The organism is Bradyrhizobium sp. 170 (assembly GCF_023101085.1).
Lineage (GTDB): Bacteria > Pseudomonadota > Alphaproteobacteria > Rhizobiales > Xanthobacteraceae > Bradyrhizobium.
Genome location: NZ_CP064703.1, coordinates 8451822 through 8676841, shown reverse-complemented (window position 1 = coordinate 8676841; position 225020 = coordinate 8451822). Strand labels below are relative to the sequence as shown.

The following is a 225020-nucleotide window of genomic DNA, read 5'->3' as shown; positions in this document are numbered from 1 at the left end:
GCCGCTGCCGCCAGGCCGCCCGAGAAGAAAGCGCCGATGGAAAACGGCAGGCCAAGCATGTAGGCGCCGGCGACGCCGGGCACGATGGCGTGAGAAAGCGCGTCGCCGATCAGCGACCAGCCTTTCAGCATCAGATAGGCGGAGAGGAATGCACAGACCCCGCCGACGAGCGCGGAGACCCACATGGCATTGAGCATGTACCCGTAAGTGAAGGGTTCGAGCAGCGAGGACACTAGCTGCGATCCTCATCGCCCGATGACGATTTGCGCCTGGTCGCCTGGCCGTCCTGGAAGATCACCGCCCGCTCGTCGTCGGTGATCACATCGAGCGCACGCGGCTTGCCGCCTTCGCTTTCGTTCAGCACGAAATGCCTCAAGACGCCACCAAAGGTCTTTTCCAGATTCGCCTGGGTGAAAATCTCGACCGTCGGTCCGTAGGCGAGCACGGTGCGGTTGAGGAGCACGGTGCGATCGCAGAATTCCGGCACGCTGCCGAGATTGTGCGTGGAGACCAGCATCACCCGTCCTTCGTCGCGCAGCGAGCGCAGCAGCTTGACGATGGCGTCTTCGGTATTGACGTCGACGCCGGTGAAGGGTTCGTCGAGCAGGATCACCCGCCCGTCCTGGGCAAGCGCGCGGGCGAGGAACACCCGCTTCTTCTGGCCGCCGGATAGCTCGCCGATCTGGCGCTTGCGGAAATCGCTCATGCCGACGCGGGCAAGCGCTGCTGCGACCGCTTCGTGATCTACGGCTTTGGCAAGGCGCATCATGTTCATGTGGCCATAGCGGCCCATCATCACCACGTCCTCGACGAGAACGGGGAAGTTCCAGTCAATGTCCTCGCTCTGCGGCACATAAGCGACAACGTTCTTTTTCAACGCGACATTGACCGGTTGGCCGAGAATCGTGATCTCGCCCCCGGCGAGGCCGACGAACCCCATGATCGCCTTGAACAGGGTGGATTTGCCGCTGCCGTTCACCCCGACGAGCGCGGTGATCGTGCCTGCCGGGATTTTGAACGTCGCATCGCGCAAGGCTGTGTGACCGTTGCGGTAGGTGACGGTCGCGCTTCTGACGGAGAGGCCGGATCCCGTATCCGAGGACGCGGGATTGAAGAACGGATCGATCATCGCGCTCACTGTGCGAGGCCGTTTGCGATCGTCTCGGACGTCACGCGCAGGAGATCGATATAGGTCGGAACCTTACCGTCGGCGGCGCTAAGCGAGTCCACATAGAGAACACCACCATATTTGGCTCCGGTCTCGCGGGCAACCTGCTTGGCCGGGTCCGGTGAAATCGTGCTTTCGGAAAACACGACCGAGATCTTGTTGGCTCGCACCGCATCGATCACCTTGCGGACCTGCTGCGGCGTGCCCTGCTGATCCGCATTGATCGGCCAGAGATAAAGCTCCTTCAGGCCGAAGTCCCGGGCGAGGTAGCTGAAGGCGCCCTCGCTCGACACCAGCCATCGGCGCTCAGGCGGAATCACCGACAGCCTTGTCTGGATCGGAGCAATCGCCGCTGATATCTTCTGCTTGTACGCCTCGGCATTTGCCTTGTAGGTCGCGGCGTTGTTCGGATCGTGCTTTGCGAAAGCGTCACGGATATTGTCGACGTAGATGAGCGCCGCATTCGGCGACATCCAGGCATGCGGATTGGGTTTGCCCTTGTAGGGCCCCTCCACGATTCCCATCGGCTTGACGCCCTCGGAGACGACGACGCCTGGAACGCCTTTGAGGCGCTGGAAGAACCTTTCGAACCAAAGCTCGAGATTGAGCCCGTTCCAGAGCACGAGATTCGCTTCCTGCGCCTTCAGGATGTCACCGGGCGTCGGCTGATAGTTATGAATTTCAGCGTCGGGCTTGGTAATCGACTCGACGGTTGCCGCGTCGCCGGCAACATTTCGGGCCATGTCGGCGATAACCGTAAAAGTCGTGACCGCCTTGAATTTGGTTTGGGCGAACGCCGTTCCCGTCATCAGCCCAAGCACCGCAGCCCCCGCAACCGTCGCAAGAACGGCGCGCCTGCCCCGATCAAACATTCCTTTGTTCTCCTATGTCGTGCGCACGCCGCTGCCGCCCGCAACGGCCTGCGACATTCTGTAATTGCAATTCATTCGCAACTAGCTTGACGTCTAGCGAACCTTCGGACATTTTGCAAATGCGACTTATTCGCAAATTTATCAAAGGTGGGTTTCGTGGAGCGCAGTGGGCTTGACCAAAAGGATATGGTGATCGCGAAGGGCTCACGGGCACGCGATCTGCTTGCTCAGGCCGGCTTGCGGTCCACCCGACAGCGTTTGGCGATTGCAGAACTCCTTTTCGCCGCCGGTGGGCGACATGTGTCCGCCATCGGTCTCCATGACGAACTCGCCCGACAAGGTACGCGTATGTCGTTGTGCTGCATCTACAGCTGCCTGCGACGGCTCAGCGAGATCGGATTAATCCACCGGGTGCCGGTGTATGGAGAGACCATTTATTTCGACACGAGGATTTCCCATCACCATCACTTCTATGTCGCTCACGAAGATCGCCTGATCGACATCGACGTGCCCAGCGGCACGATCAAGGTCCACGGCGTTCCGGCTGCGCCCGAGGGATACGACCTCATCAGCATCGACGTGGTGCTTCGCCTGAAGCCATCCCGCCAGCCGACGCGATAGCCGCTCAATCCGCAGAGCCACCTCAGGTTGGATGAATCCTCACCACAGCCACGCATGGCGATCGGTTTGGCTTTCGCTTCGGTCAGCTTGCCGCAGACGCTGAGTTCTTCATCAGCGACTACAGCAGGATGTTCTTGAGCAGCGATTGGCCCACGATCACAGGCGCCAACCTGCCCAGCGGCGGACCGGCCTATCCTCTCGCTACACCGGGCGTCCGCTGGAGGTTTGATCCCGACAAGAACTGGTCCGCCCTCGTCGCCGTGTTCAATGGAGATCCTGGAGAACAAGGGACGGTCAACACCACCGGAACCAATTTCAGGATCAACGATCCTCCGTTGCTGATGGGTGAGGTTCAATACCGCCACAATCAGGGAAAAGATGACAGCGGGCTGGCAGGAATCTACCGGCTGGGCGGCTGGCATCATTTTGGAGCATTCCACGACCACAGGTACGGCACGGATGGACTCTCGCTTTGCCTCCCCCCCCTGAGCAATGGCATTGCCCGCCGGATCCGCGGCAACAGCGGTGTCTACGGCGTCATCGATCAACAGATCTACCGACCGGTGGACGGCGGCCCCGACAGCGGCGTCGGCATCTTCAGCCGGATTTCGGCCAGCCCCTCGGACAGCAGCCACGTCAACTTCTTTTTCGATGGCGGCATTGTCGTCTCCGGCATGATCCCGAGCCGCCCCAATGACAAGTTCGGCGCAAGCTTCATCTATGCAAACATTTCAAATCACGTACGGGCCTTCGATCGCGACATGATTTTTCATTCCGGGAATGGACAGCCGGTCCGCGACTATGAGATGACGATCGAGTTGAGCTACCAGGCCCAGATCAAGCCCGGCTGGACCTTACAGCCCACATTCCAGTACGTGACTCATCCAGGCGGCCACATCTCCGATCCAGATCGGCCGGAAAGGCCGATCAAGAACGGCGCGATATTCGGCGTGCGAACGACCATTGCATATTGAGTCCGGTACGCCGCTTTCGGCTGTCGTGAGAAACGAAAACTCCCGCAGCCGCGCTTGCGGGCAACAAGCGCGAACAGCAATTGTTGAAGCGGCGCGCTGAGGAGGCGATCGGCAGCGCGCCAGATCCGGTCTGAATTCAGATGAAGCGGAACTGCGACCGTTCGCGCCTGGCGAGTTTCGGAATCGCCTGGCCGAGGATGATGTTCTTGAAGTGGTCGGTCTGCTGATGCTCGGCGAAGGCCGCTTCACCCGCGAACACCTCATAGAAGAAGAATTCCCTGGGCTTGGCGACGTTCTGGTGAATCTGGAACGCCTTGACGCCCGGCTCGCGCTGCGCCTGCAGCAGGAAGTCCTTCAGAAGCTCCGCGACGGTACCTTCCTCGCCCGAATTGACTTCCCAGAAGGCGGTAACGACCAGGTTCGGGTTGGCGTTGTCTGTGGCAGCCATGGTGTTCTCCTGTGAAATATCCAGCTCGATTTCCAAGCCGGCGAGGCAGACCATAATGGCCGATTTCGTGACAGATATGCTTCGACATCAGTCGAACCATGATCTCAACATCGAAGCCGGAACCTGTTTGACGATGCGCGCGTTTCCTTAAACGAAATCATTTTTGCCTGGAGCAGGTGCATGGCGAAAAAGACCGTGCTCGCGATCGGCATCGAGCCTTCCCTGGTAGACTTCAGCGCCTTCCCGGGGCTCACGGCCGAACTGGTGACGAGTTACATCGAGGCGCAAATCGAGAAGCTTCGCGCGATGGGCTACGAGGCCGATAGCTGCCTGATCGATCTCGGCGACACGGCCGAAGCCGTCGCCGCGGCGGCGCTGGGCGCAAAGCACTATGACTGCGTGGTGATCGGCGCCGGGCTGCGCGAGCCGCCAGAGCGGCTGCTTCTGTTTGAACGGATCATCAATCTGGTTCACCTCGGCGCGCCGCAAACCCGCATTTGCTTCAACACCACGCCGGCGGATACGGCGGAAGCCGTGCAGCGGTGGATCGAGGCGTAAGCGCGCCTGTGCTCAGGTGGTGCGAAAGCCGCCGAGCAGACTGCCGATGATCTTTTGCCCGCGGGCGCGGAGCTTCTTCGGATTCTCCGCACCCGGCAGCAGCAGCGCCATCTCGCAGATCATCGCATCGACCATCCGGCTCAGCAGCTCGATGTCCTCGAAATCGAGCTCGCCCTGGCGCTTCAGCGCCGCCAGCGTCGCGGTGAGCAGGGCCATCGGATGGGCTTCCTCGATCTCCCGGTAGCGCGCGTTGCCGAGCACCGCTGGTGCTTCCTGAATCACGATGCGCGCGTAGGCGGGTTCAAGGCAGACGTCGAGATAGGCGTCGATGCCCTCGGTCAGGCGGTCCCACACCTTGCGCTGCGTCTTGGCTCTCGCTTCGATCCTGGCGGCGGCTTCGATCTGCAAGGCGACGACCACGGCGTCGAACAGCGCCTTCTTGTCTTCGAAGTGGTGATAGAAGGCGCCCCGCGTCACCCGCGCGGCGCGCGAGATCGCTTCGATCCCCGCCGCCTGATAGCCCTCGCCGGCAAAGGCGTTACGGCCGGCCGCCAGCAACGCCTGCCTCGTGGCCTCGGTGTATTCCTCGCGGCGGGTTCGTTCGCGTCCGGCTTCCTGCATGCCCTCGACATACCACTTGACGCCTGAGAGCCTATCAACATATAACATACATACGGTATGAGAAAAACAATTGGTATGTACTTTCGAGGCGGCCGTTCTGCATCCGGCGGAAGGGCCTTTGGGAGGAGGGATCACATGAACAGCGATCGGATGTTCGAACTGGCCCAGGCGCTGGCGGTCGCGAAGAGCCGGCAGGATGTGCCGGCGGCGCATGCCGTCCTTCATGACGACATGCTGCTGGAAACCCCGGCCTTCGGCACCAGCGCCCGCGGCCTGGCCGAGAACGCGAAGGTGCTGACCCGGTTCTTCGCCTCGTTCCCGGATTACAATGTCGTGCTCGAAGGCCACGCCGCCAACGACGATACGCTCGTCTGCTGGGGCCGGGTGCAGATGACCATGACCGGTGATCGGTTTGGCGTGGTGCCGAACGGCCGGCGTGCCGATCTCCCCGTGTTCATCCAGTTCGCCTTTAGGGACGACCGGATTGCCCGCGAGCGGTTCTGCTTCGACCTGTCGGAGCTGTGCGCTCAATCCGGCGTCTCGACCGATGCAGCCCGGCGCAAGATTTTCGGGGATGCCGCCGCCCGGCAGCAGGCCGCCGAATGACACCCTTCCAGCAACTCAGGACTTCAAGCATGCCAGCAGATCCACGCGTCAAACCGGTCGCAGCGATCAGCACGGCGCCATTGTTCGACATCGTCGTCGATCTCAATCCGAAACTGAACATCGGTGACGGCCCGCTCGGCCGCCGCATCCTGTTCGGTGCGGCGGGCGGAACCTTCGAAGGCCCAAGGCTGCGCGGCGAGGTCGTGCCCGGCGGCGGCGACTGGGCGCTGTTTCGTGCCGATGGCGCCATGTCGCTCGACGTACGCTTGACGCTTCGCACGCATGACTGCGCACTGGTGCACATGACCTATGGCGGCCGCTGGATCACGCCGCCCGAATTGCGGGCCGAGATGGCTGATCCCGCCAAGCGATATCAGGTCGACCCTTCGCGCTACTATTTCCGCACCAACCCCCTGTTCGAGACGGGAGCGGCGCAATATTCCTGGATGAACGATATCGTCTGCGTCGGATCGGGATATCTGGTGGAAGGCGGCATCGCCTATAACGTCTGCCAGATCGTCTGACGGATGCGCTCGCCGACGTGCCGCTTACGTTCATTCACGCGGGCGGAGGCGATCCGCGCTGACGGACGATCGTCCAGATCCAGGCTGCAGCGGCGAGCGCCAGCGCAGCATAAGGAGCCCAGGCTTGCGGCACTCCCATCGTGCTGAGGGTTATGCCGCTCAGGAGGCACCAGAGAACGGGGATCGGCAGCAGCACTGGCAACAGCCTGCCGCGGGCGAGGAGCAGAACGCCGAGCGTCGCGATAACAGTCGGATCCGGTGCGATGCCAAAGACCTCGGACGAGGCCCAGCCGCGTCCCTGCAGCGGCGCAAGCAACGGCTGTCCGGCGAGTGCGAAGCCAAGGATGAGATATCCAATCCAACCGGCAGGCCCGCGCCGATCGAACGCGAGACCATCGCGCAACGACCCGATGACGAGCAGCAACACGCCTTCAACGGCGAAAGCCGGCGCGACATAGGCGGCAGCCCAGTTGATGGTCGCGTAGCGATTCCACAGGAAGGACCACCCGACGAAGATCCAAAGCATCGCGAGGACGAATGCGATCCAGCGTGCCAAGGTCCCCGGCCGCCATGCGACGAGCAGGATGATGATGAGGCCGGCCGCGAGCGTCAGCAGGTGCAGAGGCCAGAGCGCCGCATTGTGCGATTCGAACATGCGCCAGTAGACGCGCGGCGAAAACAGCAGGAAATCCTCCGCCCGGTAGGTCCACCACTCCGACATCAAAGCGCCTTCACGTGGGCCGAGATGCGCTCCCGCATGGCCGGATCCGGCATCGGTCCGGTAGCAGCCGAGAGGTTTTCACGCACGTGGTCGACGCGGGTGGTCGCTGGAATTGCGACGGTGACGGCCGGGTGAGAGAGGATGAATTTCAGGATGAGCTGCGCCCAGCTCGACACCCCGAATTCGCGCGCCCATTCGGGCAGCGGCTCACGCTTGAGGCGGTCGGTCAGCGCGCCCTGCCGGAACGGCCGGTTGACGATCACGGCGATGCCGCGCTCCGACGCCAGCGGCAGCAGCCGCGCCTCCGCCTCGCGGTCGACGACGTTATAGGAGAACTGCACGAAGTCGATGGGTTCGTTCCGCATGATCTGTTCGATGAGATCATGCCGGCGGCCTTCGGACGTGGTGATGCCTACGTAACGCACCGCGCCCGCCGCCTTCATCTGGAAGAGCGTCTGCAAATGCGCCTTCCAGGCGAGGAGATTGTGAACCTGAACGAGATCGAACTTCGGCACACCCCAGAAGCGGCGCGATTGCTCGATCTGGGGCGGGCCTGCCGCGCCTGAGGACGTCCAGACCTTTTCGGCCGAGAATAGCGCGGAGGGCCGCCCAAGCTTTTGAAGGCCGTAACCTATCACCGGCTGCGACGAGCCATACATGGGAGAGGAGTCGATCATGCGGCCCCCCGCCTCGAAGAAGGCGGCCATGACACCAGCGCATTCGTCCCGGAGCACCGGATCGCCGCCGACGTTGAAGGTGATCCACGTCCCTAATCCGACGATCGGTATCTCCTCGCGGGTCGAGGGTATCGGACGGCGGGCGGGCGAGCCCTGCTGGGCGCGCAGGGAGATTGGCAGGAGTGTCGCGGCGGCCGTCGCCGCCAGGGAAGCCTGCACGAACGTTCGGCGTGTCGTCCGCATCCGATGCTCCATCATCGCGGCCAGGAAACTCTCGCGCAAAAGGCGCAGAGTAACGGAACGCCGCTGCTAGCTTTGCAATACACAATTGCAGAATAAGGCACTGGATCAAATATGCAGTCGCGCACCGTACTCAATCTACGATGGACCTTGACGCCGCTGGATGAACTGCCGTCCTCTCAAACCTGCGTGACCGTTCTTGCCAACGATGATGTGGTCGTAGACGGAAATGCCGAGCGGGGTGGCAACTCGACGATCGCTTTCGTCATCTGGATATCGGCCCGTGGGGCCGTCGGGTCGCGGGAGGGGCGGTTGTGCAGCAAGCGACCATGCCAACCAGCAGGCTAATCTGGCTCCTTTTGGTCTCGTAAGCGGTTCTGAACCGGGGGGGCGCCGGGGGCGTCAATGGGCCACAACCGGAAATCCGAGCATCCGGTTTCAGTCGCAGGTCAACGCCGCTAAACTTCCGGGGCGAACGGGGTGTGAACACTACAACGCAATCCCCCGGTTCCAGACTGGAGGCTCGGGGGCGACACTCACCTGTTTGCGGAATCATGGCGTCAACCACAAGCGACGGGAGGCGCAGTGAGATGGCTGATCAATGGCTATTCAAGAGCGAGACTTACGATAACTGCAATTGCGCCATGAATTGTGGTTGCCAGTTCAACCTGCCGAGTACCCACGGCTTTTGTCAGTCGGCCTTCGTCGGCACCATCGTTGAAGGCCACTTCAACGATACACCGCTCTCAGGCCTGAACTGGGCGGCGCTGTACAAGTGGCCTGGCGAAATCAAGGACGGAAACGGCCGGCGCCAGATCGTTATCGACGAGCGTGCAGATGAAGCTCAACGGATCGCGCTTGAAACGATCATCTCAGGCGAGACATGCGAACCATTGAGCAATCTCTTTGCTGTATTCGCGTCCACATGCTCGGAATTTTGCGAGACGTTGTTCCTGCCGATTGATCTTGATGCGGACTTGGAACTTAGAACCGCAAGGGTAGAGATCCCCGGCGTCATGCGGAGCACCGGCAGGCCGAAGATCAACGAGTTTACTGGTCAACCGTTCCACATTGCGCTGGCGCGTCCTAGTGGCAGTTTCGAGTTTACCTACGCAGAAATCGGGATAGGTACCACGTCGGTCACAGGTGACATGGAAATGGCGTTCGAAGATTCATGGGCACACTTTTGTGTTCACCACTTCAATCAGGATGGCCTGGTCAGGGAAAGATCAAGGCTCACGGCGTGGCTTGGAGGCATGACCCCGCATTCCCGTGGATGACGTCAGTGCCGATGCTCAGAACGATCCCGCAACCGAGCCGAGCGCGATGACGGCAGTGAGGGCGATGAGCGCGCCGACGATGCCGACCATGACGATGTCGCGATAGCTGTCTCGGTGCGTCGATCCGCAGACGGCGAGCAGCGTGACGACCGCGCCATTATGGGGCAGGCTGTCGAGCGTACCCGAACCGATCACCGCCACGCGATGCAGCAGCGCGGGATCGAGCCCGATCTCCGCTGCGCGCATCATGTAGGTCGCCCCGAGCGCGTCGAGCGCGATGGTCAGCCCGCCCGACGCCGAGCCGGTGAGAGCCGCGAGCACGTTGGTGGCGACTGCCAGCGACACCAGCGGTCCGCCGCCGATGCCGAGCACGGCGTCGCGCACCACCGTGAAGGCGGGCATCGCCGCTACCACGGCGCCGAAGCCGACCAGGCTCGCCACGCTCATCGCCGGCAATACAGAGGCGTTGGCGCCGGCGTCCATTGTCGCGCGCAGCGCCGGCAGTCGCCGATGGCTGACCGCGAGCACGGTCAGAATCGCGCAGGCAAGCGCCGTGATCACGGCCCACACGCCACCGACAGCGGCGAGCGACGTCGCACCCCAGCGGGCTTCGGCGAGAAAACGGGTGTCGAGTGCCGGCAGGATGAGCAGCGACATCGCCAGATTGACGATAATCACCATGATAAGGGGCAGCGCGGCGAGCATGGCCGGAGGCGGCACGTCGGTCGCTTCGCCGTGCACGATCTCTGCTGGATCGAACTCGCGCGCGGTGGTGGCGCGTTCACGTAATTTTTCGTCGGTGGCGAGACGGTCGGACGACATCGGCGCGCCGTCGCCAAAGCCTTCGCCGTTCCTCTTTGCGATCGCCTCCTGGCGATTGAGCCACCACAGGCCGAAGCCGAGCATGATCAGCGATGCCAGGACGCCGAGGCCGGGCGCGGCAAAGGGCGTGGTGCCGAAGAACGGCATCGGGATCGCGTTCTGGATCGACGGCGTGCCGGGCAGTGCCGACATGGTGAAGGTCGAGGTGCCGAGCACGATGGCCGCCGGCATCAGACGCCGCGGGATGCCGGCCGCACGAAACAGCTCCTGCGCCATCGGCGCCAGCACGAAGAAGGCGACGAACAGGCTGACGCCGCCATAGGTGACGAGCGCGCCGGCGAGCACCACCGCCAGCACGGCCCGCTGCGGGCCGAGCCGCCCGGTCATGAAGCTCGCGATCGCGGCGACCGAGCCGCTGTCCTCCATCAGCTTGCCGAACAGCGCGCCAAGCAGAAACAGCGGAAAGAACTGGGCCAGAAAGCCCGCCGCGCTGGCCATGAAGGTCTGGGTCCAGTGGGCAAGCAGCGGCTCGCGGGAGAACAGCGCTGCGATCAGGGCGGCGAGCGGCGCAAGCAGCAGCACGCTCCAGCCCCGGAACGCGAACGCAATTAAAAGGCCGAGCCCGATCAGGATGCCGAGAAGCCCTGACACCGTCATGACTTCAGCATTCCGCCAGCAGCACGTCAAAATCGGCCGTACAGCGCACGCCGATATCCTCGCCGTGGGTGTCAAGGAATGTGTTGGCGCTCTTGCGGCCCTCTTCTTTCAGCAGCGAGACGAACGCCCACTCGACGTTGAGCTTCGACGACGCACCGAACTCCGCGAGCGCGTCAGTCATGATCCGGTGCGTTCGCATTCCGGCCCAGCGCGCGCCTTCGCCGTGCCCGGGGTCCGCCACCTCGCGCAGCAGCGCCATCATGCGCAATTCCTTCATCAGCGGCGAGTTGAAGGAAATCTCGTTGAGCCGGTTGAGGATTTCATTTGCCGTGCGCGGTGGCTCCGGCCGCTCGCGCGGGTTGATCTGCACCAGAATGGTGTCGTGCGCGTCGCTTTCGCGCACCAGCGGCGTCAGCGTCGGATTACCGGCATAGCCGCCATCCCAATAGGGTTCGCCGTCGATCTCGATCGCATGGAACATGGTCGGCAGGCAGGCCGAGGCAAGCAGGACGTCGGCGGTGATCTCCTTGTTGCGGAAGATGCGGCCGCGGCCGGTGCGCACACTGGTTGCGGTGACGAATAGCCTGATCGGTGAGCGGGCCAGTCGGTCGAAATCGATGCTCTCGTCCAGGATGGCGCGCAACGGATTGAGGCCAAGCGGATTGAGATCATAGGGCGAAACAACGCGGGCCATCAGGTCCATGGCGATGTAGGCGGGCGAGGTGTCGAGGGTCCAGCGACCCATCATCCGGTCGAGCGGCGAACGCTGCAGCGGGCTTAACGCCGCAGCCCGCGACACGCGCCGCCAATAGGTATCGAGCGCCGCCCGCGCGCCTTCGGCGCCGCCTTGCGTCCATCCGTCGGCCACCAAGGCTGCATTCATCGCGCCCGCCGACGTGCCGGAGATCGCCTCGATCCGCAGCCACGGCTCCTCGATCAGCCGATCAAGCACGCCCCAGGTGAACGCGCCGTGAGAGCCGCCGCCTTGCAAGGCGAGATCCACCAGGACCGGTTCGCGCGCGGTTTCTGCCATCTTCATCCTCCTCGGCCGGAGATGAAACGGTGCCTTAGGTCAGGACGAGCCCACAATGCTTCGTCTCGATCCCTCGTACGATCGACGCAGCAGCGCATACAGGCTGCCGCCCGTCGCCGCGCCAAGGAGGTAGGCGACGGCGACCAGCAGTGCGAGCGGCACGCGGGCATTGATGCCGAGGAAGGACATGGTGACAATCTCGAAGTTCTGCACTGCGAAGATGATCGTCGCGGCGGCGAACAGAATGATGACGGCGAGGTAGATCCAGCGCATGGGCGCCTCCTAATCGTCGATCGAGAGACTGCGCCGCGCGCAGTCCGCCAGACATACCTCAGCGAGCGCGGCGCAAGCCGAGGCCTACTCCGATCCAGCCTGCGCCGGCCATGATGAGATCGATGCCGAGGAACAGGCCGAGGATATAGAGGCTCGAGACCGGCCAGCGCAGGAGGATCAGCGCGCCGAGCAGCAGCGTGATCACGCCTGATAGCGCCACCCAGATCCACGGCGTTTCCCGTTTCATGCTGAAGGCAAGGATGATCCGCATGATGCCCGAGGCCACCAGCGATGCGCCGAGAATGAGGGTGAGCAGCACGGCCGCGAGCAGCGGATTCTGGAACGTGACGAAGCCGGCAATGACATAGAGCACACCGAGCAGGGCCCAGAGCAGGAACTTGCCCCAGGTCTTGATCTGGAAGGCGCTGATTACTTCGGCGACGCCGGCGATGATCATCATCACGCCGACGACGAAGACGCTCGCGACAGTGGCCATCGCGACGCTGCCAAGCGCGATGAACCCGGCGACGAGATAGACGACGCCGAGTGCGACGATCCAGCCCCATTTGGCGCGCAGCGGCGCCGTATCCGAGCCGGCCTGATTCACAGTGTCTGAAGTGCTGGTCATGACGGTCCTCCGATACGAAAACCTGCCCGACGTTAGTTTGTCGGTCCCTGGACGCGACGGCGCGCGGCGCGGGATGTTCGACCCGTGGATATTAGCGCAACTGCGCGTTGCGATCACCTGATTTTAGCATCCTCGGTCGTGATTTCGCCGTGCGAGGCCTCGCCGCGGCATGATGCTGGTCGCCTCGTTGGGATAGCGATTACTGAGCGGTAGCGGTACGCTAGATCAGCTTCAGCCCCTTCAGGCTCGAATGACCGTTCTTGCCGACGATGATGTGGTCGTGCACGGAAATGCCGAGCGGGGTGGCGATCTGGACGATCGCTTTGGTCATCTGGATATCGGCCTGCGATGGCGTCGGATCGCCGGAGGGGTGGTTGTGCACCAGGATCAGCGCCGTCGCCGATAGTTCGAGCGCCCGCTTGATCACCTCGCGCGGATAGACCGGCGTGTGGTCGACGGTGCCGGTCTGCTGGATCTCGTCCGCGATCAACTGGTTGCGCTTGTCGAGAAACAGCAGGCGAAACTGCTCCTTGTCGGCAAACGCCATCCCGCTCCGGCAATACTCGATCACGTCGTTCCATGACGCCAGTGCGATCTTGCGCTTGATCTCGCCCTTCGCCACCCGGCTCGCGGCCGCTGCGAGCAATTTGATCTGGTTGATCGAGGCCTCGCCGATGCCGTCGACCTCGCGCAGGCGCGCGACCGGCGCGTGAACGACTTCGGCGAACGAGCCGAATTTTTTCAACAGCGCTTTCGCCAGCGGCTTGGTGTCGCGCCGGGGCAGGGCCGGAAACAGCGCCATCTCCAGCAGCTCATAGTCGCTCAGCGCCTCCGGCCCGGCGCCGTAAAATCGTTCGCGCAGCCGCTCGCGGTGGCCGTGATAATGCGGCGTCTCGGCGGGTTGATCCGGGGGAGTGCTGGTCCTGGCTGGCATCGCCGTAACCATGCCGTGCCGGCGAGCTTTTGCAACTCTAAAGTGCGGGAGGCTCTGAGGAAAAGGCGCCGCGCAAAGCACGGCGCCCTCGGTCGTTTCAATCAACCCGCTGTCAGGCCTTCACGGCCGCGAACGCATAGCCGTTGCCGTCCTTTGACAGCGTGCCGACGTTCGGGAAGCCGAAATGATAGCCGGCGATCATGCCCTTTTCGGCGATGACGCGATCGAAGAACGCGCGGCGCGTGGCTTCCGCTTTCGGCGCGTCCGCATCGAACATCGAGAACCAGCCGGGATTTTTGACGAACAACTGGTGGATACCCGTGACGTCGCTCTGGATGAACAATTGCTGCCCGCCCGAGGCCACCAGGAAGGACATGTGGCCGACGGTGTGGCCCGGCGTGGCGATGGCGCGCACGCCGGGGACCAGTTCGGCGCCGTCGACATATTGCTTGATGTTCTTCCAGGTCGGGAAGGTCGACTGGATCCGCTTCACATTGCCGCGAGCAGCCTCCGGCAGCTTCTCCACCAGCGCCGGATCGGTCCAGAACTTGTACTCCACCTCGGGCATCAGAATTTCCGCATTCGGAAACACCTGCGCATTGGTCTCCTTCACCCACAGGCCGGAGATGTGATCGGGATGGAAATGCGAGATCACCACCGTGGAGACGGTGGCCGGATCGAGGCCGGCCGCCTTCATGTTGTCGGCGAGCTTGCCCACCGTCGGCGGGCCGTTGCCGCCGAAGCCGGTGTCGAACAGCACGACCTTGCCGCCGGTCCGGATCGCGGTCACGGTAAAGGGGTTGTCGAACTTGTCGGGGCCGATCCCGCTGGCGGTCAGGGCCTTCTTGACGTCGTCGAGCGAGGCATTCTTGACGAAGCCCTCATTGAGGACGCGCTCGATGGCTCCCTCATGCAGGCTGAACACCTCGATCTCGCCGACCTTGTATTTGAGGCTGTCCGCGGCCCGCTGCGCATGCGCCGCGCCGATGAATGAAACCGGTCCCTTGAGCCCGAAAACGAGCGCCGCCCCCGTGCTCCCGAGGACCAGATCGCGACGTGAAATTTCGAACATTGCCCTTGCTCCCTTTGGTTGATTCTGAGCCCGCCAGAGCCTTCATTCCGAAGGGCTCGCGCTAGATGCTACCCCGCGCTACCCAGGATATTCCGGTCCATTCTTGCTCAATGACAGGGCGTGTTGCAGCAGTGTTGCCGGGGGAAGTAAGAGGGGCGTATTCGTCGTTTCAGCACATGCGAGGCATTTGCAGGCAAGGCTCGCGGCCGGGACGGTCCACGCGGAAGGCCTCGATGAAACGGCCCTCCTTCTGGGTCACGAACACGGTTCTGCCGTCGGGGCCGCCAAAGGTGAGGTTGGTCGGCTGCTTTCCGCTCAGGGGTACCTCACGTTCGAGTGATCCATTGGCCGCGATAATGGCGATCTTGCCGGCCGAAAGCCGCGCGAGATAAATCCGGCCGTCGACGTCGGTGCGCAGGCCGTCGACCTCGAAATCCGCAAAACCCCTGACCAGCCGCGGGTCGAGCAGCTTGCTGCCGTCGAGGCGATAGGCCCAGACCTGCCGCGAATTCGACTCGCTCACGTAAAGCGTGGCGCCGTCCGGGCTCAGATCGATCCCGTTGGTCACGCCGAGGCGCCTTGTACTGGACATCACTTCACCCTGACCCTTGCCGTCGGCGCCGCGGGTAATGCGCCAGATTTGGCCGCCCGAGGGCGATGCAAATCGCGGGTCGCTGGCATAGAGCGTGCCGTCCGCCGCGATCGCCAGGTCGTTTGGCTGATTGAACCGATCGGAATGAAAGTAGACGCGCGGCGTGGTTTCGCCGCGTTCGATGACCCAGACATTGTGCTTCTTGAAATCAGCGACGTACATCCGCCCCTGCCGATCCAAACGAATGCCGTTACCGATGCTGCCCTCAGGAAGCGACGTGAAGAGCTGGGACTGCGAAGCGCCAGCCGCCAGCTTGCCGATGTTGCCGCTCTGTTGAAAATTGACAACGTAGAGGTTGCTTGATGCGTCGACCGCGGGACCTTCGATGCCGGCAGTGTACTCGCCCTGCGGCGTGATCCTCTTGCTTACGAACAGGGTATCCTCGGCCGCGTTGCTCTGGCCTGCGAACAAAACGGCACATGCGACGAGACAAGTCGCAACAAGCTGCGTTTGGGAGCCCCGTTCCACCGCCGCCATCGTCAGCTCCCTGCGCGGGGAGGGTTAGGCGCCGGCCCAACTATGCCGCAGCCCAATTATGCCGGAGTTAGCGGCTTTTCGCCGTTGCGCTGCGACAGCGTAAAAATCTCGACGCCATCAGCGGTCACGCCGACCGAATGCTCGAACTGCGCCGACAGCGAGCGGTCGCGCGTCACCGCGGTCCAGCCGTCGGACAGGATTTTTACATGCGGCTTGCCGAGATTGATCATCGGCTCGATGGTGAAGAACATGCCGGGCTTCAGCATCACGCCCTCGCCGGGCCGGCCGATATGGATGATGTTCGGCTCGTCGTGGAACATGCGCCCGAGTCCGTGGCCGCAGAAATCGCGCACCACGCTCATGCCCTGCGGCTCGACAAAACTCTGGATGGCGTGGCCGATATCGCCAGTGGTGGCGCCGGGCTTCACCGCGGCAATGCCGCGCATCATCGCCTCATAGGTGACCTCGATCAGCCGCTCCGCCTTGCGGGCGATCGGGCCGATCACGTACATGCGGCTGGAATCGCCGTACCAGCCTTCGACGATGAAGGTGACGTCGATATTGACGATGTCGCCTTCCTTCAGCGCGCGGTCGCCGGGCATGCCGTGGCAGACCACGTGATTGATCGAGGTGCAGGTCGAGTAACGGTAGCCGCGATACATCAGCGTCGCCGGATAGGCGCCATGGCTGAAGGCGAAGTCGCGGACGAATTCGTCGATCCGTGATGTCGGGACGCCCGCCTTGACGATGTCGGTGAGTTCGTCGAGGCACTTTGCGACCAGTGCGCCGGCCTTGCGCATGCCGGCGAACCCGCTCGCGCCATGTAGCTTGATCTGGCCGGTTTTTCGCAAGGAGGTGTCTGACGCTTCAATATAGCTCATGGGCGGGTCATGCTTCGGGGAACGGGAATGGTTGATTTAAGGGTCTAATTTAGTGATCGGAGCGGTCTGCGGCAAGCCGGGGTTGAGGTGCTGGAGGCTCTAAAAAGACTTGCATCTAGCCGGAAACCTCCACCACCTGTTCAACCGGCAGCGCGCCGCCGCGGACGCGGATTTCGCGGACCGGATAGGGAACACGGATCCCCTCGCGCTTGAAGGCGTCCCACAGCGCCAGCATCACCTCGCTCTTGACGTTGTCCAGGCCGTCCGGATCGGGCAACCAGAAGGTCAGGGAGAACTTCATCCCGGCCTCGGCGAATTCGGTCAGGATGCAGTTCGGGGGCTTGTTCTTGATCGCGCGCGGCACGGCGCCGGCAATGTCGACGGCCAGCTTGCACACCGCCCGCGGATCGGCATCGTAATTGGTGCTGAACAGCACCTTCACCAGCGTGTTCTTGTCGGTATAGGTCCAGTTGACGACCTTCTGCGTCACCAGATCCTCGTTCGGGATCAGGAACTCGCGGCCGTCGCCGGCGGCGACCGAGATGTAGCGCGTCTTCATCGTGCTGATGCGCCCGGTGTTGTCGCCGATGGTGACGAGGTCGCCAGGTTTCACCGATTTGTCGACCAGCAGGATGATGCCGCTGATGAAGTTGGCGACGATTTTCTGCAGGCCGAGGCCGATACCGACGCCGGCCGCGCCGGTGAACACCGCGAGCGCCGCGAGGTTGATGCCGACCGCGCTCAGGGCGATCGCAATGGCAAATACCATCAGCGTCAGCCGGACGATCTTGACCAGCAGCACCTGGATCGACGGGGTCAGATCGCCGGATCGGGTGATCCGGCCTTCCACGAAATTGCTGGCGATGTTGGTCAGCCACAGCGCCGCGATCAGGAGCGCGCCAAGCTTGATCAGCAGCAGCGGCGTCAGGCGCAGGTCGCCGAGCACGATCGAGACCGAGTCGAGCGCCTCGATCGCCGGCTCGAGCTGGCCCAGCGTGCTCAAGGCCACCACCAGCCATGCCGATATCGACACCAGCCGGACCACAAAGGTATTTCGGATGACCGAGGTAACGAGGTTGATGACCAGCCACGCCAAGGCGAGCTTGGCGGCAACCGCGAGCAGATAGCTGCGGCTTGGCCAGGTCGACGCGATCATGACCCCGCGCGCCAGCATCACCAGCAGCGCGAACACCGCCGTCGACGTGCTGCCGACCAGAACGCGGACGAACAGCCGGAACGGCGCCGGCCACCCCATCGCAATCGACGACACGTCTATCCTGGAGCGGACGGCCGCGCCGCCGGCCCAGGCGAGCCCGGCCGCGGTCAGGATCAGTCCGAGCTGCAGATAGAACCAGGGCGAGGTGACCTCCGCACCAACCGATCGCGCGGCGTTGTGCAGGACCTCGATGATCTCTTTCAAATCCATCGGCTAAATCTCGTTCGAGGCTACCCGGCCCCATCAGGCAAAGTTGATTCGTGCGCAGCCGGCAGATTCCCACAAGCGGAGTGCGGATGCTATCGATACGCAGCTACGGGGACAGGTTAGGCCCGTAAATCGGGCACATTGCTGCTATCGCAGAAATGGGTTGGCGTTCAACTGTGGCAACGATAAGGATGCAATTGCAAGTATTTGCCAGGATTGTAGAGGTTATTGCGGAGGTTCATGGCTTCTCTCGACTCGGTCAGCATCGCCATCTTTCTGGGCGCTATCCTGGTGATGGCGGGCATCCTGTCGAGCTTGCTCGCGCTGCGCTTCGGGGCGCCGCTGCTGCTGGTGTTTTTGTTCATCGGCATGTTGGCCGGCGACGCCGGCCCCGGCCAGCTCAGCTTCGATGACGTCCGCACCACCTATCTGGTGGGATCGGTCGCGCTGGCGCTGATCCTGTTCGACGGTGGCCTGCGGACCAAGTTTCAAAGCATCCGCATAGTGCTGGCGCCATCGATGGTGCTGGCAACCATCGGTGTGCTGGTCACCGCGCTGGTCGCCGCGCCGGCCGCCAAATACGCCCTCGATCTGAACTGGACCGAGTCGCTTCTGGTCGGGGCCGTCGTGGCGTCGACGGACGCGGCGGCGGTGTTCCTGCTCGTTCACACGCAGGGCCTGCGCCTGCGTCCCCGTGTCGGAGCAACTCTGGAAGCCGAATCCGGCACCAACGACCCGTTCGCGATCTTTCTCACGCTGATGCTGGTCAAATTCATTTCACTCGGTGAAAGCTCGCCTCTGCATGTTGTACTGCAGCTTGTGCGCGAAGGCGTGCTCGGCGCCGTCGTCGGCGTGATCGGTGGCCGTCTGGTGGTGGTGGCGCTCAATCGCATGGCGCTGCCGCAAGGCCTGCATGCGCCCTTTGTCACGACCGCTGCGCTCGTGATCTTCGGCGTGGCGCAGATCTCGCACGCCTCGGGATTTCTCGCGGTCTATCTCGCCGGCATCATCATCGGCAACCGGCCGACGCGCGCGCATAATTCGGTGGTGACGTTTCTCGACGCCGCGACCTGGCTGGCGCAGATCGTGATGTTCGTTCTCTTGGGCCTGCTGGCGTCGCCGCAGCGCCTTCTGGACAGCGTGGTTCCTTCCGTGATCGTGGCGCTGGTGCTGATGCTCGTGGCGCGGCCGCTTGCGGTGCTGCTGTGCCTGGCGCCGTTCCGGTTCAACTGGCGCGAAAAGGTCTTCATCGCCTGGACCGGCCTGCGCGGGGCGGTCGCGATCTTTCTGGCGTCGATCCCGATGCTGGTCGGGCTGTCCAAAGCCTATCTCTATTTCGACGTCGCCTTTGTCGTGGTCGTCATCTCGCTGCTGCTGCAGGGCTGGACGCTGGGGCCGGCGGCGCGGTGGCTGCACGTGGCGCTGCCGCGCGTCGACCGCGGCCCGCGGCGTGTCGAGCTCGATCTGCCGGGCCAGCTCGAACAGCAACTGGTCGGCTATCCCGTCCGCTCGAAGAGCCTCTACTTCCGGCGAGGGCTCATTCCATCCTGGTCCAAGCCGACGCTGGTGATCCGCGACGAGCGGATCCTCTCGCCCGTCGAGGCCGATCCGGTCGCGGTCGGCGATTATCTCTACCTGCTGGCGCCGCCGGAAAAGGCCGAGGCGCTGGATCGCTTCTTCGTCGACATGGCGCCGAGCTCGGCGCCCGACCCGCATCTGCTCGGCGATTTTATGGTATCGGGCGAGCACACGCTCGGTGAACTCGCCCAGATCTACGGCGTATCGGCCGGGGAAGAGCAGGCTAGTCTGACGCTGGCGGATTATTTCGATATTCATCTCGACCGTGCGCCGAAGGAAGGCGCCGAGCTGGTGCTCGATCCGATCGTTCTGGTCGCGCGCAGCATCAGCGGCGGCCGGGTCAACGTGGTCGGCCTGCGGCTGCCGGAGGATGAGGAAGAGGCCGTGCCCCTGACGCGTAGGCAGAAGGCCAAGCGCAAGCTTGCGGAGATCTGGTCGTCGGTGGCGGGTGTCTGAAGACGCGCGAAAATCGCTTGAGCGTTGCACCGCAATCAACCCGATGACTAGTGGGAGAGCACGGCCAAAACAAAAGACCGCCCGAAGGCGGTCTCTGTATTCTCGACCTCGTATTTAAATCAGACGGCGAGTGCTGCAGTCTTGCGGCGGCGATAAGTCATGTAGCCAACACCGGCGAAACCGAGGATCATCATCGCCCAAGTGGAGGGCTCGGGGACGGGACTGGCGAAGTTCACCACGACCGTATCATTCGCTGCAAACGTTTGACCGGCCCAATTGACCTCAAGAACACCGCCCACGAGCGAAGCGCTGACCGTATGGCCAATCGAGACAACGTTTGTAATTGCACTGAAGGGATTGCCGGATGTGATTGTAAACTCCGGACCGTTAAATGGAGCGGCGGTTCGGGACGCTGCGTTCAGCCAGGTGAAGGTCACTGCATAAGCCGTGAAATCAATGGCGATTTCGTCGTTGATGCTGGGATTGGCTAGGTTGGCTATTATCAGGGTGGTTTCAACTCCGGGATCGGTGACAGAAAAAGTCGATTGCGTATAAGCAAAAGCACCGGTGGGGACGGTGTTAGAGTCAGGAAACAAATATGACGCAGAGAGCGTATTGCCAATGAGCGTCGCCGCATTCGCGGAAGGCGCAATCACTAGACCGGATATCAATAAGGCAGCGGCAGCACTCAAGGCCAATTTATTCATCTTCAACTCCCCATGCGCATTAAAAAATTGGGCGCTTAAAACTAAAAAGAAATGGAATTAGCCCCAATTTAATAACACTGCGCTCAAAGGTAAGCAGCGTCAAGCAACGCTATTGAAGTTAGATTGGTGATTTTAATCCAACGTTTGTTGGCCTCTGATTGCAGTCGCATACTTCGTCAAAAAAAATGCATGAACGAAAAACCGCCCGAAGGCGGTCTCTGTATTTTCGATCTAGAATCAGGCGGCGAGCGCTGCGACCTTGCGACGGCGATACGTCATGAAGCCCACACCAGCGAAACCGAGGATCATCATCGCCCATGTGGAAGGTTCAGGGATAGCCGCTACTGACGCATGTACATCGAAGTCGTCAAAGGCCATTCCGCCGGGATCTTGACGACCATGCACTTGAAGACTCGTAACGGCACTCGTAGCGAGCAGGCCGGTATAGGTGAACTGATTCCAACCACCCGGGTAAGTATTATTTGCTGGATTTAGAACGTCTGCAATCTTGACGCCGTTCCAAAATACCGTGAGTTCGCTGGTTGGGCCAGCGCCTTCTGTCACAAAGAAGCTTAGGTCATAACTTTGGCCCGCCGTTGTGGCCAGAGCCTGCTCAATGAACGCACCCGAATTCAGGGTCGAAACGCATTGTGGTCCGGTGCAAACAGTCGCGGCCGATTGCGAACCTGTATTACCGTCGTTGAATATGAAAAAGATTGATTGGCTCCAGCTTGTGAAGCCGAGTTCGAACGATGGATTTGCGACAATATTCGCGCTTGCTAAAGAAGGCCAGAGGGCTGCAGCGGCAATTAAACCGAGCAATTTTTTAGACATGCTTTGTTCCCAAACTAGATGTGCTTACAGCAAGCTCGGACGGCACGCCGACGTTGTCCGACGCTGCGCTTTATATGGAGTTGTTCTGCCCACCGCTGGCATGGGTGTTGTCTATTGAAATAGCGGGCACTTCGGTAATTGACCGCTTAGCGACAACACAGGGCGCAGCAATATTAGCGCCCACGGTTCCAGCCTGCACAGTTCCACGCTTGGCCGCAAGGCCAAACATCAAATAATTCGCTCTAATTATATGCGCAGCCGTACTTAATTGCGGCTGGCGTGCAATGCGAAAAATCCCAAAAGGACAATAATGCGCGGAAGAAAACCCAACATAACCGCCCTACCCGGCGCACTAGATAGGCCCCCACCGGCACCGGCTCGCATTCGTGAATGCGAAGCGGTGATTCAGAAACAGGGCCTGACCTATGTCAGCCCAACAGGCGAGTCGAAGCGACGGCCTGAATCGACACTAGCAAAAGAAAATATTGAAGTCGCAAGACGGCTTGCGGCAGAGCTAGGCATTACACCGGCCAGCCGATCGAAGAACAAAGGCGGCGCTACCGAAGATGACAACGAAGACGAATTTGGAGTGGATATTTGACGATAGCCCCCTACCCGATCCACACGGCTATGGCGAACGCGCCGCAAAAATTTATCAACGCACTCCGCCATCCAAAATCCAGCACTGTCACGGTAACGCCATTTCGACGCCGAAAACCGAAATCGACAAGATCAAGCGCAGATTGAAAGAAGCCGAGAGCTTGGCGGAGAGAGAATGAAAAAAAGCCAGAGTCACAAAGAGCAGCGGCAATGTGTTCGCGGATATCGGTCTTCCTAATGCTGCCGAACACTCCATCAAGGCGGATCTTTTCCTGCGCATTGCCGCTCGGATCAAATCAAAGGGCCTGACCCAAGCCAAGGCCGCGTCGCTGCTCGGTCTAGCTCAACCGCTGTGTCAAAACTTTTGCGCGGGCATTTTGCCGGTTACACCTACGACCGTCTGTTTGGTTACCTCAATGCCTTGGGTGAGAAAGTCTGTATCGAAATATCGGAAGCAAAAACCAGGAAAGACGCCCGGCTTGAACTGGAGATGACAGACTGAGAAAGATCTGGACGCAGCAGCGTTACGGTGCCAGCAGTTGCGGTGTCACCGTAATGCCCTCCAAATCGACCCCGGACAGCGTGAGTACGCTGGTATGGACAGCACTTGAGACCGGCATTAGCGCAGTCATCTCCCACTGGATTTACACGGCCGTCCGCAACGTAATGGGCTGCTAGGCGCTCAAAATGCCCCGTAGGGCAACGGAATATGGTATCTCGGTCCTATGACCGTGAAGCGCCCAAATCCCCTCAAAGACCGTCCTACCGAGGACCAGCAGATTGACGTTCTGCAGGCCCTGAGAAAAGCGCCTGACCACATGCTTGCCATCACGGCAGCTGCGTATGTGGACTACGCACTTGAGATGGTTTTCCGGGAGCGGATGCGCGTCGATAAAGACGAGGAGGGGCGCATTTTCGAGGGTGGAGGAAACGGAATGCTGGCGACGGCATCCTCCAAGATCACTCTCGCCTACGCCGCCCGGTTTATCGAGAAGCCGTCGCGAGACGACCTGCGGATCATCAATCGCGTCCGCAATATATTCGCCCACAGCATGCACCAAATCGACTTCAAGCATCCTGAGGTCGCCGCTCAGTGCCGAAAGCTCAGCCTGATACAGCGCCGGAGTGATATGTTTCCGGATGCAGCGACAGCGGACCCGCGCTCCCTCTATTGGAATACATGCCTGGACTTCTTCGCCGCGTGGCAGTTTCAGCGTCGTGGCATCCAAGAGGATGGCACTATTCAGTACGTCGCTCCGCTCGACGACGAATAACCCATACTACTTTCATTGCCGCTTCAAAAAAGTACTTACAGCCGTCTCACAGGACCAGCCCGGCTTCAAAAATCATTATTTCTGGTCAGTAGAGCCTCGACATACTGAACGCCTCCAGCGTCGCGCGCTCGGCACCATAACTTAAACTTCCTATAGCTAATCGCTTTCACGTTCTGCGTAGACCAGTCAGGACTCAGCGAATAATACGTCTCAGTTTTGGCCCTGACCCTGGACTGAAACATCTCAAATCCATCTGCCACACACTTTTTTGAATCCTCTTCTGAGAACCCAAAATTCACGATGAATTTTCTAATCGGACCATACAAAGCTTCTACATCCGGGTCATTGAGTGAGGCTGCATTTCGCAACGACATTAAGACACTCGTCTCTCGCCCTTGTATCATTCCGGTGACCTTACCCCGCTCAAAGAAGCAGGCCGGTCCCATCCCTCCTTGTGCGCTGCACTTAGCGTCTGGCGGCACCGCCTCGCGCATCATTTTCTTTAATGCGTCCTCTTGAAGCCACTGAGCGTTCGCTGTGCTTAGTCCAATTCCCATGATTACAAATGTGATGATCGCGCGCATGAAATTCTCCCGACTAAAAGTTATTTGTTAAACAGGCATCGTCAGCTATCCCCATCCGCCACATTCACTTATAAAATGGCATGCTATATTAGCTGCATGCAATGTTTAATCTATAATCCAAATTGTGCGTCTGCGAGCCGTCAGGCTCTATCGGCATCGAAGCCGATGGCAGGCACATAGCTTGGATTAAACATCCGGAATTGCGGAATTGCGGTGACAGTGCACTCAACTTTTTTGTCGATGCAATCGTCCGCAATGCGCCCATCAATGACGCAACGTGAAAGTTAAATGTGCACCGTAATTCCCGTAATTCCGTAATTCCACGATGGGGCAAATCAGTGAGCGTTCGGCCCACGGTCGCACGGTCTCGCTTCCAAAAACACCGCCAAACCCGCTGCGCGCAAAATCGAATTTCACCCGTCATTTCAACGCGATTTGGGTCGTCCAGATTACGGGGCGAAAATATTCCGCTTCTCATTTCCCCCAAATCAGCTGCATCTTCGCGCCATCCCGCCTCATCGAAGAGGGGCGTACGCGTCGTCACGATACGTGGAGTGCGGGGAGCGGTGGACGCGATGGCGTTGCGCGTGCGAGGCATTGCAGGGCGGTCTCGAGCTTGGTCTTGGGGCTGTGAGCGATCGATCCGCGCAGGACGAGCGGCGTTGTCGCGTACGGCAAAAGCGTGTGGTTCTGGCACCCGTGGCTGGTGTCAAGCTGGCGGAGGTTGATCGAACCCAACCGGGTTCGTTGGGCCGTCAATCCGGCAGCGACGGAGGCAAGAGGAATTCGTCTCCGGGAAGAGCGCGCCATAAGCCGTCAAACCATTGCGCAGGGAAGGCCGGATGCTCTCCGCTGGACCTGTATGCTCGTGTGCGCACTTCTTTGTGCACATTGCACACGAGACCGCGGGTGCAGCGCGCACCCGGTCTTCCCTGCGCCCTCGTTATTTCGGGGGGCACGAGCCGTCGCATCAACTCGGGGCGCGCGTCGCCTGCGAGCGTAGCGGTGCGTCCGGGCTTGTTGAGGCAATTTGAGGTCGACCTTTGGTCGTCGGTCGCGGGGTTTGAGTGATTATTTCGACGGTTGAGCAATCAGCCGACTATCTCTAGTCTGGCCGCAGGCCGACCAACGGCCTCATGGTGGAAACGCAGGAGACATAATAATGTCCGCCCCCCTCGACGACCAGCTCGGCTTCGCGCCCGACTACGATTCCCCGGTCCCCTATATGCAGCGGACGCGCGATTACTACGCCGCGATCGGCTACACCACGCCCTACCGCTGGGCGCATTATGTCGAGGCGCCGTTCCAGCCGCTGAAGAAACCGCTCGCGAAGTCGCGCGTGACCATCGTCACGACAGCCGCGAAGTATGATCCCACCAAGGGCGATCAGGGTCCGGGCGCGGCCTACAACGGCAGCGCGAAATTCTACCAGGTCTATGACAGCGACACTGCCAAGCAGCACGATTTGCGGATCTCGCATATCGGCTACGACCGCAAGCACACCACGGCCACGGACAGCGGCACCTGGTTTCCGTTGTCGCAGCTTCTGAAAGCCGCCGCCGCGGGGCGGATCGGCGAAGTCGCGCCGCGCTTCTTCGGTGCGCCGACCAATCGCAGCCATCGCGTCACCATCGAAGTCGACGCGCCGGATATTCTCGCCCGCTGCCAGGCCGACAAGGTCGATGTCGCCGTCATCGTGCCGAACTGCCCGGTCTGCCACCAGACGTCCGCTTTGGTGGCGCGTCATCTCGAAGCCAATGGCATCCCCACCGTCGTCATGGGCTGCGCCAAGGATATCGTCGAACACGCCGCCGCGCCGCGATTTCTGTTTTCGGATTTCCCGCTCGGCAACTCCGCCGGCAAGCCGCATGACGTGGAATCGCAGGCGCTGACGCTCGAACTGGCGCTGCGTCTGCTGGAGTCCGCGGCAGGCTCCCGCACCACGATGCAGTCGCCGCTGCGCTGGAGCGAGGATGCCTCCTGGAAGCTCGACTACAACAACATTGCGCAGATGAGCCCGGAAGAACTGGCGCGCCGCCGCGCCGAGTTCGACAAGCAGAAAGAGATCGCGCGCGGCAATCGGGCGGCGTGAATTGGCCGCGCGACTTCAGAGTCGTCATTGCGAGCGAAGCGAAGCAATCCACGCTGCGGCAAAAAAGAAAGAATGGATTGCTTCGTCGCTGCGCTCCTCGCAATGACGCCCGCAGGAGGAAACTGAATTGACCCGACCGTTCGAAGGCGTGAAGATTCTCGACTTTACGCAGGTGCTGGCAGGCCCCTATGCGAGCTACCAGCTCGCGCTGCTCGGGGCCGACGTCATCAAGGTAGAGCGTCGCGAAGGCGAGGACATGCGCCGCACGCCGCTGAGCCGCGAATGGGCCGAGCGCGGCCTCGCCCCCGGCTGGCAGGCCATCAACGGCAACAAGCGCAGCCTCACCCTCGATCTCTCGAAGCCGGAGGCGATCGCCATCGTCAAGCAACTCGCCGCCCAGGCCGATGTGGTGATGGAGAACTTTCGCCCCGGCGTGATGGACAAGCTCGGCATCGGCTACGCCGCGCTTTCGGCGATCAACCCGCGGCTGATCTATTGCGCCATTTCAGGGTTTGGCCAGACAGGCCCGGAACGGCTGGGCGCCGGCTATGACGGGAAGATCCAGGCCCTGTCAGGCATCATGTCGATCACCGGCCACGCCGAGACCGGGCCGACGCGCGCCGGCTTTGCGGTTTGCGACGTGTTGTCGGGCTCGACCGCAGCCTTCGGCGTGTCGAGCGCGCTGTTCCAGCGCACTCATACAGGCAAGGGGCAAATGGTCGATGTCTCCATGCTGGAGGCGACGCTGGCGTTCCTGTCCGGGCAGGTCGCGGACTACTCGGTCGCCGGCCATCGCCAGCAGCTCTCCGGCAATCAGGCCGTGAGCCGCAGGCCGACCGCCAACCTGTTCAAGGCGGGCAACGGCTATCTGCTGCTCGCCGTCAACAGCGAGAAACAATACCGCGCGCTGATGACTGCGCTTGATCGAGCCGATGCGCTGGAGGACCCGCGCTTCGCCGACTGGTTCGCCCGTCAGGAAAACGAGAAGGCGTTGCGGGCCATCATCGAGGAGGCGCTCTCGAAGAAGGACCCGCGCGATTGGGAAAAGATCCTGGAAGCCGCGGGCGCGCCCTGCGCCAGTATTTGGAAGGTCGAGGAGGTGATCGATCACCCGCAGATATCAGCGCGCGGTGCCATTCAGGAGATCGATACGCCCTATGGACGCCTGCGCTTTGCCGGCAGCGGGTTCCAGCTCGCCCATGGCGGCGGCAGGCTCGACCGGATGGCGCCCGCGCTCAGCGCCCATACCGAGGAGGTGCTGGCCTCGCTCGGCTATGACGCGAAAGCGATCGCGGAACTGCGTGCACGCGAGGTCGTCTAGCGGTAGCCGGGGCAGGGGCGTCTGCACCCTGTCCCGTTTTGGGTTGACCAGCGCATGGCGACCCTGCGCCAACGCGCTTTAATCAGCAGAGCTCACCGTCTAAAAGACGCCTTTCCCGATCCAAAAGGACAGATCATGCCCGCCTACCGCTCCCGAACCACGACCCACGGCCGCAACATGGCGGGCGCCCGCGGCCTCTGGCGCGCCACCGGCATGAAGAACGAGGACTTTGGCAAGCCGATCATTGCCGTGGTCAATTCGTTCACCCAGTTCGTGCCCGGCCACGTGCACCTGAAGGATCTCGGCCAGCTCGTCGCGCGCGAAATCGAGAAGGCGGGCGGCGTTGCGAAAGAGTTCAACACCATCGCGGTCGACGACGGCATCGCCATGGGCCATGACGGCATGCTCTACAGCCTGCCGTCGCGCGAGATCATCGCCGACAGCGTCGAGTACATGGTCAACGCGCATTGCGCCGACGCCATGGTCTGCATCTCCAACTGCGACAAGATCACGCCCGGCATGCTGATGGCCGCATTGCGGATCAACATCCCGACCGTGTTCGTCTCGGGCGGCCCGATGGAGTCGGGCAAGGTCAACATCAAGGGCAAGCTCCGCGCGGTCGACCTGATCGACGCCATGGTCGCCGCCGCCGACAGCAATGTCAGCGACGCCGATGTGGAAGTGATCGAGCGCTCTGCCTGTCCGACCTGCGGCTCGTGCTCGGGCATGTTCACGGCCAATTCCATGAACTGCCTCACCGAGGCGCTGGGCCTCGCGCTGCCGGGCAACGGCTCGGTGCTGGCGACGCATGCCGACCGCAAGGGATTGTTCGTCGAGGCCGGGCACCTGATCGTCGATCTGGCGCGGCGCTATTACGAGCAGGATGACGAAACGGCGTTGCCACGAAAGATTGCGAACTTCAAGGCGTTCGAGAATGCGATGACGCTCGATATCGCCATGGGCGGCTCGACCAATACGGTGCTGCATCTGCTGGCGGCGGCCTATGAAGGCGGCATTCCCTTCACGATGCAGGATATCGACCGGCTATCGCGCCGGGTGCCGGTGCTGTGCAAGGTCGCGCCGTCGGTGCCGGACGTGCATCTGGAAGACGTTCACCGCGCTGGTGGCGTGATGGCGATCCTCGGCGAACTCGATCGCGCCGGCCTGCTCAACCGCGGCCTGCCGATGGTTCATAGCAAGACGCTGGAAGACGCGCTTAATCGCTGGGACATCGTTCGCACCAAGAGCGAGAGCGTCCGCAAATTCTTCATGGCCGCGCCGGGCAATGTGCCGACGCAAGTCGCCTTCAGCCAGGAGCGCCGGTTCGAAGAACTCGATACCGATCGCGCCACCGGCTGCGTTCGTGACGCCGAGCATGCTTATTCGAAAGATGGCGGCCTTGCCGTGCTGTCGGGCAACATCGCGCTCGATGGCTGCATCGTGAAGACCGCGGGCGTCGATGAGAGCATTTTGAAGTTCGAGGGGCCGGCACGGGTGTTCGAAAGCCAGGACGCCGCAGTCGAAGGCATTCTGGGTAACAAGATCAAGGCGGGCGATGTCGTCGTGGTCCGCTATGAAGGCCCGCGCGGTGGCCCCGGCATGCAGGAGATGCTCTATCCGACCAGCTACCTCAAATCGAAGGGCCTCGGAAAAGTTTGCGCATTGGTCACCGATGGCCGCTTCTCCGGCGGCTCGTCAGGCCTGTCGATCGGGCATCTCTCGCCGGAAGCCGCCGAAGGCGGGTTGATCGGGCTGGTGGAAGAGGGCGACCTTATCAAGATCGACATCCCCTCGCGTTCGATCAGCCTCGTGGTCGATGACGCCACGCTGGCGAAGCGGCGCGAAGCCATGCTGGCCCGTGGCGCGGACGCATGGAAGCCCGCCAAGAAGCGCAGCCGCAAGGTAACGATGGCACTGAAGGCCTATGCGGCGTTGACGACGAGCGCCGCCCGCGGCGCGGTGCGTATCGTTCCGGAGTAAAGGGGCTACGTCAGCACCTTGACACCGCCGAGCGCGGTCACGCGGCCGCGCTTGAGCATCACGATCTGCGTCGCCAGTTGACGCAGTTCGGCGGCGTCGTGGCTGACATAGACCATCGGAATGCCTTCGTCGCGCAGCCGCACCAGATAGGGCAGGATTTCCTCCTTGCGGCCCTCGTCGAGCGAGCCCAACGGCTCGTCCATCAGCAACAGGCGCGGCTTTGACAATAGCGCACGGCCGAGTGCGACGCGCTGGCGTTCGCCGCCGGAGAGCTGGCCGGGGCGGCGGTCGAGCAGCTGGCCGATATCGAGCAGGTCGGTGACGCGCGCGTGCTGTGCCGGATCCACGGCGAGCCTGTTCATGCGCCGGCCGTAGTCGAGATTTTGCCGCACGTCGAGATGCGGGAACAGCCGCGCGTCCTGAAACACGTAACCGATCCGGCGTCGGTGCGGCGGGATGTGAATGCCTTTCGACGTGTCGTCCAGTGTTTCACCGTCGAGCGCGATAACGCCGCGGTCGGGCCGCAGCAGCCCCGCGATCATATTGATCAGCGAGGTCTTGCCGGCGCCAGATGCGCCGAACAGGCCGGTGACGCGGCCCTGGCTTTCGAACGAGGCTTCCAGCGAGAACTCGCCGAGTTGCTTGGTGACGTCGACGCGCAGCATGGTCAGTTCCCGTGCAGGCGTTTGGTGGCGCGCCGCGCGAACCATTCGGAGGCGATCAGCGCGCCCATTGCAATCAGGGTGGAAATCAGCACCAGCCGCATAGCCGCGCTGTCGCCATCCGGCGTTTGAATCAGCGAATAGATCGCGGAAGAAATGGTCTGGGTCTCGCCCGGAATGTTGGAGACGAAAGTAATGGTGGCGCCGAACTCGCCGATCGCCTTGGCAAAGCCGAGCACCATGCCGGCCAGCACGCCCGGCAGCGCCAGCGGCAAGGTCACGGTGGCGAACACCTGCCACGGCGGGGCGCCGAGCGTGCTCGATGCCTGTTCCAGCCGGCGGTCGATCGCCTCGATCGATAATCGAATTGGCCGCACCAGGAGTGGGAACGACATGATGCCGCAGGCCAGCGCCGCTCCGGTCCAGCGAAACGCGAACACGATGCCGAGGTTATCGGCGAGCCACGCGCCGACCAGCCCGCGGCGGCCGAAGGTCAGCAGCAACAGGTAACCGGTGACGACGGGGGGCAGCACCAGCGGCAGATGAACCAGCGCATCGAGGATGGACTTGCCCCAGAATTCACGCCGCGCCAGCAGCCACGCCAGTGCGATACCGAACGGCGTCGCCACCAGCGTCGCCATGACGGTGACGCGCAGGGACAGCAGGATGGCCGTCCATTCGGCCGGCGATATCTCGAACATCAGGTCGACGGGCTGACGAGGAACTTGAAGCCATACTTCTCGAGGATGTTTTTGGCTGCGGTCGAGCGCAGGAAGGCGAGATAGTCCGAGGCCTCCGGTTTTGCGGTGGTGGTCGCCGCCACAGGATAGACGATCGCAGGATGGGAATCGGCCGGGAAGGTACCGATGATCTTGACGCCGGGTTCGGCCTTGGCGTCGGTCGAGTAGACAATGCCCAGCACCGCTTCGCCGCGCGCGACCAGCGTCAGCGCGGCGCGCACGCTTTCGGCCATCGCGAATTTGGATTCGGCGGCCTGCCATGAACCAAGCTTCTCGAGCGCCGCCTTGCCATATTTGCCGACCGGCACTGATTTGACGTCGCCGGTGGCGATCCTGCCGTCGCCCGCGAGCTTCGCGAGATCGAAGCCGGGGCCGATGCTGGCATTGTCGACCTTGGAATCCTTTGGCGCGATCAGCACGATGCTGTTGCCGAGCAGATTGACCCGGCTCGATTCATTGATCGTCTTTTTCGACGCCGCATAATCCATCCAGTCGGTGTCGGCGGAGATGAACACGTCGGCCGGCGCGCCCTGCTCGATCTGCTTGGCGAGCCCCGAGCTCGGGCCATAGCTGACGGTGATCTTGACGCCCGACTTCGCGGTATAGGCGGCGTCGATCTCGTCGAGCGCATTCTTCATCGAGGCCGCGGCGAAGATCGTCAGGGACTTGTCCTGCGCGGCGGTGGGCGAGGGGATGGCTGCTAACGATACGGCGAAGGCCAGGAAAAGGCCGGCAAGACGGTTCATCGGGCGCTCCATGCATGATTGCGAGCCGCGGTTGCCGCGCGCAAGACAGGCGTTGGTTGGGTTAAGGCGACCGTCGGAAGCGCCGTTCCGGTATTTCCTGGAGGACTTGCGGTCGATCAGGATGTCGCCAGCCCTGACAATAGTCAGGATAGGGGAGGAGGTAAAGGCGGCTGCACCGCCTGCAGGGTGCAGCCGGAGCATCAATGGTGGTGTCGCTTGTGCCCGCCGCCGCCGTAACCGCGCAATTCCGCATACTTTGTCATCTGCGACGGGGTCAGGATGCTTCCGGTCGACAAATGATATTTCAGGTGGGTCTCGCGCAGCGTCCCCTGCGTGGCCGCAACGGCCCCAGTGGACGCCTTCAGGCTTTCCGGCGTGACCGTGCGGGTTGCAAACTGCTTGTCCAGTTCGGCTTCCTGCTCGATCAGCTTCGCGCCCAGCGGCATCGCTTCGGCCTTCATGGAATCGAACAGGCGCTGCATGCTGGCACGCTGCTCGGTGGAAAGTTCGAGCTTGTCGGCGAGCTCGAGAACGTGCAATGGCCCCGGATAACCGTTCAGCTCCGCGGCGAGCGCCAGGCCCATGCCGCGGCCGGCGCCGAGGTCGGCAATCTGCTGTTCGGAAAGCGCCTTGATCGGGCGCGTCTGCATCCCGGCATAAGGAGTTTGTGCATGCACGCTCGTGACGAAAGCGATGGATGCAATCAGGGGCCAAATCTTCATCGTCATTCTCCTGCGGATTTGATCTTGTGCGGTCAATGCTTTGCGTCCGGCGCGTTCAATACCGCCTTGCAGGCGGGCGGCAGCGCGGCCATCGTCATCGGCGGCTTCGGCTTCGGCGGCACTTTCGGCGGCTTCGGGTGCAGCACCGCATCGCTGAACCAGTAGGCGAGATCGCCGGTGCTGCAGCCTTCGCCGTCGTTCGGTTCGGGCTGGCTTTCGCATTCGCCGGCGCCGGGCGGGCATTTGATGCGGATGTGGAAGTGATAGTCGTGGCCGTACATCGGCCGCACCTTGTGCAGCCAGTAGCGGTCGCCTTTGGCCTCGCGACAGAGCGCCTTCTTGATCGCGGCATTGACGAAGATGCGCTGCACGCTGGGCTCCAGCGCGGCGGCGCGGATCACCGCGAGATGAGTCGGCGTCCAGGCGTGCGGATCGATGTCGAGCCGGTCGGTGCGCACCATCATCACGGCCGACGTCTCCTCGCGCTCGTTGCGCGATAGTTGCCGGTTCGGCATCGGCGTCAGCCAGATGTCAGCATCGAGCCCCACCTGATGGCTGGCATGTCCGGTGAACATCGGCCCGCCGCGCGGCTGTGACATGTCGCCGACCAATATGCCCGGCCAGCCGGCATCCTTGCGCGCTCTTGCGGCAAGCCGCTTGACCAGTGCGACCAGGTCGGGATGGCCCCAGTAACGATTGCGCGACAGCCGCATCACCTGCCAATTGTCGCCGTTGATCGGCAGCCCTTCCGCGCCCGCGATGCAGCCATGGGCATAGAACCCGTGCACGCGCGTCGGCATCGCCGCCGGCAGCACCTTGCGGCCGAACAGCTCCTTGGCGGCGATGTTGGGATCGTTCGGGTTGGCGAGCGGCGGCAGCGGTTTTGGGTGGACAGTGCCCTTGTCCTGCGCCCATGCGCTCGCGGCACTGGCGGCGATCATCAAGGTCAGGAGGGGGATCAGAATCAGGCGGGGGTTCATCGGATCACTCTATTCGCGAAAAACGTAGCATGAAATTGGCAATGGGAGACAGGCGCTGCAACCGCTATTGCGGCGTTGTTTGCCCTGTTCCAGCGCACCGTTCCGCGCAACACGCGCATCGAGATCAACTGGAGCGGGGACGACCACCCTCGTTGGTGACCCCGCTCCGGCTTCATTCCCGGATTCTTGTTATGCGCGAGCCTGCAAGGCCTGCCGGATGGACCGTTCAACCGGCGAATAATCGCCATCCGCCCGCTCAAGCCTGAACGGCTGAGACGGGTGCAGCGGTGGCTGCGCCATGAAACGCGGCGCGGATCCCCGGTGCATTTGCGCGGCGTGAACAAGCAGCGGGTGGCACAGATAGACCGTGCCGGCATCGCCGGTCGCCTGTATCTCGGGCCGGTCGCTTCCCATCTCGTCCGGCCTCAAATGCGACATGCCGGCCTCGCCGGCCGGTTCGAGAAAGCGCGCCATGTGCAGATGCGAGCCCGGCCTTATTCGGGTGGGCGCGTCGGCTTCCCCCACATCGGAGAACAGGAACAGCATCAGCAGCGCGCGTCCGCGCGACGTCACGTTGACCCGCCATGCGGCGTAATCATTGCTGTCGACAGGTTGGTCCTCTCCCGGGAAGCTCACATCGACATGCCAGCCGGCGTCGCCGGGGTCGTGAGGACTGGGAAACCGCACGGGGAAGGTGCCGAGGTCGGCTCGCGGCCACCAGCGTCCCTTTCCGACGAGCTGGTCGAAGGCGGCATGAAGCAGCGGGCTGTTGACGGCTTTCCTGAAGGGGTCGTCGCTGTAATAGCCGAGGCGGATCACCGGCTGCGTCCAGGTTGCGGGGTCGTCGGGATCGCAGGGCAGATCGCGCCACAGGATGGCGCGACCCTGCTCGGCAAGCTCGCGCGGAAAGGCGCGATCGATCCGCACGAAGCCGTCTTGAATGAATTGCTCGATCTGCGCGTCGCTGAGCGCGCGCGCTGGTTTGCTGTCAGGCATGAGAATCCTCTTAATCGCTGGGCAAACGACCGTGGCCTGCGCGAAGCAGGAGCGGCCGGGCTATTTCTGTCGGAAACTTCCGCCCGCCTGAGCGGGCAACGCGGTCAGCGCGCGAGAAAGAAGACAGAAGCGATATTGGAGGTACGGATCATCATGGCACGCACAATCTATCACGTGCACGGCAGCGTTCAACCGGCACGCAGCGGCGCCGTGCACGCAGCTCCGGCGGAGCGGCACACGCAACATTCGGATCGAGGTCAATTAGATGGCGGGACCTATTGCAGCTCGATATTGGCCGACTTGATCACCGCGGCCCACCGGTCGACCTCCTCGCGCATGTATTTGGCTGTCTTGTCGACCGGGCCGCCGAAAATTCCGGCGGATAGTTTCTTCAGCTGGTCCTGCACCGCGGGCTGACGCAACGCCTCGTTCACATCGGCATTGATCTTGTCGACGATGTCTTTCGGAGTTTTAGGTGGCGCCACGATGCCGTACCAGGCGACTGCTTCAAAACCCGGCAGCGTTTCGGCCATCGTCGGTACATCCGGCAGCGCCGGCAACCGATCGGAAGAGGCCACCGCGAGCAGCTTCAGCTTGCCGGCCTGAACCAGCGCCAGCGAGACGCCGAGATTGTCGAACATGACGTCGACGTCGCCGGCGACGAGACCCTGCAGCGCAGGCGCCGAGCCGCGATACGGAATGTGCCGCAGCTTCACCTTTGCCATCAGCTGAAACAGCTCCGAGGTCAGATGCGAGGTCGTGCCGTTGCCTTGCGTGGCGCAGATGGTCTTGTCGGAATTGCCCTTCAGGTATTCGATCAACTCGGGCACGCTCGATGCCTTGATGTTGTTCGGATTGACGATCAGCGCATTTGGCACCTGGGCCATGACGATGACAGGCTCGAACTTCGTCGGATCGAAGCCTAGCTTGGGGTACAGATTGTGATTGATCACCAGCGGCGGCGGCGGTGACGAGAGCAGGGTGTAGCCGTCGGGCGCCGAATGATAGACCTGTTCGGCGCCGATGTTTCCGGCGGCGCCCGTGCGGTTCTCGATGACCACCGGCTGGCTCCATTTGCGTGACAGCCAGTCGCCGACAATTCGTGGGATCGCATCGGCCGTTCCTCCAGCCGGAAATGGAACGACGATTTTTACGGTCCGGTCCGGATAATCACCGGCCAGCGCCGGCGTATGACCATGCGCGGAGAAGGCCAGAAGCAGTGTCAGGACGGCCAGTCTACGGCGGACGGGAAGCAGAGCTGGCGTAGAGCCGTGCATTCAAACTCCTCCCGCTGCCGTTTACTCCGTCCAGTCTGAACTGTCGGCGCTTGGTGTTTGCAGCAAGGGAGGATAGCTTGAACGAGCAGGCTTCCGAAGCATTTTTTGCGTGGGACAATGACGCAGCCGCAGCTCACTGTCGTGATCATTGGAGGCGGAATTGGCGGGCTGTTCGCCGCGAACGCGCTGATCGCCCGTGGCTTCGATGTTTCCGTCTATGAGCAGGCACCTGCGCTCGGCGAGGTCGGCGCAGGGGTATTCCTGACGCCGAACAGCGTGCGGCAATTGCAGCGGGTAGGCCTTGGACATCAGGTGGAACGATGGGGCGCCAGGGTCGGCCACGGTTCACACTATTTTCGCCACGACGGTGCGCCGATAGCCCCGGTCCAGGTGACGGACTCCGCGGGCTGGAACGCCACCTTCGGCATGCATCGCGCCGATCTCGTCGAGATCCTGGCGAGCGCATTGCCGCCGGGCGTGGTGCGCACGGGACATCGCGGCACAGGCCTTGAGCAGGCCGGCGAGATCGCGCGGGTGTCGTTCGCCAATGGTGCGGTGGCCGAAGGTGACGTCGTCATCGCGGCGGATGGCATTCACTCCGAGCTCCGGCACTATGCCGCGCCGCCGTCGCGGCCGGTCTTCCACGGGTCCGTCGCCTATCGCGGCGTGCTGCCGCATCGGCGCATTCCGCACTGGCCGACCGATTGCTGGCAGATGTGGCTCGGCAAGGGAAAACATTTCCTCAGCTTTCCGGTGCGATCGGGCGAGCTCATCAACTATGTCGGCTTCGTGCCGGCCGATGCGGAAATGAAGGAATCCTGGTCAGCGCCCGGAGATCCCGATGTGCTGCGCCGCGAGTTTTGGGGATGGGACCCGCGCATCGGGACTCTGCTGGGCCAGGTCGAAAAGACATTCCGATGGGCGCTGTACGACCGCGAGCCGCTGCCGACATGGACGCGTGGCCGCTTGACGCTGCTCGGCGATGCCGCGCATCCGATGCTGCCGCATCTCGGCCAGGGCGCCAATCAGTCGATCGAGGACGGCATGGCGCTGGCGACAATTCTGGCGCGTACCGAGCGCGCCAGCGTACCGGCGGCGCTGCTTGCGTATGAGCGGCTGCGCCGTGAGCGGGTGGCGGCGGTTCAGCGCGGTGCGCGCGAGAATGGCATGCGCTACGACTCCTCCTATGCCGATCTCGGCGTTCGCGATGCCGAGATCGCAGCGCATGCGGCGTTCCGCAGGCGGCTTTACGACCACGACGTCGTGCCGGAAGCGCAAGCCGCGGCGGCTGCTTTGGGTTGAACGGGCGCTATGCCGCCACCGTCCTTAACCGCGCGATAACCCTGTCGATCGTTGACCTATACTCATGCGCACGCGCGGCATTTCGCGCATTCCTTGTGCATCCGGGACGCGCGTCGCACGCCTGCCGCGCGAGCGCGACGATTTTGACCTGCAAACTTGCGATTTTCGTCAAAAGCGATACACGCAGAGCGTGCGCCCGCCTTTCCGGTGAGCAATGAATGTGGGGCGCGCATGGGCCCTTTATGCGGCAAGAGATACCTTTTTTTCAGACACTTTTCTGCAAACATCGTCCGCAGCAATGCGCGGGGTAGGCCTAGCGATGTCGACGAAGAAGCGAACAACATTAGGGAAGCCCAGGCAGGCGGCGATTGTCCGCTTTCGCGGTCGTCCGGTAAAATCCGCGCCCAAGCCTCCCGCCAAACGCGGGCGTTGCCCGCCCGCTGCGGCCGGAGAGATCGCGCGCAAGCGCACCGAGGTCGACGCAGCGCTTGCGGAGGCGCGCAAATCGCACGAGCGTTTGCGGGAGGCGATCGATATCCTGCCACAGGGCGTCGTGTTTCTCGATGCCGAAGGCCGCTATATTCTCTGGAACAAGAAATATGCGGAGATGTACGGCCGCAGTGCGGACCTGTTCAAGCCGGGCGCACGGCTGGAAGATACGATCCGCGTCGGCGTCGCGCGCGGCGATTATCCGGAGGCAATCGGGCGCGAGGAAGAATGGATCGCCGCGCGGCTCAAGAAGCTGTACCAACCCGGCGAGCGGCATGAGCAGACGCTGGCCGACGGCCGCGTCATCCTGGTCGATGAACGCCTGACCGAGGATGGCGGCATCATCGGTCTGCGCGTCGATATCACCGAGTTGAAACAGCGGGAGGCCTCGTTCCGGCTGCTGTTCGAGAGCAATCCGGTTCCGATGATCGTCTGCGCGCTGGGTGACGAACGTATTCTCGCCGTCAACGACGCTGCGATCCAGCACTATGGTTACAGCCGCAGCGAATTCGAGAAGCTGACGATCCGCAGCCTGCAGGCCTTCGACGCCGAACTGCCATGGACCGGCGACGAGCGCGCTGCCCGCACCTGGAAGCATGTCCGGGCCGACGGCACGCTGATCGATCTGGCGATCTATTCACGCCAGCTCGTTTACGGCGATCGGCCTGCGATCCTGCTGGCGCTGATGGACACCACCGAACGCAAACGCGCCGAGGCGCGCCTGACTTTCATGGCCCAGCATGACGGCCTGACCGGGCTGCCGAACCGCAATTTGCTGGGTCAGCAGATGGACGACATCCTGCTGCGCACGCGCCGCAACGCCGAGCAGGTGGCGGTGCTCGTGCTCGGCCTCGACCATTTCAAGGCGGTCAACGATACGCTCGGCCATGGCATCGGCGACAAGCTCCTGCGCGGCGTCGGCAAGCGATTGCGGTCGATGCTGCGCGACGACGATGTGCTGGCCCGGCTCAACTCCGACGAATTCGCAATCGTCCAGAGCGGGGTGACGCGGCCTGAGGATGCGGCGTTCCTGGCGAGGCGCCTCCTGGACGCCATCGGCGATCCCTATCTTCTGGACGGGCATTCCGTCGTGATCGGCGCCAGCATCGGCATTGCGGTGTCGCCCGGCGACGGCGATGAATCCGAGAAGCTTTTGAAGAACGCCGACCTTGCATTGTCGCGGGCCAAGAACGATTCTCGCGGCACATTCTCGTTCTTCGAGGCCGGAATGGACGCGCGCGCCCAGACCCGCCGCAAGATCGAAACCGAGCTGCGCGTGGCCGTCCAGGGCGATACGCTGCGGCCCTATTACCAGCCGCTGGTCGATCTTTCGAGCGGGCGCATCACCGGCTTCGAAGCGCTGGTGCGCTGGCCGCATCCCGAGCGCGGCATGATCTCGCCGGCCGAATTCATCCCCGTTGCGGAGGAAACCGGACTGATCAACGCCGTCGGCGGCTTGATGCTGCGTCGCGCCTGCACGGATGCGGCGCAATGGCCCGACGACGTCCACGTCGCAGTCAATCTGTCACCGCTGCAGTTCCGCCTCGGCAATCTGCTGTCGCTGGTAACGGATACGCTGAAGCAGTCCGGCCTGCCGGCGAAGCGCCTGGAACTCGAGATCACGGAGACGCTGCTCCTGGAAAAGAGCAGCGAGGTGCTGGCGACCCTGCATGCGCTGCGCGCGCTCGGTGTTCGCATCTCGATGGATGATTTCGGCACCGGCTATTCCAGCCTGAGCTATCTGCGCAGCTTTCCGTTCGACAAGATCAAGATCGACCAGTCTTTCGTGCGCGACCTCGCCGCCAACCCCGACGCGCAGGCGATCGTGCGTTCAATCATCAGTCTCGGCAAGGGCCTGGGCGTCACCATCACGGCGGAAGGCGTCGAGACCGAAGCCGAAGTAAACTGCCTGCGCAACGAGGGATGCCACGAGGGGCAGGGCTTTCTGTTCAGCCGCGCGCGGCCCAATGCGGAGATCGTGGGCATGTTGAAGACGCAGGGCAACTGGAGCTCGCCGGCAGGTGCGGCGCTGGTGGCTTAGTCGCAAGCGTAGCCCGGATGGAGCCAACGGGTCGCGCGAATGCGCGCCCGATGACAGGCTCCGCGCAATCCGGGGTAAGTCCGCTGATAACGCTGTCCCGGATTTCGCTTCGCTCCATCCGGGCTACGCGCGTCTATTGGCCGCCTTCCGCTTCCTCAAATGATACGTCAGCGCGAGCGCCACGCAGTGGCGCAGCGCTTTCTCGGGCAGCTTCTCGCCGGCGTCGAGCAGAATGCTGCGGTTGCCGCCATAGCGCAGTTCCGGATAGAGCTCGCGAAGAGTCTCGACCAGATCGGTCTGGCAGTGGAAATAGACCGCGTACCGGCCGGCTTCCGCCTTCACCTGGTCGATCCGGATCGTGCTGCCGCTCTCGCTCCCGGTCGTGAGATAGCTCGGCTGCCCCCATTTCAGCGTCTCTTCCAGCGCGCCGACGCCTTCGGTGGTGTCAGCGGTATCGAAGATCAGCCGGCGCAGCGCCAGCAGTCGGGCTTTGACCGGGGTGGGGTAGGCGCTGAAGATCGCATCCACCGCGGGCTCTGCAAAACGCCCGCGCGGCCGCGCGACGGCGCGCTTTGCGGCTTTCTTCCCTGTCGGCTTCTTCATTCGTCTTTCCGTGCATATCAGCTGCTTGCACAACCCATAGCACGGACCGACAGCCGGAAGCGACTAGCGGCGGTTAGCGCTTCCGTGCGGACTTGCGCGCACCCGACCGTGCCGTCTTGCGTGCACCGGATCGTGCCGTCTTTCGTGCGCTCGATCTCGCTGCAGCATTGCGCTTCCGTGTTGCAGCGGCCTTCTTGGCGGAGCGCGATCGTGCCGCCGCCGGTCGGCGTGCAGCGGCCTTGCCGCCGCGCGGCCCACCGATTCGGCCGCCCTTCTTCGCCGCGACATTGGTATCCTTCACGCCGCGGCCGGAGCCGCTCTTGTTGCCGCCGCCGGTTTCCTTGTTGACGGTCGCCCATGCGCGCCGCTCGGCTTCATCCTTGCTGACGCCGCGCTTCTCGTAGCCTTCCTCGATATGTTCGGCCTTGCGTTTCTGCTTGTTCGTATAGCTGGACTTGTCACCGCGGGGCATGCCGTATCTCCCTCGTTGTTGCGGCTATTGGAAAAGCAACGCAGAGCTTGCAACGGGGTTCCGGGCGGGGCCTTCTCGGCGCGAGCCGGGATGACTATCTCAACGCGCCGTCGGCGGCGTATCGAGATTGCCTGACAGGATCGCCTTGCCGGCATCTTCGTAATGGGCGTCGCGGCCCTGGATCTGCTGTGCGATCGCATGCATGTCGCGAAAGCGGCGCTCGAACTTGTTGGCGTTGAACACGGCGGTGGCGCCGGCCATGTGATAGGCGGTGTCGACCACGGCCGCCGATTGATGGATGGTCCAGGTGGTGGCGATGCGAAGCGCGATGCGATGCGCTTCGGTGATGGCCTCGCCGCGCGAAAGGTCCTGCCAGACTTCGGCGGCGGTCGCGTAGAGGTAGGCGCGCGCGGCACGCAGGCTCGCCTCGGTGCGGCCGATCAATCCCTGCACGGAATTGTTGTCGCGCATCGCCTTTTGCGCCTGCGGCGTCTTGGCGCGGGCAAGGTCGATCGCTGCATCAAGCGTCGCGCGGGCGACGCCGAGCGAGGTTGCCGCAAAGCCCATGCCGAACACCATGTTGGTGGAGAGCTTGTACAGCGGCCCGTTTTCGCGCCGCGCCTGGGGTTCGTCGCGAAGCGCTGCAAATTTTTCAGGGATGAACAGATTGTCGACCGAATAGGAATCGGTACCGGTACCCCGCAGTCCGATCACGTCCCAGACGTCGTACATCGTGGCGCTGGTCACCGGAAACAGGATGGTGCGGATCTCCGGCGCGCCATCCGGCTTGCGCCGCGGCGTGCCGTCGGCCTCGACGACGCGGACATGGGCGCCGAGCCAGCTTGCCTGCCGCGAACCGGAGGCGAAATCCCAGCGCGCGCTGGCCTTGTAGCCGCCCGGAACGGCCTGCACTTCATGATTGATCGCGCCCCAGGCCAGAATGCCGGGCGCGACGTTGAAGATCTCGTTGGCCGCATCAGGATCGAGATAGGCCGCGGTCATCGCGCAGACGCTGCACTGGCCAAGGCACCACGCGGTCGAGGCGTCGGCCTTGGCGACTTCCTCCTGCATCTGCATGAACGCTTCCAGCGAAGCCTCGATGCCGCCAAAGCTCTTCGGCAGCAGCGCGCGGTAAAGCCCGTTCTCGATCAGCGCCTGTGTCACCGCGGATGTCAGCCGCCGCGTCCGCTCGATCTCGTCGGCTTCGCGCATGATCAAGGGAGCAAGCGCCTTCGCGCGCTCCACGAGGTCGATGCCCGGCGGCTTGTTCATGCGCTTCCTCGCATCCTCTTGTTTTTGCGCGAGCGAGATGGTGGCCTATCCACGGCCGTCGATCAAGGCGGCGAGGGGCCGCCTTGCTGCTTCACGCCGTCGCCCGCCCCAGATCGAGCGACGGTTGCGACGGCCGACTGGCCGACGGGAAGCTTAGCGCCACGGCGACGGCGGCGATGCCGATGGCGAAGGAGCCGACATAGAGCCAGTTGTAGGCGTGGAAGGTGTCGAATACCCATCCGCCGGCCAACGGCCCCAGCGCCATGCCGAGGCTGGCGAAGGCGGAGACGGCGCCGAACATGCTGCCCATGATGCGCACGCCGAAATATTCACGCACCAGTACGGCGTAGAGTGGCATCACGCCGCCATAGGCGAGGCCGAAGACCACCGACAGCGCGTAGAATTCGCCGAGTTGGCCGACCGCGAGAAAGGTGGCGATCGACAAGGCTTGCACGAACAGGCCGCCGACCAGAACGTGCTTGGCGCCGAAGCGATCGGCCAGCACGCCGAGCAGCAGCCGGCCGCCGAGGCCGGAGAAGCCGGCGAGGCTGTAGACCGTGACGGCGGTCAAAGGCGCGATGCCGCAGATCATGGCGTAGCTCACCATGTGGAAGATCGGCCCGGAATGCGCCGCGCAGCAGGCGAAATGCGCGCCTGCCAGGATGATGAATTGTGGCGTTCGCAGCGCCTGCGCGACGGTCCACTGCCCGTCAGGTGCGCCGGTCCCATTTGCGGCAGCAGGTGTCGAGGGCTCTGGCGGCTGTCGCACCAGCAACGAAGCCGGAATCAACAGCGCCAATGCGACAATGCCGATCACCAGCATCGCCGTGCGCCAGTCGTAGCTCGTGATCAGCCAGCTCGCAAACGGAGCGACCGTGAGCGGCGACACCCCCATGCCGGCGGTTACCAGCGCAACCGCGAGGCTGCGATGGTGTTCGATCCAGGCGCTCGCCGCCGCCACCATCGGCGCATAGAAACTGCCGGCCGCAACGCCAATCAAGACGCCGAACGTCAACTGGAACTGCCACAGGCTGGTGGCCTGGCTCGCCCCGATCAGCCCGGCGCCGAGCAGCAGTGTGCCCGACAGCACCACGATCCGGGTGCCGAACCGGTCGGACAGCGCGCCCCAGAAAAATACCGCCACTCCCATGGCAAGAAAGTCGATCGTGGCCGCCGCCGACACGCCGCTGCGCGACCAGCCCATGTCTTGCGAAATCGGCTGCAGGAAAACCGCCAGCGACAACATCGACCCGAACGCGACGCAGGTCATCAGTGCGCCGACAGCGACGACGACCCAGCCGTAGTCGAACCGAGATGGCTTGCTCATGCGTTTCCCCGCTCTTCTTGTAGTTGTGATCTGAGCAGGGGGATGGTGGCTCATCGACCCGCGCCGAGCAAGACGGGGACGGGAATACCTCTCATTCTCCGGCGCGGGCCGCAACTTTCTGCTAAACTGGCCGTATTACGCGTCGTAATACTCCGTGAGTACATGCTATGGCGCAACAGGGCTTTCTGCTCGTCGCCGATATTACCGGTTACACCATGTTCCTCACGCGCTCAGAGCTCGAGCACGCGCAGGGAATTCTCGATGCGCTGTTCAAGAGCATTTTTGCCGAGATCAAGGCGCCAATCATCCTGTCCAACCTGCAGGGCGACGCGGCGCTGACCTATCTGCCCGATGCGAATCTGCCGCAGCGCCAGTTTCCGCTCGATGCGATCGAGCGCATCTATTGCAGTTTTGCCAATACGCTCGGCGCCATGCGCCTGAATACGACGTGCACCTGCAACGCGTGCCGCAACATGAATCAGCTCGACCTGAAGTTCTTCCTGCATTACGGCACTTATGCCACGCAGGAGATGGCGGGACGCACCGAATTGCAGGGAGCGGAGGTGATCCGCCTGCACCGGCTGATGAAGAATTCGGTGACGGCGGCGACCGGCATCAAGGCCTACGCGCTGGTGACGGAGCAGGCGGCAGAAGCAATCGGCCTGCCGGATTTCTTCGCGGGCGCGATCCGTCATGTCGAGAACCTTGACGAGTTCGGCGAGACGATTTGTTACGTTTACGATCTTGCCCCAATCTTTGCGCGATGGCGCGCGGCGCGCCGCGTCGTGGTGCGGCCCGACGAGCCACTGGCTTTCGAATCGATGGAATGTGACCTGCCGGTGCCGCCGGCGATTGCCTGGGCCTATGTCACGGACATCGAGAAGAAGATCCGCTGGCAGCACGGCATCGACGGCATGACGATGACCGGGCTTGCCCGGGGGCGGATCGGGCCGGGAGCGACGCAGCATTGCGCCCATGGCAAGGATTCGACGGTGCACGATATCGTCGACTGGCGGCCGTTCGACTACGTCACCTGGCACATCCGGCTCCCGATGGGCGCCATCGTTCGGCAGATGGCGGAGCTCACGCCGCTTGAAAACGGTGGCACGCATCTTTCGTTGCGCTGCGCGAAGCCTGAAGGTCCCAACCCGGTGGCGACGGCGGTGGTGCGGACGATCACCCGGCTCGCCATGGCCAAGAAGCTGGTTAGCGATCAACGCGCCTCGAAAGTCGCGCTGGAGCGGTTGGTAGCTGAGGAGACCGCGGCGTTCACTTAGCGCATGCGCTGCGATGACGGCGTCGTGCCGCTAATTTGCCGATATGTCAATTTTTTCGAAAAATTCGCAAAGTATTACGCCGGCGGTCACCGGCTCCTTGCATAGGGGTCGTTGCGCTGCGCCCGCAACGGTCCTGGCGTGGCGCGCCTTGGAGAAGACCAGATTAGCACTACTTTGGCAGATTTATTCATGCCGCTGCTTTTCGCCGATTTGTCTTCTGCAGTACGGGCATCGCTGAGGTCGTGGTTGAACGATGAGATCGACGATGGCCTGGCGTACGGCCGGCAGGCTCGGCTGAGGCGGTGGACCGTTGATTCTTTTTTTTCCGCCCCGCTTGTGCGAGACGCCGATGCTGGAGGAATGCGTAAGCGATCATGGTCATGAGCGCGTGACGATGGAGGCCTTGCCAGGATCTTCCCTCGAAGTGATCAAGCCCGAGTTCCTCTTTCAACTGCTGATGGGCCTGTTCGCAAATCCATCGGGCTTTGATCGTGGCAGCTAACGTGCGCAGATTCGTCTTGGCCGGCAGATTGGCGAGATAATATTTCTTCTCTCCCGACGTCCTGTGTTCGCCGATGAACCAGGCTTCGTCCCCCGGAAGATGCTGCTGGCCCATGTCCTTGATCCGCTGAGGTGGCCCATCGGCGGTTCGCACGCGAACAGCGGCGAAGCGAGCTTCCAGCCGGCCCTTGGTACCGTTTCGCCAACTCACATTTTGCCACTTGGCATTGGCCAGCATATCTTCGGCCGCCCTCGATAGGATATCCGGAATGTGCCGCTTGCGGGGACGGCCCCGACCGACAACCGGCCAGATCAGTTTAACCTCGACCGGATACACCTTCAGGTGACGAGGGATACCGACGGCCCAGGCCAGGCCGCGTGTCGTGAGCCCCTGACGGAACGGCGCGCTGAGGCCGTAACCGGCATCCGCCAGCACACAGCCGAAGCGCATACCGGCTGCCATCACGCGATCGATCTCCGCCAAGGCGATCTCTGGCTTGGTCCGCGCTGCGCGGTGCTCGACTGGAACGCCCGCACGCTTCAAACGCACCGGGTTGCTCGTCCAACTCTCCGGAATGAAGAGACGTAATGCCACCATTACCGGCACTTCACCCCGCGCAAGCGTCAGCGACACCAATGTTTGGCAATTGGCCGTCTTGCCGAGAGACGAGGCATATTGCGGAGCGACACCAACCGAACGATCGCCCTTCTTCGGCATCGCTGTGTCGTCGATGACCAGCACCGCATCTTTGCCGCCGACGAGGCGATCGGCCTGAACGAGCAATTCTGACTCCAATGGCGCCGCATCCCAGACGCCATCAGCGATGAAATGGTGCAACTGATCATAGTCGTTCGGTGCCAGCCGCGCCGCCATCGGCTGGACGCTCTTGCGATCACCCGGTCCAATCAGTCCCGAAACATACAGCGGACACATCCGCCGCCGTGCCTTGTGACCTAAACGATCCAGGAATGGCTTGAGCCAGCGTCCAAGCTCGTCTTCCCACTTCGACCTCGTGTCCACCATGGTCGGCCCTCCAAAAGCCGACCACCCATGAATCATTGAAAATCTGATTCGGGAATCCAATTGCGCCGATCAATCGCAAAAATCTGCCAAAGTAGTGTTAGGCCGTGTACTCATAAATCTGTGGTGCCGAAGTTGATGTCTGCTTTGCTACCAAAGCGACGTGGTTGCTGCATAGCAGCGATATGACGCGATGGGCACACAAGCAGAAGTGCCGCCTACTTCCCTCGATACCGAAGAGCTTCAACCAGCAGCGAGAATGCCGGTGAAGGTTGACGACGGCTAGGGTAGTACAGGTGGTATCCGGAGAATGGAGGACACCAATCCGACAGCACCCGAACGAGCCGTCCGTCGGAGACGTAAGGCTGCACGTGGCGCTCCATCAGGTAAGCGAGTCCAAAGCCGTTCAATGCTGCTTGCAAGAGCGGGCCTGCGCCGTTGAAAACGAGCTGGCCGTCGACACGCACGTTGAGCGCACGCCCGTCCTTTTCAAATTCCCAAGCGTAGAGTCCGCCATGGGTCGGCAGGCGCAGGTTCAGGCAGTTGTGGCTGGTCAGATCCTGGGGCGTGCGCGGCCTCTTTCGGCTGGCAAAATATGACGGAGCGCCGACGACCGCGGACCGCAAATCCGGTCCAACTCGAACGGCAATCATGTCTTTCGCGACGAGTTCGCCAGGTCGGATGCCGGCGTCGTATCGCTGCGCGACGATGTTCGCCAGGCCATAGTCGACAATGACTTCCACGGTGATGTCCGGGTAATTCGGCAGGATCTTCGCCAGGGCGGGCAGCAGGATCGCTTCGGCGGCGTGTTCGGTCGCGGTGATCCGGATGTTGCCGGCCGGCTTCTCCCGCAGCTCGCCGAGGGCCGACAGCTCGGCGTCCATTTCCTCAAATTTCGGCCCGATGCTTCGGAGCAGGCGCTCTCCCGCCTGGGTCGGCGCAACGCTTCGGGTGGTGCGGTTGAGCAGCCTCACCCCGAGCCGTTCCTCTAGGCCGCGGACGGTCTGGCTGAGAGCGGATTGCGAAATGCCGAGCTTGGCTCCCGCGCCTGTGAAGCTGCGTTCCCTCGCGACCGCCAAAAATGCGAGGAGGTCGCCTGCGTTCTCGCGGTTCATTCATAACCTCCACTAATGATTCCAATCAGTTTCTATCACCTAATCTTTAGCGCCCGAAAGACCTAGGTTCAGCATGGTCGGGGGGACGCGCGGCGGTAAGGAACGTTTTTCGATGGCACTCACGACGAGAGCGGGTCGCAGCGCGTTCGTGGCAGCTCATGAATCCTGCATGCCTTGCTGGCGGCGTATCGCTTGAAATTGGAACAGTCGAGCAAGAGCCTTGATCTCAAAGGGGCCGAAACGAATCCCGGGACCCGCGAAGTGACCACCGAACGGATCGAATGATCCTGCAACACGAAGTGAGGAGTTGGATGAACCCCATCTATGACTTCAAAGGACAGGTGGCCCTGGTCACCGGTGCCGCCAAGGGCATGGGACTGGCAACGGCGCGGATGTTCGCCGAGAACGGCGCCTCCGTCGTTCTGGCCGACCTGGACGGCGATCTCGCCGCGAAGGAGGCGGAGCGGATTGTCCGAGACGGCGGCACCGCAATTGGCTTGGCCTGTGACGTCGCCGACGAGGCGCAGGTGGCGGCGATGGTCGACCGCGCGGTCGCAGAGTACGGACGGCTCGACATGGCGTTCAACAATGCCGGCATCCAGGTGCCGCCATCGGACGCCGCCGAGGAGCCGATCGAGCATTTCGATCGCGTCACCGCGGTAAACCAGCGGGGGGTCTGGGCCTGCATGAAGCATCAGCTGCGCGTGATGCGCGATCAAGGGAGCGGTGCGATCGTCAATTGCTCTTCTTTGGGCGGTCTCGTCGGCCTCCCGCAACGCGCAGCTTATCACGGCACCAAACACGCCGTGCTCGGAATGACCAAGAGCGCGGGTGTCGAATATGCCCCGCGCGGCATCCGCATCAATGCGGTCTGCCCCGGCACAATCGATACGCCGATGGTAGCCGACATGCTCAAAGGCCAAGCCGACGCGATGGCCGAAATCATGAAGCAGCAGCCAATCGGCCGCCTTGGCCGGGCCGAGGAGGTCGCGGCAGCCGTGTTGTGGCTATGTAGTCCGGCCGCGAGTTTCGTAATCGGCGTAGGGCTGCCGGTCGATGGCGGCTTCACCGCGCACTGAGGATCATATCAACCGGTATGCTGATTTTAAGGCATTTTACACGGAGTGCCGTGGGGTCGTTGGATTGGAAAATCGAAAATTCCGCTCCAGCAACATTTTGCGTCGGCGAGTTGATCGCTGAAATTCGTGAAGGGGAGGGAGGGATGAGCGAACTGACACCAAGGGCTGCTGTTGAAACAGACCAGCGGCCGCGAGACTGGATGAAGCGATCACAGATTGAGGGCCTTGCTGCATTGATCGTCGGCGGCGGGAGCGGCATGGGTGCAGCATGCGCGCGGACCTTCGCAGCCAACGATGGGCTGGTGATCGTGGCCGATCTCAACCTGGAGAACGCGGAGCGGGTTGCGTCGGAAATCCGCGAAAGCGGAGGCAAGGCCGTCGCGCAACGTTTGGACGTGTCCAAGCGAGCGGACATCGATACAGCAGTGCAAAAAACAATGGCCACTTATGGCCGGCTCGACGTGCTGATCAACTCAGCGACATGGAGCGCCAACTGTATGCTCGAGGATGTGGACATGCGCGACTGGGACACAGCTTTCCAGACCAATGTCCACGGGCCGTTACTACTCGCCCGGGCCTGCTTACCGCATTTTCGGAAGAGTCGCGCGCCAGCAATCGTCTTCGTCGGATCGTTGGCTGGCGTTGTGGGCTACGCCCGAAAGTCGGCTTATAGCACCACCAAAGGCGCCCTCATCACCATGAGCCGTCAACTGGCGTTGGAGTGGGCGGTGGACAATATTAGGGTGAACGTTCTCATCCCCGGCACGATTGATTCGCCGCTGTTCAGAAAAATGGTGCGTCCTGAAATCCTCACCACCTTCGAACGGGCGACCCCGATGGGGCGTCTCGGCTTGGCTAGTGAAATGGCAGACCTCGCGATCTTCCTGGCATCGCCTGCCGCCTCTTTCATCACCGGTCAGACAATCAATTGCTGCGGCGGCTTTTCCATCAACACATTTGTAGTGCCGGCAGGCATGACAGAGACACTTATTGAAGCCCGGCAACGTGAACGGAACCGACGATCAGGTTAAATGCAAGGGGCCTGCCTGGGGAATGTTTGCTAGGGTCATTTTCGACCGAGCCTTCGGCCTTTACCTGCCATTTGATGTCCGTTCTGCCCCCAATGCAATCGTTGCCGAGGCCAGGCTAACGGGGCGAGGCGGGATTGCGCCTGTTTCGATGGTTCGGAAAGGGCCCCACCGATCACATAGGCGATGATGGCATCGTGCCGGTGATTTGCCCGACGCGTCAAATGATTTCGTAAAATACGATTGGCGTCACGCCGGCCTTGCCGGCTACTTTGCATGGGGTTGTTTTCGATATTTTTGTTGTCCAGACGCGGACGCCTCAGGCCGGACCTGATCTCATCATGTTTTGGCGGTTTGAGCGCTCGCCTCAGCTATCCACCTTCAGCGCGGCGATGAACGCTTCCTGCGGGATGTCGACCTTGCCGAACTGCCGCATCTTCTTCTTGCCTTCCTTCTGCTTCTCCAGAAGTTTGCGTTTGCGCGTGATGTCGCCGCCGTAGCATTTGGCGGTGACGTCCTTGCGCAGCGCGCGGACGGTTTCGCGGGCGATCACCTTGCCGCCGATCGCGGCTTGGATCGGGATCTGGAACATGTGCGGCGGGATCAGTTCCTTCATCTTCTCGACCATGGCGCGACCGCGGCCTTCGGCGCGGGCGCGGTGCACCAGCATCGACAGTGCATCGACCGGCTCGTTGTTGACCAGGATCTGCATCTTGACGAGATCCGCCACCTTGTAATCGGTCAGGTGATAGTCGAACGAGGCGTAGCCCTTGGAGACCGATTTCAGGCGGTCGTAGAAATCGAACACGACCTCGTTGAGCGGCAGGTCGTATTTCACCATCGCGCGGGAGCCGACATAGGTCAGCTCCTTCTGCGCGCCGCGGCGGTCCTGGCAAAGTTTCAGCACGCTGCCGAGATATTCGTCGGGCGTGAGGATCGTGGCTTCGATCCACGGCTCCTCGATGTCGGCGATCTTCACCACGTCGGGCATGTCGACGGGATTGTGGATCTCGATTTCCTGGCCGTCGGTCAGGTGCATCTTGTAGATCACGCTCGGTGCGGTCGCGATCAGGTTGAGGTCGAACTCGCGCGACAGCCGTTCCTGGATGATCTCCAGATGCAACAGCCCGAGGAAGCCGCAGCGGAAACCGAAGCCGAGGGCCGCGGAAGTTTCCATCTCGTAGGAGAAGCTGGCGTCGTTGAGCCGTAGCTTGCCCATCGCCGCGCGCAGCGTCTCGAAATCGTTGGCATCGACCGGGAACAGGCCGCAGAACACGACCGGGATCGCCGGCTTGAAGCCCGGCAGCATCTCGGTGACCGGCTTCCTGTCGTCGGTGATGGTGTCGCCGACGCGGGTGTCGGCCACTTCCTTGATCGCCGCGGTGATGAATCCGATCTCGCCGGGGCCGAGTTCGTCGACCTGCTCCATCTTCGGGGTGAAGAAGCCGACGCGTTCGACATCATAGGCCGCATTGGTGCCCATCATGCGGATGCGGCTACCCTTCTTCATCGTGCCGTCAACCACGCGAATGAGCACAACGACGCCGAGATAGACGTCGTACCAGCTATCGACCAGCAACGCCTTCAGCGTCGCCTCGCGGTCGCCCTTCGGCGGCGGCAGGCGGGTGACGATCGCTTCCAGCACATCGGGCACACCGAGGCCGGTCTTGGCCGAGATCATCACGGCGTCGGAGGCGTCGATGCCGATCACGTCCTCGATCTGCTGCCTTATCTTCTCGGGCTCGGCCGCGGGCAGGTCGACCTTGTTGAGAACAGGAACGATCTCGTGATTGTTGTCCAGCGCCTGATAGACATTGGCGAGCGTTTGCGCTTCCACGCCCTGGCTGGCGTCGACCACCAGCAGCGAGCCTTCGCAGGCCGCCAGCGACCGCGAGACTTCGTAGGCGAAGTCGACATGGCCGGGCGTGTCCATCAGGTTGAAGATGTAATCCTTGCCGTCCTTGGCGCGGTACTTCAGCCGCACCGTCTGCGCCTTGATGGTGATGCCGCGCTCGCGCTCGATATCCATGGAATCGAGCACCTGTTCCTTGCCCGCCATTTCGCGATCGGTCAGGCCCCCGGTCATCTGAATCAGGCGGTCGGCCAGCGTCGATTTGCCATGGTCGATATGGGCGACGATGGAGAAGTTGCGGATGTTGGAAATGGGGGCAGTTGTCATGGGGCGCGGGATAGCATTCACATCCCCGTGCGGCAACCATATTGCTGTATTCTAAGGGGGATTCTTCTCGCCAAGCTAATTCCACTTCGCCCTAAAACGCGCTACGCACGGGGCCATGTCGACTGCATCCATTTTGCCCACGGCCGCGCGCGGCAAACGCATTCCCACGATCCGGCGGCTCGGGGCTTGGCTGGCCTCGCGCGCCAGCGATCCCAAAGCCGGCCTGTGGCTGGTGACCGGCTTTGCGGCGATTCACGCGGTCCTGTGGACGCTGATTCTGGTCAATCTGAAGACCGGGCAGGACGTCCACATGGACGTCGCGGAAGCCTACGCCTGGGGGCAGAAGTTCCTGCTCGGCTATGGCAAGCACCCGCCGCTGTCAGGATGGGTCGCCGGCGTCTGGTTCATGCTCTTTCCGGTCACGGATTGGGCGACCTATGCGCTGGCGATGGCGACGCTCGGTTGCGGGCTGGTGATCTGCTGGCTATTGGCGCTCCGCGTGGTCGATCGCCGCCGCGCGTTCTTCGTCGTGGTGATGCTGGCGCTCTATCCGATCTTCAACTTCAAGGGCTTCAAGTACAATCCGGACCTGCTGCAGCTCGTCACGCTGCCGCTCATGGTGCTGGCCTATCTCGACGCGTTCGAGAAGCGCAGCATCAAGTCCGGCCTGTGGCTCGGGCTCGCCGGTGCGCTGGCGCTGATGACCAAATACTGGGTGCTGACCATGATCGGCGCCGTCGGCCTTGCCGCGCTGATCCATCCCGACCGTTTGCAGTTCCTGCGCTCGCCGGCGCCGTGGGTCGCGATTGCTGTGCTCGTGGTGGCGATGCTGCCGCATTTGATGTGGTTGAAGCAGGTGGACTTCGTTCCGCTCACCTATGCGGGCGATACCTACTCCCTCACCGACCGCGCGATGATCGACGATCTCGCATTCGGCTATGTCTTGCATAATCTGGGGCTGCTGGCGTTGCCGGTGGTGCTCGGCGCGATCGCGCTTGGCTGGCGGCCGTTCCGCTTGACGCCGTTTCCGGCCCTGGCGCGCGGCGCCAATTCCGGCGTGAACATGTCCCAGGCGCTCAAAGTCTGGATCATCCAGGCAGTGGTGGCGATCGGACCGCCGCTCGGCGCCCTGATATTCCACGTCTACATCAAGACCGACTGGGGCATCCCGCTGTTCTTCCTGGCGCCGCTCGCGCTGATCGCGATCCCCACGGTGCGGGTCCGGAAAATCGCGTTGTTGAACCTGGCGGCGACCTGGCTGGTGATTTCGCTCGTCGTGCTGGCGGCCTCGCCAAGGATCGTCGCCCATGAAATGAGTGAAAAGCGCACGGCAGGTGCGACCTACCGGGCGCGTTCCGAACTCGCCCGCGAACTGACGGAAGCCTGGCACACGCGGTTTTATTCGCGCTGGCCGGTGGTCGCGGCCTATACCGATACCGGCCAGCCCGTCACCTTCTACAGCCCCGATCATCCGGCGCCACTGACACCGGACGAGCCGTGGTCGTCGGGCCTGACCTCGCTCGACGAAGCGAAGCGATCGGGCTTCATCGGCATCTGCGAGGTCGGCGACTGGAAACTGGAAAAATGCGAGGCGTGGATGAAGGCCCATGCCGCCAATGCCGAGCGCATGGTGATGACCACGCGGCGGTACTTTCTGGGGATGCCCGGCCCCGCGACGGCCTGGAACATCTTCATCGTGCCGCCGGCCAAATAGAAGCGACTGACCAAGAAAAATCGAAGGGGGAAACGCATGGATCTCGACCTGACGGACAAGACGGCGCTGGTCACCGGTTCGACGCGCGGCATCGGACTCGCGACCGCCATCGGGCTTGCGCAAATGGGTGCGGAAGTGATCGTCAACGGGCGCGACAAGGCAGCGGTCGGCGAGGCCGTGGCAAAAGTCCAGCAGGCTGCGCCGTTAGCCAAGGTGCACGCAGCGGTGCTCGATCTCGGCAATGCGGCAGGTTGCGCCGCGCTGGTGAAGCAATTCCCTGACGTCGACATCCTCGTCAACAATCTCGGGATCTATGAGCCGAAGGGCTTCTTCGACATCGAGGACGCCGACTGGACGAAAATGTTCGAAGTCAACGTCATGAGCGGGGTGCGGCTGACGCGGCATTATCTAAAGCGGATGCTTGATGACAAGGACTGGGGCCGCGTCGTGTTCGTCTCCAGCGAATCCGGCGTCTTCATCCCGAAGGAGATGGTGCATTACGGCTTCTCGAAGTCGGCGCAGCTCGTCATCGCGCGGGGCGCGGCCGAGACCACCAAGGGCACCAATGTCACCGTCAATTCGGTGATGCCCGGTCCGACCTGGGTCGAGATGGCGCCGGTCCGTCTGGCCGCGCGCGCCGAGGCCGCCGGAACCACCGTCGACGATCTCGTCCAGCGCACGTTCACCGAGCGGCGCCCGGCGTCGCTGCTGCAGCGCTACGCCAAGCCGGAAGAGGTCGCCAACCTGATCTGCTACGTCTGCTCAAAAGCCTCCAGCGCCACCAACGGCGCCGCGCTGCGCGTCGACGGCGGGATCGTCACGAACCCGTTTTGAGGATTGGACTGTAGGGTGGGCAAAGCGAAGCGTGCCCACCATCTCTCCGCAAGCGTTGTCTTGAATGGTGGGCACGCTGCGCTTTGCCCACCCTACGAATTCGGTTTGGTGCCGCCTCACACGCCTTCTTCGTTGAACTTGTCGGCGACCAGCGCGGCGATCGCGTCGACCGCGGCCTGCGCCTCGGGGCCGATCGCAGAGACCGTAACCGAGGTTCCCGGCCCCGCCGCCAGCATCATCAGGCCCATGATCGAGGTTCCGCCGACGGTTTCACTGCCGCGCGTCACCCAGACCTCGGCGTTGAAGCGTTCGACCATCTGGACGAATTTCGCCGAGGCCCGCGCATGCAGGCCGCGCTTGTTGATGATTTGGAGTTCCCGCGAAATGGCGCCCGCAGGCACGCTCGGCCCGAGTTCCTTTTCGGGCGCGTCGTCGTCGCTCATTTGCCGGCGAGCACGCGGCTGGCGATGGTGACGTATTTGCGTCCGGCTTCCTGGGCCATGGCGATGGCATCGGGAAGCGAGCGCTCTTCACGCACCTTGGCGAGCTTGACCAGCATCGGAAGATTGATGCCTGCGAGCACTTCCACCTTGGGGCGGCTCATGCAGGATATCGCAAGGTTGGAAGGAGTGCCGCCGAACATGTCGGTGAGGATAGCGACACCATCGCCACTGTCGACGCGATTCACCGCTTCGATGATATCGCTTCGACACAAATCGGAGTCGTCCTCGGCTCCAATCGTGATGGCTTCAATTTGTTTTTGCGGACCCATGACATGTTCGAGCGCCGCCTTGAACTCGTCGGCAAGGCGCCCATGGGTCACAAGCACTAGACCAATCATCGGAAACTCCTCGCGGGTGCTTTTTGGTGCACCGCACGAACGCGCCACTTTGACCATCCAGAGGCCCCGCGCAAGAGGGCATCTTGGCTATTGTTCCAGTACTTGGCGGTAAACAGTGAGGCCTGTGCCGGTTTAATCGGTGGCGATATTGGGGCTTATATGGTTACCAATCCCCTTCGAACAATCATCCAAAGGTTGGACGGAAGCTGAACTTGCGGTTGTCATCAGGGTGGCTGCAATCAGCGGGAGGGGGTCATAGCCCATTCCAACAGGGATTCGCGGTAACAAAACACCATTTAGGTCGGTAGAGAGCGCTTCCGGCGGCGGCAGCCGCTCCGCATCGCCGGCCGCGAGATCGACCACAATGCCGACAATAGCCTTAATGGCGAAGTCGCAGCGGCGGATTCCGAGGCCCCGAATCTCGATCAGGCCGGCCAGTTCCCGCGCCGGCCGGACCCACAATTGTCCGTCCACTGTGTCGAGATGGACACGGTCATCGCCGACCAGAACGGCCGGCGGGAGCTGCCCGGCGCGTCCGGCGAGAATCAGATCGAAGGCCAGCCGCGACTTGCCGGCGCCTGAGGGCCCGCGGATCAGCACGGCGCGATCGCCCACCAGCACCGCGGAGGCGTGCACGCTCGCGCCCTGCGTCATCATGGCGCTGGCAGCCTGACGATGAACCGTGCGCCGACCACCGTCGGCCTGCCGTCGCCATCGGCCGGGCCGTGGCGATTTTCCGCCCAGACCCGCCCGTTATGCGCTTCGATGATCTGCTTGGAGATCGACAGGCCCAGGCCCGAGTTCTGGCCAAATCCCTGATGCGGCCGGTCGGTATAGAAGCGCTCGAAGATGCGCTCCAGCGCGTCCTCGCCGATGCCCGGCCCGTCGTCATCGACGACGATTTCGATTTCCGAGCGCACGCGGCGGCAGGTGACGCGCACCTTCCCGCCGGGATTGGAGAAGGATTGCGCGTTGGACAGCAGGTTGGAGATCACCTGCCCAAGCCGCGAATCATGGCCCGGCACCGAGAACGTGTCGGTTGCGCCGCGCCCCTCGAAGCGCGCCTCGACTGCGACGTCATGACCCAGCCGGGTCTCGTTGGCGACTGAAGCCAGCGTCGTCAGCAGCCGCCGCACATTGACCGGCGCCATGTCCTGGCGCTGCAATTCGGCATCGAGGCGGCTGGCGTCGGAAATATCCGAGATCAGCCGGTCGAGCCGCTTGACGTCGTGCTCGATCACCTCGAGCAGGCGCGCGCGGCTGGTGTCGTTGCGCGCCAGCGGCAGCGTTTCCACCGCCGATCGCAGCGAGGTCAGCGGATTCTTCAATTCATGGGCGACGTCGGCGGCGAACATCTCGATCGCCTCGATGCGGCTATACAGCGCATTGGTCATGTCGCGCAGCGCGCCGGAGAGATGGCCGATCTCGTCGCGGCGGCGGGTGAAATCGGGAATCTCGACGCGGGTCTGGATGCGCCGGCGGACGCGCTCGGCGCCGTCGGCCAGCCGCCGCACCGGACCTGCGATCGTGCTCGCCAGCAGCAGCGACAGCACGATCATCACCGCGGAGGCGACGCCGCCGACCTTGAGGATCGCCAGCCGCTCGGCGGTCACCATCTGGTCGATGTCGTCGCCCTGCGTCGAGAGCATCAGCGCGCCATGCACGGCGCGGAACCGCTGCACCGGGACTGCGACCGAGACGATCACTTCGCCGCGGTCGTTGACCCGCACCATGCTGCTCTTGACGCCGTCGAGTGCCTGCACGATTTCCTGGTAGCCCTTGCCGTTCTCGGGGCCGAGCTCGCGATAAAGCGGCAGATCGCCGCGATTGAGCCAGGTGCGGATCGAGATCGTGGCGCGCTCGACGAAGCCCGGCTTCTCGGTCGAAGGCGGCGGCAGTTCGAAGCGCAACACATCGCCGCGGCCGTAGAGACTGCGGCTGTCGAGGATCATGCCGCCGTCGCCGCCATAGATGCGTGCACGGGTCTTGGTCGGCGAGATCAGCCGCCGCAGCACCGGCGCGACGCGCTCCGGATTGATCGGAAAATCCAACCCGGATGATTCGTCCGGCGCGCCGTAGCTTTCGCCGGGCTTGAGGTCGAGCAGGCGGTCCGGATCGATGGTGATGGTGTTGGTTTCGACGGTGGCGGAGGCGGCAATCGCGCCCGCGATGATTTCGGCCTGCACCAGAAGGCTCTGCGCGCGCGCGTCGATCAGGCCGGCGCGGAATTGCGAGAGATAGAGAATGCTCGCCACCAGGGCGACGAGGCCCGCCAGGTTGAGCGAAACGATTCGGCGCGTGAGGCTGGAGAAGGACAGCGCGAAGAAGAATTGCCCGGCCCGGCGCAGCCAGCCGAGCGGCCGCCGCCAGCCCTTCTCGCCCGGGTTAATTTCGGCAACGCGATCCCGCTCGGGGAGCTCAGAAGCATCCTCGTGGTTCAGGCTGGGATCGGGCTGCGTTCGATCTAGCAATGGCCAGCTGCCGGTTGTGATGCGCCGCTTTGTAATTCTACGCTTCTACGCCGAACGGGCGGATGTGTCAGTCGGCACTTCCGCCCGCAGAACGCAGATCAGGCTTCCTTGAAGCGATAGCCGACGCCGTACAGCGTCTCGATCATCTCGAAATCGTCGTCGACCACCTTGAACTTCTTGCGCAGCCGCTTGATGTGGCTGTCGATGGTGCGGTCGTCGACATAGACCTGATCGTCATAGGCCGCGTCCATCAGCGCGTTGCGGCTTTTCACCACACCCGGCCGGGTCGCCAGCGCCTGCAGGATCAAAAATTCCGTCACCGTCAGCGTCACCGGCTCGTTCTTCCAGGTGCAGGTGTGACGTTCCGGATCCATTCGTAAGAGGCCGCGGTCGAGCGCGCGCGCATCCGGCTCCTTCGGCACGGCGGTCGGATCCTTGGGCTGGCCCCTCCGCAGCACGGCCTTGACGCGCTCGACCAGCAGGCGCTGCGAGAACGGCTTGCGGATGAAATCGTCGGCACCCATCTTGAGGCCGAACAATTCGTCGATCTCTTCATCCTTGGAGGTCAGGAAGATCACCGGCAGATCGGACTTCTGTCGCAACCGGCGTAGCGTTTCCATGCCGTCCATGCGCGGCATTTTGATATCGAGGATAGCAAGATCCGGCGGCGAAGTGCGGAAGCCGTCCAGTGCCGATGCACCATCCGTGTAGGTCATGATGCGATAGCCTTCGGCTTCGAGCGCGATCGACACGGAAGTGAGAATGTTGCGGTCATCATCGACCAGGGCGATTGTGGGCATGAGCCTGCTTTCGAATAAGAGAGTGGCTTAAACGGCGGGCAAGTCAGCCAGACGCCGCATAAATGGGCTTCGTACACGGTCAACGAGCAATGCAAGCTGGGCTGAAGTGTGACCGAGTTCCGCAAAACGTTCCCGCGGATATGCACTGTCCCCCATATAGCACCCTGTCTGGTGGAGAAAACCCCCTTTTTGCAATAAGATGGCCGGAAAGGAACCATGCAGCCCGCCGCAGATTTTGATGCTTCTAAACTCGCCCGTTCGCTGCTGCGGCGCAGCCGGCAGGGCGCGCTCGCCACCCTTATGCCTGAAAGCGGCGATCCCTACTGTTCGTTGGTTAACGTCGCCAGCCATGCCGACGCCTCGCCGATCCTGCTGATTTCGAGACTCGCTCTGCATACGAAGAACATCCTCGGCGACGGCAGGGTCTCGCTGATGCTGGACGAGCGCGCCGCCGGCGATCCCCTGGAGGGCGCGCGGATCATGCTGGCGGGCCGGGCCGAGGAGGCCAGTGGCGAGGCTGCAAAAATCCTGCGCCGGCGCTACCTCAACGCCCATCCATCGGCGGAAGCCTTTGTCGATTTCAAGGACTTTTCGTTCTTTCGGATCGCCCCGTCAGGCCTGCATCTGGTCGCCGGTTTTGGCCGCATTATCGACCTCAAGCCCGAGCAATTTCTGACCGAAATCGGCGACGCCGCCGATTTGCTGGAAGCCGAGCAGGGCGCGGTCGAGCATATGAATGAGGATCACCGCGATGCGATGAACCTCTATGCGACCAGGCTGCTGGGGGCAGAGCCTGCCGATTGGTGCTGCACCGGCTGCGACCCCGACGGCATGGACATGCAGGCCGGCAGCGCGACGCTGCGGCTCGATTTCCCGGAACGGGTCACCAGCGCCATGGCGTTGCGCAAGATGCTGGTGCGGCTGGCGGGCGAGGCGCGGGCCCAAGGCTAACAAGGGTTAACGCTGCTGTTACCGAGCGGGGATTTGAACGGGCGCGCGCCTTTGCGCGACCTAAGGCAAGCCCGCGCAAAGGTGACCAGCGAAAGCCCGCATGAAATCCCGCAATCGATTGATATTTTCAGTGTGCCTCGCGCTGTTGTCGGGCACCTGCCCTTCCGCGCCGTCGCTGGCGCAAAAAGGCGATATCGCCGCGCTCAGCGCCAAAATCAATGAGCTCGGCCGCGCCGGCAAATATGCCGAAGCTGTCGCGCTGGCGCAGGCACAAGTCGAAAGCCTCGAGAAAAAATTCGATCCCGCGCATCGCGACGTCGGCGCTGCGCTGAATAATCTGGCGCAGGCCTACGGCAACCAGGGCAGGGACAGCGAAGCCGAGCCGCTATTCAAGCGAGCCATCGCGATTCTGGAGAAGACGACGGGTCTCGACTCACCCGAGATCGCCGCTGCGCTGAACAATCTGGCCGCGCTGTATCAGCGGCAGCAACGCTTTGCCGACGCCGAGCCGCTGTTCAAACGCGCGCTGGCGGTCCGCGAAAAATCGCTGGGGAGCGGTCATCCGGACCTCGGGCAATCCGTGAACAATCTGGCGACGCATTACGAGAAGCTCGGCCGCCACGGCGATTCCGAGCCGTTGTTCAAACGCGCGCTGGCTATCTACGAAAAGGCCGCCGGCCCGGAGCATCCCGCGGTGGCGACGCTGTTGAACAATCTCGGCCAGGTCGGGAAGGTTCAGGGTCGCTATGCCGAGGCCGAGCCGCTGATCAGGCGGTCGCTGGTGATCCGCGAGAAGGTGCTGGGGCGCGAGCATCCTGATGTGGCGCGCTCGCTGAACAATCTCGCCGACCTCTATGAACGGCAGGGCCGTTACGCCGAGGCCCAGCCGTTGTTCGAGCGGGCGCTGGCGATCCGTGAGCGCGCCGTTGGCCCCGACCATCCGGATACCGCGACGTCGACGAACAATCTGGCGGCGTTCTATCAGGCGTCGGGCCGCCCCGGCGATGCGCTGCCGCTGGTGCAGCGGCTGATCGGAAACGGACGCGCGCAACCCCGCGCCGCCCTTCCGGTGCTGGCAGACGCGGAGCGCCGGCAGTTGATGCCGCGCGACAAAGCCGTGAACGATATGCTCCATGTGATCCAGCGCGGTACCCAGTCGTCGGTTGCCTCCGCCGTGAACAAGCTGGCGGTACGGCTGGCTGCGGGAAGCGATCGCCTCGCAGAACTGGTGCGCCGCGATCAGGATATCGCCACCGAGGCGGAAGCGCTGGACAAGTCGATCGTGGTGGCCGTCTCGAAGGAACGCGCGAAGCGCGACCCGGCCGCCGAGCAGCGCGCCCGCGCCCGGCTTGCCGCTATTTCGATCGAGCGGGCGTCACTGCAAAAGACCCTCTCCGCGGAATTTCCCGATTACGCAGCTTTGTCGAATCCATCGCCGCTGACGGTGAAGGAGATTCAGCCTCTATTGTCAGGGGACGAAGCGATGGTGCTGTTTGCGGTCACCGAGGTGGAAAGCTACGTCATTGCGATCACCCGCGAGAGCTTTGACTGGAAGCCGATCCCGCAGGCTGCGGAAACCTTGTCGCAGAAGATCGCCGCCTTCCGTCGCGGGCTGGATCTCGGCAAGGCGAGCGATGCTTCCGGAAAATCCGCCCTGTTCGATCTGGCGCTCGCCCATGAACTGCATGAGACGCTGCTGGCGCCGGTGGATGCGTTGATCAAGGACAAGCCGTCGCTTCTGGTGGTGGCGCCAGGCGCGCTGACGGCGCTGCCGTTCCATCTGCTGGTGACCGAGAAGCCGGCGAAGGCTATCCCGGAAAAGTTCGAGGGCTATCGCGATGCGGCCTGGCTGTTGAAGCGTCAGGCGGTGTCGGTATTGCCGTCGGCCGCGAACCTGAAAGCGCTGCGGGTGTTTGCAGCGCGAAGTGAGCAGAGCACAAAGCCGATGACAGGCTTTGGCGATCCCATTTTCAATCCCGCCGGGAAGCCCGGTGATGGCAACCGTCCCGCCAGGACCGCCGCGCGCAGCCTTGCGACCGGCGCCTACACGGATTTCTGGCAGGGCGCCGGCGTCGATCGCGCGCGGCTTTCGGACGCGCTCGCGCAATTGCCCGACACCGCCGACGAACTCAACGCGATTGCCAAAAACCTCGGTGTTGCGGCGGCCGATATTCACCTCGGCGAAGACGCCAGCGAAACCACGCTCAAGCGCACACCGCTCGCCGATTACGGCATCGTCTATTTCGCCACCCATGGTCTCGTCGCCGGCGACGTGAAAGGGCTTGCTGAACCGTCGCTGGTGCTGAGCATTCCAAAACAGCCGACGGAGTTCGACGACGGCCTGCTCACCGCGAGCGAAGTCGCGCAGTTGAAGCTCAATGCCGATTGGGTGGTGCTATCAGCCTGCAATACGATTGCCGGCGACAAGCCGGGTGCCGAAGCGCTCTCGGGGCTGGCGCGATCGTTCTTCTATGCCGGCGCGCGGGCGCTGCTGGTGTCGCATTGGGCGGTCAATTCGGAGGCCGCAACGCGGCTTGCGATTTCGACCTTCGATCGCCTGAAGGCCGATCCGAAGATCGGCCGCGCCGAGGCGTTGCGGCAGGCCATGCTGGCCTATCTCAATGATGCCTCCTCACCCCGCAACGCCTATCCGGCCTTCTGGGGGCCGTTTGCGCTGATCGGGGAGGGCGCCGCGCGTTGAAATTTTCTAATTGTGCGACGCAGCAATTTTCGGTCAGGCGAGGCAGCGACGGATGGTCGCGCAACCACGACGGCAAATCCGCCAAAAGCGCTGCAGCAAACGATTGATGCAGATCAACCACTCGCGCCTGAATAAACCAAATCGCGTGGATCGGCTTGGCAAGCCCGGCGTTCATCAGTATTAGGTCGCCGGACCGAGGCCGGAAGGCTATATTCAGGGGTCACCGCGACAGAGCGCGTCAAGCGACATGCGCGCGATTCGAGTAACGCGGGTTCGAGGAGGATTTCTTCGTGCAAGAGACGGGTCTACGCAACGGTGCCTTCGGCGCCGACAAATTCGGCTTAAAAAATCTCAAGTCGGTGCACTGGAATCTCGGTGCGCCGCAGCTCTATCAATATTCACTCGCGGCAGGCGAGGCCGTGCTGTCGGCCGACGGTGCGCTGTGCGCGGATACCGGTGAGTTCACGGGCCGCAGCCCGAAGGACAAGTTCACGGTTCGCGATGCGACCACCGACAAGAACATGTGGTGGGCCGGCAACCAGTCGATATCAGCGGACCAGTTCTCCGCGCTGTATGCCGACTTCCTCAAGCATGCCGAAGGCATGACGCTGTTTGCGCAGGATCTTTATGGCGGCGCGGATCCGAGCTTCCAGATCAAGACCCGCGTCTTCACCGAGCTCGCCTGGCACTCGCTGTTCATCCGCACGCTGCTGATCCGGCCCGAGGCGTCGGTGCTGAAGGATTTCGTTCCCGAACTCACCATCATCGATCTGCCGAGCTTCCGTGCCGATCCGAAACGTCACGGTGTGCGCTCGGAGAACGTCGTCGCGATCGATTTCGCCCGCAAGATCGTCCTGATCGGCGGGTCTTATTATGCCGGCGAGATGAAGAAGTCGGTCTTCACCACGTTGAACTATTATCTGCCCGCCAAGGGCGTGCTGCCGATGCACTGCTCGGCCAATGTCGGTCCCAAGGGCGACACCGCGATCTTCTTCGGCCTGTCCGGCACCGGCAAGACCACGCTTTCGGCCGATCCGAACCGCACCCTGATCGGCGACGACGAGCATGGCTGGGGCAACGACGGCGTCTTCAATTTCGAGGGCGGCTGCTACGCCAAGTGCATCAAGCTGTCGGAAGAAGCCGAACCGCAGATCTTCGCCGCCAGCAACCGCTTCGGCGCGGTCCTCGAGAACGTGGTGCTCGACGAGCGCACCCGCGTGCCTGACTTCGACGACGGTTCGAAAACCGAAAACACCCGTTCGGCCTATCCGCTCGACTTCATCCCGAACGCCTCGCGCACCGGCCGCGCCGGCCAGCCGAAGAACGTCGTGATGCTGGCCGCCGACGCCTTCGGCGTGCTGCCGCCGATCGCAAAGCTGTCGCCGGCGCAGGCGATGTATCACTTCCTGTCCGGCTACACCGCCAAGGTCGCCGGCACCGAGCGCGGTCTCGGCAACGAGCCGCAGCCGGAATTCTCCACCTGCTTCGGCTCGCCGTTCCTGCCGCTCGATCCTTCCGTCTACGGCAACATGCTGCGCGAGCTGATCGCCAAGCACAATGTCGATTGCTGGCTGGTCAACACCGGCTGGACCAGCGGCAAATACGGCACCGGCAGCCGGATGCCGATCAAGGTCACGCGCGCACTGCTCACCGCGGCGCTCGACGGCAGCCTGCGCAACGTCGAATTCCGTACCGACAAGTACTTTGGCTTCGCGGTCCCGACGGCGCTGCCGGGCGTGCCGAGCGAGATCCTCAATCCCGTCAACACCTGGAAGGACAAGGCCGAGTTCGACAAGACCGCGCGTGCGCTGGTCGGCATGTTCCAGAAGAATTTTGCCAAGTTCGAAGCCCAGGTCGACGCCGAAATCCGCGCCGCTGCGCCGGACCTCAAGCTCGCGGCGGAGTAACCGTCTCGGACCATTCGAGAACGACGAGGGCGGCCGAGAGGCCGCCTTTTCGTTTTAAGCTGCGCTGTGCGTCCTCGCCTCGATGGATGCAAACATCGTCGCGCGCAGCTCCAGCAGCGCCCGCCGCAGATGCGTCTTGACGGTGTTGGCGGGAACGCCCAGCCGTATCGACAGGTCGTGGCGGCTGCGGTCCCTAAGATAGGCCAGCATGATCAGGCGGCGCTTGTCTTCGGGCAGCCGCGCAAACGCCGCCAGCGCCTTCGGGCGGAGCCGCGCGAGATGCATCTCGTCGACCGGATCGGGATCGTTCGAGGGCAGCGCCGACATCTCGTCGTCGCTGGCGAACGCCTCGATCTGGCGCTTTCGTAACGCATCGATGGCGCCGTGCCTGACGATGGTGGCCATCCAGGTCATCGGCGAGGCGATCGACGGATCGTAGCTGGCGGCGTGGCGCCAGATCTTCAGATAGCTCTCCTGCAGGACATCCTCGGCCAGCGCCCGGTCTCTGAGGATGCGTAAGGCGACTCCAAGCAGCTTGGCGTGGGTCAAGCCGTAGAGCCTTGCGAAGGCGGATTTGTTGCCGCGCGCGACTTCCGCGAGCAGTTGGAGAAGGACCGCTCTGCCGTCCTGTTGTCCGGTCGTGGCTTGTTGTCCGGTCGTGGCTTGCGGCGTCGCGTTCACCATGGTTTCCCCAGCTCGATTGTCGTCGGACCCGGCCCCGGACATCCAGCGTTGGATGGGCCGTATGTCGCCAGTACGGAATGCCGGCGCAAAAAGTTTCGGCGGCGGCGCATCGGCGATGATTTTTTGGTGGCCGCCGGACCGGCCTCGTTTGAAACCCCGGCCCGTTGAACCGTAGCTTCCTGAGCCCTATAGTCCGCGAGGAACCGCCACCCTTGATTGTGTATCCGGCCCACCCCGCTCAAAATGCGACAGATTCCCGAGGACGATTTGGGGCAGGTGCTCAGGTCTGTCGCCAAAGGCGACCGGGCGGCCTTCCGCCGGCTGTACGAGCAGGCGGCACCGACCCTGTTCGGGATTTGCTGCCGGATCCTGCGGGACCGCAACGCCGCCGAGGACGCCTTTCAGGAGGCGATGCTGCGGATCTGGCAAAAGTCCTATCTGTACGACCCCGCCAAAGGCGGCGCGATGAACTGGATGGTGACGGTCGTGCGCCGTGTCGCGCTGGACCGGCTGCCGGCGCGCCGGACCGGGCCGGTATCGCTGACCGACGAGAGCGTCACGGCCCTGGTCGAGGCGCTGTCAGATCAGGCGTCGCGCGATCCTGGTTTGGCGCCAGACCTGCGAAGGTGCCTGGGTCTTCTGGAACAAAATTACCGGCAATCCGTCCTTTTGGCCTACTATTACGGCCTGAGCTACGAGGAGCTGGCCGAGCATTCGTCCGTTCCGGTTGGAACGATCAAGACCTGGATTCACCGTGCTGTTGAGAAGTTGCAGCTATGTCTAAGCCAGTGAAGCCCGGGGCCAGCGAGGCGGCGGAGTATGTCCTTGGGCTGCTCGGCCAGGAGGACAGCCGCGCCTTTGCCAAGCGGCTGAAATCGGACGAGGCGCTGCGGGCCCAGGTCGAATACTGGGAGGGCATGTTTTCCGATCTGCCGGCGGAACAGGCCGAGCCACCGCCAGGAGGCATGTTCGAAAAGATTCTCGACCGGATCGAAGGCGAGGGCGCCGACCTGCCGGGCACCTTGACCAAGCGTGCGGGGACGGCGAACTGGTTCGAAATCAGCCCCGGCATCAAGGGGCGCCTGCTGCATGTCGACCGCGCGCAGAACCGGCAATATCTGTTGATCCGGATGGCGCCCGGTGCGTCCTATCATCCGCATTCGCACGATACGGACGAACAGTCGCTGGTGCTCGAGGGCGACCTCTCATTCGGCGATCTCAATCTGAAGGCCGGCGACTTCCACGTCGCGACGCCGTCATCCTCGCATCCGCCGGGGCGCACCGTGAATGGCTGTCTCGTGCACGTCATCATGAGCCTGGACCAGCATTAGCCTCAGCTCGAGCTATTGCCCGGAAGCACCGCATTGCTCGGCGTTCGCCGGTCGGTGATCTGCAGTCCGAACAGGCTGCCGATCAGTTCGACGGCGACGCGCGCGGTGCGGCCGCGTTCGTCGAGAAACGGGTTGAGCTCGACGATATCGACCGAGCGCACCAGATCCGAATCGTGCAGCAGCTCCATGATCAGATGCGCCTCGCGATAGGTCGCGCCGCCCGGCACCGTGGTGCCGACGCCGGGCGCGACCGCGGGATCGAGAAAATCGACGTCGAAGCTCAAATGCAGCACGCCGTTCTGCGCCTGCACGCGATCGATGACCTTGCGGATCAGCACGCCGACGCCGAACTCGTCGATCGCGCGCATGTCGGCGATCGCGACGCCGCGCTCGAACACCAGCTTCTTCTCCAAGGGATCGATCGAGCGGATGCCGAACAGGTCGAGCCTGTCGGGACCGATCGAGGCGCGTGGATGGTTGCCGAGCAGCCCGTCGAGGCCACTTTCGCCGCACAGAAAGGCCGCCGACATGCCGTGCATGTTGCCGGTCTCCGTGGTCTGCGGCGTGTTGTAGTCGGCGTGGGCATCGAGCCACATGACGAACAGCGGCCGGCCCTGCTCCTGCCAGTGGCGCGCAACGCCGTTCACCGATCCCATCGACAGCGAGTGATCGCCGCCCATGAAGATTGGAACGGCGCCGGAGCGCGCCAGTGAATAGGAACGCTCGCTGAGCTCGCGGATCCAGCCCTTGATCGTGTCGTAATATTTGGCATTCGCCGGCGGCGGGCCCTCGTCGGAAGCAGCGCCAGGCGTGGCCATGTTGCCGTGGTCCTCGACGGCAAAGCCGAGCTGATCGAGGATGCGGCCGATGCCCGCGGTGCGCAGCGCGTCCGGTCCCATCAAGGTCCCGAGTTGCGAGGCCCCGATCTCGATGGGAACGCCGAGCAGGGCGATGCGGGCAGTTTCGGCGTCAGACATCAGGCCGCCTTTCGATGAAAGCGTAGGGTGGGCAAAGCGAAGCGTGCCCACCATTTCCACGCAACAATCGGATACATGGTGGGCACGGCGCAAGGGCGCCTTTGCCCACCCTACAAGAGAGCCGGCGCTTTAACGTTCCGCTACGCCTTGAAATAGGCGATCTGCGTTGTCGTCGCGAGCAACCGTCCCGACGGCGACCACAATTCGCCGTTCTGGTCGCCATAGCTCCTGTGGAAGATCTTGGCATCCGCCACCGCCAGCACCCGCGTGATATCCTCGGCCGCGAGGTCGTCTGACGCCGTGTGGAAATACGTCGTGATCGATACCGTGCCGAACGGCATCAATTCCCGGCGCGCCAGAAAGACCCGGCCGAAGAACGCATCCGACATCGACATCAGCGACAGCATGTCGATCTTTCGCGGCACGCGGTCGCCGATCCACTGCTTCGAGTACGCGTCGAGCGGCGATGCCGCTGGCGAGCCGTAGAAACTCGGCTCGCCCTCGACGAAGCGGAAATCATACTGGTGCGTCCACGTCATCGGCGTGTTCGGAAACGCGCGCGCCTGCTCAAATGGCGCAGCGCCGGGAAAAGCCGCCTGCTGGTGCGACCAGGACGGACGGCGCTCGGCGAACACGGCGGTGGCCAGCGTCGCGACGTCGCCGCCGCCCTGCGTCATCTCCACGCACCAATGCTGGCTCGAGCGGTTGGCCTTGACCAGGCGAACGTCGAGATCGAAAGCGCCTTCGGCGACCGGCGCGCAGAAATTCACGGTCAGCGACAGCGGATCGCCCGCCCGCTGCGGATGGTCGATCAGGGCGCGCAGGATGGTGGCGGCCGTGCAGCCGCCGAACGGGCCGACAAACGCCCAGTAGTCCGGGCTGGTTCTGCCCTGCCAGCAGCTATCGCCGGCGGTGACACGCGTGGCGTCGTCGAAAAGGTGAGCGGTCTTGGTAAGCATGGACACTCTTCGATCTCGAGGGACGCGACGCAGTTGCCGCAAACGCCGTCATTGCGAGCGGAGCGAAGCAATCCATCGCGCCGCAAGCGGAGGGATGGATTGCTTCGTCGCTACGCTCCTCGCAATGACGGCGGATGGAGTATCGCGACTCTTTGGCCGAATTCAATAACGCCCGAGGTAATGGATTTCCGCCCGCCGGGATTTACCGCGTCGCCTCGCGCTGGGCGCTTGTCTCCGGCACCGGCGCGGCCGCGCGCACCGGCACGTGCCAGATATCCTCGGCATACTCCCGGATGGTGCGGTCGGAGGAGAACCACGGCATCCGTGCGACGTTGAGGATCGAGGCGCGGGTCCAGGCCGGCACCACCTGCCAGCGGGCGTCGATGCCGCGCTGGGCCGCGTAGTAGGAATCGAAATCGGCCGAGACCATGTAGTGGTCGAGATAGCGCAGCGCGTGACCCATGGCGGCAAAGCGGGCGGGATCGTCGGGCGAGAACGCGCCGCTCTCGATGGCGGTAATCGCCCGCGCCAGCCGCGGCGAGCGGCTGATCACGTCCGTTGCGTCCAGCCCCTGCTTGCGGCGGACCATGACGTCGCCGGCCTCCATGCCGAAGATCGCGATGTTCTCCGCGCCGACATGGTCGCGGATTTCGATATTGGCGCCGTCCAGCGTGCCGATAGTGAGCGCGCCGTTGAGCGCCAGCTTCATGTTGCCGGTGCCGGAGGCTTCCATGCCGGCGGTCGAGATCTGCTCGGAGAGATCGGCGGCCGGAATGATCACCTCGGCGAGGCTGACATTGTAGTCGGCGAGGAAGACGACCTTGAGCCTTCCTGCGATGACGGGGTCGTTGTTGACGACTTCGGCGACGTCGTTGATCAGCTTGATGATCAGCTTGGCGTAGCGATAGCTCGCCGCCGCCTTGCCGGCGAAGATCTTGACCCGCGGCACCCAGTCGCGCTGCGGCTCGTCCTTGATCGCCTGATACAGCGCGACGGTCTCGACGACGTTGAGCAGCTGCCGCTTGTACTCGTGGATGCGCTTGATCTGGATGTCGAACAGTGCCGACGGATCTATCTTGATGCGGAGCCGCTCGTTGATCAGCCGCGCCAGCGCAACCTTGTTCTGATGCTTGACCTCGCGAAAACGCTGCTGGAACGCGTTGTCGCTGGCGCGCGTCTCCAGCCGTTCGAACAGCGAGAAGTCGTCCAGCACGGCCTCGCCACAGGACTCGCGCAGCAGCTCCGTCAGTTTTGGGTTGGCGAGCATCAGCCAGCGGCGGAAAGTGATGCCGTTGGTCTTGTTGGTGATGCGGCCGGGGTAGAGATGGTTGAGATCGTGGAACACGGTCTCCTTCATCAGGTCGGAGTGCATCGCCGAGACGCCGTTGATGCGGTGCGAGCCGACGAAAGCGAGTTGCCCCATCCGCACCCGCCGTCCAGACTTCTCGTCGATCAGCGACACCGCGGCGCGGAAATCGATGTCGCCGGGACAACGCTGATCTGCCAGCGCGAGATGTGCGGTATTGATGCGGTAGATGATTTCGAGATGCCGCGGCAGCAGCCGCTCGAACAGTTCGACCGGCCAGGTCTCCAGCGCTTCCGGCAGCAGCGTGTGATTGGTGTAGGACAGCGTCGCCACCGTGATCTTCCACGCTTCGTCCCAGCGGAAATTGTGCAGGTCGACCAGGATGCGCATCAGTTCGGTGACGGCAAGACTCGGATGGGTGTCGTTGAGCTGCACCGCGGCCTTGGAGGGGAGGTTGCGCAACTGCCCGTCGGAAGCGAGGTGCCGCTTGATCAGGTCCTGCAGCGAGGCCGAGACGAAGAAATATTCCTGCCGCAGCCGCAGCTCGCGCCCAGCAGGACTCTCGTCATTCGGATAGAGAAATTTGCAGATTGATTCCGCGCGCGCTTCCTCGGCGACGGCGCCGAGATAATCGCCGGTGTTGAAGACGTCGAGCCGCAACGGGTCGGGCGCGCGCGCCGACCACAGGCGCAGCGCGTTGACGTGCTGGCCGCGCCAGCCCACGATCGGGGTGTCGTAGGCGACAGCCTGCACGGTTTCTCCCGGGCGCCAGGTGGCGCGGTCGCGGCCGCGGTCGTCGACGTGGTCGACAAAGCCGCCGAAATGGATGTGGTAGACCACCTCGGCCCGCTGGAATTCCCAGGGGTTGCCAAAACTCAGCCATTCGTCCGGGTATTCGTGCTGCCAGCCCTGCGCGATGATCTGGCGGAAAAGGCCGAAATCGTAGCGGATGCCGTAGCCGATGGCGGGAACGGCCAGCGTCGCCATGCTCTCCATGAAGCACGCCGCAAGCCGCCCGAGGCCGCCATTGCCGAGCGCCGCGTCCGGCTCGCATTTGCGCAGGTCGTCAAGCCCGACGCCGAGATCGCCGAGCGCCGCCTCGAACACCGGCAGCAGGCCCATATTGTTCAGCGCGTCAGTGAACAGGCGGCCGATCAGGAACTCGAGCGAGAGGTAATAGACCCGCTTGCTGCCGGCGTCATAGCTCTCCTTTTCGGCTGTCAGCCAGCGGTGCACGATGCGGTCGCGCAGCGCCAGCGCCGCGGCCTTGTACCAGTCGCGCCTCGTCGCCATGCCGGCGTCCTTGCCGATCGCAAGCCGGAGCTTGGCGAGGATTGCGCCCTTGATTTCGACGAGCGCCAGTTCGTCGATCGGCTGATCCAGCGCCGGATAGTTTGCCGGATAGTTTCCTGGGATTTGTTCCTGCAATACGTCGGTTCCTGCGGTTGAGACTCACAACGAAGATACGCGCCTTGTCCGGCAATCGAAACGCCGGATAATGCCGGAGTTGTGCACTGCGCTGGCATGATTTTATGCAAGGACCGGGCCGATTTCGCGGCACTGGCGACCGCCTTTTGGTGATATAATGGGGGGCGCGAAAGCCGAGGAGCCGCTGGGATAACCGGGTGCCAGTGCGCGCGACGGAGACGCGTGCCGCCAGAACGGAGGCCTGCCATGAGATTGACGATCGAGATCGTCGCCGCTGCGTTGTTGGTTGTCTGCATCAGTGCGACCAGTGCGGCCTTTGCCGCCGGCAAGGCCGGCAAGAGCGCCGACGGCCTGAGTTGTTCTTTCAATGTTGCGCAAGGCGCTTCGCCTGCGGCGCGTTGCACGGCGATCAAGCGCCAGTGTGGCGGAAAGTTCTATGCCAATTACTGCGGTGACAAGCTGTTGTCGGCGATGTGAGGGATTGAGCCCCAGACGGTTCATGCCGCGGCACCGCCCCAGTCCTCGCTTTCCTCGGCAAGCCCGGGGTAGCGGAGATAGAGCTTTTGCAGCAGCTTGAAATGCAGGGCGGACGATATCTCGTCGAGAGGCGTGGCAAGCAGCGCCCGATCGTCGCTGTCGAGGATGGACACAATCGCATTCGCTCGGTCGATCGCATCGGCCGCTTCCAGTAACAGGGTCCGGATATCGGTGGCCTGTGTCGCGTCCATCGTCATCGATTCTTCGCCGCAAATCGCCAAAAAACAATCTCTGATAGGAGATAATTTGTCACGCCACCAGAACAAATTAAGAACAATTTAGCAAGTATTTGATATATCATTGTGATTCGGCGCAGCGCCGACACAACATTTATGGTCTATCCGAGTTTGTGAGGACTACATGTCCACTATCGCCTTCAATCAGTTCGCTCTCACCCGCATCGCCGATTTCGCGCGCTCGCTGTCGCGCCTGCATCAGGCCTCGCGCCGCCGGCTCGTCGACGACGACGCGATCGACCGCGAGTTCAACGCGGTCTGCATGTCGGTGTGGGGCTACACCACGGACGATTTCAGCGACGAACTGTTTTCGGTCGAGGACCACGCCTTTCTCGACGCGCTGGATGAAGCGCAGGCGCGAATCTTTGCCGCGGAGCAGGGCTACGACCTCGTCGACGATCAGGGCATGCTGACCGACTGGTGGGGCTATTGCTGGATGATCCTGGCCGAAAAGCGCGGCTTGCTGACGCCGGAAAACCGCGCCGCGGCGCGTGCGGCGATCGAGGAAAAATATCTGTCGGCGCCAAACGTGATCGGCGTCATCGTCGGGCGGTGAATGCCCTGGCGTCAATCGCGTACTGGGCGGGGTCATGAGCCAGATATCGCTTGCTCGTCTTTCCGAATTCCTTGTCGACGCCAAGCGCAAGACCTATGCCGGCCTTGACGACGACGCGACGGTCCTGGCGCCACTGCTTCCAGGCTCCAGGCAACTGGAATATCGCGACCTCGATCTGAGCTATCGGGATATCTATTTCGGCATGCGCTTCTTTGTCGGTCAGGAAACGGTGCTGGCCGGCGCGGGTGTCGTCTGGTCGATGAGCTATGCGGGCGGCGTCGCTCCCACCGTCGTCGACCGCAACGAATTTCTTTCGGTGTACGCCTTCCTGCGTCAGGCGCTGCTTGCTATTCGAGGTGACCGTCCGTTTCGCGGCCCGCCGCAGTTCGAGAATGAAAGCTTCCGTTACGTCAACACCTCATCGGGAGATGTCGCCGAGTTTTACGGCGAGGAGCAGATTCATCGCGCCGGAATCAAGGTTTACGGCTTGCGCTATGGCGGCGGGCTGTTGCGGTAGAGACGTTAGCCTTATCGCACTTCCGCCCGCTTCGCCGGCTTCGGCGCAACCGTCTTCGATATCGAGGCGGTCGGCAACTCGGCGTCGCGGCTCGTCTCGGGAAGCGGCGCGCTGGCCGCGACCATCTCTGCGCTGACCGGCGCCACCTTCATTTCGCCGAGCCGGGCGCGGACGTCCGCCGTGAGGCCGGGATAGGAGGCGACGGGAGTGAATTCCGCCGTCTGGTCGGCCCCTAAGCGAACGCCGGTATAGGCCACCAGGCCGTCGGTGGTGGCGACGACGTCGCCGGAGCGCAGCGAGGTATCGAGCGTGAGATCGACCGGCGCCAGCCCGGACGGGCTTCGGCCGTTGCAGGTGCAATCGGCGCGCAGCGCCTTGCGATATGCGTAGGCGTTTTCGCTGTCGGCATAGCGCTCGCCATTACCAGCGGCCGCGCTGTCGATGTTGCTGCCGTAAAACACCTTGGTGACGCTTGCCGGGCAGAACGCCTGGCAGGTCTGAACCGGCGAGGTGTTGCCGCGCATGGTCAGCGGAAAATACTTGCCGTCGCAGCTTCGCACGCAGAAAGCGGGTCCGGAGCCTGCGACGCGCGGCGCCGGCGCAGGATGGGCTGGTTGATTGGTGCCGAACGGATCGGCGAAGAAGTTTGCCGGTGAGGGAGCCTGCCGCGTCTGCTGTTTCTGGGCGCCGCCGAACAGGAAATCGAACAGACCCTCGGCCGAAACGCTGCCGGGCGTCAGCGTGAGGGCGCCCGCAAGGGTCGCTGCGGCCACAAACGTCGCGCGGCGCCGCACGCGCGAAAAAGCCAACTCTGTACGCAACGCCAACTCCACCCAACGCAACAAACGCGCTGAAGCGCGATAGGCTTCAGTTCGGGTAACCTTAACGGGCGATGGTAAATGAGCTTTTACTGGAGGCGGGAAGGCGGAAAAGAAATGCGGGCCTTTCTAACCTCTCTCCGCAAGAGCGGGGCGAGGGAGAAGAAATCACGCCTTCAAAAATTCACCCGCCTTGTAGAGCGAACGAAACTCCAGGCCGGCTTCCGCGAACGTTTCGGTCGCACCTTCCTCGCGGTCGACCATGGTGAGCACGAGCACGATCTCGCCGCCGGCCTCGCGCACGGCCTCGACCGCCTTCAGCGCCGAGCCACCGGTCGTGGTGACGTCCTCGACGATGACGATGCGCTTGCCCTGCAAGGTCTCGCCCTTGGCGAGCCCCTCCACCGCGAGGCGGGCGCCGTGCTCCTTCGGCTTCTTGCGCACGAAGAACGCCGCGATCGGGTGCCCCTTGAGCCAGGAAAGCTGCGCGATCGCGCCCGCCAGCGGGACTGCGCCCATCTCCAGCCCTCCGACGAAATCGAGGTTGTCGTCCTTCAGCGCCTCATAGGTCAATTCCGCCAGCAGCGCCGCGCCCTCGGGGTCGAGCATGGTCGGCTTGAGGTTGAAGTAGAAGTCGCTCTTGCGGCCCGAGGCCAGCGTGATCTCGCCGCGGCCGAACGAACGCTTGCGGATGATCTCGGCGAGGCGGGCGCGGGAGGCTGATTTGGACAAGGCGGTTTTCCCGGGGTTTGAGGCGGGCCGCAATCTATCGGCGCTCGCGGGCACATTCCAGCGCTGATCCGGCGCCGTCAACAGGGCACGGTGTCCCGCGGCGGCCCGATGAACGCAGGGACGGCATTCGGAAAGGACCGTTGTAAGGCCCTTTGGTTCCGCGCTACGGGAGGGCCAAAGCTTCTACCAAAGCTTCTCTTGGGGGAAACCGTAAATGACGATCAAACTGCACACCTGGAACACGCCGAACGGCCGCAAGATCTCGGTAGCGCTGGAGGAAATGGGGCTGCCCTACAAGGTGATCCCGGTGAACATCACCAAGGGCGAGCAGAATGCACCCGCCTTTCTCAAGCTCAGCCCGAACAACAAGATCCCTGCGATCGTCGATCCCGACGGCCCCGGCGGCGAGCCGGTCAGCATCTTCGAATCCGGTGCGATCCTGCTCTATCTCGGCGAGAAGACCGGCAAGTTCCTTCCCACGCCGCTTGCCGAGCGTATCCCGGTCTATGAATGGCTGATGTGGCAGATGGGCGGTTTCGGGCCGATGCCGGGCCAGGTGCATCATTTCATCGCGCTGGAGAACGAAACCGACCGCGCCTACGGCTTGAAGCGCTACATGGCCGAGACCCGCCGGCTCTATGGCGTGCTGGACCGTCGGCTGGAAGGGCGCGAATTCGTCGCCGACGCCTTATCGGTCGCCGATTTCGCCATCCTCGGCTGGGCCTGGCGCCACCCGCGCCACAAGGTGGAACTGAAGGATTTTCCGAACGTCGAGCGCTGGTACAACGCACTGATGGCCCGTCCCGCGACCAAGCGCGGCATGGAAGCCAAGCTGGATTGATTTCCTTTCTCCCTCGCCCCGCTCTTGCGGGGAGAGGGTTGGGGTGAGGGGCTGCCTCCACGAGTTGAGAACGTGGTGGGTCCGGTACCCTCTCACCCGGATCGCATCTTCGATGCAATCCGACCTCTCCCCGCAAGCGGGGCGAGGTTAAAAAAGATCACGCCCGCTTCGCCTCGAACGCCATCTTCACGGCAAGCCCCGCCAGCACTGTGCCCATCAGCCAGCGCTGTACCAGCAGCCAGCTCGGCCGTGTGCCGAGAAAGCGCGCGATCGATCCGGCAGCGAGCGCGATCATGGCGTTAACGCCGACACTGATGACGATCTGGATCGCGCCCAGCGCCAGCGACTGCGTCAGCACGCTGCCGACCGTGGGATCGATGAACTGCGGCAACAGCGCCAGGTACAGCATCGCGATCTTCGGATTGAGCAGATTGGTGACGAACCCCATTGCAAACAATTTGCGCGGGCCGTCGACTTGTAACTTCTTCACCTGAAACAGCGAGCGCCCGTTCGGCTTGACCGCCTGCCACGCCAGCCACAGCAGATAGGCGGCGCCCGCGAATCGCAGCGCGTCATAAGCGTAGGGCACCGCAAACAACAACGCGGTAATGCCAAACGCCGCGCACAACATGTAGAACACGAACCCGAGCGCGACACCGCCAAGCGACACGATCCCCGCCGCGGGCCCTTGCGTGATCGAGCGCGAAATCAGGTAAATCATGTTCGGCCCCGGCGTCAGCACCATGCCGAGCGAGACGAGGGCAAAACCGAGCAGTGTTGCAATGTGGGGCATGGGAGACTCGCGGGAGGAATTCGCAAGTTTCTAGCGCGCGTCGAACCGCGATGTCATTTCGTATATTGCTCCGAGGACATTTCTGTCAGCGATGACAGCGTGACTAATGCGCCTCGTCCCAATTATTCGCGGCGCGGGCATCCACCTGCAGCGGCAGCGACAGTAGCACCGCCGGGAACGGCGCGTCCTGCATCACGTGCTGTACCACCGGCAGCGTCGCCGCCACTTCATTGTCGGGCACTTCAAAAATCAGTTCGTCGTGCACCTGCAGCAGCATCTGCGCCGACAGCTTCTTCTCCATCAGCGCATCTTCCATCCGGATCATGGCGCGGCGGATGATGTCGGCGGCGGTGCCTTGCAGGCGCGCATTGATCGACGCCCGCTCGTTGAAGGCACGGACCGACGCATTGGAGGCCTTGATGTCGGGGTAGTACATCTTGCGGCCGAACAGCGTGGTGACATAGCCGTTCTTGCGGCATGATTCCCTGGTCTCGTCCATATAGGCGCGGATGCCCGGAAAGCGCTCAAAGTACTTCTTGATGTAGGCGGAGGCTTCCTCGCGGGCGATGCCGAGCTGGTTCGCCAGGCCAAAAGCCGAGATGCCGTAGATGATGCCGAAATTGATCGCTTTCGCCCGGCGGCGCACTTCGCCCGGCATGTCCTTGATCGGCACGCCGAACATTTCGGAGGCCGTCATGGCGTGAATGTCGAGCCCGTCGCGGAATGCCTGCTTCAGCACGGGGATGTCGGCGATCTCGGCCAATAGCCGCAACTCAATTTGCGAGTAATCCGCCGACACCAGCTTGTGGCCGGGCGTCGCGATAAAGGCGCGGCGGATTTTTCGCCCGTCCTCGGTGCGAACCGGGATGTTCTGCAGGTTCGGCTCGTTCGACGACAGCCGCCCCGTGGTGGTCGCGGCCAGCGCGTAGGTGGTGTGGACGCGGTGGGTCTGCGGATGGAGATATTCCGGCAGCGCGTCGGTGTAGGTCGATTTCAGCTTCGACACCTGCCGCCATTCCAAAATCTTCTTCGGAAATTCATGGCCCTGTTCGGCGAGTTCGTCGAGGATCTGCGCCGAGGTCGACCACGCGCCGGTCTTGGTCTTGGTGCCGCCGGTTATTCCCATCTTGCCGAAGATGATGTCGCCGATCTGCTTGGGGCTGCCGACATTGATCGGCTCGCCCGCGATCTCCTGAAGCTCGGCCTCGACGCGGGCCGCGGTCTGGGCGAACTCGCCCGACAGCCGCGACAGCACCTGCCGGTCGATCGAGATGCCGCGCCGTTCCATCCGCGCCAGCACGCTGACCAGTGGCCGCTCCAGGGTCTCGTAGACCGTCGTGATGTGTTCGGCGGCGAGCCGCGGCTTCAGCACACGATGCAGCCGGAGGATCACGTCGGCGCTCTCGGCCGAATAGGTGGTCGCCTTGTCGATCGCGACCTGATCGAAGGTCAGCTTGTTCTTGCCGTTGCCGATTAGCTCGCTTTCGCCGATCACGGCATGGCCAAACCAACGTTCGGCGAGCGACCCCAGCGCATGTGAATTGCGTCCAGCGTCGAGCGCGTACGACATCAACTGCGCATCGTCGATATTGCACAGCGTGATGCCGTGCTGCGCCAGCATCACGGCGTTGAATTTGATGTCGAAGCCGATCTTGAGAATGCCTGGTGATTCCAACAGCGGCTGCAGTGCCGCCAGCGCCTCGGCGGCCGTGATCTGGTCCGGCGCCAGGCCAGCGTCGAACAGGCCTGCGCCGCCGCCCGATTGCTTGTGCGTGAGCGGAACATAGCAGGCGTCGTTTGGCGCCAGCGCCAGCGCGATACCGCAGATGTCGGCCTGCATCGGATCGCCCGAGCTCGCCTTGACGTCGATCGCAAACGTGCCGGCGTCATAGGCCCGCGCAACCCAGGCATTGAGCTCATCGAACTTACGGATGGTCTGATACTTGCTGCGGTCGACCGGCAGTTTTCGCGCGGCTTCGGCGCGGGCGGCGGCGAGCGAGATCGGTGCTCCCTTGAGGCTAGCGGCCTTGTCCTGCTTGTCGGCGCCCTTGTCCGGCGCGGTCTTTCCCTTGCCTGAGGGCGAGGCGGAAGGAGAACCCGGGGCATCGAACAGCGTCGCTCCCTCGGAATAGCTTTCCGGCTTCTTGCCCGAGGGCGGCGCCGCGAAAACGCTCGCGCCACTCTTGTTTCCCGCATCGGCCTCCACGTCGGCCGGGTCGATCTGCGAATATTCGGCGACGCGGCGGGTGAGGGTGGAGAACTCCATCGCCTTCAAAAACGCGATCAGCTTGCGTGCATCCGGCTCGTGCACAGCGAGCTCGTCGAGCGGCACTTCGAGATCGACCTTGTCGTCGAGCAGCACCAGTTGCCGCGAGATCCGCGCCTTCTCGGCGTTCTCGATCAGGGCCTCGCGCCGCTTCGGCTGCTTGATCTCGCCGGCGCGGAACAGCAGTTGTTCGAGGTCGCCATACTCGATGATCAGTTGCGCGGCGGTCTTGACGCCGATGCCGGGCACGCCGGGCACGTTATCTGTGGAATCGCCGGCCAGCGCCTGCACCTCGACGACCTTCTCCGGCGGCACGCCGAATTTCTCGATCACTTCGGGAATGCCGATGCGGCGGTCCTTCATGGTGTCGTACATGGTGACGCAATCGGTCACGAGCTGCATCAGGTCCTTGTCGGAGGACACGATGGTGGCGGAAGCCCCGCGCTCGCAGGCGATGCGGACATAGGTCGCGATCAGATCGTCGGCCTCGAAGCCGACCTGTTCCAGGCAGGGCAGGTCGAACGCGCGCACCGCCTCGCGGATCAGCGCAAATTGCGGGATCAGGTCATCCGGCGCCGGCGGCCGATGCGCCTTGTAATCGGGATAGAGCTTGTTGCGGAACGTGATCTCGGATTTGTCGAAGATGATCGCCAGATGCGTCGGCCGATTGTCCTCGGGCATGTCGCGCAACAGCTTCCACAGCATGTTGCAGAAGCCGAGCACCGCATTGACCTGCAGCCCGTCGGACTTGCGGTTTAAGGGCGGCAGCGCGTGATAGGCGCGGAAAATGTAGGAGGAACCGTCGACCAGGAACACATGGTCGCCCTTGCCAGGTTGTTTGGCGGGCGCCTTGGCAGGGGCTTTGGCGGCGGGAGCGGGTTTCGCGGCGGCTTTGGGGGCTGATTTCGGCATGGCCGAAATTTAGGGATTTTTGCGCGGATTGACAGCCTTGGCGGGCAGTTTTTGAGCCCAATACACACCGTCGTCACCCGCGAAAACAAAGAATCGTAGCCCGGATGGAGCGCAGCGCAATCCGGGATTCGCGCCAGCCGCGGGATTTCCCCGGATTGCGCTGCGCTCCATCCGGGCTACGAATCCCTACTCCGCCGGCTGCAACGCCGGGGCGGCCTTTTTTGGCGCGATCCAGAAGGCGGCGGGGCGCTCGAACAGGAAGTCGGCGCGCAGCGCCAGCGCCAGCCGCCAGATCACCACCGCTCCCGCGACGCCGGCAACGGTGACGATCAAGGAGATCACGCCGATATCGGCGATCAGGCCGGTCTTCAGCAGCAGCGTTCGGGTCACCGCCATCGGCAGGAAGAAGGCGAGGTAGATGACGATGGAATGCTCGCCGCAATAACGCAGGAAGTTCAGCCATTGCATGCGCGCCAGCAGCGTGCCCATCACGATGATGGCGCCGGCGCCGGCGAAGCCGAGCGCCAGCGAGACCAGCGGCCATTCGCCAAAACCCGACATTACGAGGCTGCCGTTGACGAACGCCCACAGCGCCAATCCGATCAGCGCCAGCGCAGGTTTTTCCCGCGAGCGATCCGAGAGCGCGAATACATAACTGGCAAACAGATAGCCGGAATAGAAATAGACGAAGCGCGCGCAGAATTCGTCGATCACTGTCCAGCCGGTCACGACATGCGCCGTCTCCAGCGCCGCGGCGACGAGCCAGACCGCCATGGCGGGGATGCCGCGTGACAGTTTTGTGACGACGAAGAACATCGGCAACAGATAAATGAACCACAACGTGCCGAACGGCTCGATGAAGGATTCCAGATACAGGAAGCCGACATGCCGCCAGCCGCTCTCGGCGGCGAAGCCCGGCGCCTTGAAGCCGAACTGGATCGTCATCCACAGCACGTAAAAGTAAGCGAAGTGGACGACCTTGCGGTCGAGATAGGTGCGCCAGTCGCGGTCGATCACGACGGCGAGAAAAAGGCCTGAAATCAGGAAGAAATCCGGCATCCGGAACGGCTGTGCGAACACGACGAACGCATGCATGAAACCGGTGTCGCCGGCCGCCTTTTCCACGCCCAGCACCGAATGCATCATCACCACCATGACGATGCAGATGCCCTTGGCGTAGTCCACCCAGTCGATGCGGGTGGAACGTTCGGTGACGGCTGTGCCGTTTGAAGTCATCGGTGTCCCTTTTCGGCGCTACGTGGCCGCATCTTCGGCCCGATCCGTTGCTTTCTCCTTTATTCATACAAATGACATGCCGGCTTACCCCGTTTTTTCCGGTTTCCCCTTGGCCGAAAAATGCTCTAAGACGCCCGCGAAATCAGGATTGGCGTTAACCATCAAATACGGGTGTTTTCATGCGAATCGCCATGATTGGCACGGGCTATGTGGGGCTGGTATCCGGCGCCTGCTTTGCCGATTTCGGTCACCAGGTCACCTGCGTGGACAAGGATGCCGGCAAGATCGAAGCCCTGCGCCGAGGCGAGATCCCGATTTTCGAGCCCGGGCTCGACGCGCTGGTAGCGTCCAACGTCAAGGCCAAGCGGCTGGATTTCACCACCGACCTGACGGCGCCGGTCGCGGAGGCCGACGCGGTGTTCATCGCGGTCGGCACGCCGTCGCGGCGCGGCGATGGCCATGCCGACCTCACTTACGTGTACGCCGCAGCGCGCGAGATCGCCTCAGCGCTGTCGGGCTTCACGGTGGTGGTGACAAAGTCGACCGTGCCGGTCGGCACCGGCGACGAGGTCGAGCGGCTGATCCGCGAAGCCAATCCGTCGGCTGACGTCGTGGTCGCCTCCAATCCGGAATTCCTGCGCGAGGGCGCCGCGATCCGCGACTTCAAATTCCCCGATCGCGTCGTGGTCGGCACTTCGGACGAGCGCGGGCGCAAGGTGCTCGGCGACGTCTACCGGCCGCTGTCGCTCAACCAGGCGCCGCTGATGTTCACGGCGCGGCGCACGGCCGAGTTGATCAAATACGCCGCGAACGCATTTCTCGCCACCAAGATCACCTTCATCAACGAGATGGCGGATCTTTCCGAAAAAGTCGGCGCCGACGTGCAGGAAGTGGCGCGCGGCATCGGGCTCGATAACCGCATCGGCACGAAATTCCTGCACGCAGGCCCGGGCTTTGGCGGTTCCTGTTTTCCCAAGGACATCCGCGCGCTGGTCAAGGTCGCGCTCGATCACGATGTGCAGCTGCGGATCGTCGAGGCGGTGCTTGGAGTCAACGACAACCGCAAGCGTGCGATGGCGCGAAAAGTTTCCAACGCGGTGGGCGGCAGCCTGCGCGGCAAGACCGTGGCGGTGCTCGGCCTCACCTTCAAGCCGGATACCGACGACATGCGCGAGGCGCCGTCGATTCCGCTGGTGACGGGCCTGCTCGACATGGGCGCAAAAGTGCGCGCGCACGATCCGGTCGGCATGGAGCAGGCGCGCAAGGAATTGCCCGACATCGAATATTGCGACGACCCTTATGAGTGCGTGAAGGGGGCGGACGCCATGGTGCTCGTCACCGAATGGGTGCAGTACCGCGCGCTCGATTGGGATCGGATCAAGAGCGAGATGGCGCAGCCCGTCGTGGTAGATTTGCGCAACATCTATCGTTCCGAAGACATGGCGGCCCATGGCTTCACGTATGAAAGCGTCGGGCGGACGGCTGAGCCGCAGAAGTAACTATTGTTGTCATACCCCGCGCATGCGGGGTATCCAGTACTCCCGATCTTCGTAATCGGTGACATCTGCGTTTACTGGATCGCCCGCTCCTGTGCGCAATCGCGCACAAGGCGGACGATGACGGATGAGACACTTTGCCCCGCAGCTTCGACACGCCACTCCCGATCGACGCGGTGCTCGATGAACTCGGGCGCACGCTCGCGGCCAACAACGCCGCCGTGCTGGTGGCGCCTCCCGGCGCCGGCAAGACCACGCGGGTGCCGCTGGCGCTGCTCGACGCGCCCTGGCTGAACGGCAAAAAGATCATCATGCTGGAGCCGCGGCGGATCGCTGCGCGGGCCAGTGCCGAGCGCATGGCGCGGACGCTCGGTGAGCGCGCCGGCGAGACCGTCGGCTACCGCGTCCGCTTCGGCTCCAAGATATCGCGCGCGACGCGGATCGAGGTGGTTACCGAGGGCATCTTCTCACGGCAGATTCTCGACGATCCCGAACTGTCAGGCGTCGCCGCCGTGCTGTTCGACGAGTTTCACGAGCGTTCGCTCGACGCCGATCTGGGCTTGGCGCTGGCGCGCGATGCGCAGACCGGCTTGCGCGAGGATTTGCGCATCCTGGTGATGTCGGCGACGCTCGACGGCGCGCGGGTCGGCAAATTGCTCGGCGATGCGCCTGTCGTTGCCAGCGAAGGCCGCGCCTTTCCGGTGGAGACGCGCTATCTCGGCCGCAAGGCGGATGCACCGATCGAGCGGCAGATGGCGGATGCGATTGCGACCGCGTTGCGCGCCGATCCCGGCTCGGTGCTGGCGTTCCTGCCGGGCGCCGCCGAAATTCGCCGCACGCAGAATTTCCTCGGCGAGCGGGTTCATGATGCGAGCGTCGAGATCCTCCCGCTGTTCGGCGCGCTCGATGCTGCCGTGCAGGACCGCGCCATCGCGCCGGCGCCGAAGGGCCAACGCAAGGTCGTTCTGGCAACCTCGATCGCCGAGACCTCGCTGACCATCGAGGGCGTCCGCATCGTCGTTGATTCCGGCCTGGCGCGGGTGCCGCGCTACGAGCCTGACATTGGCCTGACCCGGCTGGAAACCGTGCGCGCCTCGCGCGCCGCGGTCGATCAGCGCCGGGGCCGCGCCGGCCGCACCGAGCCCGGCGTATGCTACCGGCTGTGGGACGAGCCGCAGACCGCGTCGCTCGCCGCCTATACCCAGCCCGAAATCCTCTCCGCCGATCTTTCCTCGCTGGTGCTCGATCTCGCGCAATGGGGCGTCCGCGACCCCTCCGCGCTGGCATTTCTCGATCCGCCACCGGCGCCGGCGCTGAAGGAAGCCAACAGCCTGCTCCTCGAACTCGGTGCACTCGATCCCGATGGCCGGATCACCGCGGAAGGCCAAAGCCTGCGCGCGATGGCGCTGCCACCACGGCTGGCACGCATGATCGTGGATTCGTATCGGCTGGGGGCGGGCGAGGAGGCGGCTGACATCGCGGCGATCCTGACCGAGCGCGGCCTCGGCGGCGATAGCGTCGATCTTGACCACAGGCTCGATCAGTTCCGCCGTGACCGCTCGCCGCGCGCCGGTAGCGCCCGCAGTCTCGCGCAGCGCTGGGCCCAGCAAGTGGCCGCGACGGAAGGGCCGGACAGCGAGGACGCCTCGCCCTCTACCGGGATCATGCTCGCGCTTGCCTTCCCGGACCGGGTCGCGCGCAACCGCGGCAATGGCAGCTTCGTGCTCGCCAACGGGCGAGGGGCCGCCGTCGAGCAAACCTCGTCGCTGGCGCGCGCGCCCTATATCGCGGTGGCCGAACTGACCGGCACCGCAGCCCAGGGGCGCATTCTGCTGGCGGCGCCGATCGTGCAGGCCGATATCGAATCGCATTTCGCCGACCACATCGAGAACAGCGAAGAGATTTCGTTCGATCGCGGCGCCATGGCGCTGCGCGCGCGCCGCAAGCGAACGCTGCACGCGATCACGCTGTCGGAAGCGCCGGTCGCGCTGTCGCCCTCGGCGGAGACCGCGCGCATTCTTGCCGCGGGACTGATCGCCGCCGGGCTCGACAAGCTGCCATGGTCGAAATCGTCAAAGCAATGGCGCGATCGCGTGATGTTCCTGCGCAAGGCGGAAGGCGATAGCTGGCCGGATCTGTCCGACGCCGCGCTTGCCGCCGACAGCGAGAACTGGCTGGTGCCTGTTCTCTACGACAAGACCTCGCTGAAGGAGCTTTCCCCCGGCGATCTCTCCGACGCGCTGATGGCGCTGTTGCCGTGGGAGTTGCGCGCGCGACTGGAGCGCGAAGCGCCGACGCATTTCGAAGCGCCGACCGGCACCATGCTGGCGATTGACTACGAGGCCGAGCAGGGCCCGACCATTGCCGTGCGCCTGCAGGAACTATTCGGGCTGAACACCCATCCCTCGATCGCCAAGGGCGCGGTGCCGCTTGTGCTGGAATTGCTGTCGCCAGCGCAACGTCCCGTGCAAGTGACGCGCGACCTGCCGGGCTTCTGGCGCGGCAGCTATGCCGCCGTGCGCTCCGACCTGCGCGGCCGCTATCCCCGCCACCCCTGGCCGGAAGACCCGGCAAATGCGCTGCCGACCCGCCGCGTCAAGCCGCGCGGGACGTAAACGCGCGGCCGTTAACGCTTCACTCATCCTTTTCGTCAAAATGGCAGCCTCGGCCGCCCCTGTTAGTCGCGGCTTGGCCCCAGGCGTGGTGTTATCGACGGTCTGGCAATCGAGTGTGGCGTAATGCGTAACCTGATGATCCTTGCCGCCGTTCTCGTCGGTCTCGGTACCTACATGGCGCAGATGGCGGACAAGATGTCGCCGGCGCCGGCCTCCGCCAGCGCATCGCCCCAAAAAGCGCCCGCGCAAACGGTCGCGCAGGCTTCCGTCCGCAGCCTCGACATTCCCCGCGATGCCCGCGGCCATTTCCAGACCGACGGCCGCATCGAAGGTCAGCGCGTCAATTTCATGATCGACACCGGCGCTTCGCTGGTAGCGCTGAACGAGAAGTCCGCGGCGCGGTTCGGCCTGCGCCCCTCGCGCAGCGATTACAACGCGACCGTCACCACCGCCAACGGCACCATCAAGGCCGCGCGCACGCGGCTTGCGATGATCGAACTCGGCGGTCTCGTGGTGCGCGACGTCGACGCCCTGGTGCTGCCCGACGAGGCGCTGTCGGAGAACCTGCTTGGCCTGTCGTTCCTGTCGAAGCTGAAGCGCTTCGAATACGCCAACGGCCGGATGGTGCTGGAACAGTAAGGTTTACCGGTTACCAATCTGCCTTAATTAGCTGCCACAAGGCGCCGGTCCCGCCTATCGCCCAGCCCGCGCATTCGCTATGGCTGCGGTGTTCCCTTAAGCATTTTCACCACAAGGCAACCCATGTTCCCCAAGCCAAAATCCGTGCTGGTTCCGAATACCTATGAGTTCGAATCCGGGCCAATGGTGAAGGCAACCGGCTTTCGCGAATACGACGCGCGCTGGTTGTTCGAGAAGGAAATTAATCTGATGGGGATTCAGGCGCTGGGCATGGGGCTCGGCGCGCTGATCGCGGAACTCGGCGTCAAACAAGAAATCGTTACCGGTCACGATTTTCGCGGCTATTCGGCCTCAATCAAATACGCATTGATTTCCGGCCTGATGGCGGCGGGCTGCAAGGTGCACGACATCGGGCTTGCGGTGACGCCGATGGCCTATTTCGCGCAGTTCGATCTCGACGTGCCCTGTGTGGCGATGGTGACCGCGTCGCATAACGACAATGGCTGGACCGGCGTCAAAATGGGCGCCAACCGCCCACTCACCTTCGGCCCCGACGAGATGACGCGGCTGAAGGAAATCGTGCTCAACGCCGCGTTCAACAACAAGGCCGGCGGTTCCTATCAATTCCACGAGAATTTCCCGGCGCGCTACATCGCCGATCTCACCAAGCGCCCGAAGCTCAAGCGCAAGCTGAAAGTCGTGGTCGCCTGCGGTAACGGCACCGCGGGCGCGTTCGCGCCGCAGGTGATGGAAGCGATCGGCTGCGAGGTGATTCCGCTCGACACCGAACTCGACCACACCTTTCCGAAATACAATCCGAATCCCGAAGACATGGAGATGCTGCACGCGATCCGCGATGCGGTGCTCAAGCACAAGGCCGATGTCGGCTTGGGCTTCGACGGCGACGGCGACCGCTGCGGCGTGGTCGACAATACCGGTGAAGAAATCTTCGCCGACAAGGTCGGCGTGATGCTGGCGCGGGATATGTCGGCGATCCACAAGGACGCGCAGTTCGTGGTCGACGTGAAATCCACCGGCCTGTTCGTGACGGATCCGGTGCTGCAAAAGCAGGGCGCGAAGACCGCCTACTGGAAGACCGGCCATTCCTACATGAAGCGCCGCACCAACGAGATGGGCGCGCTGGCGGGTTTTGAGAAATCCGGCCACTTCTTCTTCAACAAGCCGTTCGGCCGTGGCTATGACGATGGCCTCGTCTCGGCGATTGCGATCTGCGAAATGCTCGATCGCGCATCTGACAAGTCGATGGCGGACCTGAAAAATGCGCTGCCGAAAACCTGGTCGTCGCCGACCATGTCGCCGCATTGCGCCGACGAAACCAAATACGGCGTCGCCGACGCCGTGGTGAAGCATTTCGAAGCGCTGCAGAAAAAGGGCGACAAGGTCGCAGGCCAGAAAATCCGCGATCTCGTCACCGTCAACGGCGTGCGCGTCACCGTCGAAGACGGCAGCTGGGGCCTGGTGCGGGCGTCATCGAACAAGCCGGAGTTGGTGGTCGTGGTCGAGAGCCCGGTGAGCGAGCAGCGCATGCGCGACATGTTCGAGGCGATGGATTCGGTGCTGCGGACGCATCCGGAAGTCGGCGCGTATAATCAGAAGATTTGAGGGGCGGCGGTGTTTGCCTAACACGCGCTCGTCGTCCCCCGCGAAGGCGGGGGACCCAGTACGCCGCGGCGGATCGGTTCAATAAACAGGCGTCTCTGGAATACTGGATCGTCCGCCCCAGTGCGCAATTGCGCACAAGGCGGACGATGACAGCGAATGTGTGGATGCGAGCCCTTACGCCGCCGGCACCGGCAGCGCGGTCACCGACTTGATCTTCTCCATCGCAAAGCGCGAGGTGACGTTCTTCAGCGGCACGGCGCTGATCAGCTTCTTGTAGAACACGTCATAGCTCGCCATGTCGGCGACCACGACGCGCAGCATGTAATCGACGTCGCCGGCCATCCGATAAAACTCCATCACCTCGGGCATGGCGCTGACTGCGCTGGCGAACGTCTTCAGCCAGGCTTCGGAATGGTCGGAGCTCTCGACCGAGACGAACACCGAAATGCCCAGCCCGATCTTGTTCTGGTCGACCAGCGCGACCCGGCGCAGGATCACGCCGTCGGCCTCCAGCCGCTGGATCCGCTTCCAGCACGGCGTCGACGACAGCCCGACCCGGTCCCCGATCTCGGCAACCGAGAGCGAGGCGTCCTCCTGCAGCACGGTCAGGATCTTGCGGTCGATGGCATCCAGGCGGCGGTTGGCTTCAGGGAGCTGAACGGCTAGGTCGGTCATGAGAAAAATGTTCCATACGGGAGGTTTGATATCCTCATATATAGAAAATTCTTCTATAGCAAGCCCCGCTATTGGCCGGTCGACGCCCGGTCTGCCACCTGGCCGTGGCTCAAAAGCCCTTCAACTTCAGCACGTTGCGGGGCGGCGAAGGCGCCGCCGAAACGGGTGCATTTCAGCGCCGCAGCGGCGGAGGCGAATCGCAGCGCCTGCTGCAATCCCTGCTTCTCGGTAATCGCCAGCGCAAACGCGCCGTGGAACACGTCCCCGGCGCCGAGGGTGTCGACCGTATGCACCGGGAAGGCGGGGGTCTCCTGAATGTCCCCCTTCTCGTCGAGCCAGATCGTGCCCCTCGGGCCACGGGTCCCCGCCAGGAACGACGAGGTCAGTTTGGCGATCTTCTTCAGCGCCTGGGCGTCGTCAGTAACATCTGCGGTTTCCTGCAGCGGCTCGCTGGAGAACACCAGGTGCGTGGAGGCGTTCAACAGGCCCTCGCGCAGCGACATCGCCCGATCGACGTCGACGATCACGGGAATGCCACGCCGGACCGCCTCGGCGCAAAGCTCGGTGCAGAATTCCGCGCAGCGGCTCTCGGTCAGAATGGCGGCGCAGTCGTCCAGCAGCGTGTCGAAGTCGGGCAATTTCACATGCCACAGTTTCGGATCGCGGAAGGTCACGATGGTGCGCTCGCCGGATGGATCAATCATCACCGCCGAGATCGGCGTCACCAGCCCCGGCATGTGGATGAGATGTTTCGTCTCGATGCCCTCATGCGCCATCTGCTCGAAGATGAAGCGACTCGATGTTTCGTTGACATCTCCCATCGGCCCGCAGATCGAGGCACGGCCACCGAGCCGAGCGATGCCGATCGCGCCATTAAGCGCGTTGCCGCCGCAGATTTCGTCGAATGCGGTGGCGTTCTCCTTGGAGCCGCGCCCGGGAACACCCGGCGTATGAAAGGTGAGGTCGCGCACCGGCATGCCGATGCAGAGAATCCGCGGCGGGACTTTGGGCGCTTTATCTTGAAAGTTCATTCGGGAATCCGTCATGTCGGTTCCGCCTTCTGCCGGAACCAAGGTCCCGAGTTAATCGACTGGTCGATGGACGGTTCCCGCTATGCGCTCGTATCGTTTCCTCCATGCACCCAGCGTCCGATCAGATGGTGCGCGATCGCGAACGGATGCGCCGCAAATAAGCCATCAGGATGTTCGCGCCGGTGCATCAGCGCGACTTCGGCGCGATCGAACCAGCGCGCGTCCTCGAGCTCGGTACGATCAACCACGATATCCTCGTTGAGCGCACGTGCGGCGCATCCGATCATCAGCGATGACGGATAGGGCCACGGCTGTGTCATGTAATAGCTCACATCGGTGCAGCGGATGCCGGATTCCTCGAAAATCTCGCGGCGGACCGCGTCCTCGATGGTCTCGGCGGCTTCGACAAAACCGGCCAGACACGACCACATCCCGGGCATGAACTGCTTCTGCCGGCCGAGCAGGCACTTGTCGCCTGATGTCACCAGCATGATCACGACCGGATCGGTGCGTGGAAAATGCTCGGCCTTGCAGCTCGGGCATTCGCGCTTCCAGCCGCCTTCCTTCATCCCGGTGCGGGTGCCGCAATTGGCGCAGAAGCCGTGGCGCTGGTGCCAGGTCACCATCGATTTGGCCATGGCGATGGCGGAAAGCTGTTCCGGCGGCACCGTGCCCTGCATGGCCATGCCGCGCAGCTCGGTCACGGCGACGTCGTCGCGCGTCATCAGCTTCTCGACCGCTGCGGCCGAAATGCCCATGCCGAAAACCGGCGCGCTATCGCGTAGCCCCAAAAAGATCGTGCCGGGATTGGCGCCGAGCTTCACGGCCTCTTCGACGCCGAGCAGCACGCGCGGTCCATCCGCGTCCTGCCTCACCAGAAGCGAGTCGCGGTAGATCACATAGGCGCCGGCGTTGCGCTGGCTCTCCAGCGCGAACAGTTTTTCGTCATTGGCGCGCAGATGCGCGGCGCGATCGAGAATGTGGGTGACGAAAGCGGGCTTCCCCAGCGGATATTTGTCGAATGCGGACATCGTTTCAACCCAACCAGATCTTGCGGCGAAGCGCGTTGATGAAATTCTGTACTTCCTCGGCGTCATGCGCCAGCGGCGGCATCACGCCCCAGACCGGCCGCGGCCAGGCCGCGTCGCTGGTACGCCGCGCGATGACGTGGACATGCAACTGCGGCACCAGATTGCCCAGCGCCGCGACATTGAGCTTGTCGCAATTGGTGACCTCTTTCAGGGCGCGCGAAACGCGTGAGATTTCGGTCATCAGCTGCGCCTGCGCGACCTCGTCGAGATCGATGATTTCCACCGCACCCTCCCGGCGCGGCACCAGCAACAGCCACGGGTAATGCGCGTCCTTGATGACCAGCACCTTGCACAGCGGCAGGTCGCCGATGTCGATGGTGTCCTTTTTGAGCTGGGAATGCAGCGACCAGGCGGAGGCGTCGGAGGGCATCAGGGTTCTATGATCCTCAAAGTAGGATTGCAGAGGGCGGCCCTGCAAACAACACCCGCCATGGCCGGGCAGAAGCGTGAAGCGCGTTTTCGCCCGGGATGTCCCGGGCATCCACGTCTTTTTTGCGTTGAACTGGAAGAAGCAAGACGTGGGTGGCCGGGTCAAGCCCGGCCATGACGAAACGGGGTAGTTCCGGCGCATGGCACCCTCCAACCCCGCTTGCTTTCCGGCCCTTTTGGCCCCAAATAAGGACCGGGAGATTGGCGGTGGACGAGCCACTCGCCAACCGGGTCAGGTCCGGAAGGAAGCAGCCCTAACGAGGTCCGGATCGGGTCGCTCGTCAGTCTCCTACCTGTTTTTCGAGCGAATCGCGCAATGTGGGCGGAAAAGCCTGCCCCTTGCGCCTGATTTCGTTCCTTTCCGCAAGCCGGCCCCGAGAGACAATCAATTGCGGATCGACCGATGAGTGATGCTGGCGCTCCCCCCGACAAGTCAGACGGCGCCAGCCAGAGCGGCTTCGAGCTCGGCGGCCAGGGCGAGACGGCCAAGCCCTACCGGGTGCTGGCACGCAAATACCGCCCGTCCAGTTTCGAAGACCTGATCGGCCAGGAGGCCATGGTCCGCACCGTTTCGAATGCGTTCGAAACCGGCCGGATTCCGCAAGCCTGGATCCTGACCGGCGTCCGCGGGGTCGGCAAAACCACCACGGCGCGGATTCTCGCCCGCGCGCTGAACTACGAAAAGCCCGATGGCTCGGTGAAGGGGCCGACCATCCATATGCCTGACCTCGGCGTGCACTGCCAGGCGATCATGGAAAGCCGGCACATGGATGTGCTGGAAATGGACGCCGCCTCCCATACCGGCGTCGATGACGTCCGCCAGATCAATGACAGCGTGCGTTACGCGCCGGCCAGCGCCCGCTACAAGGTCTACATCATCGACGAAGTCCACATGCTGTCGACGGCGGCCTTCAACGCCTTCCTGAAGACGCTCGAAGAGCCGCCCGAGCACGCCAAATTCGTGTTCGCCACCACCGAAATCCGCAAGGTCCCGGTCACGGTGCTGTCGCGCTGCCAGCGTTTTGATCTCCGCCGGGTCGAGGCCGATGTGCTGATGGGGCATCTCTCCAACATCGCGAAAAAGGAAGGCGTCGAGGTCGAGCCCGAGGCGCTCGGCATCATCGCCCGCGCCGCCGAAGGCTCGGTGCGCGATTCGCTCTCCCTGTTTGATCAGGCGATCGCCCATGCCGCGGGCCTTGTCCGCGCCGATGCCGTGCGGCAGATGCTGGGGCTTGCCGACCGCACCCGGGTGATCGACCTGTTCGAGCATCTGGCGCGCGGCGATATCGCCAGCGCCTTCGGCGAATTCCGCAGCCAATATGACGTCGGCGCCGATCCGGTCGTGGTGCTGTCCGACCTCGCCGAATTCGTCAATTTCGTCACCCGGGTGAAGATCGTGCCTGCGACCGCCGACAATGTTGCGTTCGGCGAGACCGAGCGCGTCCGCGCCCGTGAATTTGCCGCAAAATTGTCGATGCGGGTGCTGTCGCGGATGTGGCAGATGCTGCTCAAGGGCATCACCGAGGTGCAGACCGCGACCCGACCGGCGGCGGCAGCCGAAATGGTGCTGGTCCGCATCGCCTATGTCGCCGACCTGCCGACGCCGGACGAGGCGATCCGGATGCTCGACCAGAACGGCGGCGGAGCGCAGATGGCCTCCGGCGGCGCGGCGCCGTCACGGGCCGCGCCCCCCGCACCGGTATCTTCAATGTCTGCCGCTTCGCCGATGCGGACGCCTGCTTCGCCCCGCTCCGGCGCGGAAGCGTCCGCGCGGCCGCAAATGGTGGCGCCGTCGGCCCAAACCGAGTCCACGCCCGTCCTGCGGCTCGCCACTTTTCCGCAGCTCGTCGCCCTCGCCGGCGAGAAACGCGATATCCTGACCAAGACGGCGCTGGAATCCGATATGCGCCTCGTCCGCTTCGAGGACGGGCGGCTGGAGGTGGCGCTGGAGCGCCATGCGGCGCGCGGGCTGGTCAACGACCTCTCCCGCAAGCTGGAATCATGGACCGGGCGGCGCTGGACCGTGGTGATCTCCAACGAGGCCGGCCAGCCGACGCTGCGCTCGCAGAATGAGCAGGCGAGGAACGAACACGCGCGCGCCGCCGAGGCCGATCCGCGCGTGCAGGAGGTGCTGGCGCGATTTCCCGGCGCCAAAGTGGTCGAGGTGCGTCGACTTGCCGCCGAGCCGCCGGAATCCAATATTAACAGTGAAGAGTTGAACGAGAGCTCCGACGGCGACGACGACTGATCGGGCTCTCGAGAGGACGGACGAATGGCTGATTTTCTCGGCATGATGAAGCAGGCGCAGCAACTGCAATCCAAGATGCAGGCGATGCAGGAAGAGCTCGGCAATCTCGAGGTCGAGGGCATTTCCGGCGGCGGGCTGGTCGCCGTGCGCATGACCGCGAAGATGGAAGTGAAGGGCGTCAGGATCGATCCCTCGCTGATGAAGGCCGAGGAGCGTGAAGTGCTCGAGGATCTGCTGGTGACCGCGCACAACGACGCGCGGCGCAAGGCGGAGACCGCGGCGATGGAAAAAATGCAGGCGCTGACCGGCGGGCTCGGCCTGCCGCCCGGACTTGGCCTCACCTGAAATGGCAGCGAGCGTTGCCGGCCCCGAAATCGAACGCCTGATCCAGCTCCTGGCGCGCCTGCCGGGGCTGGGGCCGCGCTCGGCGCGGCGTGCGGCGCTGCATCTGATCAAGAAGCGCGAGGCGCTGATGACGCCGCTCGCCGGCGCGCTGCAGGTCGCAATCGACAAGATCCAGGTCTGCAAGACCTGCGGCAATATCGACACGCAAAATCCCTGCACGGTCTGCACCGATCCGCGCCGCGATCCCTCGACCATCGTCGTGGTCGCCGACGTCGCCGATCTCTGGGCGCTGGAACGGGCGAATGCGACCAACGGCCGCTATCATGTGCTCGGCGCCACATTGTCGCCACTCGACGGCGTCGGCCCGCAGGATCTGACCATCGACGCGCTGGTGGCGCGCGCGCACGAATCACAAGTCGGCGAGATCGTTCTGGCGCTGAATGCAACGGTTGATGGCCAGACCACCGCCCATTACATCACCGATCTCCTGCAGGACGCCAACGTCAAGGTGACCCGGCTCGCGCATGGCGTGCCTGTCGGCGGCGAGCTTGATTATCTCGACGAAGGTACGTTATCGGCTGCCATGCGGCAGCGAACGCTGTTCTAACCCACATCAACGGAACTGATCGACATGACGAAACCGCGATTCGGCAAGCGCTCCTGTTTTGTTTTCATGATGGCGGTGGCCTTTGCCGCGCCTTCCGCGTGGGCGCAGCAGGCCGAGCCGGCGCCGAAGCCCGGCAAGCCGATCAATGCCGGCGATGTTCTGTCCGGTGAACTCAACGCCATGAAGGGCGGCAAGAAGAGCAAGCGCGCCGCGACCTACCAGATCACCAGCGAGCCGCGCCGGCTGCCGCCGCCGAACGGGTTGTGCAATCTCGAGACGGGACCTGAGACGTTCCAGCTCGTCACCAGCAGCGACGCCCAGGCCGCGCAACTGAAGAATTTCATCGGCAAGGAAATTTCCGTGAAAGTCGACGAAGTCGCCTGCGCGCAGGACGCCGGGCAGATGAGCGAAGCCGTGATCACCAAATGGAGCGTGGTGACCAAGCATTGAGTATCGAACTTCGTAGCCCGGATGGAGCGAGCGCAATCCGGGATGATCTCATCGCCGTCGGACCGACCCCGGATTTCGCTTCGCTTCATCCGGGCTACAAGAGACTTAAACCTTCACCGGCCCCACCGCATCGAAATGCCCGCGGCGCTGCAGCCAGGCCAGCAGGATCAGGCTGGGGATTGCGACCACGACGGAGATTACGAAGAACTGCGGCCAGCCCGTCGCCTCTGCCACATAGCCCGCACCTGAGGACAGGTAAGTGCGCCCTACCGCGGCGAGCGCGGTGAGCAGCGCGTATTGGGTCGCCGTGTGCAGCGGGTTCTGGCACAGCGCCGAGAGATACGCGACGAAGATCACGGTACCGATCGCGCCGGTGAAGTTTTCCGCCGAGATGGCGACGGCCAGCGCCCATTGATTGGTGCCGACAAGGGCGAGCCACGCAAACACAAGGTTTGAGACCGCTTGCAGCACGCCGCCAATCCAGAGGCTTGCGACCAGCGAATAGCGCCGCGCCACGTAGCCGCCGGCAAAACCGCCAATCAGGGTCGCGGTCAGGCCGACGCCCTTGACGATAGCGGCGTAGTCGACCTTGCTGAACCCGATGTCGATGACGAACGGCGCCGTCATGCTGCCGGAAAATGCGTCGGTGAGCTTGAATGAAACCACGAACGCGAGGGCCACCCAGGCGTACTTGCGGCTGAGAAATTCCGAGAATGCACCGATCGCGGCGTGAAGCACGCGCGAAAATGCCGTCTCGGTGCTGGTCGCGGCTTCCGCGGCCGCGGATTGTGTCGGTTCGGTTGCAGCCAGCGCTGTGACGGTGCCAATCAAGATCAGCGCCGCCATCACCACATAGCCCCACGTCCAGGCCAACGATCGCGCGATATCTGCTCCCTCGAATCCGCTGACGATGACCAGCACGCCGGCGGTCGAGACCAGCATGCCGATCCGGTAGGCCGCGACGTACGAGGCCATGCCGGCGGCCTGCTCGCTCTCGGGCAGGCTTTCAACGCGGAACGCATCGACCACGATGTCCTGGGTCGCCGACATCACGGCGACCAGAAGCGCGCCAAGTGCCACGAACAGCGGTGAGCGCGCCGGGTCGGTCAGGGCCAGCAGCAGGATCGCGCCGATCAGGAGCAGTTGCGAAAACACCAGCCAGCCGCGCCTGCGGCCGAAGGCGCGCGTGAAGATCGGCACATGCAGTGCATCGACCAGCGGCGCCCACAAAAACTTCAGCGTATAGGGCGTGCCGACCAGTGCGAACAGCCCGATGGTTCCGAGATCGACGCCGGACTCGCGCATCCATATCTGCAGTGTCGATCCCGACAGCGCCAACGGCAGGCCGGACGAAAAGCCGAGCATCAGCACGATCAGAACGCGCGGCTGGAGATACACGGCCCACGCCTCGCGCCAGGTTGGCGCAGGTGTGGCCGATGTCGGGGAGGCAGCTTCAGGTGCGGTCATGGGAGGGTGTTAACAGATTCTGCCACAAAAAGACTGTCATCGGCCGGCTTGACCAGGCGACCAGAATCGTAGGGTTGGTAGAGCGAAGCGCAACCCACCATTCGTGATGGGTTTCGCTGCGCTCTACCCATCCTACTACGTCGGAACCCTACTCCCCCGCCTGTAGCTTGCGCGGCACGGGGAACAGCTCGGCCGTTCCGCCCTTCACCACGCGCGCCGCCTCGACCGGCGCATCGGTCTTGCTGAAATCGAGTTCCTCGATCCGCCCGGCGCGCTTTTCGATCTTGTCGGCGGAGATCAAAACCTGTCGCACATCCTCGTTGACGTCGCCAAAATGCTTCTGCAGCTTCAGCACGCGCTCGCGCAGGCGCCCCAGATCGTCGCCGAGATTGAGCACCTCGGTGCGGATCTGGTCGGCGGCGTCGCGCATGCGCGCGTCTTTCAGGATCTGCTGCATCACCTGGATCGCCAGCATCAGCAGCGAGGGCGACACCAGCACGACGCGGGCGCGGTAGGCCTTCTGGATCACGTCGTCGAAACCGTCGTGGATTTCCGCATAGACCGATTCCGACGGCACGAACATCAGCGCGGTGTCCTGAGTCTCGCCGGCGATCAAATATTTCTCGGCGATGTCGTTGACGTGCTTCATCACGTCGTTGCGCAGGCGCTGGGTAGCGAATTTGCGTTCCTCGTCGCTGCGCGCGTCGTGCAGCGCGGTCATCGCTTCCAGCGGAAATTTCGCGTCGATACAAAGTGGCCGCTGGTCGGGCAGGAACACCACGCAATCCGGGCGCTTCCCCGTCGAGAGCGTGTGCTGGAACGCGTAGGAGCCCTGCGGCATGCCGTCCTGCACGATCGCTTCCATCCGCGCCTGCCCGAACGCGCCGCGCGACTGCTTGTTGGCGAGCACGTCGCGCAAGGTCGTCACCTGCGACGTCAGGTCGGTGAGGTTCTTGTGCGCGTTGTCGATGATGCCGAGCCGCTCATGCAGCACGCGCAGACTGTCCATGGTGTGGCGCGTGGTCGCTTCCATCGACTGGCCGACCCGGTGCGTCACCGAATCCAGCCGCTCGTTGACCGCGCGCGCCATCTCGGCCTGGCGGCCGGCCAGCGACTGGGCCATGGCGTCGACCCGGCCGGTGGATTCGCTCTGCGCCCGCAGCATCTGGCTTAAGCGCTCTTCCAGTTCGTCGGCGCGAATCGCCTGCGCCATCGCCAGTTCCGCGCCCCGGCGGCCGGAGCGGGCGATGACGATGGCGATCGCCAGCAGCAGCACCAAAGCGAGCGCGCCAAAACCGGCCAGCGCCTCGCCGACGTGGATCGGCAGGTCGCCGACGATGAAAAGAATTTCGTTCATACGGCTATGTAGCCCGATTCGCCGGCTTTCGCGAACGAAGAGGGAACATTTATGGTAAATGAAGGCTTAATTTTCGTGGTTAACGCGTCGTTAAAAATCATGGTTAAGGCCGCCTTAACGGACGCCCCGGCGCATTGACCCCGGCAAATCAGCAGCTTAAATCGCGCGCTATGGCCTTAAGAGAAATCATCATCCTGCCGGACAAACAGCTCCGGCTAGTCTCCAAACCCGTCGAGAAGGTGACGACGGAGATCCGCAAGCTTGCCGACGACATGTTCGAGACCATGTACGAGGCGCCCGGCATCGGGCTCGCGGCGATCCAGGTCGCGCAACCCTTGCGGCTGATCACCATGGACCTCGCCAAGAAGGACGAGAACGGCGAGACCAAGCCGAGGCCGCGGGTGTTCATCAACCCGGAAATCATCTCCTCGTCGGAGGAATTGTCGGTCTACGAGGAGGGCTGCCTCTCGATCCCCGAATATTACGAGGAGGTCGAGCGCCCGGCGAAGGTCCGCGTTCGTTTCACCGATCTCGACGGCAAGGTGCACGAGGAGGACGCCGATGGGCTGTTCGCGACCTGCATCCAGCACGAGATCGACCATCTCAACGGCGTGCTGTTCGTCGACTATCTGTCGAAGCTGAAGCGCGACCGCGTGTTGAAGAAGTTTACCAAGGCCGCCAAGCGCGCGGCGGAATAGGCCGCCACTCTATCGACCGTCGTACCCGGCCTTGTGCCGGGCATCCACGTCTTTCTTTCTCGCTGCACGGAAGACGTGGATGGCCGGGACAAGCCCGGCCATGACGGATAAACTTAGCTCACACCGAGATCCATCCGCCTCATGCCGCTCCGCTTGATCTTCATGGGCACGCCCGATTTCGCGGTGCCGACGCTGCTCGAACTCGTGGCCCATGGCCATGAGGTCGTGGCCGTTTATACTCGCGCGCCGAAGCCGGCCGGGCGTGGCATGAAGCTGCAACTGAGCCCGGTCGAGCAGGAGGCGCGGCGACTCGGCATTCCCGTGCTGACGCCAACGACGCTGAAGACGCCGGAAGCGCTTGAGGAGTTTCGCGCATACAATGCCGATGCGGCGGTCGTCGTCGCCTACGGCATGATCCTGCCGCAGGCCATTCTGGATGCGCCGCCGCTCGGCTGCTTCAACCTGCATGCTTCACTTTTGCCGCGCTGGCGCGGCGCCGCCCCAATCAACCGCGCCATCATGGCAGGCGATGCCGAGAGCGGCGTGATGGTGATGAAGATGGATATCGGCCTCGACACCGGCGACGTCGCGATGGCCGAGCGGCTGGCGATATCGGACGCCATGACCGCCGCCGACCTGCACGATGCACTGGCGCCGCTCGGCGCCGACTTGATGGTGCGTGCGATGGGCGGGCTCGCCCGCGGCGGGCTGCAGCTCCAGAAACAGAGCGAAGACGGCGTGACCTACGCTGCCAAGATCGAGAAGGCCGAGGCGCGGATCGACTGGCAGCGCCCGGCGCGCGAGGTGCTGCGGCATATTCACGGCCTGTCGCCGTTCCCCGGCGCCTGGTGCGAGATCGCGACCGATGGCGAACCGGCGCGGATCAAGATTTTGCGCTGTGAACCCGCAAAAAGCTCTGGCACATCAGGCGAAGTGCTCGACGATCGCCTGATCATCGCCTGCGGCGATGGCGCGATCCGCATTCTCGAACTGCAACGCGCCGGCAAAGCCCCGATGAAAGCGGCGGACTTTTTGCGAGGCACGCCGCTGAATGCTGGCGTGCGGTTCTCTTAACACTGTCATACCCCGCGAAGGCGGGGTATCCAGTACGCCGCGGCCTTCGAGATTGAACCGAGACGCCGCGGCGTACTGGATCATCCGCCTTCGCGGATGATGACGGCTCCACTGGATTGATATGCCCCGCTACAAGCTCATCATCGAATATGACGGCACGCCGTTTTCCGGCTGGCAGATCCAGGACAACGCACCGACCGTGCAGGGCGCGCTGGAAACTGCGGTGATGGCGATTTGCGGCGAGCAGGTTCGCGTCCACGGCTCGGGCCGCACCGATGCCGGCGTGCATGCGCTGGCGCAGGTGGCGCATTGCGATATCCAAAAGCCGTTTCCGCCCGGCCGGCTGCGCGACGGATTGAACGCGCATTTGCGGCCGCATCCGATCGGCGTTCTCTCGGCGGAAATCGTCGCCGATGATTTCGAAGCGCGCTTTTCCGCCAAGAGACGCCACTACCGCTACCGCATCACCAACCACCGCGCCAATCTTGCGCTCGACATCAAGCGAAGCTGGCGGATACCGCGCCATCTCGATACGGATGCGATGCAGATCGCAGCGCAACGCCTGCTCGGCAAGCACGACTTCACGACGTTTCGCGACACTGAATGCCAGGCGAAATCGCCGGAGAAGACGCTCGACCAGCTCGACGTCGTCAGGCAGGGCGACGAGGTTTTGATCCTGACCTCGGCGCGCTCGTTCCTGCACAGCCAGGTGCGCTCGATGGTGGGCTCGCTGGTCTGGGTCGGCGAAGGCCGCTGGAGCGCCGACGACCTCGCCGCAGCACTCGCCGCCCGCAACCGCGCCGCCTGCGGCCCTGTCGCGCCGCCGGACGGATTGTATCTGGTGCGGGTGGAGTATTAAGCGTCGCCGACGATCTCGTAGGATGGGTGGAGCGAAGCGATACCCATCGGGCTAGCGGCGAGGTGATGGGTATCGCTGCGCTCCACCCATCCTACGATTCTTCGCGGACGATGACGGCGGTGCACTACCCGAAATATCGGTCCAACACACCTCGATAAATCTTCGTCAGCTTCTCCAGATCCGACACCGGCGTGCGCTCGTCGATCTGGTGCATGGTCTGGCCGACCAGACCGAATTCGATCACCGGGCAATAGCTCGAGATGAACCGTGCGTCCGAGGTTCCGCCGCTCGTCGAGAGTTCCGGTTTGCGTTCCGTCACCTCCTCGATCGCGCTGACGGCGAGGTCGGTGAACGCACCGGGCTTTGTCACGAACACGTTGGAGTTGGAATATTCCCACACGATGCGGGCGCGGATGCGGTTGCCACAGGCTTTCGCCAGCCGTTCCTCGACCAGCGCGCGCAGCGTCTCCTGGGTGTGGTTGTCGTTGAAGCGGATGTTGAACTTTGCGCGCGCCTGTCCGGGGATCACATTGCTTGCGGTGTTGCCGACGTCGACGGAGGTGAATTCGAGATTGGAAGCCTGAAACTGCGCGCTGCCGTGGTCGAGCGGCTCGTCGGAGAGCGCCACGATCAGCCGCGAAATATCCGGCACCGGATTGGCAGCGCGATGCGGATAGGCGACATGGCCCTGCGCACCGTCGACATAGAGCGTGCCGGATTGCGAGCCGCGGCGGCCGATCTTGATGCAGTCGCCGAGCACTTCGACATTCGACGGCTCGCCGAGCACGCAATGGTCGAATTTTTCGTCACGCTCCGCGCACCATTTCAGGAGCTTGATGGTGCCGTTGACCGAAATGTCCTCTTCGTCGCCGGTGATCAAAAACGAGATCGAGCCTTTGGGCTTGCCGCCATTGTCTTTCAGATAGTCGAGCACCGCAGCGACGCTGCAGGCGATGCCGCCCTTCATGTCGACCGCGCCGCGGCCATAGAGAAAACCGTCCTTCACCTCGCCCGAAAACGCGCCGAGCGTCCATGCGGCTTCGTCACCGGGCGGCACCACGTCGGTATGTCCGGCAAAGGTGATGTGTGGCGCTTCAGTCCCGATACGAGCGTAGAGGTTGTCGATATCTGATGTGCCGGGCTCGCCGAAGGTGACGCGATGCACCTCGAAGCCGGCGTCTTTCAACAGGCGTTCGAGGACGCCGAGCGCACCGGCGTCGGCAGGGGTGACAGACGGGCAGCGGACGAGGTCGCGGGTAATGGAAACGGCGTCATTCATAGCCCGGCTTAACACGCCAAACCGGCGGCGGGCCAGCCTTGTGCGGGACCATTTCGATCTCGCTCTGCTGGTCCCAGGGCGGCCGCGTATCGCGCGGCGGCGGCGCCAGCGGGTCGGCGCCGAACCGGTTGGTCTTGCGCGAGCCCTTCAGGCAGTACATTTCGACGAAGCCCCACAGGCACAGAGCGGACGCGGCAATGGCGAGCGGCAGGTCGGCATAGGAATCGGGAAGCCGGTCCGCAAATTGATTGTGGAGGCCGGGCATTGCGAAGAACGGCACCATCCACCAGCCGCTCTTGTCGCGGTCATGCAGCCGCTTGATGGAGGTCGCGAAACAGACCCACATCAGCAGCGAGGTGCCGACCAGCTTGATCAGGAGCCGGGGGAGGTCGGCCCATGTCAGGGACCGATACGCGTCGGGATCCACCAGCTTGAAGAGGTCGCTGGCGCCGATATGGATGGGTGCGGCGCTGCCGAACAGGCCGTGGATCGCAACGACCACCAGCGCCACGGTCGCCATCAAGCCAAACAGCACGGGCATAGCGAGCCAAAATCTGGCGCGGCTGATGCGGCCGTCAAAGCGGAACAGGTACCAGGTCCAGTCCATGCCCAAACCTCCGGAGGCCGGCAGAATACATTGGTCGCGCGGAAAAGCCCCCGGTTCGATCCTAATCCCGCAGCAGCTCGTTGATGCTGGTCTTGGAGCGGGTGCGTTCGTCGACGCGCTTGACGATCACGGCGCAGGCGGTGGACGGGCCGGGCTGGCCGTTCTTCAGCGGCTTGCCGGGCAGCGCGCCGGGAACGACCACCGAATATTCCGGAACTTCGCCGATGAATATCTCGCCGGTCTCGCGGTCGACGATCTTGGTGGAGGCGCCGAGGAACACGCCCATCGCCAGCACCGCGCCCTTGCGTACGATCACGCCTTCGGCGACTTCCGAGCGCGCGCCGATGAAGCAGTCATCCTCGACGATCACGGGCTCGGCCTGCAGTGGCTCCAGCACGCCGCCGATGCCGACGCCGCCGGAAATATGCACGCGCTTGCCGATCTGCGCGCAGGAGCCGACGGTGGACCAGGTGTCGATCATGGTCGCTTCATCGACATAGGCGCCGAGATTGACGAAGGACGGCATCAGCACGACGTTGCGGGCGATGAAGGCCGAGCGGCGCACGATCGCGCCGGGGACGGCGCGAAAACCTGCGTCGCGAAAACGGTTCTCGCCCCAGCCCTCGAACTTCGAGGGCACCTTGTCCCACCACGACGCCTTGCCCGGGCCGCCGGGAATAGCGCTCATGTCGTTGAGGCGGAACGACAGCAGCACCGCCTTCTTCAGCCACTGATTGACTTTCCACTTGCCGTCAGCCCCGCGCTCGGCGACGCGCGCCTCGCCCTTGTCGAGCAGTTCGAGCGCGCCATCGACGGCCTCGCGAACCTCGCCCTTGGTCGACGTCGAAATGCCGTCGCGGGCATCGAAGGCGGCGTTGACGGTGGATTCGAGTGCGGACAGGGACATCGGGATTTCCTTAGGGATTTCGGGCGGAGTTGACGGGCTTTTTCGGGATTTGGGCAGGGAGAGTCAAGGCTCTCTCGTCGTCCCTGCGAACGCAGGGACCCATAACCACAGGCTCCGATTGCTGATCGGGATGTCTGCCAGAGTGCCTCTTACCAGCGGCCGCGGCGTATAGGTCCCTGCGTTCGCAGGGACGACACCGATCAGGTACTCAACTTCTCCAAAAACCCCGTCAGATCATCCGTCACGTGATCCACGTAAGCCGCATCCCGGCCTTCCAGCTCCCAGTCCTCGCGCACCACTTCCTTGGCGCCGTCCGGCACCACCAGCACCGTGGTCATGCCGAGCTGGTGCGGCACCACGAGGTTGCGGGCGAGATCCTCGAACATCGCCGACCTCAGCGGATCCACGCCGTGGACGCGCAGGAATTTGTCGTAGGTCTGCGGTGCCGGCTTCGGTTCCAGTTCGGCGGCGATGATGTCGAAAACCGCCTCGAATTGCTCTGTTATGCCGAGCCGCGCCAGTACCGCGCCGGCATGGTCGGTCGAGCCGTTGGTCAGGATCAGCTTGCGGCCGGGAAGTTTTGCGATCGCAGCCCCCATCGCGGGGTTCGGCTCCAGCGGCGAGTGATCGATCTTGTGCACATAGGCCAGATAATCGTCGGCGTGAACGCCGTGTTCGGTCATCATGCCGCGCATGCTGGTGCCGTAGCGGCGGTAATAGTCCTTCTGGATCACGCGCGCTTCTTCCGCGGAGATTTTCAGATAAGCGCTGATGAACTCGCCGATCCGCGCGTCGACCTGTTGCCACAGATTGACGTGGTGCGGGTACAGCGTGTTGTCGAGATCGAACACCCAGGTGTCGATGTGGGCGAAGGGGCGGGGGGAATTGGTTTTCATTTGCTGTCTCAACCCGTCGTCCCTGCGAACGCAGGGACCCATACGCCGCGGCGGTTATTGGTGTGCACGGTGCGTGTTGCCTTTGGTCTTGGGTGGCGTCGTAGCCAAAACTCAGTTCGGTGGCTATGGGTCCCTGCGTTCGCAGGGACGACGAGAGAGTGGTGTTCCATCACGGCATCGCAAACCGAATTGTCTTGCCGCCGCTCGACATATCCACCGGCGCAAAGCCGATCCGCGCAAGCCCGCGGGTGCCGCAATCGCCCTGTTCCGATATCTCGAACTTGCTCTCGCGCGTGCAGAGCTCCTTCGGGCCGCCCCAGTTCAACGGCTTGTCCCGGTATTTGACGGCGCGGTTTTCGCCGTCGACGGCTTCGGCGAAACTGTAGACCTGCTTCGGCTGGCCGGTCACGTCCGGATGCAGGCACTTGCCGGGATCGATGCGGTACCAGCCGCGGCTGGTCACCGCCTTGCCGTCGTCGGTGGCGACCGCCGCCATGATCTTGTGCGGCGTGTCGTTGCACCAGGTCAGCCCCGAAGAGGAGGGCTTTTGCACGGCTTCGACCATGGTGGTGAAGAAATTCTGCGACTGCACGACATCAGCGGCGAGCCCGCGGCTCTTCAGGAACGCGCTCAATGCGCCTTGCGTCTTCGGCCCGTCGACGCCGTCGATCGGCGCGGCGTCATAGCCGGCGATGACCAGCAGCCGCTGGATGCCGGCGAGCCGCGCCTGCTCGTCGTCATATTCGGAGTCCTCGGCCAGATAGGCGACCAGGTTGCCGTCATCGGTCCGCGTCGGCGTGATCTGGGTGAAGGGCGCAGGCGTCTGGTTGCCGCGGCACTGGCGGGCGGCGGCGATGACGAAATTTTCCGGCGCGATGCACAGCGTGTCGCTGCCGTTCTGCGGGATCGGCGAAGCGCCGTAGACGCCGAGCGCGCGCGCATTCAGCAAGACGCGGTCGGCGGTCAGCGCGCCCTGCAGCACCACGCGGCAGGCGGCGGGATCGATCCGGAACCAGCCCCGCGTCGCCGTCGCCGCCTTGTCGTCGATGCCGATCGCGGCCTCGACCACATAGCTCATGCGGTTGCAGAGTTTTAGATCGGCGAACGCGGGCAGGGAGGAGGCGAACAGCGAAATCGCCGCGGCCGGCAGCGACATCAGGAAACGGGCCAATGCCGAGCGCGACCTCTGTGATGCTCTCCGCTCGTCAAGCCCAGCCATGACGGCCTCTGTTCGCATCGCCGCTTTGTGCATCACTTGTGGATCAGCGTGCCGGTGCCCCGGTTAGTGAACAATTCGAGCAGGACCGCGTGCTGCGTCTTGCCGTCGATGATGACGACGCCTTGCACGCCCTGTTCCAGCGCGTAGATGCAGGTCTCGACCTTTGGGATCATGCCGCCGGAAATCGTGCCGTCGGCGATCAGTTTTCGCGCGTCCTTGACCGACAGTTCCGGAATCAATTTTTTCGACTTGTCGAGCACGCCGGGAACGTCGGTCAGCAGCAGCAGCCGCTTGGCCTTCAGCGCGCCCGCCACCGCGCCGGCAAAGGTGTCGGCGTTGACGTTGAGCGTGTGGCCGTCATGCGAGGTCGCCAGCGGCGCCAGCACCGGGATCAGCTCGTGGCCGATCAACTGGTTCAATAGCGTCAGATCCACCTTGTCGGGATCGCCGACGAAGCCGAGGTCGATCGCCTTCTCGATGTTCGAATCCGGATCGACCATGGTGCGCGTCGTCTTCGACGCCTTCACCATGTTGCCGTCCTTGCCGCTCAAACCTACCGCCTTGCCGCCGGCTTCGTTGATGTAGCCGACCAGCTGCTTGTTGACCGACCCCGCCAGCACCATCTCGACGATCTCGATGGTGGCGGCATCGGTGATGCGCAGGCCGGCGGCGAATTCCGACTGGATGCCGAGCCGCTTGAGCATGGTCGCGATCTGCGGCCCGCCGCCATGCACGACCACCGGATTGATCGCGGTCTGCTCCAGAAGCACGATGTCGCGCGCGAACGCCTTGGCGGTTTCCTCGGCGCCCATGGCATGGCCGCCATATTTGATGACGATGGTTTCCTCGTCGTACTGCTGCATATGCGGCAGCGCCTCGGACAGGATGCGGGCCTGATCGAGCGGGCTGATATTTTGCGCAGATGTCATGAAGCGGGCCTCGCCATTCCGGATGTCGGGGCGGGTTCTATCCGATTGGCGGGCAGGGCGCAAAGTGGGGGAATTGCGGAGTTTGTAGCCCGGATGCAGCCAACGGGTCGCGCGAACGCGCGCCCGATGACAGGCTCCGCGAAATCCGGGGCAGTCCCGCGAGTCGAGCGAGTTTTCCCGGATTGCGCTTCGCTCCATCCGGGCTACGGAATTCTTACCCCCGCCGCGGCCAGGCCGCCGCGACCGCCAAGGCCAGCCAGCTCACAATCAACAGCGTCCCACCCGTCGGCGCGGCCATCGGAAACAGCCCGTGGCCGGCATAGTGCCGCAGCGCCAGGTCGCCGGCGAACAGGCCTGCCGCAATCACGAAGCCGAAAGCGACTGCAATACCGATTTTCGTGTGCACGATCCCGCGTTCCGCCAACGCGATGGCACCCAATACCGCGCTGGCGTGAAACAGCAGCATCGACGAGGCGGAAGCCAGCCGCGACGCATCCGCGCCATGGGCGGATGCGGCCGCCAGCATGACGCCGTCGGCGCCCATGACGGCGGCCAGCACGATCAGGATGCGGGCTGTGCGGCTCATCAGGCGCGCTCGTGCAACAGACGCACCATCGCGGCGCGCAATTCCGGCATGCCAGCGCCGGAGCGCGAGGATGTCAGCAATACTTCCGGAAACGCGGCCGGGTGCTTGGCGAGCGCCGCCGTGGTCTCGGCGATGTTTTTTTCGAGTTCTGCCTTCTTCACCTGGTCCGCCTTGGTCAGCACCACCTGATAGCTCACGGCGGACTTGTCCAGTGTCTTCAGCACGTCCTGGTCGACATCCTTGATGCCGTGGCGCGCGTCGATAAGCACATAGACCCGCGCCAGCGTGGCGCGTCCCTGCAGGAATTGATGAATCAGCTTGGTCCAGGACGCGACCTGGGTCTTGGGCGCCGAGGCGTAGCCATAGCCGGGCATGTCGACCAGCCGCAGTCCTGCATTGTCAGGGCCGTCGAAGAAGATCAGTTCCTGGGTGCGGCCCGGCGTATGCGAGGTGCGCGCCAGTGCGTTGCGGCCGGTGAGCGCATTGATCAGGCTCGATTTGCCGACATTGGAGCGGCCGGCGAACGCCACCTCCACGCCTGCCATCGGCGGCAGCGTTTCGATCGAGGGCGATGCCCAGACGAACTTCCAGTCGCCGGCGAAGAGTTTTCGGCCCTCTTCAATCAGCTTCGCATCGATGTCAGCGTTCATGCGAAGGTTCTTCCGTTGCCGTCATGGCCGGGCGTAGCAGTCTGCCTTGCGCAGACTGCGTAAACTTGTCTGCGCTCCCGGCCATCTACGTTCTTCATGTTGCCGCACCGTAAAGACGTGGATGCCCGGCACAAGGCCGGGCATGACGGGGAGAGACTATCTTACCAGGTAGCAACTATAGGGCGCCAACACCGGTCACGTCTTCTCGACGGCCTTCTTGGGCGCGAATGTCGCCTTGAGATTGTCGAACAGCTCCACCTTCACGCCGTTCTTGCGCATGATGTAGCTCTGTTGCAGCACCGAGAGCAGGTTGTTCCAGGCCCAGTAGATCACCAGTCCCGCCGGGAACGATGCCAGCATGAAGGTGAAGATCAGCGGCATCCAGTCGAAGATCATCTTCTGAGTCGGATCCGGCGGCGTCGGGTTCAGCTTCATCTGGAACCACATCGTGATGCCCATGATGATCGGCCAGACGCCGAGCATCAGGTATGGGCCGACCACCGCTCCCAGCACCATGGGATCCCACGGGATAAGTCCGAACAGATTGAAGATCGTGGTCGGATCGGGCGCCGAGAGATCCTTGATCCAGCCGTAGAACGGCGCGTGGCGCATTTCGATGGTGACGAACAGCACCTTGTAGAGCGAGAAGAACACCGGGATCTGCAGCGCGATAGGAAGACAGCCGGCGATCGGGTTGATCTTCTCCTTGCGGTAGATCTCCATCATCTCCTGCTGCTGCTTCTGGCGGTCGTCGGGATAGCGCTCCTTCAGCGCCGCCAGTTGCGGCTGCACCGACTTCATCTTCGCCATCGAGGCGTAGGACTTGTTGGCGAGCGGGAAGAACAGCAGCTTGATCAGCACGGTCACCAGCAGAATGGAGACGCCGAAATTGCCGAACAGGTGGAAGAAATAGTCGAGCAGCAGGAACATCGGCTTGGTGATGAAGTAGAACCAGCCCCAATCGATCAACAGGTCGAAGTGGTTGAGATCAAGCTGCTTGTTGTAGCCGCCGTGGCCGGCCAGCGGGAAATTGATGCCGACGACACCGGCTTCCTTGGCTCCCGCAAACAGCCGCGCATTGGTGCTGCCGGTGCCGCCGATCGCAATGGTCTGCGGATCCTGCAGGTAATCGGCCTGATAGCGAACCTTGGCGCCCGGTTCGGCGAGGAAGCGGGCCTTGAGGCGTGCCGTCGTCTCGGGCAACAGCGCGGCAGCCCAATATTTGTCGGTGATGCCGAGCCAGCCATTCGTGACATTGAATTCGAAGCCCCGCCCGCCATTGCCCAGGACGGGCGCGTCGGCGACGGCCTTGTAGCCGTGCTCCTGCAGGCCCTTTTCGCCGAGATAGCCGATCAGGCCTTCATGCAGGATATAGTAGCCCGAGACCTCAGGCGTGCCGTGACGGGAGATGAGGGCGAACGGATAGAGCGTGACGGGCGCATTGCCGACGTTGGTGACGTCGTCCTTGACGGTGAAGAGATAGCGGTCGTCGATTGCAATGGTGCGGCGGAAGGTGAGGCCTTCGCCGTTGTCCCATTTCAGCGTCACCGGGTTGCTCGGCGACAGCGCGCCCGAACCCTCCTGCTGCCACACCGTCTCGCGGTCGGGAAGCCGCGCCGTCGAGCCCGAGGCGGCGACCCAGCCGAACTCGGCATAATAGGGATGAGCCGTGTTCGAAGGCGAGAACAGCACGATCGCGGGCGACTTCGGATCGACGGTGTCGCGGAATTTCTCCAGCGACAGGTCGTCGATGCGCGCGCCCTTCAGCGCGATGCTGCCCGAAACCCGCGGCGTCTCGATCTTGATGCGGGGCGAGGCCGCGATCGCGGCGTCACGGCTGACGACGGGCGCAGCCGCGCCCGGTTGGCCGGCGGGCGTGGTGGCGGAAGGCGCCGAGCCCGGTTGTGGCGTGGTCGATCCCGGCGCCGTCTGCGGCGACGGCTTGGCGAGCTCGGCCTGGGTCTGGCTTTGCGCGCGCTGCCGCTCCATCTGCGGCATGTTGTAGAAATACTGCCACGCGATCAGCACAAGGCCGGACAGAATGACGGCGAGGATGGTGTTGCGATTATCGGTCATCGTTTTGGGGTCTCGCCATTCAATTCGATTTGCGGCTCGCGCCGCCCGGCTCCGACTGAAGTCGGAACCCACTATCTTTTCGTTTTGACGCGTTTTCTTGACGCGAACCGGTATCCACTTCGCTCGAAAACGCTTTCGTCGCCGGCTGCCGGCCGAGGCGATGCAGCGCCGAACGGAGATCGTCGAGCATGGTTGCGAAGTCGCGGGTGAGCGCGGCCCGACGGCCAACCACCACATAATCATGGTGTGGTCGCATGGATATGACGTCCAGCCGCTTCACGAGTTCGCGAAGCCGTCGCCGGATGCGATTGCGCTCGGTGGCGGTACCGTTCTTTTTGGTAACGGTGAAACCGACGCGGATCGGGCCGTCATCGTCGCGGAGGCGGCCCTGCACCACGAAGGCAGCACTGTTCGCCCGCGTGCCATTGGCAACGGCGAGAAAGTCCGCCCGCTGCCTCAGCCGATCCATGAATGAAATCTCCGGAAGATCCGGCTCAGGCGCTCAGACGCTTGCGGCCACGCGCACGGCGGGCGGCGAGAACCTTGCGGCCGCCGGCGGTGGCGAGACGGGCGCGGAAGCCGTGACGGCGCTTGCGCACCAGTTTGCTGGGTTGATAAGTCCGCTTCACGGGTGGTTCTCCGCTGACCGGGCAATTTGCCTGTTGGATTGAGATATGCGTCCAGTGATGCGGGCCGGCCCGAAAAAGGGCCAGTTACGGCCCAAACGAGCCGCCCCCGGTGGAACCGGGCCATCGCGGACAGTTGGCGCGGCTTATACGGGAGCGACCTGTTTTCGTCAATGTCGGGGGTTGCCGCGGCAGCCGTTCTTTGAAACGTCGCAATTGGGGCGAATATATCTGTTTTCGCGGGGTTTTTGTGGGCGAGAAGGCGGCGCGCCCCGACCATCGGAACCAGCGGACATTAGCGATCGGTAATTTGACCGGTCAGGGGCGCAGAACGCATCCTTGGAATCAGTGTACGGGTCAGGACCAGCGCCGGTCTTGTGTCCGGCAGGGCTCCAAACATGGGGCTCCAAACACATATCAAGGCGGATATTCGTGTCAGCGACCAACGAGCAGCCGACCCCTCAAGCCCCGCGGTGCACGGGCCCGCGTCGGCTCGGCCTGTCCGGCAAGCTGCTGCTGCTGACGATCCCGCTCGTGATGATCGCCCTCCTGATGATCTACGTGCCTTCGATCGCGAATTTCTGGACCAACCGGCTGAACGACCGCCTCGCGGCGGCCAACACTGCCGCCCTGGTGCTGGATGCGGCGCCGCTTGGCATGGTGCCGGATTCGCTGGCGCGGCAGATCTTGACCAGCGTCGGCGCCCGCGCGGTCGCCATCAAGATGGGACAGCAGCGCCGGCTGCTCGCCAGCGCCGACCTGCCGGCGGCGATCGACCGCGATATCGACATGCGGACCCTGACGGTGTGGTCGGCAATGATCGAGTCCTTTGAGACCATGCTGGACACCGGCAACCAAACCATTCGCGTGGTAGGACCCGCGCCCGGTGGCGCACAATTCATCGAGGTCGTGGTCGATGAAAAGCCGCTGCGGCTGGCGATGTACCGCTTTTCCAGCAACCTGCTGCTGGTCTCGCTGGGGATCGCGATGCTCGCCGCGGGGCTGGTCTACCTCGCGCTGCATTACCTGTTCGTGCGGCCGATGCGGCGGCTGACTGCAAATCTCGTTGGCTTCCACGAAAACCCCGAAAGTGCGGCGCGCATCATTGTGCCGAGCCAGCGTGGCGACGAGATCGGGGTTGCCGAGCGCGAATTGTCCGACATGCAGCGCGACCTCGTCTCGATGCTCTCGCAGAAGAGCCGGCTCGCCGCGCTCGGCCTCGCGGTGTCGAAGATCAACCACGATCTGCGCAATCTTCTCGCGTCCTCTCAATTGCTGTCGGATCAATTGGCCAGCGTGCCGGATCCGCGCGTGCAGCGCTTTGCGCCGAAACTGATGCGCTCGCTGGAGCGCGCCATCGACTTCTGCCAGTCGACGCTTTCCTATGGCCGCGCGCAGGAGGCCGAGCCCGACCGCCGGATGATCCTGGTCGAGCCCGTGGTGACCGAGGTGCGCGAATCCGCGGGCCTTGCTGCGGACGCCTCGATCACCTGGATCAGCGCGATCGAGCGCTCCCTGTCGATCGACGCCGATCCCGACCAGCTGTTTCGCGTGCTGCTCAACCTGGTGCGCAACGCCGCCCAGGCGCTGGAAAGCGCCAAGGGCGATGCGGCCACCCTGCAGATCCGCATCACCGGCCGCCGCGAAGGCTCGGTCGCCATCATCGAGGTTTCCGACACCGGCCCCGGCGTGCCGGCGAAGGCGCGTGAGCACCTGTTCGAGGCGTTCCAGACCTCCGGCCGCCCCGGCGGCAGCGGGCTTGGGCTCGCGATCGCCGCCGAGCTGGTGCGTGCCCATGGCGGCGACATCCATTTGGTCGAAGGCACCATCGGCGCCACCTTCCGGGTTTCGATCCCCGACCGCCCGGTGGAACTGCAGAGCGTGCGCAACGAGCGGGCGCGGGCGTAAGGCGGTCGCCACGTCATTTCAGATGTGCAATTGCACATCTGAGGGCGCGCAGGCCCGGCTTCGTGCAAATCACTGCAGCTTGACGCCCCCCGCCTTGCCGACCTGAGCCCATTTTTCCATCTCGGCCTTCACATGTGCCGCGAACTGTTCGCCCGTGCTGCCGACCGTGGTTGCGCCCTGAAGGGCGAGCTTGTCCTTGACCTCGGTCGCGTTCAACGCCTCGACAGCCGCTGAATAGATTTTGGCGGCGACGTCGGCTGGAATGCCGCTCGGCGCCACGAGCCCATACCAGTTGTTGGCGAGCACCTGCGGCATGCCGAGTTCGGCCGTCGTCGGCACGTCGGGCGCGCTCGGGGCACGTTTGGCGCTGCCGATGGCGAGCGCGCGGAGTTTGCCGGCCGTCACGTTGCCGAGCAGGACGGGAATGTCGGCGAACATCATGTTGACGTGACCGCCGAGCAGGTCGTTCACGGCGGGTGCGGCGCCGCGATACGGCACGTGCTCGATGTCGATGCTTGCCGACACCTTGAGCAATTCCCCCGCCATGTGCGGCACGCCACCGACGCCGGTCGAGGCGAAATTGAGCTTGCCCGGTTTCGACTTGGCGAGCGTGATGAGTTCGCCGAACGTCCGGGCCGGGACGTTGTCGGCGACAACAAGCAATTCGGGAACCTCGACGACCTGCGTCAGGAGCTTCAAGTCCTTGTGCACGTCGTACGGCATCGTCTCGGAAAGCACCGGCGTGATCGCGAGCGGACCGGCGCTTGAAAGGCCGATGGTGTAGCCGTCGGGCTCTGCTTTCGCGACCGCGGCTATTCCCGTCACGCCGCCGGCGCCGGCACGGCTTTCGATGATGATTGGCTGGCCCAGCAGAGGCGCCATCTTCTCCGTCAGCACACGCGCGATCGTGTCGGCCGGACCGCCCGCCGGAAACGGCACGATCAGCTTGATCGGCTTGTTGGGATAGGATTGCGCTTGCGCCATTTGCGGCGAGACAAGAAGCGCGGCCACGATCATCGAGCGCACAAGACTTCGCATCATTACTTTTCCTCCCATGTGCGAGGCGCTTGCTGCACCTCGTTTTTCATTGGTGCGTTACAGTTTCGCGATCCACGCCAGGATGGCGTCGACGACGGCGCCGGGCTGCTCCGGGATCAGCGCGTGGCTGGCATTCGGGATGACGACGACGGACACGCGCTCGCCGAACTCCTCGCGGCTTTCGTTCCACTTCTCTCTCGGCTTGAACGGGTCCCCGTCGGGAACCAGATCGAGCATCGGAACCGTGCCGGCCTGCCAGTACTCAGCCTGTTTCGTCGCGGATGCAGCCACGCCCTGCGCCTTGTTGGCGGCCGGCGCCCAGCCGCGGAGCCACACGGAGGCGTCATGGCCCGGAAGGAAGAAGCCCTTGCGCAAGGCCGCGAGGCGTTGCTCGTCCGGCAGGCTCGCATCGCCGGATTGCTGCACGACGGCGCGCAGTTCGTCCGGGTAGGTCCTGGCGGCGGCCGCCATCAGAACGATGCCGCGCACGAGCGCGGGATGGTCGGTGGCGGTCATGCGCGCAACCCAGTTGCCGTAGGCATGACCGGCGATCACAGCCGGGCCCGCGTTCTCGCGGGCAATGACATGCGCGACGTCGCGCGCGAGATCCTGCAGGCGGATGCCTTCGAGCAGGCCCGTGCTCCTGCCGGCGCCGCGCGGCTGCGGCCGGAGGACGCGATAGCCGGCCGCTGCAAGGCGCGACGCGACATCGTCGAAATCCTCGGAGTCGCGGCCGCGCGACGGCAGCATCACGATCAGCGGCCCGCGTCCTTCGGCGATGAGATCGATTTCGAAATTGTCATAGCGCACGATTTCACGGCTGCGCGCCACCTCGGCAGACGCCGCCGGGCCAGGCGGTTGCATCACCGGCCACATCGCGGCCAGGGCGACGATGGTCCGGGAGGTCCGCAAGCGGCGGCATATGGCGTCACGCATCCGCCAGCCCATAAAGTCCGTATTTATGATCTATGCGGCCCGCGCCGGTCATTTGACGTCCATGTCGACGCGCACGACGTCGCCGCGGTAGATGCCCTTCGACACCAGCACCAGCCGTCCCCGCTGATCCACCGCCGAGCGATCGACAAAACAGATCGGCGCATTCAGCGGCAATCCGAGCAGTTCCGAGACTTCCAGATCCGAACTGCCGATCGTCATGGTCTGACGTGCGCTTTCGATGTGCACGCCGGGAATGCTCGCGGCCAGGCGCATCGCGGTCAGCGTTGTGATGGCGCGCTTCGGCAGGCGGCTCGCCAGGCCTGCGTCGATATAGACCTCGGCGATCAAGAACGCCCGCCCGTCGCGGGAGTGGCGCCGCCGCAGCCGTCGGTAGGTCCGCGATATCGTGCCGATATCGTGCGGCCAGCGCTCGGGCGCAGGAACCAGCGTGTCCTCGAGCACCTCGATCGTCGCGCCGTCGCGCGTGTTCATCATGCCGCGGAGGTCGGTCGTCACATCGAGCCAGACATGCGCCCGGGGCTTTTCCGTAACGAACGTGCCCTTGGCGCGATAGCGCGAGACCAGGCCCTCGTCCTCGAGCAGGCCGAGCGCCTGGCGAATCGTCGCCCGCGCGACGCCGCATTCGGCCATCAGCGCTTCGATGGTCGGGATCTGCGCGCCGGCTGGCCACTGGCCGGACATGATGCGGCTGCGGAACAGGGTCGCAAGCTGGATGTAGCGCGCCACGGCGCTACGGCTCAAAGGTACTCCGGCGTCGGTCAGGCTCGCCATGGTCTCCCCGGCTGGCAGTTCGAATTGACAAAAGTCCGTATATATGACCTTTACCGCGAAGGAAAGGCCCTTGGCGCGGCCTGCATTGTCGACGGGCGTAAGCATGAAACTGCATTGGTCTCCACGGTCGCCGTTCGTGCGAAAGGTGATGATCGCCGCGCACGAACTCGGCCTGGCCGAAAAAATCGAATGTGTGCGAAGTGTCGCGGCGATGGATAAACCCAACCCCGCGATCATGCTGGACAATCCGCTGAGCAAGATCCCGGCGCTGGTTCTCGGGGACGGCACGGTGCTGGTCGATTCGTCCGTCATCGTCGAATATCTCGACAGCCTCGCCGGAGGCGGCCGGCTGCTAGCGCCGGCGGGCCGGCAGCGCTGGCTGGTGCTGAGCCGTCAGGCCATCGCCGACGGCTTGCTCGACCTGCTCGTGCTCTGGCGCAACGAACGCGAAAAGCCTGCTGGCCGGCAGACGCACGAGTGGCTCGACGCCTTCGCCATCAAGGCAGCCGCCACGCTCGACCGCCTGGAGGCGGAGGCGGGCGCGCTGGAAAGCGAGCCGTTCGGGATCGGGCATATTGCGGTCGGCTGTGCGCTCTCCTATCTGGACTTCCGCTTTGCCGATCTCGCGTGGCGCGAGGGCCGGCCCCGGCTGGCGGCGTGGCAGGCCATTTTTGCGGCGCGCCCGTCGGCCAAAGCGACGGAAATCGTCGATGGCTGAGGCGGCGCATCCACGCAACGGTCCATTGACGCATATCCGCGTACTCGACCTCGGGCGCATCATGGCGGCGCCGTGGGCGACGCAGATGCTCGCCGACCTCGGCGCCGACGTCATCAAGATCGAGCGGCCTGGCGCAGGCGATGATACACGCGCCTGGGGTCCGCCGTTTCTTGGGGATCGCGAGGGCAATCTCACCGGGGAGAGCGGCTATTTCCTTTCGGTCAATCGCGGCAAGCGATCCGTCGCCGTCGACATCGCGACCGTCGAGGGCCAGCAACTGATCCGCGCCATGGCGCAGCAATGCGATGTCGTGATCGAGAATTTCAAGGTTGGCGCGCTTGCGAAGTACGGTCTCGATGCGGCGGCGCTGCGCGCCCTGAAGCCGTCGCTCGTCTACTGCTCGGTTACCGGTTTCGGCCAGGACGGTCCGAGGTCCCAGAACGCCGCATACGACTTCGCCATCCAGGCCATGGGCGGCCTGATGAGCGTGACCGGCGAGCGCGACGGCGAGCCCGGCGGCGGCCCGCAGAAGGTCGGCGCTCCCGTTGTCGATCTGATGACGGGCATGTACGCGGCCGTGGCCATTCTCGCCGCACTGGCACGGCGCGCCGAGACGGGGCAGGGCGAGACCATCGACCTTGCTATGCTCGATGTCGCGGCAGCGTTCCTCGCCAATCAGGCGATGAATCATCTCGTCTCCGGCAAAACGCCGCAGCGCGGCGGCAACCGTCATCCCAACATCCAGCCGCAGGACGTGTTTGCCGCGTCCGATGGACATTTCGTTCTCGCGGTCGGCAATGACGGCCAGTTCGCACGGCTGTGCGAGGTGATCGGCGATGCGGAACTGGCGCGCGACCCGCGCTTTTCGACCAACGCTGCCCGCGTCCGCGCCAATGCCGACCTGACGGCGCAGTTGTCCGCCGCCTTCGCCGCGTGGAAGCGGGACGCGCTCGTTGCGGCGCTCGACGCCGCCGGCGTGCCGGCCGCACCGATCAACACCATCCCGCAGGTCTTTGCCGATCCCCAACTGCAACATCGCGCGATGCTGCGGCACCTGCCGCATCCGCTCGCCGGCAGCGTCCCCCAGGTCGTAAGCCCGATCAGGCTCGCCGACGCGCCGTTGCGCTTCGACCGGGCGCCGCCTTTGCTCGGTCAGCATACGCAGGAAGTGCTGCGCGAGTTCGGGCTTCTCGCGGAAGGCGCATCGTGACCGGCGTCGAGGACCAGCGCCCGCGCATTCCACTGCTCGACGTCGAAGACATGAACGCCGAGCAGCGCCGGCTTCACGATTCTGTGGTGTCGGGTCCGCGCGGGCAGATGATCGGTCCGTTGCGCGCGGCGATCCACAGCCCGGAGCTGGCGTCGGCATGGTCGGCGCTCGGCGAGTTTCTGCGCTACCGCACTTGCTTGCCGCCAAGCCTCAACGAACTCGCGATCATCGTGACGGGACGGCGCTGGACGGCGCAGGTCGAATGGTGGGTGCATGCGCGCGCCGCGGTAGCGGCGGGCCTGACGCAGGAGATCGTCGATGCCATCGCGGCACTCGAAAGCCCGGTGTTCGACGGCGCGGCGGAGTTAGAGGTTTACGAGTTCACGCGCGCATTGCAGCAGACGGGTCGCGTGCCGGCGGACACCTACGACGCCGTACTGAGCCGCTGGGGCGCACGCGGCGTGGTCGAGCTGACGGCAGTGATCGGCTATTACACGATGGTGTCGCAGACATTGAATGCGCACCAATTGCCGTTGCCCGAAGGCGCGACGGGTCTGGCGCCCGAGACGGTTCTGGTCACGCTGCCGCGGGGGCGCCACGGGAGCGCGTCGTGACGGCGGCCGACTTCGAGACCGTTCCGGCGCCGGACGCAAGCGTGCCGGGCTGGACGCTGCCGCCCGGCGCGTGCGATGCGCATTTTCACGTGTTCGGCCCGCACGATCGTTTTCGTCCAACGTCGCCGCCGGTTTATGCGCTTCCCGAGGCGACGCCGCAGGTCGCGGCCGCCCTGCGCCGGACGCTTCGCCTGACGCGCGGTGTGCTCGTTCAGCCGGCGCCCTACGGCAGCCATCCCGATGCCATGCTGAGCGCCATCGCGGCCGCGCCCGAGACGCTCCGCGGCATTGCGGTCGCATATCCCGGCGTCGACACCGGCACACTCCAGGGCTGGCGCGCCGCGGGCATCGTCGGGCTCCGCTTCGTCGAGATGCGCGCACCGGATGGCAGTCGCTATCCCGGCAGCGTCGGCTTCGATGCCATCGGCGTGCTGGCGCCGCGCATGCGGGCGGTCGGCCTTCACGCCCAGCTATGGGCGAGGGCGGATGTTCTCGCTGAATGGCTGCCGCACTTGCTGCGGTCGAAGGTGCCGCTCGTGCTGGACCACATGGCGTGTCCTGATCCGCTGCTTGGGCCTAATGCCGCTGCCTTCAAATCCATTCGCGCGCGCCTCGCCGACAGCGACGTCTGGGCCAAGCTGACGGTTTGCCGCGTGTCGCAACAACCCGGGCATGACGACGCGCGCGCCTTCCACGACGCCCTGATCGCCGCCGCGCCGGAACGTGTCGTGTGGGGGTCTGACTGGCCCTATGTGCGCATGAACCCGGCGCCGGATGCCGGGCACATGCTCGATCTCCTGCGCTCCTGGGTGCCTGATCCGGCGCAGCGCACCCGCATTCTCGTCGACAATCCAGCTCGCCTCTACGGCTTCGAAAGGACTGCCCCATGAAAGGTATCGAAACGCTCGAACGCTTCCGCATCGAAATCACCGATCACGTCGCCACGCTGACGATATCAGCGCCGCCGGTGAACTCGCAGGATCGTAAGTTTCGCGAAGAGATCATCAGGATTTTCGACGTGCTCGGCGCCGAGATCGACGTGCGCGCGATCGTGCTGACGGGCGACGGCAAGATTTTCTCGGCGGGTGCAGATCTGTCGGAGCGCCCCGCGCTGCTGCAGGAGCCGGGCGGCTATTCGCGTCACAACCGTCTCGTGCGCGCCTCGTTCGATTGCGTGATGGAATGCCCGAAGCCGGTGATCGCGGCCGTCAATGGTGCTGCGATCGGCGCCGGGTGCGTGCTCGCCCTCGTCTCCGACATCCTCGTCATCGCCGAGGAAGCCTATATGTCCATGACCGAGGTCGATTACGGACTCGCGGGTGGCGTCCGCCACGTCTTGCGCTCGTTCAGCCCGTCGGATGCGCGCCTGATGATTTATACAGCCAGGCGCATGTCGGGCGCCGAGCTCTATCGCATGAACGTCGCGTCGGTCTGCGTGCCGCGCGAGCGTGTCGTTGCCGAGGCGCAGGCGATCGGCAAGGCGATCGCGGAGAAGGTGCCGCTCGCGGTTGTTGCCGCCAAGCGGTCGTTCGGATTGACCGAGGAACTGCCGCTGCGCGACGGCTATCGCTACGAGCAGAGCCAGACGGCAGCGCTGGCCGAAACCGAGGACACGAAGGAGGCGCTCGCCGCATTCCGCGAGAAGCGCAAGCCGGTGTTCAAGGGGCGGTGAGGTACCGGCGGGGTCCACGGGTCCCGGTCGCTACCGGGCTTGCGTCGGCGGCAATCCGGGCGAGGCCACGCCGCCGCCAAATTCGTGCTCGCGGTCGGCTGCAAATCAAGCGCGGCGGGCGGCATGTCCCGCTGCGGGCATCGCGGCGGGATGAACCCGTAATTACCTGTAACTGCGGGTAAATTTCGGCTGTGCCCCGGCGGGCGCCCGGAACTGACGTCAAATTGACGGCCCCCGTTTCGGCCGGCAAATCGCACGAAGCGGACCTTGCAAAGCGAGGCCGGAGCAGGTAGCTAAAGCGCTCTTTCGCGACCGTCCGGACCATATTCGGACGCATCCGGGCCCCTTAAGGCCCAAATGCACAAGCGAAAACGCGCCCGTAGCTCAGCTGGATAGAGCACCAGACTACGAATCTGGGGGTCAGGAGTTCGAATCTCTTCGGGCGCGCCACTTCGGAATACGCTATCGCAGCCAAAATCGGCCGCTTCTTTGATTGAACCCGCCACGAATTGAGTGCGCTGTCACCGTAATACGCCTGCCTACCAAGGAAGCCCGAAGCTTAGAGCACCAAGCTTTTCCAATGGCGTCAGAACTTGTAGCTCAACCCTCCGCGAACGACATCGATGCTGAGCTCGTAATTAACCGGCACCGCACCGCGAATTAGGTTAGGGTAAGTTGCCGAGCCGAATCCATAATGTAGATATTCGGCGCGCAGCAGGAGATTTTGCCAAAGTCTGTATTCCACGCCGCCACCGGCCGTCCATCCGAAATGGTCATTGAAAAAGGTGTTTGAGAAACTGTCCACCACCGTGCCGTTGATGCTGAGGGTTGCCGAGCCGGTTGCCGAATCGTGCGCCCACCCAAAGCCGGCAGTCCCGTAGAACAGCCAATCCGGCGTCAGAAGAAAGCCGGCGCGTGCCCGTGCCGAGCCGAAATAATCGACTTTTGATGAGACTGTAACTGTCTCGCTGACGAGAGCCCCGCCAATCACAGCGGTGCCTGTGATGCTTTGCGAATGCCTTAAGTCGGCGCCAGAGAAGTCAACTTCGAGGCCTCCGACGATGCTGCCGTATTGCCAGTTGTAGCCGGCTTGGCCGCCGAACACGCCGCCCCTGGGCGATGGGTTCGAGAACGGGGAGATGTCGCCGGCTACGTTGTCATGGCCCCAGCCGTAACCGCCATGGATGCCGAGATAAAAGCCACTCCATTGTGCCGGCAACGGTCCCGCAAGAGCGGGCGCCTTGACGGCCAAGTCGGCCGCGAAGGCCGGGCCGGCAAGAATTAACGTGGCCGCAACGAAACCCAGTTCCTTCGTCATGTGCAACTCCGTCCCTACCAAGCCGTGGCTCAGCGACCCGAGTCGCCGCAGTGACGTAGCAACAATGTAACATTCCCGATTGGCGATAGCCGGACTGCCGCAATCAGGAGCGATAAGGTGGCCGAGAGCGAATCTGCTTTATGTTTGTGTCTAGAGTTGGCCCATCAGCGGATAAGGGCAGACCGTGCGGCAAGCCGACCGAGCACGTCGAGCAGTTGGAGTTGGGAGTTGCAGAAATACGTAATGGTGTCTCCCTAATCCCGGATCGGTCGCGCCTGGGGCCGCTGTCCTCATCCAAACAACGTCGTGCCCGACTGCCTCCAGAGCGACCGCTGCCTGCCATCGCAGAACGGGAGAGTGCTTTGGGCGATGCGCGCAAGCAGTGGCGTGGCTCGGCGAACTGCATCATAGCGTCACGGCGAAGCAATAGTGCCCATCTTCATCGGCCGTGGCGCGCCAAATCCCGCCGTAAGTCGCTGAAACTACGACAAAGCCGTACTGGCTACGACGGCGGAAATCGGAACACTCTTAGATATCGTTAGTTCGGCGATCCCGGACGGCAGAAAAGTTCGAATCGCTTCTGGCGGAATGGCTACAGGGCATGGGATCGCCGAGGTCGATCGAATCTCGTCGAGATGGGGTCGATCTGGGGGGCGGCCGGCAACGCAGCGCGCTCGGTCCCCCTTGCATGCCGCCAATCCGTGCGCTACATACTGAACCGAATGGTTCAGTATGCCCGGACCCGCTTAGATGCCTCGTTCGCCGCGCTCTCGGACGCCACCCGACGCGGCGTTCTGGAGCGGCTCGGACGTGCAGACGCTTCGATCACGGACCTTGCCGAGGCGTTCCAAATGACCCTCACGGGCATGAAGAAGCACGTCGGCGTCTTGGAGCAGGCGGGACTCGTCACCACGGAGAAAGTCGGCCGAGTGCGGACCTGCAAGCTCGGCCTACGCCGACTGGAGGAAGAGGCGGCATGGATCGAAAGGCACCGCCATCTCTGGGACGCACGCTTCGACGAGTTGGACAAGGTTGTCGAGGAATTGAAACGGAAGGAGAAGGTCGATGGACAAAAGAAGAGAGGGTGAGTCCACCCCCATAAAGAACCACACGACGGTGGAACGGAAGTCCGACCGGGAGCTGGTCGTTACGCGAACCTTTGACGCGCCGGCGCGCACCGTGTTCGAGGTCTGGACCAAGCCCGAGCTGTTCATGCGGTGGTGGGCACCGAAGTCGATGGGCGTGCCCCTGCTTTCCTGCGAGATGGATGTTCGTGCCGGAGGCAAATACCGCCTCGAGTTCGGACATGATGCCTCAAACTCCTCGGCATTCTTCGGCAGGTATATCGAAGTGACACCGCACTCGCGCCTCGTCTGGACCAATGACGAAGGTGGTGACGGTGGACCGGTCACCACGGTGACCTTCGAGGAAAAAGGTGGCAAGACGCTGCTGGTCACGCACGAGCTCTATCCCTCGAAGGAAGCTCTCGACGCTGCCGGCACCGGGGCGGCGGACGCGATGCCCGAGCAGTTCGAGCAGCTGGACGAGCTTCTCGTCGCCCTGGGCGCGAGCGCGGGACAGTCATGAAGTCGTCGATCTCGCGGTCGGCCGCTTGGCTCCTCACCCTAAAATTCTCCGATCTTTAGGGCGTTATGTTCGCCCTCAGCGGAGCGAAGCGCTGGGCAAGTAGCAGACCGCGCCGATGTTGCCGCAACACGGATCAACAATTCCGGTGATCATTGCACGCGTTGACTTTATGAGAGACGTCCGACCAACCTTCGTCGTCTCCGCACAATCGAAAAAAATGTGCTCTACGGAGCAGTGAGTCGTAACACCTTGGCGGTTCTCGGATACGCACGGCGGTATTCGCAGGCTGGAGGGTAGGATATCATAGCGCCCCAGCGGAAATGTAGTTATCAGTTTCATCCACGCTGGCGCGCCATTTTTACGCCGGATCTGCGAAGTCGACGATCAGGCGGTTCCAAACATCACCTTTCGTCCGTCGGGATCGACTACGGTTACGACAACGTCGTCTGTGGCGTATGGCGTGAGCCCGCAGGTTTTCAGATGCGCAAGAAAGCGGTTCTGATCCTCGATGCTGAAGTAGAGATGGGTCAGATTCGATTCAGGCAGCGCGGGATGAGTGTAATCGGCAAACGCCTTGGCGTCGTGAATCGCCAATTGCATGCCATCCCGATCCATCCGCCAGTAGATGTATCCGCCTTCTACCCCGACCTTTTCCATCGGTAGCTGGGCGACCTGCGCGTAGAAGCGGGCCGCTACCTCAGGATTTTCGGAGGTCAGGAAAACGCCACGCAGCCTCATCATGCCAGTCCCTCAGAGATACTTCGCACGGCCGGCGTGCATGTGCCGCCCTTTGCCTTGCTCTACGTTGGCGCGTCATTCTGCAATTAACAAAAATCAATACCGCTCATCGGAATAATTGGTTTTTGCATTGGAGACAAACCGGTTAGTCCTCTTGGAGGGAGGCGCTCCGCAATGGACACGGTTGCACTAGGCATATTTTTGACTGCGGCGGTCGGATTGCTTGGATCGCCAAGTCCTGCGATCGCGGCCCTTATCGCGGTCGGTCGCGCCCGAGGCCTTGTTGGAGGGTTGCCGTATTTCCTAGGGCTTCAGTTGGGTTTGGCAACGGCTGCCGGCATTACGGCCGCAGGACTGTTTTCGTTGCTGGCAGCATTCCCGTCCGCGCTGCGCGTGATGACGATAGCCGCCACGGTTTATCTGATCTATCTCGCCTACAGGATTGCGTCGTCCCCGGTCGGAGAAACCGCCCAGGCAAGCAACGGCGCGCACGCGTCGCCCGCGGCCGGATTTCTCCTGGGTGTGACAAATCCGAAAGCCTATCTGGCATTCGCATCTCTGCTTGCGTCCTATACCGTGATCAAAGGCAGCGCGCAGCAGGATACCCTCACCAAATGGTTTTTGCTGGTAGCGGTGATGATCGTGGTGGACATCGTCTGGCTCTACGTCGGGGCCTTCCTGCGAGGATTGATGCTGTCGCCAAATAGCGAACGTGTGCTCAATGTCACGCTCGGATTGACGGTGCTGATCGCTGCCGGATTGGCATTCGTTTAGCCATCCGGAAACTGTCCGAGATGGTTTCTTCAGAAGTGATGCACGCCCAGCGCCGAGAATGCGCCGTCGTGCGGCTCGTGGCCGTCCATGGTCGGCTGGCCGAGAAAGCCGAGTTGCAGCGGCATCGGATGCAGCAGCGACGTCGGTATCGCGCCCGCGGTGTCGAGCAGCGGTATGTCGTGCTGCGCGGAGCCGGAGAAATCCGTCGCGCCGGATGTCAGGCCGGAAAGGTTCGTCGTCAGCGGTTCGAGCAGGCCGGTGCCAGGCGCGTCATGTATCAGGCCGGTCACCGCGCCGGTCAGGCCGTCGACGAGGTGGCTCACGGTGCCCGTCAGCGTCGAGGTCAGTTGTCCGGCCGTGGCGCTCAGGCTCGCGATCGTGCTCGATACTGTTGCAAGCGCGGTGTCGACGATGCCGGTGACGGTGTCTGCAAGCGCGTGAACGGATGCGCCGGGATCGAGCGTGGGTGATGCGATGCTGCCGCCGGTCCCGCTGCTCGCGCCCGCCGATGGCGCGTGATCCACCGATGCGCCAAGGGCCGATAGTGCAGGCGACGATGCAAAAGCCTGCGTAGCCTGCACTTCGCCCGATGACGTGTGGTCCAGCGTCGCGCCCGCATCCTGTGGCGAGGTCGCTGCCGTGGCGTCGGTATGGACCGTAGGCGAAAAATCGACTGCCGGAGATTCGATCGTGCCGGCATGCTGTTCCTCGTGATCCGGCCCCGGATCAGCCGGCGCCAGCGTCGCTGCCGGGTGCAGTGCGGCCGGCTCCGCCGCGCGTGCCTCCCCCTCGTGCTCCATGCGATGCAGCACCGTGTCGGCGTCGTTGAGAAGGCCGAGCAACATGGTGGCGAAAGCAACCGACTCGGTTGCCGAGATATGACGGCTGCGCTCGGCTTCGTCGGAGCGGCGGGCGTTCTTTTCGGATTCGGCCATGGCCACCTCCTCGTCAGCGTTCGCGGAACGCGCGGGTGATCTCGTCGCGCAGCGGACCGAGCAGATATTCGAACAGCGTGCGCGGCCGCGTCGGCACGATCACCTCGGCCGGCATGCCGGCCTGCAGATCGATGCGCGACTTCTTGACGTCGTTCGGATCGAGCGCGACCTCGACGGCGTAATAACCCTGTCCGGACTTGTCGTCGGTCAGGCGGTCGGCGGACACCGTGTGCACAGTGCCATAGAGCCGGGGGCGCTCGACATAGTTGACGCCGATGAGCTGCACCTCGGCGCGGTGGCCGACGGCGACGTCGTTGATGTCGGACAGTTTCAGCTTCGCGGCCGCGATCAGCGGATTGTCCGTCGGTACGATGTCCATCAGCCGCGCGCCCGGCTGGATCACGCCGCCCTCGGTGAAAACGTCGAGGCCGACCACCGAGCCGGTCGCGGGCGCGGTAATCCGCGTGCGTGCCATCACGTCGGTGGCGGCGTCGATCTTGGGCCCCAGCTCCGCAAGCTTGTTTTCGGTGGCGCGCAACTGGTCGGTGATCTCGCTCATCCGCGCGCGCTCCACTCGGGCGATTTCGAGATCGTTCTGCGCGATCTGCTGCTGCATGCCGGCGATGCTGGCCTGCTGCGCGCCGATATCGGCCTGCAGTTTTGCGTCCTCGCGCTGCAAGGCGAGGATGCGGGTCTTCGGCGTATAACCCTGCGCGTACAGATGCTGCGCACCGTTCATCTCGTCCGTCAGCAGTTCCCGCTGCTTCTCGGTGCCGGCAAGCTGCGCCTGGGTGCCCGTGATCTGCGATTCGAGCTCCTTGATCTTGCCGCGCAGCACCGCCGTCTCGGCTGCGAACTGGTGTTTTCGCGCCGCCATCATCGCCGTCTCGTTGGCCATGGCCTGACGCACGGCTGATAGCTCGCCGCGCACGCGGAGACCTTCGTCGAAGTCAGGCGCATCGCTTTTGTCGCGTTCGGCCATCAGCCGCGCACGCGCGGCCAGCGCGGCGTCGCGATCGGCTGTAAGGACGTCGAGCTTGGCGCGCGGGTCACTGTCGTCGAGCCGGATCAGGAGCTGGCCTTTTTCGACGCGCGCGCCGTCGCGCACGGTGAGCTGGCGCACGACGCCGCCGTAAGGGTGCTGCACGCTCTGCCGCCGGCCTTCGACTTGCAGGTTGCCGCTGGCGATGGCTGCGCCCGAAATCGGCGCGAGCGTTCCCCACATCGTCATCGCCGCGGCGAACGCCGCGACCACGCTGCCGCCGATCAGGGCCGGTCGTCCGGGGCGCGCATAGCGCGCGCGGTCGCGCATCGGGCTGAAGCCATCGTCGATCGCCGTCATGACGCGCGTCCTGCAGCGGCCTGCTGCAAGGCGTGATAGACCTCGCCCGGCGGTCCGAGCATGTCGAGCATGCCGCCGCGCAGCACCATCATGACGTCGACGATGTCGAGAATGGTGGTGCGGTGGGTGATCACGATGACGGTCGCGCCCTCGCTCTTGGCCTGCAGCAGCGCGATCTTGAGCGCCTCTTCGCCGGGCGCGTCGAGATTGGCGTTGGGCTCGTCGAGCACGAGCAGCGGCGGCCGGCCGAGCAGCGCACGCGCCAGCGCCAGACGCTGGCGCTGCCCACCGGACAGGCCGACGCCGCCGGGCCCAAGCCGCGTGTCGTATTGCTTCGGCAGGTCGAGCACCATCTCGTGAATGCCGGCGCGCTTGGCGGCGTCGATGATCTCCTCCGTCGAGGCGTCGCCGAAGCGGGCGATGTTCTCGCGCACCGTGCCGGCGAACAGGCCGACGTCCTGCGGCAAATAGCCGACATGGCGGCCGAACTCGAGCGGATCCCAATGGCTGTAGTCGAGCCCGCCGAAACGCAACCGCCCGTCGGCCGGGGCGATGGCGCCAACCAGGAGCCGCGCCAGCGTGCTCTTGCCGGAGCCGCTCGGGCCGACGATGCCGAGCGCCTGGCCGCCGCCGAGCTCGAACGTCAGGTCCCTGATGACGGGCTCCTTGCGCGCCGGCAGCAGGCAGCGCAGCTCGCGCACCTCGATCGTATTGCGCGCCCGCGGCACGATGGTGTGCGGCGGCGTCAGGTCGATCTCCCCGAGCAGATCGCGCACTTCCGCATAGGCCTCGCGCGCGCCGATGAACTGCTTCCAGGTGCCGACCGCCTGTTCCACCGGCACCAGCGCCCGCCCCATCACGATGCTGGCGGCGAAGATGGTTGCCGGCGTGATGGCGTGGTCGATGGCAAGCCAGGCGCCGGTGCCGAGCATCAGCGATTGCAGCAGCAAGCGGAAGAAGCGGATCGAGGAGGTCATCACCGCGTTCTTGTCGCTGGCCTGCGCCTGCTGCACCAGCATCGACGAGCGCTGGCTCTGCCAGTTGCGTTCCACCGCCGGCTGCATGCCCATGGCGCGGATGACGTCGGCGTGGCGCAGGATGTTTTCGGTGAACACGTAGGACTGGTTGCCGGCGGCCTCCGCTTCCTTCATCGGCTCGCGGGTCATCACCTCGTTGAGGCCGGCGAGCCCGAGCAGCAGCACCGCGCCGATGGTCGCGACGATGCCGAGCAGCGGATGGATGAAGAACAGCAGCAGGAGGTAGATCGGGATCCATGGCAGGTCGAACGCGAAGTAGAGGCCCGGACCGGTCACGAAGGTGCGGAACTGATCGAGATTGCGCAATTGCTGCGCGCCGCGCGAGGCGCCGCGCTGCGCCGAGCGCACCACCAGCGCCTCGAACACGCGCGCCGACAATTCCATGTCGAGGCGGATGCCGCAGCGGATCAGGATGCAGGAGCGTACCGCGTCCAGCGCCGCCATGGTGAGCAGCGCGATCGCCAGGATCAGCGTGAGCAGCACGAGTGTGGAGACGTTCTCGTTGAGCAGGACGCGGTTATAGACCTGCATCAGATAGAGCGGTGAACTCAGATAGAGCAGGTTGATGCCGCTGGAGAACAGCCCGGCCCAGAGGAAGTGCGGCCACAGCGCGATCAGCGCCTGGCGAACGTCGTCGGTCCGGCGCTGCGGGGCGACGGATTCATCAAGCGCGGTCAGCGTGCCCGTAGGCATTCGGCGATCACCTCAAGGCGCAGGTCGACAGGACGCTGCGCAATCAACTCGTGCAGCGCAGGTGGTCGAGACGTGGCGTGGGGATGCGTTCCCCACGCCGCGCATTTTTGAATGTCTGAGGCTCAACTGGCGTTAGGCGAGGCCGTGGAGCAGGCCGCCAACATCGAGGTGATCGACATCGGCGCTGGCACCGATCAGGGTCGGTGCGGAAACCGAGGCGTCGACACCGTCGAGTCCGGCGGAGAGGTCGATGCTCGGGCTCGTCTCGATCACTGCGCCGAGATCGAGCGTGTGCGACAGGTCCGCCGTGGTGCCGGCGCTTGCAGAGGCGCTGCCGCTAGCGCCTGCGCCGCCAAGAACGCCGGTGGCGGTTCCGAGCAGGCCATCGACGGTACCAAGCAGGTTTCCGAGTAGAGCAGCCATGTAGTCAACTCCTATGAAGGTTGGCTGGAATGCGACGAACGTCGCGGTGCACAAAGTCACGGGAGTCAGAAAGGTTGCGGACTCACATGCGGCCTTTTGGTGATGATTTGTTGGGAGCGGAACCGGCTGTTCCCTGCGTGGCGGTGTGCGCTTTGGCATCGTCATTCCGGCGTGGCCATTCCCTTCGAAGCCGGACATTGGCGGGCGGGCCACGATGTGAAATGTTCCCGTGATTGAATTTGGAAAGTCGATGTCGGAAGAAAAAACTGAAGTCGTGGTGCTCGGCGCGGGCATCGTCGGTGTATCAACAGCCTATGCCGCGCGGCAGCGCGGGATGTCGGTCATTCTCGTCGACCGGCGCGAGCCGGGCAGCGAGACCTCCTACGGCAATGCCGGCATCATCAGCAGCGGCTCGATATCGCCGCTCAACAATCCCGCGCTGTGGAAGGCGCTGCCGAAATACCTGACCAACCGCCACGCCGCGTTGCGCTGGAATCCGGTCTGGGCGGTCCAAAACGCGGGATGGGTCGTGCGCTTTCTGTCCGATTCGGCTGCGTCGCGTTTCAGGCCACGCGCGACCGCCCTGCATGGATTGATCGGTGCATCGGCAAAACTGCACCGGGAATGGATCGTGAAAGCGCAAGCGGGGCATCGCATTCGCGAGACCGGCTGGCTGAGGGCGTGGCGGAGCGACGCGGTTGCATCAGCGAAGCAGGAGCAGGCCCTCTTGGCTGAATTTGGCATCGCCAGCGAATTGCTTGATCGCCAGGCCATCTCCGCGCTCGAGCCTGATATCGTGCCCCACTATAAAGTGGGCCTGCTGCATACCGAGACCGCCTCGGTCGATTCGCCGGGCGCGGTGGTCAAGGCCTATGCGCGGATGTTCGCTGGCGCGGGCGGCGATGTCAGGCAGGCGGACCTCGAGGCGATCATGCCTGACGGCGATCGCTGGCGCGTGGTGCTGGCGGGTGGCGAGATTTCGGCGCGCCATGTCGTGGTCGCGCTGGGACCATGGTCCGCTGATATTTTGTGGCCGCTCGGCTATCGCGTTCCGCTCGCCTTTGAGCGTGGCTACCATCGCGAATTCAAACCGAACCCGGCGCGTTCGTTGCGGCGTCCGATTTATGACATCGACGGCGGTTTCATCATGACGCCGATGGAGCAGGGCATCCGTGTCACCTCAGGCGTCGAACTGACCGGCCGCGACGCGCCTTCCTCGTTCGCCCAGCTCGATTAGGTCGTTCCGCTCGCGCGCGGCGTGGTCGAATTCGGCGACGCTATCGGCGAACCATGGCGAGGCTCGCGCCCGACGCTGCCCGACAGCCTGCCGATGATCGGTCCGGCGCCGCGGCATGCCGGCCTGTGGCTTGCCTTCGGCAACCAGCACATCGGCTTCACGACCGGTCCCGCGACGGGCGCCGCCATTGCCGCCATGATCGATGGCGCACCGCCGCCCTTCGACGTCGCGCCGTTTGCGCCGGACCGCTACATTTCATGACGTCGCTGCCGCACCGCCGCTGCGCCGGCCGAGACCAGCATGACGAAGCCGAGTATTCCGCTCACCCCGGCGGTGACGAAGAACGGCTTCAGGTCAGCGCCGGGGCTGAGGTCGAGCACGATCGGCGGCGATGCGACCGCGATGTTGTTCTTGCGGTAGCCCTCGCCGACGGGCCCGGGAAGGCCATCACGCACCAGAACGCCCGGTTGCGTCGTGATCTGGAAGGCCGGCGTTCTCGGCGAAAGCGTCAACATGCTGCCGCCACCGGGCGGCACATAGGCCGTCGTGTTGGTCTTCATGAAATAGACGAGTGGCTGGCCCGGGCGCCAGTTCGCCGGAGTCAATGGAATGTAGCGGTCGAGTATCGTTGTGCTATCCCTTTTGGTCCCGAACTCGATGATGTATTCGGTTCGCGCGATGCCGGTGATCGTCGCATGAGCTGATCGCGGCGTGTCGCCCTTCGACAGGTCGAGGCTCTCGACGTTGAACGTTTCCATCGACCTCACATAGCCGTACCAGCCGGCACCGGCCGAGACCGCCAGGGCCACGACACCCAGCAAGACGAAAATCGCGGGCGATCTGGCGCCCGCGTCGGTCATGCGCATCTGGTCCTGCATACCTGTAAGCGTGACAAGCACGGCGGCCGGACTGCCCAGGACCAGGAGCGGAAAGAGCAGGGTGAGCCTCGCCCGGTAGGAGCCGAACTGCTCCAATTGCCACTCGGCGGCCAGCCGATAGAGCCCTGCGTAAGCGTACCACTCGTAGAAAATATAAGCGCAGGCCGCCGCGACGTAGAGCCAAATGACCCACTTAAGAACGGACTTCATCATTCCCCCTCAACGGCGCCTCGGCTGCAAATGCGCGGGCCGCGACGGTCGTTCGAGATTGCGTCAATCCTGCGATGCGGACTGAGACAAAATTTGGACGTCACGGAATAGGACGGATGACTCGCGTTTTTTCCCTGAGGGAGTCCGCAAAAAATGATCGACCGCACGCACTGCCCGGCAGCATGAGACCGAGTGCGGCCCCGAACGACGCAAGCGAAGATCTCCGCATAGGTGTGGGCCAAGCTGCCGGGCAGCATCGCGAGCGCCGCAAGCAAGACACCAGCTCGGACTCGTTCGCTGCCGATGAGCCCTGACACCGCACAACCGGCGGCCGTGTGAGCCATCTCGGCTCAGTTCGCTCGAAAAATGGGCGCAGGCTTCGAGTCCACGGACCTTGGTGTCTCCGATGCGGTCCCTGCATGGCCCGTATTCTGGAACCAGGGATATTGAATTCGCTCGAATTTCTTCGGCCGCTAAACCTTATCGGGACTCGTGAGACCGGGGATTGCCGTGGCACGCAGATTGCAATCATCGCAATGGGGATCGTTGCGGTGGGCAATCGTGGCAATCGTCAACTCGCTCTTGCATGGGACGACAGTTTGGTGACACCGTTGCGTTTGCTTTGCCGGCCTGAGAACGTGGGGGCGTGCTGGTCGGTTTTGGGGATGTTGTAGATGTTGCGTCTGATTGCCCGGCGTCTTGCTATCGGTGTGCTGGTCGCGCTCACCGTGATGACGCTCGCATTCCTGCTGACGCGGCTGTCCGGCGACCTCGCCATTTCGATCGCCGGCCCTTCGGCAACGCAAGCCGACGTCGAAATCGTGCGCAAGGCCTATGGCCTCGATCGCCCGCTCTACGTGCAGTTCTTCGCCTGGACCGGCCGCGCCATGGTCGGCGATTTCGGCCAGAGCTATTTCTTCAAGGACAGCGTGGCGAACCTGATCCAGAAGCGCCTGCCGATCACGCTCACGCTCGGTCTCGTGGGCCTGAGCCTTGCGTTGGTCATCTCGATTCCACTCGGCATACTGGCGGCGCTGCGCGAAAACACCTGGATCGATCGCAGCGTCACCCTGTTCACGATGGTCGGGCAGGCGGTGCCGAGCTTCTGGCTCGCACTGATCCTGATGATCGTGCTCGGCCTGCAGCTCGGGGTGCTGCCGATCTCGGGCACCGGCACCTGGCAGCATTTCGTGATGCCGGGGATCGTGCTCGCCTTCACGGCGATCCCGGCGCTGACGCGGCTGACGCGCTCGGGGATGATCGAGGCGATGGCCTCTGATTACATCCGCACCGCGCGCGCAAAAGGCCTGTCGCGGGCGCGCATCATCTTCAAGCATGCGCTGCGCAACGCCGCCATTCCGGTCGTGTCGATTGCCGCGGTCCAGCTCGGCTTCATGCTGGGCGGCTCGATCGTGATCGAGACGGTGTTCGCGCTGCATGGCGTCGGCTATCTCGGCTGGGAGAGTATCGCCAAGAATGATTTCCCCGTCGTGCAGGCGGTGGTGCTGGTGCTTGCCGTGTTCTACATCGGCCTCACTCTCTTGGCCGACATCCTCAATTCACTGCTCGATCCGAGGCTGCGCACGGGATGAGCGAACCGATTGCCATTCAGGCCCCCCAGCCTTCGAGTGTCGGTGCGTCGCGCATCGGCACCGCCGGCTTTGCGATCGGGATCGCCATCGTCGCGCTGGTCGTCGCAGCCGCGGTCATCGGCAACGCGCTGGTGCCGCAGGATCCGTTCACGCAAGATCTCGGCAACCGTCTCAAGCCGCCGTTCTGGATGGAGGGTACCCAGGCGGGACACCTGCTCGGCACCGACCAGCTCGGGCGGGATTATCTGGCGCGGCTGGTTTATGGCGCGCGCATTTCGCTCCTGATCGGCATCATGACGGTGATCACGTCGGGGGTGATCGGTATCACGCTCGGCGTTCTCGGCGGCTTCTTCGGCGGCCGCGTCGACGATGTCGTGCTGTTCGCCATTACGACGCGGCTGTCTATCCCCGTCGTGCTGGTCGCGCTCGCGGTGGTCGGGCTGATGGGGTCGGGCCTCGGGCTCGTCGTGGCGACCCTTGGGCTGTTGTTGTGGGATCGCTTCGCGGTGGTGGCGCGCGCCACCACCATGCAGGTTCGCAACCACGACTATGTCAGCGCGGCCTGGTGCGCCGGAGCCTCGACGGCGCATATCCTCATCAGGGAGATCCTGCCGAACATCGCCAGCCATCTCGCCGTGGTGGCAACGCTGGAGATGGCGCTGGCGATCCTGCTCGAAGCCGCCTTGTCGTTCCTCGGCCTCGGCGTGCCGCCGCCGCTGCCGTCCTGGGGGCTGATGATCGCCGAGGGCAAGGATTACATGTTCTTTTCACCTTGGGTGATCATGATCCCCGGCGTCGCGCTGGCTGTTCTGGTGCTCGGCATCAATCTGGTCGGCGACGGACTGCGCAACCTGCTCGGCGCGGAGCGGCTGCGATGAGCGCGCTGTTGGAGGTCGAGGAGCTGCAGGTGACGTTCGGCGGCCGCACCGCGGCGGTGCGCGGCGCCTCGTTCCGGGTCGAGAAGGGCGAGACCCATTGCCTGGTCGGCGAATCCGGCTGCGGCAAGTCGGTGAGCGCGCTGGCGGTGATGAGCCTGCTCGCGCGCGGTGGCCAGCGTTCGGCGAAACAGATGAGCTTTTCCGGCACCGACCTCACCTCGCTGTCGGACCGCGAGATGGCGCGGTTGCGCGGCAATCGCATGGCGATGATCTTCCAGGAGCCGATGACCAGCCTCAACCCGGCGTTTACGATCGGCTCGCAGATGGCGGAGGTGCTGACGCGCCACAAGGGAGGCTCGCGCGCTGCGGCGCTTGACCGCGCCGCCGAACTGATGGGCCGCGTCGGCATCACCGCACCCGGCATGCGGCTCGGCCAGTTCCCGCACCAGCTCTCGGGCGGCTTGCGTCAGCGCGTCATGATCGCGATGGCGCTGATGTGCGATCCTGAATTACTGATCGCCGACGAGCCGACCACCGCGCTAGACGTCACCGTGCAGGCGCAGATCCTGCGGCTGCTCGCCAACCTCAAGCGCGAGTTCGGCCTCTCGATCCTGCTGATCACCCACGACCTCGGCATCGTCGCGCGCGTCGCCGACCACGTGTCTGTCATGTATGCCGGCGAGGTGGTGGAGCGTGCGCCGACCGCCGAATTGTTCCGTGCGCCGCAACACCCTTACACGCGCGGCCTGTTGTCCTGTGTGCCGGTACCGGGCCGCGTGCAGCGCGACCGGCCGCTCGGTTCGATTCCCGGCGTCGTGCCGGCGATCGGGGCGGGCTTTGCCGGCTGCGCCTTTCGCTCGCGCTGCGCCCACGCCGACGAGACTTGCGCGCGCGCGATTCCGCGGCGGCAGGCAGGCGATGTGCACGACTATCTTTGCCGGCTCGAGCCGGACTGGGCGGAGCTGCAACCCGCATGACCGCCGCGATCGAGGTTGAGAACCTGCGGTGCGAATTCCGCGTCCACACCGGCTTGATGTCGGCGGAAAAGCGCGTGGTCGCGGTCGACGATGTCACGTTCAGCGTGCCGGCCGGCAGCGTGCTCGGCATCGTCGGCGAGTCCGGATGCGGCAAATCCACGCTCGCGCGCATGATCCTCGGATTGCTCAAGCCGACAGCAGGGACCGTTTTGGTCGACGGCAAGCGCCTGTTCGACCTCGACCGCAAGGCGCGTGCCCGGCTGATCCAGCCTGTGTTCCAGGATCCGTTTGCCTCGCTCAATCCGCGCCGGCGCATCAAGGACATCGTCGCCCTGCCGCTGACCGCGCAGGGCACGTTCTCGCGCGCCGAGGTCGAGCGCCGCGTCGGCGGCATTCTCGAGCGCGTCGGGCTGTCGGCCGCGATGGGCGAGCGCATGCCGGCGCAATTGTCCGGCGGACAGCGCCAGCGTGCGGCGATTGCGCGTGCGCTGGTGCTCGAGCCGCGGATCGTGATCTGCGACGAGCCGACCAGCGCGCTCGACGTCTCGGTGCAGGCGCAAATCCTCAATCTGCTTGCCGATCTGCGCCGCGATCTCGGGCTGACCTACCTCTTCATCAGCCACAATCTCGCCGTCGTGGAACACGTCGCGAGCGAGGTCGCGGTGATGTATCTCGGCCGGATCGTCGAGCGCAACGAAACCGACGCGCTGTTTCGCACGCCCCGTCACCCCTATACGAAGGCGCTGCTGGAAAGCGTGCTGACGCCGGAGCCGGGCAAGGGTGTGCCTGATATCGGCCTCGGCGACGCCATGCCGGATCCCGCCAATATTCCGCCGGGCTGCCGGTTCAACCCGCGCTGCCGCATCGCGGTCGAACGCTGCCGCCATGAGGCACCAACGCGCATGGTCCGGCCTCCCCAGGGAATGGCAGAGTGTCATCTGGCATAAGGCGTGCTTCACGCCACTTCACAAAACACCAATAATGGAGAGGGCGATATGCGTATGCAAAACAAGCTCGGTGCGGCCATTCTGGCCGCGGTTCTATCGGGCGCCGGTGCGTTGCCCGCGGCCGCTCAGAAGTCCGCCGACACGCTGCGGATCGTGATGCGCGATGCGCTTCCCAACGTCGATCCCTTTTTCAACAATCTGCGCACCGGCGTGGTGATGCACCACCAGGGCTGGGACGCGCTGGTCTACCGCAATCCGGATACTTTCAAGCTGGAGCCGCTGCTCGCAACCGAGTGGAAGTTTCCGGATCCGACCACCATCGAGTTTACACTGCGCCCGGGCGTAAAATTCCACGACGGCAGCGCGTTCACGGCCGACGACGTGGTCTATACGGTCAACCTTGTCGCCGATCCGGCGAGCCGCGTGTCGACGCCGTCGAACTACAACTGGATCGAAAAGGCGGAGAAGACCGGCGATCTTTCGGTGCGCGTCAAGCTGAAGCGGCCGAATCCGGCCGCGCTGGAATATTTCGCGCTGGTGCTGCCGATCTATCCCAAGGCCTATCGCGAGAAGGTCGGCGCCGAAGGCTACGCCAAGGCGCCGGTCGGCGCGGGCCCCTACAAGATGACCAGGGTCGAGTCCGGCGTCTCCATCGACTTCGAGCGGTTCGAGGATTACTGGGCCGGCAGTCCCAAGGGCAAGCCTGCGATCAAGAAGATGAGCGTGCGCTTCGTGCCGGACGCTACGACCGAAATGACGGAGTTGCTTGCCGGCCGCGCCGACTGGATCTGGAACATGAACCCGGACCAGCTCGAGCCCGTGAACCGGATGCCGCATCTGCAGGCCGTGCGCAAGGAATCGATGCGGATCGGCTTTCTCTCGCTCGACGCGGGCGGCCGCACCGGCGCCGACAATCCCCTGACCAAGCTCAAGGTGCGCCAGGCGATCTGGCATGCGATCGATCGCAAGGCGATTGCCGACAAGCTTGTCACCGGCGGCAGCCGCGTTCCTTCAGCGCCATGCTTCCCGTCGCAGTTCGGATGCGATGCCGAAGCCGCAGTAGCCTACGACTACGATCCGGCGAAGGCGAAGAAGCTTCTCGCAGAGGCCGGCTATCCCGATGGCTTCGACGTCGAGCTTGCCAGTTACGTGCTGCCGCAATGGGGTTCGTCGGTCCAGAACTACCTGCATGCGGTCGGCATCCGCGCCAAGCTCAACCAGCTCCAGACGGCAGCCTTGATCCAGCGCGCCAAGGCAGGCGAATTGCGGATGTATCTCGGAAGCTGGGGCAGCTATTCGATCAACGACGTCTCGGCGATCCTTCCCAATTACTTCGACGGCGGCGCCGATGATTACGCGCGCGATCCCGACGTGCAGAAATGGCTGCTCCAGGGCGGATCGACCATAAGTCCGGAAGTGCGCAAGGAGGCCTATTCGTCCGCGATCAAGAAGATCACCGAGCAGGCCTACTGGGCGCCGCTGCACACCTATGTGACGACCTACGGTCACTCCAGGCAGCTCGACTTCACGCCGTACCCGGACGAGCTGCCGCGCTTCTATTTGGCGAAGTGGAAGTAGGGCAGGTATTGATACGTCGTTCGACCGACAACGCGGCGTAAGAACTTCGTAGGGTGGGCAAAGCATAGCGTGCCCACCATTACGAGCGACGTCCCGGATGGTGGGCACGGCGCGAAGCGCGCCTTTGCCCACCCTACGATTCTGCGCCCCGCCGTCATTGCCAGGCCGGCCCGTGGCCTCAGCCGCCGAACCGCTCGATGACATCTGCGAGCGGAATATGGCCGACACAGGCGCCTGTGCCCGAACTGATGTCGCCGTTCTCCAGCGCCGTTGCATGGATCACGGCGGGGTCGGCCTCGATGCGGCGGCGCAGGGCGGCGAGTTTCGGCCAGCGTGAGGGATCGGCGACCTGATGGAAGTCGAGCCATCGTGCGACGCCGACCAGAATGCCGTCGGCCAGCGTCGGGTGCTCACCGACGAGAAAAGGATGATCTCCTATCATGGCCTCGAGCTTGTCATGCCGCTCGATCACCCGCGCGGCGCCGAACTCGCGCAACGATGCCTGCATTTGCGGGTTCGGCTTCGCCATCTCCAGCGCGACCCATAGCGGCGAGAACGCGCCTGTGAAGCCCGTGTTAACAAAGCCGATCAGCTGGTGCATCCGGTCCGCTTCCGGCGACAGAGGCGCGAAGCTGATGCGCCGCTCGCTGTCTCTTGCCTCGAGCCAGGCAGCGATCGCCATCGTCTCGGTCAGCACCCGCCCTGCATCCGTGATCAGGGCCGGCGTTTCGTGCCGGGCATTGATGCGGGCATAGGAAGCGTCGCGCATCTCGCCGAGCATATCGACGCGGCAGAGCGAATAGGGTTTGCCAAGCCATTCGAGGGCGGCGACAAGCCCCATCGAGCTTCCGGCCGGGAAGCCATAAACAAGAATCGGTTCCATTGGTATGTTCTCCGTGATTTCTGCTGATCACGCTGCGCAGCGTGGCTGGAAACTACGGATCGCGCTGCCCAAGTAAATGACGCACCTTTTTGTAACCACGAGTAATCAGATGAAAGATCTCGTCTCCCGCTGTCCCATCGAAGAAGTGATGCAGGTCGTGAGCGGTCGCTGGCCCGGCCTGCTGATCTACTATCTGAAGCAGGGCACGAAACGCTTCAGCGATCTGCGCAGGGACAACCCCGCGATCTCGCACAAAATGCTCACTTTGGAGCTTCGCAAGCTGGAGGACGCCGGCATTGTCGCGCGCACTGAATTCGAGGGATATCCGTTGCGCGTGGAATATGATCTGACGCCGGCTGGTCTCCAGCTCGTGCCGTTGCTTGATGCGCTGGGAAGCTGGTGGGATGCGACTGAAGCTTGCCGGGGTCAGGACAGCACGTTGCCGGTCCAGGCGACGGAATAATCGCAGGGCGCGCAATACGTCAGCTCTCCGGCAACCCCGCCGCCGCCATCAACTGCATGATCCGTTCGGCCGCCTCGATGTAGACCGGACTGGAGTTCTTCTTGGGCGTCGGGACGTTGCCCACGGTCGAGCCGGGCCGCAATTCACGGCCTTTTTCCATCGCAGCTCTGGCTTCGTCGGTCTTTCCCAATTGCTGATAGGCCGCCGCAAGCAACATATGCGTGCGTCCGCTGGCGGAGGTGATCGCGATCGACTTCAGTAGCCACGGCACGGCGTCTTCGGCGCGGCCCATCAGCATGTTGGCCCAGCCGGCACCGATCATCCACGTCCAGCGCGACACTTGCGGCGTGTCGAACCGGTCTGCCTGCTTGAACGTCGCCAGCGCGTCCTCGAAACGTCCGGTCTGGATCTGGGCAAGGCCGACATGATACAGCGCGATCCCGTTCCACGGGTCGAAGCTCAGGGCCCGCGCGCAGGCCACGAGACTTGCGCGAAACTGGTTGGTCGCGTTGAGGAAGCGGCAATAGGCCTCGTGCGCCGGAATGTAATTCGGCTTTGTCCGCAGCGTCTGTTGCAGTATCGCCTCGGCCTTGGCTTCGGACGCCTCGCGCTCCGCCGGACTCAACCAGACCATCTGCACACCGCGCATCAGCAGCGCGGCGAGCGCGACCTGAACGTCGGAATTGTCAGGGTCTTCGGCGAGCGCCCTCTCCAGTATGGCCTGCGCCGCCTGAAAACGTTCCGGCGAGGTCTGATTGATATGGGCAGTCGCCTGTTCGATCACGACCTTGTTCTTCGCAGCGGATCGCGGGTCGGCATTCAGCAATTCGTTGATACGGAGCGCCAGCGCGTGCCCCACGCCTGCCGCAAGGCGCGACTGCTGGAGCGGCAGGTCCATGTCTTGGGTGATGCTGACCGAATAGGAAGCGGTCCACTTGACCTCGCCGGTAGCCGTCCCGGTCATGCGCGCCCGCACGGTCCACGCCTGTTCGCTCTTCTGCAGTTCGCCCTTCACCACGAAGTCTGCCTGCGGTGCGGCCGCTTCCGGAACCAGCACGCGGATATTTTCGATCTTCGCCAGACCATCGGCGAGACGGTCGCTGACGTTCGCGGCCATCTGGGCGGCGAGCGGGTCGTTGCTCGCGTCTGCGATAGGCATCACGGTGATGGTCGTGGGCCCGCGCGCAAAGATCAGACCGGGCCGCAACATCCACACGGCGGCCGCCGTGCACAGGATGGCGAGCCCCGCGACAGAAGCGAAGGCTGCGCTGCGGCGCCGGCTGAAGTCGAAAAACCGTTTCGCGGGCTCACTATTCGTCTCGGTGGCCGCCTTCGTGTCCGATGCGGCGGTCGCCGGCGGGCTGACGGGCGCAATTTCCGGCGCCGCAGGGACGGGGACCTCGGTCACCTCGGCCTGGAACAGATAGCCGCGCCCCGAAATCACCCGGACCACCTGGCGCTTGTCGTCGCCGAGCGCAGTGCGGATTTCGCGGATGCACTGGAACAGGCTGTCCTCGCCGACATGGACGTTCGGCCAGACCGCCTCCATCAACTGCTGCTTGCTCAGGACGCGGCCGGCATTGCTGGCGAGCAGCCGCAGTATCTCCAGGGTCTTGGGCCGGAGCCTGATCGTCCCGCCATCGGGTGCGCGCAGCTCGGCGCGCTCCGAATCGAGCTCAAAACCGGAAAAGCGCAGCACCGTTCCTCTCCCACCGGCAACTGTCCCCATTTAGTCCCCGGATCGACCGCAAAAATGTGCCCAAACGCACAGGCACGCGGAATATCAGAAAAATTTCAGAAAGTCTCAACAGCCGCATCAGGACACCGCTGGCCCCTAATGCGATGTTGCAGATGCCCGAGGGCTGGAAGGGAGAATTCCGAGTGAGATCAAACGTGTCTGTGCCAAGCTCCGCTTGCCGGAGTGCCGTGGTTCGCCGGCTGCGGGGCGTATTGCCGGCATCGACCGCGCTGTGCCCGGCGGCGCTACCGGCGGTCGCGCGGGGCGCGGCCCGGGAGCTCAATCCAACCGCAGCCGGGTTGATAGCCGCAATCTTGGATTTCAATGCGGATGCGAACTGGAGCCCGGCGCCAGTACCGACCGGCACTGCCCGCAGCTACGCAGGCAAGCGCGTCGTGCGCCATGTGTGAAGAGCTTCACAACCGGACCGGTATCTTGATGCTAAAATCAATTCGCCCCGCCCACGACATGGCCGTTGAAGAAGCCGATCAGCCCGCAGAGCAAGGATTGAACAGCATGGCCGAAACCCTGAACCTTGCCCAGGTCAAGGCCGAGCTGTCCTATCTCAATCGTCTGGACGAAAGGCGCGAGACTAATGTGGAGAGTTTGAAGCGCCTGAAGGAAGCCCGTGACGCTCTGCTTGGTAGGGGAAGTGAAGTCGCGGAGGGCTCAATCTCACGAAGTTCCTAGAGTAGGATCAGATTAGGTCGGGCCGTGACGACGGATCATCTCGTGCCTCGGACGCAAGCGGCGTGAGTGCTGCGAGCCGGGGCCCATTCTACTTTGCATGGGGTTGTTTTCGCGATTTTATGTCTGGGCCTTGCGGTGTAGATGACAGGCTCCGCGAAGCAATCCATGCCTCGGCGTCGGGAAAGATGGGTTGCCTCGCTGCGCTCGCTTGAGATTGTCAATCGCTCGTCACATGCACGCCGGGCTTCTTTCCCGCGTTCCACTTGCCGCCGATCGCGCGCTCGATCTGCGCCGCCAGTTGCAATAGCAACCCGTCGTTCGCCTGCTTGGCGATCGCCTGGATGCCGAGCGGCAGGCCGTGCTCGTGGGTAGCGAGCGGCAGCGAGATCGCGGGGATGCCGCAGAGATTGGCGAGCGGCGTGAAGGCAAAATTGCGCCAGAGGTTGCCGAACCAGTCCAGCACGGACGGATTGTCGCTGATCGTGAGATACTCCGTGGTGCCGACCTTCGGCGTCGGCAATGCCGTGATCGGCGTCAGGATGATGTCCCAATCCTCGAAGAACGCGCCGAAGCCGCGCGAGGTCGTGTTGAACACCGCCTGCATCCGCGCCCGGTCGGCGTAGCTCGTGTTCCGGCCATGCTCCCAGATCCGGACGTTGATGGGCTCAATCAGATATTCCGGCGGTTTCTCCAGCCCGCGCGCGGCCAGCATGTTGGAGATGACGACGGCAAAATTGCTGATGTAGCAGGTGGTCTGCGCCGCAAAGGCTTCGCGATAGTCCAGCTCCGGCAAGGCGTAATCGACGTGATGGCCGAGGCCTTCAAGGAAGCGCCCGACCTTTTGCAACTCGGCCGCGATCTGCGGCGTCGCCTGGTAATCGCCCCACTTGTACGACAGCGCGATTTTCAGCCGCGCCGGATCGCGCGTGATCATCCGCGTATAAGGCTCGGGCGGACTCCAGAACGGCATGAATTCGCCCGGCGCCGGACCGCGGCAGGCGTCGACGAAAGCCGCGGTGTCGCGCACCGTGCGCGACTGGCAGCCTTGAATCGAGACCAGCCCGCTGAGGTCGGACAGAAGCGGCGCCAGCGAGAACACGCCGCGCGAGACCTTCAGCCCGATATTGCCGTTGACCCCTGCGGGAATCCGGATCGAGCCGCCGCCATCCGTGGCATGCGCGATCGGGACAGTGCCTGCGGCGACCATCGCGGCGCTGCCGGCTGACGAGCCGCAGGTGGTGTAGCCGGTATTCCAGGGATTGCGCGTGACGTAGACGGCGGGATTGTCCGCCGAGCTGCAGACCCCGAATTCCGGCGTAGTGGTGCGGCCGATCAGATTGAGCCCGGCCCCGCGCATCTTCGTCGTCATGAACGTGTCGGCGGTGGCGCGATTGCCGCGCATGTAGAGCGAGCCCATTTCCTGCAGGCGGCCCTTCATTGTCGGGCCGAGGTCCTTCATCAGGAACGGAAGTCCGGCAAACGGTCCGTCGAGATTGGTGCCGTCGGTGGCGGGGTCTGTGACCGCATCCTCGAAGATTTCGACGACGGCTGAAAGCGCGGGATCGACCTTGGCGATGCCGGCGGCCGCCTGCGCGGCCAGTTCCGCGGCCGTCAGTTCACCCTTCGCGACGCGCGCGGCGAGCGCAACGCCGTCGTGGTCAGCCCATTCGTCCCAGCTCATCGGCAAGTTCATGCAATAGGCCCCTTCGGAAATAGCCCGGGACCTTAAAACATGATCGGGGAAAAGGCGGAACTGTTTTTCACCGGTCCGCGGACCGGTTCATCGTGACATCAGCGACGGCCGCCCGCGCGGCGGGCGTCTTCAGGAACGGAAATCTATGCCGCGCACGATGATGCCCGGAGGAGAGCCTTCGAACTCCCGCTTCTCGAATTTGCGGGACGCGCACGCCTCGATCCGGTCCCGCAATCGCGAAAACTGTTCCTCGCGCCGGTTTGCCGGCGTGCGCGGCACGTGTTCCAGTTCATCCATCGCCGCAGCGCTGACGGCGCAGGGCACTTCCCTGCCGCCGTCCATCATGGAGAACAGCAGGACCATCCGGTCGTCGTCATAGCCTCGGATGTTGCCGCGCGCGAACGTCATCAGGCATTTCTCCCGGAGCGAAACGATTCTCTCATCCGGCTACCCTCTTTTTTGTTACCGGCGGCGGATTGATTTCTGCGATCCTGCGCAGGCAATCCGCTTCGGAAGAATGCGGGCCCGAGACGAAGGTTCCACTGACCTTGGTCGAATACCAGCCGGACTCCACCCCGAGACGAAGCGATTCTTCCGTCATGACATGACGTGGCGAGAGATTTTGCATCAGGTGCTTTCGGTTTATGCCGTTCGATCCTGGTCGGGACGGCTGGATGAAGTGTGCAGTTCTTTTAAGCCGAACATCGTCTTGTTCAGGTCATTTCTCCCGAGAGTCGGGTGAGATCCGCAAGCACCGCGGCTACGAGGTCGCGGTGATGGGTGTCGGCCGCCGGCAGGCTGGCGGAATACAGGTTGAGCACGTAACGCGCCTTGGCCACCGCCTCGGGCCACGATGTGGCTGGTGCACCGAGGATCTCGATTTCGACAACGCCCTGCTTGTCACGCAGCAGTTTTGCGTTGGCCTCGACTTCGGCGATCACGCGACGGATATCGGTGGCCTTCTGCGCCGCCATGCCGCGATGTTTGTCGAGCTCGATCGGGGTCTCAGTCACGCGGCGCGCTCGCATCGATGCGTTGCGCGTCGGACAGATCGATCGAACTGATCGAGATCATCTCCATCGCGGAACGTTGCGGCGGCGCGCCGGGCACCATGATCATGGTGGCGACCCGCCGGAAGCAGGGAAACGAAAGGCCCTCGATCATCTCCTCGTCGGTGACGACTTCGTAAGCCCCCGGTGCGAGCTGCCGGTCGATACCCCTGATGCGGAACGGGTGCCTGAAATGAACCGTTTCCCGTCGCGTGCGCGTGGTCATGCCGGCCGCCCGGCGAATCGGCGCACGAAGTCATGAGGTTTTGCGGACATCGTCGCAGGGTGCGCGCTTTTGCGGCAATTAGCTATCGTTTTCTCCACTGCCGGCGGCATTTGGTCGAATGAGGCAGCCGGCGCCTTGTATTCGCTGGTTTCGTAGCCACTTCGAGCAGGCAGTAGATGGAGAAGGCCTTTCGAATGAAGATTCGCGTCGGATTCGAAATGCTCTACGATTTTCCGCAACCGACGCCGATGATCATGGTGCTGGGCACACACTTCACCCGCGCGTCCGATGTCATCGTACCAGATTTCCTCACCACCGGCCCGGTCGTCGAAATCACGCCCTATCGCGACATGTTCGGCAATTGGTGCAGCCGCATGGTTGCGCCCGCCGGCCGCATGCGTCTTGCGGCCGACGGCGTCGTTCGCGACAGCGGCCTGCCCGATCCGACGTTTGCTTCCGCGGCTCAGCATGCGGTCGAAGACCTGCCCGCGGACACCCTGGTCTATCTGCTCGGCAGCCGTTATTGCGAGACTGACCGGCTTTCGGAAATCGCCTGGCAGTTGTTCGAGAAGACGCCGCCGGGCTGGGCCCGGGTTCAGGCGATTTGCGACTTCGTCCATCGTCACATCGCGTTCGGATACGAGCACGCGCGCGCCAGCAAGACGGCGTGGGAGGCTTACGAGGAAGGCAAGGGCGTCTGCCGCGACTATGCCCATCTGGCCATCGCGTTCTGCCGCTGCATGAACATTCCCGCGCGCTATTGCACGGGCTATCTTAGCGATATCGGCACGCCAAAACCCTGGGCCGCAGGCGATTTCGCCGGCTGGTTCGAAGCCTATATCGGCGGGCACTGGCGCACCTTCGATCCGCGCAACAACGTGCCGAGGATCGGCCGCATCCTGATCGCGCAGGGGCGCGACGCCTCCGATGTGCCGATCACCCAGACCTTCGGGCCCAACACATTGGCCGGCTTCAAGGTCTGGACCGACGAGGTCGCGTGACGACGGAATCTTCCCGCGTCGACCTGCTTGATTTGAAATCGCGACCCATCGGGAAGGAATTCGGATGAAAACGACTCTCGCCGTGCTGGCACTGTGCGTGTGTGCGACGGGCGCTCTTGCCGCAGCGCCAGAGTGCCGCGTGATCGAAAACGCCAATGCGCGTCTGTCGTGCTACGACGCCGTGTACCCTCCGAAAATGGAAAAGTCCGCAGTCTCCGAAAGAGACCCGTCGCGAGCCGTCAACAAAGATCCTTTCAACGATCCTTTCAGCGCAGAAGACGCCAGGACCAGCGCCAGGCTGAAGAATATCTGCCGCGGTTGCTGAGATGGAGGCGCCCGGCCGGTAGGGGCCTTGCTCCGCCCGGACGATAACGCCGCGACAGCCAGCTTTTGCTAGCTCAACAAGGTGCGCACCTTCATGGCGGCATCGTAGACCTGGACCTGAAGCATCGGATAAGCGGTCTTCAGCTTTCGGCCGGAGACTTCAGCAGCCTCGGCCGTGTCAAACTCCGACTTGAAATGGCCGTCGACGATCGTCGCGAACCCTTCGGTCGGCGGCCTGTCGGCCCGCACCGCCTTCTTCGGCTCCGGCTCTTCAATGGATAGCAGGGGTTTCTTCATCGTCATTCCTTTCGCGTTCACCGCGATGATGTCGTTGGAACTGGCTCAGCGGCTGGTCTGAATGGGCGGCGGCATAGGATGGAGAGATGTCGTTCCGATCTTGCCGGAGATTCGCCGGGCCTCGCCAGAACAGGCCCGGACGCCCATCGCTTTGCAGGCTGGATAGGCGGTGATCGGTGTAGCAGACGCTCTTTTCGTCACGATGTCGAGGGAAATCCCCACAGCGAAGGCAAGGTCGGCGTTCATGCCGCATCCGATCCAATCGCGATAGCAACGTGATATGGAACCGGGATCGATCTCCAGCGGCCCGGGCCATGCTCGGTGTGCCGTCTTCTACCGCGCGCGAAGCAAAATGGTTGCTATTGGGTAAGGCAGTATCCATATGACCAACAGCGTACCCGGTTTCGCAACAAGGCGAGTCCGCAGACGCGACGCTTAGCCACACAATCCTGCAGACGATATCGACCAACGGCATGTCGCTTCGGCATGCGCGTTACGGGTCAGGAGACGCTATGTCCATCGAACACGCGTCCGTGCAGGCCATGCGCAAGCCTTGGGGCGTCAGCGATCTCCAGCCATGGAGCAGCGTCGACGGTACCGGGGATGCCGTGGGAGAGCTTTGGTTCGAGCGCGCCGACAGCAATGCGCCTATTCCTGCCTTGCTTCTCAAGCTGCTGTTCACCAGCGCGCCGTTGTCGATTCAGGTTCATCCCGACGATACGTTTGCGCGCGCGATGGGGATGCCGAACGGCAAGAGCGAAGCATGGTACATCATCTCGGCGGAGCCGGGCACGCAGATCGGCGTCGGCCTGAATCGACGGATCACACCACAGGAATTACGCGCGGCGACAACGAATGGCTCGATCGTTGAGCTGATTCAATGGTGTCCGGTTGCGAAAGGCGATGTCATCTTCATTCCGGCCGGCACCATCCACGCTCTCGGCGCCGGCATCGTGCTCGCCGAGATTCAGCAGCGCAGCGACACGACATTTCGCCTGTTCGACTACGGCAGAGCGCGTGAATTGCACATCGACAATGGCGTAGCAGTCGCCAACGTCTTCCCGCCTGGGCCTCCACGTCAACCGACCCGCCTGACTCTTGAGCGGACGGTTCTGGTCGCGAGCCAACATTTTGTGCTCGAGCGGCTCGATCTGCCCGGAGGTTCAAGCTGGGCGCTGCTCGCCGATTCGGAAACCTGGGTTCTCGCGCTTGAAGGCCATGCGGCGATCGGATTGGCCGCGCTATCCGTCGGGCAGGCGATCTTCGTCGGCGGCGGTCGCGCCAGCATCGAAGTCGGTGCCAACGGATTGACCGCCCTGGTCGCGTATCCCGCAAGCGCTCCGATCGGCTCCCTTTTGCACAGGCTTTCCGGGCGATCGACCAGACCTGTTCAGGCCGTTGCCGCCGAGCTGGCGGAACTCACTGGCCTCGCCGAGGCGCGTACATGACGCCGCTCCGCAGGATCGCAGTGCTCGGCAATTCGTTGCCTCGCCGCTGCGGAATCGCAACATTTTCGACGGACCTGCAACGCGCGATCTCGAATTCACGGCCAAACCTGCAAACCTGCATCGTGGCGATGACCGACCACGATCAGACCTATGACTATCCTGCTTCGGTCGCATTGCAGATCAAGGACGACAGTATCGAGGAATATGTCAGCGCCGCTGCGTTTCTCAACGCCGGCCGGTTCGACATTGTCTGTCTGCAGCACGAGTTCGGAATTTTCGGCGGCGACGCCGGAGCCCATATCCTGGAACTGCTGTCGCGCCTGACCATGCCGGTCGTCACGACGCTGCACACGGTGCTGTCCGCGCCGACGGCGGCTCAGCGCGCGGTGATGGGGCGTATCGCCGAGATGTCCTCGAAGGTTGTCGTGATGGCCAGCAAGGGCCGTGAACTGCTGCGCAACGTCTATCGCGTGCCGGACGACAAGATCGAGGTCATCGCCCATGGCATTCCCGACTTTCCGTTTGTCGCGCCGGACGCGGCAAAGGCCAAACTCGGATTCAGCAACCGGTCGGTCATTCTGACGTTCGGTTTGCTGTCCCCCAGCAAGGGCATCGAGGTCATGATCGACGCCATGCCCTCGATCCTGCAAAGGCGGCCGGACGCCGTCTATGTGGTGCTCGGTGCCACGCATCCCAACCTGGTTCGCGACCAGGGCGATGCCTATCGCGGAAGCCTGATGGCGCGCGTGCGCAAACTTGGCGTCGAGGATCACGTCGTATTCCTCGACCAGTTCGTGGATCAGGCCACGCTGCTCGAATTCATTTCAATGTGCGACGTCTATGTCACGCCCTATCTCAACGAGGCGCAGATGACGTCGGGCACGCTGGCCTACAGCTTCGGCCTCGGCAAGCCGGTGGTCTCGACGCCTTACTGGCATGCGCGCGAGCTGTTGGCCGACGGCCGCGGCGTTCTCGTTTCCTTTGGCGACCCGATAGAGACCAGCAACGAAATAGCGGGCCTGCTTACCGACGACCCTCGCCGGCAGGCGATGCGGGAGCGCGCCTACGCTGCCAGCCGATCGATGACATGGGAGCGCACTGCCGAGCGTTACATCACCGCCTTCGAAAATGCACGGCACGGCCACCGGCTGAAGGTGATCGCGCGTGCCGCGCCGGACGCGATCTCGCCGCACGGCCCTGCGGTGCCCGATATGCAATTGGGTCATTTCCTGTCGATGTGCGATGATACCGGACTGTTCCAGCACGCCGTGCATTCGGTGCCGGATCGCGCGCACGGTTACTGCGTGGACGACAACGCCCGCGCGTTGCTGTTGGCTTGCGCGCTCAATGAGCCGGGCGAGCACCCGCTTTCGGAAAGCCAGACCGGCCGCTTTGCCGCCTTTGTGCAGCATGCGTGGAATCCCGATACCAGGCGCTTTCGCAACTTCATGGGTTTCAACCGGACCTGGCTCGAAGATGAAGGCTCCGAGGACAGTCACGGGCGAACCCTGTGGGCCCTGGGTGAATGCGCGCGAAAAGATGCCAGCCGGTCACGGCGGCGATGGGCGGCGGCCTTGTTTGCCGAAGCTCTGTCGACCGCCGCGGCTTTTCGCTCGCCTCGCGCAATGGCCTTCACGCTTCTCGGTCTGGACGCCTATTGCGCCGTAGCTCCGGATGATCAGCGCGCCCGTGAGATCAGGCATTCTCTTGCCGACACGCTGGTGTCTGCCCTCGCTTTGGTCGAGACGCCGGACTGGGTGTGGTTCGAGGAAGTTTTGGCATATGACAATGCGCGCTTGCCGCAGGCCCTGATTGCGACCGGCCTCGCAACGCAAACGCCGGCCTATGTCGATGCCGGCTTGAGAACCCTGCGTTGGTTGATGACGCTGCAAACGACGTCGACCGGGCATTTCCGCCCGGTGGGTACGACGAGCTTCGGCGAACTTCGAAAGCCGCCCGGGACCTTCGATCAGCAGCCGGTGGAAGCCACCGCCACGATTGCGGCGTGCCTGACCGCGTGGCGCGCCGACGGCGATGCCGAATGGAAGGCCATCGCGGCCGGAGTTTTCTTCTGGTTCTTCGGCGGCAACGACCTGTCGGTTCCGCTCGTCGATTCCGAGACCGGCAGTTGCCGCGATGGACTGCATCCCGATCGTGCCAATGAAAATCGCGGCGGCGAGTCGGTCGTGTCCTATCTGCTGGCGTTGGCCGAGATGCGCCAGCTTGCGCGCGCCAATATCAATCCGACGAATCCCGTGGCGCTTCGCGCCATCGGCGCTTGAGTTAAGCGTCCATTCACGCAAACGCGAACAGAGGACACCTTGTTACAAGCCACTTTTGTCAATCGGCGGGCGCTTTATCTGCGGCCTGATCCCGCGCGCGTGATCGTACGTCCGTTCAAGCCGGCGACCGAACCGCGCGATCTCAACCCGACCGACAAGACGCGTGCCAACCATATTGTCGAGCGCGTTCTCAATCTCGATCCGCAGGCTGCGGCCGGCCAGCTGGCCGACGTGCTGGAGAATTTCCAGGGCCGGCACCGCAACCTGCTGGAGACGTTTGAGCGCCGGGCCGACGAAATGGAGGAGGCGCTGCTGGCGCACTGTACGTTTTCCGAAGTGCAGCGCCAGCTCCTCGGCGCCTACTTCCTGCACGAATATTCCTTCGAAGCGTCGGCACTGTTCAATCCCAGCATCGTACCGCACCCCGACCAGTCGGGAATCCCGAACGGCAGTCTGCGCTTCATTCTGAGCCTGCGAGCCGTCGGCGAGGGGCACGTATCGTCCCTGACGTTTCGAGCCGGCGCCATCGCGGCGGACGGCAGCATTCGAGTCGATCCGACGGCCCGGCTCGCCACAAGTCCCCGCATCACGCATCGGACGGCCGGACCGATCGGCGACGAAGTCGAAATCGTTTTCGAGCCGGCGCCGGACATCAGCGAACGCGTGATCTTTCCGGTGACGGAATCGCAATCGAACGGCATCGAAGACGCGCGCTTCGTCCAATTCAGCGATGGTGGCCGGACGACCTATTATGCGACCTATACCGCCTACAAGGGCACCGCGATCCGATCGGAGCTGATCGAGACCACCGACTTCCTCTCGTTTCGGATGACGCCGCTGCAAGGCGCAGCCGCGCGCAACAAGGGCATGGCGCTGTTCCCGCGCAAAATCGACGGCAGATACGCCATGATCGCGCGACAGGACAACGAGAATCTCTATCTGGTCTATTCCGACGACCTCTACAGATGGGAAGGCGGTCAGCCGATCCTGAAGCCGCAATTTCCCTGGGAGTTCGTGCAGATCGGCAACTGCGGATCGCCGGTCGAACTGGAGGAGGGCTGGCTGATGCTGACGCATGGTGTCGGCCCGGTCCGAAAATATTCGATCGGCGCGGCACTGCTCGACAAACGCGATCCCTCCAGGGTGCTGGCGCGTTCGAGCGAACCGTTGTTGCGACCCGAACCATCCGAACGCGAAGGCTATGTTCCCAATGTGGTCTATACCTGCGGGGCGATGACGCACAATGATCAGCTCATTTTGCCCTATGCCGTATCGGATACGTACTCCAACTTTGCAACGATCCAGATTTCCGCGTTGATGCGATCGATGTCCTGAATCGGAAATCGCTCGGTTCGGCCTGCGTCCTCAAAGGAGCGCCCCATGGTTCGCGAAACAAGCTATTTCGTTCAGGCCTTCGACGCCGGCCGGGGAGGAAACCTGAAAGCGGGCGCCCCGATCGCCTGCAAAACGGCAACGGGCGCGCTTCGCACCGCAGAGCGGCTAGCCTTGAGCAAGCTCGGGGTTGTTGCCTTTTCATCCACCGGCGACCCTGAGATGGGCGACTATGATGACGAGCCGACGGTCATCTTCCGCAAGGGAGAGCTGCCATCGGCTTTCGATTGAGACAGGCCCGGCAACTTTCCGCGGATCGGGCCTGCTTTCGGACCGAACATCTCGATCTGCTTCGAGCTGGAAGCGACGGGATTGCGTCAGCTATCCTTCCGTAACCGCGATTGAGGTTGGGACACGTTAAGTGCGAGCATTACCGCTGGAAGGGCGCTCGTGATTGTCTCCGCGGTGTTTTAGCGCTCGCTATTCCCGCGACGCGAGCCTAGGGTCGATCATCACCGCGTTTCCCACGGCGTCGATCGGTGATTGAGGGCTGAGAATGCTCACGCCCGGGGCGAACGGAGCTTTTGTTGTCCCACGCTTGCTTGGCCGCCGACCGGACCGTCCCGCAGTTCCATCCTTTGTTGGTGTCGGCCGTGGTATCCCTGCATGGATAGGACGACCGAACTGCATTACCTGATCAGCGGCAACAATCAGTTTGGCCGGGTCAATCTTAGCCGTGCGGCGGCGGAGGCGGCCGTCAAGAAGGCAAACGAGCTTTGCAGGAAGGTTATTTGGACGTGAGGATATCCACGCCCCGGGGCCGGATCCTGTTGTCTGATGAGTTCGATCAGCTTGAAGGCTAGCGGAGCGCCCACCAGAGGTCCCGGAGGCAAGCCATGAGCGTCAGAGCCTTCAAGACTGCCGATGAGCTCCAGGATTTGATTGTCGAGCGGGCAAGGACCCTCCATGGTCCCTGGCCGTCGGGGATGACGATGTTTGTTTTCGACGATGCTTACGGATGGAGCGCGAGCATCAGTCGGCCAACGTCGGAGGCCGACAATTTCTATCGCACCCGCACGCTCGATCTGATCAGGACGTTGAAAGTCAGATATGATCTGGACGGGCCTCGCCTCTAGTCGGCGAGTTTGCGTTAGTTCCGGCGTCACCATCAACCCTAGGGAGATCGACATGGCTAAAGGCGAGCAAAGAGGCAATCGGGAAACCAAGAAACCCAAGAAGGAGAAGATCAAGGTGATTGCCGCAGCACCGAGTCAGAAGACCGGAGGCTGGCAGCCGACCTTGGGTACCGGCAAGAAGAAATAATGCTTGACGTCCCCTGGCGGGGACGGACCTCATTTTCCGGGCCGCGGTCGCATGGTCTGTCGAGGGTCCGCTGAGCAGGGCTAATCGATGATTGCTGCCAGTATCAGACTTTGATCAGCCGCAGCTTCGTGCCCCAGGGATCGGCGGTCTCGATGCCGTTCTCGATCGCTGCGGCCGGTGCGCCCACCTGCCGCAGGCGCAGCGTTTGGGCCTCAAGAATTTGCTGCGCCGCGACCTCCAGCGAAAACCACGCAAGCCCGGTGGCTGTGTCGTCGCGCGGCCCGGCGCCGGCGCTCTGCCAGACGTTGATCCCGAGGTGATGGTGATAGCGGCCTGAGGAAAGGAACGCGGCGCCGCTTCGCTTGCGGGTCGGGTCGAAGCCGATGGCGCTGCCATAAAAGCGGTCGGCCTGTTCAAGATCGCCGACGCGCAGGTGCATGTGGCCGATGCGCAGATCATCGGGGGCCTTGGCATAGTTGGTCGTGCCCGTATCCGTCAGCGCCAGGAGGCCGTCGATGTCGAGCTGGTCCGTTGCCATGGCGACCGAGCCGCCATCCCATTTCCAGGTTTCGGGCGCGCGATCGGCATAGACCTCGATACCGTTGCCTTCGGGGTCGTCTAGATAGACGGATTCGCTGACGAGGTGATCGGCGAAGCCGGAGAGCGGGACCTTGTTCTTCGCCGCGTGCACCAGCCAGCGCGCGAGATCCTTGCGCGTCGGCATCAGGAACGCAGTGTGATAGAGCCCCGCCGCGTTGCGCGCCTCGCGCGCGGCGCCCTCGCGCCGTTCGAGGTCGAGCAGCGCCACGCCGCCCGAGCCGAGACGCACGCTGGTGGCCGTGCGCTGCATGACGGCGAGGCCGATCGCGTCACGATAATAGTCGGTCACCTTGTCGAGATCGCGCACCCGCAGCGTCACCATGCCGATCCGCATCGGCGTCCGGTTGGCAAAGGTCGGCCCGCCGCCGCCTGCGGTCCCCTCGGCTTGCGCCGCCGCGATCGCCGCTGCGCCCAGCGAGGAAGCGCCGGCGAGGTGAAGCAACGTGCGGCGGGTCAGGTCAATGGTCATGAAAGCTCCTCCGGCGATCGGTATAGCGAAGCAAATCCTGCGCCGGATTCCAAGCCGAAGTAGTGCCGCTCCCGGCAAGGTGAACAGCAAACCTCGGGCGTATCACGTCGCGAGAATGCGCAGGCTGGTTCAGCCGTCATTGCGAGCGCAGCGAAGCAATCCACCTTTCCGTTTGTGGCGCTATGGATTGCTTCGCTGCGCTCGCAATGACGGGGAAAGAGCCTCGCTTCGGTGTCCATCCCCTGAGGAGGCCGCAGAGCGGTCGTCTCGAAGGGTGAGTTTTCGTAGGATGGGTGGAGCGAAGCGATACCCATCGCCACACGCACCGGCGTTGATGGGTATCGCGGAGTTTATCATCGGGCCGGCCGAAGGCCGGACCCGTTGGCTCCACCCATCCTACGGTATCGTCGTCGCCCAAATCTCACCCCTCCCACCCCAGCCTTTCAATTTTGCGATAGAAGCCATGTCCACATTCAAATTCCTTAAGGCCAGGCGGCGATCTATGGTTCGCACCAATCAACCCTGAGATCGCAGAGGAAACGGAGCCCGATGGCCGAAGCAGCAAAATCACGGAGCGAGGCGGCGCCAGCGCTGCCGACGTGGCCGGACGAGATCTATCGCGTGCTGAAGGACGCCGGTATTCGCCAGGTCGCGATGGTGCCGGACGCCGGCCACAGCCGCCTGATCCGTTCCTTCGAGGCCGATCCCGAAACCCGCGTCGTGACGCTGACGACGGAAGAAGAGGGCGTAGCGATGCTGGCCGGCGCGTGGCTCGGTGGCGAGCGGGGTGTCCTGCTGCTGCAATCGAGCGGCGTCGGCAACTGTATCAACATGCTGTCGCTGCCTGTCATCTGCCATATGCCGCTATTGATGATCGTCACCATGCGCGGCGATTGGGGCGAGTTCAATCCGTGGCAGATCCCGATGGGGCAGGGCACGCGCCCCTCGCTCGAGGCCATGGGTGTGATCGTGAACAAGGTGGACGAGCCTGATCTCGTCGCTTCCGCCGTGCAGGGCGCGGCGCACCTCGCCTTCAACAGCTGGAAGCCGGTGGCGGTCCTGATCGGACAGCGGGTGCTCGGCGCCAAGAATTTCAAGGAGCTTGCCCGCAAATGACCAATCCGAACGCACTTCTGCATCGCCGCGACGTCGTCAACGAATTGGTGCGTGATCGCGCCGATCTCCTCGTCATAGCCGGCCTCGGCGCGCCGAACTGGGACGTCTCCGCCGCCGGCGATCATCCCAATAATTTCCCGCTCTGGGGTGCGATGGGCGGCGCCTCCATGATCGGGCTCGGGCTGGCGCTGGCGCAGCCCAAGCGCAAGGTGCTCGTCATCACCGGCGACGGCGAGATGCTGATGAATGTCGGCTCGCTCGCGTCAATCGCGGTGGAAGCGCCGAAGAATCTCACGATCGCCGTCCTCGACAATGAGCGTTTTGGCGAGACCGGCATGCAGAAAACGCCCACGGCTTTCGGCGTCGACCTTGCCGCCATCGCAACCGCCTGCGGCATCCGCACCTCGCGCATCGTCCGGACGATGGCTGAAGTCACCGAGCTGCGCGACCTCACGCATGAGGGAAGGGGAACGGCCTTCGCGCAGATCAAGATCAATCCCGAAGCGCTGGCCTTCGTGATGCCGCCAGCGGATGGCGTCATCCTGACGACGCGCTTCCGGCAATCGGTGCTGGGAGACGAGGCGCTGTTTAATTGAGGAGTGCAGCTACGACTCTGTAAATCCGTCATGCCCGGGCTAAAGCGCGAAGACGCGCTTCGCGCTTCTGCCCGGCCATGACGGCGAACATAGCGGGACTACGCCGTCATGTTGATCTTCCACAGCCCTTCCTTGGAGAGCTGCTGAATCTCCGACACGATCAGCGTCGCAATCGTCGTGGTTGCGATCGACGGCGGATGGGCGATCGGCGAAGCGAGAATCAGTTCGCGCGACACCGAGGGGCTGACGGCGGTCATCTCCAGCCGTTTCGCCGCCACTTCGGTGCGGATGGCGGAGGGCGGCAGCAGCGTATAGCCGAGCCCTTCCTCCATCAGGCTGATCTGCGCGCGGTAGGAATCGACCTCGATCATCGCCTCGATCTTCAATTTCTCGCGCGCCAGCGCCTTCTCCAGCAGCGCCCGCAAGCCGTGCGAGATGCTCGGCAGGATCAGCTTCTGCTTCACCAGCCATTTCAGGTCGACCTGCTTTCGCTTGCCGAGGCCGGATCCCGGCGGCCCGACGGCGACGATATCCTCACGGCCGATCGACTGGACCTGAAGATGCAAATCCACTGCCGGGCCGTAGATGATCGCGAGATCCATCTCGCCGCGGTGCAGCCACTCGACCAGATGCCCGCCATAGCTCTCCACGATGCGCAGCGAGACGTCGGGAAACTCGGTGATGACGCGGCGGGCGAACCGTCCGGACAGCACCGCGCTTACCGTCGGCACCAGCCCGAGGATGACGCGTCCCGACGGATTGCCGTTGGCCGATTTGAGGTCATCGCTGACCTGTTCGATCTGGCGGATCAGCCCGGTGGTGCGGTCGAGCAGCATCCGGCCGGCGCTGGTCAGGAGCATGCCGCGGCCATTGCGGACGAACAGCTCGACGCGAAGCTCGTGCTCGAGCAGCTTGATGTGCCGGCTGAGCGCGGGCTGCGCGGCGCGCAGCCGGTCCGCGGCCTTGCTGAGGCTGCCGAGTTCCGCGACGGCGCGGAAGGTGCGCAATTGTTTGAGGTCCATCGGATGCCTAAGTGCTCATTCAGCGGGCATCATACGCGGTTTCGGGCAAGTCCGTGCAATTAGAACAATGCTCCCATGACAGGAGAGTTAATGGCGTTGCCGGGAGTGACGGGCAGCGCGCGATGCTGTTAGTCATCGAAGTACGATCCACACTTGGAATTCCCGATTCATGACCTTTCCGTCCGTCACCCCGTCCAAAGTCCGCACCGCGCTGCTGCTGCGCGAGGAAATCGCGCTGCTCGATATCAGGCACGAGGCCGTCTTCGCCACCGGCCACCCCCTGTTTGCCGCCAACATGGCGGCTGGCCGGATCGCGCTGGAGGCCGAAGCGCGGATGCCGCGCAAGGACGTTCCGATCGTCCTTTACGATGACGGCGAAGGCCTCGTTGCCATGGCGGCGGACCGCCTGAAAGCCTTGGGCTACACCGATGTCAGTTTACTCGAAGGCGGGCTGCAGGGCTGGAAACAGGCCGGCTTTGAGCTGTTCCGGGACGTCAATTCCTATGCCAAGGCCTTTGGCGAACTGGTAGAGACGCGGCGGCATACGCCTTCGCTGGCCGCCGAGGAAGTCGGCGCCCTGATTGCGAATGGCGCCAACATTCAAATCCTCGATGTCCGCCGGTTCGACGAATACGCCACCATGAATATCCCGGGCTCGATCAGCGTGCCGGGCGCCGAGCTGGTGCTGCGCGCAGGCCGCGCCGCGCCGGATTCCGAAACCACGATTATCGTCAATTGCGCCGGCCGTACCCGCTCGATCATCGGCACCCAGTCGCTGATCAATGCCGGCGTCATCAACAAGGTGCGGGCGCTGCGCAACGGAACGATCGGCTGGACGTTGGCCAAACAGAATCTCGAACATGGCGCGGGCAGGCGCGGCGAGATCGGCGCCATCGCGGGCGGCGAAGCCAATGCGCGCGACGTCGCCTATCGCGCCGGCGTCCGGCACATCGGCCTAGCGGAAATGGCGGCGCTGCAGGCGCAGGCTGATCGCACGCTGTACCGCTTCGACGTCCGCTCGGAGGAGGAATACAGCGCCGGCCATCTCGCGGGCTACCGTCACTATGCCGGCGGGCAACTGGTGCAGGAGATCGACATGGCGGCTCCGGTGCGTGGTGCGCGCATCGTGCTGACGGACAATAGAAGCGTCCGCGCGGACATGACCGCGTCCTGGCTCGCGCAGATGGGATGGGAAACCTACGTGCTCGAAGGCGGCTATGATCGCGTGCTGGAGATCGGGCCGCCGCAGGTAATCCCAAAGCCCGATCCGTCATACCGGTATCGCCGTCCCTATGAGGGCACCGATGTCAAGGAAAGCGCGATGCAGGCCTATCTCGACTGGGAATACGGCCTGGTCGAACAGCTCCGCCGCGACGCCACGCATGGATTCTTCGTCATCTGATTCCAGGTCGACGAAATCCAGCCGGGTGGGTTGGGCGGACTTGTCGCGCCGTAGCTCGAAGAGCGAAGGTGGATCAATCGTCGGCACCCATCATGCTCTCGAGCTTGTCCGCCGCATAATTCTCGCCAATCGACAGCGCACAGATCCGCGAGAGCTGCACGTAAGCTAGCCCCGTCTCCTCAGCCCATGCATTGAACTGTGCCTGCACCTTGGCGAGGTCGCGCTTCGAAGTCACCGTCTCCGCGATGTTGAGCCCGGCGTCGCGCAGGCACAGCACCACATCCCTCGACGTGACAAAACCGTCCCAGCCGAGGAAGCGCAGCATCATCTGCCCGGTATTGCCGCCGAGCCGGCTGCCGCGCTTGGCCAGGAGTTCGAGCAGCCCGGCCTCGTCGGACGAGGGCCAGTTGGCGAGGAACTTGCCGAAACTGCCATGCTCCCTGGCGATGTCCCTAACAAAGCTTGCATTGGCGCGCACCGACATGATCTTGGCGCCGTTGCGCACGATCCGCGTGTCCTTCATCAGATCGTCCCAGAACTCGTCCGGCTGCAGCGTCAGCGGACCCGGCTTGAAGCCGAGAAACGCCTTCTCAAAACCCGGCCATTTGCTCTCGATCACGCTCCAGGCAAACCCTGCGCAAAACACCCGCCTAGTCATTTCGGCGAGAATCCGGTCGTCGCCGAGCCTGGCGAGCGCCTTCGGGTCGGGCTTGGCCGGCAGCAACCTGGCGAGCGCCTTGGGGCTGCCCTTGCGCTTCTCGGCCCGGGCGCGAATGGTCTTGAACGCGGTCACGGTGTCCGGCCCCCTTGAACGACGGCTGATCTGAAAAACATGCGCGAAACGCCTCAAAACGGCAGTGTAGCCGATCGTTCCGGGATTCCCAGCGTCGCGGTGCATGCCGCGTGCAAGGTTAACCGGCGCAGAAGTGATCGGCTGATCTGCAAAGAATGGATGGCGTATTGGCTGGTTTTCGCCTAAAGCATCCCCACCTCAGTGAAATCGGTCAGGCCGTACGGCTGCGCTTCGTGAAATGCGCAGCTTCGAGCCATTTTCGGTTCGGGGCGGTATTCAACATTTTCGGCTGATAGAGCCAACCTAAGGTCTGACATCTCGTGACATTCTTGACCACAAGTCCGCCGCTCGCCCGAGCTTTGGCGGAGCGCAACTTCGATCAGCTAACACAGGTCCAGACCGCGGTGCTGGCCGATGACGCTGCCGGCCGCGACCTCCTGGTCTCGGCGCAGACCGGCTCCGGCAAGACCGTCGCCTATGGACTGGCGGTTGCGACGAATCTGCTCGATGGCGCCGAGCGGTTCGAGCGTGCCGCGGCTCCCTTGGCATTGATCGTCGCGCCAACCCGCGAGCTGGCACTTCAGGTGCATCGCGAACTTGCCTGGCTCTATCAATATGCCGATGCGCGCGTGGTTTCCTGCGTCGGCGGTATGGACCCGCGTCGCGAGCAGCGCGAGCTCGCCGCGGGCGCGCACATCGTGGTCGGCACGCCGGGGCGGCTCTGCGACCATTTGCGGCGAGGCCGGCTCGACGTTTCGGAACTGAAGGCGATCGTGCTTGACGAGGCCGACGAGATGCTCGATCTCGGTTTTCGCGAGGACATGGAGTTCATCCTCGAGGCCACGCCGGACGATCGCCGCACGCTGCTGTTTTCGGCGACCTTGCCGCGCGGCATCGTCGCGCTGGCGAAGGAGTATCAGCAATCGGCCTTTCGCGTCGAAGTCGCGGGCGAAGAAGGCGGCCATGCCGACATCGAATATCGCGCCATCCGGATTGCCGCCGGCGATGTCGAGCATGCCGTCGTCAACACTTTGCGATTCTACGAATCGCCAAGCGCGCTGGTGTTTTGCAATACGCGGGAAGCCGTCCGGCATTTGCAGGCGACGCTGCTGGAGCGTGGCTTCTCTGTGGTCGCGCTGTCGGGTGAATTGACTCAGAACGAGCGAACGATGGCGCTGCAGGCGTTGCGGGATGGGCGCGCCCGTGTCTGCGTCGCGACCGACGTGGCGGCGCGCGGCATCGACCTGCCGAATCTCGATCTCGTCATTCACGCCGATATTCCGAACGATCCGGAAGTCATGCAGCATCGCTCCGGCCGTACCGGGCGCGCGGGCCGCAAGGGCGTCAGCATCCTTTTGGTGCCGCCGGCGCGCAGGCGCCGCGCCGAGGTGCTGCTGAACCTGGCCGGCATCGATACGCTCTGGGGCACGGCGCCCCAGCCGGATGAAATTCGTAAACTCGATCAGGAGCGCATGCTGAAAGATGCGCTGTTTTCGGAGGAGACGACGCCTGAGGATATGGCGCTGGCGCAAGCCTTGCTCGCTGAGCGTTCGGCGGAAGACATCGCCGCGGCGCTGGCGCGACTCTATCGCGCGCGGCTGCCGTCGCCCGAGGACATTCTCGATCCCGGGCAGGGCAGTGGCCGGTCCCGCGAGGATCGCGGCCGGGAAAGGGAAGGCCGTCCGCCGCGCGGCGACGATCGCAGCGCCGGGCCGCGATCGAAGAAGGGGAAATCATCGCCGCGTCACGCCATGGGCGAAGGCAGCGTCTGGTTCCGTGCCTCCATCGGCAGCCGCAAGAATGCGGAAGCACGCTGGCTGTTGCCGATGATCTGTCGCCGCGGGGGCATCGACAAGTCTGACATCGGTGCCATCCGCATCATGGATACCACCTCCGAATTCGAGATTTCCGCCCGTGCCGCGGAATCCTTTGCCGTCAAGATCCGGCGTCCCGACAAGGAAGACAACATCCGTATCGAGGCGCTCGGCGATGCACCGCCGCGTGAGGAGGTGCGCAAGCAGGAGTGGACACCGAAGCCGCACGGCAAAAACGCAAAGAGCTCTGATAAGCCGGGGTTTGACAAGCAAGCGCGTTACGATACGAAGAAACCGCATCGGGATAAGCCGGCTCACGCCGGCAAGCCGCGGCACGAAAGCGGGGCGCCTGCGAAGGCTGCCTTCGGCAAGAAGAAAAAGAAGAAGTTTCGCGATTGACCAGACGATGGCGGTGAAGGCGCCGCTTGGCATCGTGAGATGAGGGGTCGTCATGAGCGTCTACATTATCGCCCAGTTGAAATTCACTCGCCACGAACTCTACGACCGCTATCAATCGCGCTTCATGGACGTGTTCAACAAATTCAAGGGAAAATTGCTGGTGGCGGACGGGCATCCGGTGGTGCTGGAAGGCGAGTGGCCGCGCGACAAGGTCGTGATCATGGAATTTCCGGATGAGGACGCGGCGAAGGAATTCCAGAATTCGCCCGAGTATCAGGAGATATCGGTCGATCGCAAGGCAGGCGCCGACGCCATCGTGCTGACGGTGAGAGGCCTGGGCTGAGCGCAGCGAGCTGCTTCATTCCCTCTGGAATCCCTAATCGTCGTCAACCACCCTGCATCTGGACTTCGGCGGACAAGAAATCCTTCGCCCGCAAGCAGCCTCGAAGCGCTAAATTGATCCGCACGGGATGACACAAGCGCGTCTCGCCTCAAGCGCGTGTCAAGGGTTCATCAAGCTTCCTCACATCCATTTGTCTCGCGCGAAGAAGCTGCTGTGAACTATCTCACAGCCCTTCCTCGCGTCCGCTGACATTTTGCCCGCGCGAAACACACACCACGCGGGGCATCAGCGATGCGTACTCCCTCCATTGAAGGCGAGCCCAGGCCGCGCACGAAGCGCAAGGGATTCTTTACGCGCCTGCTCGAAGCGCTTCACCGCTCGCGGCGCCGCGACGCGATACGGGTGCTGCGTCGTTACCGTCATTTGATTGCCGGGCAGGCCCAGGTTCGTCCCGCGAAGCCTGTGCCGGAATCCCGACAAACCGAAAAGAGCAGCCAAAATGCCCACGGAAATAACACGCGCGTCCGCGCCGATCGCAAGGCGCGGCGGGACACCGGGATCCAGTCGACGTGACGTGACGCCGCTCAGCCTCACTGCGCTCGCCATCATCGCCGTCCTCGTAGTGGTCGTCCATGTCGCCAGTGGCGAGATGGTCGATCGCTCGCATGTGAACTCGTCGGCCGCTCCAGCCGACGAATTCATCCGTCCGGTGGACGCCAGGCAGCCGGGACTATCGCTGCCATTCGACTAGAGCAGCGTAGTTTGCTGGTTCCATGCTCGGCATTGTTGCATTCCGGAACACCAACGAGGCCGGGTTTCGCCGGACCATTCTTGTGCTATTGCTGGTGTCAGGCGCTTCGTTCGCTTTGGCTTGATGGTGTGATCACGGCCGGAGGTTGCGAGGCCTTCAAAAACCAACAGCATTGGCCGAAAGAATCATGACTGCACATCAGCGCAATGTTTCCGCCTCGATCGATCCCGTGAAACTGGACCGCCTTGCCGAAGTCGCGGTCAAGGTCGGCTTGCGGCTGCAGCCGGGACAGGACCTGCTGCTGACCGCGCCCTCGGTCGCGCTGCCGCTGGTGCGCCGGATTGCCGAACATGCCTACAAGGCCGGCGCTGGAATCGTGACCCCGTTCCTGTCGGATGAGGAGATCACGCTGGCGCGCTATCGCTACGGTCACAACGAGAGTTTCGATCGCGCCGCCAGCTGGCTCTACGAGGGCATGGCGAAGGCGTTCACCGCCAACACCGCGCGGCTGGCCATCGTCGGCGACAATCCGATGCTGCTGTCGGGCGAGGACCCGACCAAGGTCGCGCGCGCCAGCAAGGCCAATTCGGTCGCCTATCAGCCGGCGCTGGAGAAGATCGTCAATTTCGAAACCAACTGGAACATTATCGCCTATCCGAGTCTGTCCTGGGCGAAGCAGGTTTTCCCCGATGATCCGGAGGACGTCGCGGTAGCAAAGCTGGCGGATGCGATCTTTGCAGCGTCCCGCGTCGATCAGGACGGCGCCGTCGCGGCCTGGGAAAAGCACAACGCCGTGCTGCGCGAGCGGACCGAATGGCTGAACGGCCAGCGCTTCCACGCGTTGAAATATTCCGGCCCGGGCACGGATCTTACGATCGGTCTCGCCGACGGCCACGAGTGGGAAGGCGGCGCCTCGACCGCCAGGAACGGCATCACCTGCAACGCCAACATCCCGACCGAGGAAGTCTTCACCACGCCGCATTGCCGGCGCGTCAGCGGGCACGTCGTCTCGTCCAAGCCGTTGTCCTACCAGGGCACGCTGATCGACAACATTGCCGTCAGGTTCGAGGAAGGCCGCATCGTCGAGGCAAAGGCATCGCGCGGTGAGGAGGTGCTGAAGAAGGTGCTCGACACCGACGAAGGCGCCGCCCGTCTCGGCGAAGTGGCGCTGGTGCCGCATTCCTCGCCGATCTCCAAAAGCGGGCTGTTGTTCTTCAACACGCTGTTCGACGAGAACGCCGCTTCCCATATCGCGCTCGGCCAATGCTACTCGAAATGCTTCGTCGGCGGCGACAAGCTGACCCCGGCGCAGATCGCGGCACAAGGCGGCAACAAGAGCCTCATTCACATCGACTGGATGATCGGATCAAGCGAGACCGACATCGACGGCGTTCACGCCGACGGAAGCCGCGTGCCGGTGTTCCGCAAGGGCGAGTGGGCGTGAGACGATTGCAGGCCCGCGGCGCTAGCTAAATTGCTCGCGCGAATGTGCGCGCGCCGCGGTGACGCGGCGTCCCTCTGCTCTCAAGAAAGATCACTCAAGTTTCAGCCTGTAGAACTCCGTCGCCGTCCTCGAGAACAGCGCCGTCTTCTCGGCCTCGCTATATTGCGCGGCCAGCCGCTTGAAGGCGTTGAAGATCACCTGATAGCTGCACTGGCCCTTGTCCGGCGGAAAATTGCTTTCGAACATGCATCGACCCGGCCCAAACGCCTCGATGCAGGTTTCGATATAGGGACGCCATGCGGCGGCGGCTTCTTCGGAAGACGGTGGCTTGGGCCGCAGATGAAAATCGTAGCCGAGCAGGCACATCGCGAGCCCGCCGAGCTTGACGACGACGTTTTCACATTTGGCGATTTCCTGGATCGAGGCCTTCCACACGGGGAAGATTTCCTCGCGCCGGCCGGCATAGCTGCCGATGCCGATCGGTCCGCCGCAATGATCGAGCACGATTCTGGTGTCGGGAAAGACGCGGGCGAGATCGGTGAGTTCGCCGATCTGGGGGTGAAACAGCCAGGCGTCGAAGCTCAGGCCCAGTGGGGCGAGGCAGGCAAAGCCCTTGCGAAACGTGCTGTCGAGCAACAGCCCCTTGGGCCGCGTCGCATACATGCCGGCCACGTTGGGATCGGCATCCCAGGCGGAGGAATGCCGGATGCCGCGGAAGCGGCCGTTGCCGGCAATGATCTCCGCCTCCAGCACGGCCTTGGCGCCGTCGCCGAGCAAGAGATTGACGTGGCTGACGATGCCGGCACAGATCGCGGCCTTGCCGTAGCCGCCGCTCGCCGCCATCGCAGCGACGCCATTGGCAAACTCGACCTCGCCGACGGGGCGAAACGCCTCAGGGCCGTGCGCGCGGTACATGGAGCGGCAGTCGACATAGACGGTAGCGACGATGTTGTGCCCGGAAGCGATGTCGGTCGCCATCTCCTCGATCATGTAGCGCAGGCCGCCGCGGTCCCAGAGATGGTGATGCGGGTCGACGATCGGGCGTGCGGGATCGATGATCTCCTCGGTGTGTTGTGCCAGCCAGTCTTCGCGCGGATCGGCGTAGAGCCCGCTTCTGGAGGCGGGTGCAGTGCTGGCGGCCATGAGTGTCGCTCCCCGATTATTGCTGCTTGTTGTTCGTCATTGCGAGCGTAGCGAAGCAATCCATCTCTTAGTTTGCCGCACCATGGATTGCTTCGCTTCGCTCGCAATGACGGCCGTAGGCAGTTGTGCCCAAACTACACCCCGTCCAGAATGATCACCGTCGGCGTGCCCGGCAGCGTATCCCGTGAAATCTTCAGGGTCCGCTCGCTCTGCTGGTCGATGACGAACTGCTGGCCGATCAGGCGCATGAATTCATCGAGCGGGGTGGCGAAACGGTGCATCGGCAGCACCACGGAGGCGCGCAGCCGTTTGGTGATCTCGGAGACGCCGTCGAGCGACATCGTATAGGTGCCGTCGATCGGCACCATCACGATATCGAGCCGACCGATCGCCGCGAAATGCGTCTCGTCGAGCTTGTGATGCAGATGGCCGAGATGGCCAATGCAGAGGCCGGCGACCTCGAAGATGAAGATCGAGTTGCCGTCCTTGATCATCGCCCCGGAGCCCTCGCCGTAGTAGCGGCGGATGTCGGTAGGGACGTTGCGGATATAGACGTCGCCGACCCGCGTTGAGACATGCGCCGCCTGGCCGTTCTCTCCCCAGCCGTGCAGGACATGTGGAATTTTTGGATCGGGAAACAGCGTGTAGTGCGTCGAATGCGCCCGGTTCATGGTGACGACGTCGGGCAGGCGGCCGGTGCGGTAGACGCCGTTGAAATCGGTCCCGATCCGCACGCCCTCGGGCGTGTCGATATAATAGGTGGAATGCCCGACATAGGTGATCGCGACTTCTTGCGGCTTGGCGGCGGTGCGGCGAAGGCTGACCGGGATCGCGAGCGGCGGGGCGTTCGCCATCGCCAGGCACTCGCTGCGCAAGGGCTGCTGCTGGGCGGCTGCCGGGACGATCAGCGAACCGAGCAAGGCAAGGGCTGTGGCAAGGGATACGTTAAGGGATCGCAACATGGCATGACCCATCCGTGGCAAAGGCCGCAGGCCGCACTGTATCGCCGAATTCCGGAAACGTCATGATGACATTCGCGCACGGCACCGCGCCGGATTTGCTTCATCGGGGGCGGGCCATGCCATATTGTAAGATGCATCCAAGGAGTTCGCCGTGACTGAAAAGACCGCCGCCTCGGCCCCGGGTATCCCGTCATCGAAACGGCTGGAGCCGTTGCGCCAGGTCGATGCCGGCGTCCTCAGCATCGCCTGTTACGAGGCGGGTCCCGCCGATGGACCGGCCGTGATGCTCATGCATGGCTTCCCCTACGACATTCATTCCTATGTCGACGTCGCGCCGCAACTGGCCGCGCAAGGCTGCCGCGTCATCGTTCCCTATTTGCGCGGCTACGGCCCGAACCGGTTTCGCAGCTCTGCGACGCCGCGCTCCGGCGAGCAGGCCGCCATGGGCGCCGACATGATGGCGCTGATGGATGCGCTTGGCATCCGCCGCGCGGTGTTCGCGGGCTATGACTGGGGTGGCCGGGCAGCTTGCGTCGGCGCGGCGCTATGGCCGGAGCGCTGCATCGGGCTCGTCTGCGTCAATTCCTACCTGATCCAGGATGTCGCCAACGCCATGGCGCCGCAGCGCCCCGAGCGCGAGGTGGCGCTGTGGTACCAGTATTACTTCCAGCTCGAGCGTGGCCGCGCGGGACTGGCCGCCAACCGGCGCGAGATCGCCAGGATATTGTGGACGCAATGGTCACCGAACTGGCCGTTCGACGATGCCTGTTTCGAGCGAACTGCAACGGCCCACGACAATCCCGATTACGTCGACGTGGTGATTCACAGCTATCGCCATCGCTTCGGCCTTGCCGAGGGCGATCCGCAATATGCTGAAATCCAGCGCAGGCTGGCGGCGCTGCCTCCAATCACCGTGCCAACGATTACATTGGACGGCGCAGGCGACGGCGTTGCGCCGGCAACCGATGGCATCGGCAGCGCGTCGAAATTCACCGGCCGCCGCGTTCATCGCGTGGTGCCGCGCGCCGGACATAATCTGCCGCAGGAAGCGCCCGAGGTGTTTGCCGCGGCGGTGATGGAGTTGATCCGCGCCTAGGTCCAGTTTGCCGCATGGCAAGCGGTGCCAAAAACCGTCATCCTCCCTGCGCAAGTCCTCTTCAGAAGGACAGAATTTTACGGGGCGGAATTCCATGGCAAAGCGTCACGTCTTGCTTGCGATCTGGCTGGTGTCCTTTGCCTCGATCACATCGGCCTCCACATCGGCCTTGGCCGAGGAATTCCCCAGCCGTCCGATCACCTGGGTCGTGCCATTCGCGCCGGGCGGCATCACCGACACGACATCACGCATCGTCGCCGAGGAAATGTCGAAGACGCTTGGCCAGTCGGTGGTGATCGACAACCGTGCTGGCGGCGGCGGGGCCGTCGGCACCGAGCAGGTGGCCCGCTCCAGGCCCGATGGCTACACGATGATCTACGGCACGCAGGGCACGATGGCGGCCAACGTCACGTTACGCAAAAACCTGTCCTACGATCCGCTGACGAGTTTTCTGCCGGTGCATCTGGTCGGAGAAAGCCCGAATCTGTTCGTCGCCTATCACGGCGCACCCTATAATTCGGTGCCGGAGTTCATCGCCTACGCCAAACAGAATCCGGGCAAGGTGACGTTCTCCTCCTCGGGCGTCGGCACCGCGACGCATCTGGTCGCCGAACTGTTCAAGACGGTCACCGGCATCGAGATGCAGCACGTGCCCTACCGGGGCAGCGCGCCGGCGCTGAACGACATGATCGCCGGCCGCGTCGATGTCATGTTTGACTATCCAGTCTCGGTCGGCCCGCATGTCGAGGCCGGCAAGCTGAAGGTGCTGGCCACGACCGCGCCGGATCGCCTGCGCGCATTTCCTGATGTGCCGACCATGGCCGAGCTCGGCATGAAGGAGATGACGACCCAGAGCTGGTCATCGATCATGGTGCCCGCAGGCACGCCCGCGCCGGTCGTCGACCGTCTGGCGGCGGCCGCGCATGCGGCGCTGTCGTCGGAGCGCGTGCGCACGCATTTCGAAAAGGTCGGCACCCGCCCGATGATGCTGCAGAAGGCCGAGATGATCCCGTTCATCGAGAAGGAGATCAAGCGCTGGGGTGATGTGATCGAGCGGGCAGGGCTGGAGAAGCAGTAGGACTAGCTCCGCCGCGGGCTGATCTTCCACGTCGCCGCGAGAATCGCCGCGGTCATCGCGCCGCTGATGACGGCGGCGATCGGGATCGTGACCGCCAGCGCTGCGGTGGCGGCCCAGCCGATCGAGCAGAAGGCTTCCGCGAATGTCGCGAGCCGCGACGAGGTCTGGCGGCGGCGGAACTGGCTGCGCCTGGCCTGCACGCGGAACCAGAGCTGGATCGCAGCCGCCGAGACGGTAGCGACGATGACGCCGAGCGCGGTGACGATCGCCTGCGTCACGGAGGCAAACGCCAGTGCTGCGATCAGCGGCACGAAGATGGCGCCGATCGAGAGAAGCACCACTTCGATCTTGGCGCGGATCACGCGCGACGGCGGCAGCGGTGCGGTCGCGACCAGGTCGGCGGCATCTTCTCCCGATATCGTCAGCCAGGCGAGGCCGCCGGCGAGCTGGCCGGCCGCCATCACGATCACGGGCGTGATCAAGACGATCGCGTCCGAGCTTTCGGAAAAACTTCGCCACAGCATCAGGGCCGGCGGCACCAGATACAGCAATTGCATCAGGCTTTGCGACAACAGCCACGGATCGCGCCGCAGCAGCAGAAACTCCTTCGTGCGCAGCGCCTGTTGCCGTGAGCCGCCGCGAAATGCGGTCGCGCGCGGTCCGCGACGGACGGTGGGGGCGGTTGCAGCGACACTGACGACGGTATCGGCAAATCTCGGCGAAAAGACCGCCATCACGACGCCGAGCAGCAGGAGCCCGCCGGCCATCAGCCACGACAGCACCATGCCATCGCCGATCGCCGCGCGCGCCGGCCACCACAGCGGGCTGTCGAGCGCCGGCGCATAGGCTGAAGCGGCGTCGGAGGTCAGCACCGTAAAGCGAGACAATGTTCCGTAGGAAAGGATGGCTGCGACCTGGAGCGCGATGACGAAGCCGGCACCGATGATGGCGGCCACGATCTGCGCGACGAGGCGGGTACGGCCTGGGCCGATCAACCGGAACAGCGCGACCGTGATCGCGATCGCAACGGCCGCGGCCGTAAGGCCAATGGCGATGACGACGCCGAACGCAGAAAGCCATCGGATGCCGCCGCCGATCACGAGAACGTCGACAAAGGGCGTCGACAGCAACAGCGCCATCCCGATGACGGACAGCCCGATCGCCGCGATCCGCACCGAGAACACGTTGGCGAGATTCGCCGGCGACGACATGATGAGGTCGAGATCGGCGCGGGCGTAGAACACCCGCGTCACGGATTCGATGGCCTGCGACAGCATCAGGGCCCAGGCGAGGAAGATGGTCGCCGTGATGACGATCAGTTCCGGCTTGCCGAGCGGGGCCTGCAAATCGGCGAAGCGGCCGATCACGGCGTAGGCTGGCAGGTGCATGATGGCGACGAACACGATCAGGGCGATGATCGCGCGCTTTCGCTTGCCACGTCTGCCGGCAATCACCGCCAGCCATTCACGCCACGCCAGCCGGATCTCGTGGCGGGCAAACCAGCTGAGCGCCGCGGCCGAACTCATGCGGCGGCCGCGTCGGTGTCGACGAGCGCGATGAACATGTCTTCGAGGCTGGTGTCGTTGCGGCCATTCTGCTGGCGTAGCTCAGTGAGCGTGCCCTCGGCCACCAGTTTGCCTGCGGCGATGACGCCGATACGGTCGGCCATCCGCTCGGCGACTTCGAGAATATGCGTCGTCATGATCACGGTGCAGCCGGCGCGGACGCGATCCTGCAGCAATCCCTTGACGTGGCGTGCCGACAGCGCATCGAGGCCGGTCAACGGCTCGTCCAGGATGATCAGCCGGGGATCGTGAACCAGCGCGCCGGCCAGCGCCACCTTCTGGCGCATGCCCTTGGAAAATCCCTCGCAACGTTCGTGCAGATGCGGCTCGAGTCCAAGCGACAGCAGAAGCTTGTGCGCGGAGGGCTCCGACACGACAGGGTCGATGCCCCAGAGGCCGGCGACGAATTCGAGATATTCCAGCGGCGTCAGCTTGTCGTAGATCATCGGCTCGTCGGAGACCCAGGCCATGACCTGCTTGGCGGCGACGGGATCGGCGAGCGCATCGATGCCCAAAATGGAGACCGAGCCGGCGTCGGGCTTGAGCAGGCCGGCGACCATCCGCAACGTCGTGGTCTTGCCGGCGCCGTTGGGACCGAGCAGGGCGTAGAACTCGCCGGTCCGAATGGTGAGGTCGAGCGCGTCGACCGCCGGGCGGTCAAAACGCTTCGTTAACCCTCGCACTTCGAGCGCCGATAGATCTGACTTCATGGCTTCCGGGCGATCCAGTTGTTTGTTGTGGACCATGGACCGAAGAACTTTCGGCACCGTGAATCTCGCGGCCCAAATCGTGCCGAACCCCGCAACTTCCCGGGCTGCGGCATTTCTGCGCAATTCTTAACAACGCCGCGGCCAGCGTTTTGTTGACAGCGGTCGGCGCTTTGGGCTCAATGTGAACGGGACATATGCAGCTGTTCGGCATCGCGGATGCCGGCTAGCGTGTAGACACAAGATGCGGAAAAGGCGGTCGACAGAATCGCCTGGCATCGGGGAGGGAAATGATGCTGGACTTCGTTCAGCAGCTGGTGAGTGGCATTGCGCTCGGCTGCGTTTACGGCTTGATCGCGCTCGGTTTTGTGCTCGTTTACAAGGCAACCGAGGTCGTCAATTTCGCCCAAGGCGATTTGATGATGCTGGGCGGGTTCTTCGCCTTCACCTTCATCGGCATGCTCGGTCTCAATTACTGGCTCGGATTCGCCGGCGCAGTCATCGCCATGGCGGCGTTCGGCATGCTGGCCGAACGCGTCGTGGTGCGTCCGATTCTCGGCTATCCGCAGTTTTCCATCATCATGGCGACGATCGGGCTCGGATACTTCCTGCGCTCCGTGGTCGGCATGATCTGGGGCACCGACGATTTCAAGATCGACACGCCGTTCAGCGACGGCGTGTTACGGATCGGCTCGCTGGTGCTGGCATACGACAAGCTCTCGGTGATCGCCGCGACCGTCATCCTTTGCGCGCTGCTGTATTTATTCTTCAATCGCACCACGCTCGGCACCGCGATGCGCGCCAGCTCCGAGAACATGCTGGCCGCCTACTACATGGGCATTCCGGTCAAGCGTGTGGTGTCGATTGTGTGGGCGATCAGCGCGGCGGTCGCGACTGCCGCCGGCGTGCTGCTGGCGCCGATCACCTTCATTCACTCCAATGTCGGTCTCGTGCTCGGCCTGAAAGCGTTTCCCGCCGCGGTGCTCGGCGGCTTCGGCTCCATCCCCGGCGCGGTGGTGGGCGGCGTGCTGATCGGCGTGATCGAGAGCATGGCCGGATTCTACCTGCCGCAGGGCTGGAAGGACGTCGCGCCCTACATCGTTCTTCTGGTGGTGCTGTTGCTCAAGCCCGAAGGCCTGTTCGGTATTCATACGCGGAAGAAGGTCTAATGCGGTTCCTCTTCAAGACGGATTACGAAGACGACATCAGGCTGTTTCCGCACAGCGGCTACGTCGTCTCCTATGGCATCCTGCTGGCGTTTCTTGTGATCGCGCCGTTCGTGCTGTCGAGCTATCTGGTCAGCCAGTTGGTGTTCGTCTGCATCTACGCCACGGTGGGCGTAGGCTTGATGATTCTCACTGGCTTCACCGGGCAGGCCTCGCTCGGCCACGCCGCGTTTCTGGCGATCGGCGCCTATACGGCGGCCTATCTGCAGCAATACAACGTTCCGTTCCCGGTCTACTTCCTGGCCGGTGGCCTGTTGACCGGCGTGGTCGGTGCGCTGGTCGGGTTTCCCGCGCTGCGGCTGACGGGCATCTACCTCGTCATCGCGACGATTTCCTTTGCCTTCATCGTCGAGGAAGTGCTGGCGCGCTGGGAAAGCGTGACCCACGGCAATGAGGGCATGCGCGTCAAGACCTTGAGCCTGTTCGGGCAGGCGGTGCCGCAAAACGGTCCGACCTTCTACTTCCTTTGTCTCGGCGTGTTGATCCTGACCATCGTCGGCACGCTCAACCTGTTGCGCTCGCCCACGGGGCGCGCCTTCGTCGCGATCCGCGACAGCGAAACGGCGGCGCGCAGCATGGGCGTCAACGTCTCGCTCTACAAGGTGAAGTCGTTTGCGATCAGCGCGGCGATCACTGGCCTCGCCGGCGTGCTGTTCGCGCACAAGCTCTCCTTCATCTCTCCGGAAATGTTCACGCTGCAGCTCTCGATCGAGTTCATCATCGTGATCCTGATCGGCGGCACTTTCAGCCTGCATGGCGCGGTGCTCGGCGCGATCTTCCTGGTCATGATCGATCCGTTCCTGACCTATCTGAAGGACGACTTGCCCGTCATAATCGCGGGCATCTTCGCAACGTTGGGCGCGGACAGCGTGACCGCGTCGAAGATTCACAGCAACGTCGCCGCCATTGCCTCCGCCAACGGCCTGAAGGGCGCTATCTACGGGGTGATCATCGTGCTGTTCGTGCTGTTCGAGCCGCTCGGTCTGTACGGGCGCTGGCTGAAGATAAAGCTCTTCTTCCAGCTATTCCCGCTCTACAAGCGCGCCACCTTCAAGCGTCAGAAAATCTATGTGAAATCGGAGCGGAACCGATGAGCTATTTCCGTGCAGAAAACCTGTCTTTGCACTTCGGCGGCCTGAAGGCGGTCGATTCCGTCAGCTTCGCGGTGGAGAAGGGTGAGATTCTCTCGATCATCGGCCCCAACGGTGCAGGCAAGAGTTCGATCTTCAACCTGATCTCGCGGATCTATCCGCCCACTTCAGGCAGGATCTTTTTCGAAGACCAGGACATCACCGAGCAGCCGGCCTACGAGATTGCAGGCCTCGGCATTGCCCGCACCTTCCAGAACATCGAGCTGTTCGAGAATGCGACCATGCTGAGCAACCTGCTGGTCGGCCGTCACCGGCACTCCACCACGCAGCTCTGGCAGGAATTGCTGTTCATGCCGAGCGTGCGCGCCGGCGAAAAGGTCCATCGCCGCCGCGTCGAGCAGGTGATCGAATTCCTCGATCTCGAAGCCTATCGCGACAAGCTGATCTCGGGGCTGCCCTACGGCGTCCGCAAGGTGATCGAGCTCGCGCGTGCGCTGTGCTCGGAGCCGAAACTGATCCTGCTGGACGAGCCGTCATCCGGGCTGAACGTCGAGGAGACCGACGACATGTCGTTCTGGATCCGCGACATGAAGACCGAGCTCGGCATCACCGTGCTGATGGTCGAACACGACATGACGCTGGTCAACCGCGTCTCCGACCGCGTGATTGCGCTCAACTACGGCCGCGTGCTCGCGATGGGCTCGCCGTCCGAGGTACAGCGCCATCCCGACGTCGTCGCCGCCTATCTCGGCGCATGAGGATGATGCCATGAGCGCTTCCGACATCATCCTCAAGCTCAGCAATATCGAGAGCTATTACGGACCGATTCAGGCGATACGCGGTATCAGCCTCGAAGTGCCGCGCGGCCAGATCGTCACGCTGCTCGGCGCCAACGGCGCCGGCAAGACCACCGTGCTGAAAACCATCTCCGGTATTCTCGATCCACAAAAAGGCTCGATCGAATTTTTGGGCAAGCCGATACAGCGCGTGGAAGCCGACAAGATCGTGCGGCTGGGCTTAAGCCATGTGCCGGAGGGGCGTGAGGTGTTCCCGTTCCTCTCCGTGCGCGAGAACCTGATGATGGGGGCCTATCCGCGCAAGGATCGCAGCGGCGTCGCTGAGGATCTTGATCGGGTCTACGGCTATTTCCCGCGGCTGAGGGAGCGCATCAACCAGCCTGCGGGGCAGCTTTCCGGCGGCGAGCAGCAGATGCTGGCGATCGGGCGGGCGCTGATGAACCGTCCGACCCTGCTACTTCTGGATGAGCCGTCGCTCGGCCTGTCGCCGATCCTGGTGAAGGAGATCTTTACCATCATCAAGCGCGTCAACGAGGAGCAGGGCATGTCGATCCTGCTGGTCGAGCAGAACGCCAAGGTGGCGCTGGAGACCGCCCATTACGGCTATGTGCTGGAAATCGGCCGGGTCGTCATGAATGACACCTGCGAACGGCTGATGAATTCAAAGGACATCCAGGAATTCTATCTCGGCGCCAAGGAAGAGGGCGCCCGCGGCGAACGGCGCTGGAAAAAGAAGAAGACATGGCGTTAGAAGGCCTGGCGTTAACCGTCGCAGTCAAAAGCATGGCGTTCAGAACGAGTTAGAGCTAGATTCAGGCCCTGCTTCAAGAAGCAAGACCGGCTGACAAGACCGGCGAAGCAGGCGACAGAGGGAGGAAGAGAGCATGGCCAGACCGGCAGTGCTGACGGTCGCCGACACGATCGCGAAGAGTTTTCTGAAGTCCGTGGAAACCCGCGGCGACCGGCCGGCGATCCGTGAAAAGAAATTCGGCATCTGGCAGCCGACCAGTTGGCGCGAGTGGCTGCAGATATCCAGGGATATCGCCTACGGCCTGCATGCGTCAGGCTTCCGGCCCGGCGACGTCGCCTCGATCATCGCCAACGCGGTGCCGGAATGGGTCTATGCCGACATGGGCATCCTGTGCGCCGGCGGCGTCTCTTCCGGAATCTATCCGACCGACTCATCCGTGCAGGTCGAGTATCTGATCAACGATTCCTCGACAAAAGTGATCTTCGCCGAGGACGAGGAGCAGCTCGACAAGATCCTGTCGTGCCGTTCGCGGTGCCCGACATTGCAGAAGATCGTCGTGTTCGACATGGAGGGCCTGAGCGGCTTTACCGACCCGATGGTGCTGTCGCTGGCCGAGTTCATGGCGCTCGGGCGTAACCACGCCCAAGGGAAAGAAGCGCTGTGGGACGAGATGATCGGAAGCCGCTCAGCGTCCGATCTCGCCATCCTCGTCTACACGTCAGGCACCACGGGCCCGCCAAAGGGCGCCATGCATTCCAATCGCAGCGTGACGCATCAGATGCGCCACGCCAACGATCTGTTTCCGTCGACCGACAATGAAGAGCGGCTGGTGTTCCTGCCGCTCTGCCACGTCGCCGAGCGGATCGGCGGCTATTACGTCTCGCTGGCGCTGGGATCGGTGATGAATTTCGCCGAGAGCCCGGAAACCGTGCCGGACAATCTGCGCGAGGTGCAGCCGACCGCCTTCCTCGCGGTGCCCAGGGTCTGGGAGAAGTTCTATTCCGGAATCACGATCGCGCTGAAGGATGCGACCAACTTCCAGAAGTGGATGTACCGCAACGCGCTCGCGATCGGCAATCGCGTGACGGAATACAAGCTGCAGGGCGATACCCCGCCATTGTCGCTGCGGCTCGCCAACAGCGCCGCCTACTATCTGGTGTTCCGCAACATCCGCCGCATGCTCGGTCTCGACCGTTGTCGGCTGGCCTTTACCGGCGCGGCCCCGATCGCGCCCGATCTGATCCGCTGGTATCTCGCGCTCGGCATCGACATGCGCGAGGTCTACGGCCAGACCGAAAATTGCGGGGTCGCCACCGTGATGCCGCCCGATCGCATCAAGCTCGGTTCGGTCGGCAAGGCCGCGCCCTGGGGCGAAGTCGCGATTTCACCGCAGGGCGAGATCCTGATCCGCGGCGACTTCCTGTTCATGGGTTATCTGAACCAGCCGGAAAAGACCGCGGAGACCATCGACGCCAAAGGATGGCTGCACACCGGCGACGTCGGCTCGATCGACAATGAAGGCTTCGTCAAGATCACCGACCGGATGAAGGACATCATCATCACCTCCGGCGGCAAGAACATCACGCCGTCGGAAATCGAGAACCAGCTGAAGTTCTCGCCTTACGTCTCCGACGCCGTGGTGATCGGCGACAAGCGGCCTTATCTGACGTGCCTGCTCATGATCGACCAGGAGAATGTCGAGAAGTTCGCGCAGGACCACGACATTCCCTTCACCAACTACGCAAGTCTTTGCCGTGCCCCCGAAATCCAGGACCTGATCCAGCGCGAGATCGAGGCGGTCAACGTCAACTTCGCCCGCGTCGAAACCATCAAGAAGTTCTACCTGATCGAACGTCAGCTCACGCCTGAGGACGAGGAGTTGACGCCGACCATGAAGCTGAAGCGCAGTTTCGTGAACAAGCGTTATGCCGCCGAAATCAACGCCATGTATGGCGAGCGGGCGGTGGCGTAGCCAATGGGACTTGTAACTAACGAGGCTTGAAACGGAATTTTTCGAGCGGATTTTTTTTGAAAACGGCGAAGGATTGAGAAGGCCCCACCCTTCGCTCAACACGGGCCAAACGAAGAGGAGACTGCAATGTCGAAATCGTTCAAGGCGCTGGGCCTTGCGGTGAGCGCCCTTGCGCTGACCCAACTGCCGGCCGCAGCCCAAACCAAGGTCACCAATGACGGCATCTCGGCCGCCGAGATCGTCATCGGCACGCATCAGGACCTGTCCGGCCCGATCAAGGTCTGGGGCGTTCCGGTTTCCAACGGCATGAAGATGGCGGTGGAAGAGGTCAACGCGGCCGGCGGCATCCACGGCCGCAAGATCAAGCTGATCCTGGAGGACAGCGGCTACGATCCGAAGCGCGCCGTGCTGGCGTCGCAGAAGATGGTCGAGCGCGACAAGGTCTTCGCCATGGTCGGGCCGATGGGTTCGCCGACGGTGCTCGCCTCGCAGGATATTCTGTTTGACGCAGGGGTGCTGCAGCTGTTTCCGCTGACGGCAGCCGAATTCACCTTCAAATTCGATCCGGCGAAGCCGCAGGAGCGGCTGAAATTCAGCAACCTGCTGCCCTATGTCGAGAGCACGCGCGCCGTGGTCAAGTACATGGTCGAAGCGAAGGGCTTCAAGAAGCCCTGCATCATGCATCAGGACGACGAGTACGGAAAGAACGTGCTTGACGGCTTCACCCAGCAGGTTGCCGCGATGAAGCTGACGCCCGCGTCGGTCACCAGCTACAAGCGCGGCGCCTCCGACTTCAGCGCGCAGGTCGCCAAGATGAAGGCCGACGGCTGCGATGTGGTCGTGCTCGGCACCGTGATCCGCGAAACCATCGGCGCGATGGGCGAAGCCAAGAAGCTCGGCTGGGACGTCACCTTCCTCGGCGCCACGCCGACCAACGTGCTTGAAGTGCCGGCGCTCGGCAAGGAAGCCGTGGAAGGGCTTTACGCCGCGGCCGCTTTCGAGATCCCCTACGAGGATACGGCCAAGGGCAAGGTCAAGGATTGGCTGGCCAACTACAAGAAGATGTTCGGCTCCGACGCCAACACCCAGGCCATCATCGGCTACAACTCCGTCATGACCTTCGCCCACTACGCGAACAAGGCGGGCAAGGACCTGACGGGACAGAAGATGCTCGATGCACTGGAATCGGGCGACAAGTTCATGGACATCTTCAACTCGCCGGCCACCGTCTTCTCGAAGACCAACCATCTCGCCAGCACGATTACCCAGGTCCAGCAGATCAAGAACGGCCGCTGGGTGCTGGTGAAGGACAATTTGATGTTCTGACGGAGCGCTTTGCTCCAACGGCCAACAGGCTTTAACGACAAGGGGCTGCGCGAGATGATCGCGCAGCCCTTTCTTTTTGCCGATCAAGCATGGCGCGCTACACTCGTTATTGCGACCTGCAGTTCTGCTCGCGTTGGAATACGAATTCGAGGAAAAGGCGGCCTTGGCGAACCGAGAGATCGACATCTGCGACAGGATCCGGCGCAAGCGTCGGCCAGGGAATACGAGGTGCGGTGTCGTCGCGGGCAGGATGACGGTGGCTGACGCCGCGCGTGCCTTTGGACTGGCCGATGACGACACAATCTACCGAACCATCGGAGGAATGGAGGCACAAGAAATCGCGACCCGCGTTCTCTCTGCCGATCTGGCTTACGGTTCGACGATCATGAGCATCTCGGATGCTGCCGATCTCTGGCGGCAGTTCGTGGCGTTGTTCGATGGACAGAACGTCGAGTTCTTCTCAAATGCCGCGGCGATTCCCAACGCCTGGACACCTGCTACCCCGGCGACGTTCGACATGGGCGTTCTTGTCGTGGGAGCAGACAAGGCCGGCTGTCTCTGGGTAGAGGACGAGGACTGAGCGAGCGGATTGGCGTAGCTTTGTCGCGCTTCATGTCAGAACGTAAAAGGGCTGCGCGATCGTCTCGCGCAGCCCCTCTGTTTGGATGATGGAGATTCCGGGTTCGCGCTTGCGCGTGCCCCGGAACGACTTCGTTACTTCGGCCTTATCGCGTCCGCGGTGCCCTGGATGAAGGCCGCGATTTTTGCGACATCCGCTTCGGTCAGCTTGCCCGTGAAGTCGGGCATGCCCTGGTCGCGGAACGGCCCCTTGAACACCATGTCCTTCAGGTTCTCGATCGTCTCCTTGGGGACGTAGCCGAGGTTTCGGACATTGCCGCCGTTGTGGACGCCCGGCACGCCATGGCACTGGGCGCAGGCGGTGACATAGAGCGCGGTGCCTTCCGGCACGTCCTTCGGATCGTACTTCACGCCGGCGAGCAGGCCCTCGGTCTGGTACTTGACGAAGGCCGGCGGCGGCGCCTTGCCGTCGATGGCGAAGGTGTAGACCGTGCCCGGGCTCCGAAGCTCGGTCACGCGCACCGCAATTCCGAACACGCCGCCCCAGCCGACGGCTACGGAGACGTATTGCTTGCCGTCGATCATGTAGGTCGAGGCGGCCGCCACCACGCCGGTGCCGGTCGGACTCTCCCAAAGCTTTTCGCCCGTGGTGGCATTGTAGGCGATGAAGCGCCCGTCGGCTGTCCCCTGAAATACAAGGTTGCCGGCCGTCGTCAGCGTGCCGCCATTCCACGGCGCGATATATTCAGCGCGCCAGGCTTCTTTCTGCTTCACCGGATCCCAGGCCAGCAGCCGTCCGAAGGGCTTGTTCTTCGGAGGGGTCGCATCCAGCATGAAGCCGACATTCCAGCCTGCCGCGGAGGCGAATTTGCCGGGCTCCTGGGCATTATGCTTGAACATCTTTTCCGGCGTCAGGTTCACCGGGATGCCCTGCGCCGGCAGATAGACGAGGCCGGTCTGCGGATTGAACGACATCGGATGCCAGTTGTGGGCGCCGTACGGACCGGGAATGCTGTCATAGGCTTCTGCACCGCGTGCCGCCGGCACCTCGATCGGCCGTCCGTTGGCGTCGTAGCCGGTCGCCCAGTTCACATCGACGAAGTTCTTCGCCGAGATGAATTTTCCGTTGGTGCGGTCGACCACGAAGAAGAAGCCGTTCTTCGGCGCGTGCAGAATGACTTTTCTTGGCGCGCCGTCGATCGTGATGTCGGCGAGGATCATCGGCTGGGTCGAGGTGTAGTCCCAATGATCGCCGGGCGTTTCCTGGTAGTGCCAGATGTATTTTCCGGTGTCGGCGTTCAGCGCCACCAGCGAGGCGAGATAGAGGTTGTCGCCGCCGGCAGGACTGCGCAGGTCGCGGTTCCACGGCGAGCCGTTGCCGGTGCCGATATAGACCATGTTGAGATCGGGATCGAAGGTGATGGTGTCCCACGCGGTGCCGCCGCCGCCGTTGATCCAGTATTTGCCGGCGGGATCCCAGGTCTTGGCCGCCGCCGCTATCGATTCATCCTCGAACGGCTTTGACGGATCGCCCGGCACCGTGAACCAGCGCCAGGCCTGGTTGCCGGTCTCGGCGTCATAGGCGGTGACATAGCCGCGCGCGCCATATTCGGCGCCGCCATTGCCGATCAGCACCTTGCCGTTGAAGACCCGCGGCGCGCCGGTGATGGTGTAGGAGTGCTCCTTGTCGATCAGGGTGTCCTTTTCCCAGATCACCTTGCCGTTGACGGCATCGAGCGCGATCAGCCGGCCGTCATAGGCGCCGACGAACACCTTGCCCTTCCACAGCGCGACGCCGCGATTGACCACGTCGCAGCAGCCCTTATAGCCCTTCTCGCGATCGATCTTCGGATCGTAGGTCCACAGCCGCTTGCCGGTGCGTACGTCGACGGCGTGCACCACGCTCCAGGACGCGGTCAGGTACATGATGCCGTCGACAACGACCGGCGTCGCTTCGACGCCGCGGGAGGATTCCAGCGGATAGGTCCAGACCAGTCCGAGCTTCTTGACGTTGTCGGCGTTGATCTGGTTGAGCTTGGAAAAGCGCGTCTCGGCGTAATCGAGGCCGATGGTCGGCCAGTCGTTCGACGTTGCCGTGTTGGCCTTGATCGAGGCGCCGTCGACCGCCGACGTCACGGCCTTGATGTGCTCGGGCGATCCCTTGGCGGGGCTCTGCGCGAGTGCAGCGCTGCAGGATAGCGTCAGGCCCAGCCCGATTGCGATCGCGGCCCGCGCAAGGCGCACCGATCGACGGGAAGTAACGGCAATTTCAGGAAACAAACGGCAAGCAGAATCAACGCGCGGCGGACGTGTCATCTTAATCCCCTCCCAGTGATCTCTAGCGGATCTGGTGGAATGCTATGCCGGTGGGAAGGATCGCGTCAATCGAGGCGGGGCACGAAATGAAAAAGAGAAAATTTGTCTCGCCATGTTTTCACGAAGTGAATGCAAGCTGGTATACCGGCTGCAGCGCACCATCGGCCACGAGGGCAAGGAAGATCAGGCAAGCAAAGCAGATTGTTGTCAGCCGTCGCCGCGCAATAATTGCGCGCCGTCATTCGTCAGTCGGCGCGTTCGAATGGCGGGGACGCGGAGATGGCCAGAGAACTCACGACGAGCGAAGCCACAGAATTATTGCCCGAGGCGTCGGCGAGCAGGGGGGCATCGATGTATTTCATTACGCCGTGTTGATCGATCACGAATGTCGGCCGGAAATTTCTGACGTCGGCATCCTCGACCATCGCCATGCGGCGGTTGTCGAGCGTCAGCCAGCGGCCGTCCAGCCGGGCGGCGGCCACCGCATGATCCTCGCCATGGATGGTATCGCGCAGCACCACGATCCTGACATCGTCGGGCGCGAGGCCGGCGCGGCGCAAGGCTGTGAATTTCGCAATCGCATAATCCTCGCAGTCGCCACCGCCACGCGCGAGCGTTGCGAGCGGCGGTGTCCAGACGTCGATCTGGCCGTGTTGGGCGAGGTCGCTCATCGGCCGGATGGCGAGATTAATGGCGCGGTTGATTTCGCCGAGGCGGGCGCGGCCTTCGCGTAATCGGGCGGCGTCGACGATGTCGAGGAATTTCAGCGCGGCCGGTGACACGCAGCCGTCACGGTCGCCTTCGCAGAGCGCAAGCTGCACCATTTCGTCGTCGAGCCGGCGTTGCACGCCGAGCCATTTGTCGCGCAGTCCACCGCTTGGGAGGGAAGATGCGGCAAGCCCGAACGGCTCGGCCGATCGGTGGATCAGCTCCGCCGGCGCCGATGGCTCCGCTGTCTCGGCCCGCAGGTCGGCAGGTCCGAACCAGGCCAGGCCGCACGCGACGATGCCCGCACGCCATGCGCGCGAGGTGACTGACAACCCCATCTGACGCCCCTTGTCCGGGCATCGGCGGGCTTGCTCTGCCTGCTCGTGTCCGGATCATTTCGGAAGGGGCAGGATGGGCGCGGGGGCTTTTGATCTGCTTAAGGCGAAGGGGAAGCTGGCCGCGAAGAGCGAAACAGCCTGAACCTGGTCTCGCCGGTTTGCAGACAATTTTATCGATCCGTCCGGACGTGGCGGCGATGGAATCGGCTGCGGCGTCGATCCGCTAACCCGGAAGGGCCGCGGCAGACGGTGCAATATTTACGATTTCGAAAGAATCGCGGGTCACCGAATTAACCCTGCTGGAGGGACTCTCGGGCGGACGATTACAACCTGCTCTGGATCGCGCGAACGGGATGCCGGCTGACAATACGCATCCAACGATCCGGCCAAGTGACCGGCTGCCAGGCGGCTGTCTCTCCTCTTGGGAAGTTGCGTTCGGTGCGGTGCGGCAAAGATAAGCTATTATGACTGCTTGTTTTTTATGCCTGGGCCAGGGGCCGTGCCTGTTTTTCGGTAGGTCCGGTCAGGGCTCGCCTTTTCCTCGCCACACTTTCGCCCGACACTTTCCCGGACCTTTTCGGTCCTGTTGCAGACTTACCCCATATCGAGGGTATTCGCGGCATGCCTGCTTTTGTGTTCCTTACCTGCGTGGTATCAAAACTCCGCAGGGAAATTTCATAATTCTTAACCATTTAGAATTTGGTGCCCCATTGAACTACGCCGGTAAATTCGGATCGGGCGGCCTCGGCCCTGATTCCGGCGTGGAAATTGATCTGGGGCTGCTGTCACAGCCCGGCCATCTTTCGCCTTCCGGCAATTTCCATGTCGACAAGGTTTCGACACATGCGCCGTCCGACGCCATAATTATTTCTGACGCTCATCTGCTGTTCCACGGCGACTTCAAGCGGTCGGGTGTCGACCTGGTCCTCACCAGTGGCGACCACGAGCTCGTGCTGCGTGAGTACTTCAAGGGCGAGAAACGCGCCGCACTGGCTTCGCCCGACGGTGCCCACCTCACCGGTGACATCGTCAACGCGCTGGCTGGGCACACCCAGTTCGCGCAGGCCGACGGCAGCGCCAGCGTCGCGCCTGCGCTCATCGGCCATGTCACCAAGCTGACGGGCAGCGCGACCGCGATCCGCAACGGCGTCTCGATCATCCTGAACCAGGGTGACACCGTCCACAAAGGCGACGTCGTCCAGTCCGGCTCCGATTCGACGCTCGGCATCACCTTCATCGACGGCACCGTGTTCGGCCTCGCGTCGAACGCCAAGATGGTGCTGAACGAAATGATCTACGACCCCAACGGGTCGGACAACAAATCGCTGCTCAGCCTGGTGCAGGGCACGATTTCGTTCGTCGCCGGCGCCACCGCCAAGAAAGGCGACATGAAGGTCGACACTCCGGTCGCGACCATGGGCATCCGCGGCACCGCGGTGCTGGTCGAGATCGATTTCGAGGTGCCGTCGCAGGGCGGTGCGCCGCCGGCGAAATTCCAGGTGCTGGTCGAGCCCGACGGCACCACCGGCTCCTACATCCTGTTCGACAAGACCACGCTGACACAGATCGCAACCGTCAACCGGGCCGGCACGCAGACGATCATCAATGGCCAGGGCTCGGTCAGCTTCCAGTCGTCCGTGCAACTGTCGCCCGACGCGCAGAAGATCATCAGCGACGTGTTCTCGCTGAAGTTCACCGACCTGAACAACCCGAACACCAAGCTCACGACCAACCACACCGATACGATCGTTCCGGAAACGGTGTTCCTCAGGCTAGCCAGCAACGATCTCGTCCCGGTTACGCTTCATCTCCTCAACATCCCGGACAAGCCGGCACCCGCTCCGGCGTCGGGCCCCGAACCCAAGCTCGTGCACATTCCCGGCCCGCCGCAGGCGGCCGCGTCTGGCGGCGCGTTTACCGAACGCGCCGTTCTCACCGGCAGCGCCGCCATCGACAGCACGTCCGGCACGGTCAACTATGTTGATCTCAACGCCGGCGATATTCCGAGCGTCAGTGCGCAGTTTTCTTCCTTTGCCTATCAGAACGCGCAGGGCGCCAACGTCACCGCCACGCTGACGGCGGAGCAACTGGCCGCGATCAAGGCGGTCGAAGTGCCGCTCTCCGTGGCGCAGGACCCCAACGGCAAGAACACCGGCCAGGCGACCTGGACCTACAACATTGCCGATGGCGCCTTCGACTTCCTGGCCGTCGGCGAGACTCTGACGCTGACCTATCTGGCGCGGGTCGACAACAACTACGCGCCGAACAACGAGACGACGTTCGTGCCGTTTACGATCGTCATCACCGGCACCAACGACAAGCCGACGCTTTCCGCGACCGGCGGCACGATCACGGAGCGGATCGGCACCGGCAATACGGCGGTCGATACCGTGACCGGCACCGTCACCTTCGTCGACGTCGACCTGACCGACCGTCCCGTCGTCAGCGCGGCGATCTCCGCAACCGATCCGTTCCGCTATTACGATGCAGAGGGTAACGACGTCACCGCGACGCTGACGCCGGCGCAGTTGGCGGCGATCCTGGCCGTTGAGGTGCCGCTGAGCGTGGTGCAGACGGCCGGAAACACCCACAACGGCTCGGCGACCTGGACCTACAGCATTGAGGACAGCAAGTTCGACTTCATCGCCAAGGGCGAGACGCTGACCCTCAACTACGTCGCCCAGGTCGACGACGGCCATGGCGGCGTCGTCTCCACGCCGATCACGGTCTCGATCCATGGCGCCGACGTCGTCGTCACCGGCACCAACGACGTGCCGACCATTGCCACGACGAACGATGCCTTTGCCGAGCTTTCGAACCTCAACCAGCCCAACCCGACGGGGTCCACCGCGCTCCATACGGCCTACGGCACCATCAGCTTCACCGACGTCGACCTGACCGACCGGCCGGTGGCGAGCGCCGCCTTCACTTCGTTCACCTACCTGAACGCCTACAGCGTCGACGTCACCTCACAGCTCACGGCCAAACAACTCGCGGCGATATCAGCGGTGGATGAGCCGGTGACGGTGGTGCAGTCTCCCAGTAATACCAATGACGGTTCGGCGAGCTGGAGTTACAGCACGGCCGACGGTGCGTTCGACTTCCTTGCCTACGGCGAGATCCTGACGCTGATCTACACGGCAACCGTCGATGACGGGCATGGCGGCGTGGTGACCAAGCCGATCACCGTCACCGTCACCGGCAGCAATGATACGGCTGAAATTACCAGTGACCCGCAGACCGCGACCCTCGCCGAACGCGCCGACACCCACGGCTCGGCGGCGCCGGATACCGCAAGCGGTGCGATCAAATTCGTCGATGCCGATCTGACCGATACGCATGACGTCAAGATCACAGGCGTCCACGCCTCCGGCGTGATGACGGGGCTTGCCAACGGCACGGTCCAGCTCAGTTGGCTGTCGCTGGGGGCGCTTACCGATTCCACCGATGGCGTGCAGGGTTCGAAGAGCTGGTCGTTCTCGGCGCCGGATAATTATTTCGACTACCTCGCCGATGGCGAGATGGTCACGCTGACCTACACGGTGGAGGTCGACGACCATCTTGGCGGCGTCACCTCGCAGGACATAGTCGTCACCGTCAACGGCAGCAACGATGCGCCTGACATCGCTGATATCGCGCAGCAGGGCCTCGCCGAGCAGGCCGATACCGCGCCGTTGGCGACGACGATATCAGTCAATTTCACCGATCTCGACCTGTCGGATGTCGGCCACAGCGCAACCATCAGCGGCGCGTCGGCGACCGGCACCACCACGGGCCTTCCGCTTGACGAGGCCGCGCTGATCGCGCTGGTGACGCCCGGCGCGGTGATCAAAGCCGCCGGCTCCTCGGCCGGCTCGGTCGACCTGTCATTCTCAGCGGTCTCGACCGCGTTCGACTATCTGGCGAACGGCGAGATCCTGACGCTCACCTACACGGTTTCGATCGACGATGGCGATGGCGGCGTGACGCCGAAGGCCTTCGTGATCACCGTCACCGGCACCGACGACGCGCCTGTCATCGCCAGCATCGGGCAGCAGTATCTGACCGAACAGACCGACGCCAAGCCGCTGACCGCGACCATCCCGGTGACGTTCACCGATGTCGATCTGACCGATGTCGGCCATAGCGCGACGGTCACCCATGCGGTGGCGACCGGCACCACCACAGGCATTGCGCTTGACGAAACAGCGCTGATCGCGCTCGTGACGCCCGGCGCTGTCACCAAGAATTCCGGTTCGTCGGCCGGCTCGGTCGATCTGTCGTTCTCGGCTGCTTCAACGGCGTTCGACTATCTGGCGAAGGACGAGGTCCTGACGCTGACCTATACGGTTTCGATCGACGACGGCGATGGCGGGGTAACGCCCAAGACCTTCGTCGTTACGGTCACCGGCACCGACGACGCGCCTGCTATCGCGGATATCGCGCAGCAGAACCTGACCGAGCAGACCGATACCGCACCGTTGAGCGCGACGATCCCGGTCAGCTTCACCGACGTCGACCTGACCGATGTCGGCCATGCCGCTGCGATTACCGGTGTGGTGGCGTCCGGTGAAACGACAGGCCTTGCGCTCGACGATGTGGCGCTGATTGCCTTGGTGACACCAGGCGCTGTCACCAAGAATTCCGGCTCGTCGTCCGGTTCGGTCGATCTGTCGTTCTCGGCGGCCTCGACGGCGTTCGATTATCTGGCCGAGACCGAGTCCGTTGCGCTGACCTATACGGTCGCGATCAACGATGGTGATGGCGGGATCACGTCACAGACTTTCACGATCACCATCACCGGCACCAACGACGCGCCGGTCCTGACCGCGTCGGCTCCGTCGCTGATCACGATTACCGAAGACGAGACCGCGAATGCCGGCCAGAGCGTCGCCTCGTTCCTCGGAGCCAGCATTGCCGACGTCGATCACGGCGCGCTGCAAGGCATCGCAATCACCGCGACGACCAGCGCGCATGGCCACTGGGAATATTCCACCGAGGGCAGCACGTTCGTCGCCTTCCCGGCGGTGTCGGGCGGCTCTGCCCTGCTGCTGGCGGCGGCCGACATGGTCAGGTTCGTCCCCGACGGCGAAGATGGCGGGACGGACACGTTCACGTATGTGGCGTGGGATCAGACGACGGGCATCCATGGCACCCTGGCGGACGTCTCGGCATCGGGCGGCTCCGCCGCCTTCTCTGTGACGTCGAATACCGCAACGCTGACAGTGACGGCGGTCAACGACGCGCCGACCGCGGCCGCGCCTGCGACGCATTACGCTGCGACTGAACAAACGCCGCTGGTCATCAGCGGCACCGGCTTGCATGTCGCTGATATCGATGGCAACGGCAGCACCGAAACCGTGACCCTCTCCGTCAGTGAAGGCATCCTTGATGTCGACCTGGGTGCAAATGCCGTTTCGGTCACCGGCAACGGTACGTCCGCTGTGACGATCACCGGACTGGTCGACTACATCGAAGCGCTGCTCGCCGGAGACAATTCCGGCGCGATCAGCTACACCGCGAATTCGAACAATCCGAGCGCATCGACCGACCTGACGCTGTCCGTCAACGACGATGGCAACAGCGGATCGGGTGGCGGCCAGACCGCAACCGCCACCGCGACCATTGATATCACGCCGGTTAACGAGGCGCCGGTCCTGAGCGCCGAAAGCATCAGGGTTGAGGAGAACGAAGACGCCGCAGTTACCACCACCGTTTTTGACATCAAGTTGTCCGATGACGACCAGGCTTCCGATGTGACGATCACGGCGAGCGCTTTGCACGGCACGCTTTCACCGGTGGATGTGGGCAAGGTTTCGGAAATCAATGCGCAGTTTGCCAACGGCATCATGTACACGCCGACGGACTACAACGGCGATACCAAGCTGAACGATATCGTCACGGTGACTGCAACGGACGCAAATGGCCAGAGCGACATCTTGAACTTCGTGTTCCAGCAGTCCGGATGGGGTGGCGCCACGCTCGTAGGGACGACCGAAAAGGACGTCATCTTCGCAACGGAAGGCAATGATACGCTGACCGGCGGTGCAAGCGCCGACCAGTTCGTGTTTGCGCCGGAATCCCAATATGACCCGAGCGCCGATGAGATCACCGACTTCACGCAGGGCGAGGACCATATCGATCTCCGCGCGTTCGCCCAGTTCGTGAACGCTGAAAACATCACTGCGTGGCTTGGCAATCCCGACCATGTGACGACCAGCGGCTGCGACAAGCTGATCACGCTCGATACTGGCGACACCATCACCCTCAAGGGGCTTGCCACCGCCAGTCTGCATGCGAGCGACTTCATCGTGTCGCCGCATCACTAGAGCCTTTTCCGTTCCGATGGAATCGGAACGGGGCTCTAGATTTTTGCTTTGACGCGTTTTCTTGACGCGAACCGGTTTCCACTTCGCTGGAAAACGCTCTAGTATGGCGCTTCGCCACCCGCGCTAACTCAGGGATATCGATGCCATCTTCTGGCTTGTCTGGCGCCGTCAGTTAGCAAACAATCGAAGCCATGAAGCTCCGGGCCCTACCGAGGTGGTTCAAGCGGCGCATCGGCTATGCCCGGCTGCTGTGCCTTGCGCTGCTGATCGGGTTCGCAGCCCTTCGCGTCGCCGACCCGGCCCCCGTCGAGGAAATTCGGGTCAGGACCTTTGATGCCTTCCAGCGCATCGATCCGCGCAAGAAGACCGCAAGGCCGGTCACAATCGTGGATATCGACGACAAGAGCCTGGAAAAGCTCGGGCAGTGGCCGTGGCCGCGCACCCGGATTGCGGACCTCATTACCGAGCTGACCCGGCTCGGCGCGGTCGTGATCGCGTTCGACGCGGTGTTTTCGGAACCCGACCGGCTCAACCCTGCCTATGCGGCCGACACCTTCCGCAATCTCGACGAGGAGACCCGCGCCAGGCTGCGCGCGCTGCCGAGCAACGACCAGGTCTTCGCCGACGCCATCAAGGCTTCCCGCGTCGTGCTCGGCGAATCCGGGTTGCCGGAGGAAATCACAGCCCTCGACAAGACGCTGCCGGTCACCGGGCTCGCGATGCTGGGCGAGGAGCCGCAGCGCTTCATGTTCGATTTCCCCGGCCTGTTGCGCAACGTGCCGGTGCTGGAGCATGCCGCCGCCGGGCGGGGCCTGTTCACGATCAAGCCCGAGCGCGACGGCATCGTGCGGCGGGTGCCGATGATCATGCAGGCGCAGGGCCAGACCATGCCTTCGCTGACGTTCGAGATGCTCCGCGTCGCCACCGGTTCGGGCACGATCCTGATCAAGGCCGAAAAGGCCGGCATCAAGAGCATCGGCATCAAGGGTCTTCAGATCCCGACCGACCGTAATGGCCAGATTTGGGTTCACTATGCCCGCAACGATGCCTCGATCTATGTCCCCGCGATCAACGTGCTGGAAAAGAACGTCGCGCCTGACATGATCGCCGGCAAGCTGGTGCTGATCGGCACCTCGGCGGTCGGCCTCAACGACATCAAGACGACGCCGGTTTCGCGCGCCATGCCCGGTGTGGAGATCCACGCCCAGGTGCTCGAGACCACGTTGTCAGGCGAGGTGATCTCGACGCCGATCTACGGCATCGCCGTCGAGTTCGCGACCGCGCTTCTGTTTGGACTGCTGGTGATCGCGTTCGCGCCCTTGTTCGGACCGGTCACGCTGGTCGCCCTCGGGGCCGCGTTTGCGACCGCCCTGATCGGAACGTCGGTGTATTTCTACGCGCAGCATCGGCTGCTGATCGATTTTACCTATCCGTTGATGTCGACTACGTCGATCTACCTGACGCTGATCTTTTCGAGCTTCGTGCGCGAGCAGCAACAGCGCAAGCAGATCCGCGGCGCCTTCGCGCAATACATGTCGCCGGTGCTGGTGGAGCAGCTCGCGCAGTCGCCGGAAAAGCTGGTGCTCGGCGGCGAGGAGCGCGAGATGACCATCATGTTCTCCGACATGCGCGGCTTCACCTCGATCTCGGAGACCTACAAGAACGATCCGCAGGGCCTCACCACGCTGATGAATCGCTTCCTGACCCCGCTCACCAACGCGATCCTCGCGCGCAAAGGCTATATCGACAAATATATGGGCGACGCCATCATGGCGTTCTGGAACGCGCCGCTCGACGACAAGATCCATGAGCTCAATGCTTGCGAGGCGGCGCTCGACATGCTGGAACACGTCGACGAGCTCAATCAGGCGCGCGAGCAGGAGGCAAAGGAAGAAGGGCGTCCATTCATTCCGCTCAATGTCGGCGTCGGCCTCAATACCGGCATCTGCGTGGTCGGCAACATGGGATCCGATCTCAAGTTCAACTATTCGGTGTTCGGCGACAGCGTCAATCTGGCCTCGCGCCTCGAAGGGCAGTCGAAGGAATACGGCTTCCCGATCATCATCGGCTCCAGGACCGCGCTGGCGGTCAAGGACAGGTTCGCAATCCTCGAACTCGACTTCATCATGGTGAAGGGCAAGAAGGAGCCGGAGGTGATCTACGCCATCGCCGGCCGCGAGGACACCGCGCAGTCCGGCCGCTTCCAGCGCCTGCGCAATCTGACCATCGAGATGCTCGCCTGCTATCGCAACCGCGACTGGGACGGCGCGCTCGCGGCCATCGCGCGCGGCCGCAAGACCGACGAAGCAAATTCGCTGGAGCTGCTTTACAATCTCTACGAAGCCCGCATCCGCGGCTATCTCGAAAATCCGCCGCCGGCAGACTGGAACGGCGCGTTTGCGCTGCTGACGAAGTGAGAAGAACGTAGGATGGGTGGAGCGAAACGATACCCATCAAGTCCCTGCGCGGAAGCGTGATGGGTTTCGCTGCGCTCTACCCATCCTACAGAGCGCGCTAAAGAACGTAGAATCGTAGGGTGGGCAAAGCGCAGCGTGCCCACCATTTCTTGCGTGCATGCCGATGGTGGGCACGGCGCTATGCGCCTTTGCCCACCGATTCCCTACTCCAGCCCGATCTGCGTCAGATCCTGGAACCAGTGCTGCGCCTGCACGAACTTCTTCACCCTCGGCGACAGCGCATGCGGGTTGGTGTCGTGCACGACCCAGACCAGCGTGGCGTCGTCGACGATCGCTGCATGTGCCTGCGCCAGCAGTTCATCCTGTTTGGCGACATCGAACGTCTGCTTGGCTTCGTCGATCAGCGCGTCGACCTTGGGGTTCTTGTAGCCGCCCCAGTTGACGCCAACCGGCGCGATCTGGCCGGAGTGGAAGAAGCGGACAATCGCATAGAGCGGATCTGATGTGACATAGGCGATGTTGTTGGAGGTAATGCCCGCGTTCATCTCGTCGGCCGCACCTTTGCGCCATGCCGTATATAACGTCTCCAGCTCGACCACCTTGAAATCGATCTCGATGCCGATTTCCTTGAAACTCTGCTGCAGGAATTCGTTCATCGGCAGCGACAGCATCTGCCCGGTGCCGCCTTGCGCGATGATGAAGGTCGTCTTCAGCGGCTTTTCCTTGGAGTAGCCCGCCTCCTGCACCAGCTTCTTCGCCGCCGCGACATCATACTTGAGTTCGAAGGACGGCTTGCCAAACCACGGGCTCGACGGGTCGACCTGACCCTTGGCAGGCTTTGCCAGGCCGTTCATCAGCCCGACCACGGCCTCGCGGTCGATCGCGAGGTTCAGCGCCTTGCGAAGCCTGACATCGGTCCAGGGCGAGCCGGGCAGCACGCTCAAATGATAATTCCAGACATGCGGCGTGACGTTGTCGACGATCTTCATCCCGGCGGATTTTAGCTGCGGCACCGCGTCCGGCGCCGGCGTCTCGATCAAATCGACCTGGGCCGCCAGCAGCGCATTGGTGCGCGTCAGCGCTTCCGGCATCGGGATCAACACGATCTTGTCGGCTTTGGGAATTCGCTTGCTGTCCCAATAGTCGGCGTTCCTGGTCAGCTCGGCGAGTTCGCGCGGCACCAGTTTTGTGAGTTTGAACGGTCCGGTGCCGGAGGGCTGGCTGGCGAACTTGTCCCAGTCCTTGCCGAGCTTTTCATATTGCGCGGGGCTCGAGACCAGGAACCAGAGCATCTGATACGGGAAGAACGAATCGACCGCCTTGGTCGTGATCTCGACCGTGTCATCGTCGACCTTGGCGTAGCTTGCAACCGAGGGCAGGCGGGTCTTGACCTGCGCGCTCTGGCGCTTGTCGAACTGCGGTGCCTTGTCATTGAGCACCTTGTCGAGATTCCAGATCACCGCGTCGGCATTGAACGCGCTGCCGTCATGAAACTTGACGCCCTTGCGCAAGGCAAAGCGCCATTTTTTCTTGTCAGCCTCGTCGACCTTCCATTCGGTGGCCAAGCCCGGCACCAGCTTGCCCGGCCGGTCGGCCACGTCCATCTCCCAGGCGACCAGGGGATCGTAGATCGTGTAGGCCGAGAACTGGTAGGCGCCGGCGCCGCGGTCGGGCTGGCCGGTGGTCAGCGGAATGTCCGCCATCGAAATGCCGTAGCGCACAACGGTCTCCGCCTGCGCCGAAATCGTGGGCAAGCCAAGAAGGAATCCGAGGGCTATTGCCGCGGCAGCAAGAAGCATCGAATATCGGGTGCGCATGATTTAAGCTCCATCGGGCGGGGGTTGGAGCTAAAAAATGCAAGCTTGGTGCCAGATGGAGCATGGACAGCGCGCTTGCACGCGCACTCATAGGGAGTTGTGCGGCCAATGGCCCCTGGCGAAGCGCCTGCTTTAGTACCTGCCTTGGCACAGGCGTTGCATACCGTTGCATAAGAAATAGTCACCCAAGTCGAGAAGGATTGCTGCATATGCGTAACGACAAATCGAAGACGACGGCCACCGCGTGGCTGCTGGCGACGGCGCTGGTGGTAGGGCTGCCGCAGGTCGCGAGCGCCGAAACGGTGCTGCGGATCGGCATGACCGCTGCCGATATTCCGCGCACGCTCGGCCAGCCCGATCAGGGTTTTGAGGGCAACCGCTTCACCGGCCTCACGATGTATGACGGCCTGACGCTGTGGGACCTGTCGTCGGCCGACAAGGCGAGCGTCATGATCCCCGGCCTCGCGACCGAGTGGAAGGTGGATGACGCCGACAAGAAGAAGTGGACCTTCAAGCTGCGTTCCGGCGTCAAATTCCATGACGGCAGCGACTTTAACGCGGATGCGGTGGTCTGGAACGTCGAAAAAGTGCTGAAGCAGGATGCGCCGCATTTTGACGCCAGCCAGGTCGGCGTCACCGCCTCGCGCATGCCGACGCTGGCCTCCGCCCGCAAGATCGACGACATGACGGTCGAATTGACCACCAAGGAGCCGGACAGTTTCCTGCCGATCAACCTGACCAACCTGTTCATGGCCAGCCCTTCGAAGTGGCAGGCGTTCTATGAGAAGGCCGAAGGCGCCGACGCCAAGGCGAAGTCGCAGGCCGCCTGGGCTGCGTTCGCCCGGGACGCCTCGGGCACCGGTCCCTGGAAGATGTCGAAGTTCACGCCGCGCGAGCGGCTCGAACTCGTGAAGAACGACGGCTATTGGGACAAGGCGCGCGTGCCCAAGGTCGACAGGATGGTGCTGCTGCCGATGCCGGAGGCCAATGCCCGCACCGCAGCATTGCTGTCCGGTCAGGTCGACTGGGTCGAGGCGCCGGCGCCGGACGCGGTCAAGGAGATCAAGCAGCGCGGCTTCCAGCTCAAGGCCAATGAATCGCCGCATGTCTGGCCGTGGCAGTTCTCGCGCATCGAAGGCTCGCCCTGGAACGACATCCGCGTCCGCAAGGCCGCCAATCTCTGCATCGATCGCGAAGGCCTCAAGGACGGCCTGCTCGCCGGCCTGATGGTACCGGCCACCGGCACCTTCGAGTCCGGCCACCCCTGGCGCGGCAAGCCGACCTTCGAGATCAAGTATGACTTGAAGGCCGCGCAAAAGCTGATGCAGGAGGCCGGTTTTGGTCCGAGCAAGAAGCTGACGGTGAAGACGCAGACTTCGGCCTCGGGCTCGGGCCAGATGCAGCCCTTGCCGATGAACGAGTATCTGCAGCAGGCGCTGGCCGAGTGCTACTTCGACGTTCAGCTCGACGTCATCGAGTGGAACACGCTGTTCACCAACTGGCGCCGCGGCGCCAAGGATCCGACCGCCAACGGCGCCAACGCCACCAACGTCACCTACGCGGCGATGGACCCGTTCTTCGCACTGGTGCGCTTCCTGCAGTCGTCGATGGCGCCGCCAACGTCGAATAATTGGGGCTACATCAACAATCCCAAGTTCGACGAGCTGGTGACCAAGGCTCGCCAGACCTTCGACCCCGCGGCGCGTGACGCGGCGCTCGCCGAACTGCACGCAGCCTCGGTCGATGACGCGGCGTTTCTTTACGTCGCTCACGACGTCTCGCCGCGCGCCATGAGCCCGAAGGTGAAGGGTTTCGTGCAGCCGAAGAGCTGGTTCGTCGACTTCTCGCCGGTGACGATAGCGCCGTAAGGTCAGGGCTTCGCGCTCGGTTTACCCTCTCCCCTTGTGGGGAGAGGGTGGATCGAATGAGCGAAGCTCGTTCGAGACGGGTGAGGGGTCTGTCTCCGCGGACATACATCCCTCATCTGAAAGACTTGCGTCCGCGGATAGAACCCCTCATCCGGCGCGAACCAAAATCCGCGCCACCTTCTCCCACAAGGGGAGAAGGGAAGAAGAGAGTTGCCCTGTGCTCGTCTATATTGCCCGACGTATCGTCTATGTGATCCCGATCGTGATCAGCGTCGCGCTGGTGTGCTTCCTGCTGGTGCACATCACGCCCGGCGATCCCTTGGTTGCGGTGCTGCCGGCGGATGCCTCGCAGGAGCTCGCGGCGCAACTGCGCACGGCCTATGGCTTTGACCGGCCGCTGCCGGTCCAGTTCGGGCTCTGGATGTGGCGGGCGCTCCATGGCGATCTCGGCAGCTCGATCGCCACCGGCCGCCCGGTGCTATCGGAAGTCTTGCGCGCGGTCGGCAATACCGTAACCCTCGCGATTGCCGCAGCCCTGATCGGCTTCACGCTCGGGCTGCTGTTCGGCCTGATCGCCGGCTATTTCCGCGACACCTGGGTCGACAAGGTCGCGACCTCGATTGCGATCGCCGGGGTCTCGGTGCCGCATTACTGGCTCGGCATGGTGCTGGTCATCATCTTCTCGGTGCAGCTCAACTGGCTGCCCGCGGTCGGCGCCGGTCCCGGCGGTTCGGGTTCGTGGGGCTGGGATTGGGAGCACATGAAGTATCTCATCCTGCCTGCGATCACGACCTCGGTGATCCCGATGGGCATCGTCACCCGCACGGTGCGCGCCCTGACCGGCGACATCCTTTCGCAGGATTTCGTCGAGGCGCTGCGCGCCAAGGGCCTGCGTGAGCTCGACGTGTTCAAACACGTCATCAAGAACGCGGCGCCGACCGCGCTCGCGGTGATGGGGCTGCAGCTCGGCTATATGCTCGGGGGCTCGATCCTGATCGAGACGGTGTTCTCGTGGCCCGGCTCGGGCCTGCTGCTCAATTCGGCGATCTTCCAGCGCGACCTGCCGCTGTTGCAGGGCACGATTCTGGTGCTGGCGCTGTTCTTCGTGGCCCTCAATCTGCTGGTCGATATCGCGCAGGCCGCGATCGATCCGCGCATCAAGCGGGGCTGAGCATGACCGTAATGTCGGATACCGCCCTGCAAGCCGCGCCAGCGGCCAAGGCGCGCGGCTATTGGGCCACTGTCGGTCGCCGCATTTCGCGCGACAAGGTCAGCATGGTCTGCGCGTTCGTGCTGGTGCTGATCTTCCTTTCCGCACTGTGCGCGCCATGGCTGGGGCTGGCCGATCCCTACCAGGGCTCGATGATCCGCAGGCTTCGCCACATCGGCACGCCGAACTATCCGCTCGGCACCGACGAGCTCGGCCGCGACATGCTGGCGCGGCTGATCTATGGCGGTCGGCTGTCGCTGATAATAGGCATTCTGCCCGTGATCCTTGCCTTCATGATCGGCACGTCGCTCGGGCTCGTCGCTGGCTATGTCGGTGGCAGGATCAACACCGCGATCATGCGCACCATCGACGTCTTCTACGCCTTCCCGTCGGTCTTGCTGGCGATTGCGATCTCCGGCGCGCTGGGCGCGGGCATCGTCAACTCGATCGTGTCGCTGACGATCGTGTTCGTGCCGCAGATTACGCGTGTGGCGGAGAGCGTTACTACCGGCGTGCGCAACATGGATTTCGTCGAGGCCGCGCGCGCCTCCGGCGCCGGACCTTTCACCATCATGCGCGTCCACATGCTCGGCAACGTGCTCGGCCCGATCTTCGTCTACGCGACGGGGCTGATCTCGGTGTCGATGATCCTCGCCGCCGGCCTGTCGTTCCTTGGCCTCGGTACCAAACCGCCGGAGCCGGAATGGGGCTTGATGCTCAACACGCTGCGCACCGCGATCTATGTCAATCCATGGGTGGCGGCGCTGCCGGGCGTCATGATCTTTGCGGTGTCGATCTGCTTCAACCTCTTGAGCGACGGCATGCGCAGCGCCATGGACATCAGGAACTGACACATGAGTGAGACGAGCCCGTCAGTCGAACTACTGGAGCCGGTCGAGGACATCGGTGGCGCGGCGCAGCCGTTGTTGCAGGTGTCGGGGCTGACAAAGCATTTCCCGGTGCGGGGCGATCTGTTCAGCCCCCGCAAAACCGTGCGCGCGGTCGATAATGTTTCCTTCTCCATCGCCAAGGGCGAAACGGTCGGCATCGTCGGCGAATCCGGCTGCGGCAAGTCGACCACCGCGCGATTGTTAATGCACCTGATGAAGCGCGATGCCGGAGATATTATCTATGACGGCCTGCAGGTCGGCCACGCGCTGTCGTTGCGTGAACTGCGCCGCGGCATGCAGATGGTGTTTCAGGACAGCTACGCCTCGCTCAACCCGCGCCTCACCATTGAAGACTCGATCGCGTTCGGTCCCAAGGTTCACGGCATGGCGGATGCCGCGGCGCGCACGCTGGCGCGGGAGTTGCTCGGCAAGGTCGGCTTGCGGCCCGAAACTTTTGCCAACCGCTACCCGCACGAGATTTCCGGCGGCCAGCGCCAGCGCGTCAATATCGCGCGTGCGCTGGCGCTGTCGCCGCGACTCGTGATTCTTGATGAAGCGGTGTCCGCGCTGGACAAATCGGTCGAAGCCCAGGTGCTCAACCTGCTCGCGGACCTCAAGCGCGAATTCGGCCTCACGTACTTGTTCATCAGCCACGATCTCAACGTGGTGCGCTACATCAGTGACCGCGTGCTGGTGATGTATCTCGGCGAGGTGGCCGAGCTCGGCCCGGTCGACAAGGTCTGGGATGCGCCGGCGCATCCCTATACGCGGGCACTGTTGGCCGCGATGCCGTCGTCCGATCCTGATAACCGCACCGAGACGCCGCCGATCTCGGGCGATCCGCCCAATCCGATCGATCCGCCGCCCGGTTGCCGGTTTCACACCCGTTGCCCGTTTGCGGAGCCGCTCTGCGCAAATGCGACGCCAAACCTCAGCGATCTCGATACAATGGGCCATCAGGCGGCGTGCTATATGGCCATTGCTGGCTCCGGGCACAGCCGCGCACCGGCCAAACAAAATGACGAGGGAGCAACCGCCGCATGACAAGACCCGACCCCAAGCAGGTCAAGGTAATGACCGACGTCGCCGGCGTGCCGCAGGATTCTGAGGTTTCCGCGCGCATCGCCAATTCCATCGGCCCGGCGTTCGATGGTTTTGCGCCCGTCGCCGGCACACTGCCGATGGATCTCGAGCCTGCAAGCTTCCTTCTCGTGCAGAACGCGAAGGTGTCGAAATGAGTGGCGAACCGGCCCTGATGTCGCTGGTGTCGGTTGCGAAAGCGATCGCCGGCAAGAAATTTTCCTCGCGCGAGGTCACGCAGTCCTGTCTCGACCGGATCGCGCAGTGGCAGCCGCGCGTCAACGCCTTCATGGCGATCGAGGCGGACGAAGCCCTCGCGGCTGCGGATGCCGCCGACGCCGCGCTCGCCAAGGGCAGGAATCTCGGCGTGCTGCACGGCGTGCCGATGGCGCACAAGGACATGTATTACGACGCCGGCAAGGTCGTCACCTGCGGCTCGAAGATACGCCGCGATTACGTGGCGACGACGACTTCCACCGCGTTGCAACGTCTGAAGGACGCCGGCTCCGTCAGGCTCGGTTCGCTGCAGATGGTCGAGTTCGCCTACGGCCCGACCGGCCACAACGTGCATTACGGTGCGGTGCGTAACCCCTGGAACGTCGATCACATCACCGGCGGCTCATCGTCCGGCTCCGGCTCGGCAGTCGCCGCGCGGCTGACCTTTGCCGCGCTGGGTTCCGATACCGGCGGCTCGATCCGGATGCCCGCGCATTTCTGCGGCGTCACCGGCTTCAAGACCACGGTCGGCCTGATCAGCCGTGCGGGGGCGATGCCATTGTCGCAATCGCTCGACACGGTCGGACCGCTCGCGCAAACGGTCGAAGATTGCGCGCTGCTGATCGGGCTGATGGCAGGAGCCGATCCCGAGGATCCGACTACGTCGACGCTCCTGGTGCCCAACTACATGGCCGAGACCACAGGCTCGCTCAAGGGCCTGAAGATTGGCGTGCCGTCAGCCTTCTATGTCGATGACCTCGATTCCGAAGTGGCGCGGGTGCTCGACGAGACCATCGCCACCCTCACGAAGGAGGGCGCCGAAATCGTCAAGGTCGAACTGCCGGACCAGCGCCAGCTCACCGCCGCCTGCCAGATCGTGCTCGCCACCGAAGCCGCCGCCTTCCACAAGCGCTGGATGATCGAGCGTCCCCAGGACTATGGCGCGCAGGTCCTGATGCGGCTGCAGAACGGACTCGCCATTCCGGCGGTGACCTATCTCGAAGCGATGCGCTGGCGCGGTCCTGCACTGGCGGCGTATCTCGCCGCGGTGACCGGCACCGATGCCGTAATCGCGCCGGTCGCGCCGATGCCGGCGGTGACGATTGCCGAGAGCGATGTCGGCAACAGCCTCGATGCGGAAGCCGTGATCCAGCGGATCACGCGCTTCACCCGGCCGATCAACTATCTCGGCCTGCCGTCGCTTTCGATTCCCACGGGCTTCACCAGGAGCGGCCTGCCGGTCGGCATGCAATTGATCGGCCGCCCCTTCGACGAGGCCGGGCTGTCGCGGATCGGCGCCGCGTTCCAGCGCGCCACCGACTATCACCTCCAGGTACCGAAAGCTGCATGAGCAACCTCGTCGAAATCCGCGACCTCAATATCCGCTTCACCGGCGAGCGCACGGTTCATGCCGTCAACGATATCTCGCTTTCGCTTGGCGAAGGCGAGGTGCTCGGCCTGCTCGGCGAATCCGGCTCGGGCAAGAGCGTGACCCTGCGCGCACTGATGCGGCTATTGCCGAAGAAGCGGACGCAGATTTCGGGCACCTTGAAGGTGCTGGGCCGCGACGTGCTGGCGATGAACGACGAACAGCTTTCGGCGTTCCGCGGTCAGACCGTTTCGATGATCTTCCAGGAGCCCGCGCTGGCGCTCGATCCCGTCTACACGATCGGCCACCAGATCGCGGAAAGCGTGATGCGCCATGAAGGCAAGAGCCAGAAGGAGGGGATGGCGCGCGCGCTGGAAATGCTGGAGGTGGTGCGGATTCCCTCCGCCAAGCGCCGTCTCGAGGTCTATCCGCATGAAATGTCTGGCGGCATGCGGCAGCGCGCCATGATCGCGCTGGCGCTGGCCTGCAAGCCGAAAATCCTTCTGGCCGACGAGCCCACCACGGCGCTGGACGCCACCGTGCAGATCCAGATCCTGCTGCTGCTCCGCGAATTGCAGCGCGAGTTCGGCATGTCGGTGATTTTCGTAACCCACGACATCGGCGTCGCCATTGAAATCTGCGACCGCGTCGCCGTCATGTATGCCGGCCAGATCGTGGAGCAGGGCCGCTTGCGCGACATCGTGCGCTCACCGGTTCATCCCTATGCCAAGGGGTTGTTGGCCTCGACCGTTCACGGCGCAAAACGCGGCCAGCGGCTGGAAACCATCCCGGGCACGCCGCCCTCGCTCGACAAGGCGCCTGCCAGTTGCTCGTTTGCGCCGCGCTGCAGTTTTGCGCAGCCGCGCTGCAGCGAAGGATTGCCACCCAATGTGCAGGTATCGCCGGATCGAACCGCGCGATGCGTGCTGGCGGAGGCGGCGGAAATATCTGCTGCTAGCTGATGTGATGAGGCTCGGCTCCGCGGGGGCGTTCCCCGGATGCTGCGCAGCGCGCCGCACTTTTGCGGCGTGGTGCGCTGCTGGTCCGAGGTCCAGATGTCGCGGCGCCAGGTCCCGGCTCTGCGGCGCACCGCTTCGCGCGGCGCCGCGTCCGGGACACGAGAGTGATTCACCCACCCAATCCCGGATCGGCCCAGCGTTCGATCTGCGCCGGTCCCACGACCTGCTTGGGTTGATGCGGATTGAGCGTGCCCGCGCTCGCCGTCAGTCCCTTGGCCAGGATCTGCATCGCAAATAGCTTGGCGTCGATTTCCGACTTAAAGGTGCGGGTCGAGCGGGCCATGCTCTCCGCGGTCTCATCCGTCTTGTCCGGACCAAAGGTCACATACCAAATATCGCCTTGTTTCATGCCGACATAACGCATGTGACGTAAAAAAGTTTCACTCGCAGGCGTAGTTGGATGGTGCGCGGTTTGTGGCTCGTCACATCGGACAAGAATGGGATAGGCTGTCGTCCGGCCTGCGCCGCCAACCCCGGGGGGACTTCAAATGCAGATTTCCAACGAAGGCATTCTCGTTATCCTTTTCGTCGGCCTGGTCGCTGGCTGGCTGGCCGGCAAGATCGTGCGCGGCACCGGCTTTGGCATCATCGGCGATATCCTGGTCGGCATCGCCGGCGCGCTGCTTGCGAGCCTGCTGTTTCCCAAGCTCGGCATTCGTATCGGCACCGGGCTGGTGTCCGAGATCGTCTACTCCACGATCGGCGCCATCATCCTGCTGCTGATCGTGCGGCTGGTGCGGACCGGCGGGCGGCTATAGGGACAGCCCGATGGCTTGAAGTCAGCGGCGGGGATTTGCGCAGGTCGCCTTGTGCCCTCCGGTAAGCCCGTCCGGAAGGTGCGGTAGAAGACGGCGGGCGGGTTCGGCGCCGGAAGCAGGGTGCGACTTGATCTCGAAGTCGGCCGGGTCTCGATGTCCGTGATCCTGGTCTCGTTCCCGGGCAGCCTGGGGCCCGAACCCGCCAAACGGCCGGTGCCGGCGTCAAATTTGCAGCCCAAACAGGCGGTTTCCATCTTCACCCCTCTTCATGGGGGTGAACTGGATATAGGTTAACGTGACTTAAAATAGACGGTGTCCAAAAACATCGCTAAAACCAGCACGTACCCTTATCCTTTTGAAGAGATACGCATAAATGGCAGCCGCTCCCGTCCGGCGTTCTGAGCTCGGTGAAGCGCTGCGCGCCTGTCGCAACGCCTTTATCGGCGTCGGCGTCATGAGTTGCATGATCAATTTGCTGTACCTCACCGGCTCGATTTTCATGCTGGAGGTCTACGATCGCGTGCTGCCGAGCCGCAGCGTGCCGACCCTGGTTGGCCTGGTGATTCTCGCGGCGGGTCTGTACGCCGCCCAGGGCGGCCTCGATCTGATCCGCGGTCGCGTTCTAGGCCGCATTGGCACCGCGCTCGACGAAGCCCTCAACACGCGCGTGTTCGAAACCGTGGTGCGGCTGCCGCTCTTGGTAGGCAACCGCAACGAGGGCCTGCAGCCGCTGCGCGATCTCGACAATGTCAGGTCGTTTCTCGGCAGCATGGGGCCGGGCGCGTTCTTCGATCTGCCGTGGCTGCCGTTCTATCTCGCGATCTGCTTTGCGTTTCACTGGCTGCTCGGCGTCACCGCTCTGGCCGGCGCCATCATTCTGGTGACTCTGACGCTGATCACCGAGTTCCTGTCGCGCGCGCCGGCCAAGGAGGCGATGACGCTGGCGGCGCAGCGGAGCGATCTGGCTGCCACCAGCCGGCGCAACGCCGAAGTGCTGGTCGCGATGGGCATGTCCGGACGCCTGACCAGGCGCTGGAGCGAGGCCAACGAGACCTATCTGGCGGGCAATCAGCGCGCCAGCGACATCGCGGGCGGCTTGGGGGCGGTCGCAAAAGTCTTGCGCATGATGCTGCAATCGGCGGTGCTCGCGGTCGGCGCTTACCTCGTGATCCACCAGGAAGCCACCGCCGGCATCATCATCGCGGGCTCGATCCTGAGCGCCCGTGCGCTGGCGCCGGTCGATCTCGCCATCGCCCACTGGAAGGGTTTTGTCGCCGCGCGCCAGAGCTGGCATCGCCTCTCCAGGTTGTTGGAGCAGGTACCCCCGTCGAACGCGCAGACCCTGCTGCAGGCTCCATCCAAGCGGCTGTCGGTCGAGGCCGTCAGCATCGTGCCGCCGGGCGACCAGCGCGTCATCGTGCAGGACGTTAATTTCGCCGTCGAGGCCGGCAGCGGCGTCGGCGTCATCGGTCCGAGCGGTTCCGGCAAATCGTCGCTGGTGCGTGCGCTGGTAGGCGTCTGGATGCCGGCCCGCGGCAAGGTGCGGCTTGATGGTGCGGCGCTCGACCAATGGTCGTCGGACGTGCTCGGCCGCCACATCGGCTATCTGCCGCAGGACGTCGAACTGTTCGCCGGCACCGTGGCGCAGAACATCTGCCGTTTCGATCCCGACGCGAAGTCAGAGGCGATCATCGCCGCCGCCAAGGAAGCCGGCGTGCATGAGATGATCATCAAGATGCGCGAGGGCTACGATACCCAGATCGGCGAGCAGGGCACGGCGCTCTCCGCCGGGCAGGCGCAGCGCGTAGCGCTGGCCCGCGCGCTCTACGGCGATCCGTTCCTGATCGTGCTCGACGAGCCGAACTCCAATCTCGACAGCGAGGGCGACGAGGCGCTGACCCGCGCGGTGCGCGGGGCGCGCGAACGCGGCGCCATCGTGGTCGTGGTGGCGCACCGGCCGATCGGCATCGAGGCGGTCGATCAGCTTCTGGTGCTGAAGGACGGCCGCATGCAGGCGTTCGGCCCGAAGGAAACCGTGCTCGGCCAGGTGCTGCAGCGGGTGCCGTCGCCGCCGCCGATCAAGATCGTGTCCGAAGCGGGAGCTGCGAAGAAATCATGACCGCCGAGTTGAAGGGCGCGCACCGCTCGATACGGATGCATCTCATCGTCGGCCTCTCGCTGATGCTGGTGCTCGCCGGCGGATTCGGCGGCTGGGCCTCGACGGTGCAGATATCGGGCGCGTTGATCGCGCCGGGTTCGGTGGTGGTCGATTCCAACGTCAAGAAGGTGCAGCACCCGACCGGCGGCGTGGTCGGCGAAGTCCGCGTGCGCGATGGCGATATCGTCAAAGCCGGCGACATCGTGGTGCGGCTCGACGAGACCGTGGTCAAGGCGAGCCTCGCCATCGTCGTCAAGACGCTGAACGGATTGTGGGCGCGGGCGGCGCGGCTGGAGGCCGAGCAGCGCGGCCTCGACAAGATCAAGTTCCCCTCACAGCTTGCCGATCGCGCCGACGATCCTGACGTGCGCGATATCATTGCGAGCGAAACCAAGCTGTTCGAGGTGCGCGTATTCGGACGCGCCGGGCAGAAATCGCAGTTGCGCGAGCGGGTGTCGCAGCTCAACGAGGAAATTGCCGGCCTCACCGCGCAGGAGCAGGCCAAGGACAAGGAAACCGCGCTGGTTGAGAAGGAGCTGGTCGGCGTGCGCCAGCTCTATGAACAGCGCCTGATCCAGATCTCGCGCCTGACGGTGCTGGAGCGCGATCACGCCCGGCTGTCGGGCGAGCGTGCGCAATACATCGCCGCCCGCGCGCAGGCGAGGGGCAAGATCACCGAGACCGAACTGCAGATCATCCAGATCGACAAGGACGTGGTCAGCGAGGTCTCCAAGGATCTCCGCGAGACCAACGACAAGATCGGCGAGTTCGTCGAGCGCAAGGTCACCGCGGAGGATCAATTGCGCCGCATCGACATCCGCGCGCCGCAGGACGGCGTCGTGCTGCAGTCGACGGTGCACACCGTGGGCGGTGTGATCACCGCCGGCGACGCCATCATGATGGTGGTGCCGCGGGCCGACGATCTCTCGGTCGAGGCCAAGGTCAATCCGCAGGACATCGACAAGCTGCAGATCGGCCAGAAGACGCTGCTGCGGCTATCCGCCTTCAACCAGCGCACCACGCCGGAACTCAATGGTGTGGTGGCGCGCGTCTCCGCCGACGTCACCACCGACCAGCGCACTGGCCAGAGCTACTACACCATCCGCGTCTCGCTGCCGCCGGCCGAAGTCACCCGCCTCGGCGACAACGTCAAGATCATCCCGGGCATGCCGGTCGAAGCCTTCGTCCAGACCGGCGACCGCACCATGTTCTCCTATTTGATGAAGCCATTCAGCGACCAGCTGATGCGCTCGTTCCGGGAGCGGTGAGGTCTGGGTGACTCTCTCCACTCGTCGTCCCTGCGAACGCAGGGACCCATAATCACCGGCTTTGGTTGTTGAACGAAAGCTGTCGAACAGCGTCTCTCAACACATGCGACACGGCGTATGGGTCCCTGCGCTCGCAGGGACGACAATGTGCCCCGTACCCCTACCTTCTGTCATATTCATCCGGCCCCATCGCCCACGCCCACTGCTCATGGCCGGGCGCGCAGGTGCGGTTGGTCTCGGCCGGATTTCGGTTGATCAGCGGCCGCATGAACATCGGGTGCGTGGCGCTGCGGACCTCGTGCTCGACGGTGAACAGATGCCTGCCGCCATCGAGGTCGACGATGTCGCGAAAGCGGTATTGATACTGGTTGTCTTCCTGCGAGATCAGGCCGCGCTCCCGCAGGCGGCGATAAGGACCTGAGAAATCCGTGATGTAGATCTGAACGTGGTGCCCGTCGAATTCCGGCAGCCGCCGATCGGTTTCGCGGAACTGCAGATATTGATCCTTCCCGACCTTGACCCGCGCCACGGCGCCGTCGCCGTTCAAAAACTCGGCCTGCATCCCCATGATCTCGGGATAGAAGGCGCAGATCGCTTTCGCGGTGCCTGCCGGTACGTCGAACTCGACATAGGGAATGCCGAGTGTGATGCGCCCGAAGCGCGCGGCGTCCGGCTCATAGCAGCGCACGCGGTTGCCCCAGGGACAGATCGCCTCGACATGGTCGTTATGCTCGGTGAATGCGAACGACGTTCCTTCCAGCTTTTTCGCGACCGACGCCAGCCGCTCCAGCAGCGCCTCGCGGCCGGCGATGACGATGCCGGTATGGCCGCGCAGCACCTGCGGCGTGCCATCAGGCAGATGAAACTGGCTCCTGCCGACATTGACCCACATGTTGGTGTCCGACACCATCAGATAGGGATCGCGGGTCAGCCCGAGGCCGGCGATATAGAACAGCGTCGCCAGCCGCTGATCGGGGATGGTGACGTTGACATGCTCGAAATGGATCGAGTTGCCGAGATCCTCTGCGGCGCGGTGGAACGGCTGTTGCATGACGAGATCCTCGATATCCGTAGGGTGGGCAAAGCGCAGCGTGCCCACCATTCATTCAGCGCATCAAGATGGTGGGCACGCTTCGCTTTGCCCACCCTACGAATCTACTTCGACAAATTCTCCAGCAGCAGATTCAATGCCGTCTTCGCGAACGCCTGCATATTGGCTTGCCGGTCGGCACTTCCGGTCTCCAGCGTGAACACCGATTGCGACGGCCCCGCTACCGCCATGCAGCTATGCCCGGCGGCGTCGCCATAACGGTTGCCCGTCGGTCCGGTCGCGCCGGTCTCTGATAAGCCCCAGTCGGTCCCGAAACGCTGGCAGACCTGGTTCGCCAGCAGTCTCGCGTAAGGCTCGGACGCCGAGCGGATGCCCTTCATCGCCTCATCGGGAATATCCATCAGCAGCCGCCGCGCATCGCGCGTGTAGACCACGGCGCCGCCGAGGAAATAGGCTGATGCGCCCGGCACCGACAGCAGCGCCGCCGAGATCAGGCCGCCGGTCGAGGATTCCGCAACTGCAATCGTTTGTTTCCGCTCGATCATTTTGGCGGCAATCTTTTCGGCTATTGTCACAAGCTCATTCATATTCCCTCAACTCCGGCGCAGCATTCGTTTCAGCACCGTCTTCTTGTCGGTTTTGTCCGCGAGCGAATGATACACGACGCGAATAAAGTTCTTGCTGGCAAGCTCCGTCGGCGCCCATTTCTTGTCGAGATCGGCAAAGGGCTTGGCCGCCACCACATCGTCTTCGCTCTTGCCTTGCTTCACCAGCGCCGCCATGCGATCGCGCGCGGTCACGAGCATGGTGCGATATTCGATCAGCGCCGCCCTGTCGGCGATCGGGCCGTGGCCCGGCACGATGCGGCTCTTCGCGTTGGTCAGCTTAATGTAGGCGTTGGTCGCCGCGATCATGCCCTTGATGTTGCCGCCATTGGCGAAATCGATGTTGGGATAGCGGCCGTTGGTGAAGGTGTCGCCGGTCGCCAGCACATTGGCGGTCTTGAACCAGACGTAGGTGTCGCCGTCGGTATGGGCGCCGGCGATGTGCCGGAGATCGGCGACGCGGCCGGGAAGTCTGATCTTGAGCATCTTGCCGGCATAGGTTTTCGTCGGCAGCGCGCCTGCTGCGGCCGGCGGCGTCTTGACGCCCGTCAGGCCATTGGTGGTTCCCTCCGCCAGGCGATTCTTGACGTTGATGTCGGAAACGATGATGGCGCCATCCTTGGCAAAGGCTTCATTCCCGCCGGTGTGGTCGCCGTGATAATGCGTGTTGATCAAATATTTGATCGGCAGGTTGGAGATGGTTGATATGGCGGCCTTGATCTTGTCGTGCAGCGGCGCGAACTGGCCATCGACCATGATAATGCCGGTCCTCCCCACCGCCACGGTGATGTTCCCGCCAATACTTCCAAGTATCTGGCCCTCGAGCATGTAGACGTTGTCGCCGAGGTCGGTGGTCTTGATCTCGACCTTGGAGAAATCGACCGGCGGGGGTGCTGCGGGCGAGGCAGGGGGTTGTTGCTGCGCGAATGCGCTGCCGGCCAGCAAGAGGGTTAGGGCAATCGCCGTACGTCCAGTCCGAATCATCGAAAATCTCCCCAAGCCCCCTTACCCATGTTTAAGGCCCCTTACCCATGTTTTCCTAGCACAGGGTGCCAGCGTTTGCCGAGTTGCGGGCTGCAGACCAGCCTGCTTGAATGCGGCTAAAGAACCAAGCGGCGATGTCTACAAGATGCCGTGAGACCGCGCTCGCGAACGAGGAAACACCATGACGTCGCCGCTTCCCGGCGGCGTGGATTGCGACCTGCATCCCGCCGTGCCGCATTTGACCAGCCTGTTGCCTTACATGAACGACTACTGGCGCGACCAGGTGACGACGCGCGGCATGACCGACCTGGTTTCGCAATCCTATCCGACCAATTCGCCGATCTCGTCGCGGCCGGACTGGCGGCCGGCGCAGGGCAAGCCGGGCGCCGATCTTGCCGACATGCAGAAGCAGGCGCTCGACCGGTTTGGCACAGCTTACGGCATCTGCAATCCGCTCTACGGCGTGCAGATGGTGTTCTCCGAGGACATGCAGGACGCATTCTGCCGCGCGCTGAACGACTGGCTGGCCAGGGAATGGCTCGACAAGGACGATCGGCTGCGCGGCTCGATCGTGATCCCTGCGCAAAGCGTCGAAAAATCCGTTGCCGAGATCGAGCGCTGCGCCAAGGACAAGCGCTTCGTCCAGGTGCTGATGCTGGTCATGGGCGATATGCCCCTGGGCAAACGCGTCTACTGGCCGATCTACGCCGCCGCCGAACGGCTGGGCTTGGCTGTCGGCATTCATGCCGGCAGCGCCTATCACAACCCGCCGACCTCGGTCGGCTGGGGCTCCTACCATATCGAGGATTACGTAGCCCAGGCCACCGCGTTCCAGACCCAGCTCACCAGCCTGATCGTGGAGGGCGTGTTCGCCCGCCACCCGAATCTGAAGATGGTGATGCTGGAATCAGGCTTCACCTGGCTGCCGGCCTATCTGTGGCGGCTGCACAAGTTCTGGCGCGGCATACGGATGGAAACGCCGTGGGTCGATCGTGCGCCGCTGGAGATTGTGCGCAGCAACATCCGATTCTCGCTGCAACCGGTCGATGCGCCGCCCGATCCGGCAACCCTGAACCGCTTGTTTGACCATATGCAGTCGGACGAATTGCTCCTATTCTCGACCGACTATCCGCACTGGCAATTCGACGGCGACGAGGTGCTGCCGCCGGGGTTATCGCCCGATCTTGTCCGCAAGATCATGATCGACAATCCGCTCGCGACCTACGGCCGTTTGGAATTCGCGAAGGAGACGACGCCATGAATGTGCAGTTCCGCGACCGTCCGGAGCCATCAGCGTCTGTCAGCGTCAAGACCGCGATCGCCGATTGCGACATCCATCCGGCACGCGCGACCGCAGAAGAACTCTATCCTTTCCTGAAAAAGCGCTGGCACGCGCATCTCGAGGCCTACGGCAAGCAGGCCTATCACGGCATGATGGAAGGCCCGCCCTATCCGAAGGCGCAGCCCAACGCCTCGCGCCGCGACGCCTGGCCGCCGGAAGGCGGGCCGCAGGGCTCCTCGCTGTCCTTCATGCAGAAGCAGCTTCTAGATCCCTACAATGTTGCGCTGGGCGTGCTCAATCCGCTCGCCAGCGGGCAGGGCCTGCGCAACCAGGATCTGGCCGGCGCGATCTGTACTGCGATCAACGACTGGCAGATCGAGAAATGGACCGCTAAGGATTCCCGCCTGAAGGGCTCGATCGTCGTCGCCAATGAAGACGGCCTTTCCGCCGCCGCCGAAATTCGCAAGCGCGCCGGCGACAAGAACTTCGTGCAGGTGCTGCTGCTCTCGCGCAATGTCGAGCCGCTCGGCCAGCGCCGCTACTGGCCGATTTACGAGGCGGCGCAGGAGATCGGACTGCCGGTCGGCATCCATGCCTTCGGCTTCGGCGGCAATCCGCTCACCCCGTCCGGCTGGCCGAGCTTCTATATCGAGGAGATGGTCGGCCATTCGCAGTGCCAGCAGACCGTGCTCGCGAGCCTGGTTCTCGAAGGCGTGTTCGAGCGTTATCCCAAATTGAAGATGGTCATGATCGAGGCCGGTTTCGGCTGGGCGCCGTCGCTTGGCTGGCGGCTGGACAAGAGTTTCGAGCGGCTGCACAGCGAGGTGCCGTATCTCAAGCGCAAGCCGTCGGAATATATCCGCGATCACATCTGGTGGACCACGCAGCCGATGGAAGACCCGGAGCGCCGCGACCATCTGTTCCAGGTGATCGAATGGATCGGCTGGGACAAACTGCTGTTCGCCACCGATTACCCGCATTGGGATTTCGACGAGCCGTCGCGCGTGTTGCCGGCCGGCGTCAGCGACGCCAACCGCGAAGCGTTCTATCTCGGCAACGCGAAGAAGCTGTATGGTCTGGCCTGATGGTGCGGCATGTGATTGCCCCGGTGGACGAGCTGCCGCCGGGCACGCGAAAATTCCTCGACATCGACGGGCGGCCGATCGCGATCTTCAACATCAAGGGCGAGTTCTTCGGCCTCTTGAACCGCTGTCCGCACCAGGGCGCGGCCTTGTGCGAGGGCCCGCTGATCGGGCTCGCGCAATCCTCCGATCCCGGCGAGATCGAATACACAAGACTCGGCGAGATCATCCGCTGCCCCTGGCACGGCTGGGAATTCGATATCCGCACCGGGCAGTCCTATTGCGACCCCAAACGCTTTCGCGCCCGCGCCTATCCGGTCAATGTCGAGCCGGGATCGGCGGTGGTGAAGGGGCCGTATGTGGCGGAGACGCTCGCGGTGTCGGTCGAAAGCGACTACGTGGTGGTGGATTTGTAGCGGCCGTCATTCCAGCGCGTCGAAGACCTGGCCCGTTGCTGATGCCATTTGGTTATGCGTTGGTCATTAACCGGGGTGCAGTCACCGCCTCGGCGCGTGTACCCCCGTCTCCCATCGCTTGGCGAAGCCGCTGTTGCGCTCCTCCCTGGTCCATTTCAGAGTGGGGCAGCGAGCGATGGGACGGCATTCTCCTGCGAAGCATAGCTTGCCGGCATTCCCTGAGACCGCGAGGTTGCCGGTACCTTGTGCATCGAGTCCTTGACCTGGTGCTCCGACGAATATCTGACAGGTCAGGTCCGACGCGCATCGCAAATGCAAGGTCGGCTCGGGCGGATCTGCGCTTCCGACCTCGAAGAGAACGATCAACCCATCGCCATTGATCTTGATGGGGCTCCCCACGCATCTCTCTCTGGTGATCTCGGGCGGCTCGTTCGGGGGACCAAAATTGCCGAACCACACCCCGGCAAAACTCTCGGGCAGGCTGGCCGCTGCCAGCTTGGTCCACATGATCCCCTCAGCACCGCCTACGGAGAAGATGCGCTGGCCGTCACGGCTGAATGCGACGGAATCGGCGGCAAAGAGGTGGCCCTTCAGCGCGGCGATCTCACTGCCGCCACCGGCATCCCAGACGCGCACGCTGTGATCATTGGATGCGGTGGCGATACGCGCGCCGTCGGCGCTGAAGGCCGCACCGTTCACGTCGCTTCTGTGCCCCTTCAAAACAGCGATCTCGCGCCCCAAGGCGGCGTCGAAGACACGCGCCTCATTTCCGGCGCCGTGACGATCCGCGTGCCGTCCGCGCTAAAGGCTGCCGAGAGGACCCGCGAAGCGTGCTTGAGGACAAGGAGCACGCGGCCGCTCGCGGCATCCCAGACGCGCGCGGTTTTGTCTTCGGAAGCCGTGACGATGCGCGTGCCGTCCGGGCTGAAGCGGGCTTCGCGTACCTTCTGCGCGTGCCTCCGGAGGGCCGTGATCTCGCGGCCGGCGGCCGCGTCCCATATGTGGGCCGTGCCTTCCCAGCAGGTCGTGACGAGACGTGTGCCGTCCGGGCTGAAGACGGCTGAAGTGACCGGTGACGGAGGCTGCAGCACGGCAAGCTCGCGTCCGCTTGCAACATCCCAGATGCGCACGACCCTGTCGTCAGTTGATGTGGCGAGGCGCGCGCGGTCCGGGCTGAAGGTAGCGGAAGCGACCCGCGACGGGTGCTCGAGCGCGGCGAGTTCGCGACTGCCGGCGATATCCCAGAGGCGCACCATCCGGTCCATGGATGCCGTGACGAGACGTGCGCCGTCCGGACTGAAGGCGACGAAGCGGACGTCGTCGTCGTCCCGGCCGAGCGACGTTGGTACGGCAAGCGACGCTATTTCGCGACCGGTGGCCATTTCGCAGATGCGGACAATGCGTCCGCCGGTGGCGATGGCGGCCCACACCCCGCCCTTGCTGAAGGCGGTAGATGATACTGTAACACTTCCGGCTTCCGGGGCGCCGCAGAAATTGAGCTTTTTCATGCCGTAGATTTCAGCCGCACTGGCGGCCTGGCCGCCGTCCCGGGCGCCGACACACAGCAAGATGGCGGCCACCAATATCGCCAATTGCAGAAATTTCATCTGCTTCCCCCTGGGATCACCTTGCCGCGCGAGGCGGCGCATAAGCCAGAATCCACGCAAGGCGAGCGTGATGACACCGGTCGTTCTTCTGCACTGTCGCGCCAGATGGGCGTTCGGTTCATCCCGTTGGCTGCGCGGCTCGGGACGGCGGATGAACCTTGGAGCACCCTCACGGCACTATTCGGGAGCCGGAACGTGATCATGCTGCTTGCTGCGCCTATCTTGGTCGGACTCTTAGCCCTCTCGTCGCAGGCGTTCGCCGGCGGGCCGATCTATACCTATCGCTACGAACTGCCGCCCGCGATTGCCAGATTGCATACCTGCATCGGTCCGCGCCAGCGCACCTTGCGTTATCCCGATCCATGGCGTGTCGGGAAACGCCGGATGTTCCGAGTCGGATGCCCGGAGAATGCGCCTGACATCACTCGCCTGCCGCATCGCGGTGAGAGTGCCTATGTTCGCAAGCCGGACGACGATCCGGATCACTTCCAGAGCACCGTCTACTATCTCGCCGACAACGCGCGCGGCCGCAATGCAAAGCGGCTCGTGCTGCCCTATCCGCGCGCTGACGGGACGACGCTGATGACCGACGCGTTCGACGAGGAGCTCAACATCGGCTGGTCGGCGCGCGCGCACACCAGCCTTGCCAGCGGCGTCGCCTACCTCGATCTCACCGGCACCGCGATCTATCCGCCCGGCGAGTTCATGATCGCTATGCGGATCGTGCCGGCCGATCGGCCGGAGATCAAGAACGTCTTCGCCATGTGGCGCGTCAAGGGCGACAAGGCAGAGCTGATCTACTGGGCCGAGACCAGGGAAACCCTGCCGAAAGACGCGCCGTCGCACCAATCGCCACCCTATGCGATCGTGCTCGACAAGCGGTCGGAGAGGTAAAATGGCTGTGATGCGACTGCAGTTGCGCGTCCTCTTCATTGGGCTCGTCTTGGCCTTCCTCGCCAGGACCGCGCCGACACAGGCGGAGCCTCTTCGCGCTACGCCCGACGATCGCGCTGCTGTCGAGGCCTGCCTCAAGCTGGTCGGTGAGAATGCCGTGAAGGAGGCTCAAGGTACGAGCCAGAACGAGGCCCCAGGGGCTGCCGGTCGTCTGGCGGCCGCCGCAACGGACGCCTTAACCCAGCGGGAAAGCTGCATTGGGGCCGTCACAATATCTTGCCAACAGCAGCCAGGCGGGATGTCGACCATGGGGATGGTCGATTGCAATAGCCGAGAGTGGGGCGTTTGGGACGAGCGCCTCAATCGCGCTTACCAGGACGCACTGAAGGAAGCCCCATCCAAACTCGCCAGGGGGCTCCGAGACGCGCAGCGCGCGTGGCTGCAATGGCGCGAAAAGCGATGCAAGTTGCCCAGCGACAGTGAGGGTGGTTCAATCGTCGGTCCGCTCTATACCGGCTGCATGCTGGACGCGACGGCGCGGCAGGCGCTGTGGTTGGAGCACCGCGAATAGCATAATGCCCTACGGTGGTTGCGTGCTTGCCCCCAAACCCTCGAGGACATGAAAGCTGGCGGCTGTAGGCCTGTCTATTTGCTTCCGTGGCCTTCCGCGGAGTGCTAGCGTTCAGGCCGAACCCACTCGTCTGGGGGAACATTCCATGAGCGAGTGGGTGGGCTTACATTGCTGTTTCCGACGGATCTGACCTCGTTCCTCGACCTCATACGCCAGCATGGCGATGTGGCCTACAGCCTCATGTTTGCCTATGCGGCCTCGCATAGCCTGCTGCTTGCGCTGTTCGCGGGCTACGCGGCGCATTCGGGGGCGCTGGGTCTTGGCACGCTCATCGTGGTCTGCTGGTTCGGCAGTTTCGCCGGCGACATCATTCGCTTCTGGATCGGGCGGCGCTATGGCGCCCGCCTGCTCGATCGTTTTCCGCGGTTCGAACGCACCGTGCAGACGGTCGTTCGCCTGACGGAACGTCACTATGTCTGGATGATCCTGTTTCATCGTTTCCCGCATGGCATCCGCGGGCTCGCGGGGTTTGCTTACGGGATATCGCGGCTGCCCTGGTCCACATTCCTTGCGCTCAACTTCGTAGCTGCCGGCCTTTGGTCCGGCGTCGTTGTCTCGGCCGGCTATGCCTTCGGTCAATTCTCGGAGACGTCCATCAACAATGCCTCTTCGGGCCTGGGCATCGTGATGCTGGTCGCGTTCCTTGGCCTGTCCTGGTTGCTCAGCAGGAAGCTCGATCAGATCGTGCAGCGGTACTGAAGCAAGCGCGGGCGGTTGCTTGTTGCTGGCGGGGCGTAGCAACCATTAGCCGCAGGGTGGGCAAAGGCGCTCTTGCGCCGTGCCCACCATCTTGCGCATCATTCGGGAGGTTGTGCGCGCTTCCGCCTTCGCTCGTTGAGCTACGGCGGACAAGTCGCCTTGCCCACTCTACGTTCTTGCTACTCCTCTATTGGGCCGGCAAGGGTGCGACGAAGGCGCTGCGTTTCGCGCCACGTCTCACCAACCCCGTTCCCAAAACGAGAGAGCCTGGTTGCTACGTGGATGATGATGAGTGTGATCATGGCTATTGGCCCGCCTTGACCAGCAGACGGCCAATTTGACGCTCTGCATCATCCGACAGCTTTTGCAGCCCGTGGGTAGCAATGTACTGCTCAACGACGCGTTCAGCCCGTCGCTGACGGGATTCGACGTAAGCGCGCAATAATCGTTCAAAAAATGAGGGTCTTTTGATCGGGGCAGAAAGCCAGGCCCCAGTGGTTAGTACATTCGCCATAACATGGCTCCTTTGCGGAGTTGTCCTTGGGGCGAATTTCCTTCCTGATCGAGAGATAGGTATTGGCGAGCGCCAATGCCAGACCAAATAGCGCGCACTCGTGCATTAAATAGCACCTCACCGTGCGAATGCGCGAAGCAGTCACGTTCCGGTGAATCGAATCAACGGCTGAGGATGAGGGCGTGAGCGGCTTGAGCAATGGATGTCGTAGGGTGGGCAAAGCGAAACGTGCCCACCATTCAAGGCAACGCTGTTGATGGAATGGTGGGCACGGCGCAATTGCGCCTTTACCCACCCTACGGCGCTAATCCGCCATCACGCATTGCGAGATCGGTATTGGTTATCGGCCACCGCCACCGCCGCCGCCTGCATCACGCAGCGCCTGGTTTTCGCGCGGGTCGAGATTCTTCATGTAGCCAGTGAGGTGTCGCGGCGGGTGCGAAGCGACTCCAACTAGGTGAAATGATTTCCGCAAGCCTGCCGCGATACCGCCTGATCGCAATACGGGGACGCCACGAAAGCGGGGGCGGCCACGGCTTCGCCCGCCCCGCGAACTGTCGCCGTCATTGCGAGCGAAGCGAAGCAATCCATTGTCACCTCACGCACGGAAAGGTGGATTGCTTCGCTGCGCTCGCAATGACGATGTCAGATATGCCCCATCGCCTTGCGCTCCATCGCATAGCGCACCAGCGCGACGAAACGGTAGATGCCGTGAACGAACTTGCCATAGGGCATGGTGACGAACAGCGAGAACACCACGCCGAGATGCAGCGCCAGCAGCGGGCCCATCGCCGCCGTCTCGCGCAGGATCAACAGCGCCATGCCGGTCAGGCTGGTGAGAAACAGCATCACGATGAACGCGATATCCATGCCGTAGCGGGCTTCATCGACCAGCACGGGATCGCGCTTCCATCGCTCAGTGAGCAGGCCGACCGGTCCGATCAACAGCCCGATGCCGCCGAGCGTGCCGAGCACCACGGGCAGGTCCCACCACGCATACGGCGCCTCGCGCGCCAGGAGATAGTGATAGAGCGTCGCGACGCAGGTGGAGGCGAAGCACAGCGCAAAGCCGTAGAAGGTCAAATGATGATAGAGCCTGCGGCGATCGGTCGGGCGGTCGTCCTCGTTGAAGCAGCCGACCCCGCCGCCGTCGAGGTAGCGTAATTCGCCGGCATCGCGGATCGCCTGCCACAGCGCACCCGCGTCGGTCTTCATGCCGACGGGCTCGCCGATATCGCGCCAGAATGCGCGCACGCCCATCACCAAAGCCACGATCGCATAGAGGAACGCCGCGCCGAACAGGGCCGCCATCGCGTTGTGCGGCATCAACTTGTAGAACGCGCCCGGGCCGGTGTGGGTGCCAAACAACACCTGCCGGTCGTTGAAAGCAGCAAAGCCGAAGATGAATGCGGCAACGCTGAGCGCTGCAACGAGGCTGATGACGAGGCCGTTACGGGCAAATGCGCCGGCGAAGGCGCGGGGCCACGCATAAGCCGCGTAGGATTCGGCCCGCGCCACCGCGAGCGTCTGCGGGACGTTGACGTTGAATTCATGCGGCGGCGAGAACTGGCAGTCGGTGTAGCAGGCGCCGCAGCCATGGCAGAGATTGGCGAGGTAGTTGAGGTCGCCGTCGGAAAACGCGCGGCGCATCTCCATCGCCGGAAACACCGCGCAGAGGCCCTCGCAATAGCGGCAGGAATTGCAGACCGTCATCAGGCGGTCGGCTTCCTCCAGGATTCGCGTTCCGTGCATTCGTTGCTTCCTGCCTTCGCGCTAATCCGCTTACTTCGTCAACCCCTTGCCTTCGAGCCACTTCTGGATCAGGGCTGCGACCTCGGCGTTGTTCTTGTCCATCATCACCATGTGCGAATTGCCCTTGATCCCGGCTTGCGGCAGGTCGACGACATCAACGCTGCCGCCCGCGGCCTTGATGCTTTCCGCAAAGGCGATGCCGTTGGCGCGGATTTTCGGCCAGCGCGAATCCTTCTCGATGTAGTCGCCATAGACGATCAGCGTCGGGATGTTCTTCAGCACATCGACCTTGGCGGGATCGCCGAGGCCGGCGGGCTCGATCGCGATCAGCGCCTTGACCTTGTCGGGCCGCGCCTGCGCCACCTTGAAACCAAAGCTGCCGGCCTGGCTGTGGAACAGGATGATGGAAGGGCCAACGCGGTCGATCTCGGCGATATAGGCGGCGATGATGGCGTCATCGGTCGTTGTCCAGCGCGGCACGTTCTGCTTGACGAAGTTCTCATAGCCGTCATTGGGAAACTGGCTGCCGGGCATCAACTTGCGTTTTGCGGGATCCGAATTGTAGGAGCCTGCGCCGTCGCCGATACGAAAGCGCTCGAACGGATTGGCGGTCGTGAGGAACACCGGCTCGCTCTTGAAGATGTCGGGGTATTGCGCCCACCCCGCACGGCCGCGCTCGACCGCATCGGAATTGTAGACGGCCCAGCCCTTGCGCAGGAAATAGTTCAGCCAGCCCTCGCGTCCATCCGGCGTCGTTTCATACGTTACGCCGGTCAGCCCGCCGCCGTGCCACATCAGCAGCGGATAGGCGCCCGTCTCGTTGGCGGGAAGAAAATACTGCACATACATCTGCTCGACCTGATAGGTGCCGTTGGGATCGACTTTTGCGGGAACGCCACCGGGCGTGAAGGTCACCTCCTTCACCGGCTTGCCGGAAATCTCGACCAGCCGCCCGCCGACATGGAACGAGCCCATGTCGCGCAGCGCGATCGGCTCGGCGGCGTTGGCCAGCGTCGCACCCATCAGAACCGCTACAGAAACAATCGCAAGGCGCATCATCAATCCTCCCTTTGGCTTCCTCTCCCCGCAAGCGGGGCGAGGTGCTTCGCGTTAATTCCGCGCATTTCGCGCAGCTTCCCTTCCCGCCACCCGTCCGAACACGCTGCCGATGGTCATGCCGATGCCGGCCGCATAGCCTTTGCCGAGCACGTTGCCGGCCATGATCTCGCCGGCTGCGAACATGTTGGCGGAAGGCTTGCCGTCCTTCATCACCATGCGCGACTGTTTGTTCACGCGGGTGCCGAGATAGGTGAAGGTGATGCCGGGCCGCACCGGATAGGCGAGGTAGGGCGGCGTCTCGATCCTGCGCGCCCAATGCGTCTTCGGCGGCGTGATGCCATCGGTGCGGCAATCATCAAGGATGGTATGATCGAAGGTGCCGGGCTGCACCGCGGCGTTGAAATCGGTAATTGTCTTCTCCAGCGCTGCTGGATCGAGCCCGAGCTTGCCTGCGAGCTCGCCGATGGTGGCACCCGCGATCGGTGGAAACAGCGTCGGCATGAAGCTCGTGACGACCGTCGAGTCGAAGATGATGTAGGCGATCTGGTCCGGCTGGGCTGCCACCAGCCGGCCCCAGATGGCGTAGCGCTTCGGCCAGATGTCCTCGCCCTCGTCATAGAAGCGCTGGGCGTGTTTGTTGACGACGATGCCGAACACCACCGAGTCGTGGCGGGTGATGATGCCGCCGTCGAATTTCGGCGCGCGGGCGTCGATCGCAACCGCATGGCATTGGGTGGGATCGCCGATGTCCTGCACGCCCTTGTCGAGCAGGAGCTTCAGGATCGAGCCGCGGTTATAGGGCGTGCCGCGGATCAGGAAATTGTCGGCCGCCTCGCCCCAATATTGCTTCAGCCATTCGATGTTGGCTTCGAATCCGCCGGCCGCCGCCACCAGCGCCGAGGCGCGGATTTCGCTGACACCATCGATCGGCTGCTTCAGCCTCGCGGACAGGAACATGCCGTCCTCGATCTCGAGGTCGGTCACTTCAGCGTCGTAGGCGATCTCGACGCCGAGCTTTTCGGCGGTGAGATAAAGCGCGTTCAGCATCGCCCTGCCGCCGCCGAGGAAGAACGAATTGGTGCGGCCCAGACTCAGCGTGCCGCCGAGCGAGGGCTGCCAGCGCACGCCCTGTTCTACGATCCAGTTCAGGATGTCCTTGGATTCGGCGATCATGAACTTCGCGAGTTCCTCGTCGGTCTGCCCGCCGGTCAGGCGCAACAGATCGTCCCAGAACTCCTCCTCCGTGTAAGGGCCGGTGAGGATCTCGGTCGCGGCATCATGCGCGCAACGCATGTTGCGGGTGTGGCGGGTATTGCCGCCGCGATAGAATTTTGGTGCGCCTTCCAGCACCAGCACGGAAGCGCCCGCCCGCCGGGCGCTGATGGCGGCGCACAGAGCGGCGTTGCCGCCGCCGATGACAAGCACATCGAATTTTTTGGTCAGATCGGCCATGCGCTCTTGTTGTCGTTGTTGGCCTGGAAATCAAACCGGCGCTCGGCCAGGAAAATCCATCCACCCCCGCGATTTTCTAGCCTGATGAAGAGGCCGCGTCACGCGTCTCGTGCTCGAACTTTGTCGATCAGCGCGGCCGCATGCGACGATGTCGCATGCCACTCGCTATGCGGAATATCTGCGATGTCAGGGCTTGCTCTGTACAGACGCGAGCAGCCATTGCCGGAAGGCCGCGAGTTTGGGCGGGTCGGTTCTGCCCGCGGGCGAGACCAGATAAAAGCCGGCGTCGACCGGAAATGCGATGTTGAAGGGAACGACCAGCCGGCCCTTGGCGATGTCTTCCTGGACATAGGCGGTGCGGCCCATGGCGACGCCGAGGCCGTCGATCGCGGCCTGCACCGTCATGAAGATCAGGTCGAAAGTGACGCCCGGCTGCTTCGAAAAATCGGCCGGCAGCCCGGCCGCCGTCAGCCACAGCCGCCAGTCGTCGTAGTTGGCGTTGCTGGTGTGCAGCAGTACGTGATCCCGGAGGTCTTCGGGGCATTTCAGCGGCTTGTTGCCCTTGAGCAGCGCGGGGCTGCACACCGGGAACAGCTCGTCCGCCATCAGCCAGTCGGCGCGGACGCCCGGCCACTGGCCGCGGCCGTAGCGGATTCCGGCGTCGACATTGTCGCGCTGGAAGTCGATCAGGTTGGTCGAGGTGGTGATGCGCACATCGATGCCGGGATGGGCTTCCTGAAACGCAGTCAACCGCGGCAGCAGCCATTTGGCGGCGAGCGAGGCCAGCGTCGAGACCGTCAGCACATGGTCGTCGTCCTTGCGCAGCAGGCGGTCGGTCGCAAGCCTGAGATCGTTGAACGCGGCGCGGATGCCGGGGAGATATTCCTGCGCCTGTGGCGTCAGCGTCAGCGAGCGGTTCTGGCGGATGAAGAGGCGAACCCCGAGCTCTTCCTCCAGCCGCTTGATCTGGTGGCTGATCGCGGTCTGCGTGACGTTCAGCTCGGATGCCGCCTGGGTGAAGCTCAAATGCCGGGCGGCGGCCTCGAACGCGCGCAATCCATTCAGCGATGGCAGCCTGGCGGTCATTCCGCGATCCCCAGATACATGAATTTATATCATCCGAAACGGTACAAAGTGTCGTTTGTGAACAGGCCGAATAGCACAGATATTGGGGTCAACAGGGTACTACAGGAGCCGGAAATGTCTACTTACACGCATGAATCGATGATAAATCATCATGAACCGGGCCTTTTGTCTCAGATCGGCGAGACGCTCCATGTCTGGCGGCAGCGCTATCAGTCGCGCCGGGAGCTGGCGAGCTGGTCCGAGCGCGAACTCCACGACATCGGCATCTCCTGGAGCGACATCGCCTACGAGACCGAAAAGCCGTTCTGGCGGGCTTAGATGGCAGCCAGGCCGGCGTCGCCTCATCAGGGGGACGCCGGCCGCTTTTTTAGCTCCGCGGGAGCGACCCAATGACCACGATGCGTCTCGACGATCTCAGGCAATATTCCGACGTGCTGCGTTCGCGACATGGCCAGGCCGTGACCGTCCGCTTCGTCGAGCCGCGCGATGCCGAGGCGCTGCAGAACTATTTCCGGTCGCTGACCACGCGCTCCCGCTACAGCCGTTTCCTCGGCGCAGCCAGTGAACTGCCGCCGTCCGAACTCGATCGCTTCATCCATGTCGGCGAGGCCGATCGATTCAGCGTGATCGCGACCATGCTGGTCGACGGCCGCGAGACCATCGTCGGCGAAGCGCGCTACGCCTTCGACAGCGAAACCGCCGCGATCGAATTCGGCCTGTCGATCGACGATCGCTGGCAGGGCCATGGCATCGGCGAGGCGCTGTTGAAGAATCTCGAATGCCGCGCGGCTTCATTCGGCGCCGTGCGCATCTTCGGCGACACGCTGCGCTCCAATGACGCGATGATCGCGCTCGCCCGCAAGTCTGGCTACGCCTTCACCAATACGCCCGGCGACTGGAAGCTGACGCGCTTCCAGAAGCAGATTCATGTCGAACCGCAGGAAATCCCATGCGCCAGTTGGCGGCTTGCCGCCGTCTCTCCCAGCGCAATGTCCTCGCTTGCGGTCTGACAACTGAGCCCGGTTCTGGCCTCACCAGAACCGGGCTATTTTCTCAATTGCCGGAAAACACCGGTTTGCGCTTGTCGATGAAGGCCTGCACTGCCTCCCTGTGATCGGCGGTCGTGGTCAGCCGGACGAGACGTTCGGCCTCGTGGTCGCGCGCGGTGGCGAAGTCGAATTGCAGCGCTTCGTCGAGATTGTCCTTCATGTAGCGGAGCGCGAGCGTCGGCCCTTCGGCCATCGATTTGGCGAACGCGAAGGCCTCGGCCTGGAGTTTGTCGTCCGGCACCACGCGGTTGACGAGGCCGATCGCCTCGCATCTGGCGGCATCGACCTTCTCGGCGGTGAACATCAGTTCGCGCGCCCGCGACGTGCCGACGAGCCGCGTCAACAGCCAGGCGATGCCGTAGTCGCCGGAGAGTGCCACACGGAGATAGCCGGTGGAGACGAACGCCGATTGCGCCGCGATGCGAATGTCGCACGCCAACGCGATCGCAAGGCCCGCTCCGACCGCGGGGCCGGGTAGCGCCGCAATCGTCGGCTTGCGCACCGAGGCCAGCGCGCCGGTCAGGAGACGCTGCCGCTCCTGCAGGTCGGCGACCTTCTCCTCATAGGACATTTCGAGCTTCTTCTTGTCGCGGTGCGCGCCCATGCCCTTGACGTTGCCGCCGGCGCAGAAGGCTGTGCCTGCGCCGGTGAGCAGCAACACGCCGACATCGGGATTCTCGCCACAGGTCTTGATCATCGCGCGCAGGGCCGGCGTCAGCGTGTCCGACATCGCATTGCGCGCCTCGGGGCGGTTCAGCGTGATGATGGCGACGCGGTCGCGGATCACGCAGAGCAGTTCGTCGGTGCCGGTGTCGATTTTGGTTTCGGTGGTCATGGTTCCCCCAGTTGTTGTTGTTTCGTCATTGCAGTCCGGAGGGTGGGCAAAGCGAAGCGTGCCCACCACTCGAAGTCGCGCCCGGCGATAGATGGTGGGCACGGCGCAAGTGCGCCTTTGCCCACCCTCATATGGGGCCTTTTGAGTCAAGCATCCCAACCGAGGCTTGGATGTAATTTTTTGCATTCGGTGGAGCGGCGGCGCGCGGAGCCATGCGTAGCGCAGCGTGCCGCCGCGGTCGGTGCGCTCAGGAACTGGCTTCCGGCGATTTATGCAGCAGCTCACTGCATCACCTCATATCCGGTCGGGCGGTTACAGCCCGGTACCCACATTCCGCATGCTTGCGGCGAGGAAGCCACGGGGATGAGACCCATCTACGAAGCGGCCTGTTGACTTGGCCCAAGGGTGGCACGGTCATCATCCATTCCGCGCTGACCGCGGCCGATGCCGCGACGCTGACGCGTTGTTGCTTGAAAACGTTTACGGCTTCGCGGCCTTGAGCAGGGCTCCTTCGGGGACCAGGCCGGTTGTGAGGTAGCGCCAGAGCGCCACCATCAGCTTGCGCGCCAGCGCCACGATGGCGATGCGCTTGTTGCGCTTGCTGGCATTGTTGTGGGTGCGGCTGCGGAACCATCGGGTGAGCGCACTCTCCGGCTGATGCCGCAGCCACAGCCAGGAAAGTTCGATCGCGGCGCAGCGGGCGCGCGGATTGCCTGCCTTGCTGATGCCCTGGTCGCGGTCGATTCCGCCGCTCTGCCATGGGCTGGGCGTCAGCCCGAAATAGCTCGCGACCTCACGCCGGTTGCGGAAATCCTTGTAGAACACCTCGCTGGCCAGCGTCGTCGCGAACGCCGGGCCGAGGCATTTGAGCCGGAGCAATAGTTCGCTGCGCTCTGCCATCTGAACCGCCGCAGGTGCCGGATCCGCTTGAGCCGACGCCTGTGCGAGCGCCTCGAGCTGTTCGCGTACCAGCATCAGCCGCGCGTGCTCGTACTTGATCTCCGCCAGCATCTGCCGTGGCACCGCCTGGCCCTGCCAATCCCGCTGCGCCGCCAGCCAGTTCAGCCAGTCGCGCCGGCGCGGGTTCCCGACCGCCATGCCCAACAGCCGCAGCAGCGCCTTGATCCGGCTGGTGTGAGCGGTCTGTTCCTTGATCAGCCGGCCGCGTTCGCGGCTGGCGCGGCGGGCGTCCTCTTGCTCCGGCGCTGGTACCTGAACGATCCGTACCACCCGCGGCTCACCGCGCAGATACGCCATCAGCGTCCGCAGCATCTTCTCGCCATCGATCCGGTCGGTCTTCACCCGTTGATCAACCGCAATGCTCGCAGGGTCAAACACGTAGTTCATGATCCCGGCCGCCATCAGAAGCCGGTGCAGCCAGAACCCATCGTAGCCCGCTTCGTAGCAGCTCACCACCGCCGGAATGGCTCCCAGCGCCCGAGCCGCCCGGTCGCGCTCCCGACCGACCAACGCCAACAGCTCGGCATGATCGCCCCCCTCCAGCCTATGGCGGGACATCTTGCCTTTGTCAGGGCTGTGCAGCGTCACCAGCCAGCTCTTCTGGCTCAGTTCGATCGCAACGAAAATTGTGCCACAATGGCCGGTGGTGGGCGTGGCTACGGTCGATGCTTGCATCTGACTCTCCGATGGTTCGAGTGTGGAAACCCAAACCTACCGGAAAGGCCACGCTCACCGCCCCATGGAATCTACGTTCATCAAAACTTCTCCACCCACGGCCGCAGTTCGACCTCCCAGGTCCATGCGCTGCGCGGCTGCTGCAGGACGTTCCAGTAGCTCAACGCAATCGCGTCGGGATCGAGCATCGAGTCCGGCCTGTCGGCAGGTTCGGCGCGCGCGGCGCTGCGGATGCCGCCGTCGATGACGAAATGCGCAACGTGAATACCCTGCGGCGACAATTCGCGCGCCATGCTCTGGGCGAGCCCGCGCAGCGCGAACTTGCCCATCGCGAATGGCGCCGATTGCGGATAGCCCTTGACGCTGGCGGAGGCGCCGGTGAACAGGATCGCGCCGTGCTTGTTCGGCAGCATACGGAGCGCCGCCTGCTGCGCCACCAGGAAGCCGCCGAAACCCGAAACGGCAATCGCCTGCGCGACATCTGCCGGCACCAGGTCGGTGAAAGCGCCGCGCGCCCGTCCGCTGGCGTTGTAGACGACGAGGTCAGGCGTGCCGATCTCGCGCTGGACCAGGCCAAAGAGACGCTCGACCTCTTCGGCCTCGGTGGCATTGCAGGCAAAGGCGCGGGCGCCGGTCTCGGCGCAGAGCGCGCCGAGCTTTTCGATCTTGCGCGCGGCGAGCGCAACCTTGATGCCTTCGCGCGCGAACAGCCGTGCCAGCGATGCGCTCAATCCTTCACCCGCGCCGACGATCAAGGCAATCTTGTATTTTGGAATGTCCATGAGCGCTCTCCAGAGAAGACCGGGACTTGGTATCTAGGTGCGCAATCCGGCAGGGCAACCCATGGGGGCGGAATAGGCTCGAGACCGCACCTGTTGGTCGCGTTTCGCAAAACCCATTGGAGCGGAATGCCCTTGTAGCGGAAATATCTCGACGCCGATGCTGCGATATCCGTCCACTATGGGGTGGCCCTCCAATTATGCTTGTTGACGGCGCGACCGCCTGCGTTATCGGTAGATGATCAATATAGGGCGGAACGGACAAGGGCTAAAAATGCATCCACTCATGCAGGACCGTGCATCAGCGTCAGCCAATCAGCCGGGATTGCTCGCGCCTGATACGACGGGGATGAATTTCTACCGGGCCGATCCGGCGCTGACCGATCTGCTGCGGCTGCATCTGCCCGATGCGCTGTTCCGCCATATCGAGCCGCATCTCGATCGCCTCGGCGAAATGGCCGGAGGCTATCTGGACGAATGCGCGCGGCTCGCCGATCGCCACACGCCGGTGCTGCATCAGCGCGACAAGTTCGGGCGCGATACGCAGTACATCGAATATCATCCGGCCTATCGCGAACTGGAGAAAGCCGCGTTCGGCGAGTTCGGCATTCACGCGCTGTCGATCCGCAAGGGCATCATGGGCTGGCCGGACAAATACCCTGTTGTCGCCAAGCACGCCTTTACCTTTCTGTTCAATCAGACCGAGTTCGGCATGGGCTGTCCGATCAACGTCACCGACGGCTGCGCCAAACTGCTCAACAATTTCGGCAGCGAGGCGCTGAAGGCGAAATATCTCGACGGCCTGACCCAGACCGACATGAGCAAGCTGACGCAGGGCGGCCAGTTCATGACCGAGAAGGAGGGCGGTTCCGACGTCGGCACGCTGACGACGCGAGCCGTGCAGGAAGGCGATCACTGGCGGCTCTATGGTGAAAAGTGGTTCTGCTCCAATGCCGACGCCAAGGTGGTGATGCTGCTGGCGCGCCCGGAAGGGGCGGGGCCGGGCACGCGCGGCGTCGGGCTGTTCCTGATGCCGCGGTATCTCGACGACGGCTCGCAAAATCACTACCGGATCGTCCGGCTGAAGGACAAGCTCGGCACCCGTTCGATGGCGTCGGGCGAAATCAAGTTCGAGGGTGCGATCGCTTATGCGGTCGGCAAGCTCGATCGCGGCTTCGTGCAGATGGCCGAGATGGTCAACTCGTCGCGGCTCTCCAACGGCGTCAAGTCGACCGCGCTGATGCGGCGTGCGCACCATGATGCGATGACGGTGGCACGAAACCGCGTGGTGTTCGGCAGCCGCATCATCGACCTGCCCCTGGCGCGGCGGCAACTGATGAAGATCATGCTGCCGACCGAGCAGGCGCTGTCGATGAGTTTTCTCACGGCAGACGCGCTCGATCGTGCGGAAGCCGGCAGCCAGGATGCGGCGGCGTTGCTGCGGATCCTGACGCCGACCTTGAAATTCCGCGCAACGCGCGATGCGCGCAAGGTCTGCGGCGACGCGTTGGAGATGCGTGGCGGCATTGGTTACATCGAGGAATTCGCGACTGCGCGGCTGCTGCGCGACGCCCATCTTGGCTCGATCTGGGAAGGCACCGGCAATATCGTCGCGATCGATACGCTCACGCGCGCGGTCGGCCGCCATGGCGCCGATGCGGCGCTCGCCGCCGACCTGCATGCGCGCCTCGACGACAGCGTCGATGTGCCGCAAGCCTGGCGCGATCGCTTGCGGGAACTGTCCGATCGCGCCGTCGGATTCGCGCGCGAAGTGGCCAGCCGGAGCGACAATGAGGGCGATGCGCGGCGCGCCACCAGCCTGCTCTATCATGTCGCGAGCGCGGTCGCGCTGGCCTGGGAGGGCGGGCGCATCCACGAAATGCGCGGCGACGTCCGGCGGCTGTTGCTGTCGCGGATGGTGGTCGACCATCGCGTCGCGGCGGGCGACCCGTTCCGGCTTGCGGAAAATGCGACCCAGCGCGCCATCACCGATCATTTGCTCGGCGAGCGGAACGTCGGCATGGCCGAGGTTGGCGAATTGCTCGTTGCGGCGTAGGCTGGCTACAATTCTGGTTCAAAAATAACAGAAATTGAGGGAGTAACCCGATGAAGGCCGCCGTCCTGCATGAAGTCAACAAGCCGCTGGTGATCGAGGATGTCAGCGTGCCGAATCCCGGCCCGCGCGAAGTCCTGATCCGCACCCGCGTCGCCGGCCTCTGTCATTCCGACCTGCATTTCATGGAAGGGCTCTACCCGCATCCGCTGCCCGCGGTGCTTGGCCATGAGTCGGCTGGCGTGGTCGAGAAGGTCGGCTCCGATGTCACCTATGTAAAACCCGGCGATCACGTCGTGACCTGCCTGTCCGTGTTCTGCGGCACCTGCGACAACTGCACCACCGGCCGCACGGTGCTGTGCACCGACACGACCGTGAAGATGCTGCCCGGTCAGTCCAACCGGCTTTCCTGGGCGCGTGAGGAGAAGCTCCATCAGTTCCTCAACCTCTCGTCCTTCGCCGAGCAGATGCTGGTGCACGAAAACGCCATCGTGAAAATCCGCAAGGACATGCCGCTGGAGCTGGCGGCGCTGATCGGCTGCGGCGTCATCACCGGCTACGGCGCGGTGGTGAATACGGCCAAGGTTCAGGCCGGCGAGACGGTCGCGGTGATCGGCTGCGGCGGCGTCGGCATGGCGGCGATTAACGGGGCCGCGATCGCGGGCGCCGGCCGCATCATCGCGATCGACACCAATCCGGCCAAGCTGCAGCTTGCCACCAAGCTCGGCGCTACTGATATCGTCGATCCCTCCCGCGGCGACGTGGTGCAGCAGGTGCGCGAGCTTACGGGCGGCGGCGTGCATCACTCCTTCGAGGTGTTGGGCCGCAAGGAAACTGCGGAGCAGTCCTTTGCCATGCTGGCGGCCGGCGGCACCGCGACTATCGTCGGCATGATCCCGTTCGGCCAGAAGATCGAGCTGCACGGCTTTGACTTCCTCAGGGAGCGCCGGATCCAGGGGTCGTCGATGGGCTCCAACCACTTCCGCGTCGACATGCCCCGCCTGGTCGAATTCTACATGCGCGGCAAGCTGCATCTGGAAGACTGGATCTCAGCCAAGCTGAAACTCTCAGAGATCAACGAGGGCTTTGCCAGCATGAAAGCCGGCAAGACGCTGCGCAGCGTGATCATGTTTGATAGCTAGCTGCTGTCATTCCGGGGCGATGCGAAGCATCGAACCCTGAATCTCGAGGTGGTATGCGGCACGAGATTCCGGGTTCAGCCCTGCCGGGCTGCCCCGGAATGACGGGCCGTTTCACCGCGACACATGCGCAGAGACCGCGAGCCACTTGCCATTCTGCTTCGCCCAGCAATCGGTGTAGCGCCCATGCGCCTGCTGGCCATCGGGCGTGGTATAGCTCGTAGCGGCGTGGATGATGGCGAAGTCGCCCAATACGCGAATCTTCACATCGTGTGCGGTCAGATTCTTGATGGTCACCGGCACCGCCGTTTGTTTCAGAAACGCCGCGCGATCGACCAGCGACTTGTCGGGATTGGAGCAGTAGAAATCGGGCGCAAGAATCTCGTCGAAACGCTTGACGTCGGAGTTTTGCACCGAGGCGACATAATCGCGGTTCAGCGCGGTCAGCTCTTCGATATCCCTGCTCATGGTGTTCCCTTCCATCCCTGCTTTCCCGCCTTGTGTGGCGCGGGATTGCGAAGCAATCCGCTTTATTCCTCATGAGATTATGGATCGCTTCGCGTCGCACGCAATGACGTTGCGGGTAAGTTTTCGCCTCTCAATCATCAAACATCGGCGGCGGCTTGAAGCCGCCGAATTCGCGCTCGATCAGTTCCGCCAACCTCAGGGGGGTGCGGTCTTCCAGCCAAGGGCCGACGATCTGCACGCCGACCGGCAGTCCATCCGGCGAAAAGCCGGTCGGGATCGCGGTCGAAGGCAGGCCGGGCAGGGTGGCGATGCCGGGCCAGGAGAGCTGATCGGGATAGACGTAATCCTTGCCGTCGATCCTGATGCGGCGCTTTTCCTGGTCGTCGGAATGGTCGTGCGGATAGGCCGGCGTCGGCATGATCGGGCAGATCACGGCGTCATAGGTCTTGAACAGTTCGCGCCATTGCGTGCGCAGGCGGGAGCGTCCGCCATCGGCCATCAGCCAGTCGCGGTGGCCGAGCGCGATCCCGCGCAGGCGTTCGGCGGCGAGGCTGTTGTCCTCGGCCGGCAGCGCGGCTGCGGCGGCCTGTGCGCCGGCATAAGTTTCGGGTGCAAAGGACGCGGCAAGGAACGACATCAGCATCCGCATGTAGAGCCGGCTTGATGCGGCGAAATCAGGCAGGAGCGGACTGGTGCGGTCGATCTCGACGCCAGCGTTGGCGAGATTTGCGGCAAGTGTTTCCAGCGTGCCACGCACCACACTGTCGGTCGGCATGACCGGATCGGTGTCGATCAGGAGCAGGCGAAAATTCTTCAGCTCCGTGTGGCGCGGCGGCGGCAACGCGAGGCTATAGGCCTTGCCGGCTTCGAGCGGATCAGGCCCCGCGATCACGTCCAGCAGCAGCGAAAGGTCGGCCGCGCAGCGCGCCATCGGTCCAATCACGCTGAGATCGCGCGTGGACGGCAGCGGCGGCAGGGGCGGCGGCGTGTGGCCGCGCATGGCGACGAGGTCGAAGGTCGGCTTGTGCGCGTAGATGCCGCAATGAAACGCCGGCACGCGCAAGGAGCCACCGATGTCGGAGCCGAGCGACAGCGGGCCATACCCCGCCGCGAGCGCCGCCGACGCTCCGCCGGAGGAGCCGCCCGGCGTGCGGCCGAGATCAAAGGGGTTGTTGGTGGTGCCGTAGATCTCGTTATAGCTCTGCCAGTCGGCGAGCCCGAGCGGCACGTTGTTCTTGCCGAGGATCACGCCGCCGGCGTTCTTGACGCGCGAGATCGGCAGCGCATCTTCCGTAGGCCTGAAATCCTTCTGCGCCGGAATGCCCCAGGTCGTCGGCAGTCCCGCGATATTGAAGGATTCCTTTACCGTCATCGGGAGGCCGAGCAGCGGCTTCTTCACACCGCGCGCGAGTTCGGCGTCGGCGACGCGGGCGGCGGCAAGGCCGCGCTCGAAATCGCGAACACAGATTGCATTGATCTTCGTATCGTGCCGCTCGATGCGGCCGATTGCGTCCTCGGCCAGTTCGCCCGCCGAGACCTGCTTTGCCGCCAGCGCGGCCGACAATTCGACGGCCGTCTTGAAGCTCCATTGCGATTTGGCCAAGGCGTACTCCCGCTCTGTCATTCGATGCGGCGCGGATGATGCTCAGTTTGGGCACGCGCGGCAAGAGCAATGGCTGTACAGCGGCGAGCACGCCATGTTGCTAGCCGCTTGGCGAAGGCCCGGTTGCTCGCTAATCTTCGCCCAACAAAAATGAAAACAGCGCGGGAGGCTCCGATGAGATCGGCGTGGATCGCTGGCGCAGTGATTGCCGTCGCAATTGGCGATCCAACGGCGGCGGCCGGTGCGCCCGAGATCAGGTTGGCTGAGCAGTTCTCGATGGGCTACCTGCAGTTCAACGTCATGAAGCGCGACAGGAAGGACATGTTGTTCTCCGAGATCGGCGGCCTCAACGGCAGTTGACACCAATCGTCCTAAACGTCTGCGAAGCAGATCAACAAGAGGAAACCATGCCACCGACCGCGAGCCGGAAATTTCCCGTGTTGTCCACCCGGCGGCTGACGTTGCGGGCCGCGACGCCAAAGGACGTCCCCGCGTTTCGGGCGCTATTGTCGGTTCCCGACGTAACGCGGTTTTCCAA

Annotated in this window: 218 protein-coding genes, 1 tRNA gene, 1 other RNA gene and 2 pseudogenes (2 of these 222 cut by a window edge); 111 read left to right on the top strand and 111 right to left on the bottom strand. The window is 63.4% G+C overall.

Going from position 1 to position 225020, the window contains the following annotated elements; translation table 11 throughout:
* The 3 genes in view from sitC to IVB05_RS40945 are tightly spaced (at most 35 nt apart) and all read right to left on the bottom strand, a layout consistent with a single transcriptional unit that may run on beyond the window.
* Positions 1-197: the 5' end (the start) of an iron/manganese ABC transporter permease subunit SitC gene (gene sitC / locus IVB05_RS40955; protein WP_276578777.1), read on the bottom strand. 625 nt of this gene lie to the left of the window's left edge; the window shows 197 of its 822 coding nt (coding positions 1-197); it begins with the start codon at positions 195-197; its stop codon lies beyond the left edge, outside the window.
* 35 nt (positions 198-232) lie between these two features.
* Entirely contained in the window at positions 233-1129 is an 897-nt protein-coding gene (locus tag IVB05_RS40950; protein ID WP_247781773.1) for a manganese/iron ABC transporter ATP-binding protein, read from the bottom strand.
* A 5-nt stretch (positions 1130-1134) separates the two neighbouring features.
* On the bottom strand, positions 1135-1977 hold the full coding sequence (locus tag IVB05_RS40945) for a metal ABC transporter substrate-binding protein (protein ID WP_247787363.1): 843 nt from the start codon (positions 1975-1977) through the stop codon (positions 1135-1137).
* A gap of 249 nt (positions 1978-2226) precedes the next feature.
* On the opposite strand from IVB05_RS40945, the gene IVB05_RS40940 reads away from it, so the two are divergent.
* Together IVB05_RS40940 and IVB05_RS40935 are read left to right on the top strand one after the other, a co-directional pair.
* Positions 2227-2661, top strand: coding sequence for a transcriptional repressor (locus IVB05_RS40940; protein WP_247781771.1), 435 nt, complete (start codon positions 2227-2229; stop codon positions 2659-2661).
* Between the two features lie 35 nt (positions 2662-2696).
* Entirely contained in the window at positions 2697-3635 is a 939-nt protein-coding gene (locus IVB05_RS40935) for a carbohydrate porin (RefSeq protein ID WP_256473456.1), read from the top strand.
* Between the two features lie 136 nt (positions 3636-3771).
* Here IVB05_RS40935 and IVB05_RS40930 read toward each other — a convergent pair whose 3' ends face one another.
* Complete coding sequence (locus tag IVB05_RS40930; RefSeq protein ID WP_247781770.1) at positions 3772-4083, bottom strand: antibiotic biosynthesis monooxygenase family protein; 312 nt, start codon at positions 4081-4083, stop codon at positions 3772-3774.
* Positions 4084-4263: 180 nt separating this feature from the next.
* Between IVB05_RS40930 and IVB05_RS40925 the strand changes: the two genes are divergently transcribed.
* The gene (locus IVB05_RS40925) at positions 4264-4641 is read left to right on the top strand and encodes a hypothetical protein (protein ID WP_247781768.1); all 378 of its coding nucleotides are present in this window, start codon (positions 4264-4266) and stop codon (positions 4639-4641) included.
* A gap of 12 nt (positions 4642-4653) precedes the next feature.
* Here IVB05_RS40925 and IVB05_RS40920 read toward each other — a convergent pair whose 3' ends face one another.
* On the bottom strand, positions 4654-5310 hold the full coding sequence (locus tag IVB05_RS40920) for a TetR/AcrR family transcriptional regulator (protein ID WP_247781766.1): 657 nt from the start codon (positions 5308-5310) through the stop codon (positions 4654-4656).
* Positions 5311-5397: 87 nt separating this feature from the next.
* Here IVB05_RS40920 and IVB05_RS40915 point away from each other — a divergent pair, with 87 nt between their 5' ends.
* On the top strand, positions 5398-5868 hold the full coding sequence (locus IVB05_RS40915; protein ID WP_247781765.1) for an ester cyclase: 471 nt from the start codon (positions 5398-5400) through the stop codon (positions 5866-5868).
* A gap of 29 nt (positions 5869-5897) precedes the next feature.
* Positions 5898-6392 carry a DUF3237 domain-containing protein gene (locus tag IVB05_RS40910; RefSeq protein ID WP_247781763.1) on the top strand — a complete coding sequence of 165 codons (495 nt, stop codon included), beginning with the start codon at positions 5898-5900 and terminating at the stop codon, positions 6390-6392.
* Between the two features lie 34 nt (positions 6393-6426).
* Here IVB05_RS40910 and IVB05_RS40905 read toward each other — a convergent pair whose 3' ends face one another.
* From IVB05_RS40905 to IVB05_RS40895, 3 genes and pseudogenes are all read right to left on the bottom strand, one after another.
* A complete protein-coding gene (locus tag IVB05_RS40905; RefSeq protein ID WP_247781761.1) occupies positions 6427-7113 on the bottom strand; it encodes a DUF6064 family protein in 687 nt (228 codons plus the stop codon).
* A complete protein-coding gene (locus IVB05_RS40900) occupies positions 7113-8033 on the bottom strand; it encodes an aldo/keto reductase (RefSeq protein WP_247781759.1) in 921 nt (306 codons plus the stop codon). Before IVB05_RS40900 ends, IVB05_RS40905 begins: the two co-directional genes overlap by 1 nt.
* 135 nt (positions 8034-8168) lie before the next feature.
* Positions 8169-8353 (bottom strand): annotated as a pseudogene (locus IVB05_RS40895) (JAB domain-containing protein); the annotation flags it as partial.
* 267 nt (positions 8354-8620) lie between these two features.
* On the opposite strand from IVB05_RS40895, the gene IVB05_RS40890 reads away from it, so the two are divergent.
* Complete coding sequence (locus IVB05_RS40890; RefSeq protein WP_247781758.1) at positions 8621-9310, top strand: DUF1326 domain-containing protein; 690 nt, start codon at positions 8621-8623, stop codon at positions 9308-9310.
* Positions 9311-9325: 15 nt separating this feature from the next.
* On the opposite strand, the gene IVB05_RS40885 is transcribed toward IVB05_RS40890, so the two are convergent.
* The 9 genes from IVB05_RS40885 to IVB05_RS40845 form a co-directional block, all read right to left on the bottom strand.
* Entirely contained in the window at positions 9326-10789 is a 1464-nt protein-coding gene (locus tag IVB05_RS40885; protein ID WP_247781756.1) for a GntP family permease, read from the bottom strand.
* 4 nt (positions 10790-10793) lie between these two features.
* Positions 10794-11822, bottom strand: a complete 1029-nt coding sequence (locus IVB05_RS40880) for a patatin-like phospholipase family protein (RefSeq protein ID WP_247781754.1) — start codon at positions 11820-11822, stop codon at positions 10794-10796.
* A 39-nt stretch (positions 11823-11861) separates the two neighbouring features.
* Positions 11862-12095, bottom strand: a complete 234-nt coding sequence (locus IVB05_RS40875; protein ID WP_247781753.1) for a hypothetical protein — start codon at positions 12093-12095, stop codon at positions 11862-11864.
* A 58-nt stretch (positions 12096-12153) separates the two neighbouring features.
* Positions 12154-12723, bottom strand: coding sequence for an HdeD family acid-resistance protein (locus IVB05_RS40870; protein ID WP_247781751.1), 570 nt, complete (start codon positions 12721-12723; stop codon positions 12154-12156).
* A gap of 220 nt (positions 12724-12943) precedes the next feature.
* Positions 12944-13657 (bottom strand): DNA repair protein RadC, encoded by a 714-nt coding sequence (radC, locus tag IVB05_RS40865; RefSeq protein WP_247781750.1) that lies wholly within the window; start codon positions 13655-13657, stop codon positions 12944-12946.
* Between the two features lie 112 nt (positions 13658-13769).
* Complete coding sequence (locus tag IVB05_RS40860; RefSeq protein WP_247781749.1) at positions 13770-14729, bottom strand: MBL fold metallo-hydrolase; 960 nt, start codon at positions 14727-14729, stop codon at positions 13770-13772.
* 169 nt (positions 14730-14898) lie between these two features.
* Positions 14899-15858, bottom strand: coding sequence for an SMP-30/gluconolactonase/LRE family protein (locus IVB05_RS40855; RefSeq protein ID WP_247781747.1), 960 nt, complete (start codon positions 15856-15858; stop codon positions 14899-14901).
* A gap of 56 nt (positions 15859-15914) precedes the next feature.
* Positions 15915-16739 carry a type I methionyl aminopeptidase gene (gene map, locus IVB05_RS40850; protein ID WP_247781745.1) on the bottom strand — a complete coding sequence of 275 codons (825 nt, stop codon included), beginning with the start codon at positions 16737-16739 and terminating at the stop codon, positions 15915-15917.
* Between the two features lie 115 nt (positions 16740-16854).
* Complete coding sequence (locus tag IVB05_RS40845) at positions 16855-18165, bottom strand: mechanosensitive ion channel domain-containing protein (protein ID WP_247781743.1); 1311 nt, start codon at positions 18163-18165, stop codon at positions 16855-16857.
* A 237-nt stretch (positions 18166-18402) separates the two neighbouring features.
* Between IVB05_RS40845 and IVB05_RS40840 the strand changes: the two genes are divergently transcribed.
* Positions 18403-20196: a potassium/proton antiporter gene (locus IVB05_RS40840; protein WP_247781741.1), complete on the top strand. Its 1794-nt coding sequence runs from the start codon at positions 18403-18405 to the stop codon at positions 20194-20196.
* 119 nt (positions 20197-20315) lie between these two features.
* Here IVB05_RS40840 and IVB05_RS40835 read toward each other — a convergent pair whose 3' ends face one another.
* A complete protein-coding gene (locus tag IVB05_RS40835; RefSeq protein WP_247781739.1) occupies positions 20316-20903 on the bottom strand; it encodes a PEPxxWA-CTERM sorting domain-containing protein in 588 nt (195 codons plus the stop codon).
* 237 nt (positions 20904-21140) lie between these two features.
* Complete coding sequence (locus IVB05_RS40830; protein ID WP_247781738.1) at positions 21141-21737, bottom strand: PEPxxWA-CTERM sorting domain-containing protein; 597 nt, start codon at positions 21735-21737, stop codon at positions 21141-21143.
* Between the two features lie 310 nt (positions 21738-22047).
* On the opposite strand from IVB05_RS40830, the gene IVB05_RS40825 reads away from it, so the two are divergent.
* The 4 genes from IVB05_RS40825 (at position 22048) to IVB05_RS40810 (ending at position 23611) form a co-directional block, all read left to right on the top strand.
* Positions 22048-22338 carry a P27 family phage terminase small subunit gene (locus IVB05_RS40825; RefSeq protein ID WP_256473089.1) on the top strand — a complete coding sequence of 97 codons (291 nt, stop codon included), beginning with the start codon at positions 22048-22050 and terminating at the stop codon, positions 22336-22338.
* Entirely contained in the window at positions 22322-22516 is a 195-nt protein-coding gene (locus tag IVB05_RS40820; RefSeq protein ID WP_247781736.1) for a hypothetical protein, read from the top strand. Before IVB05_RS40825 ends, IVB05_RS40820 begins: the two co-directional genes overlap by 17 nt.
* 33 nt (positions 22517-22549) lie before the next feature.
* Entirely contained in the window at positions 22550-22831 is a 282-nt protein-coding gene (locus IVB05_RS40815; RefSeq protein ID WP_247781735.1) for an XRE family transcriptional regulator, read from the top strand.
* A 231-nt stretch (positions 22832-23062) separates the two neighbouring features.
* Positions 23063-23611: a hypothetical protein gene (locus tag IVB05_RS40810; RefSeq protein ID WP_247781734.1), complete on the top strand. Its 549-nt coding sequence runs from the start codon at positions 23063-23065 to the stop codon at positions 23609-23611.
* A 65-nt stretch (positions 23612-23676) separates the two neighbouring features.
* On the opposite strand, the gene IVB05_RS40805 is transcribed toward IVB05_RS40810, so the two are convergent.
* The gene (locus IVB05_RS40805; RefSeq protein WP_247781732.1) at positions 23677-24195 is read right to left on the bottom strand and encodes a hypothetical protein; all 519 of its coding nucleotides are present in this window, start codon (positions 24193-24195) and stop codon (positions 23677-23679) included.
* 1162 nt (positions 24196-25357) lie between these two features.
* On the opposite strand from IVB05_RS40805, the gene IVB05_RS40800 reads away from it, so the two are divergent.
* The 3 genes from IVB05_RS40800 (at position 25358) to ilvD (ending at position 29588) form a co-directional block, all read left to right on the top strand.
* On the top strand, positions 25358-26287 hold the full coding sequence (locus tag IVB05_RS40800) for a glycine/sarcosine/betaine reductase selenoprotein B family protein (RefSeq protein ID WP_247781730.1): 930 nt from the start codon (positions 25358-25360) through the stop codon (positions 26285-26287).
* 127 nt (positions 26288-26414) lie between these two features.
* Positions 26415-27608 (top strand): CoA transferase, encoded by a 1194-nt coding sequence (locus tag IVB05_RS40795; protein ID WP_247781728.1) that lies wholly within the window; start codon positions 26415-26417, stop codon positions 27606-27608.
* A 135-nt stretch (positions 27609-27743) separates the two neighbouring features.
* Complete coding sequence (ilvD, locus tag IVB05_RS40790; RefSeq protein ID WP_247781726.1) at positions 27744-29588, top strand: dihydroxy-acid dehydratase; 1845 nt, start codon at positions 27744-27746, stop codon at positions 29586-29588.
* A gap of 5 nt (positions 29589-29593) precedes the next feature.
* Here ilvD and modC read toward each other — a convergent pair whose 3' ends face one another.
* The 7 genes from modC to IVB05_RS40755 all read right to left on the bottom strand — a co-directional run bounded on the left by modC (position 29594) and on the right by IVB05_RS40755 (position 35711).
* Entirely contained in the window at positions 29594-30253 is a 660-nt protein-coding gene (modC, locus tag IVB05_RS40785) for a molybdenum ABC transporter ATP-binding protein (protein ID WP_247781724.1), read from the bottom strand.
* Between the two features lie 2 nt (positions 30254-30255).
* Positions 30256-30951 (bottom strand): molybdate ABC transporter permease subunit, encoded by a 696-nt coding sequence (gene modB, locus IVB05_RS40780; RefSeq protein WP_247781722.1) that lies wholly within the window; start codon positions 30949-30951, stop codon positions 30256-30258.
* Positions 30951-31736, bottom strand: a complete 786-nt coding sequence (gene modA / locus IVB05_RS40775) for a molybdate ABC transporter substrate-binding protein (protein ID WP_247781720.1) — start codon at positions 31734-31736, stop codon at positions 30951-30953. Before modA ends, modB begins: the two co-directional genes overlap by 1 nt.
* 200 nt (positions 31737-31936) lie before the next feature.
* Positions 31937-32458, bottom strand: a complete 522-nt coding sequence (locus IVB05_RS40770) for a Spy/CpxP family protein refolding chaperone (RefSeq protein WP_247781718.1) — start codon at positions 32456-32458, stop codon at positions 31937-31939.
* Positions 32459-32490: 32 nt separating this feature from the next.
* On the bottom strand, positions 32491-33438 hold the full coding sequence (gene mepA / locus IVB05_RS40765) for a penicillin-insensitive murein endopeptidase (RefSeq protein WP_247781717.1): 948 nt from the start codon (positions 33436-33438) through the stop codon (positions 32491-32493).
* Between the two features lie 189 nt (positions 33439-33627).
* On the bottom strand, positions 33628-34434 hold the full coding sequence (locus IVB05_RS40760) for a phytanoyl-CoA dioxygenase family protein (RefSeq protein WP_247781715.1): 807 nt from the start codon (positions 34432-34434) through the stop codon (positions 33628-33630).
* A gap of 275 nt (positions 34435-34709) precedes the next feature.
* Positions 34710-35711: a tripartite tricarboxylate transporter substrate binding protein gene (locus IVB05_RS40755; protein WP_247781714.1), complete on the bottom strand. Its 1002-nt coding sequence runs from the start codon at positions 35709-35711 to the stop codon at positions 34710-34712.
* 117 nt (positions 35712-35828) lie between these two features.
* On the opposite strand from IVB05_RS40755, the gene IVB05_RS40750 reads away from it, so the two are divergent.
* Positions 35829-37013, top strand: a complete 1185-nt coding sequence (locus IVB05_RS40750; protein WP_247781712.1) for an FAD-dependent monooxygenase — start codon at positions 35829-35831, stop codon at positions 37011-37013.
* A gap of 319 nt (positions 37014-37332) precedes the next feature.
* A complete protein-coding gene (locus tag IVB05_RS40745; RefSeq protein WP_247781710.1) occupies positions 37333-39543 on the top strand; it encodes an EAL domain-containing protein in 2211 nt (736 codons plus the stop codon).
* Positions 39544-39666: 123 nt separating this feature from the next.
* On the opposite strand, the gene IVB05_RS40740 is transcribed toward IVB05_RS40745, so the two are convergent.
* The 4 genes from IVB05_RS40740 to IVB05_RS40725 all read right to left on the bottom strand — a co-directional run bounded on the left by IVB05_RS40740 (position 39667) and on the right by IVB05_RS40725 (position 43217).
* Positions 39667-40146 (bottom strand): DUF1801 domain-containing protein, encoded by a 480-nt coding sequence (locus IVB05_RS40740; RefSeq protein WP_247781708.1) that lies wholly within the window; start codon positions 40144-40146, stop codon positions 39667-39669.
* 73 nt (positions 40147-40219) lie between these two features.
* Entirely contained in the window at positions 40220-40618 is a 399-nt protein-coding gene (locus IVB05_RS40735; protein WP_247781706.1) for a hypothetical protein, read from the bottom strand.
* Positions 40619-40717: 99 nt separating this feature from the next.
* Complete coding sequence (locus tag IVB05_RS40730; RefSeq protein WP_247781705.1) at positions 40718-41890, bottom strand: acyl-CoA dehydrogenase family protein; 1173 nt, start codon at positions 41888-41890, stop codon at positions 40718-40720.
* Between the two features lie 91 nt (positions 41891-41981).
* On the bottom strand, positions 41982-43217 hold the full coding sequence (locus IVB05_RS40725) for an MFS transporter (RefSeq protein ID WP_247781704.1): 1236 nt from the start codon (positions 43215-43217) through the stop codon (positions 41982-41984).
* A 167-nt stretch (positions 43218-43384) separates the two neighbouring features.
* On the opposite strand from IVB05_RS40725, the gene IVB05_RS40720 reads away from it, so the two are divergent.
* Complete coding sequence (locus tag IVB05_RS40720; RefSeq protein WP_247781702.1) at positions 43385-44494, top strand: DUF2652 domain-containing protein; 1110 nt, start codon at positions 43385-43387, stop codon at positions 44492-44494.
* A gap of 187 nt (positions 44495-44681) precedes the next feature.
* On the opposite strand, the gene IVB05_RS40715 is transcribed toward IVB05_RS40720, so the two are convergent.
* The gene (locus tag IVB05_RS40715) at positions 44682-46019 is read right to left on the bottom strand and encodes an IS701 family transposase (protein ID WP_247781700.1); all 1338 of its coding nucleotides are present in this window, start codon (positions 46017-46019) and stop codon (positions 44682-44684) included.
* A 215-nt stretch (positions 46020-46234) separates the two neighbouring features.
* Positions 46235-47131 (bottom strand): LysR family transcriptional regulator, encoded by an 897-nt coding sequence (locus tag IVB05_RS40710; protein ID WP_247781699.1) that lies wholly within the window; start codon positions 47129-47131, stop codon positions 46235-46237.
* Between the two features lie 311 nt (positions 47132-47442).
* On the opposite strand from IVB05_RS40710, the gene IVB05_RS40705 reads away from it, so the two are divergent.
* Together IVB05_RS40705 and IVB05_RS40700 are read left to right on the top strand one after the other, a co-directional pair.
* Complete coding sequence (locus IVB05_RS40705) at positions 47443-48210, top strand: SDR family oxidoreductase (RefSeq protein ID WP_247781698.1); 768 nt, start codon at positions 47443-47445, stop codon at positions 48208-48210.
* 143 nt (positions 48211-48353) lie between these two features.
* Positions 48354-49241 carry an SDR family oxidoreductase gene (locus IVB05_RS40700; RefSeq protein ID WP_247781697.1) on the top strand — a complete coding sequence of 296 codons (888 nt, stop codon included), beginning with the start codon at positions 48354-48356 and terminating at the stop codon, positions 49239-49241.
* Between the two features lie 364 nt (positions 49242-49605).
* Here IVB05_RS40700 and lepA read toward each other — a convergent pair whose 3' ends face one another.
* Entirely contained in the window at positions 49606-51417 is a 1812-nt protein-coding gene (gene lepA / locus IVB05_RS40695; protein ID WP_247781695.1) for a translation elongation factor 4, read from the bottom strand.
* A gap of 115 nt (positions 51418-51532) precedes the next feature.
* Here lepA and IVB05_RS40690 point away from each other — a divergent pair, with 115 nt between their 5' ends.
* A complete protein-coding gene (locus IVB05_RS40690) occupies positions 51533-53131 on the top strand; it encodes a glycosyltransferase family 39 protein (protein WP_247781693.1) in 1599 nt (532 codons plus the stop codon).
* Positions 53132-53167: 36 nt separating this feature from the next.
* A complete protein-coding gene (locus tag IVB05_RS40685) occupies positions 53168-53965 on the top strand; it encodes an SDR family oxidoreductase (RefSeq protein WP_247781692.1) in 798 nt (265 codons plus the stop codon).
* A 116-nt stretch (positions 53966-54081) separates the two neighbouring features.
* Here the strand turns inward: IVB05_RS40685 and IVB05_RS40680 are convergent, their stop codons facing one another.
* From IVB05_RS40680 to IVB05_RS40660, 5 genes are all read right to left on the bottom strand, one after another.
* On the bottom strand, positions 54082-54408 hold the full coding sequence (locus IVB05_RS40680; RefSeq protein ID WP_247781690.1) for an HPr family phosphocarrier protein: 327 nt from the start codon (positions 54406-54408) through the stop codon (positions 54082-54084).
* A complete protein-coding gene (locus tag IVB05_RS40675; protein ID WP_024339151.1) occupies positions 54405-54806 on the bottom strand; it encodes a PTS sugar transporter subunit IIA in 402 nt (133 codons plus the stop codon). Before IVB05_RS40675 ends, IVB05_RS40680 begins: the two co-directional genes overlap by 4 nt.
* 132 nt (positions 54807-54938) lie before the next feature.
* Complete coding sequence (locus tag IVB05_RS40670) at positions 54939-55463, bottom strand: HPr kinase/phosphatase C-terminal domain-containing protein (RefSeq protein WP_247781688.1); 525 nt, start codon at positions 55461-55463, stop codon at positions 54939-54941.
* Positions 55460-57277, bottom strand: coding sequence for a sensor histidine kinase (locus IVB05_RS40665; RefSeq protein WP_247781686.1), 1818 nt, complete (start codon positions 57275-57277; stop codon positions 55460-55462). Before IVB05_RS40665 ends, IVB05_RS40670 begins: the two co-directional genes overlap by 4 nt.
* Positions 57278-57375: 98 nt before the next feature.
* Positions 57376-58077, bottom strand: a complete 702-nt coding sequence (locus tag IVB05_RS40660) for a response regulator transcription factor (protein WP_027541437.1) — start codon at positions 58075-58077, stop codon at positions 57376-57378.
* A 216-nt stretch (positions 58078-58293) separates the two neighbouring features.
* On the opposite strand from IVB05_RS40660, the gene IVB05_RS40655 reads away from it, so the two are divergent.
* The 3 genes from IVB05_RS40655 (at position 58294) to IVB05_RS40645 (ending at position 63636) form a co-directional block, all read left to right on the top strand.
* Positions 58294-59028 (top strand): DUF2470 domain-containing protein, encoded by a 735-nt coding sequence (locus IVB05_RS40655; protein WP_247781684.1) that lies wholly within the window; start codon positions 58294-58296, stop codon positions 59026-59028.
* A gap of 100 nt (positions 59029-59128) precedes the next feature.
* A complete protein-coding gene (locus tag IVB05_RS40650) occupies positions 59129-61729 on the top strand; it encodes a CHAT domain-containing tetratricopeptide repeat protein (RefSeq protein ID WP_247781682.1) in 2601 nt (866 codons plus the stop codon).
* 290 nt (positions 61730-62019) lie between these two features.
* Positions 62020-63636, top strand: coding sequence for a phosphoenolpyruvate carboxykinase (locus IVB05_RS40645; RefSeq protein ID WP_247781681.1), 1617 nt, complete (start codon positions 62020-62022; stop codon positions 63634-63636).
* Positions 63637-63690: 54 nt separating this feature from the next.
* Here the strand turns inward: IVB05_RS40645 and IVB05_RS40640 are convergent, their stop codons facing one another.
* Positions 63691-64320 carry a sigma-70 family RNA polymerase sigma factor gene (locus IVB05_RS40640; protein ID WP_247781680.1) on the bottom strand — a complete coding sequence of 210 codons (630 nt, stop codon included), beginning with the start codon at positions 64318-64320 and terminating at the stop codon, positions 63691-63693.
* A 243-nt stretch (positions 64321-64563) separates the two neighbouring features.
* Here IVB05_RS40640 and IVB05_RS40635 point away from each other — a divergent pair, with 243 nt between their 5' ends.
* Together IVB05_RS40635 and IVB05_RS40630 are read left to right on the top strand one after the other, a co-directional pair.
* Positions 64564-65112, top strand: a complete 549-nt coding sequence (locus IVB05_RS40635) for a sigma-70 family RNA polymerase sigma factor (RefSeq protein WP_247781679.1) — start codon at positions 64564-64566, stop codon at positions 65110-65112.
* Positions 65097-65651, top strand: coding sequence for a cupin domain-containing protein (locus tag IVB05_RS40630; protein WP_247781678.1), 555 nt, complete (start codon positions 65097-65099; stop codon positions 65649-65651). The genes IVB05_RS40635 and IVB05_RS40630 overlap by 16 nt, the downstream gene beginning before the upstream one ends.
* A gap of 2 nt (positions 65652-65653) precedes the next feature.
* Here the strand turns inward: IVB05_RS40630 and rocF are convergent, their stop codons facing one another.
* From rocF to IVB05_RS40615, 3 genes are all read right to left on the bottom strand, one after another.
* Positions 65654-66628: an arginase gene (rocF, locus tag IVB05_RS40625; protein ID WP_247781677.1), complete on the bottom strand. Its 975-nt coding sequence runs from the start codon at positions 66626-66628 to the stop codon at positions 65654-65656.
* 140 nt (positions 66629-66768) lie between these two features.
* Complete coding sequence (locus IVB05_RS40620) at positions 66769-67587, bottom strand: thioesterase family protein (protein ID WP_247781676.1); 819 nt, start codon at positions 67585-67587, stop codon at positions 66769-66771.
* Between the two features lie 202 nt (positions 67588-67789).
* Complete coding sequence (locus IVB05_RS40615) at positions 67790-70321, bottom strand: glycogen/starch/alpha-glucan phosphorylase (RefSeq protein WP_247781675.1); 2532 nt, start codon at positions 70319-70321, stop codon at positions 67790-67792.
* Positions 70322-70567: 246 nt separating this feature from the next.
* On the opposite strand from IVB05_RS40615, the gene IVB05_RS40610 reads away from it, so the two are divergent.
* Complete coding sequence (locus IVB05_RS40610; protein WP_247781674.1) at positions 70568-70798, top strand: hypothetical protein; 231 nt, start codon at positions 70568-70570, stop codon at positions 70796-70798.
* Positions 70799-70818: 20 nt separating this feature from the next.
* Here the strand turns inward: IVB05_RS40610 and IVB05_RS40605 are convergent, their stop codons facing one another.
* Entirely contained in the window at positions 70819-71055 is a 237-nt protein-coding gene (locus IVB05_RS40605) for a hypothetical protein (RefSeq protein WP_247781673.1), read from the bottom strand.
* A gap of 163 nt (positions 71056-71218) precedes the next feature.
* Here IVB05_RS40605 and IVB05_RS40600 point away from each other — a divergent pair, with 163 nt between their 5' ends.
* Both IVB05_RS40600 and IVB05_RS40595 read left to right on the top strand, forming a co-directional pair.
* Complete coding sequence (locus IVB05_RS40600) at positions 71219-71650, top strand: hypothetical protein (protein ID WP_247781672.1); 432 nt, start codon at positions 71219-71221, stop codon at positions 71648-71650.
* Between the two features lie 34 nt (positions 71651-71684).
* Complete coding sequence (locus tag IVB05_RS40595) at positions 71685-72167, top strand: DUF5680 domain-containing protein (protein WP_247781671.1); 483 nt, start codon at positions 71685-71687, stop codon at positions 72165-72167.
* A gap of 11 nt (positions 72168-72178) precedes the next feature.
* Here IVB05_RS40595 and IVB05_RS40590 read toward each other — a convergent pair whose 3' ends face one another.
* On the bottom strand, positions 72179-72988 hold the full coding sequence (locus IVB05_RS40590) for a DUF2865 domain-containing protein (RefSeq protein WP_247781670.1): 810 nt from the start codon (positions 72986-72988) through the stop codon (positions 72179-72181).
* Between the two features lie 165 nt (positions 72989-73153).
* Positions 73154-73717, bottom strand: coding sequence for an orotate phosphoribosyltransferase (gene pyrE, locus IVB05_RS40585; protein ID WP_247781669.1), 564 nt, complete (start codon positions 73715-73717; stop codon positions 73154-73156).
* Between the two features lie 214 nt (positions 73718-73931).
* On the opposite strand from pyrE, the gene IVB05_RS40580 reads away from it, so the two are divergent.
* Positions 73932-74558, top strand: coding sequence for a glutathione S-transferase family protein (locus IVB05_RS40580; RefSeq protein ID WP_247781668.1), 627 nt, complete (start codon positions 73932-73934; stop codon positions 74556-74558).
* A 157-nt stretch (positions 74559-74715) separates the two neighbouring features.
* Here IVB05_RS40580 and IVB05_RS40575 read toward each other — a convergent pair whose 3' ends face one another.
* The 3 genes from IVB05_RS40575 to IVB05_RS40565 form a co-directional block, all read right to left on the bottom strand.
* Entirely contained in the window at positions 74716-75351 is a 636-nt protein-coding gene (locus tag IVB05_RS40575) for a LysE family translocator (protein WP_247781667.1), read from the bottom strand.
* 103 nt (positions 75352-75454) lie between these two features.
* On the bottom strand, positions 75455-78529 hold the full coding sequence (polA, locus tag IVB05_RS40570) for a DNA polymerase I (RefSeq protein WP_247781666.1): 3075 nt from the start codon (positions 78527-78529) through the stop codon (positions 75455-75457).
* A 186-nt stretch (positions 78530-78715) separates the two neighbouring features.
* Positions 78716-79765 (bottom strand): acyltransferase family protein, encoded by a 1050-nt coding sequence (locus IVB05_RS40565; protein ID WP_247781665.1) that lies wholly within the window; start codon positions 79763-79765, stop codon positions 78716-78718.
* A 179-nt stretch (positions 79766-79944) separates the two neighbouring features.
* On the opposite strand from IVB05_RS40565, the gene IVB05_RS40560 reads away from it, so the two are divergent.
* The 4 genes from IVB05_RS40560 (at position 79945) to IVB05_RS40545 (ending at position 86138) form a co-directional block, all read left to right on the top strand.
* Complete coding sequence (locus tag IVB05_RS40560) at positions 79945-81264, top strand: UDP-glucose/GDP-mannose dehydrogenase family protein (protein WP_247781664.1); 1320 nt, start codon at positions 79945-79947, stop codon at positions 81262-81264.
* A gap of 134 nt (positions 81265-81398) precedes the next feature.
* Complete coding sequence (gene hrpB / locus IVB05_RS40555) at positions 81399-83876, top strand: ATP-dependent helicase HrpB (protein ID WP_247781663.1); 2478 nt, start codon at positions 81399-81401, stop codon at positions 83874-83876.
* A gap of 135 nt (positions 83877-84011) precedes the next feature.
* Positions 84012-84515, top strand: coding sequence for a TIGR02281 family clan AA aspartic protease (locus tag IVB05_RS40550; protein WP_247787360.1), 504 nt, complete (start codon positions 84012-84014; stop codon positions 84513-84515).
* A 123-nt stretch (positions 84516-84638) separates the two neighbouring features.
* The gene (locus IVB05_RS40545) at positions 84639-86138 is read left to right on the top strand and encodes a phosphomannomutase/phosphoglucomutase (RefSeq protein WP_247781662.1); all 1500 of its coding nucleotides are present in this window, start codon (positions 84639-84641) and stop codon (positions 86136-86138) included.
* Between the two features lie 174 nt (positions 86139-86312).
* Here the strand turns inward: IVB05_RS40545 and IVB05_RS40540 are convergent, their stop codons facing one another.
* The 4 genes from IVB05_RS40540 to IVB05_RS40525 all read right to left on the bottom strand — a co-directional run bounded on the left by IVB05_RS40540 (position 86313) and on the right by IVB05_RS40525 (position 89305).
* Entirely contained in the window at positions 86313-86813 is a 501-nt protein-coding gene (locus tag IVB05_RS40540; protein WP_108512319.1) for an Lrp/AsnC family transcriptional regulator, read from the bottom strand.
* 68 nt (positions 86814-86881) lie between these two features.
* The gene (locus IVB05_RS40535; protein ID WP_247781661.1) at positions 86882-87844 is read right to left on the bottom strand and encodes a sugar kinase; all 963 of its coding nucleotides are present in this window, start codon (positions 87842-87844) and stop codon (positions 86882-86884) included.
* 80 nt (positions 87845-87924) lie between these two features.
* Positions 87925-88875 carry an NAD(+) diphosphatase gene (gene nudC / locus IVB05_RS40530; RefSeq protein WP_247781660.1) on the bottom strand — a complete coding sequence of 317 codons (951 nt, stop codon included), beginning with the start codon at positions 88873-88875 and terminating at the stop codon, positions 87925-87927.
* A 4-nt stretch (positions 88876-88879) separates the two neighbouring features.
* On the bottom strand, positions 88880-89305 hold the full coding sequence (locus IVB05_RS40525; protein ID WP_214489067.1) for an HIT family protein: 426 nt from the start codon (positions 89303-89305) through the stop codon (positions 88880-88882).
* 255 nt (positions 89306-89560) lie between these two features.
* Here IVB05_RS40525 and ffs point away from each other — a divergent pair.
* From ffs to IVB05_RS40500, 5 genes are all read left to right on the top strand, one after another.
* An RNA gene (ffs, locus tag IVB05_RS40520) (signal recognition particle sRNA small type) lies at positions 89561-89657 on the top strand.
* Positions 89658-89767: 110 nt separating this feature from the next.
* Complete coding sequence (locus IVB05_RS40515; protein WP_247781659.1) at positions 89768-91612, top strand: DNA polymerase III subunit gamma/tau; 1845 nt, start codon at positions 89768-89770, stop codon at positions 91610-91612.
* Between the two features lie 24 nt (positions 91613-91636).
* Entirely contained in the window at positions 91637-91957 is a 321-nt protein-coding gene (locus IVB05_RS40510; protein ID WP_247781658.1) for a YbaB/EbfC family nucleoid-associated protein, read from the top strand.
* A 1-nt stretch (position 91958) separates the two neighbouring features.
* Entirely contained in the window at positions 91959-92564 is a 606-nt protein-coding gene (gene recR, locus IVB05_RS40505; RefSeq protein ID WP_057852534.1) for a recombination mediator RecR, read from the top strand.
* A gap of 24 nt (positions 92565-92588) precedes the next feature.
* Entirely contained in the window at positions 92589-93014 is a 426-nt protein-coding gene (locus tag IVB05_RS40500) for a hypothetical protein (RefSeq protein WP_247781657.1), read from the top strand.
* Between the two features lie 105 nt (positions 93015-93119).
* On the opposite strand, the gene IVB05_RS40495 is transcribed toward IVB05_RS40500, so the two are convergent.
* Together IVB05_RS40495 and rmuC are read right to left on the bottom strand one after the other, a co-directional pair.
* The gene (locus tag IVB05_RS40495; protein ID WP_247781656.1) at positions 93120-94481 is read right to left on the bottom strand and encodes an AmpG family muropeptide MFS transporter; all 1362 of its coding nucleotides are present in this window, start codon (positions 94479-94481) and stop codon (positions 93120-93122) included.
* A 148-nt stretch (positions 94482-94629) separates the two neighbouring features.
* On the bottom strand, positions 94630-95838 hold the full coding sequence (gene rmuC, locus IVB05_RS40490; protein ID WP_247781655.1) for a DNA recombination protein RmuC: 1209 nt from the start codon (positions 95836-95838) through the stop codon (positions 94630-94632).
* Between the two features lie 170 nt (positions 95839-96008).
* Between rmuC and def the strand changes: the two genes are divergently transcribed.
* The 3 genes from def (at position 96009) to truA (ending at position 98469) form a co-directional block, all read left to right on the top strand.
* On the top strand, positions 96009-96536 hold the full coding sequence (gene def / locus IVB05_RS40485) for a peptide deformylase (RefSeq protein ID WP_247781654.1): 528 nt from the start codon (positions 96009-96011) through the stop codon (positions 96534-96536).
* 141 nt (positions 96537-96677) lie between these two features.
* Positions 96678-97610, top strand: a complete 933-nt coding sequence (fmt, locus tag IVB05_RS40480) for a methionyl-tRNA formyltransferase (RefSeq protein ID WP_247781653.1) — start codon at positions 96678-96680, stop codon at positions 97608-97610.
* A 121-nt stretch (positions 97611-97731) separates the two neighbouring features.
* Positions 97732-98469 (top strand): tRNA pseudouridine(38-40) synthase TruA, encoded by a 738-nt coding sequence (gene truA, locus IVB05_RS40475; RefSeq protein WP_247781652.1) that lies wholly within the window; start codon positions 97732-97734, stop codon positions 98467-98469.
* Between the two features lie 124 nt (positions 98470-98593).
* Here truA and dapE read toward each other — a convergent pair whose 3' ends face one another.
* From dapE to rpmH, 11 genes are all read right to left on the bottom strand, one after another.
* Positions 98594-99748 carry a succinyl-diaminopimelate desuccinylase gene (dapE, locus tag IVB05_RS40470; protein ID WP_247781651.1) on the bottom strand — a complete coding sequence of 385 codons (1155 nt, stop codon included), beginning with the start codon at positions 99746-99748 and terminating at the stop codon, positions 98594-98596.
* Positions 99741-100355, bottom strand: a complete 615-nt coding sequence (locus IVB05_RS40465; RefSeq protein WP_247781650.1) for a DUF805 domain-containing protein — start codon at positions 100353-100355, stop codon at positions 99741-99743. The genes dapE and IVB05_RS40465 overlap by 8 nt, the downstream gene beginning before the upstream one ends.
* A gap of 61 nt (positions 100356-100416) precedes the next feature.
* A complete protein-coding gene (gene dapD, locus IVB05_RS40460) occupies positions 100417-101262 on the bottom strand; it encodes a 2,3,4,5-tetrahydropyridine-2,6-dicarboxylate N-succinyltransferase (RefSeq protein ID WP_247781649.1) in 846 nt (281 codons plus the stop codon).
* A 200-nt stretch (positions 101263-101462) separates the two neighbouring features.
* The gene (locus IVB05_RS40455) at positions 101463-102158 is read right to left on the bottom strand and encodes a pyrimidine 5'-nucleotidase (RefSeq protein WP_247781648.1); all 696 of its coding nucleotides are present in this window, start codon (positions 102156-102158) and stop codon (positions 101463-101465) included.
* Positions 102159-102327: 169 nt separating this feature from the next.
* Entirely contained in the window at positions 102328-103377 is a 1050-nt protein-coding gene (locus IVB05_RS40450; protein ID WP_247781647.1) for a DUF1036 domain-containing protein, read from the bottom strand.
* Positions 103378-103409: 32 nt separating this feature from the next.
* Positions 103410-104306, bottom strand: a complete 897-nt coding sequence (gene argB / locus IVB05_RS40445) for an acetylglutamate kinase (RefSeq protein ID WP_247781646.1) — start codon at positions 104304-104306, stop codon at positions 103410-103412.
* Between the two features lie 214 nt (positions 104307-104520).
* Positions 104521-104892, bottom strand: a complete 372-nt coding sequence (locus IVB05_RS40440) for a DUF423 domain-containing protein (protein ID WP_247781645.1) — start codon at positions 104890-104892, stop codon at positions 104521-104523.
* Entirely contained in the window at positions 104892-105542 is a 651-nt protein-coding gene (gene yihA, locus IVB05_RS40435; RefSeq protein WP_247781644.1) for a ribosome biogenesis GTP-binding protein YihA/YsxC, read from the bottom strand. Before yihA ends, IVB05_RS40440 begins: the two co-directional genes overlap by 1 nt.
* A 195-nt stretch (positions 105543-105737) precedes the next feature.
* Entirely contained in the window at positions 105738-107618 is a 1881-nt protein-coding gene (yidC, locus tag IVB05_RS40430; protein ID WP_247781643.1) for a membrane protein insertase YidC, read from the bottom strand.
* A 19-nt stretch (positions 107619-107637) separates the two neighbouring features.
* Positions 107638-108087, bottom strand: coding sequence for a ribonuclease P protein component (gene rnpA, locus IVB05_RS40425; protein WP_247781642.1), 450 nt, complete (start codon positions 108085-108087; stop codon positions 107638-107640).
* Between the two features lie 25 nt (positions 108088-108112).
* The gene (rpmH, locus tag IVB05_RS40420) at positions 108113-108247 is read right to left on the bottom strand and encodes a 50S ribosomal protein L34 (RefSeq protein WP_008542748.1); all 135 of its coding nucleotides are present in this window, start codon (positions 108245-108247) and stop codon (positions 108113-108115) included.
* Positions 108248-108676: 429 nt separating this feature from the next.
* Here rpmH and IVB05_RS40415 point away from each other — a divergent pair, with 429 nt between their 5' ends.
* Positions 108677-110152: a HAMP domain-containing sensor histidine kinase gene (locus IVB05_RS40415; protein ID WP_247781641.1), complete on the top strand. Its 1476-nt coding sequence runs from the start codon at positions 108677-108679 to the stop codon at positions 110150-110152.
* A 69-nt stretch (positions 110153-110221) separates the two neighbouring features.
* Here the strand turns inward: IVB05_RS40415 and IVB05_RS40410 are convergent, their stop codons facing one another.
* The 3 genes from IVB05_RS40410 to IVB05_RS40400 are packed head-to-tail and all read right to left on the bottom strand — an operon-like array spanning position 110222 to position 113023.
* Positions 110222-111193: a tripartite tricarboxylate transporter substrate binding protein gene (locus IVB05_RS40410; protein WP_346771809.1), complete on the bottom strand. Its 972-nt coding sequence runs from the start codon at positions 111191-111193 to the stop codon at positions 110222-110224.
* Positions 111194-111247: 54 nt separating this feature from the next.
* Entirely contained in the window at positions 111248-112138 is an 891-nt protein-coding gene (locus IVB05_RS40405) for an alpha/beta hydrolase (RefSeq protein ID WP_247781640.1), read from the bottom strand.
* 36 nt (positions 112139-112174) lie between these two features.
* Positions 112175-113023: a GntR family transcriptional regulator gene (locus IVB05_RS40400; protein WP_247781639.1), complete on the bottom strand. Its 849-nt coding sequence runs from the start codon at positions 113021-113023 to the stop codon at positions 112175-112177.
* Here IVB05_RS40400 and IVB05_RS40395 point away from each other — a divergent pair.
* The 6 genes from IVB05_RS40395 to IVB05_RS40370 all read left to right on the top strand — a co-directional run bounded on the left by IVB05_RS40395 (position 113022) and on the right by IVB05_RS40370 (position 117582).
* Complete coding sequence (locus IVB05_RS40395) at positions 113022-113636, top strand: glutathione S-transferase family protein (RefSeq protein ID WP_247781638.1); 615 nt, start codon at positions 113022-113024, stop codon at positions 113634-113636. The two genes, IVB05_RS40400 and IVB05_RS40395, sit on opposite strands and share 2 nt — an antisense overlap.
* Positions 113629-114846 (top strand): CaiB/BaiF CoA-transferase family protein, encoded by a 1218-nt coding sequence (locus IVB05_RS40390; RefSeq protein ID WP_247781637.1) that lies wholly within the window; start codon positions 113629-113631, stop codon positions 114844-114846. The genes IVB05_RS40395 and IVB05_RS40390 overlap by 8 nt, the downstream gene beginning before the upstream one ends.
* A complete protein-coding gene (locus IVB05_RS40385) occupies positions 114843-115460 on the top strand; it encodes a carboxymuconolactone decarboxylase family protein (protein ID WP_247781636.1) in 618 nt (205 codons plus the stop codon). The genes IVB05_RS40390 and IVB05_RS40385 overlap by 4 nt, the downstream gene beginning before the upstream one ends.
* On the top strand, positions 115457-116350 hold the full coding sequence (locus IVB05_RS40380; RefSeq protein WP_247781635.1) for an amidohydrolase family protein: 894 nt from the start codon (positions 115457-115459) through the stop codon (positions 116348-116350). The genes IVB05_RS40385 and IVB05_RS40380 overlap by 4 nt, the downstream gene beginning before the upstream one ends.
* The gene (locus tag IVB05_RS40375) at positions 116347-117132 is read left to right on the top strand and encodes an enoyl-CoA hydratase/isomerase family protein (RefSeq protein ID WP_247781634.1); all 786 of its coding nucleotides are present in this window, start codon (positions 116347-116349) and stop codon (positions 117130-117132) included. Before IVB05_RS40380 ends, IVB05_RS40375 begins: the two co-directional genes overlap by 4 nt.
* 373 nt (positions 117133-117505) lie before the next feature.
* Positions 117506-117582, top strand: a tRNA-Arg gene (locus tag IVB05_RS40370).
* A 136-nt stretch (positions 117583-117718) separates the two neighbouring features.
* Here IVB05_RS40370 and IVB05_RS40365 read toward each other — a convergent pair.
* On the bottom strand, positions 117719-118450 hold the full coding sequence (locus IVB05_RS40365) for an outer membrane protein (protein WP_247781633.1): 732 nt from the start codon (positions 118448-118450) through the stop codon (positions 117719-117721).
* Positions 118451-119172: 722 nt separating this feature from the next.
* Between IVB05_RS40365 and IVB05_RS40360 the strand changes: the two genes are divergently transcribed.
* A complete protein-coding gene (locus tag IVB05_RS40360) occupies positions 119173-119538 on the top strand; it encodes a metalloregulator ArsR/SmtB family transcription factor (RefSeq protein ID WP_247787357.1) in 366 nt (121 codons plus the stop codon).
* Positions 119516-120037 (top strand): SRPBCC family protein, encoded by a 522-nt coding sequence (locus IVB05_RS40355; protein ID WP_247781632.1) that lies wholly within the window; start codon positions 119516-119518, stop codon positions 120035-120037. The genes IVB05_RS40360 and IVB05_RS40355 overlap by 23 nt, the downstream gene beginning before the upstream one ends.
* 384 nt (positions 120038-120421) lie before the next feature.
* Here IVB05_RS40355 and IVB05_RS40350 read toward each other — a convergent pair whose 3' ends face one another.
* The gene (locus IVB05_RS40350) at positions 120422-120778 is read right to left on the bottom strand and encodes a VOC family protein (protein ID WP_247781631.1); all 357 of its coding nucleotides are present in this window, start codon (positions 120776-120778) and stop codon (positions 120422-120424) included.
* Positions 120779-120949: 171 nt separating this feature from the next.
* Here IVB05_RS40350 and IVB05_RS40345 point away from each other — a divergent pair, with 171 nt between their 5' ends.
* Positions 120950-121549 carry a LysE family transporter gene (locus IVB05_RS40345; RefSeq protein WP_247781630.1) on the top strand — a complete coding sequence of 200 codons (600 nt, stop codon included), beginning with the start codon at positions 120950-120952 and terminating at the stop codon, positions 121547-121549.
* 29 nt (positions 121550-121578) lie between these two features.
* On the opposite strand, the gene IVB05_RS40340 is transcribed toward IVB05_RS40345, so the two are convergent.
* The 4 genes from IVB05_RS40340 to IVB05_RS40325 all read right to left on the bottom strand — a co-directional run bounded on the left by IVB05_RS40340 (position 121579) and on the right by IVB05_RS40325 (position 125979).
* On the bottom strand, positions 121579-122484 hold the full coding sequence (locus IVB05_RS40340; protein ID WP_247781629.1) for a hypothetical protein: 906 nt from the start codon (positions 122482-122484) through the stop codon (positions 121579-121581).
* A 13-nt stretch (positions 122485-122497) separates the two neighbouring features.
* The gene (locus IVB05_RS40335) at positions 122498-123826 is read right to left on the bottom strand and encodes an HlyD family type I secretion periplasmic adaptor subunit (protein WP_247781628.1); all 1329 of its coding nucleotides are present in this window, start codon (positions 123824-123826) and stop codon (positions 122498-122500) included.
* Positions 123823-125556, bottom strand: a complete 1734-nt coding sequence (locus tag IVB05_RS40330) for a type I secretion system permease/ATPase (protein ID WP_247781627.1) — start codon at positions 125554-125556, stop codon at positions 123823-123825. The genes IVB05_RS40335 and IVB05_RS40330 overlap by 4 nt, the downstream gene beginning before the upstream one ends.
* A 132-nt stretch (positions 125557-125688) precedes the next feature.
* Positions 125689-125979, bottom strand: coding sequence for a hypothetical protein (locus IVB05_RS40325; RefSeq protein WP_247781626.1), 291 nt, complete (start codon positions 125977-125979; stop codon positions 125689-125691).
* Between the two features lie 250 nt (positions 125980-126229).
* Between IVB05_RS40325 and IVB05_RS40320 the strand changes: the two are divergent.
* Positions 126230-127477, top strand: a pseudogene (locus IVB05_RS40320) (FAD-dependent oxidoreductase).
* On the opposite strand, the gene IVB05_RS40315 reads toward IVB05_RS40320, so the two are convergent.
* Complete coding sequence (locus tag IVB05_RS40315) at positions 127465-128304, bottom strand: hypothetical protein (protein WP_247781625.1); 840 nt, start codon at positions 128302-128304, stop codon at positions 127465-127467. The pseudogene IVB05_RS40320 and the gene IVB05_RS40315 overlap by 13 nt on opposite strands.
* A 674-nt stretch (positions 128305-128978) precedes the next feature.
* On the opposite strand from IVB05_RS40315, the gene IVB05_RS40310 reads away from it, so the two are divergent.
* Genes IVB05_RS40310 through IVB05_RS40290 form a run of 5 tightly spaced genes read left to right on the top strand, consistent with a single transcriptional unit; the run spans position 128979 to position 134276 of the window.
* Positions 128979-129896: an ABC transporter permease gene (locus IVB05_RS40310; protein ID WP_247781624.1), complete on the top strand. Its 918-nt coding sequence runs from the start codon at positions 128979-128981 to the stop codon at positions 129894-129896.
* Entirely contained in the window at positions 129893-130774 is an 882-nt protein-coding gene (locus IVB05_RS40305) for an ABC transporter permease (protein ID WP_247781623.1), read from the top strand. Before IVB05_RS40310 ends, IVB05_RS40305 begins: the two co-directional genes overlap by 4 nt.
* A complete protein-coding gene (locus IVB05_RS40300; RefSeq protein ID WP_247781622.1) occupies positions 130771-131751 on the top strand; it encodes an ABC transporter ATP-binding protein in 981 nt (326 codons plus the stop codon). The genes IVB05_RS40305 and IVB05_RS40300 overlap by 4 nt, the downstream gene beginning before the upstream one ends.
* Positions 131748-132698: an oligopeptide/dipeptide ABC transporter ATP-binding protein gene (locus IVB05_RS40295; RefSeq protein WP_247781621.1), complete on the top strand. Its 951-nt coding sequence runs from the start codon at positions 131748-131750 to the stop codon at positions 132696-132698. The genes IVB05_RS40300 and IVB05_RS40295 overlap by 4 nt, the downstream gene beginning before the upstream one ends.
* A 48-nt stretch (positions 132699-132746) precedes the next feature.
* Positions 132747-134276, top strand: coding sequence for an ABC transporter substrate-binding protein (locus tag IVB05_RS40290; protein ID WP_247781620.1), 1530 nt, complete (start codon positions 132747-132749; stop codon positions 134274-134276).
* Between the two features lie 178 nt (positions 134277-134454).
* On the opposite strand, the gene IVB05_RS40285 is transcribed toward IVB05_RS40290, so the two are convergent.
* Positions 134455-135159, bottom strand: coding sequence for a glutathione S-transferase family protein (locus IVB05_RS40285; RefSeq protein WP_247781619.1), 705 nt, complete (start codon positions 135157-135159; stop codon positions 134455-134457).
* 109 nt (positions 135160-135268) lie between these two features.
* Between IVB05_RS40285 and IVB05_RS40280 the strand changes: the two genes are divergently transcribed.
* Complete coding sequence (locus IVB05_RS40280; protein WP_247781618.1) at positions 135269-135622, top strand: helix-turn-helix domain-containing protein; 354 nt, start codon at positions 135269-135271, stop codon at positions 135620-135622.
* Between the two features lie 19 nt (positions 135623-135641).
* Here IVB05_RS40280 and IVB05_RS40275 read toward each other — a convergent pair whose 3' ends face one another.
* A complete protein-coding gene (locus IVB05_RS40275; RefSeq protein WP_247781617.1) occupies positions 135642-137321 on the bottom strand; it encodes a tetratricopeptide repeat protein in 1680 nt (559 codons plus the stop codon).
* 194 nt (positions 137322-137515) lie between these two features.
* Between IVB05_RS40275 and IVB05_RS40270 the strand changes: the two genes are divergently transcribed.
* Together IVB05_RS40270 and IVB05_RS40265 are read left to right on the top strand one after the other, a co-directional pair.
* Positions 137516-137770, top strand: coding sequence for a hypothetical protein (locus IVB05_RS40270; protein WP_247781616.1), 255 nt, complete (start codon positions 137516-137518; stop codon positions 137768-137770).
* Complete coding sequence (locus tag IVB05_RS40265) at positions 137763-138050, top strand: hypothetical protein (protein ID WP_247781615.1); 288 nt, start codon at positions 137763-137765, stop codon at positions 138048-138050. Before IVB05_RS40270 ends, IVB05_RS40265 begins: the two co-directional genes overlap by 8 nt.
* 217 nt (positions 138051-138267) lie before the next feature.
* Here the strand turns inward: IVB05_RS40265 and IVB05_RS40260 are convergent, their stop codons facing one another.
* The 5 genes from IVB05_RS40260 to IVB05_RS40240 all read right to left on the bottom strand — a co-directional run bounded on the left by IVB05_RS40260 (position 138268) and on the right by IVB05_RS40240 (position 141018).
* On the bottom strand, positions 138268-139743 hold the full coding sequence (locus IVB05_RS40260; RefSeq protein ID WP_247781614.1) for an amidase: 1476 nt from the start codon (positions 139741-139743) through the stop codon (positions 138268-138270).
* Positions 139744-139872: 129 nt separating this feature from the next.
* Positions 139873-140151 carry a DUF1488 domain-containing protein gene (locus tag IVB05_RS40255; protein ID WP_247781613.1) on the bottom strand — a complete coding sequence of 93 codons (279 nt, stop codon included), beginning with the start codon at positions 140149-140151 and terminating at the stop codon, positions 139873-139875.
* Between the two features lie 31 nt (positions 140152-140182).
* Positions 140183-140371 carry a hypothetical protein gene (locus IVB05_RS40250; protein WP_247781612.1) on the bottom strand — a complete coding sequence of 63 codons (189 nt, stop codon included), beginning with the start codon at positions 140369-140371 and terminating at the stop codon, positions 140183-140185.
* An 85-nt stretch (positions 140372-140456) separates the two neighbouring features.
* Entirely contained in the window at positions 140457-140756 is a 300-nt protein-coding gene (locus tag IVB05_RS40245; RefSeq protein WP_247781611.1) for a hypothetical protein, read from the bottom strand.
* Positions 140749-141018, bottom strand: coding sequence for a hypothetical protein (locus IVB05_RS40240; RefSeq protein ID WP_247781610.1), 270 nt, complete (start codon positions 141016-141018; stop codon positions 140749-140751). The genes IVB05_RS40245 and IVB05_RS40240 overlap by 8 nt, the downstream gene beginning before the upstream one ends.
* 194 nt (positions 141019-141212) lie before the next feature.
* On the opposite strand from IVB05_RS40240, the gene IVB05_RS40235 reads away from it, so the two are divergent.
* Together IVB05_RS40235 and IVB05_RS40230 are read left to right on the top strand one after the other, a co-directional pair.
* Positions 141213-142019 (top strand): transglutaminase family protein, encoded by an 807-nt coding sequence (locus IVB05_RS40235; protein WP_247781609.1) that lies wholly within the window; start codon positions 141213-141215, stop codon positions 142017-142019.
* A gap of 64 nt (positions 142020-142083) precedes the next feature.
* A complete protein-coding gene (locus tag IVB05_RS40230) occupies positions 142084-142344 on the top strand; it encodes a type VI secretion protein (RefSeq protein WP_247781608.1) in 261 nt (86 codons plus the stop codon).
* Between the two features lie 68 nt (positions 142345-142412).
* Here IVB05_RS40230 and IVB05_RS40225 read toward each other — a convergent pair whose 3' ends face one another.
* Together IVB05_RS40225 and IVB05_RS40220 are read right to left on the bottom strand one after the other, a co-directional pair.
* The gene (locus IVB05_RS40225; protein ID WP_247781607.1) at positions 142413-142640 is read right to left on the bottom strand and encodes a hypothetical protein; all 228 of its coding nucleotides are present in this window, start codon (positions 142638-142640) and stop codon (positions 142413-142415) included.
* A 45-nt stretch (positions 142641-142685) separates the two neighbouring features.
* Positions 142686-142886: a hypothetical protein gene (locus tag IVB05_RS40220; protein ID WP_247781606.1), complete on the bottom strand. Its 201-nt coding sequence runs from the start codon at positions 142884-142886 to the stop codon at positions 142686-142688.
* Between the two features lie 266 nt (positions 142887-143152).
* Here IVB05_RS40220 and IVB05_RS40215 point away from each other — a divergent pair, with 266 nt between their 5' ends.
* From IVB05_RS40215 to IVB05_RS43625, 7 genes are all read left to right on the top strand, one after another.
* Positions 143153-144088, top strand: a complete 936-nt coding sequence (locus IVB05_RS40215) for a class I mannose-6-phosphate isomerase (RefSeq protein ID WP_247781605.1) — start codon at positions 143153-143155, stop codon at positions 144086-144088.
* On the top strand, positions 144085-146370 hold the full coding sequence (locus tag IVB05_RS40210) for a glycosyltransferase family 4 protein (protein ID WP_247781604.1): 2286 nt from the start codon (positions 144085-144087) through the stop codon (positions 146368-146370). Before IVB05_RS40215 ends, IVB05_RS40210 begins: the two co-directional genes overlap by 4 nt.
* A gap of 39 nt (positions 146371-146409) precedes the next feature.
* Entirely contained in the window at positions 146410-147705 is a 1296-nt protein-coding gene (locus IVB05_RS40205; protein ID WP_247781603.1) for a glycoside hydrolase family 130 protein, read from the top strand.
* 45 nt (positions 147706-147750) lie between these two features.
* Complete coding sequence (locus IVB05_RS40200) at positions 147751-147993, top strand: hypothetical protein (protein ID WP_247781602.1); 243 nt, start codon at positions 147751-147753, stop codon at positions 147991-147993.
* Between the two features lie 375 nt (positions 147994-148368).
* On the top strand, positions 148369-148503 hold the full coding sequence (locus IVB05_RS43630) for a hypothetical protein (RefSeq protein WP_256473059.1): 135 nt from the start codon (positions 148369-148371) through the stop codon (positions 148501-148503).
* A gap of 95 nt (positions 148504-148598) precedes the next feature.
* The gene (locus IVB05_RS40195; RefSeq protein ID WP_247781601.1) at positions 148599-148838 is read left to right on the top strand and encodes a hypothetical protein; all 240 of its coding nucleotides are present in this window, start codon (positions 148599-148601) and stop codon (positions 148836-148838) included.
* Positions 148839-148890: 52 nt separating this feature from the next.
* Positions 148891-149025: a hypothetical protein gene (locus IVB05_RS43625; RefSeq protein WP_256473058.1), complete on the top strand. Its 135-nt coding sequence runs from the start codon at positions 148891-148893 to the stop codon at positions 149023-149025.
* Positions 149026-149128: 103 nt separating this feature from the next.
* Here IVB05_RS43625 and IVB05_RS40190 read toward each other — a convergent pair whose 3' ends face one another.
* The gene (locus IVB05_RS40190; protein ID WP_247781600.1) at positions 149129-150094 is read right to left on the bottom strand and encodes a VOC family protein; all 966 of its coding nucleotides are present in this window, start codon (positions 150092-150094) and stop codon (positions 149129-149131) included.
* A gap of 549 nt (positions 150095-150643) precedes the next feature.
* On the opposite strand from IVB05_RS40190, the gene IVB05_RS40185 reads away from it, so the two are divergent.
* On the top strand, positions 150644-151210 hold the full coding sequence (locus tag IVB05_RS40185; RefSeq protein WP_247781599.1) for a thiamine pyrophosphate-binding protein: 567 nt from the start codon (positions 150644-150646) through the stop codon (positions 151208-151210).
* The gene (locus IVB05_RS40180) at positions 151207-151806 is read left to right on the top strand and encodes a thiamine pyrophosphate-dependent enzyme (RefSeq protein WP_247781598.1); all 600 of its coding nucleotides are present in this window, start codon (positions 151207-151209) and stop codon (positions 151804-151806) included. Before IVB05_RS40185 ends, IVB05_RS40180 begins: the two co-directional genes overlap by 4 nt.
* A gap of 98 nt (positions 151807-151904) precedes the next feature.
* Here IVB05_RS40180 and IVB05_RS40175 read toward each other — a convergent pair whose 3' ends face one another.
* Positions 151905-152828 carry a LysR substrate-binding domain-containing protein gene (locus IVB05_RS40175; protein WP_247781597.1) on the bottom strand — a complete coding sequence of 308 codons (924 nt, stop codon included), beginning with the start codon at positions 152826-152828 and terminating at the stop codon, positions 151905-151907.
* Positions 152829-152997: 169 nt separating this feature from the next.
* Between IVB05_RS40175 and IVB05_RS40170 the strand changes: the two genes are divergently transcribed.
* Positions 152998-154230: a rhodanese-like domain-containing protein gene (locus IVB05_RS40170; protein WP_247781596.1), complete on the top strand. Its 1233-nt coding sequence runs from the start codon at positions 152998-153000 to the stop codon at positions 154228-154230.
* Positions 154231-154303: 73 nt separating this feature from the next.
* On the opposite strand, the gene IVB05_RS40165 is transcribed toward IVB05_RS40170, so the two are convergent.
* Positions 154304-155023: a DNA-3-methyladenine glycosylase I gene (locus tag IVB05_RS40165; protein WP_247781595.1), complete on the bottom strand. Its 720-nt coding sequence runs from the start codon at positions 155021-155023 to the stop codon at positions 154304-154306.
* 320 nt (positions 155024-155343) lie between these two features.
* Here IVB05_RS40165 and IVB05_RS40160 point away from each other — a divergent pair, with 320 nt between their 5' ends.
* The 5 genes from IVB05_RS40160 to IVB05_RS40140 all read left to right on the top strand — a co-directional run bounded on the left by IVB05_RS40160 (position 155344) and on the right by IVB05_RS40140 (position 159774).
* A complete protein-coding gene (locus IVB05_RS40160) occupies positions 155344-157236 on the top strand; it encodes a DEAD/DEAH box helicase (protein ID WP_247781594.1) in 1893 nt (630 codons plus the stop codon).
* A 52-nt stretch (positions 157237-157288) separates the two neighbouring features.
* Positions 157289-157579 carry a DUF1330 domain-containing protein gene (locus IVB05_RS40155; RefSeq protein WP_247781593.1) on the top strand — a complete coding sequence of 97 codons (291 nt, stop codon included), beginning with the start codon at positions 157289-157291 and terminating at the stop codon, positions 157577-157579.
* A 291-nt stretch (positions 157580-157870) separates the two neighbouring features.
* A complete protein-coding gene (locus tag IVB05_RS40150) occupies positions 157871-158152 on the top strand; it encodes a hypothetical protein (protein WP_247781592.1) in 282 nt (93 codons plus the stop codon).
* 1 nt (position 158153) lies between these two features.
* Positions 158154-158330, top strand: a complete 177-nt coding sequence (locus IVB05_RS40145) for a hypothetical protein (RefSeq protein ID WP_247781591.1) — start codon at positions 158154-158156, stop codon at positions 158328-158330.
* 187 nt (positions 158331-158517) lie between these two features.
* The gene (locus IVB05_RS40140) at positions 158518-159774 is read left to right on the top strand and encodes an aminopeptidase (protein WP_247781590.1); all 1257 of its coding nucleotides are present in this window, start codon (positions 158518-158520) and stop codon (positions 159772-159774) included.
* A gap of 90 nt (positions 159775-159864) precedes the next feature.
* Here IVB05_RS40140 and IVB05_RS40135 read toward each other — a convergent pair whose 3' ends face one another.
* Positions 159865-160917 carry an amidohydrolase family protein gene (locus tag IVB05_RS40135; RefSeq protein WP_247781589.1) on the bottom strand — a complete coding sequence of 351 codons (1053 nt, stop codon included), beginning with the start codon at positions 160915-160917 and terminating at the stop codon, positions 159865-159867.
* Between the two features lie 134 nt (positions 160918-161051).
* On the bottom strand, positions 161052-161879 hold the full coding sequence (locus IVB05_RS40130) for an MBL fold metallo-hydrolase (RefSeq protein ID WP_247781588.1): 828 nt from the start codon (positions 161877-161879) through the stop codon (positions 161052-161054).
* A gap of 151 nt (positions 161880-162030) precedes the next feature.
* On the opposite strand from IVB05_RS40130, the gene IVB05_RS40125 reads away from it, so the two are divergent.
* Together IVB05_RS40125 and IVB05_RS40120 are read left to right on the top strand one after the other, a co-directional pair.
* Positions 162031-162975, top strand: coding sequence for an alpha/beta hydrolase (locus IVB05_RS40125; RefSeq protein WP_247781587.1), 945 nt, complete (start codon positions 162031-162033; stop codon positions 162973-162975).
* Positions 162976-163069: 94 nt separating this feature from the next.
* Positions 163070-164053, top strand: coding sequence for a tripartite tricarboxylate transporter substrate binding protein (locus IVB05_RS40120; RefSeq protein WP_247781586.1), 984 nt, complete (start codon positions 163070-163072; stop codon positions 164051-164053).
* A gap of 2 nt (positions 164054-164055) precedes the next feature.
* On the opposite strand, the gene IVB05_RS40115 is transcribed toward IVB05_RS40120, so the two are convergent.
* Positions 164056-165579, bottom strand: coding sequence for a permease (locus tag IVB05_RS40115; protein WP_247781585.1), 1524 nt, complete (start codon positions 165577-165579; stop codon positions 164056-164058).
* Positions 165576-166328 carry an ABC transporter ATP-binding protein gene (locus tag IVB05_RS40110; RefSeq protein WP_247781584.1) on the bottom strand — a complete coding sequence of 251 codons (753 nt, stop codon included), beginning with the start codon at positions 166326-166328 and terminating at the stop codon, positions 165576-165578. Before IVB05_RS40110 ends, IVB05_RS40115 begins: the two co-directional genes overlap by 4 nt.
* 290 nt (positions 166329-166618) lie before the next feature.
* On the opposite strand from IVB05_RS40110, the gene IVB05_RS40105 reads away from it, so the two are divergent.
* The 7 genes from IVB05_RS40105 (at position 166619) to IVB05_RS40075 (ending at position 174068) form a co-directional block, all read left to right on the top strand.
* Positions 166619-167494 carry a branched-chain amino acid ABC transporter permease gene (locus tag IVB05_RS40105; protein ID WP_108512250.1) on the top strand — a complete coding sequence of 292 codons (876 nt, stop codon included), beginning with the start codon at positions 166619-166621 and terminating at the stop codon, positions 167492-167494.
* Positions 167494-168645 (top strand): branched-chain amino acid ABC transporter permease, encoded by a 1152-nt coding sequence (locus IVB05_RS40100; protein ID WP_247781583.1) that lies wholly within the window; start codon positions 167494-167496, stop codon positions 168643-168645. The genes IVB05_RS40105 and IVB05_RS40100 overlap by 1 nt, the downstream gene beginning before the upstream one ends.
* Positions 168642-169400 (top strand): ABC transporter ATP-binding protein, encoded by a 759-nt coding sequence (locus IVB05_RS40095; protein ID WP_247781582.1) that lies wholly within the window; start codon positions 168642-168644, stop codon positions 169398-169400. The genes IVB05_RS40100 and IVB05_RS40095 overlap by 4 nt, the downstream gene beginning before the upstream one ends.
* Before the next feature lie 10 nt (positions 169401-169410).
* Positions 169411-170190: an ABC transporter ATP-binding protein gene (locus IVB05_RS40090; protein ID WP_247781581.1), complete on the top strand. Its 780-nt coding sequence runs from the start codon at positions 169411-169413 to the stop codon at positions 170188-170190.
* Positions 170191-170323: 133 nt separating this feature from the next.
* Positions 170324-172162: an AMP-dependent synthetase/ligase gene (locus IVB05_RS40085; protein WP_247781580.1), complete on the top strand. Its 1839-nt coding sequence runs from the start codon at positions 170324-170326 to the stop codon at positions 172160-172162.
* A gap of 126 nt (positions 172163-172288) precedes the next feature.
* Positions 172289-173488, top strand: coding sequence for an ABC transporter substrate-binding protein (locus IVB05_RS40080; RefSeq protein ID WP_247781579.1), 1200 nt, complete (start codon positions 172289-172291; stop codon positions 173486-173488).
* 76 nt (positions 173489-173564) lie between these two features.
* Complete coding sequence (locus IVB05_RS40075; protein WP_247781578.1) at positions 173565-174068, top strand: hypothetical protein; 504 nt, start codon at positions 173565-173567, stop codon at positions 174066-174068.
* Positions 174069-174202: 134 nt separating this feature from the next.
* Here IVB05_RS40075 and IVB05_RS40070 read toward each other — a convergent pair whose 3' ends face one another.
* Both IVB05_RS40070 and IVB05_RS40065 read right to left on the bottom strand, forming a co-directional pair.
* Complete coding sequence (locus IVB05_RS40070; RefSeq protein WP_247781577.1) at positions 174203-176383, bottom strand: PQQ-dependent dehydrogenase, methanol/ethanol family; 2181 nt, start codon at positions 176381-176383, stop codon at positions 174203-174205.
* A 245-nt stretch (positions 176384-176628) separates the two neighbouring features.
* The gene (locus IVB05_RS40065) at positions 176629-177429 is read right to left on the bottom strand and encodes a transglutaminase-like cysteine peptidase (protein ID WP_247781576.1); all 801 of its coding nucleotides are present in this window, start codon (positions 177427-177429) and stop codon (positions 176629-176631) included.
* 710 nt (positions 177430-178139) lie between these two features.
* On the opposite strand from IVB05_RS40065, the gene IVB05_RS40060 reads away from it, so the two are divergent.
* Both IVB05_RS40060 and IVB05_RS40055 read left to right on the top strand, forming a co-directional pair.
* Positions 178140-183737 (top strand): VCBS domain-containing protein, encoded by a 5598-nt coding sequence (locus IVB05_RS40060; protein ID WP_247781575.1) that lies wholly within the window; start codon positions 178140-178142, stop codon positions 183735-183737.
* Between the two features lie 191 nt (positions 183738-183928).
* Positions 183929-186154 (top strand): adenylate/guanylate cyclase domain-containing protein, encoded by a 2226-nt coding sequence (locus IVB05_RS40055; protein ID WP_247781574.1) that lies wholly within the window; start codon positions 183929-183931, stop codon positions 186152-186154.
* 203 nt (positions 186155-186357) lie between these two features.
* Here the strand turns inward: IVB05_RS40055 and IVB05_RS40050 are convergent, their stop codons facing one another.
* Positions 186358-187971 carry an ABC transporter substrate-binding protein gene (locus IVB05_RS40050; RefSeq protein ID WP_247781573.1) on the bottom strand — a complete coding sequence of 538 codons (1614 nt, stop codon included), beginning with the start codon at positions 187969-187971 and terminating at the stop codon, positions 186358-186360.
* A 209-nt stretch (positions 187972-188180) separates the two neighbouring features.
* On the opposite strand from IVB05_RS40050, the gene IVB05_RS40045 reads away from it, so the two are divergent.
* From IVB05_RS40045 to IVB05_RS40015, 7 genes are all read left to right on the top strand, one after another.
* Positions 188181-189839 (top strand): ABC transporter substrate-binding protein, encoded by a 1659-nt coding sequence (locus IVB05_RS40045; protein ID WP_247781572.1) that lies wholly within the window; start codon positions 188181-188183, stop codon positions 189837-189839.
* A 217-nt stretch (positions 189840-190056) separates the two neighbouring features.
* A complete protein-coding gene (locus IVB05_RS40040) occupies positions 190057-191010 on the top strand; it encodes an ABC transporter permease (RefSeq protein ID WP_214493978.1) in 954 nt (317 codons plus the stop codon).
* 11 nt (positions 191011-191021) lie between these two features.
* Positions 191022-191900, top strand: coding sequence for an ABC transporter permease (locus tag IVB05_RS40035; RefSeq protein WP_247787355.1), 879 nt, complete (start codon positions 191022-191024; stop codon positions 191898-191900).
* Between the two features lie 3 nt (positions 191901-191903).
* Positions 191904-192983: an oligopeptide/dipeptide ABC transporter ATP-binding protein gene (locus IVB05_RS40030; RefSeq protein ID WP_247781571.1), complete on the top strand. Its 1080-nt coding sequence runs from the start codon at positions 191904-191906 to the stop codon at positions 192981-192983.
* Positions 192980-193177, top strand: coding sequence for a hypothetical protein (locus IVB05_RS40025; RefSeq protein WP_161851613.1), 198 nt, complete (start codon positions 192980-192982; stop codon positions 193175-193177). The genes IVB05_RS40030 and IVB05_RS40025 overlap by 4 nt, the downstream gene beginning before the upstream one ends.
* Positions 193174-194586: an amidase gene (locus tag IVB05_RS40020; RefSeq protein ID WP_247781570.1), complete on the top strand. Its 1413-nt coding sequence runs from the start codon at positions 193174-193176 to the stop codon at positions 194584-194586. Before IVB05_RS40025 ends, IVB05_RS40020 begins: the two co-directional genes overlap by 4 nt.
* Entirely contained in the window at positions 194583-195566 is a 984-nt protein-coding gene (locus IVB05_RS40015) for an ABC transporter ATP-binding protein (RefSeq protein WP_247781569.1), read from the top strand. Before IVB05_RS40020 ends, IVB05_RS40015 begins: the two co-directional genes overlap by 4 nt.
* Positions 195567-195732: 166 nt before the next feature.
* Here IVB05_RS40015 and IVB05_RS40010 read toward each other — a convergent pair whose 3' ends face one another.
* Entirely contained in the window at positions 195733-195972 is a 240-nt protein-coding gene (locus IVB05_RS40010) for a hypothetical protein (protein WP_247781568.1), read from the bottom strand.
* 139 nt (positions 195973-196111) lie between these two features.
* Here IVB05_RS40010 and IVB05_RS40005 point away from each other — a divergent pair, with 139 nt between their 5' ends.
* From IVB05_RS40005 to IVB05_RS39995, 3 genes are all read left to right on the top strand, one after another.
* Entirely contained in the window at positions 196112-196381 is a 270-nt protein-coding gene (locus IVB05_RS40005; protein ID WP_214493972.1) for a GlsB/YeaQ/YmgE family stress response membrane protein, read from the top strand.
* 373 nt (positions 196382-196754) lie between these two features.
* Complete coding sequence (locus IVB05_RS40000; protein ID WP_247781567.1) at positions 196755-198500, top strand: type I secretion system permease/ATPase; 1746 nt, start codon at positions 196755-196757, stop codon at positions 198498-198500.
* Positions 198497-199807: an HlyD family type I secretion periplasmic adaptor subunit gene (locus IVB05_RS39995; protein ID WP_247781566.1), complete on the top strand. Its 1311-nt coding sequence runs from the start codon at positions 198497-198499 to the stop codon at positions 199805-199807. Before IVB05_RS40000 ends, IVB05_RS39995 begins: the two co-directional genes overlap by 4 nt.
* 160 nt (positions 199808-199967) lie before the next feature.
* Here the strand turns inward: IVB05_RS39995 and IVB05_RS39990 are convergent, their stop codons facing one another.
* The 3 genes from IVB05_RS39990 to IVB05_RS39980 all read right to left on the bottom strand — a co-directional run bounded on the left by IVB05_RS39990 (position 199968) and on the right by IVB05_RS39980 (position 202447).
* Positions 199968-200858 (bottom strand): hypothetical protein, encoded by an 891-nt coding sequence (locus IVB05_RS39990; RefSeq protein ID WP_247781565.1) that lies wholly within the window; start codon positions 200856-200858, stop codon positions 199968-199970.
* A 104-nt stretch (positions 200859-200962) separates the two neighbouring features.
* Positions 200963-201445 carry a CinA family protein gene (locus IVB05_RS39985; protein WP_247781564.1) on the bottom strand — a complete coding sequence of 161 codons (483 nt, stop codon included), beginning with the start codon at positions 201443-201445 and terminating at the stop codon, positions 200963-200965.
* A gap of 6 nt (positions 201446-201451) precedes the next feature.
* Positions 201452-202447, bottom strand: coding sequence for an MBL fold metallo-hydrolase (locus IVB05_RS39980; RefSeq protein ID WP_247781563.1), 996 nt, complete (start codon positions 202445-202447; stop codon positions 201452-201454).
* Positions 202448-202628: 181 nt separating this feature from the next.
* Between IVB05_RS39980 and IVB05_RS39975 the strand changes: the two genes are divergently transcribed.
* From IVB05_RS39975 to IVB05_RS39965, 3 genes are read left to right on the top strand one after another with little or no spacing between them, the layout of a single operon-like run.
* A complete protein-coding gene (locus tag IVB05_RS39975; protein WP_247781562.1) occupies positions 202629-203708 on the top strand; it encodes an amidohydrolase family protein in 1080 nt (359 codons plus the stop codon).
* Entirely contained in the window at positions 203705-204814 is a 1110-nt protein-coding gene (locus tag IVB05_RS39970; protein WP_247781561.1) for an amidohydrolase family protein, read from the top strand. Before IVB05_RS39975 ends, IVB05_RS39970 begins: the two co-directional genes overlap by 4 nt.
* Positions 204814-205227 carry a Rieske (2Fe-2S) protein gene (locus tag IVB05_RS39965; RefSeq protein ID WP_247781560.1) on the top strand — a complete coding sequence of 138 codons (414 nt, stop codon included), beginning with the start codon at positions 204814-204816 and terminating at the stop codon, positions 205225-205227. Before IVB05_RS39970 ends, IVB05_RS39965 begins: the two co-directional genes overlap by 1 nt.
* Positions 205228-205308: 81 nt before the next feature.
* Here the strand turns inward: IVB05_RS39965 and IVB05_RS39960 are convergent, their stop codons facing one another.
* A complete protein-coding gene (locus IVB05_RS39960) occupies positions 205309-205968 on the bottom strand; it encodes a hypothetical protein (protein WP_247781559.1) in 660 nt (219 codons plus the stop codon).
* Complete coding sequence (locus tag IVB05_RS39955) at positions 205944-206834, bottom strand: WD40 repeat domain-containing protein (protein ID WP_247781558.1); 891 nt, start codon at positions 206832-206834, stop codon at positions 205944-205946. Before IVB05_RS39955 ends, IVB05_RS39960 begins: the two co-directional genes overlap by 25 nt.
* A gap of 195 nt (positions 206835-207029) precedes the next feature.
* On the opposite strand from IVB05_RS39955, the gene IVB05_RS39950 reads away from it, so the two are divergent.
* From IVB05_RS39950 to IVB05_RS39940, 3 genes are all read left to right on the top strand, one after another.
* Positions 207030-207728: a hypothetical protein gene (locus tag IVB05_RS39950; protein ID WP_247781557.1), complete on the top strand. Its 699-nt coding sequence runs from the start codon at positions 207030-207032 to the stop codon at positions 207726-207728.
* A 1-nt stretch (position 207729) separates the two neighbouring features.
* Positions 207730-208299 carry a lysozyme inhibitor LprI family protein gene (locus IVB05_RS39945; RefSeq protein WP_247781556.1) on the top strand — a complete coding sequence of 190 codons (570 nt, stop codon included), beginning with the start codon at positions 207730-207732 and terminating at the stop codon, positions 208297-208299.
* Positions 208300-208467: 168 nt separating this feature from the next.
* Positions 208468-209058: a DedA family protein gene (locus IVB05_RS39940; protein WP_247781555.1), complete on the top strand. Its 591-nt coding sequence runs from the start codon at positions 208468-208470 to the stop codon at positions 209056-209058.
* 304 nt (positions 209059-209362) lie between these two features.
* On the opposite strand, the gene IVB05_RS39935 is transcribed toward IVB05_RS39940, so the two are convergent.
* The 5 genes from IVB05_RS39935 to IVB05_RS39915 all read right to left on the bottom strand — a co-directional run bounded on the left by IVB05_RS39935 (position 209363) and on the right by IVB05_RS39915 (position 214921).
* Entirely contained in the window at positions 209363-209572 is a 210-nt protein-coding gene (locus tag IVB05_RS39935) for a hypothetical protein (RefSeq protein WP_247781554.1), read from the bottom strand.
* Between the two features lie 645 nt (positions 209573-210217).
* Positions 210218-211324: a tricarballylate utilization 4Fe-4S protein TcuB gene (gene tcuB / locus IVB05_RS39930; protein WP_247781553.1), complete on the bottom strand. Its 1107-nt coding sequence runs from the start codon at positions 211322-211324 to the stop codon at positions 210218-210220.
* A gap of 30 nt (positions 211325-211354) precedes the next feature.
* Entirely contained in the window at positions 211355-212383 is a 1029-nt protein-coding gene (locus tag IVB05_RS39925) for an esterase (protein WP_247781552.1), read from the bottom strand.
* A 51-nt stretch (positions 212384-212434) separates the two neighbouring features.
* Positions 212435-213826 (bottom strand): FAD-dependent tricarballylate dehydrogenase TcuA, encoded by a 1392-nt coding sequence (gene tcuA / locus IVB05_RS39920; protein ID WP_276578776.1) that lies wholly within the window; start codon positions 213824-213826, stop codon positions 212435-212437.
* A gap of 195 nt (positions 213827-214021) precedes the next feature.
* Positions 214022-214921, bottom strand: coding sequence for a transcriptional regulator GcvA (locus IVB05_RS39915; RefSeq protein ID WP_247781550.1), 900 nt, complete (start codon positions 214919-214921; stop codon positions 214022-214024).
* A gap of 114 nt (positions 214922-215035) precedes the next feature.
* Here IVB05_RS39915 and IVB05_RS39910 point away from each other — a divergent pair, with 114 nt between their 5' ends.
* Positions 215036-215239, top strand: a complete 204-nt coding sequence (locus IVB05_RS39910) for a DUF1127 domain-containing protein (protein ID WP_247517132.1) — start codon at positions 215036-215038, stop codon at positions 215237-215239.
* 71 nt (positions 215240-215310) lie between these two features.
* Entirely contained in the window at positions 215311-215931 is a 621-nt protein-coding gene (locus tag IVB05_RS39905; protein ID WP_247781549.1) for a GNAT family N-acetyltransferase, read from the top strand.
* Positions 215932-215974: 43 nt separating this feature from the next.
* Here IVB05_RS39905 and IVB05_RS39900 read toward each other — a convergent pair whose 3' ends face one another.
* From IVB05_RS39900 to IVB05_RS39890, 3 genes are all read right to left on the bottom strand, one after another.
* Complete coding sequence (locus tag IVB05_RS39900) at positions 215975-216805, bottom strand: enoyl-CoA hydratase (RefSeq protein WP_247781548.1); 831 nt, start codon at positions 216803-216805, stop codon at positions 215975-215977.
* A 480-nt stretch (positions 216806-217285) separates the two neighbouring features.
* Positions 217286-218440 carry an IS110 family transposase gene (locus IVB05_RS39895; protein WP_247781547.1) on the bottom strand — a complete coding sequence of 385 codons (1155 nt, stop codon included), beginning with the start codon at positions 218438-218440 and terminating at the stop codon, positions 217286-217288.
* A gap of 80 nt (positions 218441-218520) precedes the next feature.
* Positions 218521-219222, bottom strand: coding sequence for an SDR family NAD(P)-dependent oxidoreductase (locus IVB05_RS39890; protein WP_247781546.1), 702 nt, complete (start codon positions 219220-219222; stop codon positions 218521-218523).
* A 271-nt stretch (positions 219223-219493) separates the two neighbouring features.
* Between IVB05_RS39890 and IVB05_RS39885 the strand changes: the two genes are divergently transcribed.
* Together IVB05_RS39885 and IVB05_RS39880 are read left to right on the top strand one after the other, a co-directional pair.
* Complete coding sequence (locus IVB05_RS39885) at positions 219494-221275, top strand: acyl-CoA dehydrogenase family protein (RefSeq protein WP_247781545.1); 1782 nt, start codon at positions 219494-219496, stop codon at positions 221273-221275.
* 50 nt (positions 221276-221325) lie between these two features.
* Positions 221326-222414 (top strand): Zn-dependent alcohol dehydrogenase, encoded by a 1089-nt coding sequence (locus IVB05_RS39880; protein ID WP_247781544.1) that lies wholly within the window; start codon positions 221326-221328, stop codon positions 222412-222414.
* 111 nt (positions 222415-222525) lie between these two features.
* On the opposite strand, the gene IVB05_RS39875 is transcribed toward IVB05_RS39880, so the two are convergent.
* Positions 222526-222879: a nuclear transport factor 2 family protein gene (locus IVB05_RS39875; RefSeq protein ID WP_247787353.1), complete on the bottom strand. Its 354-nt coding sequence runs from the start codon at positions 222877-222879 to the stop codon at positions 222526-222528.
* A gap of 130 nt (positions 222880-223009) precedes the next feature.
* Positions 223010-224482: an amidase gene (locus IVB05_RS39870; protein ID WP_247781543.1), complete on the bottom strand. Its 1473-nt coding sequence runs from the start codon at positions 224480-224482 to the stop codon at positions 223010-223012.
* A 174-nt stretch (positions 224483-224656) separates the two neighbouring features.
* On the opposite strand from IVB05_RS39870, the gene IVB05_RS39865 reads away from it, so the two are divergent.
* Both IVB05_RS39865 and IVB05_RS39860 read left to right on the top strand, forming a co-directional pair.
* Positions 224657-224842 carry a hypothetical protein gene (locus IVB05_RS39865; protein WP_247781542.1) on the top strand — a complete coding sequence of 62 codons (186 nt, stop codon included), beginning with the start codon at positions 224657-224659 and terminating at the stop codon, positions 224840-224842.
* 47 nt (positions 224843-224889) lie between these two features.
* Positions 224890-225020, top strand: partial view of a GNAT family protein gene (locus IVB05_RS39860; protein ID WP_247781541.1) — the 5' end (the start) only. Its footprint extends 448 nt past the window's final position; 131 of the gene's 579 nt are visible here — the first part of the coding sequence; the start codon lies at positions 224890-224892; its stop codon lies beyond the right edge, outside the window.

Excerpts from the sequence above, each read along its gene's own strand:
- IVB05_RS40950 (WP_247781773.1), bottom strand. The coding sequence starts at position 1,129 with ATGATCGATCCGTTCTTCAATCCCGCGTCCTCGGATACGGGATCCGGC.
- IVB05_RS40945 (WP_247787363.1), bottom strand. The coding sequence starts at position 1,977 with ATGACGGGAACGGCGTTCGCCCAAACCAAATTCAAGGCGGTCACGACT.
- IVB05_RS40940 (WP_247781771.1), top strand. The coding sequence starts at position 2,227 with ATGGTGATCGCGAAGGGCTCACGGGCACGCGATCTGCTTGCTCAGGCC.
- IVB05_RS40930 (WP_247781770.1), bottom strand. The coding sequence starts at position 4,083 with ATGGCTGCCACAGACAACGCCAACCCGAACCTGGTCGTTACCGCCTTC.
- IVB05_RS40925 (WP_247781768.1), top strand. The coding sequence starts at position 4,264 with ATGGCGAAAAAGACCGTGCTCGCGATCGGCATCGAGCCTTCCCTGGTA.
- IVB05_RS40920 (WP_247781766.1), bottom strand. The coding sequence starts at position 5,310 with ATGTTATATGTTGATAGGCTCTCAGGCGTCAAGTGGTATGTCGAGGGC.
- IVB05_RS40915 (WP_247781765.1), top strand. The coding sequence starts at position 5,398 with ATGAACAGCGATCGGATGTTCGAACTGGCCCAGGCGCTGGCGGTCGCG.
- IVB05_RS40910 (WP_247781763.1), top strand. The coding sequence starts at position 5,898 with ATGCCAGCAGATCCACGCGTCAAACCGGTCGCAGCGATCAGCACGGCG.
- IVB05_RS40905 (WP_247781761.1), bottom strand. The coding sequence starts at position 7,113 with ATGTCGGAGTGGTGGACCTACCGGGCGGAGGATTTCCTGCTGTTTTCG.
- IVB05_RS40900 (WP_247781759.1), bottom strand. The coding sequence starts at position 8,033 with ATGCGGACGACACGCCGAACGTTCGTGCAGGCTTCCCTGGCGGCGACG.
- IVB05_RS40890 (WP_247781758.1), top strand. The coding sequence starts at position 8,621 with ATGGCTGATCAATGGCTATTCAAGAGCGAGACTTACGATAACTGCAAT.
- IVB05_RS40885 (WP_247781756.1), bottom strand. The coding sequence starts at position 10,789 with ATGACGGTGTCAGGGCTTCTCGGCATCCTGATCGGGCTCGGCCTTTTA.
- IVB05_RS40880 (WP_247781754.1), bottom strand. The coding sequence starts at position 11,822 with ATGGCAGAAACCGCGCGCGAACCGGTCCTGGTGGATCTCGCCTTGCAA.
- IVB05_RS40875 (WP_247781753.1), bottom strand. The coding sequence starts at position 12,095 with ATGCGCTGGATCTACCTCGCCGTCATCATTCTGTTCGCCGCCGCGACG.
- IVB05_RS40870 (WP_247781751.1), bottom strand. The coding sequence starts at position 12,723 with ATGACCAGCACTTCAGACACTGTGAATCAGGCCGGCTCGGATACGGCG.
- radC (WP_247781750.1), bottom strand. The coding sequence starts at position 13,657 with ATGCCAGCCAGGACCAGCACTCCCCCGGATCAACCCGCCGAGACGCCG.
- IVB05_RS40860 (WP_247781749.1), bottom strand. The coding sequence starts at position 14,729 with ATGTTCGAAATTTCACGTCGCGATCTGGTCCTCGGGAGCACGGGGGCG.
- IVB05_RS40855 (WP_247781747.1), bottom strand. The coding sequence starts at position 15,858 with ATGGCGGCGGTGGAACGGGGCTCCCAAACGCAGCTTGTTGCGACTTGT.
- map (WP_247781745.1), bottom strand. The coding sequence starts at position 16,739 with ATGAGCTATATTGAAGCGTCAGACACCTCCTTGCGAAAAACCGGCCAG.
- IVB05_RS40845 (WP_247781743.1), bottom strand. The coding sequence starts at position 18,165 with ATGGATTTGAAAGAGATCATCGAGGTCCTGCACAACGCCGCGCGATCG.
- IVB05_RS40840 (WP_247781741.1), top strand. The coding sequence starts at position 18,403 with ATGGCTTCTCTCGACTCGGTCAGCATCGCCATCTTTCTGGGCGCTATC.
- IVB05_RS40835 (WP_247781739.1), bottom strand. The coding sequence starts at position 20,903 with ATGAATAAATTGGCCTTGAGTGCTGCCGCTGCCTTATTGATATCCGGT.
- IVB05_RS40830 (WP_247781738.1), bottom strand. The coding sequence starts at position 21,737 with ATGTCTAAAAAATTGCTCGGTTTAATTGCCGCTGCAGCCCTCTGGCCT.
- IVB05_RS40825 (WP_256473089.1), top strand. The coding sequence starts at position 22,048 with ATGCGCGGAAGAAAACCCAACATAACCGCCCTACCCGGCGCACTAGAT.
- IVB05_RS40810 (WP_247781734.1), top strand. The coding sequence starts at position 23,063 with ATGACCGTGAAGCGCCCAAATCCCCTCAAAGACCGTCCTACCGAGGAC.
- IVB05_RS40805 (WP_247781732.1), bottom strand. The coding sequence starts at position 24,195 with ATGCGCGCGATCATCACATTTGTAATCATGGGAATTGGACTAAGCACA.
- IVB05_RS40800 (WP_247781730.1), top strand. The coding sequence starts at position 25,358 with ATGTCCGCCCCCCTCGACGACCAGCTCGGCTTCGCGCCCGACTACGAT.
- ilvD (WP_247781726.1), top strand. The coding sequence starts at position 27,744 with ATGCCCGCCTACCGCTCCCGAACCACGACCCACGGCCGCAACATGGCG.
- modC (WP_247781724.1), bottom strand. The coding sequence starts at position 30,253 with ATGCTGCGCGTCGACGTCACCAAGCAACTCGGCGAGTTCTCGCTGGAA.
- modB (WP_247781722.1), bottom strand. The coding sequence starts at position 30,951 with ATGTTCGAGATATCGCCGGCCGAATGGACGGCCATCCTGCTGTCCCTG.
- modA (WP_247781720.1), bottom strand. The coding sequence starts at position 31,736 with ATGAACCGTCTTGCCGGCCTTTTCCTGGCCTTCGCCGTATCGTTAGCA.
- IVB05_RS40770 (WP_247781718.1), bottom strand. The coding sequence starts at position 32,458 with ATGAAGATTTGGCCCCTGATTGCATCCATCGCTTTCGTCACGAGCGTG.
- mepA (WP_247781717.1), bottom strand. The coding sequence starts at position 33,438 with ATGAACCCCCGCCTGATTCTGATCCCCCTCCTGACCTTGATGATCGCC.
- IVB05_RS40760 (WP_247781715.1), bottom strand. The coding sequence starts at position 34,434 with ATGCCTGACAGCAAACCAGCGCGCGCGCTCAGCGACGCGCAGATCGAG.
- IVB05_RS40755 (WP_247781714.1), bottom strand. The coding sequence starts at position 35,711 with ATGCACGGCTCTACGCCAGCTCTGCTTCCCGTCCGCCGTAGACTGGCC.
- IVB05_RS40750 (WP_247781712.1), top strand. The coding sequence starts at position 35,829 with ATGACGCAGCCGCAGCTCACTGTCGTGATCATTGGAGGCGGAATTGGC.
- IVB05_RS40745 (WP_247781710.1), top strand. The coding sequence starts at position 37,333 with ATGTCGACGAAGAAGCGAACAACATTAGGGAAGCCCAGGCAGGCGGCG.
- IVB05_RS40740 (WP_247781708.1), bottom strand. The coding sequence starts at position 40,146 with ATGAAGAAGCCGACAGGGAAGAAAGCCGCAAAGCGCGCCGTCGCGCGG.
- IVB05_RS40735 (WP_247781706.1), bottom strand. The coding sequence starts at position 40,618 with ATGCCCCGCGGTGACAAGTCCAGCTATACGAACAAGCAGAAACGCAAG.
- IVB05_RS40730 (WP_247781705.1), bottom strand. The coding sequence starts at position 41,890 with ATGAACAAGCCGCCGGGCATCGACCTCGTGGAGCGCGCGAAGGCGCTT.
- IVB05_RS40725 (WP_247781704.1), bottom strand. The coding sequence starts at position 43,217 with ATGAGCAAGCCATCTCGGTTCGACTACGGCTGGGTCGTCGTCGCTGTC.
- IVB05_RS40720 (WP_247781702.1), top strand. The coding sequence starts at position 43,385 with ATGGCGCAACAGGGCTTTCTGCTCGTCGCCGATATTACCGGTTACACC.
- IVB05_RS40715 (WP_247781700.1), bottom strand. The coding sequence starts at position 46,019 with ATGGTGGACACGAGGTCGAAGTGGGAAGACGAGCTTGGACGCTGGCTC.
- IVB05_RS40710 (WP_247781699.1), bottom strand. The coding sequence starts at position 47,131 with ATGAACCGCGAGAACGCAGGCGACCTCCTCGCATTTTTGGCGGTCGCG.
- IVB05_RS40705 (WP_247781698.1), top strand. The coding sequence starts at position 47,443 with ATGAACCCCATCTATGACTTCAAAGGACAGGTGGCCCTGGTCACCGGT.
- IVB05_RS40700 (WP_247781697.1), top strand. The coding sequence starts at position 48,354 with ATGAGCGAACTGACACCAAGGGCTGCTGTTGAAACAGACCAGCGGCCG.
- lepA (WP_247781695.1), bottom strand. The coding sequence starts at position 51,417 with ATGACAACTGCCCCCATTTCCAACATCCGCAACTTCTCCATCGTCGCC.
- IVB05_RS40690 (WP_247781693.1), top strand. The coding sequence starts at position 51,533 with ATGTCGACTGCATCCATTTTGCCCACGGCCGCGCGCGGCAAACGCATT.
- IVB05_RS40685 (WP_247781692.1), top strand. The coding sequence starts at position 53,168 with ATGGATCTCGACCTGACGGACAAGACGGCGCTGGTCACCGGTTCGACG.
- IVB05_RS40680 (WP_247781690.1), bottom strand. The coding sequence starts at position 54,408 with ATGAGCGACGACGACGCGCCCGAAAAGGAACTCGGGCCGAGCGTGCCT.
- IVB05_RS40675 (WP_024339151.1), bottom strand. The coding sequence starts at position 54,806 with ATGATTGGTCTAGTGCTTGTGACCCATGGGCGCCTTGCCGACGAGTTC.
- IVB05_RS40670 (WP_247781688.1), bottom strand. The coding sequence starts at position 55,463 with ATGATGACGCAGGGCGCGAGCGTGCACGCCTCCGCGGTGCTGGTGGGC.
- IVB05_RS40660 (WP_027541437.1), bottom strand. The coding sequence starts at position 58,077 with ATGCCCACAATCGCCCTGGTCGATGATGACCGCAACATTCTCACTTCC.
- IVB05_RS40655 (WP_247781684.1), top strand. The coding sequence starts at position 58,294 with ATGCAGCCCGCCGCAGATTTTGATGCTTCTAAACTCGCCCGTTCGCTG.
- IVB05_RS40650 (WP_247781682.1), top strand. The coding sequence starts at position 59,129 with ATGAAATCCCGCAATCGATTGATATTTTCAGTGTGCCTCGCGCTGTTG.
- IVB05_RS40640 (WP_247781680.1), bottom strand. The coding sequence starts at position 64,320 with ATGGTGAACGCGACGCCGCAAGCCACGACCGGACAACAAGCCACGACC.
- IVB05_RS40635 (WP_247781679.1), top strand. The coding sequence starts at position 64,564 with ATGCGACAGATTCCCGAGGACGATTTGGGGCAGGTGCTCAGGTCTGTC.
- IVB05_RS40630 (WP_247781678.1), top strand. The coding sequence starts at position 65,097 with ATGTCTAAGCCAGTGAAGCCCGGGGCCAGCGAGGCGGCGGAGTATGTC.
- rocF (WP_247781677.1), bottom strand. The coding sequence starts at position 66,628 with ATGTCTGACGCCGAAACTGCCCGCATCGCCCTGCTCGGCGTTCCCATC.
- IVB05_RS40620 (WP_247781676.1), bottom strand. The coding sequence starts at position 67,587 with ATGCTTACCAAGACCGCTCACCTTTTCGACGACGCCACGCGTGTCACC.
- IVB05_RS40610 (WP_247781674.1), top strand. The coding sequence starts at position 70,568 with ATGAGATTGACGATCGAGATCGTCGCCGCTGCGTTGTTGGTTGTCTGC.
- IVB05_RS40605 (WP_247781673.1), bottom strand. The coding sequence starts at position 71,055 with ATGACGATGGACGCGACACAGGCCACCGATATCCGGACCCTGTTACTG.
- IVB05_RS40600 (WP_247781672.1), top strand. The coding sequence starts at position 71,219 with ATGTCCACTATCGCCTTCAATCAGTTCGCTCTCACCCGCATCGCCGAT.
- IVB05_RS40595 (WP_247781671.1), top strand. The coding sequence starts at position 71,685 with ATGAGCCAGATATCGCTTGCTCGTCTTTCCGAATTCCTTGTCGACGCC.
- IVB05_RS40580 (WP_247781668.1), top strand. The coding sequence starts at position 73,932 with ATGACGATCAAACTGCACACCTGGAACACGCCGAACGGCCGCAAGATC.
- IVB05_RS40575 (WP_247781667.1), bottom strand. The coding sequence starts at position 75,351 with ATGCCCCACATTGCAACACTGCTCGGTTTTGCCCTCGTCTCGCTCGGC.
- polA (WP_247781666.1), bottom strand. The coding sequence starts at position 78,529 with ATGCCGAAATCAGCCCCCAAAGCCGCCGCGAAACCCGCTCCCGCCGCC.
- IVB05_RS40565 (WP_247781665.1), bottom strand. The coding sequence starts at position 79,765 with ATGACTTCAAACGGCACAGCCGTCACCGAACGTTCCACCCGCATCGAC.
- IVB05_RS40560 (WP_247781664.1), top strand. The coding sequence starts at position 79,945 with ATGCGAATCGCCATGATTGGCACGGGCTATGTGGGGCTGGTATCCGGC.
- IVB05_RS40550 (WP_247787360.1), top strand. The coding sequence starts at position 84,012 with ATGATCCTTGCCGCCGTTCTCGTCGGTCTCGGTACCTACATGGCGCAG.
- IVB05_RS40545 (WP_247781662.1), top strand. The coding sequence starts at position 84,639 with ATGTTCCCCAAGCCAAAATCCGTGCTGGTTCCGAATACCTATGAGTTC.
- IVB05_RS40540 (WP_108512319.1), bottom strand. The coding sequence starts at position 86,813 with ATGACCGACCTAGCCGTTCAGCTCCCTGAAGCCAACCGCCGCCTGGAT.
- IVB05_RS40535 (WP_247781661.1), bottom strand. The coding sequence starts at position 87,844 with ATGAACTTTCAAGATAAAGCGCCCAAAGTCCCGCCGCGGATTCTCTGC.
- nudC (WP_247781660.1), bottom strand. The coding sequence starts at position 88,875 with ATGTCCGCATTCGACAAATATCCGCTGGGGAAGCCCGCTTTCGTCACC.
- IVB05_RS40525 (WP_214489067.1), bottom strand. The coding sequence starts at position 89,305 with ATGCCCTCCGACGCCTCCGCCTGGTCGCTGCATTCCCAGCTCAAAAAG.
- IVB05_RS40515 (WP_247781659.1), top strand. The coding sequence starts at position 89,768 with ATGAGTGATGCTGGCGCTCCCCCCGACAAGTCAGACGGCGCCAGCCAG.
- IVB05_RS40510 (WP_247781658.1), top strand. The coding sequence starts at position 91,637 with ATGGCTGATTTTCTCGGCATGATGAAGCAGGCGCAGCAACTGCAATCC.
- recR (WP_057852534.1), top strand. The coding sequence starts at position 91,959 with ATGGCAGCGAGCGTTGCCGGCCCCGAAATCGAACGCCTGATCCAGCTC.
- IVB05_RS40500 (WP_247781657.1), top strand. The coding sequence starts at position 92,589 with ATGACGAAACCGCGATTCGGCAAGCGCTCCTGTTTTGTTTTCATGATG.
- IVB05_RS40495 (WP_247781656.1), bottom strand. The coding sequence starts at position 94,481 with ATGACCGCACCTGAAGCTGCCTCCCCGACATCGGCCACACCTGCGCCA.
- rmuC (WP_247781655.1), bottom strand. The coding sequence starts at position 95,838 with ATGAACGAAATTCTTTTCATCGTCGGCGACCTGCCGATCCACGTCGGC.
- def (WP_247781654.1), top strand. The coding sequence starts at position 96,009 with ATGGCCTTAAGAGAAATCATCATCCTGCCGGACAAACAGCTCCGGCTA.
- fmt (WP_247781653.1), top strand. The coding sequence starts at position 96,678 with ATGCCGCTCCGCTTGATCTTCATGGGCACGCCCGATTTCGCGGTGCCG.
- truA (WP_247781652.1), top strand. The coding sequence starts at position 97,732 with ATGCCCCGCTACAAGCTCATCATCGAATATGACGGCACGCCGTTTTCC.
- dapE (WP_247781651.1), bottom strand. The coding sequence starts at position 99,748 with ATGAATGACGCCGTTTCCATTACCCGCGACCTCGTCCGCTGCCCGTCT.
- IVB05_RS40465 (WP_247781650.1), bottom strand. The coding sequence starts at position 100,355 with ATGGACTGGACCTGGTACCTGTTCCGCTTTGACGGCCGCATCAGCCGC.
- dapD (WP_247781649.1), bottom strand. The coding sequence starts at position 101,262 with ATGTCCCTGTCCGCACTCGAATCCACCGTCAACGCCGCCTTCGATGCC.
- IVB05_RS40455 (WP_247781648.1), bottom strand. The coding sequence starts at position 102,158 with ATGAAAACCAATTCCCCCCGCCCCTTCGCCCACATCGACACCTGGGTG.
- IVB05_RS40450 (WP_247781647.1), bottom strand. The coding sequence starts at position 103,377 with ATGGCTGGGCTTGACGAGCGGAGAGCATCACAGAGGTCGCGCTCGGCA.
- argB (WP_247781646.1), bottom strand. The coding sequence starts at position 104,306 with ATGACATCTGCGCAAAATATCAGCCCGCTCGATCAGGCCCGCATCCTG.
- IVB05_RS40440 (WP_247781645.1), bottom strand. The coding sequence starts at position 104,892 with ATGAGCCGCACAGCCCGCATCCTGATCGTGCTGGCCGCCGTCATGGGC.
- yihA (WP_247781644.1), bottom strand. The coding sequence starts at position 105,542 with ATGAACGCTGACATCGATGCGAAGCTGATTGAAGAGGGCCGAAAACTC.
- yidC (WP_247781643.1), bottom strand. The coding sequence starts at position 107,618 with ATGACCGATAATCGCAACACCATCCTCGCCGTCATTCTGTCCGGCCTT.
- rnpA (WP_247781642.1), bottom strand. The coding sequence starts at position 108,087 with ATGGATCGGCTGAGGCAGCGGGCGGACTTTCTCGCCGTTGCCAATGGC.
- IVB05_RS40410 (WP_346771809.1), bottom strand. The coding sequence starts at position 111,193 with ATGATGCGAAGTCTTGTGCGCTCGATGATCGTGGCCGCGCTTCTTGTC.
- IVB05_RS40405 (WP_247781640.1), bottom strand. The coding sequence starts at position 112,138 with ATGGGCTGGCGGATGCGTGACGCCATATGCCGCCGCTTGCGGACCTCC.
- IVB05_RS40395 (WP_247781638.1), top strand. The coding sequence starts at position 113,022 with ATGAAACTGCATTGGTCTCCACGGTCGCCGTTCGTGCGAAAGGTGATG.
- IVB05_RS40400 (WP_247781639.1), bottom strand. The coding sequence starts at position 113,023 with ATGCTTACGCCCGTCGACAATGCAGGCCGCGCCAAGGGCCTTTCCTTC.
- IVB05_RS40390 (WP_247781637.1), top strand. The coding sequence starts at position 113,629 with ATGGCTGAGGCGGCGCATCCACGCAACGGTCCATTGACGCATATCCGC.
- IVB05_RS40375 (WP_247781634.1), top strand. The coding sequence starts at position 116,347 with ATGAAAGGTATCGAAACGCTCGAACGCTTCCGCATCGAAATCACCGAT.
- IVB05_RS40365 (WP_247781633.1), bottom strand. The coding sequence starts at position 118,450 with ATGACGAAGGAACTGGGTTTCGTTGCGGCCACGTTAATTCTTGCCGGC.
- IVB05_RS40360 (WP_247787357.1), top strand. The coding sequence starts at position 119,173 with ATGGTTCAGTATGCCCGGACCCGCTTAGATGCCTCGTTCGCCGCGCTC.
- IVB05_RS40355 (WP_247781632.1), top strand. The coding sequence starts at position 119,516 with ATGGACAAAAGAAGAGAGGGTGAGTCCACCCCCATAAAGAACCACACG.
- IVB05_RS40350 (WP_247781631.1), bottom strand. The coding sequence starts at position 120,778 with ATGATGAGGCTGCGTGGCGTTTTCCTGACCTCCGAAAATCCTGAGGTA.
- IVB05_RS40345 (WP_247781630.1), top strand. The coding sequence starts at position 120,950 with ATGGACACGGTTGCACTAGGCATATTTTTGACTGCGGCGGTCGGATTG.
- IVB05_RS40340 (WP_247781629.1), bottom strand. The coding sequence starts at position 122,484 with ATGGCCGAATCCGAAAAGAACGCCCGCCGCTCCGACGAAGCCGAGCGC.
- IVB05_RS40335 (WP_247781628.1), bottom strand. The coding sequence starts at position 123,826 with ATGACGGCGATCGACGATGGCTTCAGCCCGATGCGCGACCGCGCGCGC.
- IVB05_RS40330 (WP_247781627.1), bottom strand. The coding sequence starts at position 125,556 with ATGCCTACGGGCACGCTGACCGCGCTTGATGAATCCGTCGCCCCGCAG.
- IVB05_RS40325 (WP_247781626.1), bottom strand. The coding sequence starts at position 125,979 with ATGGCTGCTCTACTCGGAAACCTGCTTGGTACCGTCGATGGCCTGCTC.
- IVB05_RS40315 (WP_247781625.1), bottom strand. The coding sequence starts at position 128,304 with ATGAAGTCCGTTCTTAAGTGGGTCATTTGGCTCTACGTCGCGGCGGCC.
- IVB05_RS40310 (WP_247781624.1), top strand. The coding sequence starts at position 128,979 with ATGTTGCGTCTGATTGCCCGGCGTCTTGCTATCGGTGTGCTGGTCGCG.
- IVB05_RS40305 (WP_247781623.1), top strand. The coding sequence starts at position 129,893 with ATGAGCGAACCGATTGCCATTCAGGCCCCCCAGCCTTCGAGTGTCGGT.
- IVB05_RS40300 (WP_247781622.1), top strand. The coding sequence starts at position 130,771 with ATGAGCGCGCTGTTGGAGGTCGAGGAGCTGCAGGTGACGTTCGGCGGC.
- IVB05_RS40295 (WP_247781621.1), top strand. The coding sequence starts at position 131,748 with ATGACCGCCGCGATCGAGGTTGAGAACCTGCGGTGCGAATTCCGCGTC.
- IVB05_RS40290 (WP_247781620.1), top strand. The coding sequence starts at position 132,747 with ATGCGTATGCAAAACAAGCTCGGTGCGGCCATTCTGGCCGCGGTTCTA.
- IVB05_RS40285 (WP_247781619.1), bottom strand. The coding sequence starts at position 135,159 with ATGGAACCGATTCTTGTTTATGGCTTCCCGGCCGGAAGCTCGATGGGG.
- IVB05_RS40280 (WP_247781618.1), top strand. The coding sequence starts at position 135,269 with ATGAAAGATCTCGTCTCCCGCTGTCCCATCGAAGAAGTGATGCAGGTC.
- IVB05_RS40265 (WP_247781615.1), top strand. The coding sequence starts at position 137,763 with ATGTGTGAAGAGCTTCACAACCGGACCGGTATCTTGATGCTAAAATCA.
- IVB05_RS40260 (WP_247781614.1), bottom strand. The coding sequence starts at position 139,743 with ATGAACTTGCCGATGAGCTGGGACGAATGGGCTGACCACGACGGCGTT.
- IVB05_RS40255 (WP_247781613.1), bottom strand. The coding sequence starts at position 140,151 with ATGACGTTCGCGCGCGGCAACATCCGAGGCTATGACGACGACCGGATG.
- IVB05_RS40250 (WP_247781612.1), bottom strand. The coding sequence starts at position 140,371 with ATGCAAAATCTCTCGCCACGTCATGTCATGACGGAAGAATCGCTTCGT.
- IVB05_RS40240 (WP_247781610.1), bottom strand. The coding sequence starts at position 141,018 with ATGACCACGCGCACGCGACGGGAAACGGTTCATTTCAGGCACCCGTTC.
- IVB05_RS40235 (WP_247781609.1), top strand. The coding sequence starts at position 141,213 with ATGAAGATTCGCGTCGGATTCGAAATGCTCTACGATTTTCCGCAACCG.
- IVB05_RS40230 (WP_247781608.1), top strand. The coding sequence starts at position 142,084 with ATGAAAACGACTCTCGCCGTGCTGGCACTGTGCGTGTGTGCGACGGGC.
- IVB05_RS40225 (WP_247781607.1), bottom strand. The coding sequence starts at position 142,640 with ATGAAGAAACCCCTGCTATCCATTGAAGAGCCGGAGCCGAAGAAGGCG.
- IVB05_RS40220 (WP_247781606.1), bottom strand. The coding sequence starts at position 142,886 with ATGAACGCCGACCTTGCCTTCGCTGTGGGGATTTCCCTCGACATCGTG.
- IVB05_RS40215 (WP_247781605.1), top strand. The coding sequence starts at position 143,153 with ATGTCCATCGAACACGCGTCCGTGCAGGCCATGCGCAAGCCTTGGGGC.
- IVB05_RS40210 (WP_247781604.1), top strand. The coding sequence starts at position 144,085 with ATGACGCCGCTCCGCAGGATCGCAGTGCTCGGCAATTCGTTGCCTCGC.
- IVB05_RS40200 (WP_247781602.1), top strand. The coding sequence starts at position 147,751 with ATGGTTCGCGAAACAAGCTATTTCGTTCAGGCCTTCGACGCCGGCCGG.
- IVB05_RS43630 (WP_256473059.1), top strand. The coding sequence starts at position 148,369 with ATGGATAGGACGACCGAACTGCATTACCTGATCAGCGGCAACAATCAG.
- IVB05_RS40195 (WP_247781601.1), top strand. The coding sequence starts at position 148,599 with ATGAGCGTCAGAGCCTTCAAGACTGCCGATGAGCTCCAGGATTTGATT.
- IVB05_RS43625 (WP_256473058.1), top strand. The coding sequence starts at position 148,891 with ATGGCTAAAGGCGAGCAAAGAGGCAATCGGGAAACCAAGAAACCCAAG.
- IVB05_RS40190 (WP_247781600.1), bottom strand. The coding sequence starts at position 150,094 with ATGACCATTGACCTGACCCGCCGCACGTTGCTTCACCTCGCCGGCGCT.
- IVB05_RS40185 (WP_247781599.1), top strand. The coding sequence starts at position 150,644 with ATGGCCGAAGCAGCAAAATCACGGAGCGAGGCGGCGCCAGCGCTGCCG.
- IVB05_RS40180 (WP_247781598.1), top strand. The coding sequence starts at position 151,207 with ATGACCAATCCGAACGCACTTCTGCATCGCCGCGACGTCGTCAACGAA.
- IVB05_RS40175 (WP_247781597.1), bottom strand. The coding sequence starts at position 152,828 with ATGGACCTCAAACAATTGCGCACCTTCCGCGCCGTCGCGGAACTCGGC.
- IVB05_RS40170 (WP_247781596.1), top strand. The coding sequence starts at position 152,998 with ATGACCTTTCCGTCCGTCACCCCGTCCAAAGTCCGCACCGCGCTGCTG.
- IVB05_RS40155 (WP_247781593.1), top strand. The coding sequence starts at position 157,289 with ATGAGCGTCTACATTATCGCCCAGTTGAAATTCACTCGCCACGAACTC.
- IVB05_RS40150 (WP_247781592.1), top strand. The coding sequence starts at position 157,871 with ATGCGTACTCCCTCCATTGAAGGCGAGCCCAGGCCGCGCACGAAGCGC.
- IVB05_RS40140 (WP_247781590.1), top strand. The coding sequence starts at position 158,518 with ATGACTGCACATCAGCGCAATGTTTCCGCCTCGATCGATCCCGTGAAA.
- IVB05_RS40135 (WP_247781589.1), bottom strand. The coding sequence starts at position 160,917 with ATGGCCGCCAGCACTGCACCCGCCTCCAGAAGCGGGCTCTACGCCGAT.
- IVB05_RS40130 (WP_247781588.1), bottom strand. The coding sequence starts at position 161,879 with ATGTTGCGATCCCTTAACGTATCCCTTGCCACAGCCCTTGCCTTGCTC.
- IVB05_RS40120 (WP_247781586.1), top strand. The coding sequence starts at position 163,070 with ATGGCAAAGCGTCACGTCTTGCTTGCGATCTGGCTGGTGTCCTTTGCC.
- IVB05_RS40115 (WP_247781585.1), bottom strand. The coding sequence starts at position 165,579 with ATGAGTTCGGCCGCGGCGCTCAGCTGGTTTGCCCGCCACGAGATCCGG.
- IVB05_RS40110 (WP_247781584.1), bottom strand. The coding sequence starts at position 166,328 with ATGAAGTCAGATCTATCGGCGCTCGAAGTGCGAGGGTTAACGAAGCGT.
- IVB05_RS40105 (WP_108512250.1), top strand. The coding sequence starts at position 166,619 with ATGCTGGACTTCGTTCAGCAGCTGGTGAGTGGCATTGCGCTCGGCTGC.
- IVB05_RS40100 (WP_247781583.1), top strand. The coding sequence starts at position 167,494 with ATGCGGTTCCTCTTCAAGACGGATTACGAAGACGACATCAGGCTGTTT.
- IVB05_RS40095 (WP_247781582.1), top strand. The coding sequence starts at position 168,642 with ATGAGCTATTTCCGTGCAGAAAACCTGTCTTTGCACTTCGGCGGCCTG.
- IVB05_RS40090 (WP_247781581.1), top strand. The coding sequence starts at position 169,411 with ATGAGCGCTTCCGACATCATCCTCAAGCTCAGCAATATCGAGAGCTAT.
- IVB05_RS40085 (WP_247781580.1), top strand. The coding sequence starts at position 170,324 with ATGGCCAGACCGGCAGTGCTGACGGTCGCCGACACGATCGCGAAGAGT.
- IVB05_RS40080 (WP_247781579.1), top strand. The coding sequence starts at position 172,289 with ATGTCGAAATCGTTCAAGGCGCTGGGCCTTGCGGTGAGCGCCCTTGCG.
- IVB05_RS40070 (WP_247781577.1), bottom strand. The coding sequence starts at position 176,383 with ATGACACGTCCGCCGCGCGTTGATTCTGCTTGCCGTTTGTTTCCTGAA.
- IVB05_RS40065 (WP_247781576.1), bottom strand. The coding sequence starts at position 177,429 with ATGGGGTTGTCAGTCACCTCGCGCGCATGGCGTGCGGGCATCGTCGCG.
- IVB05_RS40055 (WP_247781574.1), top strand. The coding sequence starts at position 183,929 with ATGAAGCTCCGGGCCCTACCGAGGTGGTTCAAGCGGCGCATCGGCTAT.
- IVB05_RS40050 (WP_247781573.1), bottom strand. The coding sequence starts at position 187,971 with ATGCGCACCCGATATTCGATGCTTCTTGCTGCCGCGGCAATAGCCCTC.
- IVB05_RS40045 (WP_247781572.1), top strand. The coding sequence starts at position 188,181 with ATGCGTAACGACAAATCGAAGACGACGGCCACCGCGTGGCTGCTGGCG.
- IVB05_RS40035 (WP_247787355.1), top strand. The coding sequence starts at position 191,022 with ATGTCGGATACCGCCCTGCAAGCCGCGCCAGCGGCCAAGGCGCGCGGC.
- IVB05_RS40030 (WP_247781571.1), top strand. The coding sequence starts at position 191,904 with ATGAGTGAGACGAGCCCGTCAGTCGAACTACTGGAGCCGGTCGAGGAC.
- IVB05_RS40025 (WP_161851613.1), top strand. The coding sequence starts at position 192,980 with ATGACAAGACCCGACCCCAAGCAGGTCAAGGTAATGACCGACGTCGCC.
- IVB05_RS40020 (WP_247781570.1), top strand. The coding sequence starts at position 193,174 with ATGAGTGGCGAACCGGCCCTGATGTCGCTGGTGTCGGTTGCGAAAGCG.
- IVB05_RS40015 (WP_247781569.1), top strand. The coding sequence starts at position 194,583 with ATGAGCAACCTCGTCGAAATCCGCGACCTCAATATCCGCTTCACCGGC.
- IVB05_RS40010 (WP_247781568.1), bottom strand. The coding sequence starts at position 195,972 with ATGAAACAAGGCGATATTTGGTATGTGACCTTTGGTCCGGACAAGACG.
- IVB05_RS40005 (WP_214493972.1), top strand. The coding sequence starts at position 196,112 with ATGCAGATTTCCAACGAAGGCATTCTCGTTATCCTTTTCGTCGGCCTG.
- IVB05_RS40000 (WP_247781567.1), top strand. The coding sequence starts at position 196,755 with ATGGCAGCCGCTCCCGTCCGGCGTTCTGAGCTCGGTGAAGCGCTGCGC.
- IVB05_RS39995 (WP_247781566.1), top strand. The coding sequence starts at position 198,497 with ATGACCGCCGAGTTGAAGGGCGCGCACCGCTCGATACGGATGCATCTC.
- IVB05_RS39990 (WP_247781565.1), bottom strand. The coding sequence starts at position 200,858 with ATGCAACAGCCGTTCCACCGCGCCGCAGAGGATCTCGGCAACTCGATC.
- IVB05_RS39985 (WP_247781564.1), bottom strand. The coding sequence starts at position 201,445 with ATGAATGAGCTTGTGACAATAGCCGAAAAGATTGCCGCCAAAATGATC.
- IVB05_RS39980 (WP_247781563.1), bottom strand. The coding sequence starts at position 202,447 with ATGATTCGGACTGGACGTACGGCGATTGCCCTAACCCTCTTGCTGGCC.
- IVB05_RS39975 (WP_247781562.1), top strand. The coding sequence starts at position 202,629 with ATGACGTCGCCGCTTCCCGGCGGCGTGGATTGCGACCTGCATCCCGCC.
- IVB05_RS39970 (WP_247781561.1), top strand. The coding sequence starts at position 203,705 with ATGAATGTGCAGTTCCGCGACCGTCCGGAGCCATCAGCGTCTGTCAGC.
- IVB05_RS39965 (WP_247781560.1), top strand. The coding sequence starts at position 204,814 with ATGGTGCGGCATGTGATTGCCCCGGTGGACGAGCTGCCGCCGGGCACG.
- IVB05_RS39955 (WP_247781558.1), bottom strand. The coding sequence starts at position 206,834 with ATGAAATTTCTGCAATTGGCGATATTGGTGGCCGCCATCTTGCTGTGT.
- IVB05_RS39945 (WP_247781556.1), top strand. The coding sequence starts at position 207,730 with ATGGCTGTGATGCGACTGCAGTTGCGCGTCCTCTTCATTGGGCTCGTC.
- IVB05_RS39935 (WP_247781554.1), bottom strand. The coding sequence starts at position 209,572 with ATGGCGAATGTACTAACCACTGGGGCCTGGCTTTCTGCCCCGATCAAA.
- tcuB (WP_247781553.1), bottom strand. The coding sequence starts at position 211,324 with ATGCACGGAACGCGAATCCTGGAGGAAGCCGACCGCCTGATGACGGTC.
- IVB05_RS39925 (WP_247781552.1), bottom strand. The coding sequence starts at position 212,383 with ATGATGCGCCTTGCGATTGTTTCTGTAGCGGTTCTGATGGGTGCGACG.
- IVB05_RS39915 (WP_247781550.1), bottom strand. The coding sequence starts at position 214,921 with ATGACCGCCAGGCTGCCATCGCTGAATGGATTGCGCGCGTTCGAGGCC.
- IVB05_RS39910 (WP_247517132.1), top strand. The coding sequence starts at position 215,036 with ATGTCTACTTACACGCATGAATCGATGATAAATCATCATGAACCGGGC.
- IVB05_RS39905 (WP_247781549.1), top strand. The coding sequence starts at position 215,311 with ATGACCACGATGCGTCTCGACGATCTCAGGCAATATTCCGACGTGCTG.
- IVB05_RS39900 (WP_247781548.1), bottom strand. The coding sequence starts at position 216,805 with ATGACCACCGAAACCAAAATCGACACCGGCACCGACGAACTGCTCTGC.
- IVB05_RS39895 (WP_247781547.1), bottom strand. The coding sequence starts at position 218,440 with ATGCAAGCATCGACCGTAGCCACGCCCACCACCGGCCATTGTGGCACA.
- IVB05_RS39890 (WP_247781546.1), bottom strand. The coding sequence starts at position 219,222 with ATGGACATTCCAAAATACAAGATTGCCTTGATCGTCGGCGCGGGTGAA.
- IVB05_RS39885 (WP_247781545.1), top strand. The coding sequence starts at position 219,494 with ATGCATCCACTCATGCAGGACCGTGCATCAGCGTCAGCCAATCAGCCG.
- IVB05_RS39880 (WP_247781544.1), top strand. The coding sequence starts at position 221,326 with ATGAAGGCCGCCGTCCTGCATGAAGTCAACAAGCCGCTGGTGATCGAG.
- IVB05_RS39875 (WP_247787353.1), bottom strand. The coding sequence starts at position 222,879 with ATGAGCAGGGATATCGAAGAGCTGACCGCGCTGAACCGCGATTATGTC.
- IVB05_RS39865 (WP_247781542.1), top strand. The coding sequence starts at position 224,657 with ATGAGATCGGCGTGGATCGCTGGCGCAGTGATTGCCGTCGCAATTGGC.